The sequence below is a fragment of the Gudongella ferriphila genome (assembly GCF_046224405.1).
In the GTDB taxonomy this organism is placed as follows: Bacteria; Bacillota; Clostridia; order Tissierellales; family Tissierellaceae; genus Gudongella.
Map to the genome: position 1 here is coordinate 230,686 of NZ_JBJXRK010000001.1, position 230,686 is coordinate 461,371.

The window sequence follows — 230,686 nt, forward strand, 5'->3', positions numbered from 1 at the left end:
TCCCAGATTATATTTACAACCCTTGAAAAATCAACTTCAGCTTCAAGAGCCTTCTTCAGTCCCTTTTCAATATCTCCAACCCTTTCAGGCTCATGTGCATCACTGTCGATATACATCTTGACTTCAGTGTCCTTGATAAGCCTCAGACTTTCCACGGACAGCTCGTCATGCTTTGAGCTTATTTCCAAAGCCGTATTCGTCTTTACTGCCCTTTCTGCCACCTCGCGGATATGGACCTTGGCCTTTGATCCTGGGTGAGTTATTATGTCTATGGGATACCTGTCCATTGCCTTGAGGTAGGCTTGGGTCATTATATCCTTTGCATGGTCTTCCCTGCTACCAAGCAGCTTTCCTATCTGGGTTGTCCAGTAAAGCCCGACGGCATCGGTAAAGCCTACCGGTGTTGCTCCATAATGGTAGCCCATCAACAGTATATCCAGCTGGTCTATGATTTTTTCATCCACGTCCAGCTCTCCATCCAGTCCAACTATATTTGATTCAAGGCCCAGAAGGATCTTCAATCCCTTAGGCTCGTAAATTTCCCGAAGCCTCATAACCTCGTTCCTAATCTGTGGCAAATCCTCCACCCTCAGCCCATATAGATAGTGTCCCGGTCCGTGCTCGCTTAGGACTATGGTATCCAGCCCCAGCCTATAGGCTGCTTCCACATTCTCCTGAATGGTCCCCTTTGCGTGGGTACCCTTTTTCTTGTAGCCTCTGCTGTATATTGTGTGGGTGTGAAAATCTCCCGTTAGTCTATACATCAGTCATCACCTACTCGTTTTATCTCCATTTCAAGCTCAACCCCGAATTTATCCATTACGGTTTTCTGGATTACTCCCACCAGCTCCATTACTTCCTTGTAGGTGGTCTCCCCCCTGTTTACAACAAAGCCGCAATGCTTTTGGGACACCTGCGCATCCCCATGTCTAAGTCCCCTTAATCCAGCATCGTCAATCAGCTTGCCGGCAAAGTAGCCTTCAGGTCTTTTGAAGGTGCTGCCGCCGCTTGGAAGCTCCAGGGGCTGCTTTGAGGTTCTCTGGAATGTCAGCTCCTTTATTTTGTCATCGATCTTGTCAAAATCCCCAGCCTTAAGTTCAAATTCAACAGAAAGCACAATCAGGTCATGCTCCTTTACCCTGCTGTTTCTGTACGCAAAATCCATTTCCCCATTGGAAAGCTGAAGAACCTTATTGTCACTGGTCAGAACCCTTACACTGGAGACAATATCCTTCATTTCTCCACCGTAAGCTCCTGCGTTCATTGTAATCGCTCCCCCTATTGTCCCTGGAATTCCACTTGCAAACTCCATTCCTTCCAGGGAGCTTCGGAGTGCAACCTTGCTGACTGCAGTTAGCAGCGCTCCAGCCTGTGCCATAATTCTTGTTCCATCAACCTCTATATTGTCAAATCCTTCGTTTATTTTTATTACAACTCCTCGAATTCCAGTGTCCTTAACCAAGAGATTTGATCCATTTCCCATTACAAAATACTTGAGGTCATTTTCCCTGCATATTTTTACAGCCTGAATCAACTCTTCCTCAGTGGAAGGGATAACCATAACATCAGCGGGACCTCCAATCTTAAATGATGTATGAAACTTCAAAGGCTCATCAAACCTTACATCCTTGAATTTCCCTCCGGAAAAATGTTCACTGTAGCTATTCATCCTTAAATCACCCTGTTCCTTATATATTGTCCTTATATTATAACATGATTTGCACATAGATTCCCCATATTGGTCAAAAAACCTGAAAGCCGAAAAAAGGCTACCATCTCGCGATGGTAGCCTTGTATTTCTTGACTAGTCTCTAGCCATTCTTACATATGATTCGTATCTTGCTCTTGCAGCAACCTCTGCTGCCTTGTACAGAATCTCCGCCTCTTCTGGGAAGGAAAGCTTAAGTGACGTGTATCTGACCTCTGAGTCAAGGAACTCAGTAACTGGTCTTGTCGGCTCCTTTGAATCCAATGAGAATGGATTCTTGCCTTCATCAGTAAGTCTTGGGTCGAATCTGTATAGGTGCCAGTATCCTGTCTCCACGGCAAGTTTTTCCTGAGCGATTGATTTGCCCATTCCAACTTTTATTCCGTGGTTGATACATGGAGCGTATGCGATAACCAATGATGGTCCATCATAGCTTTCAGCTTCCTTGATGGCCTTCAATGTGTGGTTCATGTTAGCACCCATTGAAACCTGGGCAACGTATACATAGCCGTAAGTTGCAGCGATCATACCAAGGTCTTTCTTTCTTATCTTCTTACCTGATGCAGCAAACTTTGCAACTGCAGCGGTTGGAGTTGACTTGGATGACTGTCCACCAGTATTTGAGTAAACCTCTGTATCGAATACAAGTACGTTTACGTCCTCTCCTGAAGCAAGAACATGGTCAAGTCCGCCGAAGCCGATGTCATAAGCCCATCCGTCTCCACCGAAGATCCATACTGACTTCTTGATCAGGTGATCCTTCAATTGTCCAATAAGCTTGAACAGCTCGTTGGCTCTCTCGTTGTCAAACTTGGTGTCCAGCTTTGGAAGAAGCTTGCCGGCAACCGACTTGGTCGCTCTTGCATCGTTCATTCCTTCAAGCCACTCTTTGAAGTACTCGTTGATTTCTGTATCCAATCCAAGAGTCAGGAATTCCTCCATAGCTAGCTGGATCTTCTCTCTGATCTTCTTGGTTGCAACTGCCATTCCGTATCCAAATTCTGCATTGTCCTCAAACAGTGAGTTTGCCCAAGCAGGTCCTTTGCCTTCCTGGTTTGTGCAGTATGGCGTAGCCGGTGCACTTGCACCCCAGATTGATGAACAACCTGTTGCATTTGCTATTATCATTCTATCTCCGTAAAGCTGTGTTACCAGCTTTGCATATGGAGTTTCTCCACAACCTGCACAAGCTCCTGAGAACTGAAGCAATGGTTGCTGGAATTGTGTGTTCTTAAGTGTAGTAGGCTCGAACAAATGACCTTTATCCTTAACTGTCATTGCGAAATCCCAGTTTGTCTCCTGAACCTCAAACTCCTCTTCAAATGGAGTCATAACAAGCGCCTTCTCCTTGGCAGGACATACGTCTGCACAGTTTCCACAGCCTGTACAATCAAGTGTTGATACCTGGATTCTGTACTCAAGTCCGTCAAAGCCTTTACCGATTGGCTTGATTGTTTCGAATGTATCTGGTGCTTTTGCCTTTTCTTCCTCGTCAACAAGGATAGGTCTTATTACAGCATGTGGACATACATATGAACACTGGTTACATTGGATACAGTTTTCCTTGATCCAATGTGGTACGTCAACAGCAATTGCTCTCTTCTCATATTCTGAAGTTCCCATTGGGAATGTTCCGTCTTCTCTTCCTACGAATGTGCTTACAGGAAGGTCATCTCCCTCTTGTCTGTTCATAGGCTCAACAACATTCCTGATGAAGTCAGGAGCATCCTTGGAGATGGACTTCTCCTCTGTTGCATCCTTCCATGAAGCAGGAACCTCAACCATGTGAAGGGCGTTTATTCCCTTGTCTACAGCTTCGTAGTTCATGTTGACGATCTTCTCGCCTTTTTTACCATAGTCCTTGACTATAGATTTCTTAAGGTGATCAACCGCTTCCTCTATTGGAAGAACCTCTGACAGCTTGAAGAAGGCTGACTGCATTATCATGTTTATTCTACCGCCAAGTCCGATGTCTACGGCGATCTTTGTTGCATTTATGGTGTAGAATTTAATATCGTTCTCTGCAATGTACTTCTTCATTGATGCAGGAAGGTTTGCATCAAGCTCCTTGTCATCCCACAGGCAGTTAAGCAGGAATGTTCCGCCCTTCTTAAGTCCTCTAAGCAGATCATAGCTGTGTACGTATGATTGCTTTGAGCATGAGATGAAGTCTGCATCTGAAATGAGATATGTTGATTTTATTGGAGATTTTCCAAATCTAAGGTGTGATATTGTTACTCCACCTGATTTCTTGGAGTCATATGCAAAGTAGCCCTGTGCATACATGTCAGTGTCATCACCTATGATCTTGATAGCTGATTTGTTAGCTCCAACAGTTCCGTCTGATCCAAAGCCCCAGAATTTACACTGGATTGTTCCTTCAGGCTCAGTTTGGATTGCTTCTTCAACTGGAAGTGAAAGATTTGTTACATCGTCAACTATTCCAATTGTGAATCCATCCTTAGGCTGGTCTGCCTTTAGGTTGTTGAATACTGCCAGAATCTGTGATGGTGTTGTATCCTTTGATCCAAGACCATATCTTCCTCCAACAATAACAGGAGCGTTGTCCTTCTTGTAGAACAGGCTCTTTACATCAAGGTAAAGTGGCTCTCCAAGAGCTCCCTTTTCCTTTGTTCTGTCAAGTACTGCAATTTTCTTAACGGTTGATGGAAGTATGTCAAAGAAGTATTTAGCTGAGAAAGGTCTGTACAGGTGAACCTTTACAAGTCCTACCTTTTCACCTTTTTCCATTAGATAGTCAACTGTCTCTTCAGCAGTCTCTGTAACCGATCCCATTGCTATAAGAATGTTCTCAGCCTCAGGATCTCCATAGTAGTTGAAAGGCTTGTAGTCTCTGCCTGTTATTTTGTTGATCTCTTTCATGTAGTCATTTACCATGTCTGGAACAGCCAGGTAGTATGGGTTTGCCGCCTCTGCCGCCTGGAAGTAGATATCAGGATTCTGGGCAGTTCCTCTTGTTACTGGATGCTCTGGATTAAGTCCCCTGTTTCTGAACTCGTTTAAAGCATCGTAATCAAGAAGCTTTTCAAGGTCCTCATATTCCATAACTTCAATTTTTTGAACTTCGTGGCTTGTTCTGAATCCATCAAAGAAATGAAGGAAAGGAACTCTTCCCTTTATTGCTGCAAGGTGAGCAATTCCACCAAGGTCCATGACCTCCTGAACTGATCCTGATGCAAGTAGCGCAAAACCAGTCTGTCTTGCTGCCATTACGTCCTGATGATCTCCAAAGATGCTCAGTGCATGTGATGCAAGAGCTCTAGCTGATACGTGGAATACTGCAGGAAGAAGCTCTCCTGCCATTTTGTACATGTTTGGAACCATCAGTAGAAGTCCCTGAGAAGCTGTGTATGTAGTGGTTAGTGCTCCAGCCTGCAGTGAGCCGTGAACAGCTCCTGCCGCTCCTGCCTCTGATTGCATCTCAGTAACAAGTACCTCTTGTCCAAATACGTTTTTCTTACCGTTTGCTGACCATTCGTCAACTGACTCCGCCATGTTTGATGATGGTGTGATTGGATATATCGCAGCTACATCTGTAAACGCATATGATACATATGCTGCAGCGGTATTACCATCCATGGTCTTCATAGTTTTACCCATGTAATAGTACCTCCTTGGTTAGTTTAGTGTAATAAAACGAAAAAGGGCTTATGCCCAATATATGAAATTGTTAAAAAATTAGTTACCATAATTAGTATATTAAATACACTGCTTAAAGTCAACTCAATATTACTTCATAATTTTTGAATCGTTACAGTTCTGACCTGTTGTCAAATGCTTTTCTGCGTTCCTCTATTGAATGTCTAACCCTTTTGTCAAGCTCTTCAGCAGCATTGTATCCAAGCCGTTTCTGCCTGTTGTTCTTCGCTGCCACCTCTACGATCATGGCAATGTTTCGACCGGGCTTGACCGGTATTGTAACCTTGGGCAGACTAATCCCAAGAATTTCTACGCTTTCCTCCTCAAGGCCCATCCTGTCATATTCCTTTCCTTTTTCCCAGGCCTCCAGCTCAACAACCATGTCAATATAGTCAAACTGCTTTACAGCTCCCACCCCGTACAATCTCTCTATGTCCAGAATCCCAACCCCTCTTATTTCCAGGAAATATCTGATCAGCTCAGGACATGTGCCCCTTAGGGTATCCTCCACACGCTTTATTTCAACCATGTCATCCGCAACCAGCCTGCAGCCTCTGGTTATAAGGTCAAGGGCTGTCTCTGATTTTCCTACTCCTGACTTGCCTGTAATAAGGACCCCTATTCCAAACACATCCATCATTACACCATGAACCGTCTCAGTGGGTGCCAGGGAAAGTCCCAGGTTTATGACAAGATCGTTGATAAGCTTTGAAGTGGATTTGTTTCCTCTTAGTATTGTCTTCCCATGCTTTCTTGCAAGCTCCAGAAGCTCAGGAAACACCTGGTGGTTTCTGGCCACAACTATTACTGGGACTGGATAGCTTAGAAACTTGTCAAGGGTGGCGTACCTTTTTTCAGCCTCCATGTCCCTGAGGAAATGCCACTCTGCACTTCCAAGGATCTGAACCCTGTCCGGTACGAACTTTTCGTAGTATCCTGCCATCTGCAGTCCAGGTCTGCTGATTTCGGTTGTAAAAATCTTTACCTTATTAACATCATCTGAAAGGTATACCACCTCCAGGTTCATTTCCCCAATCAAGTCCTTCAGTAAAACATAATCCATTCTTACACCCCTCTACTCAGCATCATATGGTCTTCTTGGAATTATGGCAGCTGCAAGGAAATAGGCCACAATCCCACCGACAAAGGCTGTTGGCAGCAATAAAAATATCCATGCCAGCCTTATCAATGTTGAATCAACATCGAAGTACTCTGCAATTCCACCACAGACCCCTGCAATCTTCTTGTCCGTTTCTGACAAATAAAGCTTCTTTTGCATTATTTCTCCTCCTTTTTCCGGAAATGCTCATATACATTTTGGGCTGCCTTTCTGTTCATGCCATCCACCTCCACGAGCTCCTGGATACCAGCCTTCTTGATTTCACTGATGCTTCCAAAGTGCTTTAGGAGGGCAACCCTTCTCTTTTCACCCACAAGTGGTATCCCATCCAGCTCAGAGTGGAAAAGATCCTTGCTCCTCAGGCTTCTATGGTAGCTTATTGCAAACCTGTGAGCCTCCTCCTGTATTCCATAGATCAGCTTGAATGCAAGACTGTCCTTATCAGGGATGATTTCCCTGTTATCATATATTATCCCACGGGTTTTGTGAAATCTGTCCTTTACCAGACCACAAACCGGAATATCCACACCCAGGTCTTTCAGAACTGAGCTGGCCTTGTTCACATGGCCCTTTCCACCATCCACCATTATAATATCCGGAAAAAGAGAGAACCCAACCGGTGCTCCGCCCTTTCTTTCCACATTCTCGTTTTCCTTGAGTCCTCTGGTAAACCTTCGCTTGAGTATCTCCTCCATGCTTCCGTAATCATCCGGTGTGTTCCTTGTCCTGATTCTGAACCTTCTGTAATCTGATTTTTTTCTTTCGCCTTTTTCATAGACAATCATTGAACCAACTGAGCCAACACCGCTTATGTTGGAGATGTCATAGGCCTCAATCCTATCAGGTCTTTCCTCCAGGTCCAGTATGTGCTGAAGCTGCTCCAGGGCCTTAAGGTTTTCCCTGTGTTTTCTAAGAAATTTGTCGCCGTACTTGTCCAGCATCTCCAGGGCATTTTTTTTGACCATTCTCACCAGCTGCAGCTTGTCTCCCCTTTTGGGCGTCTGGAGACTTACACCTTTTCCCTTTATCTCACCCAGCCACTGCTGAATCGCTTCCATGTCAGGTATTTCTTCCTCAACAAGTATCTCCCTTGGTATAAAGGATGATCCAGGGTAAAATTGCTTTATGAAGGAGCTAAGGATCTCTCCCCTTTCCTCCACATAGGAATCCTCCATTATATAGTGCTCCCTTCCAACAATCTTACCTTCACGGATAAAGAACACCTGGACGACAACCTCTTCCACACCTCTTGCCATGGCTATTACATCCTGTTCCACATTGGATGCGGAATCCATCATCTGTTTTTCATGAAGGGTCTGAAGTGCTTGGAGCTGGTCCCTTAGGGTTGCCGCCTTCTCATAGTCCATGTTTTCGGCAGCCTCCATCATATCCCTTTCCATGTTCCTGATTATGCTTTCGTCCTTTCTGGATAGAAAGTCAATTATTTCCTGAATCATGCCCCTGTATAGATCTTCATCCACATTTCCCAGGCACGGACCGAGGCATCTTCCAATATAGTAATTGAGACAGGGCCTGAATCTAGCATCCTTTTTGTCCAGGTCAAGCCTGCAGTTCCTGATTTGAAAAATCCTGTGGAAAACCTCAATTGCCTCATTTACAGCTGAAGCACTTGGATAGGGTCCGAAATACCTTGAGCCATCCTTCTCAACCTGCCTTGTTTTGAGCACCCTTGGGTATCTTTCACCTACGGTAACCTTTATATATGGATACTGCTTGTCATCCCGCAAAAGTATGTTGTATTTGGGTCTGTTTTTCTTTATGAGGTTTGACTCCAATACAAGAGCCTCCACCTCATTTTCCACCATGATATACTCAAAGTCACTGATCTGCCTGACCATTGAGGATACCTTGAGAGAGTGGTTTGAGGAGGACTGAAAGTACTGTCTGACCCTTTTCTTGAGGGAAATTGCCTTTCCGACATATATTATCTCTCCGGCCTTGTCCTTCATAAGATATACTCCCGGGGAGTCCGGAAGATTTTTCAGCTGTTCATCAAAGTTTGTCACATAATCACCCTGTCTTCATCTAGCCTGCTACTTTTCATCTATTGGCCTGGTTTTTTCCTTAAGCCATTCTCCAACTTCATCATTCAATCTATCCTTTAGCTTCTCATATACATTCATATGGTACTGATCCAGCCACAACTTCTCTTCATCACTCAACATCTCCGGAATTAAGCAATCACGGTCGATATAGCAGTAGGACAACACCTGGAAGCCAAGGAACCTTCCGGATTCAGTTTCCATATCCTCCTTTACAACCGCCACATTTTCAGTCCTTATTCCATGCATGCCCTCCCTGTAGACTCCAGGTTCAACCGTCACCACCATACCTGGCTCCATGGCCACGTTATTTGGAGCAGTGGCAATCCTGTGTGGACCTTCGTGAACGTTCAGCAGATATCCAACGCCATGTCCTGTACCTGATTTGTAGTCAATTCCTTCCTTCCAAAGTGGCTGTCTTGCCAGGACATCCAGCACATGGCCTGATGTTCCATGGAGGAATCTTGATGCCAGAAGGTTTATGTGCCCCTTCAGTACAAGGGTGAAATCTCTCTTTTCCGGATCAGTAAGCTCACCAAGGGCAACGGTCCTGGTAATATCAGTTGTACCGTTGTAGTACTGCCCTCCTGAATCCACAAGGAAAAGTCCCTTTTTCTGAAGAACCGCACAGCTGTCCTCAGCTGGTGCATAGTGCATCATGGCAGCATTGGGTCCGTAGGCTGCTATGGTACCAAAGCTTGGCTGCAGGAAGCCCTGCTGTTCCATTCTGAACTTCATAAGCTTTTCAGAGGCCTCAACTTCAGTGATATCCCTATCTTCAATTTCCTTGTGAAGCCAGTGGAAGAAGCCTGTCAAGGCTGCGCAGTCCTTAAGGTATGCCTCCTCCTGGTTCTTTATTTCAACAGAATTTTTGATTCCCTTCATGGTTGTTGTAATATTTTCAGAGTCAATTATCCTGCAGCTCTTTGGAATGGCATGGAAAAGGCTTGTATTTATTCTGTCCTTTTGAAGGAGCACTGTTGAATCCTTTGAAAGTCTCTTAAGATGCTCTTCTATGCTTTCATATTTCGCAAGAACCACTCCTGAATCGTAAAGGGCCGACTTGACGGTCTCCGGTATTTTTCTATCGTCAACAAAGAGGATGGCAAATTCCTCAGTAACCATTGCATATGATATTACAACAGGGTTGTTTTCAACATCCCAGCCTCTTATGTTATAAAGCCAAGCTATGTCATCCAGACTTCCCAGCACAAAATGGGTGGCTTTTTTCTTTTCCATCTCCAGCCTGACTTCCTTAAGCTTTTCAGCGGTGGTCTTACCTGAATATTCCTCCTCCAATATGAATGCATCCCTTATTGGCAGCTCAGGTCTGTCCTCCCATATCCTTCCGATCAAATCATCCTCATGATGAATCTTAACCTTCTTTTCACTAAGCTTTTCCTCTATCTGCTCAACAGCTCCCTGGGAGAATATCTTTCCATTAAGGCCAATTATCCCGCCGTATCTTGCATTCTCCTCCAACCACTCATGGAGGGATGGATATCCTGGTGTATTCATTTTATAGAGCTTGAATTCATTGTCCCTTATTTGGTTCTCAGCCTGGATGAAGTACCTCCCATCTGTCCATAATATTGCTTCCTCTTTTGTTACCAAGGCTGTCCCGGCTGATCCAGTGAAGCCTGTTATAAACGCCCTGCTTTTGTAATGTTCCGCCAAGTACTCTGACTGGTGAGGATCCGCAGATGGTTCAATATATATGTCTATGCCTTCATCCTCCATAAGTTTTCTCAGTTCCTTCAACTTCCCGTTAATATTCAATCTTTATTCCCTCCCCTTTTATTTCCATTCGTATTAGGTACAATGCAACAAAAATACTCGTAATCCCGGCTGCCAGCTTGCCAATTATAAATGCATTAACTGACTGGGGTGCCACTGATGTGACGTAGCCCAGCTGACCTCCGAATACATAGGCTCCGCTTACAGCAAAGGCCGCATTGAGGATCTTTCCCTTCCAGTTCATTTCGTGGTAGACGCCTAGCATAGGCAGACAGCTTGCCAAGGATGAAAAAAGTCCAAGTATAGAAAAATCATCTATGTCGTACTTTTCTGTGACAAGCCTCAAGACTCTATGGAGTCTCCTGGACAAAAAGAACAGCATGGGATAGGCTCCGGACAGTACTATGCTGATTGACAGCACCAGCATCGCTCCCTCCTGGAGGGAAATCAGCCCCTCAATGAGGACTATACCCAGACTGTAATCCAGTATACCAAGAATAAGCCCGAATGTGCTTACTCCAAGGATTATTTTCCCAAGCCACCTGAAGAGAAACATGGTCCTTTCCTGGGACTTTATTAGCCCATAGGCAATCATCATTGAAAAAACTCCAACAGGAAGAAGATTCCATATTATTCTGACTATCCCTATGTCCATCATCAAGCCCGAAACCACCATACCCAAGGGCACTGTAACTATGCCCGCAAGTATGCCCTTTGCAAAATACTGAAAATCGTCCTCGGTTATGAGATTGATGGCCACCGGTACGGTGAAGGATATTGTGGCACCCAGTGTTGAGGCAAGAATGGCTCCGTTGAAGACCCCAATTGCAGGATCCCTTGCTATTTCAACACTGGTGGTGAATGCACCCAGATCCGTTGCCAGAATACTGCTGACGAACACAGAAGGATCAACATTCATCCAGCTTGCCAGGGGTCCTAAAAGAGGTAAAATTCCCCTTGCTATTACAGGCGAGAGGGAATATATCCCAATTATTGTCAATGCAAGGCTTCCCATGGCCTTGAAGCCCTCATCAAACTTGACTCCCAGCCCAAACCTGTTGTTGAGAAGCTTGTCAATTCCTCCAAGAAGTGAAAATCCAAGCATTACATAAAGCATAAAACCCCTCCCAAGATGTCGTCGTCAGTCTAATTATACTACAAGGTCATCACTAATCACAACGAGCAAAAAAGCGCCCCGTAAAGGACGCTCATTTCTTCTTGAAATTGTGTTTCCATCAGACCAGAATCTTTCTTAAAAAGTCCTGGGTTCTTGGATTCTGTGGATTTGCAAACAGTTCCCTTGGAGTTCCCTCCTCCATGATTCTTCCTTCATCCATAAATATGACCCTGGAGCCAACCTCCTTGGCAAAGCCCATCTCATGTGTCACAACCACCATGGTCATTCCATCCCTTGCAAGCTCCTTCATTACTTCCAATACCTCTCCAACCATTTCCGGGTCAAGGGCGCTTGTAGGTTCGTCAAACAGCATTACATCAGGCTCCATGGCCAGAGCTCTTATTATTGCAATCCTCTGCTTCTGTCCACCAGACAGTTGATTTGGATACGTGTTTGCCTTTTCCTCAAGGCCTATCCTCTTTAGCAGGTTCATGGCCTTCCTGTCAGCTTCCTCCTTGGTCAGCCCCTTTACCTGCATTGGTGCAAGTGTTATGTTTTCCAGAACTGTCTTGTGAGGAAAGAGGTTGAACTGCTGGAATACCATCCCCATTTTTTCCCTTTGCTTGTTGACGTCATTGTGCTTGTCAGTGATGGATACACCCTCCAAAATTATCTCTCCGCTGGTGGGCTCCTCCAGAAGGTTGAGGCATCTCAGGAAGGTGCTCTTGCCGGAACCGCTGGGTCCAATCACCACAACTACCTCACCTTCCTCAATAGTCTGGTTTATATCCTTTAGAACGTGCAGTTCACCAAATTTCTTGTTCAGATTAATTATATTGATCACCAGCACGTAACCTCCTTTCGAAAATACCCAACAGTTTGGACAATGTAAATGTGATAATGAAGTATATTATTGCAGCGTAGAACAGTGGGATAAAGGGTCTGTAGGTTATCCCCCTGAGTGTGTCTGCATTGTACATTATATCGTGTATCCCTATTACTGATATGATGGCCGATTCCTTGATCAGAACTATGAACTCGTTGCCAAGTGCAGGAAGGATGTTCTTGAAGGCCTGTGGAATTATGATGAACCGCATTGCCATGCCATGGGTCATTCCAAGGGATCTTGCCGCCTCCATCTGCCCTCTGTCTATTGATAGAATCCCTGCCCTTATTATCTCTGCAACATAGGCTGCGCTGTTCAAGACCACAGCAACTGTACCCAATGCGATTCTGCTCATTTCAAATGGCAGAAACAACGGGAATCCGTAATACACAATAAATAGCTGTACAAGAAGTGGCGTTCCACGTACAACCTCGATATATGCAGTTGACAATCCCTTTGCCAATTTGTTGTTTGAAAGCTTCATCAGGCTCAATACAACTCCCACCATGGTTCCAAAAACCACTCCAAAGAAGCTGACGCTAAGTGTAACTCCTGTACCCCTTAAAAAATACTTGTAATATTGTGCAATAAATTCCAGATCAAAGATTCCCAATCCTTTTCCTCCTTAATGGATACCCCATGATTTCCTTAATAGAAAAGGCAAAAGAAAGCGAACTCTCTTTTGCCGGGGAATATCTTATTCTTCTGCCAACGCTGTTGCATCGGCGATAAATTTCTCAATCATGCCTTCGTCCATTAGCTTTTGCAATATCTTGTCAATCTCCTGGACCAAATCCTCATTTCCTTTGTTGATGGCTACAGCAACTCCGTCCTCCTGACCCAGAATCTCATCTGCCAGGAAAAGGTCGTCGTTTTGATTCACATAAGCCTTTGCAACCGGTTCAACCAGTATCACACCGTCAACCTTTCCGTTCTTAAGCTCAAGAACCAGGTCCGTAATCTTGCTTAGACCTACATACTCTGCCGAGGCAAACTTATCAAGTGCAATGTCTTCCTGAATGGTTGATTTCTGAGCACCGATCTTCAATCCGTCAAAATCCGCCGGAGTTTTCAAGGTCTCTGCATCACTACCCTTAACGATCATTCTCTGCTGTGCCTGATAATATGGTATTGAGAAATCAACGGATTTCTTTCTCTCCTCTTTTGCAACCATGCCAGCGATTATAAAATCAATGTCATCAGTTACAAGTGCCGGTAAAAGTCCTTCGAACTTCATATCCACGATTTCCAGCTCCACTCCCAGCTCATCTGCAATTACCTTTGCAATTTCAATGTCAAAGCCCACTATCTGGTCCTTACCATCAATTTCCTTATGGAATTCATAAGGTGGATAATCCGCAGCCGTGCCTAGTACAATCTTGCCCGCTGACTTGATCTGCTCTACCTTAGAGGTCGCCTCTGAGGCTCCTGAAGTACATCCTGCCAATAAACCTACCATCATTACCATTGTCAACATAAGTGCTATTATTTTTTTCATTTTTATTCCTCCTATTATTATTTAAGTTTCTTGGATTATAATAGTGAGGAACTCCTTAGTCCTTTGGAAGTCTTGTCCATGTTTAGTGAACCAAACTTCCGTTGGCTCTTGATCTGATTTAATATCATCAAGATTAAGACCTCCTTTATTGAATTTGATTAAATGCATCCTTTGATGCTTTTTAATATAAAATTCATTATATTCGTTTAATTGAAATAATGCAAGATAAATTTCATTAAGTTTACATAATATTTAGATTTTGATTTGTTGGAACCAGCAATCCCTTCAGTTCCTCAAGGTTGGCATTACTGCTATTCAGCCATATATCCTCATCTTCCGGCTTCAGTATAACAGGCATTCTATCATGAATATGCTCCATCTGGTCATTGGCGGAAATTGTTATGATGGTATATGCCTGGAAGGACTTGCCTTCCTTGTCCTTGAAGAGGCTCACCAGGCCGGCCATTGAAAAAATCCTTTGACCCTCTACGGAAATCCTTCTTTTTATTTTCCCATCCTCAGACTTCTCCCACTCAAAAAAGCTTGTGGCTGGAACAATGCACCTACTTGTGAAGAATGCCTTGCTGAAGGTGGGCTTCTGATGGACCGTCTCTCCTCTGGCATTGATCAGGGGGCGCTTAGCATAATGAGGAGCAAAGCCCCATACTGCTGCCCTGATCTCCCGCTTCCCTTCATCAACAACTATCGCCTGGGTGTTGGTGGGAAAAACCTCCTTGGAGCTTCCGGTTTCACGTTCCGCAACAATTGCCTTGTATCTTTCGATCAATTCATCTATATCTGCGTCAAGGGCATATCTTCCACACATACTCTCTCTCCTCTCAGGACAATATCTTCTTGAGGAACTGGCCAGTATAGGATTTCTGACACTGACTGACCTCCTCTGGCGTACCGGTAGCAACTACGTAGCCTCCCTTGTCTCCACCTTCAGGTCCAAGATCTATGATGTGGTCTGCTGTCTTTATTACATCCAGATTGTGTTCAATGATTATAACGGTATTGTCACCCTCCACAAGCTGATTCAGTACCTTCACCAGCTTGTGTATGTCGGCGGAATGGAGTCCGGTTGTAGGCTCGTCAAGAATATAGACTGTCTTTCCTGTGGCCCTTTTGGACAGTTCGGTTGCCAGCTTGACCCTTTGGGCCTCACCACCTGACAGCTCTGTGGAGGGCTGCCCGATTTTTATATAACCAAGCCCCACATCATTCAAGGTTTCCAGCTTCCTCTTTATCTTTGGGAGGTTCTTGAAGAACTCAACTCCTTCCTCAACCGTCATATCAAGGACATCTGAAATTGTCTTTCCCTTGTACTTTACCTGAAGTGTCTCCCTGTTGTACCTTTTTCCCTTGCAGACCTCGCAGGGAACGTATACATCCGGTAGAAAATGCATCTCAACCTTCAGGATTCCGTCCCCCTTGCAGGCTTCACACCTTCCTCCCTTTACATTGAAGCTGAACCTACCCTTCTTGTAGCCCCTCATCTTGGCTTCGTTGGTCATTGCAAACACATCCCTGATATGGTCGAAAACACCCGTATAGGTTGCAGGGTTTGACCTGGGGGTTCTTCCGATTGGTTTCTGGTCAATTTCAATGACCTTGTCCAAATACTCAAGACCCAGCATCTCACCGTGCCTACCCGGTCTGATCTTGGCCCTGTTCAGCTTGGTGGCAAGATTCTTGTATATTATTTCATTAACCAGTGAACTCTTCCCCGAGCCTGACACCCCAGTTACACAGGTCATGACACCCAGTGGAATGCTCACGTCTATATTCTTAAGGTTGTTCACCTCTGCGCCCTTTACCTGGAGCCATTTTCCATTGGTGGGCTTTCTGGTCTCCGGAACCTCTATCTTAAGCTTTCCTGAGAGGTATTTTCCGGTTATTGACCTTGGATTGTCCATTATATCCCTTGCTGTTCCCTGGGCTATGATCTCCCCACCGTGAATTCCAGCTCCAGGGCCGATGTCCACTATATGGTCCGCCATATGCATGGTATCCTCGTCATGCTCCACCACAATAAGGGTGTTTCCAACATCAGTCAGGTCCCTCAGTGCTGCCAGGAGCTTGCTGTTGTCCCTTTGGTGAAGACCTATGCTGGGCTCGTCAAGGACGTATACAACCCCTACAAGGCTGGATCCAATCTGGGTGGCCAGCCTGATCCTCTGGGACTCTCCTCCCGAAAGGGTTCCAGCCATCCTGGACAGGGTAAGGTACTCAAGACCGACGTTTTTCAAAAATAGAAGCCTCTCCTTGACCTCCTTTAGGATCTGTTCGCCAATGGCCTGTTGCTTCTGGGTCAGTTCAATATGCTCAAAAAACTCCAATGATTTTACAACCGGCATGTCTGTGACCTCAGCTATGTTCAGTCCATTTATCCTGATTGATAGAACCTCATCCTTCAGCCTCTTGCCTCCACAAGCTGAGCATGGACTCTCGGCCATGTACTCATCCAGCTTGTTTCTCATATAGTCAGAATGAGTTTCATTGTACCTTCTCTCCAGATTATTCAGGACGCCTTCAAATTTACCCTCGTACTCTCTTTTTCCTGAGTCATCAAAATGGCTAAGGAAAGCAAACTTGATCTTCCTCTTGGTTCCGTACAGAAGCTCATCCATGAATTTTTTTGGAGCTTCAGTCAAGGGCCTGTCCAGATTGAAGTCATTGTCCTTTGCCAGTGTCTTGAAAATCTGATAGTAATAGGTGTCTTCACTTATGTTTCCATATGGTGCAAGGGCACCTTCATTCACACTTAGGTTCATGTTGGGAATCACAAGGTCCACGTCTATCTCCTTGTGAAAACCCAGACCGTTGCATACAGGACACATCCCGAAGGGGCTGTTGAAGGAGAACATCCTTGGTGATATCTCCTCTATTGAGATGTTGCAGTCGGGACATGAAAGCTTCTGACTGAAGGTCAGCCTATCTCCATCAATTACATCAATGTTCAGGAGTCCTTCCCCAAGCTTTAGGGCTGCCTCGATTGAATCGGAAAGTCTTCCTTCGATACCTTCCCTCACAATCAGTCTGTCCACCACAACCTCCAGGGTGTGGTGCTTGTTCTTATCAAGCTTTATATCATCATCAAGGTCAACCATTTCACCGTCGATCATCATTCTCACAAAACCATCTTTTTTAATCTGATTTATCAGCTTTGAGTGCTCTCCCTTCTTCCCTCTTATGACAGGTGCAAGAACCTGAATCCTGGTCCTTTCAGGCAGCTCCATAACATGGTCCACCATCTGGTCAACAGTTTGGCTCGTTATTTCCTTTCCACAGTGTGGACAATAGGGAGTTCCAATCCTTGCAAAAAGGAGTCTCAAATAGTCATAGATCTCAGTTACTGTTCCAACTGTGGACCTTGGATTCCTAGAGGTAGTCTTCTGGTCTATGGATATGGACGGAGAAAGTCCCTCGATGTACTCTACATCCGGTTTGTCCATCTGACCTAAAAACTGCCTAGCATAGCTGGACAGCGATTCCACATATCTCCTTTGACCTTCGGCATAGATTGTGTCAAATGCCAGGGAGGACTTACCCGAACCGCTCAATCCAGTGAAAACTATAAATTTATCTCTTGGAAGCTCAAGGCTTACATTCTTTAGGTTGTGAACCTTTGCTCCCTTTATTACTATCTTGTTTTTAGCCATTTCAATTCTTTCCTCCATACCTCTTCTTCATTTGAATTATTTTGTCTCTCAGCTCGGCAGCCCTTTCGAACTCCAGTGATTCAGCCGCTTGGAGCATTGCACTTTCCATGCCCAGAACTATTGCATCCAGCTCCTCCGCTGACAGGTCTTCGTCGTATTCTATCTGGTCCTCTGCCACAAGGGTGGCTTCAATTATCTTCCTGACATCCTTGATGATCGATTTAGGGGTAATCCCATGCTTCTCATTGTATTCCGCCTGAATCTCCCTACGTCTTTCAGTCTCATGGATTGCTCGTCTCATGGAGCCTGTTATCCTGTCTGCATACATTATTACCTTTCCTTCCAGGTGTCTTGCAGCTCTACCTATTGTCTGAATCATTGAGGTCTCACTTCTCAGGAAGCCCTCCTTGTCAGCATCAAGAATTGCAACCAGTGAAACCTCCGGCAGGTCAAGACCCTCCCGTAGAAGGTTTATCCCAACAAGTACATCGTATTTACCAAGTCTAAGGTCCCTAATTATCTCCATTCTTTCAATTGTGTCCACATCAGAGTGGAGGTAGGTAACCTTGATTCCAACCTCCTTGAAGTAATCCGTCAGATCCTCCGCCATTCTTTTGGTCAAGGTTGTGACAAGGGTTCTTTCCCCTCTGGCTGACACCTTCCTTATTTCAGACAGAAGATCGTCAATCTGATGTTCGGTGGGTCTGACTTCTATGACCGGATCCAGCAATCCTGTCGGACGGATAATCTGCTCGACAATCTGCTCGGTCCTTTCCAGCTCGTAAGGTCCCGGAGTTGCGGATGTGTATATTATCTGATTGACCATCTTCTCGAACTCGTCAAATCTCAAGGGTCTGTTGTCAAGGGCTGATGGGAGCCTGAAGCCGTAATCCACAAGGGTTGTCTTTCTTGACCTGTCTCCAGCATACATCCCCCTTATCTGAGGTACAGTGACGTGGGACTCGTCAACGATGATCAGAAAATCATCCGGAAAGTAATCGATCAGGGTGTATGGCTTGCTTCCAGCCGGTCTGTCGCTAAGGTGTCTTGAATAATTCTCTATTCCTGAACAAAATCCCATTTCCATAAGCATTTCCAGATCATATCTGGTTCTCTGTTCAAGTCTTTGAGCCTCCACAAGCTTGTCCTTGTCCCTCAGTTCCTTTAGTCTTTCCTCCAGCTCCTCTTCAATCCTGACAATCGCTTTCTCTACCTTTTCAGATGTTGTAGCGAAGTGCGATGCCGGAAAAATCGAAACATGATTCCTATAGCCAATCACCTCACCAGTCAGATGGTTCACTTCGGTGATCCTGTCTATCTCATCTCCAAAAAACTCCACCCTGAGGGTGTTTTCCGATGACGAAGCTGGAAATATCTCCAAAACATCTCCCCTCACCCTAAAGGTTCCCCTTTCAAAGTTGATGTCGTTTCTCATATATTGAATATCAATAAGCTTTCGCATTATCTGGTCCCTGTCCTTGATCATGCCCGGTCGCAGGGAAACCACAAGGTTTTCATAGTCAATGGGGTCTCCAAGACCATATATGCATGAAACCGAGGCAACAATTATTACATCCCTTCTCTCAAAAAGGGACATTGTGGCCGAGTGTCTAAGCTTATCTATTTCATCGTTTATTGATGAATCCTTTTCAATATATGTGTCCGTCTGTGGCACATATGCCTCCGGCTGGTAATAGTCATAGTAGCTTACAAAATATTCAACGGCATTGTCGGGAAAGAATTCCTTGAATTCACTTGCCAGCTGATAGGCAAGGGTCTTATTGTGGGCAATTACAAGAGTTGGCTTCTGAACCTTCTCAATAACATTTGCCATTGTAAAAGTCTTTCCTGATCCCGTAACCCCAAGCAGCACCTGGTGTTTGTTTCCTTTTTCCAGGCCTCTAACCAGTGATTTAATTGCCTCCGGCTGATCTCCCGTGGGCTTGTATGATGATTCTATTCTAAACTTGTTCATATATATCCACCTCGTTCCTGAACACTTGTTCCCTATATATGATATAATTTTTGTCTGAAAAAATCCACCTTAATTATTAACTTGTGGAAAACACCCCTATAATGTAAAATTATCCTTAGGAGGCGATGCCACGATGAAGCATACCAGCAGACTTTTGCTGATAATAATAGCAACAATGATTTTAACCGGCTGTTCCTTGCCAATGCTAAGGGAATCTTCAGTCAACCCTGGAAAGACTCCTGAAAATGAGCCTGAGTTCACTGTGGAACAGGTGGTGCTTTCACAGGGCTTCCAGAACACAAACCCCAGAGTTGAACTGGTGCGTAAAAACAGCCAGACAAAATTGATTGTTTCTCCAGGAATACTTCAGAGCACCGGTATTGAAGTTTCTAAAATTGAGAAGATAGATGATGTTTATAACATATACCTTGTCAACAGCTCCTACTCCTCTGCAGAATTAGTTATACCCCAAATAACCATTTTGCTTTCAAATGTCACCCAGGCCGAGGCTGGATCGTTGAAGTTCAAAATTGTCAATGAAAACTACACCCCGATATCCGTAAGCTACGGGATAGTTGATGTCCTGAAAAAGGTCCGTTCAGATTATAAGATATCTTCTGATGGATACCCCAGCATAAAGCTGGTTAAGGATGAGGAAATGACAATATGGGTGATTGATTATGAAAGCATCTACGACAAGACCAATCTGGAAATACCGCTTATCAATCTTAGATTGAAGGTAAATGCAAATACTGGAGAGGTTGTAGAGTCCACAAAGAGCCTGATTTCAGCCTATGTTGACCATGGGACTGTATTGGATTTTAAGCCCGGGGCAGGAATTCTCTACTCTCTTAAGGACCTTGAGAATGAAAGCAACATATTGAGACATCAAAATTTAGTAACCGGTGAAAAAACAGACCTCTACAGAACCTTTTCCCAAATATCCTCCGCCCGGCTCAACCAAAGCGGCTCTGCAGTTGCACTGCTTGAAAGAGAAGGAGATAACGCTTCTGCCTTCACAATAGCCTTGGAGAATAAAAAGGCCATTCGCATAGGTTCTGAGGCAGGAATCAGACCTGAGAGTATTTCCTGGATGAGCGATACTGAAATACAGATTCTGACAAGCTATTCTGACAATCAGACAAAAATACTGACCTACAATACAGCAGACAACATCCTAACGAACACTCACAGCTTTATGATGGACCTGGTCACCTTCAGCGTGATGGAAGATGTTATGCTGGCCTCCCAGTTTACTGATAAGGAAACCAACAATAGGATCCTCCTTTCAGATGGAAGAAAGGGTCTGCAGTTCGTAGATATTGGATTCCGGCCACAGATACTGACTGAAGAACTGGGTATGCACCTTGTAAACCAGGATAATACAACTGAGAACAGGCTTCACCTTTTCAATCTGAAGACCCTTGAAAATGAATACGAATTGGATTTTGATGTGGTCAAAGCCGACAGAATCTCCCAGGACGAGCTTCTGGTTGTGGAAAGACTACCTGGAAAAAGCAGCTTTGGTCTGCATATATTTAATTTTGTGACTAAGGAAATAACCTCACTGGGAAGCACCAATACCAGCAAAATATATTTGGACAGGGCTACGGATACCATCTATGCAAATGATTCCCTTGCCTATGAAGCAGAAGCGAAAGATATAATCTATGCTTTGAGTCTGAAGAACCTTAAAAAGAGATAGCCAACTTGGCTATCTCTTTTGATGAATATAGAATTCCTGCTCAGGTTGCTTTTTCTACCTAAAGCTTTTCCCTTAGTACCTCTATTGCCTTCTGCAGCTGATTGTCCTGGTCCAGGTAGTCCAGGCCTATCCCTTCCACATCCTCATTCAGTTCAACTATCACGTCCGGTTGGATCCCTGTACCGTGAATATTTATCCCGTCAGGGGTAAAGTATTCCGACACGGTAACCTTTATTCCTGAACCATCAGGAAGGTCCCTTATCCTCTGAACAAGTCCCTTTCCAAATGTGGTTGTACCCACCAAGGTTCCCCTGTCAAGGTCCCTGATTGCACCTGCCAGAATTTCCGATGCACTGGCACTACCCTCATTTACAAGAACAACCAATGGCAGATCCACCATCTTACTGTCTGATTCCTCATATTGTCTTCTTTCATACTTATCCTCAGTGTAGACCACAGTGCCCTCTCCAAGAAGTTCATCAGCAATATCCACACTTACATTGAGCAGCCCTCCTGGATTGCTTCTAAGGTCAAGGACTATTCCCTTTACATTCTCTGACTGTATCCCCATCAAGGCCTTCATAAAGTCCTCATATGTCAGGTTATCAAATGCCGTAAGGCGTATATATCCTATGTCATCCTGGATAACTCCACTTTTTACTGACTGGAGCCTGATTATTTCTCTGGTGATGTTCAGGTCGAAGGATTCCGTATTTCCTTCCTTGTCTCTCCTCATGATTGTTATCCGTACCTCGGTGTTTGGTTCTCCACGCATTAAACTGACTGCCTCGTCCATTGTGGATGAAAAATATTCCTTACCCTCAACCTTTATTATTTTGTCCCCCGTCCTGATTCCTGCCCTTTCCCCAGGAGTATCCTCTATTGGGGATACCACTGTGATCAGGTCGTCTTCTCCCGGAGTTACTATAATTCCTATCCCTCCATATATGCCATCTGTCTCCATGTTGAAGCGTTCGTATTCATCCTTGGTCATATAGACTGAATATGGGTCACCAAGAGCTTCCACCATGCCCTTTAGCTGTCCCTCATAAAGGTCCTCCTCGTCATATTCCCGAAGGTACATCTCCTCAATGACCTTCTTTACCTGTTGAATTTTTGCATTGCTTCTGTACACATCATTTAACTCTTCATATTCACTCCTTGCCAATATAACTCTGTTTCCAACCATTACAGACACAAAGTTACCCACTACTAGAGTACCTAAATTGGTAATCAGAAGTAATGCAACAAAGATTACCACCATTTTTCTTTTTGACATTTCCGCACCTCTATTTCTAAGAGTGTATTCCTACACAAATTTTATCTAATTCAAAAAGAGGAGATTTCTCTCCTCCCATTAATTTCCTCTCAACCAAGGAATTGGATCCACGTAAGAACCGTTTTTCCTGACCTCGAAATGCAAATGTGGTCCAGTAGAATTTCCTGTACTTCCAGCTTTGGATATTGTCGCTCCCCTTGCCACAGTCTGTCCTTCAGAAACAATCAAGGCTGAGTTATGAGCGTACAGCGTTACTATTCCTCCACCATGGTCCAGCATTACCACCTTTCCGTATCCTCCCAGCCAGTCGCTGTATATTACAGTTCCTGCAGCGGCTGCTGTTATTGGAGTTCCCGTAGGTGCGGGTATATCTATACCTGTGTGAAGCTTCTTGACCTTGAATATGGGGTGAATCCTATATCCATATGGAGAACTTATTCTGGTGTGGCCCGGTACAGGCCAATCCATTTTTCCTCCGGAATACGGTCCCGAATTTCTCTGGAGCTTTACGATCTTACTTTCAATTTCCTTGGCAAAATCGTTGAGCTTGTCATACTCTGCCTCAAATGACTTTATGTCCTGCTGGAGCTTGCCCATAAGCTGCTCTTTCGCCCTACTTGCCTGCTCAAGGTCCCTTTTTCTAGATTCCACCTTTGATCTTGTCACCTCAAGGGATGCCCTTTGACCTTCCAGCTGGACCTTCTTTTCCTCTATGATGTCCCGCTGCTCCTTCATGTACTTGATAAGCTCTTTATCGTATTCTGCAATTGACTGAATCATTTCCTGCCTGGATAAAAAGTCCTTTATGTTCCCTGCTGATAGCAGTACTTCAAGATATCCTGTGTTGCCGTTCTTATACATTACCCTAAGTCGCTGATTGAAGGTATCAATCTTTTCTTCTATGTTGTTTTTAGCTATTGCAAGCTCTTCCTCGGTAATATCAATATTGTTATTTATTGCTTCGATTTCCTTCTCGACGCTTTCCAGCTCCAATGCTGCATTGGCAACTCTTAAATCCAATTCCTTGATCTGGTTGTCAATGTCCTTTGTCTGGTTCTGCATATTCTGAATCTCTTTTTTAGTCTCTTCAATCTGATTTTGAATCTGTTCCTGCTGCTTTCTCAAATCATCAACAGACTGTCCGCTTGCCTGAATTACGGTCCCTAAAACCATAAGAAAAGCTGTAAACAGAATCAGTATTCTTCTTCCCTTCATATATTTACCCCCTATACGTTAAGGAATCTCTTTAATGACACGAGACTACCCAGTGCTCCTATTCCGGAGCCAATTGTACCGAACATTATTGCAAGATCAGCAAATATCAATTTTGGGTCAACCAGATAGAATGTGAAAAGGTCGTACAGTTTTTCATTCATTGATTTGTAGAAGTACTGATAGCCAAAATATACTATTACTATTGATATAAGGGCTCCAATCATTCCCAGGAATATCCCCTCCATGATGAAGGGTCCTCTTATATAGCCATTTGTAGCTCCCACATACTTCATGATGTTAATTTCTCTTCTTCTTGAGGATACTGTTATCTTTATGGTGTTTGAAATTATGAATACGGATATGAATACAAGTATTCCAATTATCAAAATACCCCCAAATTGGATGTATCCTGCAAATATCAACAATTTATCTATTACATCTTTATAATATTTCACTTCTTCCACGCCGTCAAGTGTTTTTACGTCATTTACCAGCACATCAGCGTATTCTATGTCATTTACCTTGATTATATATGAGTCCGGCAGAGGATTTGTCTCAAGACCCTCAAGCAGGTAGGCCTCATCCGCCCATTCCTCCTTCATTATCTCAAGAGCCTGCTCCTTTGACCTGAATATGATGGAAATAACTCCAGGGTGCTCCCTAACAGTTTCCTCTATCCTGTCCATGGATTGGTTTGGTAGCTCATCCACCAGGAAAACCTCTACTTCATCGAATTTCAGCTTTGTATCCAGAACTGCATTATTTATACTCAAAACAAGAATAAGAACAACACCCAAAATCATAAGAACAGCTGATATGCTTGTTATGGATGCAATCCCCATGCCGCGGTTACGCCACATGCTCTGAAATCCCTGCTTGATGACATTCTTAAATATTCGGAATTTCAATGCTATAACCACCCTTCTCTTCGTCCCTTACCAATCTCCCGTCTTCAAGGGCGATTACCCTTTTTTTCATTTTGTTTACAATGTCCCTGGCATGTGTAGCCATGACTATTGTGGTTCCCCTATTGTTAATGTCCACCAGAACCTTCATTATCTCCTCTGCCGTATCCGGATCAAGATTACCCGTTGGTTCATCTGCAATTAGTACAGGGGGGTTGTTGACTATAGACCTTGCAATTGATACCCTCTGCTGTTCCCCGCCTGAAAGCTGATCGGGAAAGCTGGATGCCTTCCTGCTAAGATCCACCATACTCAAAATAAGGGGAACCCTTCTTCTGATTTCCCTTGGCTTTGCTCCTATTATCTCCATTGCAAATGCAACATTTTCATAGACTGTCTTATTTGGAAGCAGTCTAAAATCCTGAAAGACCACCCCGACCTTTCTTCTTATATAGGGTATCCGCCTATTGGGAACCCTGGTTATATCTGCTCCATCAAGGTACATCCTTCCCCTTGTGATTCCCTCCTCCTTCAACAACATCTTTATAAGGGTTGACTTCCCGGCTCCACTTGAACCTACCAGAAAGACAAACTCCCCTTTTTGAATCTCAATATTTATATCGTACAAGGCAGTAACACCGTTTCGGTACTCCTTGGAAATATTTACAAGTTTAATCACTTTCTCACCTCAAAATCCTTCCCATGTAATTTTAGTTTTGACATATTTCTTTTTCATGGTATCATAGTTATTATATTACAAGATTGCATATAAATAAACTGTTTGAGGTGATTTAATTGGACAAAAAAACTATCAGAAAACAGATTTTACAGGAAAGATCCCAGTTAAGTGAATCAGCGCACAGATCCCATAGTAGAAAAATCATAGATTTACTTAAGGCCACAAAATATTACAAGGAAGCCGAGGTAGTCATGTGCTTTGTAAGCTTCAACGACGAGCTGGATACACACCAGTTCATTAAGGAAGCACTTTCAGAGGGAAAGAGGGTAATCGTACCTATTACCGTTCAGGACACAAAGGAGCTTATTCCTTCAGAGCTCAAGGATTTCAGCGAGCTTGAGCCTGGCTACTACAATATCCTTACCCCCAAGAAGGAGTTCATAAGACCTGTTGAGCAATCGGAAATAGATCTGGTTGTAGTTCCGGGAGTTGTATTTGACCCGTTTGGTTACAGGGTTGGCTATGGCGGCGGCTACTATGACAGATTCCTCCACTCAATCGCAAGAACGGTTCCAAAGATTGCGGTGGGATTTGGAATGCAGCTTGTGGACAGGGTCCCAAGAGAAAGCTTCGATATACCGGTGGACATGACCATTACTGAAAAGGGTGTAACTCCTTGCTCAGAAGGATTGTATGAGACAAGACCTTAAAAGAAGCAGCTAGAAAATTTTCTAGCTGCTTCTTTGTTTTTTGCTATTTCACAAGTGCCTTTGCCTTTTCAACTACATTTTCAACTGTGAAACCAAACTTTTCGAACAGCTGGTCTGCAGGGGCTGATCCACCAAATCTATCAAGAGAAATCACATCTCCGTCCAAACCGGTGTATTTGTGCCAGCCCAATGAGCTCCCTGCCTCCACTGCAAGTCTTGCACGCACGTAAGATGGCAGTACCTCTTTCCTGTAATCCTCCGTCTGCTGCTCAAACAATTCCCAGGAAGGCATGCTTACAACCCTTGTTCCTATTCCTTCTTCTTCCAGCTTGTCAGCCGCTTGGTAAACAAGGCTGGTTTCAGAACCGGATGCCATTAGGATCAGCTGTAGCTCCTTCTTCTCCTTCTTAAGGACGTACCCTCCCTTAATCGCTTCCTTTCCTGTTCCTTCAAGTAGCGGAAGTCCCTGTCTGGTTAGAATCAGTCCAACTGGTGTCCTTTCGCTTTTCATTGCAACATACCATCCGGCAGCTGTCTCTCTTGCATCTGCAGGTCTGAAATCAATAAAGTTTGGCTGGGCCCTGAAGACTGCCAACTGCTCAACTGGCTGATGGGTGGGACCATCCTCTCCAACGCCGATGCTGTCATGGGTGAGGACATAGGTCACTGGAAGCTCCATGAGGGATGCAAGTCTCATAGCTGGCTTCATATAATCAGTGAATATGAAGAAGGTTCCTCCATATGGCTTAACCCCCCCATGAAGGGCCATTCCATTGAGGGCTGCACCCATGCCGTGCTCCCTCACTCCAAAATGAATATTTGATCCTGCGTAGCTATCCTTTGAGAATACTTCCCGTGAGCTCATGTTTGTCTTGTTTGAAGGCGCCAGATCTGCTGATCCACCAAATAGATTGGGCATTTTTTCCGCAAGCCTGTTTATAATAGTACCAGATGCTGCTCTGGTTGCAACTGCCTTGTCAAAGGACCAGAACTCATCTGATTCAAGATACTCCTCAGGAACCTTCCCTGAAAGCCATCCCTGAAGTTCCTTGGCCTTTTCGGGGTATGATTTCCCATACTCCTCAAGTAGCTGATTCCACTGAGCTTCCTTTTCCTGACCTTCTGAGACAAGGTCCTCCATGTGTGATTTTACTTCCTCAGGTACAAAGAAGGGTTCATACTCCCACTTCAGGTTCTTCTTAAGCACCTCCATATTGTGTTCTCCAAGAGGTTCCCCATGGGCCTTTGCAGTGTCCTGCTTCTCAGTTCCATAGCCAATGTTTGTAATAACCTCAATCAGTGTAGGCTTATGGAGATTCTCCTTGGCTTCCCTGATTGCCTTTTCAATCGCATCAATGTCTGTCCCATCCTGAACAAGTATGGTATCCCACCCAAGGGCTTCATATCTTCCTCTTACGTTCTCAGTGAATGCAAGGTCGGTGCTTCCCTCTATTGAGATTGAGTTTGAATCGTAAAGGACTATTAGCTTTCCAAGTCCAAGTGTGCCCGCCAGAGATGAAGCTTCATTGCTTATCCCCTCCATCAGGTCTCCATCTCCTGCCAAAACATATGTGTAATGGTCAATTACCTTCATGTCATCAGTGTTGAAGTTAGCCGCAAGATGAGCCTCTGCCATGGCCATTCCAACTGCAGTTGCAATTCCCTGGCCAAGTGGTCCGGTTGTGGATTCAACACCTTGTGTATGGCCGTACTCAGGGTGTCCTGGTGTCTTGCTGTCCAGCTGTCTGAAATCTTTTATATCCTCCATTTGAAGCCCATACTGGAAAAGATGCAGAAGTGAATACAGCAGCATGGACCCATGGCCTGCCGAAAGGATAAACCTGTCCCTGTTTGTCCAGTCTGGGTTCTTTCCGTTGTGGTTCATCACCTTGCTCCATAGTGTATATGCCATGGGTGCAGCTCCCAAAGGAAGTCCGGGATGACCTGAATTTGCCTTTTCCACCCCCTCCGCTGAAAGCATCCTTATGGTATCAATACTTAACTGATCAATATTCATTGCTTGTCCTCCTTACTAATTTTATGAATCGATTTTCCGTTAAGGGCTACCTCCACCAGAAAAAGTGGAAGAACCACTTGTCTCTTTATTCTTGAAGGATTTGTCACAAGACGATAAAACCATTCAAGTCCCAACTTTATGAAGATATCCGGAGCTCTTCTAGCCTGCCCCGCAAGGATATCAATGACTCCTCCGTTTCCAATTGCCACCTTCACCCCAAGATTTTCACCATGGGTGTTAATCCAGATTTCCTGTCTGGGAAAACCAAATCCAACAAACAGAATATCAGTTCCAGAGTCCTTTATTTCCTTGATTATCTCCTGCTCCTGTGGTGTGAATCCATAACCTGTGTGGCTTCCCTTGAAGTATCCGTGATGACAGCCCGTTACCCTGATTCCAGGATAATCCTTTTGAAGCTGCCGTTTTGCCTCCTCAGCAATACCTTCCCTGCCTCCAAGAAGATACAGCCCATATTTATTCTGGTCAGCAATACGGAGCAACTCCATTGATGTGTCATAGCCTGTAACCCGTTCCTTCAGGGTTATCCCCCTCATTTTTGCACCGTAGATAAGACCTATTCCGTCAGGAATCACATGGGTTCCCTTGTTGAGCTCAGCTTTTAGACTTTCGGACTTTTTCGCAGCCATTACTATTTCAGTGTTTGGGGTGAACACCTTGCAGAACCTTCCCCTTGCAAGTGACTCCTCCAGATTGTCGACCAACTCTGAAAGGGTTGTATTCTGTATTTCTACCCCAAATATATCAACTTTATCAGCTCTATCCATCCAATCACCTGCCTGTTATTCTAAAAGCCAGCTCAATGTTTTCCTGGGCCAGCCCCTTGAGTCTTTCCTCTTTTTCACTGATGTTTTCCCTCATGTTGTCCAGATCATTCCAGGCTGCATCAAATACTTCCTTGAAGCTATCAGCATCCAGGTTGTCAACTGACAATGAATAGGGTATCTCCAGCTCCCTAAGCAGCCCTTCCACCTTGGGATCATATATGAGTCCCATCATGGGCACCTTTCTTGTGGCAGCATAAATAAGGGAATGTAGCCTCATTGCAACCATCATCTCCAATTTCCCGATGATGCCCATGATTTCCTCAGCTGTGTATTTGGCCTGGAGGATATGGCAGTCCTCCCTGTCAACCGCTCCCCTTATTCTTTGACATATTTCCAGATCTTCCGGGTAATGCATTGGGATAAGAAGAACCTCAACATTCTTTTCATCTATGATTTCCTGAAGTCCCTTGCTAATTTCCCGGGCTAGATTTCTGTCATCCTTCCAGTACCTGACTGAGACCCCCACAAGAGGCTTTTTGGGATATATCCCTTCATTTACAAATATCTGGTTAACCCTGTTGTTGTCTGCAGCCTCCAATGTGAACACCGGGTCGGCTGTGACCTTAACATTCCTGTTTGTTACACCCATCCTTTCAATGTACTCAAGAGACCCCCTGTCCCTTAAGGTAATCTGCTGGACCCTGTTCAGTGTGTTCTTTGTCAGGAAACGGTTAAATGGCTTATTCACAGGTCCTATCCCATTGGCATAGACCATTACCGGCTTTTTCAACAGAAATGCCAGCCTCATCAGTGCAAGATAGTACAAGAGTGACCTTGTTGATGTGACATCCTGAAGCAGACTTCCTCCACCGCTGATAAGGATATCAGAATCCCTGAGGGACTTGTAGACATCCCTTATCTTGAACCGGTCTGAGGAAACCACCGGACATATGCTTTCAGTTTTGTCAGGATCCTTCGAGAGGACATTTATCCTCACAAGTCTGTTGTATTCCTTCATATCCTTCACTATTGCCTTTAGTATGGCATCATCTCCGCTGTTGTCAAAGCCAAAATAACCGCTCATGACCACATTGGGGCCACCATGAAGTATTTTCTCATAAATTCTTATATGAGACTCAGCCATGGCGGCGTATGAGAACTTTCTTCTTACAGCCATAAAAAGCTTTCTGCCCATTTCCTCCCTTAGTTCTTCATCCCTGATGAGCTTCAGTAGGCGGTCCCTTAGTATAACCTCGTTTCCAACGGGAACCAGGTAGCCGTTCTCACCGTTTTCAACAAGCATATGGACTCCTCCCACCTGGGTGGTGACAACTGGCTTCATCATTTTTGCACCTTCAAGTATAACATAGGGGAAGCTTTCGCTGACGGAGGTAAGGGTATTTATGTCAATTGCATTGAAGAAGGAATATGGATCCTGCACATAGCCCAGGAATTTAACCTTATCCTGGATTCCATACCTTCTTGTAAGCTCCTGAAGATACTCCGTCTCCCCACCTTCACCGGCAATTAGGAAGGTGGCGTCCTCCTCCTGAAGAACAAGCTTGGCAGCCTCAATAAAGGTCACGTGATCCTTCACCTTGTCAAGCCTTGCAGCAATGCCAACAAAGGTTTGCCCTCTGTTCTCAATGCCGTATCTTGCCAGAAATTCTTCCCTGGGTACGTAGCTTTCCTGGGAATCACAGTCAATGCCGTTATAGGTAACAAAAATCCTGTCCCGCCTGAAGCCCCTGTCCACCAGCATCTTTCTGAACAGGTCTGACACCCCTATATAGTAGTCAAAGCGTCTCAAAGCTATTGTGTTCAGGGTCGTATATACAAGCCTTTTGTAAAAGTTGTCCTTGAAGTCAAGCTTGTAGTCGCTATGGATTGTTGTGATAAATGGTTTCTTTACCTTGCCTTTAAGAAACTGTGCAATGAAATTTGCCCTTGCCCCATGGCAATGGATCAGATCATAGCCCTTCTCCTGGATCTCATCCACCAATCTGCTGATGATGGTCAGGTCGGACCTGCTCTTTTGCTTGAATACCTTGATAGGTATTCCCGCCTTTACCACGTCATCGTAAAAGGTGTCTTCAATAAAGCAAATTATCTGTGCATCAATTTCCTTGTTCAATCCTTTTAGCAGGGCTATAATATGTGTCTTAGCACCACCTGTATCGCCACCGCTTATTAAGTGAAGTACCTTCAATGGTATTCTCCTTTCATCCTATTCAGCCTCTCCGCTAGGACTGTAGGTATTAATTAGTGCCACTGTTATCCAGAAGTACGCTATCATTGCAGGAACCTCAAAAATATTTTCAACAAAGTTCTGTGCAAGCACTCCCATTGCCCCTGCAAAAAGTCCAATCACCATAATCTTATACCTAAGAACAGTCTGACTTCTGATTATTCTTGCTGTGGATGCAATAAACGAAATAATCACGAACAGTAGTGCCCCTATTCCATAGATTCCCATCTCAGTCAAGGTCTTCAGGTAATAGTTGTCCAGGTAGAAGGGTGTAAGGTTATTGTTCATGGCGACGGCTCCACCGTATCTCCCAAGACCCATTCCAAAGGTTGTGTCCCTTCTCCATATCTCCAGTCCTATGTTCCACCTGTAGAGCCTTCCACCGGCTGCCGATTTCATAAGGTACACAGGAGACAGCATATAGAGGAGTCTGTCGGATAATGCTCCTCCAAACAACACGAATGCCCCTCCAAGACCTGCAAATGGAATTATCAGCTTGGGAACAAGTATTATTACGAATATTCCCGCTGCGAAGGCAAATGCAAGCCAAGCACCTCTGGACATTGTGAACAGAAGTCCCGCAATCATTACAAGGGAAACCCCTCCATAGTAGACCTTCCCCATGATAGTTTCTGCAGCAAGTGCCATAGCCACTCCAATTGGTATATAAAGAACAAAGATCACTCCAAGTATATTGGGGCTACCAATTATGGAAAATGCCCTGGTTGTAATGTTTTCAGCCGTATCAACCCAGTTTCCAGGCATGGGTACCTTAACAAGGTATTGATAAATCGCATGCAGCCCCAGAAACAGACCAAGAGCCATCATAACATTCATTACTCTTTCTGAATCCCTTATGGTCCTGATATACTGAGTTGCTATGAAGTACCACAGAATGTGCTGGAACACTGACCTGAAACCCTCAATGGCAATCCCGAGATCAGGAGCCTTGATGAGAACGTGGCTAACCCCGAGGATGATGTAGATTATGACAGGAAGGTCCATGGGACCAAAATTGTACCTTATCCTTCCACCGCTGGCAATTCTCTTGAGTATGAAAACTCCTGCCATAAACAGAAGAAGCAGCTCATCCCACACGGATCCAAGCATATTGATTACTGGAAGCCTTCTTACAACATAATCCACCGCCACATAGAGAACCGGCAGCAGCATCAGCAGGTCCGACCACTTGGGTGAGTTAAAGGCCGCAGAGAAGCCTTTGTAGATTAAACTGTTTCCCAGTATCCCTCCAGCTTCTGATGGTCTGGCCAGGGATTTATCTTCCTTCAGTGACCAACCAAGGAGTTTGCTCCCTTTTACCCCTGTATGAATCTTTTCTTCAATCATCCTTGCAAGGTTATCAAGCCTCGCAAGCAATCTGTAGAAGAGACTGCTGTATATCCAGGATTTGTGCTCCTTCCTGGCGGCATTCCCATCCTTGTTCAGCTCCATGCTGAATATGAAGCTGTTTTCCGCAAAATATTTAATTTTCATAAGCAAGCCTATAAAAAAGCTGTTTTTTAAGGTATCTTTGATTCCCATACTAATTCACAACCTCTATGGTCTCTATCTGCCCCTTAAGTCTATAGAAGTCACTTTCAATGAAAATTATCTTGCCCTGTCTTATTTCCTGGGCACCAAGCTTATAGCTCATACTCTCATAGGGAAGGGTTCCCTCTATCGTCACCCTTGCCTCCTCCATTGTTGGATCAACTGACCTTACCGGATTACCCTCCCAGTCCAGATTGGTTTCATAGACTGGCACTATCTCAACATGGACAACCTCTGCCTGAAGGTACTGCTTTGTTTCACCAATAGTGTCTCCAATGTTGATGGAATCAAGGTATCCCTTTTCATATGGTATGGATGCAACAAATCTGACCTGTACTGATTCAGCCGATGACCCTATGTCCTCGATGTCCTTGCCCATGATTTTTATTGCAGACAAAAACAAAAGCAGTACAATGGCTGCGACAAATATCAAATCCAAAATATTTATCCTGTTAAATACCTTACCCTCTTTATTTATTATCTTCATTGTCCCACCTCAATACTCTTTATGTCGCTCATTGCCTCAAACTCTGTGGTTTTGAGCACAAATGTAAGACCTACCTTGACTTCCTGGCCACCAAGGTCCATGTACGGTCCGCTGGTTACAACCTGGGCATCAATTACCGCCCGAAGGGTTACCAGATCCTGACTTTCAAAAACCTGAGCCTCCCCCTGGCTGTTAACTGCCTTTATTTCCATGGGTCTGGTATCTATCTCTCTTATTGTTGCATTCTGAATTCTATATTGGGAAAATATCTGGTCCCCCACCTTAAGGTCTGTAACCATATCAGGCTTCAGTTCATCAACCTCAACAGTCATTACAATATCCCTTGTGTTGGATGGTCCGGCTGAAATTCCTCCAGTTAACCTCTCCCTGTTAAGGAACAATACCGCTGCTGCAATCACCAGGACCACAACCACCGTATCGATCCAATTCCACTTTCTCTTCATAATTTGCCCCTTTCTACCTCTTCTCTTGGAGTTGCTCCAAAAATATTTCCGCAAGTTTTCCAGTCTGGGATTTCCTGCTGTATTTCCTGACATTATCCCAATCAGGGCTGTGTTCAATATTACCCTGCTTCCACTGGCTGTAATACTCCACTAATGTTTCTGCAACCCCTGATATATCCTCAGGATCCACAACAGTCCCTGTCTTGGTTTCCCTGATGACCTGGGCAGCAACTCCATCCTCTGGAACGATTGCCAGCACAGGACGGTCAGAGCGTATATACTCAAATATCTTACCTGTGTAGAAGTTTCTTGAGCCCTTGCCCTTGCCTATTACCAGAAGAATTATGTCTGAATTGAAAAGCATCTGTATGCTCTCCTTGTGTGGGAGATATCCATAGGATTTTATCTGCCCTTCCAGATCATATTTTGCTGCATAGGCGTCTATAACGGAATCGTATATATTCCCAACAATCCGTATTTCCAGATCCTTCCTTTCAATTTCTCCCTTTTGGATGGCAAGCTTCAGGCCATCCATGAATTCGTCAAGGTTTCGTCTGCCATAAAGTGACCCGGTATAGGTCACAACAAATTTATTTCCGCCGTCCCTTTCATTTTTAAGGCCTTGAAAGTCTTCCTCATCATACCCGTTTGGGATAAAGGTGGATCTTCCCAGAAGAGAGCTGTTGTCTGCGACAAAATTCTCGAGCATCAGGGGGGTGTTGGTAATGAAATAGTCACATCCCTCAGTTACCTGAAGCTCCATTCTCTTTTCTCCCTTGAACTTGATCCTTTTATAGATGCTGTCCCTGTGGTAGGGATTGTTGGTCCATTCATCCCTGAAGTCTGCGACCCATTTTATGTCTGTCAGATTCCTCCTTAAATACAAGCCCAATAGATGGGATGAATATGGAAAGGATGTGGAATAGACCAGCTTGATTCCCTCCTCTTTCACCATATCAAGCACCTTGTCCCTATTGAGCAGATACCAAAAATATTCAGAATCTGGGGACATTATTCTCGTGCCCAAAAATTTCATGGGCAGCCTTAAGATCCCTTTCCTGTTTACGGTGTCATAGGGCTTGAGTCTCTTTATTTCAACATTATCTGGAATGTCCTCCAAAAGGCTCCAATCACTTAGGTCAGCCACATGTTCCTTTGTAACCACTACCGGTTCAAAGTCGAAATCCCCAAGATACTTGACGAATTTTGTTGTTCTCTGAACCCCGGCTCCTCCCATTGGAGGGAACTCATTTGCTATTATCAATACCTTCTCCATCAGTTACCCCTGCCTAATACCGTTACCTGAAACCCTCCCTGGGCAAGTTCCTTTTGATTCAGGTAGTTCCTCGTATCATAAACCTTTTTACTCTTCATAAGCTTACCAAGCTCCGAAAAATCAAGTGTGCTGTATTCGAAATGATTTACACCCAACACTATCAGGTCTGCATCCTTTACAGTATCCTCAATTTTGTCATAAAGTCTTCCGCTGTAGGGGAATACCTCCCTGTCAACGTGTGGATCGTGAATAGCAACCTGCAGCTTGGTCCTTTGAAGCAATCCATCCACCAGCTTAAGGATTGGACTTTCCCTTGTATCGTCAACATCCGGCTTGTATGTCACCCCAAGTATTGCAACCTTTGCTTCCTCATCCTGAACAAGCTGGAGGATCCTGTGGAGTACCTTGTCAGGCATTCCATCATTTATGTCCCTGGCCTGTCTGATAAGCCTTCCTTCAGGATGGTTCTCTATGACAAACCATGGGTCAACTGCTATACAATGGCCTCCTACCCCTGGACCTGGCTGATGAAGGTTGACCCTTGGATGCTTGTTTGCAAACCTGATTACCTCCCAGGCGTCTATTCCCATGTTCTCAGCGAGGATTGCAAGCTCGTTTGCAAGTGCTATGTTCACATCCCTGAAGGTGTTCTCCATCAATTTGCACATTTCTGCAGTCTTGGAATCCGTGGTATAGATTTCACCCTTTACAAAGGTCCTGTAAATCTCCTTTACTGCCTCTGTGGATTCAGGATTTATTCCCCCTATAATCCTGTCATTCTGTACCAGCTCCTGGATGATCTTTCCGGGAAGTACCCTTTCAGGAGAGTGAGCCACAAATATTTCCTCTCCTATCTTTAGCCCTGACCTGGCAAGTATGGGAGCCACCATTTCCTCAGTTGCTCCCGGTGGCGATGTGGATTCAAGAACCACTATGTTCCCAGGCTTCAGGTGAGGTGCAATTTCCTCAGCTGCACTCTCCACATAGCTCATATCTGCCTTTTTATCCTCGGTAATTGGAGTTGGTACAGCGATTATGAAGACATCGGATTCCTCAAGGGAGGATATTCCCCTTAGCCTTCCCGCACTTACCATTTCATTAACAAGGTCTGACAAGCCTGGTTCCTCAATTATTATCTCTCCTTCGTTCAGGGCATTAATGACCCTCTTGTTAAGGTCATAGCCCAGTACGTCCATTCCAGCCCTTGCCATTACTGCAGCTGTGGGAAGTCCAATGTAACCAAGCCCTACGATTGTTACTCTCTTATCTTTCATAAATATACCTCCAAATTGGTCCTTCCATGGACCTATCTAATATTATATGCTCCACGGACCATGACAAATGTCTTGTCCTTGGTTACAAATATTCCCCTACCATCACTTCTGGGTACTATCAACATATGGTTTGTTGGAACATTGCCGCCATCTGCAATGTCAGTACCAGCAGTAACATCTGAAAGTCCCCCAAGTCTTGAAGCTATGGCAACAGCCTCTCCACTTCTCTTTATGATCTCGGTTCCAGCCTCCCCTTCAAGGACCTGTCCGCTTTGAAGCTCAACAACCACAAGAGCATCCCCCGCCACTGGCGCTTCAGTTCTGTCATCAAGCTTTTCATCTATGTAATCCCTTATTTCCTCAAGCTTTATATTCAGATAGCTTAAGGATACTATGGGATCTGATTCACTTCCCGGCTCGGAAAATACAACGGTTGATCCAAGCAATAGTCCTGCCACTCCCAGAGTCACAATTGTCTTTTTAAATTTCATATAAACACTCCTCGCATAATTTGGATTGGTTTTTCGTTTCATAGTTAGCCAAATTACATTATACTATAAATAGACGGTAAATGTCACCCACATCTGGCCATTGTGTGCTTATTATGTGGAATTATTGTATGGGAGGGATTTTATTGAAGGAGCTATCCAAGGTAACGCAGAACTACCCTGCATCTGGAATCAGAAAGATGTTTGAGCTTGCAGGGAAGTATGACAATGTAATAAGCCTTACAGTTGGTGAGCCTGCATTTGACACACCTGCAAACATCAAGAATGCTGCAAAAATGTCATTGGACAACAATAATACTCACTATGTATCAAATGCAGGTATCCCAGAACTGAGAAAGGCAATTGCAGAAAAATACAACAGGCTGATTGGAGAGCATTACACCCATGATAATGTTATGGTTGCAATTGGCGGGATGGAAGCAATATTCCTGGCTTTATTGGCAACTGTGAATCCCGGTGACGAGGTTCTGATTCCTGATCCAGGATATCCCAATTACGAGGGACAAACAGTGATTCTGGGGGCCAAGGCCGTAAAGGTTCCCATCTATGAGAAGCATAGCTTCAATATCCAGGCAAAGGACATCGAAAATGCAATCACCGAAAAGACTAAGGTATTGATACTTAATTCACCTAGCAATCCGCTGGGCTCTGTCCTGTCAAGAGACGATCTGGCAGAAATAGCGGAGGTCGTAAAAAAATATGATCTATTTGTAATTTCCGATGAAGTTTACGAAGAAATCATATTCGATGGCCATAGGCACCACAGCATCTCTCAGTTTCCCGAGATTAGAGAAAATGTCCTGGTGATCAACAGCTTGTCAAAAACATATGCAATGACAGGCTGGCGAATAGGCTATGTTGTAGGCTGCCAAAAAATCATTGGCTCAATGCCTAAAATCCAGGAGGGCATCGCCTCCTGCGTTTCTCATTTTATTCAGGATGCTGCAGTGGAGGCCATTGAAAACAGTGGAGAATCTGTGAAATACATGCAGGAGGAATACTCCAGAAAAAGAGACATTGTCATTGAGGAGATTAACGGCATAAAAGGTCTTGAATACAAGGGATCCCCAGGAAGCTTCTATGCATTTGTAAACATAAAAAGCTCAGGAATGACTTCACAGGAATTTGCGGAGAGGCTGGTTGTTCAGGAGCAGGTTCTTGTGGTTCCCGGATCGGCCTTTGGCTCCATGGGAGAAGGCTATGTAAGGATTGTATTTGCAGGGTCTGATAATGACCTGCGAGAAGCCTTTAAACGAATTAATAGATTTATGGAGTCTTTGAAAAAATAACTTTAGCTTAAATTGACGGGGGCAGAATTCTGCCCCCGTCATTAGGTTACACTATCTTTGTACTCGACCCGACCCGTCTCCACCCATAAGGGCTTTTACCTCAGATGGACTAACCAGATTGAAGTCTCCGGGTATTGTATGCTTCAATGCCGAAGCCGCCACTGCAAACTCAAGGGCCTCCTGAATTGGTTTTTCAGTAACCATTCCGTATATGAGTCCACTTGCAAAGGAGTCTCCTCCACCAACCCTGTCCACAATATGTACATGGTATTTCTTTGAAAGGTAGGATTTTTCTCCGTCAAATATGGTTGCAGACCACCCGTTGTCTGATGCTGAATGGCTTTCCCTTAGGGTTGATGCCACATATTTAAAGCCGAACCTCTCCATCAGCTGTTTGGCAACCCCTTCATATTCCAAATGGTCTATTATCCCTGAGTTCACATCTGTACCGCTTGCCTTGATTTCAAATACCTTTTCAGCATCCTCCTCATTTCCTATGCAGACATGGACATACTTCATAAGCCCTGACATTACCTCATTTGCCTTCTCTGAGGTCCACAGCTTCTTTCTGAAGTTAAGATCCACAGACACTGTCAATCCCATTTCGTTGGCCATCCTGCAAGCCTCCAGTGTCAATGCTGCCGCCTTGTCACCAAGGGCAGGTGTTATCCCAGTGAAATGAAACCAGTCTGCCCCATTGAAGATTTCCTCCCAATTGAAGTCTGACGGATCAGCCTGTGAAATTGACGAGTACCTTCTATCATAGATCACCTTTGACGGCCTCTGGGAAGCACCACTTTCCAGAAAATATATTCCCAGCCTGTCGCCTCCCATTGCTATATGGTCGGTGACGACTCCATACCTTCTAAGGGAATTAATTGCACTCTGCCCTATTTCGTTGTCCGGGACCTTTGTCACAAACCTGGCTTCCAGACCATAATTTGCAAGGGATACGCACACATTGGCCTCTCCACCCCCGTAGTTTACATCAAAGCTGTCTGATTGGACAAACCTGTTAAAGCCCGGCGTAGAAAGCCTTAACATTATCTCACCTAAGGTAACCACCCTTTTCATTGCAGATTCCCCCCTTTTTCAGCTCTGGCTGCCTTTATTTTTTTAACAAACTCAATTGCCGTCTTCGTAACCTTGTCATAATCTCCGGTCTTGGCACCTGATGTAAGCTCTCCACCCACTCCAACAGCTATACAACCATTACTGATCCACTGGTCCACATTCTCAAGGTTCACTCCCCCGGTTGGCATCAAAGAAGCTTGTGGCAAAGGTCCCTTGACTGCCTTTATATAATCCGGCCCAACAACACTTCCAGGGAATACCTTGATAACATCTGCCCCTGCTTCCATGGCTCTTATTATCTCAGTAATGGTCATGCACCCTGGCATGTAGGGAATCTGGTATCTGTTGCAGAGTCTTGCGGTATCCTTGTCAAACCCAGGGCTTACAATATACTCAGCACCTGCAAGTATTGCAATTCTTGCTGTTTCACTGTCAAGAACCGTTCCGGCTCCAATTATCAATTCTTCCTTGGGGATTGACCTTCTCAATTCCTCAATCACCTTGGCAGCTCCCGGTACCGTAAAAGTAATTTCGATAGCGGGTATTCCTCCGGCAATGCATGCTCTTGCTATTTTTTCTGCAGTTTCCCAATTGTCAGCCCTTACCACCGCAACAATTCCTGCCTCCCATATTCTGGTCAGGGTATTGATCCTTTGAATCATACTTATCACCTACCATAATTATTTTAGTTCTGTTCTGCAATACACCGTTTCATAGTGATTCTATCAAGCTATGATGCATTAATCAATTAAATCTTTGCGGCTGTGTTGCTGTTTTACCATTGGATTAAAAAAGCAGCTCCGGAATTACAAAACTCCGAAGCTGCTTTTTATCCATGCTGGAATCCATATAGGCAATATTGCCAAGGGGTGATTCCCGTCCATGAATATAATATGTAGGAGGATCCTTCTAGTTTCCAAGGCCAACACTGATTTTAAGTGCCTGGTCGACCTTTCTCATCATATCCTCATCAAACTTACCAATCTTCTCTCTAAGCCTTTTTTTGTCAATGGTCCTAATCTGCTCAAGCAGCACCACCGAATCCTTTGGAAGACCGAAATCCTGTGCTGTTATTTCAACGTGGGTCGGGAGTCTGGCCTTATTGATCTGAGAGGTGATGGCGGCAATGATGATTGTGGGACTGTACTTGTTCCCCACATCATTCTGTACTACCAGAATCGGCCGTACACCACCCTGCTCAGAACCAATAACCGGGCTCAGGTCGGCATAATATATGTCTCCTCTCTTCACTATCATAGCTTTTCATACTCCAGTGAAGATTCATATCCCATCAGGTCAGAAATGTCTTCCTCAAGACCCATTTCAGCGAGGGTTATGTTTAACTGGTTTACCTCGAGATACCCTCTCATAAACTCTCGGTATTTTTTGCAGTGGAACTCGCTGTGATTGCATAGGGCAACCACTTTGTCAAAAAGCTCCAAGTTATCTTCTATAACCATAGGGAGACAATCGTCTCTTTCGCTCATTCGGTTAACCCCCCCTTTCATGTGTACTTAGAGAAATATCAGTGTATTTTAATTATATCGCTATAATAAAAACCATGTCAATGATTCATTGTCTATCCCAGCAAATAATCAAGGGTCTTAATTACCTTTCCCTCTTTTTTATATACCCTTGGAAGCCTTCTGCTCATCATGCATATGATTTCGTAGTTTACTGTGCCCAACTTATGGGCCACCTGCTCCACGCTAGGATAGTCCTCCCTGCCTTCTCCAAAGAAGATTACCTCATCACCAATTTCCACATCTGGAATATGGGTGACATCCAGCATAAGCTGGTCCATGCATATCTTACCAGCAACAGGAGCTATCCCACCACCTACATAGGCTTCAGCCTTTCCTGTAAGCATTCTGGTATAGCCATCTGCATAGCCAATTGGAACTGTTGCAATTATGGATTCCCTTGGTGCCTTGTAGAGATGACCATAGCTGATGCCGGTTCCCTCAGGCACTGTCTTTATGTTTGAAACTACTGCCTTAAGGGTCATTGCAGGCTTCAGCTTTATTCTTGACTTGTCCACTTCCTCAGATGGATAGTAGCCATAAAGCATTATGCCAGGCCTTACCATATCAAGATTGTATTCAGGAAGGTCGATTATGGCAGCTGAATTTGAAACGTGCTTGATGGGGGGGCTGAAGCCATTCTTTTCAAGCTCCTCTAGGATCCAGGTATACTTCCTGTACTGTTCCCTGGTAACAGACTTGTCCAGTTCATCCGCCTTGGCGAAGTGGGTGAATATTCCCTCCACGTCTATGTTCTCAAGGTCCTTCAACTTAAGTATCTCCTCCACAGATTCCTCTGTTGGCTGAAATCCCAGTCTTCCCATTCCAGTGTCTATCTTTATGTGCAGCTTTGCAGTTTTCCCCATCTCTTTTGCTGCATGGGAAAGAGCCTTTGCATCCTCGTACCTATAGATTGCCTGTGTCAAATCATAGGCTGCAACCTCCTTCATCTGCTCACCGGGAGTGTAGTTAAGTATGAGAATGGGAAGGTCAAGCCCAGCTCTTCTTAGCTCTATTCCTTCATTCAAAAGGGACACTGCCACCCTATCAGCCCCTAGTTCCCTGTACATCCTCCCCAGTTCAACTGATCCATGCCCATAGCCGTTTGCCTTGATGACAGGCATCACAATAGTACCTTCCTTTACCATCTTCTGAATTTCCCTGAAGTTGTGAGAAAGGTTATCCAGGTTTATCTCCACATATGTGGGTCTTACATCATAGAATCTATCCATGGGTACCTCCTTGTATTATTTGTGACAATATTATATCAACTGATTCTATTCAACAATCAGATTAACCGCTCTTGGAAGATTCTCAACAATATCAGTTGCAATCATTCCGTATTCACCCTTTTCCTCTTTGGCCATATCTCCTGCAAGTCCGTGTACATATACTGCCATCACTGCTGCCTGGAAGGGATCCTCCACCTGGGCAAGGAATGCTCCCGCTACACCTGAAAGTATATCTCCGCTTCCTGCTGTTGCCATGCCAGGATTTCCTGATCTGTTAACATATATTCTTTCACCGTCAGTTACTATTGTGTTGTGTCCCTTTAGGACCGTCACCACTCCGTAGACCTTGGCAAACTCTCTTGCGGCACCCTCACGGTCATTTTGAACCTCAGCCGTTGACATTTTCAACAGCCTTCCCATTTCTCCAGGGTGTGGTGTTATTATGGTCTTTCCTTTTCTGTGTCTTATTATTGTAGGATTGTCAGATAGATTGTTAAGTCCGTCTGCATCCAGAACAATTGGCTTCTCAAAATTAAGCAGGCAGTCCTCAATATTTCCCTTCTGCTTGTGCCCAAGACCATAACCCGGTCCAAGTACAAGTGAGCTCAGTCCTTCCTGTGCCTTTCTGTAGGCATATATGTCACTGGCTTCCCTTACCATGACCTCAATAACCTTCAGGCCGAAGTCCCTTGCAAGCTCCGGCTCAAGTATTGCATGCACAAGGCCCGCCCCGCTTCTCAAGGCTCCATAGGTTGCCAGATATACAGCTCCCAGCATTCCCTGGCTTCCTCCGATTACTCCAATTCTTCCGAAGTCACCCTTATGGGTGTCCAAGGGTCTTTTGGGCAGCCTGAATTCCATATTGTCAGGCACCTGATATTTTTTGGTAGTTTCCCCTACTGCAATAGACATACTGTATTCCTCCTCGTTTGAAATTGATATATCAATATAACTGATTCCTTCCGTATCCATAAAGCTTCTCATTTTTTCACTGTATCCCAGATAGGGTCTTCCCCCAGCCTCGTGCAAAATCCAAATATCCTTCCAGCCAATCTTGCCGATACCCGTACCCAAAACCTTTGATACAGCCTCCTTTGCTGAATAAAGTCCTGCTACAGTTCCTGCCGAGTGATTTTTGGACTCCAGATACTCAATTTCGGAAGCGTTGAAAAGCCTTCGGTAGAAGCTGTCCCTTTTTGTTTCCATCAGCTTTTCAATTCTTCTGTTGGACACAATGTCCACGCCTGTTTTGATCCCCATAAAATCATCCTTAAAATAGATTTTTTCATCTTATATGATAACATACTCTGTTAATATTTCACAGTGGGCAGTTACAATGATTTAATTAGAGCATGGGGTTTGTTGGTTAGTTTTTAGTAGTTGGTGGAAAGGAAAAGATAATTCGCAGATCACAATTCTCAATTCACAATGAAAAGATTTAACCAGGACATGGAATTTCAAATAACAGGTAGTAGGTAATATCTAAGAAATATGAAGAGTGGAAATCAATAATAAATTCTGGATGTCTCCACTATACACTGGTGCTATACTTTGTAACGCAAGTAAAATTAAGGTTTCTGGACCATTATTTTATCACGAGCGATCTTCAAATTGTGAATTAAAAAAATCCTCCTACAAGCTTGCTAAATACCCTTAGGAGGATTTTTTAACTATTTTATTTTCCTGCTGCCAGGCTTCACAATGGGCAAACCTTCCTTGCAAAGTGGGCATTCATCCTTGTCGTAGGTATCAATGTGAAGCTTGCCTGCTGCATATACAGTATGGTCCAGCTCCCCTGAACTCCTGTCGATCAGGGCGGCTATGCCAACAACCTCTCCACCGTACTCCTCCACAACCTTGATTGCCTCATATGAGGACTTCCCTGTTGTAACAACGTCCTCGGCAATAAGTACCTTCTGGCCCTTGCCGATAAAGAAGCCCCTTTTAAGCTTCATCTGGCCCTCATCCCTTTCAGTGAAGAAGGCAGGCTTTCCAAGCTGCCTCCCAAGCTCATAGGCAACTATTATCCCGCCCATTGCAGGTCCCACAACCACATCAATATCAAGGTCCCTTACCTTCCCGACAATAAGCTTCACGGCCTTTTCCGCCTTGTCCGGATACTGCAGAAGCTTTGCGCACTGAATGTACCTATTGCTGTGTCTACCTGAGGACAATAGAAAATGTCCCTCAAGAAGCGCTTCAGATTCCTTTAACAAATCAATAATCATACTCTACCTCCCGATGATTCCTCTTATTTCTTCCAGATCCCCTATACCTTCCAGCTCCATATATTCATCTATACCCCTAATGATATCCAGGCAAATATCCGGCTTTCTGAAGTTTGCACTTCCAACCTGTACAAGGCTTGCTCCAGCCATTATGTATTCAATGGCATCCTCCCAGTTCATGATCCCACCTATTCCTATGATGGGAACCTCTACAGCCCGGGAAACCTCATACACCATCCTAAGGGCTATTGGCTTGATAGCAGGGCCTGACAGGCCAGCGGTCATGTTGTTAAATACCGGCCTTCTTTTTCTTATGTCAATTGCCAGGGCATTGAAGGTGTTCACAAGGGAAAGGGCGTCAGCTCCCGCATCCACACAGGCAAGAGCCATTTCCACTATGTTCTCTGCATTGGGTGACAGCTTCACAACCAAGGGTTTTTCGGTTACCTCTCTTACGGCCTCCACGACAATGGAAGCCGGTGTACACTGGATTCCAAAGGCCATCCCGCCCTCCTTCACATTGGGACAGGAAATGTTAAGCTCAATTATGGGTACGTCGGTCTTATCCAGAAGCCTGGCTCCCTCAACGTACTCCTCTACCGTTCCACCTCCAAGGTTGGCCATTACTACCGTATCCAGACCTTTCATGAAGGGCCACTCATCCTGAATAAAACCTTCCACTCCTGGATTCTGGAGACCTATGCTGTTCATTAGCCCCGCAGGGGTTTCATGGATTCTCCTACCCTTGTTGCCTTCTTTTTTGTTAAGGGTAAGTCCCTTTGATGATATTCCCCCAAGCTTTGATATGTCGAAGTAGTCCTGGAACTCCCTTCCAAATCCAAAGGTTCCGGATGCTGCTACAACAGGATTCTTAAACTCAACACCGCAGAAATTCACCCTAGTCATGGAAAATCACCTCCCTGGCATTGAATACTGGTCCTTCCTTGCACACCCTTTCCATTCCACGTATGGTCTGGATTGTACATCCCAGGCAAGCACCTATTCCACAGGCCATATGGCTTTCCATTGAAAGCATAAGCTCAGTCTTGTCCCTGCACTGGTCCTTAAGAGCCTCCATCATGGGCATGGGTCCGCATGAAATTACAGCATCGTAGTTTTCAGGGATTAGAAGCTCAGTTACAAAGCCCTTGTGCCCAAAGGTGCCATCCTCGGTGGAGACCTTGATTTCATTCACAAATGGTTTGAACTCCTCCATGAAATAGGGGCCATTTCTAAAGCCTGAATAAAGGTCCACCTGAGCATCCATCTCCTTGGCAAGGTAAAGCAGGGGGGCTATTCCTATTCCCCCTGAAACAAGGGCCATCCTATCACCGTTGATCTTGCCGAACCCATTTCCCAAGGGTCCCAGTAAGCTTAGGCTGTCTCCTGGGGAGAGCTTTGATATTATATGGGTCCCTTTTCCTCTCACCTCGTATAAAAGTGTCAGCCTTCCATCCTCAATATCCGCTATGCTTATGGGCCGTGGCAAGAATGGATCAAGGCCATTCCAGCCTCTAAGCATATAGAACTGACCTGGAGCTCCAGTGAAATTGCCCTCAAGAATCAACTTGAAAACTCCCTTTGCAACCTCTTCATTAATAATGATTTTTCCTTCTCTGTAGCTATCCTTCAAAGCCTATATCCTCCCTCATCCCAAGTACCGCTTCTCTGGTGTATCGGTCAAAGTTTTCATATCCATCCTCATGCTTCTTATATGCCGTGATGATTCCCCTGGAGGAATTCACAACCCCTCCATTGTTATCCTTAAGGTACATCCTCACATCCTCACCCCTTGCCCCTTGGGCTCCGTATCCGGGAATAAGGAAATAGAGTCTTCTGTATCGTTCCCTTATTTCCACCGCCTCATCCACATGGGTTCCACCCACCACAGCAGCAATGGAGGAGTATCCGCATTCGCCCATAAAATCCTCTGCCATCTGGGCAAGCTTGTCCCCAACATGGTAATATACCTTCTTGCCCTCAGATTCCAGATATTCAATGTCCCTGGCACCTGGATTCGAGGTCCTCAAGAGGACGAACAGGCCCTTCTTGCCAGATTCCACATATGGCAGGTATGGTGTTATGCTGTCAAAGCCCATATAGGGGTTTATGGTGATGAAATCTGTTTCAAAATCCCCCTCAAAGTGTCCCTTGCCGTACATTTTGGCCGTGGAGGAGATGTCCCCCCTTTTGATGTCCCCTATGGACAGGTGTCCTTCCGATCTGAGGTAGGCAAGGGTCCTGCTGTATGCAATCAACCCCTTTATTCCATAGGCCTCGTAGAAAGCGATCTGTGGCTTGTAGATAGCCGTTATGTCTCCTGTGGCATCTATAATCCTTTTGTTGAATTGAAATATTATCTGGTCAGTATCCTGATATTTCTCCTTCATTTCCTGTGGAATATAATCCAGGCTTGAATCCAGGCCCACGCATACCATCCCTTTATCCTGGACCCTTTTATGGAGTTTATCTATTATCATACACTCTCTCCTTCCCGTATTCCTTGGTCAAGTATTTTATGCTGCCACCCCTTATGGTCATAAGGATTTCACCCTTGACCTTCATTCCAGAAAAAGGAGTGTTCTTACCCTTGGAGACAAAATCGTCACCATTGATTTCCATTTCCTTCTCCAGGTCCACAAGAACCACATCACCATCATAGCCACTTTGAAGCCTACCCTTGTTCAAGCCCAGTATCCTCGCAGGATTCTCAGACATCAACTTCACAAGCTGTCCCATGTCAATATGTCCAGCCTTAACCAGGTAGGTGTGGCAAATCCCAAATGCAGTCTCTATCCCAGAAATACCGGGACTCCCCTCCTTCTTGTCCTCCTGTGTATGAGGTGCATGGTCTGTTCCGATGGCATCCACGGTTCCATCCCTTATGCCTTCAATCAGGGCCTCAACATCTTCCTTCTCCCTTATTGGCGGATTGACCCTGTAGTCATTGTCCCACAGGGAAATATGATGAGGTGTAACATCACAGGTTATGTTATCCGCACCACCTGCCTTGGCTCTTCTTATTTCATCCATAGCCTCCCTGGTGCTCACATGGGTAAGGTGCAGCCTTGCTCCCGTATGCTTTGCCAAATATATGTCCCTCACTGTTTCAAGGTTTTCGGAAAGGCGATAGTCGATTTCCGTAAGTTCCATCTCCTCAGCATGGGCCATTACAATTCTACCCTTATCCCTTGCCTTCTCCATGGCCCTGTACATGGTCAGGGGTGATGTGACTCCCTTTCCGTCGTCAGTTATCATAATTACATCATTATCAAGGTCATCAAGGTGAGCCAGGGTTTTCCCATCAAAGCTATCGGTGATTGATGCACATTGATGAACCTGGACCAGGTCAAGATCCCTTGCCTTGTCCCTGACGTACCTTATGGTCTCCATATTTGAGCAAACAGGGTTTGTATTTCCCATGAGATTGACAAAGGTGAAGCCTCCCTTAAGGGCTGCCATGCCTCCTGTCATAAGGTCCTCCTTGTGGGTAAAACCAGGATCCCTGAAATGTGCATGAATGTCAACGAAAGCAGGGAGCAGGACCAGCCCATCTGCATCCACCCAATGACAATCATATTCAAGGTCCTCCCCGATTTCCTCTATCTTGCCGTCCTTCATGTAAATGTCCCTATTAAAAGCATGGTGCCCATCAATAAGATGTGCACCCTTTATTAAAAGCTCCATTCTAACCCTCCCAGGAATATATATGGTCACAATACTCACATTTATATATACCCTTCTCCTGGTCCAGAAGTACAAATTTATGGGTTATGTCTCTTTCCACAGTGGTAATGCATCTTGGATTCTTGCATTTTATGATGTCCTGGACCCTTTCAGGCAATGAAAGGTTAATCTTCTCAGTGATCACCTCGTCTTCGATAACGTTCACCGTGATGTTTGCATCCAGGAATCCAAGCATTGCAAAGTCCACATCAATTACATCCTCAATCTTTATGATATCCTTCCTACCCATCTTGTTGCTTGTTGCATTCATGATGAGGGCAACTGTGAAATCAGCCTTTCCAAGCTTCAGATACTCGAATATCTTAAGTCCCATTCCAGGTCTTATATGGTCAATTACCAGTCCCTTTTTAATGCTTGTTATATTCAACATCTACTTCACCCCCAAAAGTTTTAGAATAAGTCCCATTCTCACAAACATACCGTTCTTTACCTGTCTGAAGTACCAGGCCCTTGGGTCCTCATCCACCTCGATGGCTATTTCATTCACCCTTGGCAGGGGATGGAGTATGGCCAGATCCTCCTTGGCATCCTTCAGCTTTTTCAGATCAACAATGTAGCTGTCCTTAAGCCTTACATAGTCAGCCTCGTTGAAGAACCTTTCCTTCTGGACCCTTGTCATGTACAGGATATCCATCTGGTCTATCACCTCTTCCAGTCTTTCAACCTCCTGGAACTGTATGTTCCTCTGCTCAAGGATTTCAGTTCTGATATAGTCTGGAACCTGGAGCTCCTTTGGTGATACAAGTATGAACTTCACATTCTCATACCGTGACATTGCCTTTATAAGGGAATGGACCGTCCTTCCAAACTTCAGGTCACCACAGCAGCCTATTGTAAGATTATCCAGTCTTCCCTTGGACTCAAGTATGGTGAAGAGGTCTGTAAGTGTCTGTGTGGGGTGTTGGTGCCCTCCGTCCCCTCCATTGATCAGCGGAACAGGGCAGTACTTTATTCCGTGCTTGGGAGCTCCCTCATTTGGATGTCTCATTGCAATTATGTCCGCATAGGCTGCAACCGTCCTAAGGGTATCTGCGAGACTTTCCCCCTTGGCTACAGAACTAGAGCCCGGCTCTGAAAACCCGATTACTCCTCCACCTAATCTCAACATCGCGGCTTCAAAGCTAAATCTGGTTCTAGTGCTGGGCTCATAGAACAATGTACTGAGAATCTTTCCATGGCAAATGGAATTGAAATCCTCAGGCTTGTTGATAATCTCTTGTGTCAATTCAAAAATACTTTCCAGTTCCTGGATTGAAAAATCCTGGGGATCTACCAAGTGTCTTCCTTTTAGCATAAATATTCCTCCTTTTAGTTTAAATAAACCTCAAGGAACAGCGCATTAAAAATGCCCTCCACAAAGGAAGGCACAAGTATCCTACTTATACGCTCTCCTTTCCGATCTCACGGGATCGATTTAAAGGTATTTATTTACCTAAAGGTATCACAGGGAGATATTAAAGTCAATAATTTTTGGTGGTTATTGGGATGTTTTTTCAAGGTATTCCGGAAAGCTGTCAAAGACAATATCTGCAACCTCCTCAATCTCTTGCCAGTCAATTTTGGCTGATTGGTCCCTGATTGCAGCTACCTTGATTCCAAGCTTCTTGGCTGCCTCCATGGAATGCAGGGCATCCTCGAAAACCCATATGTCTTCTGTACTCTCACCCACCCTGTCCAGGATCAACTGATAAAATTCCGGCTTGTATTTTTCTATTCCGGTGCTTTTGCAGGTCTGAAGAAATTCAAAGTATTCATCAATCTCCAGCCTTACCATGGCTGCCTTTGCCAGATGGTCTGCCGTTGCCGTTGCAGCGCACATTTTTATTCCCTTGTCCTTCATGGCTTGAAGGACCTCCCTGGCGCCTTCCTTCAGCTGTATTTTATCAAAATAGTATTTTTCAAGCACCTTCTCCATCTGGTCATTTATCTCTTCCCCCCTTTCGGGAAGGTCATACATTTCCTTAAGCACATCCGATGCTTCCCTGAGACTGTACTCCCTGAGCTTATCCCTTATATCCTCCGGAGCTTCTATTCCTCTTGATATCAAATAATCGTAGGCCAAGGTCTCCCATACCCACATTGAATCCAGCAAGGTCCCATCCAGGTCAAATATTGCAAATTTCATTCTACTCCTCCTTCCAATCCAGGTCTTTCCCTACCTGTATACCCAAAAGCACCTTGTTTCCTCAAAAAATATCTGTTCAGGAAATCAATATTGTTTGGTCTACATGGGACAATGGTATAATATGTTAAGAGAGTCTAAATATATCAGGAGGTGTACGGATGAAGTATTATCTGGAAAAAGGTGGAGAAGTTAAGGTAGTATTGGCCTTCAAGGATACAGCCAGAGTTGAGAGCTTCAATGACCTATTCGGTTTTCTGAAGGAGAAGGAGATTTTCAAGGGAGATTCCGGTGAGGTTTACTCACATATTTCCCATGAAGGGGCTTCAGTTGTTTTCCTTGGGCTGGGCGAGGAGGAAAAGCTACAGTATGAAACCCTAAGGAGGGGCTTCTTCTCACTTGGGATTGAACTGCAGAAGAAAAAAGTTAATAGTATTGGCCTAACAGTGCCCAGGTTCGGGGACAGATGCTATGGAAAAACCAACAAGGCCATTTGGGAGGGTCTGCTACAATCCCAATATGATTTCGATAAGTTCAAAAGCGAGAAAAAACTCAAGGTTCTTCTCCAGGATGTCTACCTTGACATTGTCGAAGGTGAAGCTGAGAAGGTCGAAAGCGTAATTGAGGAAACCCAGCTGCTTATGGATGGAGTCTTCCTTGCCAGAGACCTTGTAAATGAACCGGCCATGAACATGTACCCTGAGGTTCTGGCCAAGGAAGCGGTGGACAGGCTTGCCCCAGTTGGAATTGATGTTAAGGTTCTTGGAAGGAAGGAAATCCAGGATCTGAAGATGGAGGCATTCCTTTCGGTTGCAAGAGGATCCTCCAAGGAACCAAAATTCATTGTCATGACCTACAAAGGCAACCCAGACAGCCAGGAAAAGCTGGCCCTTGTTGGGAAGGGTCTTACCTATGACTCAGGTGGATACTCCCTTAAGTCTGCTGCAGGGATGGCGACCATGCACTCGGATATGGCAGGGAGTGCTTCAGTTATAGGGGCCATGTACTCCATCGCAGCCAACAAGCTCAGGAAAAATGTTGTTGCAATAGTTGCAGCTTGTGAGAACATGGTTTCAGGAGATGCATACAAGACAGGTGATATTATTGGTTCCATGTCAGGAAAGACAATCGAGGTTGAAAATACCGACGCGGAGGGAAGACTTACTCTTGCGGATGCCCTTTGGTATGCAGCAACCGTTGAAAAGGCCGATAAGATAGTTGACCTTGCAACCCTTACAGGAGCATGTGTCGTAGCCCTTGGAAGCATCAACACAGGAGCAATTGCCAATGATGAAGAGCTTATGGATGCAGTTAATTCGGCTGCAAAGCTTGCAGGTGAGCCTGTATGGCAGCTTCCAAACAACGAGGAGTACAAGGAGCTTTTCAAGAGTCACTTCGCTGACCTTAAGAATACAGGAGGCCGTGGTGCCGGTGCAATCACTGCAGGAATGTTCCTACAGGAATTTGTCAACGACACTCCCTGGGTTCACATGGATATAGCAGGAACAGCATTCCTTGACAAGGAAGCCGGATATCTTCCCAAGGGAGCTACGGGTGTTCCGGTAAAGACACTTTTCTACCTTGCAAAGGATATGGATCAGAGATAGACATTAAGAAAAAGATACCGGATTCTCAGCTGAGAATCCGGTATCTTTCTATTTAACTATTTTTTAAAGACTCCTCCGAGAAGCCCTATTATTGCAAATATGGTGTAATAGCCGGCACTGGAGACAGAATTTCCCGTAAGCTCCCGTATGCCATTCATTATGAGAACATCTCCTCCAAATAAAGATACTATCCAGCCGACGACCAATCCTACTACAAGTCCTCCTAACATACTCACTCCCCCTAAACAGTTTATCCTCTCCTATGATAACAGATTTTTAAGGATAAATCCATTAAATGGTCCATTCACCATGAATAATTCCAACCAGATACCAGGCTCCGTTATGATCTTCAAATACCAGCTTCAAACTTCTCCAGTCCATTCCCTGATACTGGGGGTCAAATCCTGTGAAATGGAATTCCACAAACTGTCCGTTTGGATACTCCGTATCAACGTTGTTAATGATATTTCCCATTCCAATCTTGTAGTTGTTTCCTATCATCTCAGGGTTTGCAAAATCAACATCATATATGAATCTGTCAAAGTAATCGTCAAAGGTCATGTTGATTGGGTCCCCTGTTCCGTCAAATTCTCCCCAGTTGTAAACAACAGGACTGTTCACCAGATTCTGAAATTGCGCGGCCTGTATAACAATATCATTCTGAAGGTCCACATAGTCATATGGACTGAACCTTACCCCCTTTGCGGGATGAACATAAACATCCAGGTCCGACATTGCCATGTCCTCTATAAGGTCAATTGCCTCCATTGCAGTTGTCAGCAATGATGCCCCTGGTGTCGGCCCAGTTGACATTGGTACCGGGTCCTCGGGAGGTGCTGCCTTCAGCTCTTCAACTTCCTCCTTCAATTGTGCTATTTCTGAATTCAAGCTCTCAATCTCAGTATCCTTGTCCTCTATCTGCTGCTGCAATGCCTCCAGCCCTGGACTATCCTGTGACGGATTTTCTACAGGTGTACCTCCTGCACAGCCTGCCAAGGATATTGCCATTACCAATATTAAAACGGTCCATAGCTTGCCTTTACCGGTCATAATCTCACATCCTTTTTATATTTATCTTATTCCTACCCTTTTTCTAGGGTTTTAATATTTCAATGCAGTTACAATGTGAGATTTTGAACGTTATATTGTTATCTAGGATGCAGCTTTTGTTGCTTTTCTTGCTACGCCTGCTGCCAGGCTGTCAATCTGTATCTCCCTTTTTGAATTCTTCCAGTCAATGATTCCCGTAAAAATAATATTGGCACCCTTTTCAGTGCAGATGTTTCTCATCTGTTTGATTGCGCTGTTTCCTCCCATCCAGTTAAAGGGAAAGGCATGGGTTACAAATATCATGGTATCCTTACCCCCAAGCTTATCAATACCACCTAAAAAAGCCTTCATGGCTGGAGAAGCCTGGAATCCCCTGACTGGTCCCCCCAGTATCAACAAATCCAATTCCTCAATGTTGGTACTCAATGGCTCTATGGATATTTTCTGGGGATCCGACTGGTTCTGATCCTCGCCGCCAATTATTGCCAGTCTTTCAAGGGAGAGCTCATGCCCCTCATTTTCCAGTCTGTTCTTTATCCTTTCTGCAACAAGAGAAGTGTTTCCGGTCATAGAGTGTATAATTATACCAATTTTCATCCTTAACCCCCCTTTATTTATCCACCAAGGCATCCTCAATAGCCTTCAAAATGACCCTGCTACTGTAGGTTGCACCTGATATTGAGTCCACATCAATCCTTTGCTGAGAAATTACATCCTCAACAATGACCTCTGCCGGTTCGCCCTTTCCATGCCCGTGGTCAAGTATTACAATATCTGTGATTTTACCATCCTTAACCTCAACCTGAACCTTTGCATTTACAGGTGGTGAAGAATATTCTCCTATGTACTCACCATCCTGGACATCTTGAAGATCAACCTCTACTATTTCCTCATATATTAGTTTATTGAGATTTGTCTGCAGATACATCATCATTCCAACTGCTGCAAGTACAAAAACAGCCAGTATCCCCAATAGAATCTTCCATCGTCTCTTCACGTTCTCACTCCCATTTATCAATTTCACGTTAAAGTATTATCAAGTTAATTATACCACTAATCAAGCCAGATGCAATTCTCAATTCATATATTAAGAAAGAGATCTCTCGACAAGCTCGAGATGATATTCATGTCCAGCTTAAAGCTCTAGGATCCTTCATTTCACTCAGGCTGACAAATAAATTCACTCGAATGGTACTTTGACAAGCAGTTCATATGAAAGAACGACTGAAAAATCCAGCGAGGATTTTGGAATGCTTTGATTCCTCCAAGCGAAGCGGCATAGGGGTCAATGGAAAAAACGAGCTGATGGTTTTTCTCGGACTTGAATCAAGAACTGTGGTCAAAGACCTGAGAGTGAAAGTAAGCCAGAATAAGTTGTCCATGTCCCGGTTTAACCCTTAAATCTTTTCATTGTGAATTGCTTGTGCCCGGCGATGAAATTCCTAAAAATCTATGATTTTTCTGGAATTCATCGAGAGGGTATGATCTGTGAACTGTGAATTATCTACACACATCAACCCATTCGCCCTGAACAACCTCCTTCAGATGATCCAGGTCAATCTTCATGCAGGCATTTGGACTCCCTGCGGCAGGATATACATAATCGTAGACCTTAAGTGATACATCAAGGTAAATATCCATGGGCTTGCTCAGACCAAAGGGACAAACCCCTCCTACGGGATGTCCTGTGGCCTCAAAAATATCCTCTCCGCTTATGAATCGAGCTTTCTGTTTAAAGGTGTCCTTGAACTTTCTGTTGTCAAGTCTCACATCCCCCTTGGCCAGTATCAGAATATCCCTCTCCTTTAGCCTTATTGCCATGGACTTGGCAATCCTTCCAGGCTCAACCCCCAGAGCTTCGGCTGCAAGTTCAACCGTTGCCGTACTGTCTTCCATTTCATATACTTCAATACCAAGATTTTCGTCTTCAATATGCTTTTTCACACTTTCCAAAGTCAATCAAATCACCCCTGTCCTATTTCTTCAAAATCAATCCCCTATTGTATGCATCCTCCAGCATATGCTCCACAAATTCCCAAAGCTTGTCCGAAGAGCTTTTAACGGGACTTATTCGCTTATATATGTCCGATTGGGCAACCCCATGCTTCTTCCAGGTTCCTCCACCATTGTAATAATTGTTGAGCATTGGCTGAAGCCTGTCCATGGATGCGGCAAAAAGTGCCTCCGGTGATTCCATCTCCTCGAATTCATCCCACAGCGCCCTAAATTCAGTGGCTTTTTTTGATTCAAGCATTCCAAATATCTTCTCTGCAGCCTTTACTTCCCTTTCCCGCTTATCCTTGTTTCCTTCTTGATCATAGCAGAAGGTATCTCCTGCATAAAGTTCAACAAGGTCGTGGATCAGCAGCATCTTTATTACCTTGTTGACATCGATATCATCATTGGAGTAGTCAGAAAGAACCATGGTCATGACCGCTATATGCCAGGAATGCTGAGCATCATCCTCTCTTCTATCCTCAGTTATCAGGCTGGTTTGTCTCAGGATTGTCTTCATCCTGTCCAGCTCCACAATAAATTCCATGTCCTTCAGTATTCTTTTATCCATTGTCATTGCTCCTCTCAATATACTATTAAGGTTATTTTAACATATATTTTGAATTTTGTTTTCTTTTAGGCTTTGGTTGTTCTAATGCTAATGCAATTTATTCAGGTTCAAATTATTTCTTCCATTTGGGAAAGTCAGATACCCTCTCTCTGATTCAAAATCAGGGACCTATCCATGTGTTCGGCCGGCTATCGTTACTTTCCTTCATGGTAATCTGGATACTTTCAGCAGCTGGCTTAAACCCTGCTTTCAACACATCTCATGCAAACGTATTCTTTATATTTATAATATTATTTCCAAAAAAGGTGTTGACATTTACTCCATAACCCACTAAGATGTATTTAATACATAAAAGCGTTGAAGGAGAGAAACGCATCCGAGTATATTTATAGAGAGTCAGGAAGGGTGGAAACTGACAATAGCTGGATGTGACATATACACTCCCGAGCAGGTTCGCCAAAAGGTATGGCAAGTAGGTGAATTCGGAGGCCCGCCGTTAAAAGGGATAGGACTGTCAGGTCTGATTGAGCGATGACTTTTTGTCATAATCTGGGTGGTACCGCGTGAGAATAATCTCTCGTCCCTGTGAATCGTAACGATTCCAGTGACGGGAGATTTTTTTATTACGAATGGAAAAGTTCCAACAATATTCCAAATCAAGAACTTTCCGTTCATGAGTATCAAGAAAAGCTTCATTGATAATTTGATCGATGCTTTTCTTATTTTAAAAAAACAAGGAGGTAGCAAAATGAAAAAGAGCAATTTATTCAAGATCATTTCAGTTATTCTAAGTATGGTTATCCTGTCAGGGTGTGCGGCATCTGGAGGAACCGGCGGGGAAGCACCTGCTGAAGAGGGAGAAAGGTTCGTCATAGGAATCAACCAGCTGGCTGAGCATCCGGCACTGGATGCAGCTAGAGACGGATTCGTGGAGGCCTTGGAGGAAGCCGGAGTGGACGTTGAAGTGAAATACCAGAACGCCCAAGGGGACATCCCTACATCCTTGGCAATCGCACAGGGCTTTGTTAAGGATCAGGTTGACCTTATATATGCGATTGCAACACCTGCAGCACAAAGCTCAAAACAGGCTACAAGTGATATACCGGTACTTTTCAGTGCAGTCACAGATCCAGTGGCTTCAGGGCTGGTGGATTCAATGGAAAGTCCTGGGGGAAATGTTACAGGAGCAAGTGATGCAACGCCTATGAAGGAGCAGCTGGCAATGTTCAAGCAGCTTGACCCCAGCTTCACCAAAATAGGCATAATCTTCAATACATCAGAAAGCAATTCAGAGATACAGGTGGAAAGAGCCAAGGAATTCGCACAGGAGCTTGGCCTTGAAATAGTTGGGGTTGGGATTTCAAACATCAATGAGATACCACAGGCTGTGGATTCCATAATCAATGACATAGATGGATTGTATGCAATAACAGACAATATGGTGGCATCAGCAATCGCCATTGTGGCAGACAAGGTCAATGCTGCGGGTATCCCGTCCATAGCAGCGGAAGGCTCAATGGTTGAAGGTGGACTCCTTATATCCAATGGAATAAGCTACTTTGAGCTTGGCAAGCAGGCTGGTGAAATGGCAAGAAAGATTTTGGTGGATGGGATGACTCCAGCAGAAATCCCTGCTGAGAAAGCAGGTACAACCACCACGGTATTTAATCAGCAGACACTTGAACAGCTAGGCTTCGACCCTGATCACGAGGTATTCAAGGGAGCAGAGGCCGTAGGCCAATAGAACAGACATAGGAGGTCAAAATGAACACACTTATTCTTACTTCCATTGAGCAGGGACTGATATTTGCAGTCCTTGCCATGGGGGTCACCATAACATACAAGATACTGGATATAGCGGATCTTTCCGTAGAGGGTACATTTCCATTGGGAGCCTTTGTATTTGCAAAGTTTGCAATGGCTGGGTTCTCCCCGGTCATATCATCCCTCTTTGCCTTTGGATATGGAGCAGTGGCAGGACTTATCACGGCACTATTGTTTGTAAAGCTTAGAATACGTCCTCTTCTTGCAGGAATTCTGACGATGACCATGCTGTATTCCTTCAACCTTAGGCTCAATGGCAAGGCCAATATCCCACTTTTTAACTATGACTCAATGTTTTCGGATATTTCCGCCCTCCTTCTTATGGTGGCAGTTGTAGTGGGAATAAAGCTTCTGATGGACCTGTTCCTGAAAACTGAAATCGGCTACCTTCTCATTGCAACTGGGGACAATGAAGCTCTAGTCCGGTCACTTGGTGAAAACAGCAACAAGTACAAAATAATTGGCTTGATGCTGGCCAACGGATTGGTCGCACTAAGCGGATCCCTCATGGCTCAGTACCAGGGCTTTGTGGATATAACCATGGGTGCTTCAATCATAGTTGTTGCTCTGGCATCAATTATCATAGGAGAGACGGTCAGTAAAAGCTCCTCCTTCCTATCCATAACAACCAGAGCCATAATAGGTGCGGTTTCCTATAAGCTAATAGGTGGAATCGCAATAGACCTCGGACTAAGTCCATCTGACCTGAGAGCAATAAGTGCCATAATTGTAATAGTATTTATAAGCTACAACAATTTTTCAAGCCCGTTTATAAAATCACTAAAAAAGCAAGGAGGTAGGGCCCGTGTTAGAAGTAAGAGACCTTTGGAAGAGCTTTAATTCAGATACTGATTTTCAGATTGATGTCTTCAGAGGCTTTAGCCTGGATATCGAAAAAAACAAATGTACCGCAATAATCGGGCCAAACGGATGTGGAAAAAGCACTCTCCTAAACCTGGTAAGTGGAAGTCTGCCTGTTGACAAGGGACAGATCCTTCTCAACGGAGAGGACATAACTACCCTCCCTGAGGAAAAAAGGGCCCTAAAGCTTGGTCGTGTACACCAGAGTCCCTCCATGGGAGTATCCCCGAGCCTTACCATTCTTGAAAACCTATCCCTGGCCAGCAAAAAAGGTGAAAGCTTTTCCCTAAGGGGACTGGTCAAGAAAAAAAATCTGGAGACCTTCATCTCCATGCTTAAGGATCTTGACCTGGGTCTTGAGGACAAGCTTCATACCCAGGTTAAATACCTCTCCGGTGGGCAGCGCCAAAGCCTTTCCCTTATTATGGCGGCAATGAAGCATCCTGACCTGCTTCTTCTGGATGAGCATACGGCAGCCCTTGATCCCAAGACATCACACGTGGTCATGGAAAAGACCCGAGAGCTCCTGGAAAAGCATAATATAACCACAATGATGGTCTCACACCATATGGGAGACGCCTTGAAATACTCACAAAGAATCATTATGCTGGACAAGGGAAAGATAGTACTGGATAAGCCAAGTGCAGATGTTTCAGAAAAAGAGCTTCTGGATATTTACAAGGCAAAGCTTGCTGAAAGGATTATTGCCTAGGAGTTATGGGTATTATCCCATTGACTTAATAGAAGGAGATGATCAATTTGGCAAAGACAAGACTGGATGCTAATATCACTGGAAATATGGGCTGGGAAATGGATATCAATGGCCACCATTTCATCACGGACTCAGCCATTGAAACCGGTGGAAATGACAAGGGTCCCAGACCGAAGGCTCTTCTTTTGGCAGGGCTCATAGGATGTACTGGAATTGATGTAAAGATGATTCTTGATAAGATGAAGGTGGAGCTTGAGGATATGAGAATATCTGCAGAAGCCGAAGCAGCGGAGGATCACCCTAAGGTTTATACCGATATACACCTTACCTTTACCTTCAAAGGAAAGGACCTTCCCATGGACAAGCTGGAAAAGGCCGTAAGGCTTTCACAGGAAAAATACTGTGGAGTTACTGCAATGCTCCAGAAGGCGGCTCCTGTAACCTATGATATAGTTGTTGAAGAATAAGCTACATGAAAATACTCTTCTGATCAAATCAGAAGAGTATTTTTGTACTCTTTTTGTCTTCTCCTGGCTTCACCAAGACCATGGTCCTTGGTCCACTTGAGGAAGGCCCAGGTGCTTATGCTCACATGGGTGTATATTGGTCTATTCTCTTCAAAAGCTTCACCTTGAAGGACAACAAGCCCTTCCTTCCTGTCCTTAAGCCAGAATGAAAGCGCATCCTGGTCCTCCTGGGCCATCTTCTCCCCTATTACTACGGCAGGCTCGACTCCGTGCTTTCTTAGCATCCTTAGAACCTCGCCCCTGTAGATCCAGTCATCCTCATCCTTTGGAAAATCCATTTCCATCAGTAGAACCTTAAGCCCCATACCTGCGAACTCCTCCAGAAGAGACTCATTTTCAAGTATAGTCTCCCAGCTGCCCACGGATATGTATGATCTTTGAAGCTCTTTCTCCTTCAACAGCTCCAAAAATTTCTTCAATCTCTTTGGATCATCCCAAATATCCCTATCTTTAAGATACACAGATGCACCCACAAGGGATTCCACATCCTTTACAACATCCTCCAATGGTCTCAATGGGTTGTCTTTCTTCCCAACAAGACCCATTTCATCAAATTCCAGTCTCTGCTGACTGGTTACCTCCACAGTCCCTCCATACTGAAGGAAATAGTATCTATCCTGATATTTCCTGAAGATTCCCCTATCCGCTTCCCTTAAGGGCTCCTGAATGGTCTCGTTCTGAATTGTATTAACATTTCTGTTTATCTCCTGGAGGCTTCTTTCAGTTATTATTCCAAGAACCGTTTCATTAAATGCCTCCACCGGATTCTTTCTGAAAAGGAAATCCACATATGGAGAGCCCTCCCCTTCTGAAAGCTCACCAGCCAGTGCCACATATGCTCCGGGGACTATATCCTTGACCATTGACGCCTGTTCATGTACAAGGTCTTCCTGCCCCTGCTCACCCCAAAGTACCACAAGGGATGGCTCCATTTCAAGAAGCTGCCTCTTGAAGGATCCTCTTTCCAGCTCCATATCCAGAAATACAATCTCCACCTTGTCCTGCATGGAATCCTGCAGTTGATTTGCAAGGTATGCAAGCTCCAGCGGCTCCTGCAGTCTCAAAGGCAAAAGCATTTTTCTCCTTCTGCTTATTCCCGGTCTTATAAACAGCACCTTCATCCCATTCAACTCCCTTTTATATATCTTTTCTCCATTATACAGGATTTTAGCAATTTTTTCATATTTTCATGTAAAATTATCCTTCTTGACTTCGAACATTTGTTCTGGTATTATTGAATCACAGAAATACATAAGAGGTGTTTTCCATGTCAGATAGAATCATTTTCCATATAGACGTAAATTCAGCATATCTCTCCTGGGAGGCTGCCTATAGGCTCCAGCACGGGTCTCAGACTGACCTTAGGAACATTCCCTCAATTGTGGGGGGAGACCAGGAAAAAAGGCACGGAATAGTCCTTGCCAAATCCATACCTGCAAAAAAATTCGGCATAATAACAGGGGAGACAATCCATTCCGCAAGGGAAAAATGCCCTGGTCTTGTTATGGTGCCTCCAAACTATTACAGGTATATAATGGCCAGTGATGCCATGGTGAATCTCCTTAAGGATTACTCTCCCCTGATTCAGCGTTATTCAATAGATGAGGTTTTTCTGGACTATTCGAATATGGACATCCCCTTTATGGATGCAGCAGGGGAAATGTCCAAAAAGATAGAGAATGAGCTGGGCTTTACGGTGAACATAGGGATTGGTCCCAACAAGCTTCTCGCAAAAATGGCTTCGGACTTTTCCAAGCCAAATAAAATCCATACACTTTTCCACCACCAGCTGGAAGAAAAAATGTGGAATCTTCCCGTTCAGGACCTGTTTATGGTGGGATCCAGAACTGCAAGGAAGTTAAACGGAAGGGGCATATTCACAATAGGTCATCTTGCTTCCCTGGACAGGGAATATATACATTCCTGGCTTAAAAAGCCAGGTCTTCTCATCTGGGAGTATGCCAACGGAATTGAAAATTCAGAGGTAAGAAGCGGAGGTACACCCATAAAGTCCGTGGGGAATTCAACCACCCTCCCCTTTGACGTGGAGACCCGGGAGGAAGCTCACAAGGTTCTCCTGGCAATATCTGAAATGATAGGCATGAGGGCAAGGGATCTTGAAATGTGCGGATGGGTTATTTCCGTATCCATCAAGAATCACCTCTTCTACTCCTGTTCACATCAGAAGAAGCTCACAGCTCCAACGGATGCAACTTCAACAATCTACAAATATGCTGCTCTTTTGTTTGATGAGCTTTGGGATGGGGAGCCTTTGCGACACCTTTCCATAAGTCTTTCGCAGCTCCAGTCCAGTGAATTCTTCCAGATTTCCATGCTGGAGCCCTTTGACAAGAAAAACAGAAGCCTGGACAGGACCATTGACTCTTTAAGGTCGAAATTTGGTCAGAATTCAATATATAGATCCTGCTTTCTCCATTCTGGAATTGACCCTGTAATCGGCGGCGTTGTCATGGAGGAGAGCTACCCCATGATGTCCAGCTATCTTTAGGAGGCATTTGCCATGAAAGTTCTGATGAAACCAATAGAAATGATTGCCTGGTTCAACGGCGAGAAGTTCCCTGTGCCCTTACGGTTCAGGCTACAGGCCGAGGACGGGTCAAATCTTGTGATAAAGATAGACCGCATCCTCTTCCAGGAGGAGGAGAAGCTTGCGGGGAACAGGATGGTTGTTTACAGGTGCGAGGGTGTTGTTCAGGAGCTCAACAAGGTTTTTGAGCTTAAGTATGAGATCCTTACCTGCAAATGGTTCTTATTTAAAATTTAATAATCAATTTTCATTGTATATATGCTTTGTAATAAATTATGCTTCTGTTTGTTACCCTTAATTCACAGATCACAATTCACAGATCACAATTTTTAAAGAGATTCAAGAAAGAAATGAAAAATAGTTGGTTAAGATAGATAATTTTTACCTATCATCTAGAGACAAAAAGAAAGGACATGTGTAACCCATGTCTTGAATCAAAAGTGTTACACATGTCCTGGTTAAATCTAAATCCTTTTCATTGTGAATTGAGAATCGTGAATTGAGGATTTTTTGCCTACTCCAATCTTTCCAAAATCTCCTCATAAAGGTCCTCTGTCCTCTGACTGTCCCTGAAATTAATCACAAAGAGCCTCTCCCCTGTCCTGATGTAGATAAAGGGCGGGGTGTTTTTCTGCACAAACATGGTTGAGATTTCTCCTCCCTCTATCCTGAAAGTTCCCCTTAAGGTGTTGCCCATACTGAGTCCATTTACCTGGTCTTCTATTCCAGGTAGCTCTTCCTGAATACCTACATCCTCAACATCCTCAAGATGTATGTCCCTTTTGTACAGTCCGCTTACCTGAATTCTGTCACCCTCTACCTGGACATCCGGATCCAGAACCACCACAAGGAGGACCCCAGCAACCAACACGGTCACCCCAAAGATAACCGACATCAGGGTTATTGCCCAGGACCTTCCCTTATTGCCATTTCTCCTATGCCCGATTTTATATGCCAAAACTCCCAGAAGGACAGCTGCTAAAAGTACAGGAATAAAAATCATGATTCCTCACCTCCAAAGGTTATAAACTCCTCAGTTCTATAAAAATCTATTCTCTCCTCAATGGGCGGATGTGAGCTGTACCAGAATTTGTACAACTCCGATGGTCTCGGCAGTCCAAGACTTTTTTCATACAGTTTTGTCATGGCGGTCACTGCGGATTCCCGGTCCTGTGCAAGTGATATCTGGTAAAGGTCCGCCTCCCTTTCAAAATACCTTGAAATGCCATTTGTCACAGGATTTCCAAGGAAAAGGAAGAGGTTCAAAAGAAGCAGCAATAGTGGTAAGGATGCATAGTTATAAATGTTCCTGAAGCCAAAGACACCTCCTGATGCTCCTAGAATCCAGTTTGCCGAAATGTTCATCAAATACAGAACGAGAAATATCCCCGCTGAGCCTGCAAGGATTCCCTTCCAGATATGCCCCCTGATATAGTGCCCCATCTCATGGGCCGCTATGCTAAGGACTTCCTCCTCCTGCAGGTTGTTCAGGGTGGTATCCCAAAATACAATCCTCTTACCAGAAAGGATTCCAGTCATATATGCATTCATGGTATTTGTATCCCTGCTTTTATCCACAACATAGATTTCCGCATCACCGATTCCCCCTCTTTGGAGCAGAAACTCCATGTCCTCCCTCAATTGTCCCTGGGGCAGTTGGGAATAGTTATTGAATACTGGATCGATGACAATTGGTGATATGAAAACCATAAAGATTGCTACGGGCACCGCCAGAACTCCCATGGGCAGCCACCATCCATCAGGCCTCCATTGAATTATCATATAGGGTATCCATATGAAAAGTGCAAGAATCCCTTTGTTTATGAGAAAACCCTTAAGGCTCAGTTCCAACCATCTGAGAAGAGTCTGATCCGTCAGACCATACCTGTGTCTTAGAATAAATGAGCTGTAGAAGCTTAAAGGCAAGTTTATCAGGTAAACAACTCCAAATATTGCAAGTCCCACAACCAGGCCGGAGATTGCCATCCCAAACCTTTCACCTGCAAAAACGCTAACCCTCTGGGCAAAGCCAGTGAATAGAAGCAAGAGAGGCAAAATGAATACAAGGGGCAATCTAATTGCCCAAAGCTTCAAGGCATCACTTCTCAGATTGAAGGCATCCTGTGAAAGCTCGGGATATTCCTTCCTTAGCTGCTCCATATTTCTATGCTCTTCCCTTATTACTGCAAACACAAACAATCCCAGCAATATGAAAAACACTATCATTGTGGCTATTAGTCTTCTGCTCATAAAAACACCCCCGACTATGGTTCTTTTCTCCTTTATTGTACCATAATAAGGGGTGTTCAACTATTCTTTTAGACTATATCTATTTTCCTCTCCAGCATATAGGCGGTTGCGATGAAGGCTCCTGCTATGAGAACAATCTGGAACAGGAGCCCCGGTATTGAAACCACTCCCTGTATTGACAGTGTACCTCCAAACTGTGAATCTATTCCCATGATGTAGGCTTCCTTCTGGCCAATCATTTCCATCCTGGAAAGGTCGAGATACATTGGCAGCTGCTTTGCAATGAACTCCTGAATATAGGTTACAATGCTTGTAAGGACAATAAACAGAATAAACCATAGGCTTCCTATCTTTCTGCTTTTTATGCTGACCCTGCTTACGGTTATGGCAAAGTATACCAGAAGGAGGGTAACAGCACTCTCCATCAAGGATGTAATAACTGAGCCCGCAAACAAGAATCCAAAATTGTCAATCTGTGCTGCTATCTTCCACAGCTCCCCGAATAGGTTGTACCCAATCAACATCTGGGCCAAAATCAGGTTGTATATGATTATTGATATGCCCATTACCGTTCCCCAGAATAGTGCTACAATGAGCTTGGACCCAAGAAGCTGGCCGCCACTTAATGGCAGGGAAAAGGTCAGGTATCCTCTGTCTTCGTAAAGCTCCCTTCTGTATGATGATATCAGATATACCATTCCTCCAATAATGGAGCCTATCAGTACAAATACCAATGCCACAACAAGAAATGCTATAAGTTCAGATTCCCTGGGCATTCCCCCAAGATATCTCAATGTGTTTCCCGCCTCTCTCCTGATAAAAAGCTGAATCCCTGTTGAGGCTCCCAAGGCCAGTATTATTGCTCCCATGAGGAACTTCATGGTCCCCCTCAATTCGTATTTTGCATATTTAAACATTCCTATTCCCCCTAGCCAAATATTTCCTTGTACAGGCCGTCAATCTGCATGTTCCTGTCTTCCCTTAAACGCTCCGCTTCCCCGGAAAGGATTATTTCTCCATCCCCCAGAAAAACCACCTGATCGAATATGTTCTCCATATCCCTTACAAGATGTGTTGTTATTATCATTGCGCTATCCTCTTTGTAATTGTCTATTATTGCATCCAGTATCTGGTCCCTAGCAACAGGGTCCACCCCTGCAATCGGCTCGTCCAGAATATATACCTTTGCTCTTCTGGAGAGTACAAGTGCCAGGTTAAGCTTTTCCTTCATTCCCTTGGACATGTTGCTGACCTTCATGGTCCTGTCAAGCTTCATGAACTGGAGGAGTCCTTCAGCTTTTTTCTCATCAAAGTCCTGGTAGAATTCCTGGAACATCTGAATAGCATCCTTAACACTCATCCAGCTATACAGTGGGTTTCTATCAGGCAAATAAGATATGACTGACTTTGTATGCACCCCAGGGCTTTGCCCATCGATTCTTATTTCTCCGGTATTTGGGTGAAGAAGTCCCATGAGAAGCTTTATCAAGGTTGTCTTTCCGCTTCCATTTGGCCCAAGAATACCAACCACCTTGCCTTTCTCTATTGATAGGTCAATATTCCTAAGAGCCTCTTTTCTGTCATATCTCTTGTTTAGTCCCTTTATCTCAACTATGTTCTCCATCATTTCCCCTCCAATATTGTTTCTTTTATTATTGCCGGTATCTCATCTCTGTTGTAGCCAAGCCTTTCCATGTCCTCCATAAAAGAGATGATCTTCTCTCTAGCCATGTTACCCTTAAGCTCCTCCAGTATGGATTCCTCCTCCGTGACAAAAGTACCCATGCCCCTTTGGGTAAATACAACATTCTCCCGCTCAAGCTCGCCATAGCTTCTTTGAATTGTATTGGGATTGACCTTAAGCTCCGTGGCCATATCCCGAACCGATGGAAGCTTTTCACCTCTCTTTAGAATTCCCGTTGCTATCCTAGTCTTTATTATCTCCACAATCTGAATATAAATTGGAAGTCCACTATCAAAATTCACATCTTCACCTCCAGACAAAAATTAACAACCCTGGTGTATTAGTTACATAGTACACTAGGGTTATAATACTGTCAATGGATTTTTGAAATTTTTTTTATCCTTACCACTTGATCTCCACGCCACCCATAATTGCCGCTCCCTTTATTACCAACACAGGAGCTGATGGATCATCAACAACGCCGGTTCTGTTTGAATATCCTCCCATGATTGGGGTCCCTCGCATTTCTACCCTCCAATGTCTTGGAACAATTATATCAATTCCACCAGCAATTGCCGTTGCCTCTATTTGGCAATGGTCCCCGGCCATATTTGCTCCGGTCAGGTCTAGCTTGATTCCTCCCATGATGGCTGTCAATCTTGCGCCCTTGAAGTTCTGGGAGCTGTTAATGGTGTCAACTCCAGACATCAATACCGTACGGTCCATGAAATCCTCACTGCTCAACGTCCAGTCGCCCTTTTCCCTGGTTCCTTCCTCATCTGGGTTTGTATCTCGGTGATATTCATAGTACTCCTTTTTTCCTCCCTTTGTAATCAAAAGGTTCAATCCCACAAATATCAGGATAACCGGGAAAATATACCTGAAAATATCCCCATCCAGCATATCCAGTCTGTTCAGCTGAAATATGACTCCCAATGAAAGTATAATAAGGTTGCCAAAGGTGGATGAATGTCTGTCCAGAAGTCCCAAAAGTCCTACCAGAATAAGTATGCTGGGCCAATATGTGCTTACAAGTTTTCCAAATGAGACCATTCCAAACTGATCCATCAAAAATCCAGCGCCTACAAGAATCAACAATATACCTACCAGATACCTACCTCTCATATCAATCCTCTCCTCACTTGCTCATGCTTCTACTTTTATCCGCACAGCTTCTCATTGCTTCCATCACTGCAGACCTGAAGCCTTCCTTCTCCAAGGTTGTTACAGCCTCGATTGTTGTCCCTCCAGGTGAGCAAACCTTATCCTTCAGTTCTCCCGGATGCACTCCCGTTTCAAGAACCATCCTTGCTGCTCCCATAACCGCCTGAGCCGCAAAGGTATACGCCTGCTTTCTCTGGATTCCTTGAAGCACCGCAGCATCTGCCATCGCCTCTATGAGCATATATACATAAGCTGGGGAAGACCCCGCTACGGCTGTGACTCCATCCATCTGAGCCTCCTCAACTATCTCCGCCCTACCAAAGGTTCTGAAGATGCTGAGTATCTCCTCCATTTCCTCTTTCCCAAAATCCTGGTCAACTGCAATTGCAGTCATTCCCTCTCCAACCATGGCAGGCGTGTTTGGCATTGCCTTCACATATCTTGTTCCCTCTGGAAGGTTTCGCTTAAGAAACTCCAGGGTTATTCCCGCCCCTACGGTTATTACGACAATCCCCTTCTTCAGATTGTCCTTGATATCTTCCATTACCTCCAGATGCTTGTGGGGTTTGACTGAAAGAATCAAATAATCTGACCTTTTTGCCAGCTCATTATTATCACTGTAGACCTTTATTCCGTACCTCTCACTTACTTTCTTTATTGTGTCTTCAGTTTTTGCAGAAGCAATTACATTTTCGTTTCCAACGATGCCTGATTTAAGCAATCCATTTATCATCGCCTGTCCCATATTACCCGATCCAATAAATCCTATGGTTTTATCCATTAAAGCATCCCTCCTGATAACAATATAACACATTAATACGCAAAAAAAAAGAAACCTTTCAGTTTCTTTTTAAGTCCTTCTAACAAAGGAAGTCTTGCATTTTGGACACTTTATATTGACTCTTCCCTTCTTCCTTGGAACCCTCAACTCCTGCCCGCAATTTGGGCATTTGAAATATTTATAATCCTTTGAATTCTTTGTCCTGTTTTTAAGCTTGAATAGCTTGTTCTTAATGGGCTGGTAGGATTTCAGGAACTTCTGATTCTCCATGTATCTCCTGTTGATATCTCTTGAGAAAATCCTGAAATAGCTCAGTCCAATGACAATCAAGCCAGCGGTGTTCAGTATGGAATATCCGGTAAGTATACTCGCCAGGATAAGTATCACACCTATTGTAACCATAAGGTTGGAAAGCTGGTCAACCCCGTACCTTCCCCTCATAAACTTCTGCAGCCAATTTCTCATAATCTCTCCCCTTCAAATTCATCTCAGGATAGATTATACCATACTGGATAACAAATACCTAGGATCCAATTATCCCTGAAGCCATCTTATTGCGTAATACGCATAGTAGGCCGCTCCTCGATAAAACATCGTCTCGTCAAAGTCAGTCTTTGGATGGTGATGCGAATAGGTATATCCATCTTTCGCACTGCCCATTGACATAATGGTCATAAAGGATGGCACTTTTTCACTGACAAAAGAAAAATCCTCAGATCCGCTTAGCATCCCATCATCCATGTATCCATCAAGAGGAAGGACATTTTCCCCGCCAAACAGTTCTTTTGCATAGTCAATTCCATTTTGTCTCATATCAGGGTCGTTGATAACCGACGGGCATTGGATTGTGTACTGAACATCCGCCTCCCCTCTGAAGGTTGAGGCAACACCCTTGCTTATCTGGACCAACCTGTCCTTTAAAAATTCCCTTGTTTCAGGATTCATAGTCCTAATGACTCCAATTATCTTGGCCTTGTCGGGAACAACATTGCCCGCATCCCCTCCAGACATGTGTCCAATAACGCAAAGAGCCTTTTCTCCAGGTTTGATTTCACGACTGATCATTTCCTGCAGGGCTATATGGGTGTGGGCTGCAATGTTCAAGGGATCCACCGCAGTGTGTGGCATGGCTCCATGGCCGCCTTTCCCTTGAATGTTTATATGGAATTCATCGGGTGCCATAGAAGCTGCACCCTCTTTTGGAACCAGTACTTTCCCAGGCTCAACATCCAAACCTGAAAAAACATGAATCATCATGGCTCCTTGGACCTCCGGATTTTCAAGAACCCCTTCCTCTACCATTGCCTTTGCTCCTGAGAGGACCTCTTCACCAGGCTGAAACATTAACTTTACATTGCCTGGTATTTCGTTCTCCATTGATTTTAGTATTTCTGCCGCTCCAAGCAAAAGACTGGTATGAACGTCATGTCCACATGCATGCATAGCCTTTCCCCGGGCTGAAAATGGAAGTCCCGTTTCTTCCTCAATGGGAAGTGCATCCATGTCAGCTCTAAGGAGTATTGTCTTTCCTTTTCCAGGATCTCCAATATTGGCAACAACTCCGCCACCTACATTCTGGGACTCTATTCCCAATTCCGCCAGCTTTTCCTGAACAAACTTGACCGTCATTGGCAGCTCCATAAAAAGCTCAGGATTGCTATGAAGATGCCTCCTGTTCTGGACAAGTTTTTCCTGAAGTCTTTCTGCCATTTCCATTACTTTCATTGAATCTGTCATAATTACATCTCCCTTGTCTATAATCTGATTGTACCGATTCCCTTACCACCCTTCTTCGATTCATACAAAGCCAGGTCAGCTCTTTTCAAGCCATCCTCAAAGCTCTTGTCACCTTCCCTGAAAAATGTTGCACCGATGGATGTTGTTACACTTACTTTTGCATGTTCAAGTTCAATTTCAACGCTTTTTACTGCTTCAAGAACCTTTGATATTACCGTCTGGATTGAATCGGGGTTCATTCCATCCAACAGAATGACAAACTCCTCACCGCCCCATCTGTAAATGGTATCGGTCTCCCGTATTGAGTCCCTGATGCTATTGACCACTTCAACAAGAACCCTGTCTCCTGCATCATGTCCATAGGTATCGTTGATATGCTTGAAGTCATCAAGATCCATCAACAAAATTGCACATTCTCCTCCACCGCTGCTGAACCTGTTGAATCTCTCCTTTAGCCTCTGCATACCTGCACGTCTGCTTTTTGCAGATGTCAATTCGTCCGTAGCCAGCTCTTCCTTCAGCTCCATGTTTGACATCCTGAAATATCTTTCCTCAAGTATAAGGAACCAGACCATTCCAATTGCTAAGATCACCAGTCCAGACCCAAGCAGAACCACCATTGACTTCCTTACCTCTCTCTCGCTGGCCTCTCTTGCACTTTCATAGTATGCATCTATTGTATCGTAGTAAATTCCCATTGCAATAATCCAGTCATAGTCTTGGTAAAGTCTGGCATAGGATAATTTCTCACCTATCTCATCAGATTCAAGCTTCTTGAAGTTATATGTGAAGAAAACCTCTCCGTCCTCCCTGATACCCTCGAGCTCTTCCAGGTAGGGAAGATTCCCTGCTATGTCCTCCGTGCTTGTTGAAAGGAGAGTTCCCTCCGTTTCCTTGAGATTTGGATGGATCAGCCTTTTGGCGTACTTATCTCCTCCATTGTAATCCAAAATCTCATTTACCCACAGGTAGGCCTCCTGGAAATAAATCTCCCTGTAGACCTTCTCCCTAAGTTCCAGCTCAATCTGACCTTTTACGGTATCCCTTAGGACAAACAAGGATATTATATACCGTCCGTATTGAAGCTCCCTGCTGAACTCGATGATTTCCTCTTCCTTGATCTGTATCGAGAAAGGCAGGCCTTCGGGGCTTGAGAAAACAATATTCCCGGAAGCATCCTCTATGACTATATCCAGCAGATGGCTATTATCAGGCTGTGAGAAGTATCTGACCATATCATCTAGTTCAAGGTCTGGATATGCTTGGAAATAACCGACAATACGGTCCAGCTTGGTCTCAAGAATCCCTTCCTGTCTGCTTCTTATTTTATCTACGGCCTGGATAGTATTTGCAACTGTATCCTTAAGGAAGTCTTTCTTGATGTTGATAATCTCATTTCTGGTATACTCAGCGTAGGTTTCACCCAAGCTGTTTATTCTTTCTGTGAATATTCCCGCCACAATAATTGCAAAAACCAGAAAAAGGCCAGCACCAAAACCCAGGTACCGTTTACGTACCTGGTCCAGGTCTTTGTATCTATGTAAAATCCTATTAAACATGGCATACCTCCTATTAATTGAGTTATGTCAGTAATTATATCAAATTCTGCGACACTTTGCACCCTAAAAGTGAATAAGAGAAAAAAACAAACCCCGGTCAACCGGGGTCATCTTCCTATCCATACAAATTATAGAGCTTCTCGAAGGCTCCGAAGGATCTCTTTATCATTTGAGGATCCACACAATATGAAATTCTCACATATCCCGGGCATCCAAAATCATCAGCCGGCACAATTAAAAGGTTAAGCTTTTTAGCCTCTTCTGCGAAGTTCCTTGAATTCTCCTCCAGAGCCTCCACAAATAGATAAAATGCTCCATCGGGCTTGACGCAATTATATCCAATTTCGGTCAAGCCTTCATAGAGGAGCTTTCTGTTGGCATCATAAAGGTCAATATCCGATGTCTTTCCCATACATTTCAGAATGACCTTCTGGAACATGCTTGGAGCACATACATATCCAAGAGAACGGCCTGCCCCATTCACTGCAGCGTAAACCTCCTTTGCATTTACAAGGCTGTCCGGAACCATTATATACCCTATTCTCTCACCTGGAAGAGACAAGGACTTGCTGTAGGAGTAACAAACAATCGTATTGTCATAGTAATTTGGGACAAATGGCACCTCTACTCCATCGTACACGATTTCTCTGTAGGGTTCATCCGATATCAGATATACAGTGCTGCCATACTCCTCAGACTTGCTTTTTAAAAGCTCTGAAATGGACCTGATTGTCTCTCTTGAATAAACCACCCCTGAGGGATTATTTGGTGTGTTTATTATTACCGCCTTGGTTTTTGGTGTGATTGCTTCCTCAAGCTTTTCCAAATCAATCTGGAAGGTCTTTGTATCTGCAGGCACCTCTACAATCCTTGCACCAGCATTTCTTATGAATACCTTGTACTCCGGAAAATAGGGTGCTATTATGATAACTTCATCCTCTGAATCTGAAACCAGAGCCTTTAAAGTAATTGTAAGGGAGGCTGCAGCACCACATGTCATATAAAAGTTATCAGCCCCAAGGCTGGTGTTATATGTACTGTTCATCTGCTCAGCAAGTCCTTTCCTTACATGGACATCCCCCTGTGCCGAGGTATATCCATGAATTTCAGATGATTTGGAAGTTTGAAGCAACTCAATTATTGCTTCCTTTACACATTCAGGTGCCGGTACTGTCGGGTTTCCGATGCTGAAATCAAATACATTTTCACTTCCAACTATTTCAGCCTGCTTTTTTCCGTATTCAAACAGCTCCCTTATGGCCGACCTTTTTGAACCCAGCTCATACATCTCCTTTGATATCATTAGCTTTTCCTCCTCCGCTCTTTATACCTTCATTATACCAGGTAAACGTTTGCACCGCCAATGGAAAATGAAAATATTCCTTCCTAGGCAAAAGGGCTCCGGATAACCGGAGCCCAAAATCTTACTTGTCCATATGAATGCTCATTTTTTCCTTCAGTACCGCCTGTGCTGCCGCAAGTCTTGCTATGGGAACCCTGAATGGTGAACAGGAAACATAATCCAATCCTATTCTATGGCAGAATTCTACTGAACTTGGTTCTCCTCCATGCTCTCCACATATCCCCAGCTTAATGTTTTCTCTGGTCTTTCTTCCAAGCTCCACGGCTATTTCCATCATCTTGCCGATACCCTTCTGGTCAATCACCTCAAATGGACTCTTGTCGAATATTCCCTTCTCAACATATTCATTGAGGAATTTTCCAGAATCATCCCTTGAGAATCCAAATCCCATCTGGGTAAGGTCATTTGTACCGAAGCTGAAGAATTCAGCTTCCTCGGCAATCTCATCAGCAGTTATGGCCGCTCTCGGAATCTCAATCATTGTTCCTATCAGGTACTTGATTGAGTCATTTCTCTCAGTGAAAACAGCCTCTATCTCCTCCAGCACCTGCTTTTTAACATAGGCAAGCTCCTTGGCATCCCCAATAAGCGGAATCATAATTTCAGGTACGATCTCCATTCCATCCTTTACCTTGTAGTCCAAGGCCGCCTCTATAATCGCTCTGGTTTGCATCTTGGCAATTTCCGGATAGGTTACTGCAAGCCTGCACCCTCTATGACCCATCATTGGATTTACCTCTGCAAGATCGTTGATGGTATCCTTAAGGTCTTCGAAGGATATGTTCATTGATTCCGCAAGGCTTTCAATGTCCTCCTTCTTGCTTGGCAGGAACTCATGTAGTGGTGGATCCAATAGTCTTATGGTTACAGGTCTCCATTCCATTACCTGATATATCTCATAGAAATCCTTTCTTTGCAGTGGAAGAAGCACATCCAATGCCTTTTGTCTCTGGCTCTCATTGTTGGAAACTATCATTCTTCTAACAGCAGGAATTCTATCCTCATCAAAGAACATATGCTCCGTTCTGCAAAGTCCAATCCCTTCAGCTCCGAATTTCACGGCCGCTGCAGCATCCCTTGGGGTGTCTGCATTTGTTCTTACCTTCATTCTTCTCACTTCATCAACCCATGACATGAACTCACCGAATTGACCAGAAAGCTCAGGCTGGACCTTTGCTATTTCTCCTGTGTAAACCGTACCTGTGGTACCGTCCAGTGACAGGTAGTCTCCTTCATGAAGTGTCAGTTCTCCTGCCTTGATGACCTTTGACTCCTCATCCACTCTTATTTCACTGCAGCCTGCAACGCAGCACTTGCCCATGCCCCTTGCCACAACAGCCGCATGGGATGTCATTCCACCTCTTGCAGTGAGAATTCCCTCAGCACCTACCATTCCTTCAATATCCTCAGGTGATGTCTCCTGTCTTACAAGAAGGGTCTTCTCCCCCCTGGCCTTTGCTTCCACCACATCCTTGGCATGGAAGTACACCTTGCCTGATGCTGCACCTGGGGATGCAGGAAGTCCCTTGGCAATAACAGTGGCCTCACCAAGAGCCTTTTGGTCAAAGGTTGGATGTAGCAGCTGATTAAGCTGGTTTGGCTCGATTCTAAGTATAGCCTCTTCCTTTGTTATGATTCCATCCTTAACAAGATCCACCGCAACATTGATTGCCGCATGTGCAGTTCTCTTTCCAGTTCTGGTCTGAAGCATGAAAAGCTTACCTTTTTCTATTGTAAACTCAATATCCTGCATGTCCTTGTAGTGGCTTTCCAGTATTTCTGTAACCTTGGCAAATTCCTCAAATACCTCAGGCATAATATCCTCAAGCTCAGATATGGCCTTAGGTGTTCTTATACCTGCTACAACATCCTCACCCTGAGCATTCATCAAAAATTCTCCGTATATCTTGTTTTCTCCATTGGCTGGGTTTCTTGTAAATGCAACTCCCGTTCCTGAAGTGTCTCCCATATTTCCATATACCATTGATTGTACGTTTACAGCAGTTCCAAGATTCGATGGAATGTCGTGAAGCCTCCTATATATTACAGCTCTTGGGTTATTCCAGGATGAAAATACCGCTTCTATTGCCAATTGAAGCTGATCTATTGGATCTTGTGGGAATGGTTGTCCCTTCTCCTCCTTGTAGATTTTCTTGAAACTCTCCACAAGTCCCTTAAGGTCCTCCGCATCCAGTTCAGTGTCCAGCTCAACCCCCTTTTTGTGCTTCAGAGCTTCCATTTCAGAGTCAAACCTTCTCTTGGGTATCCCCATTGCTATGTCAGAGAACATCTGGATGAATCTTCTGTAGCTGTCATATGCGAATCTCTCGTTCCCCGTTGAATTTATCAAGCCTACAACAGACTTGTCATTAAGTCCAAGGTTTAGGATTGTATCCATCATCCCCGGCATTGAAAATACCGCCCCTGACCTTACCGATACCAGCAGTGGGTTGCTTTCGTCAGAGAATCTCTTGCCCAGAGTCTTTTCAACTTCCTCCAGATGGCTGTGAATTTCCTCAATAAGTTCAGGCCACAGCTTTTCTCCCTCTTCATAAAACCTGGTACAGGCGTCCGTAGATATGGTGAAGCCTGGAGGTACCGGCAATCCTATATTTGTCATCTCCGCAAGGTTTGATCCCTTGCCACCCAACAAATTCTTCATTTCCTTTGAACCTTCACTGAAACTATAAACATACTTGTTTCCCATGTCATTCCCCCCTTGTTTTTCTAAGACAGTCTCAATACAGCATTGATCCCTAAATTTAAAATTACCAATATGGATGATTATAGCACAGGATTATATAGTATGTCACATTATTTTTTAGTATATACTAAATATCCTGCATTTTAGGATATTTACCCACAAAGCCCATAATTATAGCTTCCAGTACCGAATTTGTGCGTTAGTTCACGGTGGTTTGTTTGTTATTTCTCAGACACACTTATTGACATATGTTTAGGACTTTTGTCCCAAACTTTATCCAGTGTCCATTTTTAGCCATTTCGCGATTTGTATTTGCATTGATACCTCTTGATATGTGTTTAACATAGTGGTAAAATAAACCCGTTGAGTAATTTGTTACATAATACATATTTCAAGGAGGTTACATAATGGCAGAGAACAAACAGATTTCCCGTAAGGACTTTATGAAGGGCGTTGGTGTTACTGTAGCTGGGGTTGCAGTAACTGGAGGACTTGGTGGACTGCTAACAGGCTGTGCGGCACCAGAGGCAGCAGCAGACACCACTACTGCTCCAGAGTGGCCACTACCCTATCAGAAGCTTGATGCTGATGCAGTAAGAGAGAGAGCCTACAATGCATATTTCGAAAAGGGTGGCTGAGGTATTGCAGTTTCCGAAGGGTTCTTCGGTGAATTGGCAGAAAAGGTTGGATATCCATTCGACCACATCCCACCTCAGGCTTTCATAACTGCAGCAGGCGGATACGGACAGGCTAGTCTTTGCGGTACAGTAGGTGTTGCAGCGGCATGTATTGGATCAGTATGCGATGCAGACACTTCAAAGAAATTGCTTGCAGAGATTTCAAAGTGGTACAAGAATGCTGAATTTCCAATGTACCAGCCAGAGCATGACCTTCAGACTACAGTTGCAGGATCAGTAATGTGCGACGTATCAGTAGGAGAGTTCATGGAGGCTACGGGATTTGAATACGGCTCAACTGAAAGAAAGGCAAGATGTGCAGGTACTGCAGCTGATGTTACAGGCAAGATTGTAGAAATGCTTAATGCGGAGCTTGCATAATGGGTAGACTGGGCGCGCCTGAGCTTATACTCATTCTCGCAATAGCATTGGTTATATTTGGGCCTGCAAAGCTGCCTGAAATAGGGAAATCCCTGGGAAGGGCACTTGGAGAGTTCAAGTCACAGGCCAACAAGGTTACAGAGGAGTTTTCAACAGAGGATAAAAAGGAAGCATAAGCTTTAATAATGGGAGGATGGATATGGGACCATCCTCCCATTATTATTTTTTTTTTTATAAATTTCGTTATTTTTTTTACATTATAGGTTGCCATCTTTAATATCATATGTTAAAATCTTATCAGTGTTAGATACATACATTTCAATTTATCTAAGGGAGGATACATAATGTCAGAAAACAAACAAATTTCACGTAAGGACTTTATGAAGGGCGTAGGTGTTACTGTAGCAGGAGTTGCAGTGACAGGAGGTCTTGGAGGATTACTAACTGGATGTGCAGCACCAGAGGCAGCAGCAGATACAACTACTGCTCCAGAATGGCCATTTCCATACAAGAAGCTTGACCCAGCTAAAGTAGAGGCAAGAGCTTTCAAGGGCTATAAAGAAATGGGTGGCTGAGGCGTTGGCGTTGCTGAAGGGTTCTTCGGCGAAATGGCAGACGTAGTTGGATATCCATATGACCACATTCCACCAATGGCATTCGTTTCTGCAGCAAGCGGATACGGACAGGCAAGCCTTTGTGGATGTATAGGAGTTGCAGCGGCATGTATAGGTACAGTATGTGATGCAGACACTTCAAAGAAATTGCTTGCAGATCTTTCAAAATGGTACAAGGAAGCTGAATTCCCAATGTACCAGCCAGAGGGGCTTAATCTTCCAACAACTGTTGCAGAATCAACACTTTGTGAGGACTCAGTAGGTAACTTCATGGAGGCATCAGGAGTTGCTTATGGAGATCCTGAAAGAAAGAGCAGATGTGCTGGTACTACAGCTGACGTAGCCAAGAAAATGGTAGAGCTTCTTAACGAGACGTTGGCATAATGGGTAGACTAGGTGCACCTGAGCTGATTCTTATTCTTGCAATCGCTCTTGTTATATTTGGACCCTCTAAGCTGCCGGAAATTGGGAAATCCCTTGGAAAGGCCCTTGGAGAGTTCAAGTCACAGGCTAACAAGGTGACTGAGGAATTTTCAGCAAATGAAGAGGCAAAGGGTTAAGAAAAAAATCAGGAGCTGCATATCAATTTTAAAGATAGCAGCTCCTTTTTTCATGCCATGATATTCATAAATCCCTTGCTGATGCTTACAATTATTGCTGCGGCAATAAGGTTTCCCACAAGAATTGCTGGAAATGCCCACTTGAATCTCATGTCCAGAAGGGCTGCAGCAAGGCTTCCGCTCCAGACACCAGTTCCAGGCAAGGGAATCGCAACTATTACAACCAGTGCCCATGCACCGTATTTCTGGATTCTGTGACCATTGTTGTTTATGGACCTGTCAGTAAGATGGTTCACCAGCTTTCTGAAGGTCTTTGTCTTCTTCAGATGGTTGAAGATTGGCCTTATTGTAAACAGAATAAATGGCACCGGTATCATGCTTCCAATAAAGCTTATTATTGTGGCATGCAGCGGACTAAGTCCCAGGGATATCCCCACCGGTATTGCCCCTCTAAGCTCTATTATGGGCATTGCAGCCGTCAGCATAACCGTCAGCTCAATGGATAGGAATTCTATAAGATTTTTAACTATTGCTTCCATTCTCTCACCCTGTCATCATATTTTATCTTGTTCAGTATAACCAACAAATAATTCACTGTCAAACCTTTAGAAATTCTAAAATAGAGGGTATAGGTACCTAAAAGGCATCAGGGGGAGGTTTGAAAATGGAAAAAGGATTCATTAACATTTACACTGGAAACGGCAAGGGTAAGACAACCGCAGCCTTTGGCCTGGCCGTAAGGGCTGCACTGGCTGATAAAAAGGTCTATATCGGTCAGTTTGTAAAGGACATGAAATACAGCGAAACAGGGATTTCAGATTACCTGAAGAACATAGTGATAGAACAGCTTGGCAATGGCTGCTACATCTATTCCAAGCCAAGCCAGGAGGACATCGAAAAAGCAAAGGAATCCCTCCACAAATGCTCAGGGATCCTAAAAAGCAACCAATATGATCTGGTAATCCTGGATGAGGTTATAATTGCAATATATCTGGGACTTCTGGATGAAGACCATGTAATTGAAGTGGTTTCAGGTAAGCATCCCAATGTAGAGGTTGTCCTGACGGGCCGGTATGCTTCCAATAAGCTGATCCAAATGGCCGACCTTGTCACGGATATGCAGGAAATCAAGCATTACTACACAAAGGGTGTACTTTCCAGAAAGGGTTTTGATTGCTGAAATGCTACTATTTCTTAAAGTTGGGCTTCCTTTTTTCCAGGAATGCCCTCACTCCCTCCTGCCCTTCTTCGGTGGTGCATAGGGTTGCAAAATGATAGTTTGTAAGTTCAAGTGCATCCTCAAACCTCATGTCCTCCATCTGATAGAATGAGCTTTTACCCAGCTGCATAGCCAGGGGACTTTTAGCTGCAAGCTTAGCCGCATATTTCCTGGTTTCCTCCTCCAGATCCTCGGCCTTGACAACCCTGTTCACAAGTCCTATCCCAAGTGCTTCCTCAGCTCCTATAAGGTCTCCTGTCATTATCAATTCAAGTGTTCTTTTTCTACCAAGACTTTTATACAGTGGAACTGCAGGACCCATGCAAAACAATCCGACATTTATCGCCGTAGCTCCAAACAGGGCATTGTCTGCAGCAATTGCCAGGTCACAGGCTGCCACAAGACCAATTCCATTTGCCACTGCTATCTTGTGAACAGATGCAACCACAGGCTTCTTCATCCTGGCGATGGTCATGTTCATCTGCTCCATAAGCCGTACCCATTGGAGATACTGGTCCATGTCCTTGCCATCCACGTAGTTTACATCTATTCCCGTACAGAAGTTTCTTCCATTTGCATTTATTACAACAACATTGACCTCATCATTTTCGTCCATTTCCCTTAAGGCACTGTTCAACTCCTCCGCCATGGGAATGTTGAAAGTATTGTTGGCTTCTGGTCTGTTAAGTGTAATGGTTCCGATCATTTCCTCAACTGCTGTAATTACAGTGGTATAATCCATCATTTACCTCCTTTGGGCCTCCTGCAGGCTTTCCCATTCTTCCATAACCTTGATTATTTCCTTCTCCATCTCTTCCTTTTTCCGATAAAGCTCCATTAGCTCCTCTGGATTATTGTTGTATTCCTCCATCAGCCTTGTCAATTCCTCCAGCTGCCCCTCCTTGTCCCTGATTTCCATTTCAAGCCTATCCAGCTTCTGTGTGTGGTCTGGTCTTCTGGCGGGCTTTTTCTTTCGCTCAGCCATTTTGTTTTCCGAAGGATCCTTTTGCTTTTCAAGGAGCTTTCTCTTTTCCCGCTTTTCCATATAGTCATTGTAGCCAAAGGGGTATATCTGGTACCCCTCCTCAAGCACAATGATCTTGGTTGAAACCCTTTCAACGAAATATCTGTCATGGGAAACAAACAGTATTGTCCCTTCAAAGTCCAGCAGGGTGTTTTCAAGTACCTCCCTTGTGTCAATATCCAGATGATTGGTGGGCTCGTCAAGAATCAGCAGATTGATTCTCGTATATAGAAGAGAGCATAGCTTCAGTCTTGACTTCTCACCTCCCGATAGAACCCTGATCTTCCTGAAGACATCGTCACCAAAGAACAGAAGCCTAGCAAGCTCGTTCCTGGCCTCCTGCTCGGTGATTCCATGGGTTCGTGTGAAGTGCTCAAGTATTGTCATGTCCTCATTGGGGAAGGTTATATTCTGGGGAAGATACCCGATTTTAACCTTTGAACCGTATCTTATGTTTCCATCATCCTGCAAATCCTTCCCAAGGATAATATTGAGCAGGGTGCTTTTTCCAGTCCCATTTGCACCCATTATGCAAAGTCTGTCCTGATAATATAAGGTAAATGTAATATCCCTGAATAGCCTTTTCCCAGGGAAGGCTTTTGAAAGATCCTCCACATCCAGGACTATTTTCCCAGTTCTTTGGACACCTGAACCATCCAGACGGATTTTTCTCTTTTCCTCCTGAGGCCTATCAACAACCTCAAGCTTGTCCAGCCTCTTTTCAAGCTCCTTTGCCCGCTTGTACATCTTTTCGCTGTCCCTCATTGCGCCCCATATTCGGTACCGTTCAATCTGCCTTTCCATCATGTCAATTTTCCGTTGATTGTTCATGTATTCCCTGTATTCAATCTGGAAGCGCCTTTCCTTTTCTTCCACGTAATATGAGTAGTTTCCATTATAAATGCTGGCTCTTGTGGGTTCCAGCTCGATCACCCTGTTCACAACCCTATCAAGAAAAACCCTGTCATGGGAAACCATCAATACAGTTCCCCTATATTGAATCAGGAACTCCTCCAGCCACTCTATTGAATCCATATCCAGGTGATTTGTCGGCTCATCCAGAAGCATCACATCCGGCTCCTGCAGGAGGAGCCTGGCCAAGAGGACCCTGGTCCCTTCTCCACCGCTAAGCTGTTCAAAGGGCTTGTTCATAAAATCCTGAGGTATTCTCAATCCCTGCCTGACCTTATCCATGTTTACCTCAACATCATACCCTCCATAGAGCTCATATTTTTCAATCAGGGATGAATACCTGGCCATTGATTTCTCCAGCTGGCTTCCCGATTGTTCCTTCATTGCAACCTCCACATCACGGAGCTGCTTCTTTATATCCCATATATCCTCAAAGGCCTGTTCCAGAACCTCCCTTACGGTGGTTCCCTCCTGACAGCTGAAAATCTGATGAAGATAGCCAAGGGTAACCCCCTTTCCCAATGTAAGGGTTCCCTCCTGATAATTCTCCTCGCCCATTAGAATTTTCATAAGAGTGGTTTTCCCACAGCCATTTTGTCCAATCAAGCCAACCCTTTCACCTGATTGCAGATCAAAGGATATGTTTTCAAAAACCATTTCGGCTCCATAGTATTTCTTAAGCTTTGATACACTGCACTGTATCATCCGCATCGCCTCCAATCTATCTTGTCTTTGCTGATTTTAATGTTTTGTATTATTATATACTAAAGGAGTTGATTGTTATGTCTGATAAAACAAACGCCGCTAGGCTATGTGACAATGCTGGCATTGAATATGCATTGATCCCCTATGAGACTGAGGACGATAATGTTGATGGAAAATCCGTTGCAAAAAAGCTTGGCCTGTCAGAGGATGAGATATTCAAAACCCTTGTAACAATTGGAAAAAGCGGAGAGATTTATGTATTCGTAATTCCGGTTTCAGGCGAGCTGGACCTTAAAAAGGCTGCCAAGGCCAGTGGTGAAAAATCCATGCACATGCTGCCCCTAAAGGAGCTCCTTCCTGTAACAGGCTATGTAAAGGGCGGTTGCTCTCCTCTGGGAATGAAAAAGAATTATCCTACGATTTTTGATGAAACAATCATCCTTTTGGACCGTATTACCTTCAATGCTGGAAAGGTAGGTCTTCAGCTGCAGCTAAAGGTTATGGACCTCCCTGAGATTCTTGACTACAATATTGCTGATCTGATCAAGACTAGCTGAAATATCCCACAATTATTGATGCCAGGAGGAATATCACCCCAAGTGCGGCGAAAATTACAACCAATCTAAATCTTGGGTCTGGTCCCTTATTGAAATTGTTCATATGATTACCCCCCAAATTTACTTTTGAGTTTATTATAACATGAACTTACAATTCACGATTCAAAATTCACGATTCAAAATTAAAAAATCCTACCTTATCAATTAAATTTATCAAAATCTTAGAGTTTGGATAATCCTATTGTTGGGTGAATGCAACTCGCAATGAAAAAACCAGAACATTAATACTTCTATGTTCTGGCTAATCTCAAATTAAATCTTGTAAACTGTGAAATGTGAATTGAGAATTGAGAATTATTATCTATCCTGGCAGATGGATAGCCCTTCCGAAAACCGATTCAGCGGCTTCGTGTATTGACTCTCCCACCGTCGGGTGAGCATATATTGTCGTTAAAAGCTCATCCACAGTTGCCTCCAGCCTTATCGCAACTGCTGCGGCAGCTATTAGCTCCGTGGCACTGCTCCCTGCTATATGAACCCCCAGGACCTCTCCAGTCCCCTCATCAGCCACAATCTTCACAAGCCCTCTAACATCTCCAGTGATGACCGCTTTGCCATTTCCATACATTGGGAATCTGCCTACTTTTATCCTGTAGCCTTTTCCCACGGCTTCCTTCTCGGTCATTCCCACAGCTGCAAGCTCAGGCTTTGTGTATACTGCATATGGTATGGTCCTGAAATCCATTGCCATTCTTTTTCCCATTATGAGCTCCGCCACCATCAACCCTGATGCAGAGGCCACATGAGCAAGCTGGACTCCTCCGGTGCAGTCGCCTATAGCATAGATGTTGTCCACATCTGTCTTAAACAACCTGTCAACCTGAATGGCCCCTCTTTCTACATTGACGCCAATATCCTCAAGCCCCAAATCATCACCGGCAGGCTTTCTTCCCGTTGCCATAAGCACCTTCTCCGCCTTAATCCCGATGGCTTCCCCATGGTTTTCAGCCGATACCATAAGTCCTGCATCAGCCTTTTCTATCTTGAGCACCTTGGTTGATTTATGGATTTTTACTCCGTTTTCAGCCAATGCACCCTCTAGACTTTCAACTATTTCACTGTCCATGTTTGACACCAGGTCAGGCAGCATCTCAACTATTGTTACCTCTGTGCCCAGGTTTGAGTATATGTTGGCAAACTCAACACCAATTACACCACCGCCTATAATACAGAGGCTTTTAGGTATCTCCTCAAGACTCATGGCTTCCCTGCTGGTAACAACTCCCTCCAGGTCATGACCTGGAACGGGAATAACTATTGGCTTTGATCCAGTGGCCACAATGGCCCTGTCAAAGGATACCCGTTTGCTTCCACCACCTGCAAGGTCAACCTGCAGGCTGCTTCTTGATGCAAATCTTGCACTTCCTTCAACAACCTCAATATTTCCAGACCTGAGAAGGTTTTTAACCCCTTCCACAAGCTGTGTTGCCACAAGGTCTTTTCTGATTTGAAGGTCTTTCCAATTTATCTTCAGGTTCTCCATTTCCAATCCCAGGGATCCTGCATCGGTTTTCAGAAGATGAAAGATATCTGTTGAATGGAGAAGAACCTTTGTTGAAATACAGCCTGTATTAAGGCATGTACCTCCAATATATTCCTTTTCAACAAGGACAACCTGGGCTCCAAGCTGAGCAGCCTTAACAGCAGCCACATAGCCTCCCGGGCCTCCTCCGATTATTGCAATCTTCATGATATCCCCCCTAAAGCAGTATTTTCAGTGGATGCTCCAGCATTTCCTTGAGCCTTGCCAGGAACATGGCTGCAACTGCACCGTCAACTGTTCTATGGTCAGCAGTAAGGGACAGCTTCATGATAGGCCTTGTACACACACAGCCTCCAGCAAACACCGGAGTATCTATGATGGCATTTACTCCAAGGATCGCTGATTCCGGCTGATTTATAATGGGAGTAAAGCTCTCTATCCCAAACATTCCGATGTTTGTGATGGTGAAGGTTCCACCCTCTATCTCATCGGTCATAAGCTGATTTGTTTTCGCCCTATAGGACAGGTCCTTGATCTCATCTGATATTACTCCAAGTTTCTTCACATGGGCGTTCTTTACCACTGGAACCAAAAGTCCATCCTCCAGTGCAACTGCCACTCCCATATTCACATAATTTCTCATTATGATTTCATCCCCATCCAGGGAGCAATTAAGGTAAGGATGCTCCAAAAGAAGCAAGGATGTAACCTTTACAATGAGATCCGTATAGGTTATGCTTCGTTCACTTTTCAGTTCCTCACGTAATGCCTTTAGGTTTGTCATATCCACGGATATTGTGAAATTAACCGTTGGTGCTGTTTGAGCGCTTTCACTCATCCTTTCACCAATAATCTTTCTCATGGTGGTCAGTGGGATTCTTCTATCTTCAGGCTGAGCCATGGATGCATACTGGGAATCCTTGTCTGCACGGACAACATCATCCTTCATAATACGCTTTTCACCGGATATGCCAGCAACATCAACACCTTTTTCCTTTGCAACCTTTTCAGCTGTCGGGCTCGCCTTGAACTTGCCCTTGTTCTCAATTGCGCTTTTTACATCATCCAGAACAATTCTACCACCAGGTCCTGTTCCCTCTACCATCTCAAGGTCCAAGCCCTCCTCCTCAGCAAGCTTTCTGGCCACAGGAGAAATCCTCACCTTGCCTGTCCTTTCAATCTTTTTCTCCACTTCCGGTTCCTTTTCAACCTCAGGAGCCTTGTCCTCCACCTTTGTACTTTCGGTACCAGCCGTTTCAGTCAGTAATGCAGATATGTCCTCATCCGCGCCACCAATGATCCCAACAGCTTCCATTATAGGAACCGTCTGTCCTTCCTTTACGATTATCTTCCTAAGTACTCCATCGTCCGTTGCCTCAGCATCATTTGTTATCTTGTCAGTTTCTATGCTGAACAATTTTTCCCCAGACTTGATTGGGTCTCCCTCTGCCTTGTACCACTTGGCAAGCTTACCCTCTTTCATTGTCAGACCCAGCTTGGGCATCACTATCTTCTTTGCCATTTTACCTCCTCCTCCGGTGTCACCGGTTAAAAAATCCATTCATCTGTGCAGATTCGATAGTTCTTTTTATGTTGACCCGGTAGGGCCCATCTCTTGTTATCTTAAACTGGAAGGTGTCACCCTTCTTAAAGGGAAGCTCCCTTTCACCATCAAGGGCCATGATGCCCTTGTAGTCCATGGTCATTGAAAACATTTCCTCCAAAGGATGTACTATCGGCTCATCCACCCTTATTTCCTTCATGGTTCCAGCTGCGATAGGTGCAACCAGCTCGTTATGACCGGTATTCACATTGATGGATGCACCAAAATCATCCTCTTCCCTCACTATTTTCTTGACTCCCACAATGGTTGAAAATCCAATGGAGGCAGGGTTTGCCCTTGACACAATAACCCTTTGAATGTCAGCTGGATTCCATATTGCCCGGGAACCAATATATTTCTGCTTTGAAATTACGCAATCCACCAGTGCAATATCCACCATCTTTCCATCCTTGTAAATCTCTATTCTCTTATCTCTTCTGCAGGTTTCCCCCATGTCGCATACCTTAGTTGAAATTGCAGCTGCAGCGATTCCAACAACGGTACCTTCAAGCATCTCTGGATAGACATTATTCGTCCCGGTTGAAATGCTTATTAAAGGAGTGCAGGTGATTGACTTGGCTACAGCCCTGCTGGTTCCATCTCCTCCCAAGGCTATGATACACCTTACCACCTTCTCCTCCATAAGCTTTGCAGCAAGTATTGTGTCTTCCACACTTCCTCTGACCCTCATGTCCAGTATCTCAACAGGAATATGCAGCTCCTTTGAACCCATAAGGTCCTCAGCGGCCTTGTATCCTATCAAAAATGTATCAGGCATTACTAACACACCTGTAACACCGGCTCCCTGGGCAGCCAGAATAATCCTCTTGACTATGTTCACCTTTTCATTGTTATCAACAACAGTTGCATGGGAGACAAGCCGTCTGATGTCCTTTCCCGATGCAGGATTAGCAATAATACCTATTGTACTCATCTTATCACCCCTTGGGGGGAGGCAACAATTGTTGCCCCCATCTAGAACATCTTCTTGACAGCTGTCACTATATCATCTGCACTTGGTACATAATACTGCTCAAGAACCGGTGAAAATGGAACCGGCGTATTCATTGCACATACCCTCAGTACAGGCGCATCCAGATAGTCAAAGCCTTCCTCAGCTATTATTGCAGCTATTTCTCCTGCAAAGCTTCCCCTCTTGTTCTCCTCTGTAGCTATTACAACCTTGTTTGTCTTCTCAAGTGATTTCAAAAGACCTTCCTTGTCAAAGGGGAACAGAGTCCTTGGATCGAAGACTTCAGCCTCTATGCCCTCTGCTGATAGTTTCTCAGCAGCTGCAAGAGCCTCGTGGACCATCTTTCCTGTTGCAACTATAGTCACATCACTACCTTCCCTCTTTACATCCCCTACTCCAAACTTAATTGGTGCCATGTTCTCATCAACCTCGCCGCTTGCACCGTAGAGCACCTTATGCTCAAGGAAGATTACAGGATTCTCATCGTCTATTGACTGGAGCAACAGGCCATAGGCATCTGCAGGGGTTGATGGATATACAACCTTTAAGCCTGGCACATGGGCAAACCATGCTTCCAGGGACTGGGAGTGCTGAGCCGCTGCGCTTATACCAGCACCCAGTGGCAGTCTCACTACCATTGGCAGATTAATCTTTCCACCGAACATATATCTCATCTTTGCTGCCTGATTTACCAGCTGGTCTGCACCAACTGTTGCAAAGTCAATGAACATAAGCTCTGCAATGGGTCTCAGGCCAGTTGCTGCTGCACCCACTGCAGTTCCTATTATCGCACCCTCAGATATGGGGGTATCCCTTACCCTTTCAGGTCCAAACTCGTCATACATCCCTGCGGATACTCCAAAGCAGCCTCCAAACGCTCCCACGTCCTCGCCGAATAGCAGAACATTCTTATCCTCTCTCATTCGCTTGTTCATAGCCTCTCTGATGGCTTCCATCATACTCATGGTTTTCATCTATCTTACCTCCTCTACGATATCAGTATAAATATCCTGAACAATGGACTCTAAAGAAGGCACAGGGCTATCCTCTGCAAATTTAATGGCTTCCTCTATTTCCTTGACTATTTCATCATCAATCTTCTTCAGCTCTTCCTCTGTGATTATTTCATTATCCATTAAGTAAGCAACTGCTCTAGGTATAGGATCCTTGGCCATCCATTCCTGAACCTCATCCGATGGTCTGTAGGTTGTTGGGTCTCCTTCGAAGTGACCTTTGTGCCTGTAGGTCTTGCATTCAATAAGGGTTGGACCCTGACCGCTTCTTGCCCTTGCAACTGCTTCAGTTGCAGCCTCATATACTGCGAATATATCATTCCCGTCAACTACGATACCTGGGATGTTGTATGCAACAGCTCTATCTGCAACATCCTGTATAGCCTGGTGTCTAGCCTGGGACATTGAAATTCCGTAAAGGTTGTTTTCACAAACAAATACAACCGGCAGCTTCCAGATGCTTGCAAGGTTTATTGACTCATGGAAGGTACCTTGATTTGTGGATCCATCTCCAAAGAAGCAAGCAACAACCTGTCCTGAATCCTTTTGTTTTGCGCTCAGTCCTGCTCCAACTGCAATATTATGACCTGCTCCAACGATTCCATTGGCTCCAAGAATACCCTTTGTTGCATCGGCAATATGCATTGATCCACCCTTGCCCTTGCAATATCCGGTTTCCTTCCCGAAAAGCTCTGCCATCATGTACTTTGTATCTCCGCCCTTTGCAATTATATGTCCGTGTCCCCTATGGGTGCTTGTTATATAGTCATCCTCATTCATACTTGAACATACGCCTGTTGCCACTGCCTCCTCACCGAGATAAAGGTGAACAAAGCCAGGAATGCTTCCTTCAGCAAACAATCTGCTTGCATTTGTTTCAAATTCCCTGATTCGCTTCATAACCTTGTACATTTCAACTATTTTTTCATTAGTCAGATCCAAGAAAATCCCTCCTTGTTAGAGTATCTCTACTTCCACGCACGCCAATGCTGCTTCAATGCTACTGTCCTTGTCCCCGAAGTCTGGAATGAAAAGGCCTGCTACCTTCATTCCACCTTCAACTGTTTGAACGGTCTTCTTTCCCACAGGCAGACATTTTTTAATCCTTTCAATGTCAACCTCCTCGGGTCTTGTAACTGCAATTGTAACCTTTACTCCGACTCCCTCATTGAGGTCGTTTATTCCCATGACCTCCTCAAGGCCACACAGGCAGCTTCTGGATACTGCATCCAAAACCGCTTTTTCTGCTGCCCTGGTAACGTCCTGCCCATGAAAATCAACACCCATTCCAAACTCGATGATATAACGATTCATCTTTATCACCTCCAATAATGGAACTTCTAAACACTCCCTCCCTTCTGTGGTGATTTTGCACATCACCATTATATATTGCAAATATTGTGCCAATTCACTTTATCGTTTTATTGTGATGCTCAGTATCCTTCAAGGTTTGGAAATTTCCATCCAAACAAAGAATTCCCACAATCGGGAATATTTTTTCCCGATTGTGGGAATTCTTTGTTAAGCCTTGTAAGCTTTTGGATTTATTCTATGTTCCTTTAGTTTTCTATACATGGCTGACTTACTGAGACCTATCATATCGCCTGCATGGATTACGTGTCCGTTTGCCTTTTTCAGAGCCTTTTCAATGATATCCCTTTCCTGGTCCTTTATGGAGAGACTTCCATAACTGTCCTCCACGACCCCATAAGCATTTAAATCCTCTGGAAGCAGCTCTTCACCAATGGCATTTCCGTCGCAGAGATGGTAGGCTCGGTGAATAGTATTTTCAAGCTCACGTACATTTCCCTTCCAATCAAGCCCTTGGATGCTCCTAAGGAATCCTGCTGACATCTTCTTGTCTGATCTGTGTGCCAGATTAAGCTGTTGGACAAAATACTCTGCAAGGATTTCCGCATCTGCTCCCCTTTCCCTCAAGGGTGGAATCTTGACGTTGAAGACATTTAACCTGTAGTAAAGGTCCTCCCTGAAGGTCTTCCTTCTTGTTTCCTCAAAGAGGTCTCTGTTGGTTGCAACAATCATTCTAACATCCAATTTTTTGGACGTCTTTCCTCCAACCCTAGTAACTGTAAAATCATCCAGGACCCTTAAAAGCTTTGCCTGAAGGTCCAAGGGAAGCTCTCCTATTTCATCCAGGAACAGGGTTCCTCCGTTGGCAAGCTCGAACTTGCCGATTTTGCCCTCCCTTACAGCCCCAGTAAAGGCACCCTTTTCGTAACCGAACAGCTCGCTTTCAACCAGGTCTTTGGGTAGGGATGCACAGTTGATGGCCACAAAGGGGCCCTCCCTCCTGCTGCTGTGGTTGTGTATTGCGTGGGCAAACAGCTCCTTGCCAGTGCCGCTTTCACCTTCCAGAAGTACGCAGCCTCTAGTTTTTGCAAATTTCTGCGCCTCCCTTATGGCTCTGATCATTTTGGGATTTTGTGTAAGAATATTGTCAAAGGTGTATATGGCCTTGTTTCCAGACACCACGTTAACCGTCTGGTGGACATCCTTCATTTCCCTGAAAAGAATTGCCATTCCCCTTTTTCCCCTCTCAATCTCTATGGGGGCTATCTTTACGTTACAGGGGATTTTCTTTTTCTGAACAGTGAAGTCCCAATCAACTCTTTTTGTAAAGGCATCACTTTCCCTGAATATATGTTCCCCGAGGATTTCTCTTATATCAATGTCGTTCAGTTCGCTGTCCCTTATTCCCAGTATCCTGTCTCCCGCCTTGTTTATCCTCTGTATGCTGAAGTTCTCGTCCACTATCATCATTCCATCGGACATTGATTCAATTGTGGTATCAAGTATTGCAAAGGATTTTTTAAGGGACAGCTGGTTTTGAATGGAGTAGGCTGCCGCCACCACGATCCCAAGGGTGTGCTTGTGGGCACTGAGGCAATAGCCTGACATGTCCAATACTCCTATGATCTCTCCATCATCTCCTATGACAGGAGCTGCCGAGCAGGTCCATGAGTGGTGCTCAATGCAGAAATGCTCTGCTCCTATTGTTTGTATTGGCTCTTTCACAACAAGACATGTCCCGATTGCATTTGTCCCAACCTCATTTTCAACCCAGCTGGAGCCAGGACAGAAGTTTAGGCTCCTTGCTTTATCCTCAACGCTTTTTTCCCCTATGACGTGAAGAATTATACCATTTCTGTCTGTGAGCACAAGAACAAACCCTGTCCCCAGAACAAGGCTGTTCAAGTTTTCCATTATAGGCTTGGCAACTTCAATAAGCTCCTTGTTGGCCTGCATGATTTGATTGAATTCATCCACATCAAGCCTTCTTCCAGTCCCGCCATAGGGATCCACTCCGGCTTCCCTGCATCGCCTCCAGGAACTTATTATCATTGGAGAAACATCCTCAGAGATTTCCCCATAATTTATGTAGTTCTCCCAGTGGGCTCTTACTTCCTCGAGAAAGTCCCTTGTCATTCCATCAACCTCCCTAAATGGGATACCACCAAACATATGGTTCTTCCCAGTCAACAACTCCAAGCAGCATATCGTTTCTGCGGTCCCTGGCATAGTGGTTCAATACCTTCAATGCAACAGGATGTGACACCCTTTCAAGGGCTTCGTCCATTTTTAGCCAATGCAGCACTCCTTCGTGATTTGGGACCACATAGGGTGCCGATACATCTCCAAAAAAAATGTGATTTACTACTATTTCATAATCGTCAGCTCTGTTGTAGATAATGTATTTCAGGTCCAGTTTCTTTATCTTTGAGTTATCAAGACCTGTTTCCTCAAATATCTCCCTGTATGCAGCTCTGTAGGGATCATTTATTTCCTCTGGCTCCATATGCCCACCAACTCCAAACCAAACGCCCGGAGCAATTTCCTTATCCTGACTTCGTTGCAGCAATAATACCTGGTCATTCCACATCAGGAATGCTGTAACTATATTTCTGAACTTAAGCATATCCACCCCTCCTCCCCTAACATATACCCCTTTTTCAATGCATCAATACATAATATCGATACAGGAAAAAAGCGATAAAACACAAAATCAGCCCTGGAAAAACAGGGCTGATTTTACTTTTAATATAAATCTTCTCTTCTGTGCTTAAGGAGTGGGAGTTCATTTCTTACCTTCTCTATCCTGTCGGTGTCAATTGCTACATGGAGTACTCCCTCATCGGTCTCAAGCTCTGAAATCAGGTCACCCCAAGGTCCAGCTGCCAGAGAATGGCCATAGGCTGTATAGGAGCTCTCCATATTTCTTGACTGGGAACACATTAGCATGTACACCTGATTGTCCAAAGCCCTGGCCCTTGCAGAAAGATGCCAATGGGCAGGACCGGTTATCATGTTGAATGCCGCCGGCACAAGAACTACCTGGGCTCCACCAAGGGCGAGCTTTCTTGTAAATTCCGGGAATCTTATGTCATAGCAGATAATAAGTCCCACCTTAATTCCATCCACATCAAATAATGTGGATTCCTGACCTGGAGAAAGCACATCCGATTCCTTGAAGGTTATTCCTCCCTTTACGTCAATATCGAAAAGGTGGGCCTTTCTGTGCTTTCCTATCAGCTCACCCTGTGGGGAAAATATATATGAGGTATTGTAGATCCTGTCTCCCTCCCTTTCCGGGATTGATCCTCCAGCAATGTAAACATCAAGTTCCATTGCCTTGCTCCTTAGAAATTCCGTTGTCTTGCCTGGATATTCCTCCGCGTATTCGGGGAAGAAAGAATTGTCGTATGGAACATTGAACATTTCAGGAAGCACCAGAAGTCTGGCACCTTCAGAAGCTGCCTGATGGAGCATTCTCTCCGCAGTCCTCAGGTTTTCCTCCTTGCCCTCAACAACCTTCATCTGGATAAGTGCAGCTTTAAGCTTCATCCTCTCTCTCCCCTCTATACTATTTCAGCAGTCTCAAGGATTTTGTCAAGCTTGTCCTTTTCATCATCCTTCAACTGTAAAAGTGGCTTTCGTACCTGTCCTCCAGCAAAACCCAGCTTGTCGCATACATATTTCAGGCCAGCAATGCCAAAGCCTCCTGTTACGGCTGAGTTGACAGGGAACACCCTCTCATACAGGTCTCTGGAATCCTCCATCCTGCCTTCATCATAGAACCTTTGAATATCTGTGCATTCCTGCGGGCAGCAGTTGGCAAGGGCCTGAACAGTCCCCTCCACACCAAGTGCAAGTGCCGGAAACCATGAGGATACTGTTCCAACCATGAGATTGAACTCCTTCATGTCAACCTCCCTCTTGTAGTCCACAAGCTGAGGAATGCTTCCTGAGCTGTCCTTCATCCCTATGATGTTGGGATGTCTTGAAAGTATTCCCACCGCCCTAGGTGAGATGTTTACATGGGTATATTTGGTTACGTTATATATTAGAATTGGAATATCAGTATTGTCAGCAACCTCTGAGTAATAGGCAATCAAAGCCTCGTCGTTCATCTTGCCACCGTAGTAGAAAGGCGTTACAATAAGTGCACAATCAGCTCCAAGTGCTGCTGCCTTGTTTGTAAGGATTATAGTCTCCCTGGTTGACTCCATGCCTGTACCAACCATGACAAGCCTACCCTCGGCCCTATGCTTGACGGTCAGCCTGATCAGCTGGAGCTTCTCCTCTTCGTTTAGAAAGACAGTTTCACTGTTGGAGCCCAGGACCAAATATCCAGCTAGGTCATACTGGTTCCATCTTTTCATGTTGTAGATGTGTTTCTCGTAATCCACCATATCGTTTTCATCAAAGGGGGTAATCATTGGAGGAATTACTCCCTTAATCTTTATAAAGCTCATTCAAACCTCTCCTTTACCTTGTAATGTGTAGATTATATCACTTTATAGCAATAATTTACAGTAGCTTCACGACGGATATTTTTTCTCCCAATACTGGGTATAAATTAAATGATCAGGAAAGGGGAGGGATATCATGAACAGATACATGGAGGAAGCAATTCGAGAAGCCGAGATCGGAATTGAGAAAAGACACGGTGGACCCTTTGGAGCGGTTCTAGTGAGGAATGGGGAGATTATCGGCAAAGGCCACAATATGGTCATTGGTACAAATGACCCAACGGCGCATGGTGAAATTGTCGCCATAAGAGAAGCCAGCAAGGCAATTGAAAACTTTGACCTGTCTGATTGCCAGCTGTACACCACAAGTGAGCCCTGTCCAATGTGCTACTCGGCAATCCACTGGTCAAGGATACCTGTTGTATATTACGGTGCAACAAAAGAGGATGCCGCTAAAATAGGCTTTGACGACCAGCTCCTATATGACATCCTCCCTAAGCAGGAGCACCTTGCAATAGTCAAGCTGGTTCAGATGGACAGAGAGGAATGTCTGGAAGTCTTTGAAAAGTATGAAGAGGATGATGAGAGGCAGCTTTATTAGGCTGTTAAGGGTACCTAAGAGGGTACCCTTTTTCAATGTAAGCTCTTAGCACCTACTTTTGTTGAAATTTAAGGTTTCAATCATGATTACCAGTGAACAGACTTAGTGAATTTTTGATGCTTTTATTTATTGGCTTGACATGATGAAAGATTTTTTATACAATAACACCATCCCCCGGTATAGGGGGTGTTTATCGATTATTAAACTGGAGGTATTATTCTATGATAAGTCTTTATATTGTAACTGCTGCGGCACTAATGGTGTCCTATTTGTTGAATGCAGAAAAGACCATGAAGGGTCTTAGGAAAGGCTGGATGAAGTTCTCAAAAACCCTTCCCACATATCTTAAGCTTCTGATGATCATTTCACTTGTTCTTCTCTTCACCGAAAATTTAATTGTTGATTATCTAAGTCAAGACAATATCCTGCTAGGGCTTTTTTCAAGCCTCGTTCTTGGATCTGTGACCATGATGCCCGGCTTTATAGCCTATCCCCTGGCCAGAATCTTGGTTGAAAGAGGAGTTCCCTATATGGTTGTGGCGGGCTTTGTGACATCCCTGATGCTAGTTGGCATAGTTACCTATCCCCTAGAGAGCAAATACTTCGGAGCCAAGGCAACTGTAATAAGGAATGTCATGAGCTTTATTGTAGCTGGATTGATTGCGATATTGATGGGAGTATTTTACGGGGAGGTGTTTATATAATGAAAAAGCTGGATAAGAATTACCTTTATTTTGGTGCATTCCTAATATTCTCACTGATTTCATGGATTGCAAGCTTTGATCAGGGAATAAGGATCTGGAACAATTTTTTGGTGTTTGCAAGAGACATGGTCCTCATTCTACCACCTGCATTTGTCTTGATTGGACTTTTCGACGTTTGGGCAAAGCGGGAATCCGTTGAAAAGCATTTTGGGGACAACAACAACCCTTTGAGGTTTCTATGGTCTGTTTTGCTTGCATCAACAACAGTGGGAGGAACTTTCGTAGCTTTCCCCCTGGCAAATTCAATGTACCACAAGGGTGCAAAATACAGCTCCATAATAACATATATAACAGCAGCCTCGCTGTTTATGATACCCATGAGCATAATGGAGGCCAGCATGCTTGGAATCAAATTCACTGCCATAAGACTGATAGGTTCACTGCCTTTCATAATAATTGGGGCAATACTGCTTGAGAAGTATTTTGAAAAAACAAGCTACAGGCTCCCTGTAATAACTGACGAGAAATAGAATGATTTTAGTAAAACATAGTAAAACCCAGGTTTACGCCTGGGTTTTGCTATGTTTTACAGCTTTATTAAGCTTTTCCAGAAGCTCTTCCATATCCAAGCCATACATTTCTGAAAACTCCCCCACCGTTTCAAACAGGTGATTGCACATTACACATTTTCCAATTATTTCGTCGTAGGGCTTGAATATCTCCTCTGTCTGTGGATAATCGGAAACAAGGTCCAGAATCTTGTTCTCTTTACTTATCATAATTCTCACTCTCCGTTCCATCCCAAGGTTCATCCCTTTCCTGTTTTCACTAGCTGGCAATCATTGGAGAAGGAAAGGGAATTACTACAATTGCTCAACTCAATTGTATCTGATATTTGCAGTTTTCGGAAGTAAAACCAAGAGAGTTACCACTAAATCAATAAAAAGTACAAATTTGTTGTTTGCAGATACATCCTAAACAGATTCCTGGTTAATGCAAAGACATACCCCTCTCGAGGTATGTCTTTTATCACTTAAATTTCGTCAACACTTAGTTCCAGCGTCTCTTCTTTTGGCGGCATTATCAAGGAGAAAATTATAAATACTACCAATGCACAAACCAAGCCTGGAATGACAGCTTGCTGTTCCCATCCAAAGAATTTCAGTCCTGGAATATAATTCTTTTCAAAGACCAAGGAAACAACACTACCAACAATCAAAGCTGCTATAGTTCCTGCTGCGGAGGCCTTTTTCCAATAATGACCTAAAACATATGGGAAGAATGCTCCTGCAGCTCTCAATGTGAATGAGAACATCAGAAGGTTTATGATGTTGGTTGCATTCATGGCAACAAACAAGCTGAATATACCAACGATAACCATGGATATCCTGGTTACTACCATAACTTCATTATCACTTGCCTTAGGTTTAAAATACTGCTTGTAGATATCGTTGCTGAAGATAGATCCCGCCCCTAGCATGTCTGAGTCTGCACTTGACATGGTTGCCGAGATTATACCACTGAATAGCAATCCAACTATAATAGCAGGCATCGTCAATGTAGCTAGGACCGGCAAGGAGTAACGGGCTCCCTGTTCCAGAATCCTCTCTGAGGTCACTATGTTCATGTTTACAAGAGACAACATGATGATTCCAAGAATTGTAGGAATAAATGCATATATTCCATTTACCAATGCCGCTAGAACAGATCCCTGCATGGCAGCCTTTGGATCTCTTGCGGAGTAGTATCTTGCAACAGCCTCCTGGCCTACTGTAAAGGTTGCAACATACATGATTATCAAGGCTATGATGGCTTTAGGTCCACCGATACCAGAGAATAGGTCCCACGTCTCTGGAGGAACATTGGCTACTACATTATCCCAGCCACCTGCAAATCTTATGGAGAAGGGGATGGCTATAAACATACCTAGAACGATAAGACCAACCTGTACAAAGTCAGTGATGGCAACACTCCACATCCCGCCCATAACTGCATATATTGTAACAATGACAGCAACTGTGATAAGTGAAGCCTGCCAGTTTATGCCCAGCATTACAGCTAGTACAGTGGCGGAAGCCATAAATTGTCCTGCAGTCAATCCTATCAGGGGAAGGATCATTGTAATTGAAGTGAATAATCCTGCAGTTTTACCATATCTTCTTCTGAAGTATTCAGGAACTGTTTTTACTTCGCTGGCTCTGAACTTTGGAGCTATGAAAGTAAGAATGACAAATGCCAAACCCATCGCCAATATGTACCAAGCGGCACTTAGCCCCCATTGGGATGAACCTAGATTACTTGCCTTCTCAACAACACCTAAAGAGCTTCCTCCACCTATCTCTGTTGCGGCCAGTGTCCCCGCCATAAGGATAGGGCCCATACTGCGGCCGGCTACCATAAAATCCGCTGAATTAGATATTCTTCTTGAAGACCAATAACCAATCCCCAACATACCAAACATGTACATAATAACGATAATAGTTACAGTTGTTTGCATATAAACACCTCTCTTTATTTATTTGGTAGGACTATAAAACCCAAACTTCCGAGCGATCAATTTGTTAAACGTTCCGGTTTCAAAGCTATTATTCAGTTTCCAAACTGCAATTTATTGAACCCTTATCCTAGAATCCTTTCATGTCCTCTATTTTCAAGACTCATTAGCATTGCCTGAGGATTCTTTACCTTGCTCAAGAATATCATGGCAGCAATTACATAAGGCTTGTAGCTGGCTTCCTTATACAGAGGTATCCTGTATCTGTCGAATACAGAAGCAGCGACTTCCCCTTGTTCGCAGCTCACACCAGATATGTCCGCTGGCAAACAGTGCATGTAGAGGGCACTTCCATCCTTGGTTGTCTCCATCAGTTCCTCTGTGCACTCCCAATCCTTATGGTTGGCATTTTGAGCCAAAAGCTCTTTTTCAAGTGCCTTTATACCTTCAAAATCTCCCTTTCCGTATAGTTCAGTACGTTTTTCCATAGCTGTAAAAGGAGCCCAGCTCTTAGGATATACAATATCTGCATTTTCAAAGGCTTCTGCCATGCTATTGGTTCTGGTGAAGCTTCCACCTGACTCTTCAGCATTCTTTAGAGCTATTTCTTCAACTTCACTCATGACCTCGTAGCCTTCTGGATGAGCCAAAACCACTTCCATACCCATTCGCGTCATCAAGCCAATAATTCCCTGTGGAACTGATAGAGGCTTTCCATATGAGGGAGAGTATGCCCAAGTCATTGCAATCTTCTTGCCCTTTAGATTCTCTACCCCACCAAAATGGTTGATTATGTGAAGCATATCCGCCATACTCTGGGTTGGATGGTCTATATCGCATTGGAGGTTAACCAAGGTTGGTCTTTGTTCCAAAATACCATCCTTATTTCCCTGCTGAACTGCTTCTGAAACTTCGCGCATGTATGTATTACCTTTTCCAATATACATATCATCACGTATTCCTATAATATCAGCCATAAAGGATACCATATTTGCAGTTTCACGAACTGTTTCACCATGTGCGATCTGGGATTTTCCCTCGTCCAGATCCTGCACTTCAAGTCCCAGCATGTTGCAAGCAGAAGCGTAGCTGAAGCGAGTACGGGTGGAATTGTCTCTAAACAATGATATTCCCAAACCACTGTCAAAAATTCTCGTTGAGATGTTGTTCTCCCTAAGATGTCTTAGGGCATCTGCTACAGTAAAAACTGCGTCAAGCTCATCTCTGGTCTTCTCCCATGTCAATAAAAAATCTGAATTGTACATGTCTTTAAAATCAAGTTTGTTCAATTTATCGATATAATGATTCAAGGTCATTTATACTACCCCTTTTCCTGTTTTATTTTTAAAACCAATAAGACCTACTTGCAATACATGTTGGGTACTGCAGCATAGACTGCAGCACATTTAACCAGGTCTGCCTTCCAAGTTTTTTCGTTTGGTGCATGTGCCTGTGCTTCCGCTCCTGGTCCAAATCCAATACAAGGAATCCCGTAGCGTCCCATGATTGAAACTCCATTGGTTGAGAAAGTCCATTTGTCTACAAGTGGCTTGCCATACATTCCTTCATATGCTTCCACCACTGCATTTGTTGCGGCATGCTCCTGAGGAATCACCCATGTTGGGAAGTAGCAATCAGTGGGGTATACCAGCCCTGTGTAGCTTGGTCTATCGTATTTGTACATTGTCACTTCTGCATTGTACTTTTTCACTGAAGGTAGCTCTCTGATTTCTTCCAAGGCTTTTTGATAGGTTTCGCCGTCAGTTAGTCTACGATCCACTGATATTGCACACATGTCAGCGACAGCACATCTTGAAGGAGAATTAAAGAAGATTTCCGATACTGCCAAGGTACCCTTTCCTAAAAAGGGGTCATCATGCAGGTGATTATTCAACTCCCTGACTTCCTGCAATATGTCAGACATTTTATAGATTGCATTTTCACCGCGTTCCGGTGCAGACCCGTGACATGAAACACCTTTGACTTCAACACGAATCTCCATTCTACCTCTTTGTCCTCTGTATATGTTTCCATCAGTGGGCTCAGTTATAACCACAAATTCAGGTTTAACCTTGTCTTCATTGATGATATATTGCCAGCATAAACCATCACAATCCTCTTCCTGCACTGTTCCTGTTACCAAAACAGTGTATTTGTCATTTAGCAGGTCCAAATCCTTCATTATCCTTGCTCCATATACAGCTGATACAATTCCTCCCAGCTGGTCTGATGTTCCACGACCACCTATCTCAGTATCTGTCTCATAGCCTTCATATGGATCAAAAGACCAGTTTGATAACTCTCCCAGGCCCACAGTATCTATATGGGCATCATAAGCAATCAGCTTTTCTCCATTTCCCATATATCCCAAGACATTCCCCATGGGATCCACTTCCACCTTGTCAAAATCCAAACTCTCCATTTCCTCAACAATACGTTTAATTACTCCCTCTTCCTCACAGCTTTCTCCAGGAATAGCCACCAAATCCCTTAAAAATTTAGTCATCCTTCCCTCGTAAGCTTCTGCTGCCAATTTGATTCCCTCAAAGTTCATACCCTAGCTCCTTTCTATGTTTGTTGACGACAACCTATAAAAACAATGCTTCCGCTTCATCGATATCATATGTTTTCACTTCAACACCTGATCTAACTGCGTCCGTATCTTTAAGTCCATTCCCTGTGACCACAATACATACTGAATCGGTCCTTTTCAATTCACCTGAACGGATCATTTTCTTTACCCCTGCATAGGGTGCTGCTCCTGCTGGCTCTGAAAAAATTCCCGTGGACCTTGACATTTCCTTTATGCTATCGATAATTTCATCATCCCGAACCGAAATGAAATGTCCTCCAGTTGACTCTACGTACTTGCAAGCCTTAATAACATCTCGTGGGTTACCTACAGATATGCTATCCGCAACCGAGTTTGCCGGCTCGATTATGGGTGTGTATGGTTTTCCCTTGTCAAATACATGTTTGATTGTGGCTGCCTTTTCTGATTGTACACCTATGACAATTGGAACACTGTCAACAAGACCCAAATCATAAAATTCCTTAAAGCCCTTGCAAATGCCACTGATGACTGTACCGTCTCCAACACCTACAAAACAGTAATCTGGCACCTTATAGTCATTCTGAATCAGGATTTCATAGGCTCCGGTCTTTTTCCCTTCCAAAAGATATGGATTGATTGCAGAATTTCTGCAATACCAGCCCTTCTTTCTTCCAACTCTCAAGGAAAGGCTGAAAACCTCATCATATGTTGAGTTTATTGGAATAACTTCCGCACCTGCAACAAGTAGCTGTGTAAGTTTTCCTTTTGGAATCGTACTGGGAACAAAAATCACCGTTCTAAGGGCTGTACCCGCTGCAGTGAGAGCAAGGGAGGAGGCCGCGTTTCCGGTAGATGCGCAATAGATTGTGTCAGCTCCACATTCAATGGCTTTGTTTACTGCAATAATGCTTGCACGGTCCTTGTATGAACTGGAGAAGCTAATGCCGTCAAACTTTATCATCAATTCATCAAATCCAAGGAGTCCTTTGAACTTGTAGAGAGGTGTACCGCCGATGGATTGGTCTATAGGGGTATGTGATGTAGCTGGAATCAGATCCTTAAATTGAAATATACTCCCTTTGGGTTCAAATTCTTTTTCAATCTTAATATTTTCATAATCGTATATAACCTCAAGTGTTCCATACAAGTCTCCACATTTGTCACATGTATATCTTGTTTCAGTTGGCTCATATTCCTCACCACAGGTAATGCATCTTAATAAGTAGCTCATTTCAACTTCCTCCTAAGTTAAGGGCTATAATTCCAGGGCTTTTACTTTTTCATTGAAGGATATGATAAGGTCATCCAGCTCTTTTGCCTTTTCAGGGATTGATGTCCAATATTCTTCATCGTACCACTGTGCCATGATTTCATCATAGGTCTTGCCCTGTTGCTCCACCCATGTATAATATTTTAGATTATGGATTGCCTTTCTGTCATAATAGCCAAGTTCCTTGAAATAGCTGATGTCAATACCCATGAAATATCTGGCAAAAACTTCATGAGCATGGAATGCTGTAAACTCACCACGCTCAGCATTAAGCTCATCCAGCCTGCTCTTATACATCTCCATTGAATCGGTGAGTATTGTAACTATGACATCATCTTCTGTAAGCTCGAAATACTTTGCGTACTTTATGGCACCTATTATGTTGGCTGCACCGGAAATTCCCACCCAGGACAATTTATCCATGGTCTCATCATCAACCCCTTTTTCTTTTAGGAGTTCAATACCATTGGGCTCATTGAACATTCTGATCCAGTTCATTGAAGCCTCATCATCAATGGCAATGGCAACATCAGTGTTTTTTACATTGTGAATCCAAGGAATATGCTTATCCCCAATACCTTCAATCCTATGGTCTCCAAACCCGTTGTTAAAGATCGTAGGACACTGCTGTGCTTCAGATGCTGCAATCTTACTGGTAGGATAGACCTTTTTAAGGTAGTCGCCCGCAGCTATGGTCCCACCTGAACCTGTACAGCTTACAAGACCATGATAGTTACCCTTTATTTTATTCAAAACACTTTCAATTGCAGCGCCTGTTATCTCATGATGCCAAAGGTAATTTCCAAATTCCTCAAACTGGTTGAAAATCATTAGATCTTCCCCAGAATTTCTCAATTCCCAGCATTTATCGAATATTTCCTTGACATTGCTTTCGGTTCCCGCAGTTTTTATCGTCTCGCCTGCCACACTTTCAAGCCATTCAAAACGTTCCTTGCTCATACCTTCAGGCAAGATGGCTATGGACTCACAGGATAATAGTGCAGAATCATATGCACCACCACGACAGTAGTTTCCAGTTGAAGGCCATACTGCTTTGGTGGAGGTGGGATCGAATTGCCCAGTCACTAGACGGGGTACAAGACAGGCAAAAGCTGCACCTACCTTATGAGATCCTGTAGGAATCCACTTACCACTAATGGCAATTATTTTTGCCTTTACTCCAGAAATTTCTCTTGGGATTTCAAGGTAATTCACATCTGAAAACCCACCGCCCGATTTTTTAGGCTCATTATGCCAGCTTATCCTGAATAGATTCAATGGATCCAAATCCCATAAGTCAATGTCCTTGAGTTTTTCCTTGATTTCATCTGGAATCAGGTCTGGATTTTTCATTTGCTCAAATGTTGGGATTATGAAGTTTTGTTTTTTTGCCTGCACCAAAGCATTTAGCAGTTTTTCTTCATTTACTGTTAGATCAATTTGATTAAAAGCTTTTTTCATTACACCCTCCTTGTTAATGTTTGTCTTCGATGGAGATTAATACTTGTTGATATACCTATTAGATAAAGCAATAAGTGTGCCAAGTAATACCCCATCCTCCTATGTCTGGAAAACATTTTCATGGAATCTGACTTGAACACCAAAATATCAACAATACTTTTCCAAATAAAAAAATGCATCTATAAGTATTACTTATAAATGCATTCATGGTTCCCTTTGTTTTTCCATATATTGGTTCTCAATTTTAAAAATGATTTCTCATATTGAGAATTATTGGCCTAGATACTCTCTAAGTTTCCGGTAATAAGTAGCCAGGCTTATGCCTAAACTATCTGCTGCCTGCTTCTTCCCCTCTGTGCTGTCTCCAAATATTATCGATGCTTTTGTAACCTCTCTTTTCTCAAGATCCTTCAGTGTGATCACATCATTACTGTAATAATAATCTTGACCCTGGTTGTCTTTTTTGGTGACATCCTCAAAGAAATCCGATGGCAAGGTTTTGTTGTCAAGTATTCCATCAGCCTCCATCATATTTACCATAAACTCAATGGTATTCTCCAATTCACGGACGTTTCCCTTCCAGTAATGATTTTCAAGCAAACTCATTGTACTGCCTTGAATATGGCTATACTCCTTCTCCAATAGTAGCACGTACCTATCTATGAAGAACTTGACCAGTTCTTCAATGTCCTGTGGTCTTTCTCTTAGCGGCTGGATATTTATTGGAATGACATTTAATCTGTAGTATAAATCCTCCCTGAATTTTTTCTGCAGCATCATCTCTTTCAAATCCTTGTTTGTTGCTGCAATTACTCTTACATCAATGGGGATAACTTGGTTTGATCCAATTCTGGTTATTGACTTTTCCTGCAAGACCCGCAACAGTTTTCCCTGTAAATAAATTGGCATGTCTCCTATCTCATCAAGAAAGATTATTCCATGGTTTGCCAGCTCAAACTTACCTATTCTACCCCTTGGATCAGCACCACTAAATGCACCCTTAACATATCCAAATAACTCACTTTCAAGTAGTGACTCTGGTATGGCTGCACAGTTCACTGCAACAAATTTCTGATTTCTTCTTTCACTTTCACGCCATATGGCTGTCGCCACCATTTCCTTACCGGTACCACTTTCCCCTGTAATCAATACTGTAGACTTTGAACCAGCGACCTTTCTAATGTTGTATTTAAGTTCATTTGTAGCATCGCTACCCCCAATTATGTTTTTTGTTTCCAGCGTCTTTAGAGTTGATGTGACCTCATAAAGATCTGCCTGAACCTGCTTCATATTCTTAAAGATAAAAATATTATTATATAGGTCACTTTTGATCTCAAGGGGATAAATGGCCCCGATAGCGAAAATATCCTTATCTTCAACGGTCAGCTTGTATTCCAAGGTGTTGTTGATTGAGTCTCCCGTGCTTGTAATCTTAATTTCTTTCCCTTCCACATCAGATATTCCCAAATATTTTCTTGCACTCTGATTTCCAGACATTATTATACTGTCTTTGCTGATCAATAGGACACCCTGGTCCATGAAGTTTATAACACTGTCAAGAATGCTGATTGTATTGTAGCTGATTTCCTTTTCCTTAGCTTCCTTTGCTTTTGCAGCAATAAAGTAGGCAATCTGTTTAATAAACTCAAGATACAGACTTTCGTTCTTTAGAATAATCTCTTTCTGCTCCAAGGTACTCCCTACCAGTCCGATTATTCCAATTATCTCTTCATCTGATTTTATGGGCATTGATACTTCAATAGTTTCCTTGCAATTGCTCCTGTTGGGACAGCCCCTGCATAGGGAGTCCTCCCCTGGACAATATATTATCTGTGTTTTCCCAGTGTTGAGAATATGTTTGTATACATGCCCTTCATCCGACATGTCAATGTTTACACCGCTTGCATAGATTCCTGTTCCTGCAATACGAAAGAGAGTATTGTCAACCACTTCCACATCCACACCGGATACTTGGGAAATTACATTTGCATATTCCTGTACAATGTTTTGAATCTTGTGTAAATCAAATCCCATCCTACCACCCTTTTCAGAACTTTTCTAAGTCATATTACTAATTATAGCACAAATTAGCATTACAACTGTCGATCAATTCCTCTACTCCCTGAAATTTAATTTGGAATTGCCGTTTTGGAATAAAGTACTGTATGAATAATTCCACTGCCCTTGTTTTCCGACTTCTTCAATATGATCCTATCCACCTTAATGGACATTCCCTGGACCATTTCGGTATACCTGGAGGGATTGAAGTCATCAGCTACCTTTACATCCCTGCCAACTGTTATATGAGGTGTATATTCCCTTTTTTCAAGTTCGAATCCACGGTCTGAAAGAGCATTATGCAGACACCTTTGAAGGTCCTGAAGCTCCTCATTCCTCTCCAGACCTACCCAGTAAATCTTCCCAGACCGCTTCTGGAACCAGCCAAGTCCGGACATATGCAGCACAAATTTGTTGAAATCAACGGTATCCATCGCTTGAATTACATCTCCCAGCCTCTCATCCTCAACCTCTCCAAGGAAATTGAGGGTCAAATGCATGTGCTCCGGTTTTGTGAATCTTCCCTTGTTGGACTCTTTCTTCAAGCTTGTTTTAAGCCTGTTGACAGCATCAAGCTGGTCCTGTTCAAGATCTATGCAGATAAAAAGTCTCATTATAAACCTCCGAATTCAAGTATACGGATAGGCCCATGGGCCTATCCGATTTTTACTGCTACTTGATATTATACTGGTCTTTGACCATTTCCAAAAGACCTGCTTTTTCCAGCAGTTCAACAGGAGCCAAGAATGTAATTGTCGCAGTCCCAGGATACCTTCCAATTTCCAATCCACCATTTATGGTGGTTCTGTTCTTGACCTCCGGAACTGTAATTCCCAGTACCGATGCAGCCCTTTCAAGACCATTGTCTATTGCAATGTTCAGGTTTTCACCTGTTCCCACAAAGGATATGGGGGCTGTTTCCTCAAATTTTTCCATTCCCAGATGATTCCCAAGCTTCATTGCCTTGCTCTTTTCAGCCTCGGTAATGGGTTTTGCCAGATGAGGCAGATCCTCCTCCAAGGGCAATATTATGGGACCATCAAGCTTCAAGCCTTTCAAAAGCTTTACCTTCAGGGTAACCACCGCTGATACGTCAGTGGTGTGTCCGGCAATTTCCCCATCGCCCTGCATACCATGGACATCTCCCACATAAACTCCTCCACCTTCGACCTTGACGGGACAGATTACAACAGCTCCCTCACGAACCCTGTTTATATCCATATGGCCGTCAGTCTTGCTCCTTTGAAGGGTTTCATTGTCAATTGCATACTCATGGGGTGCTCCAATGAGGAAGGCTCCAAAGTCTCCTGCATTGTGTGAATCCGGCATTGGGACCGATGGCGTTGTTCCAAGCTGACCGATGAAGGGTCTCATTCTTGATATATTCCCGGTTATATCATGTGGTGCAAAGGTTACGATGGGATTCTGAATTGAAGCATCTGGAATCGCCATGACCTCCTTTGCCCTTTTTGCCATCTCTTCAGCCTTTTCCTTAGTCAAGGTGAGTCCCACGGATTTCTCCTCATTGAAGGCCATTGTATATCCATGGGTGAATTTGAAGGGTGCAATTTCAGCTCCGCAGTGGGCACATCTCACTGAAGCATCCCCTATTCCCTCCAGCACAGTATCCGGATGCTTTGCTCCACAATGGGGGCATTTACCTGCTACAAATGGATCTCCATCAAAGTTTTCCGGAACTGTGAACTCATTTCCCGAGGCTACTACAGAGGATGTAACTGCAACGGATTTTATATAGATCGCAATTGCATCTCCAACCTGAGCCCCCTCTACAAATACAGGCTTCGTAACCTCATGACCACCTCTAAGTGCCGGTGTTATCATCGGCCCCCAGCATCCCGGTGCGGTGTTTGCAATAATGGTCCCCCCGTCCCTTACAGGACCCAGCATGGGTTCATTTGGGTCAAGAACACCGTTTGTGAGCTCATTTACCATAACTGTTTGCTTCGCCATATTCATTACCTCCTTGCACTTTCAACTATCCACCATACACAGTCTATATACCCTTCAATCTTAAAAATTCCAAATGTTTATTCAAGTATTGCTCACAGTGGTATACTAATGTTAAGACTAAACCTGCGAGGTGTACTATGTTCGGCTACCTTCTATTCTTTTTTTACCTTTCTGCAATCATATATCTTGAAGTCTTGACAAGAAGAAAGCTAAAAGGGGATTCATTTCTTGATGGAATGAAGCTGCCCCTGATCTTCAGTCTTCCCTTTGCAGCTGCCTTATTCCTTGCTTCAACAACCTTTACCCATGGGTTCAATCACTGGATTTCACTGGTATTTGTATTGATCCTATCCATCCTTTATGCATCCCAGCTTGTCTACTTCAGCATATTCAGGACCTTCTACATCGTCTATTCTGCCGGGAATGCAGGTGACGTGATGGAATTTGCAGGAATTGCAATCAGCACAATCCGGGATAATATTGCCCAGGTTCTGGCAATGTTAATACCCTTACCCCTTTTTACACTATTATCCAGTCAGGGACTTTTCGCCTTCAGTTCAACCCTTTGGGAAAGGTCTTTGATCATAGGAAGTGGGGTTGCTTTTCATGTTATCGGTCTCCATCTGGTCAACAAGGGAAACAGAACAGTAAACTCACCCTATAATCTCTACTACAATATCCATCAGCCAGAATTTTCCGTGGAGAATCTGGGACTCCTGACCTATATGCGATTGGATCTCAAGAGGCAGGTGCTGGGCTGGACCCCAAGGCACCTCCCTGATGAGGAGGGGATAATGGAGTATGTTGAATCAAGCAAAACTGACAATCCCCCCGTGATAACAAGCCAGTTCCACAATATGCTCCCACTGGATTTTAAGGCCTTGGAGAAGGATGAGACCGATGAAAGGGTCAAGAGGCTTCACAGATATTTTTCCCTTATGGAACCTTCAAGAAAGAATGAATACACAGGTATGTTCAAGGATCACAACCTGATCCTTATTACAGCAGAGAGCTTTTCCCACCTTGCCATAAGGGAGGATGTGACACCTACACTTTATAAGATGGTCCACGAAGGATTTTACTTCAAGAACTTCTACACCCCTATCTGGGGTGTAAGCACAACAGATGGGGAATATGTAGCAACCACGGGACTTCTGCCAAAACCGGGAGATTGGAGCTATCCAAGATCCAAGAACAATCACCTGCCCTTTGCAATGGGCAACCAGCTGAAAGATAGAGGATATCTGACAAAGGCCTACCACAACCATTCCTTCGACTACTACGAGAGACACCTTACCCACAAGAACATGGGCTATGATTACAAGGGTCTTGGCAATGGTCTCCTTGTGGGGCCTACCTGGCCTGAGTCGGATCTTGAAATGATGGAAAATACCATTCCAGAATACATTGACTCCGAAAGGTTCCACGCCTACTATATGACTGTAAGCGGACATATGATTTACAGGTTCGACAAGAACTCAATGGCAGAAAGAAACAGGCATCTGGTTGAACACCTTCCCTATTCCCACAAGGTCAAGGCCTATCTTGCAGGTCAGATCGAGCTGGACAAGGCCTTGGAATACCTGCTGAAAAGACTAGATGCTGAGGGAAAAGCAGACAAGACACTTATTGCAATAAGCTCAGACCACTACCCCTATGGACTGACCCTGGATGAACAGGAGGAGCTTAAGGGAGGAATCATTGAAAGAAACTTTGAACTTTACAGAAATTCATTCATTCTTTATTCAAGGGGAATGGAGCCCAAAACCATAGAGGAGCCTGCCTGGAGCCTGGATATACTGCCAACCCTTTCAAACCTCATGGGGCTGGACTTCGATTCAAGGCTGATGATGGGAAGGGACATCTTCTCGGATAAGCCTCCACTTGTGATCTTTTCAAACAGAAGCTTTATTACAGACAAGGGAATTTTCAATTCAGTAACCGGTGAATTCATACCCCTGGGAGATTTAAAGAATGCCGGTGGCAGGGAGAGGAAAAGCTATGTGAAATCGGTTTCGGAGCTAATAGATGCAAAATTTCTCTATTCAGCCTGGATGCTGGAATCGGACTATTACAGAAAGGTGCTGGGTGGACTTTAAAGTCCACCAGCACCTTTATTTGTTTACTACATTTGTTGGATTGCCAGAAATATATTCCTTCAGATTTTCAACAGCTACATCCATCAGTCTTTTTCGGGATTCCTTTGGAGCCCATGCAATGTGAGGGGTTATTATGCAGTTGTCAGCCTTTAGAAGGGGATTTTCTGGATCTATGGGCTCAGATGATACTACATCCAAAGCAGCTCCTGCAATCCTTCCATTGTTCAATGCCTCTGCAAGATCTTCCTCAACAATCAAGGGTCCTCTTGAAGTGTTTATTATCATTGCGTTACTTTTCATCTTATGGATTGATTCCCTGTTGATCATTCCTTCTGTAGATTCAAACAGTGGAACATGAAGGCTGATCACATCGGACTTCTCAAGTATTTCCTCCAAGGAGGCAAACCTCAATCCTTCTGTCTCAAGCTCCGGCTTTGGAGTACTTGCCATGGCCAGTACATTCATTCCAAATGCCTGGGCGATTTTTCCCACGGCGCTTCCAATTCTTCCATATCCGATTATTCCCATTGTCTTGCCTGCAAGCTCCACAAGGGGATACTTCCAGAATGACCAGTCCGGGTTTTCGACCCATTCTCCCTTATGGACTGCCCTGCTGTGTTCTCCAACATGGTGGCACAGCTCCAGAAGAAGTGCAAAGGTCATCTGGGCGACTGCTGTTGTTCCGTAGGTTGGAACGTTGGTTACAAGGATGCCCCTCTCCTTGGCAGCTTCAATATCCACAATGTTGTAGCCTGTTGCAAGCACACCCACATACTTGAGCCTTGGTAGCCTTTCGATCATTTCCCGGGTAAGGAGGGTCTTGTTGAGAAGGATAGCTTCCGCATCCTTGGCCCTATCAACCACAAGGTCCTCTCCACCTGGCTTGTATGCAGTCCTGTCATATACCGTCAACTCCCCGAATTGGGATATTCCCTCCCAGGACAGGTCCCCGGGATTTAGTGTGTATCCGTCCAGTACAACTATTTTCAATTGCAACACCGCCTCTCTTTTAATTCTCAATTCACAGTTCACAGTTCACAATTTAATGCCAAGGGTGCTTTCAAGTAAGTTCCTTAGGCAAAGGATTAGCTAGCCTCTAGCCTTCAAACGCAAGACAGATGAAACGTCCCCACGTCTAAAGATTCTTCCATTACTCTAAGAATGACCCTAAATTTGTCACCCTGGGCTTGCGAAGGGTCCTGAACCCTATAGCTTGACCCGAGATGTCTCGACAGGCTCGACATGACATTCTAACTGTCATCCCGACCTAAGCGGAGGGATCTTTCTTTTCCTGACCAACCGACCAACTTTCTTCTTGCTTTTTAACTCTTAGCTCTTAGATATTACTTCTTACTTCTTACTTCTTACTTCTTACTTCTTACTTCTTACTTCTTACTTCTTACTTCTTACTTCTTACTTCTTAATTATCTTCTCTATTGCTTGTGCCCGGCGATAGAATTCCTAAAAATGGGGGTGCGGATGTTTTTTTGGACTCTTTTTAGACAATTCCAAGACTTCGCCGGTAATCATTTATGCTCTTACCCCCAAGTTTCATTTTGACTCTATCATTGTTGTACCATTTCAAATATTGATCAAGGATTCTTATAAAATCCTCAATGGTAACATTACTCCATTTTCGATTGTAGAACATCTCGTTTTTGATTCTGCCGAAAAAGCCTTCACAAGCAGCATTATCAGGTGTGTAGCCTTTCTTTGACATAGATCGCTTCAGTCCAGCTTTTTCTATTAAGTTGATCCAACCTGGCCAACGATAATGGATTCCCCTATCAGAGTGAATAACTGGAGTTTCTCCTTCAACCAAAGTGCTTATTGCCGATTCAAGCATGCTGGTAGTCATCTCAGCATCTGGCTGATTAGATATGCTCCATTGAACTACCTTCCCATCAAAGCAGTCTATGATTGGCGAAAGATATACTTTGCCCGCCGGTAGTCTAAATTCTGTAATATCCGTCAGCCATTTGCTGTTGGGCTTATCAGCAGTAAAATCGCGTTGGATTATATTATCAGGTGCCGGCGAGAGTTCTCCCTTGTAAGAGTTGTATTTTCTGCTTCTCTTTGTTTTTACAACCAAATCTTCTTCCCTCATTAGACGACGTACTACTTTTTCCGAAATATAAATTCCTTTGTCTCTTAAAATCTTATGAATACGTCTATAACCATAACATTTATAGTTATTATTGAACAAGAGAATGATTTCATCTCTTATTCTGTCGTATTTGGTGTCTATACCTTTGATAGACCGCTGATAGTAGTAACTACTCTTTACTAATCTCAAGGAATTGAGTAGCTCTTTTAAGGGGTACCTCTTTCTTAGGGCATCAATCAGGATTGTCTTTTCTTTATTTGTCAGACCAGCTAGACTGATGCCCGGATCTTTTTTTATTAGTTCAGCTGCTCCTTCCAGCAAATCTTTTTCCATTCGAAGCTTTGATACTTCTTTTCTTAGTGCTATGACTTCGTCTTCAAGCTTTTCCTTAACTACATCAAGGTCTATGTCCATTGGCATATCCAGCTCCTCTTGAAACAGCTCCTTTTTCCACTTATACAAAGTCCTACGATGAACATTGTGGGTTTCTGCAACGGTCGAAGTTGTTTCTTCTCGGTAGCAGAAGTCGGATACTGCCCTTATTTTATCCTCTTGCGAGTATTGTATCCTACTTTTGATTATTTTTCTCTCTTCTGGGGCAATTTCTCTTACCCATTTACGAAGAGTTTCTCGAGAAGGATATCCCAGGGTTTTGACAGTCCTCGTATAGTTTTTGCCGTTTTCTAGATAATGCTTAACTGCTGTACTAACCTCTTTATCAGTAAACTTAGGTTTCACTTTACATGGTTCATTTTCTGTACCATCAATTAGTTGTTGCTGGTATTCAGCATACCAATCTTTTAGGGTTCGATAGTTTGGATATCCTAACACTCTTATCACATCAGCAATACACTTATCGTATTTTAAGTATAGATGTATTGCTCTGTTTCTTTCTTCTCTGGAATACATAGACACCCTCCTAGACTATTTGTCCAAGATTTTGTCCGCATCCCCAATCTATGATTTTTCTGGAATTCATCGAGAGGGTATGCATTGTGAATTGTGAATTGTGAATTAATTTAACATTCCTCTCCCAGCTTCTTATTTCTCAAATACAGCCCAAAATCGGTTGAAATCATGACCAGGTTCAGCATATACAGAAAAATCACATGGTCATAGTGATAGAAAAGCTTGTTCAGTATTCCAAATACATAGCCACTCATAAGGACCAGAAGGAATATTGGACTCTTCCCCTTAACGGATCTGGATGTATATGACTTGTATATTGAAAATGGCCAAGCCGCTCCAAAGCAAAGCAACATAAGAATTTCGAAAACACTCATAAATACCTCCCCAGCTAAATGACATGCTCTTATTATCTAATATTATCAGATTCCTCCTTGCTTTTACAGTGCAATGTGGATTATTTTACTCTGGAGGTTGTGAAATACACCCTGTTCGGGTATCATTAAGGAAATACACCAAAGGACGGTGATTCAATGAAAATAAAATCAATCGGTTTCCCAAGGATGAATAAGGAGGAAAGCGAAAAGAGGGATTTTGTCCCTTTGCTTTTCAGATTGCTCCAATTGAACCAGGATATTGAGATACTTATGGAGGAAGACTACGGTATTGGAATGGGCTTTGGCATAAATGATTACCTACTTGTGAATGACAGGATAAGGATCCTTCCAAGGAGGGAGGTTTTCAATGCTGATATGATAGTTGTGCTGAGAACACCAGAAGAGGATGAGCTTAAGTGGATGAAGCCTGGCTCCGTCCTTTTTTCCATGCTCCATTACGATACCAGGGAAAGCAGGAACAATCTTCTTCAGGAGCTTTCCCTTATCCCATTCTCCATGGATGGAATTGAGGATGATTGGGACAGGAGGATGGTTGTAAATTATGGCGGGACATCCTACTCAGGTGTGGATGCTGCATTCACCCAACTGAAAAAGAAGACAAAGGACTTTGATATTCCTGCTATCAGACCCCTTTACGCTGGCATCCTGGGCTTTGGGTCAGTGGGACTTGAAGCTGCAAAGGCCCTTAAGCATTACAGCGACAGCTTCTTCCTGAACAATAAATCAAAAACTCCTGGTATGATAATAAACCTGTATCCAAGGAGCATAACTGAAAATCCTGGGCTCCTTAAGGAAGAGCTTAAGAAAATGGATATCCTTGTGGATGCAAGCAGAAGAAGAGATCCTTCCCAGTACATAGTGAAAAATTGCTGGCTGGAAAACATGCCTACTCACGGAGTAATCCTGGACCTCTCCGCAGACCCCTACAATACGGATATATCACCTATCCAGGTTAAGGGAATCGAGGGCATCCCCACAGGGACCCTGGACCAGCTGGTGTTTGAACCAAATGACCCTGCCTATGATGGTATACCCGAAGGTGTGGACACAACCCACAGAAGAACCGTTGTAAGCTGTAATGCATGGCCTGGAGTGGATCCAATCGGCTGCATGACCCTTTACAGCAAGCAGCTTATATACTTCTTGAGGGAGCTGATCTCCAAGGATCCCCAAAAGCTTTCAATCCACTCTGACGACCCCTATGAAAGGGCCCTTGTCAGGGCCTCACTTCCGTATTTTCTTGAAAACCACAAAAAAAGCTGACCCAGTGGGCCAGCTTTTTTGTATCGATTTTTAGCTTTGCTTTTTTACTTTAAAACAGTATATGAAGAATCGGTGCTGCAATAATGATTGAAATCACGACCCTCTCCACCCATATGATCAGGTAGTCCTTAATGGTAAGAGGAATTTCAGTAGCGATGATACAAGGTATTGATGCTGAGAAGAACAGAATCTCGGATACACTTACAATACCTACCAAGAATTTTGTTATAAATGGTGCCTCAGTAACAAGAAGAGCCGGCAGGAACATTTCAGCGATGGACAAGGCCATGGCCTTTGCAGCCAGAAGTGGCTCCGGTATCTGTGCAAGCAATGTAAATGGATAGAAGATATACCCGATTATGTCAAAAACAGGAGTGTGTGCTGCCAGCACAACCCCGAGAACTCCAACAGACATCAGCAGGGGACCAATTGAAAGGGCAAGCATGATACCCTTTTTAAGGGTATCCCATACGCTTTCCACAACAGTGGGTGCCTTTTCCATCGCATCCATTCCCTCTTCATATGCCCTTCTAAGTCTGTTTCCCGATGGAACCGGCTCCGGGCTTCCCTCCATATTGTTGAAGTATGTATCAGGCTTTCTGTTCAAGGGATAGATCCTTGATGTGATTGCAGTTACAATAAAGGTTATCACAAGAGTAAGCCAGAAGTACAGGAGCCAATACTCCATCAACCCAAGTGTCTTAGCAACAATTACCATAAATGTGGCTGAAACCGTCGAGAAGCCTGTTGCAATTATTGCGGCCTGCTTTCCCGTGTATTTTCCTTCCGTATAGACCTGATTTGTAATAAGCAGTCCCAGGGAATAGCTTCCCACAAAGGATGCAACGGCATCTATTGCAGATCTTCCTGGCGTTTTCCATATGGGGTTCATTACAGGCTGCATAAACACACCAATAAACTCCATCAATCCGTAGTTGACCAGGAAGGCTAGAAAAATCGCCCCAACCGGAACAATTGTGGTAACAGGTACCACTATCTTACCGTAAATAAATGGGATTATATCTGGTGCATGCAAAAATGCCGGGCCAAATCCGAAGATGGCCATGGCTATAAGTACTATTCCTGCCAACTTGAAAATTGAAAAGACCATATCAGATGTGCTCTTATTCCAGTCCTTTCTGATGAAGGGCAGAAGGCCGCCCACAGTTACTATTATCCCTGAATAAACCGGCCCCCATCCAGGGATGGTTTGAATATAACTGACTATGTGGTCCAAGGGGATGGTGCTTTTTTCATTGATTGTAATGGGAATGAAAAACATGAATATACCCACAAGTGCAAAGCCAATGAACTTTGCAATCTTTGTACCGTCATAATGCTTGTCCACTTTATCACTCTCCTGTTCATTTTTTAAGGGAGTCGATGCACGACTCCCCTATTCACTTACTTGTACTTCTTCTCTACCAGATTCTTAACCAGATTGTCATCTGCAACATATGGAAGTGTGATATGGTCTGTTTCCCTGTTATTTTTGTTGAACTCAATTATTGTGTCCAGAGAATTGTCGTTTCTGGCCCAGGCTCTTCTTGCAACTCCACTGATAACATCCCATGGCATTGCCAGACTAAGGATGGTGTCAACCCTTTCAGAGCCATCAAGAACCATTCCAAATCCACCGTTTATGGATTTACCGATTCCCACTCCACCACCGTTGTGAAGAGCGATAAGGCTCATTCCCCTTGCTGCATTTCCCGCGAAGCAATGGGTTGCCATATCGGCCATTATATTGCTTCCATCCTTGATGTTGGCAGTCTCCCTAAATGGCGAGTCGGTACCTGATACATCATGGTGGTCCCTACCAAGCATTATCGGACCGACCTCTCCATTCCTGACCATTTCATTGAACTTCAAGGCAATCTGGGTTCTTCCAACCTCGTCCTGATACAGGATTCTCGCCTGGGTTCCAACAACAAGCTTGTTCTTTTCCGCGTCCCTGATCCAGTTGTAGTTGTCTCTGTCCTGTCCTCTTCTGTCTGGATCAATACAGTCCATTGCAGCCTTGTCCGTTTTTATAAGGTCCTCGTGCTTGCCGCTTAGGCAGACCCATCTGAAAGGTCCATAGCCGTAGTCAAACAGCATGGGACCCATTATGTCCTCTACATAGGATGGGAAGATGAAACCGTCTGTATCATCTATACCGTTTGCAGATATTTCCTGTACACCTGCATCGTATATTGCCTTCATGAAGCTGTTTCCGTAGTCAAAGAAGTAGGTTCCCTTGTCAACTAGCTTCTGGATAAGGCTGAAGTGGTGCTTAAGGCTCTTGTCAACCTCCTTGATAAAGCTCTTCTTGTCCTCAAGAAGCATTTTTGTCCTTTCCTCGAAGGAAAGTCCCTGTGGGCAATATCCTCCATCGTAGGCTGCATGGCATGAGGTCTGGTCTGAAAGCAGCTCAATGTGTATGTCCTTTTCAAGTGCGTATTCAAGAAGGTCTATTATGTTTCCATGATATGCGATTGCAGTTGCCTTCCTCTCCTCCATTGCCTTGTGGGCAGATTGGAACAACTCTCCCAGGTCGTCGAAGTACTCGTCTATCCAGCCCTGCTCAAGTCTTGTATTGATCCTTGAGATGTCAACTTCTGCTATAATTCCAACTCCTCCGGCAATCTTTGCTGCCTTGCCCTGAGCACCGCTCATTCCACCCAGACCGGAGCTTACAAACATGTGACCTGCAAGGTCCTTGTCATCGGCAATTCCAAGCTTCAGTCTTCCGGCATTGAGGATTGTATTGTAGGTTCCATGTACGATTCCCTGGGGTCCGATGTACATCCATCCACCTGCTGTCATCTGACCGTAGTTGGCAACACCCATGGCTTGAGCCTTTATCCAGTGCTCCTGGTCGTCAAAGGCACCAATCATCAAGGCATTTGTTATTATAACCCTCGGACTGTTCTTGTGGGACTTGAAGAGTCCCAATGGATGTCCAGACTGAAGAACCAATGTCTGATCGTCAGTCAGCTCCTCAAGGTATTTCATTGTCAGCCTGTACTGCATCCAGTTCTGGAATACCTGTCCGGTCTCACCGTAGGTAACCAGCTCGTATGGATAAAGGGCAACGTCAAAGGAAAGGTTATTGTCGATCATTACCTGGAATGCCTTACCTTCAATGCACTTACCCTTGTACTCATCAATGGGTTTACCATAGATAATTTCATTTGGCCTGAAACGGTAGCCATAGATTCTACCCATTGTAAGCAGCTCATCCAGAAACTCCGGTGCCAGTTCTTCGTGCAGGTCTTCAGGAACATACCTAAGTGCATTTTTCAGCGCAACCTCTGTTTCCTTCTGGGTCAATGTGAACTCTCTTTTTGGAGCCCTTCTAATGAACTTGCTGAACTCCGGATACTCCGGAAGATAATTGTCCAGCTTGATTTCCATTGCCTCTCCGATGCTTTTGTTATTCCACATATTACATCCTCCTTTGTTTTTCAAATACTACTTTTCCACCCTTTATTACCTTGTCTGTATGATTTATTCCGAAATGGTAGATCATATAGTCCAGGTTTGGAGCGTCAAATATTGCAATATCAGCATTCTTACCTATTTCAAGAGATCCTGTGCGATCCGATATTCCCAGAGCCGCTGCTGCGTTCAGGGTTACCGCCGTAATCACCTCTTCAGGAAGCATCTTAAGATCCAATGAAGCCAGGGTCATCATCAGCTGTAGATTTTCACTAGGGCAGCTACCTGGGTTGTAGTCCGTTGAAACAGCCACAGGGACTCCTGCTTGGATCATATCCCTGGCCCTGGCACCATTCTTACCAAGATTGAAGCTGGTACCTGGTAGCAGGACGCCTATTACTCCAGCCTTAGCCATGTCCTCGATTCCCTGGTCACTTGCACCAATAAGGTGCTCGGCTGAGATGCAGCCTGTCTCGGCTGCCAGCTCCGCTCCTCCAAGGGATACGATTTCATCCGCATGGATCTTGGGAACAAGTCCCTTTCCCTTTGCTGCCAGGATGATCCTTCTTGACTGATCAACTGTAAAAACCCCTTCCTCACAGAATACATCACAGAACTTTGCCAGCTTGTTTTCAGCAATATGTGGTATCATTTCATTTACCAGCTTGTCAACAAACAGGTCGGAATTCTCCTTGTACTGGGCCGGTACCGCATGGGCTCCCATGAAGGTTGAAAGAATGTCCACTGGATGATCCTGATTTAGCTTGTTTGCAACCTGGATTTGCTTAAGCTCCGTTTCGAAGCTTCCGATTCCATAGCCTGATTTTGCCTCAACTGTAGTCACTCCAAAGCCCAGCATCGTATCCAGGCTCTTCCAGGCTTTGTTGTACAGTTCATCTGGTGTAGCCTTCTCAGTAGCCATTGCGGTGGAATGGATTCCCCCTCCAGCTGTAAGAATCTCGAGATATCCCTTGCCTTCAAGCTTCATGGCCAGCTCATTCTCTCTGCTTCCACCATGGACCAGATGGGTGTGACAGTCAATAAGCCCAGGGGTTACTGTTTTTCCAGTTCCATCTATAACCACAGTATTTTTGTCAATTTCAATTCCCTCGGGCAGGCTTCCCTCACCCACGAATATTATTTTTCCATCCTTCACAGCAACTATTCCGTTTTCAATTATTCCAGCCTTACCCTGAGCTTCACCTGTTCTGGGCTTTTCTCCCCCCCTTACAGTTACCAGGGTTTTTATGTTTTTTATGACCAATGATGCCTTCATATAATTCCTCCTCTCAATACTTCCAATTAAGTAACCAGTATAATACTATTGCAATATCCATGCCAAGTTTTATGGGTTCTGGAGGCTACTAAAACAGTCATTCTTCTGAGGATCACTTAATAAGACTGCAGCAAGTGTTTTATTTTAAAACACTTGCTGCAGTATAGGTCGTTTGTGTATGTTGTTTTATGAAACACTTTGCTTTATTTTAAAACATTACTGTTCTGACTGTCTTTCAATATCGTACTTTCTCATTCTGTATATGAGGCTCTGTCTGGTTATTCCAAGGGCTTTGGCTGTCCTTGTAACATTCCATAGATATTTTTCCAGAGCTTGCCTTAAAAGTCTTCTTTCCAATCCATCCAAACTATCCTGGAGATTTTCTGTGGAAACTTCCCTTTCCTGAATTCCTGAGTCACTCCATTTCATTGCCTCAAGAATATAATCCGGCGTGTTTTCAAGCCTAAGAACCCTTTCATCCTCCCCGCTCCTTACCATGGTGTTCTCGATGAAGTGCTCAAGCTCCCTGATGTTACCGGGCCAGGGGTAGCTTCGCATCATGTTTTTCAGGTCCTCTCCAATGGTTGAAATTACCTTTTCCATTACCAGGTTATACTTCTTGATATAGTGATGGCTGATATGGAAAATGTCCTCATCCCTGTCTCGAAGGGGAGGAATGTACAGATTGTATCCAGCTATTCTGTAGAAGAGGTCCAGTCTTAGCTTGCCTGCATCTATAAGCTTGTAGGGGTCCGTATTCATTGCACTTATCACCCTGCATTTGATTGGATAGCTATCCTTGCCTCCAACCCTTCTGGTGTTCCTCTCCTGCAGGACCCTAAGCAGCTTGGTCTGCATGTTGATGGGCATTGAGTCTATCTCATCCAGGAACAGGGTGCCATCTCCCGCCTCCTCGAAAAGTCCCGGGGAATCCACAGCTCCTGTGTAGGCTCCTTTTACCGCTCCAAAAAGTATGCTCTCCAGGAGGTTTTCCGGGATGGCAGAACAGTTTATACCAATAAACGGATGAGCCTTCCTTTTACTGAAATTATGGATGCTCTGTGCGAATACCTCCTTACCGGTTCCCGTATCCCCAACCAGAAGTATGCTGTTGTCAAGCCAGGCGATTGCCTGGGCTTCCCGAATAACCTTCTTAATGGCCTGGCTGGATCCGATGATATCCGAGAAGGTAAACCTAGTTCCGTTGAGGAAGGCTCCCTCCCTTTCCTCCAATCCGTAGGATTCCCTCTTTAGCTCCATTATTTGGGAAAGCAGATTTTGAAGCTTGGTTTCATCCTTGCTGATTGAAAACACTCCAATTGTCCTCTCTCCATCCTTTATGGGTATTGTGGAATAGGACTTATAGACCGGCTTTCCCTCATTGTAGGCATGGGCAGCGTACTTGTTGATTATGGGCTTGCCGGTCTTGAATACCTCCATATGCTCAGACTTGTCCTTGTCGCTGTAGCCGTAGGCATCCCAGATATACCGGCCCAGCATATCCTCTGCCCTTCTTTTCTCCAACTCCTCCATTGACTTGTTGTAGACCTTGACCCGTCCATCCTTATCGCTAAGGAGCACTCCGTCGTAGAGGTTCTCTATCACCTGAAGAAGGCTGTCTGCCCTTACATTTGGGTCCCTGTAATCTCCAATTTCCTTAAACTCAACAATAAAATGGACTCCAGCCTTTAGTATCCGTGCCTTATATTCCCTGTCTTCTAGGATGACCTCCAATTTCTTCCCGTCAGGAATCCTGGCAAGTCCGCCCCTATCCAATCCCAGCACTTCTTCCATACCCTTATTCCCAACAGAAACAAGCCCTTCCAGAGAAGAGCTGGTCCACAATATATTTCCTTCCTTGTCGGCAATGGCCGAAAGGGGTGCAAATTTCTCTAAAATAGTACCAACCGCATTTAAGTCCATCAAAACCCTCCGATAACCTTAAACAATCCTATTGCTCAACACTCCGATCTTGGGAATCTCACACTGGATTTCGTCGCCCCTTTTCATGAACTTCGGAGGACTGAAGCCCATCCCCACTCCTGCAGGGGTTCCCGTTGCAATTATATCCCCAGGCTCAAGGGTAATTCCACTTGAAAAGTCAGAGATCAGAGTGGCTATATCATTTATAAGCATCCTGGTGTTGGATCTTTGTCTCACCTCTCCATTTACCCTTGAAATAACATCCACCTCCATGGGAAATGGAAGCTTTGATTTATGGAGTATAGCAGGACCCATTACCGAATATCCATCGAGACTTTTCCCCTTATACCACTGAATATGCTCCCTTTGGAGTCTTCTTGACGATAGGTCATTGAAGATTGAATAGCCGAAAATATAGTCCTCAACCCTATCCTTTGGAATATCTCTTCCCCTCTTTCCAATTATTACTGCAAGCTCCACCTCGTAGTCAAATTCATCATCAAGGTCAAATTCTCCCGTAATCTCCTCGTCAGGACCTATTATCCTTGTTGTCCTTTTAGAAAAGTACACAGGCCTGGTAACCTTGTCAAGATTTCCATCCTTGATGGCAGACTGGGATTCCTTAAGGTGATCCGCATAATTGACACCTACACAGATTATGTCGTGAATCGGCTTGGTGATAGGTGACAAAATTCTGATTTCATCAAGGGAAAGGGTTTTTATGGACTCCTCCTCCAAGGTGTTCTCAACCTTTCTTAAATGCTCATCACCAGCATTCTCTATGAAGTCTACCATGGAAGCAAATCTTCCAACCCCAAAAATCCTATCAAGGCTGTATACGGATTTACCGTCCCTTGAAAGTACCCCTGGATATTCCCCGTTTCTATGCCTATATGTAACAAATTTCATCAAAACACCTCCAGAATTTTCTATATAATCATATTATACACCTAATTCAGGTTGTAAAAAGGGCGTAATCCCATACGCCCATCATTTTTCCATAAAAAACATTGAAAGACCTCCAAGACCCACATGGGTTCCAACTGCAACTCCCATCTGCATGATGTAGATATCACCTTCAAAGTCAGTGTCCTGTTTAATTTTATCCCTTAATGCATGCGCTATGTGAATATCAGAGGTGTAGCCGATTATGATGAAATTGGTCTGGTCCCTGTCCACCCGTTTCATAAATTCAGTTACATAGTAACGCAGAACCTTGTTCCAGCCCCTTTCCTTTGCCACAATTGCTCCCTTGCTTTTTTTCATTGTCATAATGGGCTTGACCCTTAAAAGCTTCCCTATAAATGCACTTGCATTTGTCAGTCTTCCGCTTTTTATAAGGTTGTTAAGGTCATCAACACAGAGGTAGTGTTTCACCCTCCTTTTGTTCTCCTCATTGAACCGGACAAGTTGGTCAAAATCGTAGCCCTCCTGGAGAAGCTGTGCTGATTTCATAATAAGCCACCCACTTCCATGACTCATGGAAAGGGAGTCAACCACATGTATCTGGACATCTGAATCAGGATGCCTGTCGAAAAAGTATTCCTTAGCAATTTCTGCAGATTGATAGGATCCACTTGTACCACTGGACATGCATATGATAAGGAACTTATCATAGCCCTCTGTCATCGCTTCATCAATAATTGAAAGGTATTCCTCCGGACTGGGCATGGAGGTGCTTGGGAGCTCCTGCAGGGTTGGCAGCAGCTCAAAAAATCTGTCCGGGGTTATGTCTATCTTGTCCTTGTAGGTCTTGTCTCCAATTTCAACGTTTAACGGTGCCACACCAATGTTGTACTTCTCCAGTATTTCCTGTGATAGGTCACAGGTTGAATCAGCCATGATTTTTATCAATTTTTTCACTCCTTATTGCTGGAAGTACATCAGATAATCACCGTAGCCATTGTCCTCCATCTCTTCCAGATAAATAAATTCCAACGCTCCACTATTTATGCAGTACCTGAGACCTCCCTCCTCACTCGGTCCGTCTGTAAAAACATGACCAAGGTGAGTATCTCCAGCTCTGCTCCTTACCTCAATCCTATCCATTCCCATTGTATCGTCTTTTTGAAGGGTCACCACATTCCAGTCAATTGGCCTAGTGAAGCTGGGCCATCCTGAGCCTGAATCAAACTTGTGGATTGACAGGAAGAGGGGTTCTCCAGTTACAATATCAACATACAGCCCCTGGTCATGATTGTTCCAGAAGGGATTCTGGAAAGCGGTTTCTGTTGCACCCTCCTGAGTAATCCTGTACTGAAGGTCTGTCAGCTTTTCCTCTATCTCTGCCTGAGAAGGCTTTGGATAGTCAGAAGCTCTGATAGATGGCTTTTCTCTAGGAATATTGCTAAGATCCACATGACAGTATCCATTTGGATTATTGTAGAGATAATCCTGGTGGTAATCCTCAGCTAGAACATAATTCTCCAGCTTCTCTATTTCAGTGGCAATTGGCTCTGAGTGCTCAGCCTGTACCATTTGGGTTACACGGTTGATCACCTGGAGGTCTTCCTCATCCACATAGTATATCCCGGTCCTATATTGGATTCCCACATCGTTTCCCTGCCTGTTGATACTTGTTGGCTCAATTATACCATAGAAATATTTCAAAATCTGTTCAAGCTCCAATATTTCAGGGTCATAGACCAAATAAATTGTCTCGGCATGGCCGGTCTCCTCTATGGAATAGTAATCAGTGGTGTCTGACTCTCCGTTTGCATAGCCAACATTTGAGTAAACTACACCATGTATCCTTTCAAAATAGGCCTCCACTCCCCAAAAGCATCCTCCTGCAAGGTAGATTTCCCTGTAGCGACTGTTGGAATAATCCGGTACAAGTGTAAATTCTCCCTGGTCTTCTTCCGCCGGCAGGGCCACTGGTGCACAGGATGAAAGAACCATGACAAAAACCAGCAGCATAATAAGCATAAATCTATTTTTTTTCATAAAAATTCCTCCACTGTTTAGGTTAAGGTATTTATACCCAGCCCTAAACAAGGAGGACTTTTTTCTATTCTTCTTCAAGCATAAGCTTAAAGCCCTGCTTTCTTATGACATTGGCCAAAAGGTGTCTCTTGTCGATTGCACTGGCCATCTTTGCGGCAACCTGGTCCGTGAAGCTGTCAACCCTTCTGTTGGCATTTCTCAGGTCGTAGTAGGTCTGCATCTCTTCGTCGTACTCCTTCAGCTCCTCCACATAGCTGTCGTGGGTCTGATAGGTGTTTTCGAACACCCTCATGCTCATGTCCATCCTGGGTTTAAGCTGAGGCTCCTGATTCGGATAGCCAAAGCTTACCCCCACAACGGGAAATGTCAGCTGGGGAAGGTCCAGAATCTCAATTATCCTTTCAGCATCATTCAAGATGCTCCCCAGGTAGTTTGCACCAAGTCCAAGAGACTCTATTGCCACGACCATATTCTGTGCGGCAAGGGCCGAATCGGTGAAGCCCTGGAAGAATTTGTCCATATCCTTTGAATATATGGTGTCAACTCCCTTTTCCTCCGTAATCTTGGCGTTTCGGTACTGGTCAACAACGAATATCAGAAGCTCTGGTGCCCTTGCTATATACTCCTGTCTTCCCACTTCAGATATGGCCTTCTTCTTCTCAGGATCTGTCACCCTGATTATGGAATAGGTCTGCATTCCATTGGATGTGGCTGTTCTCTGTGCAACATGTATCAGTGTATCAAAGATCTCCTTGGGTACCGGCTCTTCCGTGAATTCCCTGATTGTCCTATGGGCCAGCTGTATTCTTATGGTGTCATTTATAACCGTCATCCTATTACCCCCTTTTTTCTCTAATCCACTTATACCCTTACAGGTAGCTGCTTTACTCAAAAATAGTGGCAAACTCCCCTTTTATACAAGTAAAAAGGAGCCCTTAGGCTCCAAATCATATCTTTATAGTTATTGCATTCTCCATATTGATTTCAAAACGCAATTCATTTCCAGTCTCTGGAATGGTTTCTCCAAGGGTAGCAGAAGGAACATCCATGACCAGATTCTTTCCCTTCCATTCCATGCTTATCCTTGTCATGCTTCCAAGATATTCAACCCACTGGACTATTCCACTGTATGTCCCTTCAATTGAAGGGATAAGACCGTCTGGTCTAACCATATAGGTCTTGCCATTAGCTTCAATGTAATTGCATTCACCCATGAATTCTGCAACAAATCTATTAACCGGTCTTTCATAAACTTCCCTAGGTGATCCTATCTGTTGGATAACTCCTGAATCCATTATGGCTATCCTGTCTGCTATGGACATGGCTTCCTCCTGATCATGAGTCACATAAATTCCTGTAATGTCAGCTTCCTTCTGGACTCTCCTTATTTCCTGTCTCATTGATATTCTAAGCTTTTCGTCCAGATTGCTCAATGGTTCATCAAAGAGTAGCACATCGGGATTCACAACCAATGCTCTGGCAAGGGCAACCCTCTGCTGCTGTCCTCCGCTCAGCTGGCTGATTCTTCTACCTTCATGCTCCTCAAGTCTTACAGTTGCAAGAATTTCCTTAACTCTCTCGTCTCTGTGGTTTTTGGATAATCCCCTGACCCTTAGACCATAGGCAATATTTTCACCAACAGTGAGGTGGGGAAACAGGGCATAGCTTTGAAATACCATTACGGCATTTCTCTTTCTGGGGTCCATATGTGTTACATCCTTATCTCCAAAAAAAATCGTCCCTTCTTGAACCTGCATCAAACCCGCAACAAGCCTTAACAGTGTGGTTTTCCCGCATCCTGAAGGACCCAATAGAGCCACCAGTTCACCATGCTTTGCTGTTAGTTCAATATTGCTCAGCACTCTATTTTCACCATAATGGTGACTTATATCACTTATTCTGATATCTATGGTTATCACCTGCCTTAACTAGGACTGAAGACTAAAATCCAGATAGATAAGTGTAGCATCATCATGAGTCTTTAGTCGACCTATGCTTCTTTTTTCCCTGTCCGACTCCTCCATGCCTCTTAACTCCCTGATGACATCCCTCACTCCACTTTGTCTTATCCTTTCCAAAAGGTTACTTCTGGTGTACTTATAGTTCAAAGGCACAATACCATCTGTGGATAAAAGGCACTTTTCGATTTCATCTGCCTGGAATGTTCTGTATATACCCATATCAATGGCATCAACACTATGACCTAGAATATAGTATCCACCAGGAACATTCATTTTTTTCCTGTTTCGGATCAAAATCTCCAGCTCCTGCTCAGTGAAGCCCTTGAAGATTACCTGTTTTTCCCTTTGATGATTCCTTCTCATCAGGTCAATTACCTCAGCATCAAGACCCTTAAGTGCCTGATCCGTGACTATTGAGCATTCACCCTTTCTGCTTTTGACTGATATTTCAACATCACCTAAAACAAATGACTCAAGAATATCTCCATTCTTCCTTAGAATTGCTATCCCTGCCGATAACTGCTCATGTGCTTCCAGTGAATCCAGGTCAACATACCTGCCATACTCCTTATTGAACTTCCTAACGCCTTCCTTGAGTATTTCCTTGATGGAATAGCTGGTATCATCAAGATGCCCATCCAAATAGTCCCTCCACCATTGGACCATCCAGCTTACATCGTTTCCATCAGGTACAAAGCTCCTATCCGTTAGGGCAGATGCGCCATCGATCACAAAGGCTCCTCTTTTGGTCAGACCATATATATCCTCATTGCTCTTCTTAACTGTGTCTGTGTGAAATTCAATCCTCATGTTCCACCTCATCTATTCAATATTTCCCTGTAGCCTTCTCAACATGGAAGACCCCATTGCGGTCAAAAGTAGTACCAGGGCTCCATATGCCATTGCCAATCCTATCTCGAACTCAAACATGCTGTTTACCATTGCTATTGATATGGGTCTGTTGGAAGCAGTATACAAAAATGCGGAAATTGTATATTCCCCTAGGCTCCTTATGAAAACAAGAAGAAATCCAGCCCAGACTCCTGGTGAAACAAGTGGGAGCACAACCCTTGTAAAAGTAGTCATCCCTCCGGCGCCTAGATTTGTTGAAGCCTCTGAATACTGGTCCTTCAACCTTTCATATGAAATCGTAACCGACCTTACTGCCATTGGCAACATGCTTACAAAATAAGCCAAGGGTAGCATGATCCACTTGCCCAGAAGCAGTGAGCTGAATCCATTTATCATGTTAATGGCTATTGCACTGGCTGGCAGGGCAAAGGGCAGCATCAACAGAAATTCAAGCAAGGGTTTTAGTCGGGTCTTGGTCTTTGTTACGGTATAGGCTGCAGGTATGGCCATTGCCACCGCTGCAAGCGCCGCAATCAAGGCCATTTTAAGACTGTTCATAAATGGTGCTAGGCTTCTGCTTCTTGTGAAAATCCTTATATAATTGTCAAGTCCGAACTCCTTTGGAAAAATCTCTATCATCCAGGTTCCCGGCTTAACAAAGGATAAAAAAACAATAGTTATTATGGGGAGAAAAATCATAAGTACTATTCCTATTGCAATCAAGGACATAAATCCTCTAGCCATTTTGTTTCTGATCCTCATAGGCTGGATCAGGTGTTCCCTTGTCCCAGTCTGAAAGGATACCTTTCTCTCATAATATCTCCCGATTCCCATATAGCTCATTGCAAACACCGATAGCACAACAACCTGGGCAGCAGCCAGATCCATGTAAAGATTAGCCTTTGCCAAAAGGATCTGGGTCGTCAGCACCTTGAATCCTCCACCAATTATATTCGGAGCAGAGAATGATCCTATTCCGGTCATAAATGTCAAAATCCCCGAACTGATAAGTGCAGGTGCTATATATGGTACTATTACAGTCCCAAAAACCCTCAGTGGAGAAGCTCCAAGATTTATGGCAGCTTCAACCACTGACCTGTCCAGTTCTTTGACTGCAACTGATACATTCATATAGAAGTATATATATTGGGTATATGCATGAACCATCAAGATTCCAGGAAGTCCCATAAATGTATAGAGTGGACCATCCAGGCCCAACATATTCTCAATTGTCTTTGTTATCATCCCACTTTCACCGTATAGCTGCACAAATGCAAACACAATGATCAATCCAGGCACCACCAAGGGTAGCAGCAGGACTCTGTCAAGGAGTTTTCTGAAGGGGAAGTCAAAGTAATGCACAAAAAAAGCAAGAAAGGTACCTATGAATCCACAGATTAGGACCGTCAGGACACCCATGATCAGAGTATTCTTGATGGCAACCAATGAACCTCCTGTGCTGAATATATATTCATAGTTTGCCAAGGAAAACCCCTGGTCAGTCTGAAGACTGACCAAGAGGGTCCTGATTGATGGATAAAGCACAAATACTCCCAAAACAGCCAGCAATGCCAGCTTAATCAGGTTTTTCATCTATTTCACATCTTTCCCTGTATCCTTTATTTCAGTATCCCACTTCTGCATCCACTGGGATTGCTTTTCTGAAAGGTCAACCCAATCAACATCCATTGCCTCAAATGTTATTTCATCCATCCACTCCGGAGAAGTTGAAAGAGCTCCCGGATGGGTTGGCATCCTGTTGAACTCATTTGCAAGCATACTCTGAACTTCAGCGCTTCCAGCAAATTCAACGAATGCTTTAGCAGCCTCTGGATGAGGTGAATTTTTGATTGCAGCTATTCCATCTGTGATTACAGGATAACCACTCTCCAACTGAATTATCTCAATAGGAAGATTATTGTTCAGCTTGTTGTCAATTATGTCATTAAGGGTTGAAAAGCTTATGCTTGCCTCCTGTCTACCAATTGACTGCATCATCAAAGATCCGCTATCAAAATACTGCTTGGTATTCTTGTCAAGAGCCTTCATGAACTCCCAACCTTCTTCTATTGTGGAATTTCTTTCATACTGTTGAACAAGTGCAGAATACATGACCCTTGCAGACGATGAAAGCGCATTTCTGAATATAAGCTTTCCTTCGTATTTTGAATCTGCCAGGTCATACCAATCAGATGGAAGATCTTCTTCCACTACCATTTCAGTATTGTAGAACAAGGCTACGGGAGTTTGGATTGTTCCAAACCAGTAATTTTCAGAATCCTTGAACATTGGGTCCAAATCATTTGCCCACTCTGGCTCCAGGGGAACGAAGAGGTCCTTCTCCTTAAGGTCCATAAACAGGTTTGAGGCTCCGCCAAACATAACATCAGCCTGTGGATTGTCCTTCTCGGCTTCAACCCTTTCAGCCAGCTCACCCTTAAGGTTTATGTATTCAACCTGAACCCCTGTCTCTTCTTCGAATGCCTCAGCGACCATTTCAATCATATCTTCTCCATGAGTGGAGTATATTACAACCTTATCCTCCAACTGGGCCACTTCAGCAGCCGGTTCTTCAGCTGGTTCCTCTACCGCTGGAGTTTCAGCAGGCTGCTCAGGTTCCTCTGGAGTTGTTGCACATCCAGCAAAGGAAAAAACCATAACCCCTACAATAAGTAATGCAATTAAAGCTTTTTTATTCATATCGCTCATCTCCTTTATTAATGTCCTAATCAATACTATCATTTGGTGATATGTCAATAAAGCGATATTAATTTTTTCTATGGACCAATTTTTCCCATAAGGTTTTCTTATGAAGGAAAAAACCTGCCCTAGGGCAGGTAATATGGTCTTATTTTTCCTTGTAGTCGATTCTTACCATTATGTCATTCCTTTTTACAAAGGGCAGCTGAAAGGGTGGATCGTAGAAGGCGTTGTAGTAGTTGGAAAGCTCCCTGTACCCCTTCTCCCTTACAAATTCCCTAAGTCTCTCTTCATTCTCCTGCAACCTCTTTGAAGAAGGATTCCCTCTGAACCTGATGGCGGCAAAGTATCCCTCTTCCATTTCCTTTACACTGAGGAAATTACTTTTTGGCAAGGGGATATCCTCCCTTTTGAATTTCGAAGGAACAACAAAGGACATGGTGGTTCTGTCCTGCTTTTTCTCATCGATTACAGGGACTGTCATGCTGATCTTCTCCTCCCTTACATTTCCCTTGGAAATATATGAGAAGAGACTTGAAAAACCCTGAATGGAATCCTTGTCTCCTGGGTTCTCATAGGTCACTATGCTGTAGGAGGAGTACTTCCTTATCTCAATGTCTCCGAAAGACTCCACCACCTTATACTCAGGACTTTCGTAAAATCCCATCCTCACCACCTCCTTAAGTGGTTTCTTTAGTCCATTTGATCCTTATGAGCATGTAAATGCCGATACCTGTCAGTGCTCCTGCTGTATCAATAATAACATCCCTAAACTCCCCGCTTCTACCGGGAACAAAGGTCTGGTGAAACTCGTCTGATGCCGCATATAGAAAGCTTATTGCGAGCGCCAGCATAAAAGCCTTTCTGCCCCTGGTTCCATTCAGGTACAGAGCATTTACCTGAAGAAGTCCCAGGACCATATAAGCTATGAAATGGGCGTTCTTTCTTACAATATGATTTAACCACTGAGCCTGTGGTGTCAATCCAGGAAACGTACCTGAAATCATATCAACAATAAGTTTTGTAATGCCGGTACTCAATTGGTTTGAATCAGCGGCCTGCTGACTGCTGAGAAAAAATATCAGAAACATCCAAATCAATACCAGCAGCCAAGGTGTCCTTCTTTTGAACATCCATCTTCTCCTTTAACCTGTTATTGTTCATGATTTTTAAGCTTCTCCAGGAAGCTGATCAGCATATCCCAGTAGTCCTCTGTTTCAGCAATTGACAGGTACTCGCTTGGAGAATGGGCCTCGTAATATGGTGAGCCCAAGGATATTACTGTTGAGCCAGGAATATTCATATTGAAAATCCCAGCCTCCAAGGTACCTTGGCTTGCATGGAATTCAGTGTCAGGATACACGTCGTTCAATATCTTCATCAGATTTTCACTGACGTTGTATTCCCAATGTGGCAGGTCCCTCCCGATCATATGTTCAATTCCCAGGAGCTCACAAAGTCTGACCGCCTTCCTTAGAAGAAAGTACTTCTTTCCAGGAAGAAAGCTTCTGATGAGCATGGTAACAAATATTTCCTCTTCCTTGGTCTCAATCACACCGATATTGGTGGTTGATTCCATTGCACCGGGAAACTCCCTGTTCAGGGAGAAGAGTCCATCAGGAAGAATTGTCAAAAGGTCAAGCAGCTTATCCTGGGTCTCACCATCTATTACCTGGTCATAAACCTCCACCTCAAATATGAGCTCCATCTTCACTGCAGGGTCCCTACGTTCAAGCTCCTTCCTGATTACAGCAAATTCAGCCTCAAGTATCCTTGTTACATCCTCCCTTGCATTGGAGGGATAGGAAATCACGCAGGTTGAATTTCTGGCAAAGGCTGAGGACATCCCTTGACCACCTGTTATGTCAGCCAACCTGAAATCAATTCTGTTTTGCAGGGCTAGGAGTAGCCTTGTAAGAATCAGGATGGCATTTCCCCTCTCATCCATGGAATTCATTCCCGAATGTCCACCCTTGAGACCAGCTATCTTGATTCTGCAAAGCTCGGATTTCTTCTTTACAGGTTCCCTTTTAATGGGCAGGGTCATTTCCACCTCCAGCTCACCAGACCCGCAAACTCCAATTGCCTCGGCATCAAGATTCAGGATAAGCTTACTCCTTATTTTTGAGTAATCCAGGTTGAAGGCTCCACCCATGTCCGTTTCCTCGTCAGTTGTGAATACTGCCTCAATTTCAGGATGCTTCAGACTATCATCCTCCAGAATCGACATGATAAACGCCACTCCAATTCCATCGTCTGCTCCCAGGGTTGTTCCATCAGCCATAATGGTGTCCCCTTCACGGATCAGTCTTATTGGATCTTTTTTAAAATCGTGATTGGTATAAAGCTCCTTTTCACAAATCATATCCAAATGTGCCTGAAGCATAACAGGAGGTTCATCTTCATAGCCTTCTGACGCTGGCTTCCTTGCAACCACGTTCAGATGTTCATCCTGGTACACCTCTATACCAAGCCCCTTAATGAAGGAGAAAACATAATTGCTTATACCCTTCTGATTATCTGGCACCCCTGAACCCCTTGGAATTACCGAAATATCAGCAAAATGCTTCCAAAAGGACCTGTCCTCCAACCCCTCGATTGCATCGTAATTAATCATCAGTTCATCTCCCTTCATTTTAGGTTAACACTTTATTCCTTAAGCTTTTTCCTCTTCCTTCTGGTGATAAATGAATCTATGTCATCTGCTATTGACTTTCTTATTACCTTTCTGGCTTCATCGAAAAGCAGGTCTACAGTGTCCTTAAGGTGCCCCTTGGCAGTTGTGTCCATGGTCTTCAAGGCCTTGATCATTGCATCTGCCGCTCCGAACTTCTCATTATTGAGCTCTGCCAGTGATGTGGCTCCTGTCTCTGAAAGGACCTGAAACATGGCATCCACAAACTCCCTTCTCTCATCATGTGAAAGCTGAGTGATCCATGACCTTATTGCTGTGTTTATATTCAGGCTTTCCTTGCTGAGACTGTCAACAAGTACAAACTCATTGCCGATTACCTCCCAGATAAAGGGGTTGTGCTGTGTTATTGCAAGTCCCGTGCTCTTGACAACCTCGTATTCCGTTCCATGCTCAAGGAGCATTCCCACAATGGATGATTCTGGAAGGAAGGTGGATATCCTATGGACTATGCTCAGGTAGCCCTCTCTTTGGACAACCTCAGGCTGAAATCCAGGACCGTCATTGTTGTATATTTCATTGATCCTTGCCTTGTTAAGCTCATTCATGCTGGATGCTGCATATATTGCAAGATTCCCTCCCTTGGAATGACCTCCAAGGACAAAGTCTCCCCTAATGGACATCATGGCCTTTTCAGTATATGCAACTGCCTCCTTTTGTGACTGGACCTCCTCCATGAAGCTCATTTGCAGGTCCTCTTTCCAACCAGCAAGGGTATCGTCAGTTCCCCTAAAGGATATGAAATTCAACTTCTCAGTAAGCTTTATTATCACTGCAGCAAACTGCTTGGTGGACTCAGGGTCAATCTGATTTACAAACCAGGTCAGTCGGAGGGGTCCAAAACGCTCTGTTTCTGCAGCCTTATGTAGAAGTCCCGGAATTTGATTCAGAAAGGGAATATCCTCTATATGTGATATATCCTTCTCCTTCTTGAATATGTCCGCAGCCTCTCTAAGGGTGATTGAGTCCTTCGAACCCACCCCTGGAACAATTCCCTCAAAATCATTGTAGCTTATCAGAGACAGTATAAGACCATCCACCTCATTTATGGGATCCCTTTCAAAATCAAGGTCACCCCTCCAATCGAGATAATCCATTATGTTATTCATTTTCCATGCACCTTCCATCCTTGACAGCAGTGTTTCCGAGGCTGTCAATTATTTTATACATCCCTTCAGTATGCGTCCCGCTCCAATAAAGCTTGCCGCAGGAATCACATTGCTTAAATACGTCATTTATTTTCGCTACACCCTTTGGGAGCATCCCCAAAATTTCCTCTTTTTCTACAGGTTCAAGGGTCCCATTGCAGACCATACACCTTGAAAATGGCTCTATTTTATCAATAAGTTCAAACCTTTCCACAAGCTCCCTAAGCTGTTCCAATGGATTTCTTGACCTGACCAGATATGGATAGGGAATATTTTTTCGCATCAGAAGCTCCCTATCAAAGGATAGCAGAACCCTATCTTCAGCTTCAGACACACTGGCCAACCAGGAGTCTTCCCCATACACCTCATATTTTGCATCAAATCCAAGCATCCTAAGATAGCTTGCAAGCTTTCCCAGATGCACATCCAAAATAAATTTCGGCATTTCTGGATATTCCAGCAAAGTTCTAGATGTTGATCCAATATCAATTGACCTGAAAACAGGATAAACTGATATTCGCTCCCCTCCGTATATCTTTCTGGTGAAATCCTCAACCTCACCATCAACAAGGATAAGCCCAACCTCTCCATGAGGTATTCCAAGGGATTCCACCAGGTCCTTGACAGAATGGGTTGAATTTATTTGCAGGGAGACATCCTTTTCAACGTGCTTTTTCCATATTATTTTGTTAAGGTCTCCATATATCCTTAAATTTACTTCATACATGGTACTTCCTCCGAAAGTCTCTCCCTTTCATTATACCCCTGATTTATGATTATAGTGACTTCATAAGAACTTTGAAGCTGAAAAACTCCTTAATTAGCAATCAATTGATGCTTCCATCCATATGCTCCAGAAGCCTCAAATTGTTGTCTTTCCTAAAAAAGTGATCAAAGCACATTTTGGCAACCCTCGGGGTAAATATTCCTGCCTTCACCTGCGGCCATTTGCTGGCCTGATTGTAGAAAACCTTTTGGTTTGTCCAGGGCTTAAGGTCAAATCTGCACACAAAACTCTCATACCCCAGTGCTGCCAATGCAGCGATTCTGTGCTGGCCTTCACTGGCGATAAACCTGTAATCATTACTTCTTATCAAAAGGTATCCGGTTATATATCCATCAACAAAAAAGTCAGGATTGTAGCCTTCTTCCCTCAATACTTCGTATGCCCCTGTCAGCCTTTTAAACTCCGCCTGCCCAAACTCCTGAGTATTTGGGCCAATGTTGTGATTGCCACCTTTTCTTGTTTCAAATCTTTTTTCCCGAATAGGTGGATTTGCCGGTTTCCTCCAAGGATCGTAAAGCCAGCCATGATCCATTGGGAAGCACTCCACTCCCTCCTCCCAAAGATAGTTGTCCCTTCTGTTTTTTGGCTGAAAGCCTTCATAGTATTTTTTTAAAAACGAATCCCCATATTCCAAATCCCTGTCCTTTTCATATTGCTTAAGGGTTTCAACAAAGTAATGCCCATTTTCAGTGTATTGAAATCCATTGTTGTCCCTGCATTTGTCCGCTTGAACCCTGAATATCACAGAGCCACTGTTTAATACCTCCAAGCCTTCGGGGATCTTTGTGACCTCAGGTTCATAATTTCCCCTGGATGATAGAAAATAGAACTTGAATTCTCTGTCAGACATTACAAATGTCCTGCTGATTAATATCTTTCCATCCAGTTCATCAATATTGAACTCCAGCTTTTCCGGAACAAGCAGAAAAATATCAACATCATCATTCAGGTATTTATCCAGAAATTTCTTTTCCTCCCTATAATCCTCCACTATCCAGATTATCCTGTCCAAAGTACCTATTTCCTCGTTGCCAATAACCAACGGATAAAGCTCCCTTTTCAGATACTCCCTCCTATACACCGGAAAGTTTGAGAAAATACTCCTTTCCCACTCATCCTCATCCATTGCCAAACCAATGGAATCGTAGCCTCGCTGTGTCATGAAATTCAGCAGATAGCCTCCTGTGTTTTCAAGATATGCTGTCCTTCCCTTGTACAGATCAACATTGTCCTCAATGATATCCATAAAATCCCCGTATATGTATGGGAATGAGCAGCTGAACATTCTTTCCTCATTTTTACACTTAATCCTTATTCGGTAACCCTTTCCATCTTTTCTTGTGCTGGAATAGCTCTTGATATTTCTCAAGGCCTTTTTTGCAAGGTCATAGCTCTCTTGGTCCCTTTTTTTCATATACTCCATAAAAACGGAAATATTCCTATCCTCTTCCAGTAGCTTCTCACCATTCAATACCATATGGTCACCCCCCACAGCTTAAATATACCCCTCCTTTACGGAAGTGAAAAACTCCCGGAAAATTTATCGGGAGCTTCTTTTTTTAGAGGTGTCAGTATTTTATTATGTTCTGGAACTCAACTGGCTCCACAAATGGATTTGAGTAGCTGTGTTCCCTGTCGGCCTTAAATGAAAATGCCGCTGGCGCCTTTATCTGGTAGCTTTCGTCATCCACCTGTAGAATGAGTCTTCCCTTGGTCACCACAATATACTCCCTGCTTGAGCTGCTGTGGGGAGATGATTTATGGAATGCGCTTGGAAGAAGCTTAATGTAGAAGTACTCAAAACCTGATACGGGATTGAATGGAAAAACGTTGTACAGCATCATTTTACCCTCGGATTCAAGGACCGGCTCCTGCTCCTCAAAATTCACCACACCCAGATGCTCTTCATCCCTTGGCTCAAGCAGCTCAGAAAAGGATATCCTCAAACCGGTGGATATCTTCCAAAGGGTTGAAATCGTTGGATTTGACTCTCCTCTTTCAATCTGCCCCAGCATTGCCTTACTTACTCCTGTAATCTCAGAGGTTCCCTCAAGAGTCAAGCCTCTCTCTGTTCTTACTCTTCTTAGAACCGTACCAATATTTGTAGATAGGTCTGTCATTTTTATCACCTTTTCTTTATATATATTATTCTATCACTTTATAAAGCTTTTCTCCAATAGATCAAGGTTTTCTGTCAGCATATATGCTCTTCGTTGAACAGAATGCAAAGTAAGGGTATAATCATATTGTTAAAATAAAATGATCACAAGGAGACCAATATGAATTCAGATAACAATAATGTAAGTCTTAACAGCAGGCTGATAATATTTTTCGTGATAGCTGCAATCATAACTACAGGAATGATCACTTCCTTCGATGTAGTGGAGATAAATGGGGATTCAATGTTGCCTACACTAACAAATGGTGATTCAGTCCTGGTGTGGAGCCTCCCCTATACCCCGGGATTTCCGGATGAAAAACTGGACTATGGTGACATAATAGTGGTTGCAGGTCCGGAATCCATGGACAATGTCCTTATGATAAAGCGAGTAGTCGGCCTTGAAAATGACCTTATAGAGATCATAGAAGGCCAGGTGTACAGAAATGGAGACCTTCTCCGGGAGGAATATGCCAAGGGTATGACCCTGCCACTGAACCTTCAAAAGGACCAGGAAAAAATGCCTGAATGGGACTCGGAATACAGCTACACAGTGCCTGAAAACCATGTATATCTCCTGGGGGACAACAGGCTAGTCTCCTCTGACAGCCGGGAATATGGCGCCCTTCCCTTTACCAGCGTCCTTGGCAGGATGATCTTCCCTAGAAAAGTATTGCAAACACCCTAAGGATTGCATCAAATACCCTGGATAGGAATCCTTTGTCGATGTCCTCTATGAAAATCTCAGTGCTTTTTTGGATTGTATCCAGTGAATCCTCCCTTATTCTCATGATGGACTTGTTTCCATACAGGATTACGCCGCACTCAAAGTGAAGATAAAGGCTTCTGTAGTCCATGTTTACAGTACCTACCACTCCAATCCTGTCATCACAAGTATAGCTCTTTGCATGCATGAAGCCAGGTGTGTATTCATAGATCCGCACTCCCGCCCGTAAAAGGGGTAGATAATTGGATCTGGTGATTCTGAATATCAGCTTTTTATCGGGAATTCCTGGAGTCACTATCCTCACATCGACCCCTCGCTTGGCAGCCATGCGCAATGCTGTCTGCAACTCATTGTCAATTATCAGGTAGGGTGTGAAGATATAGACATAGTCTCGAGCCTGTGACAATATTTCTATGTATATGTTCTCACCCAAGGGCTCATTATCAAGGGGCGAATCGGAGAATGGCTGCACAAATCCCTCTGAACTGTAGCCAGCTGTTTCCCCGTCCTTGCATCTGTACTCCCTTGGGTCCCCCCTGTCATCCCGAAAAGCATTCCACATTTCCAGAAACATCACCGTGAAACTCCATACGCCAGCTCCCTTGAGCATTATCCCGGTATCCTTCCAATGACCAAACCTTTCCTTGACATTGATATACTCATCCGCCAGATTAATTCCACCAGTGAATGCAGTATTCCCATCTATAACTAGAATCTTTCTGTGGTCCCTATGGTTCATCACAACGGACAGAATCGGCCTGAACCTATTGAAGGCCATACAGCGGATTCCATAGCCCTCCATCTGCTTAGCAAAGTCCCCTGGAAGAAGAAACATCGAACCCACATCATCATATATCATCCTCACATCCAGACCATCTTGAACCTTTCTGATTAGAATCTCCAGCATCCTGTCCCACATCACTCCCTGTTCAATTATAAAGTACTCAAAGAATATGTAATGTTGAGCCTTTTCCATTTCAGTGAGCATGTCATCAAACATTTCTTCCCCAAGAGGATAGTACTTTGTCATCGTGTCCCCATAGACCGGATAGTCACTTTGAGAATACACATACCTGGATGTACCAATGGCCCTTTGGTCAATGGATTCCAGGCCTTCTGCAGTCTCCCTGTCCTGGATAAGAAGAGGCAGCACCCTTTCGTGCTCCATGGAGAGCCTTGATCGCATGAATCTCGAGGGTCTCTTGTTTCCGAAAACCAAATAGAATAGACCTCCAAAAACCGGTAAGGCCATAATCAGGATTATCCACCCGATTTTGTATGAGGCATTCTCCTCCTTCATGTTCAGAAACAGGACAACAAGAATGCTGAACACTGACAGGGCTGAGCTTATCCACTCTGAATAATCAAGAATTCTCAGAAGAAACAATATCCCCCAAACAAGCTGTGCCACAATTATTATGCCTATCAAAGCTATTCTGTAATTAATCTTCTTTAGCAGCATCCTCTAATCCTCCAACTGTTTATTCAGTGCTTCACCTATTCCCTCAACGATGATTCTTGACTTCCACCATGAATCCATGGAATTTTCAATTGTAATATGTGCCAGCTGGAGCATCCTGTCCATTTCATCCCCATGAGTGCTGCTTCTTGTTTGGATGTCGGGCTCCTTCCTTTCCTCCATTCTGGAAACACACTCCTCAAGGGGTGCACGAACCCCTATTATTACCACATTGTCTGGAAATACCTCCCTAAGAAGCTTGGCGCCATTCCCATCGACGACTATTAAAACAAGCTCTCCCAGTTCGACCGCGGTCCTAAGTGGACCTATGCCTGTTCCATACAGATATCCGTTGTAGCTGGTGTACTCCAGAAGCTCTCCCTCACGGTAGAGGCGCAAAAACTCCCCCTCAGGGAGGAAGAAGTAGTCGATCCCATCCCTTTCCCCCTCCCTTGGTGGTCTGGTTGTAAAGGTGGTGACCTTTCTGAGATTCATGAACCTTGCCAATGTTGTTTTTCCGGAGCCGCTTGGCCCCATAAAGCCTACTATATTTATCATAATTCATCTCCTATTTGTATTCATGAATCCCATAGGTTCCTGTCAAGGAATCCCTGAAATAATCGTACCTTGGTGGATCGAATGTGAATCTTGTAAGTATGGCAGCCAGAATCACTATAAAGGTAAGCCCCAATAGGTTCAATCCTTTGGAATCAATTGTATTTTCCATTATCCAATGTCTTAAAAAGTTTCCAGCCATGGCTCCCCCAAGAAAGGTCAAAACATGGACCGGTAGATGGGAAGGTCCAAGCAGCAGCTCATAGAGCTCTATGCCTCCAAAGGTGATAATTAGAAACACACCTACCCCTGCAGCTATTGCAAAAATGTAATTGTTTCCCCTAAATTGCAAAATTGCATATTGTAATGCTCCAATTACAAGCATTGGATAGAATGCCATTTTCCAATGTTCCCACTTGCTTTCATTAACGGGGCTGATAATCCCCAGTGCTGTAATCCCTGTAGCCTTATATATCTCATGAAAAGAAAGCCCAATTATAACAAGCAATATCAGGCTAACATTTTTCCACATCTCAATACCCTTAAAGGCCTTCATGAAACTCATCTCCGCTGGGAAAGCTTTTCTAATTACCTCATAATTCCTATACCCAGAATAAGGACTGATGTCCCATTCTTGGTAGATTTCTAAAGCTGTACCCCTACGGGAATCCTTCTAAATGATCCCAGCATAGCACTTCCAAGTAAAAACCAAAGCAAAACTCCCACCAATGCTAGAATAATCTGAGCCTTGAAAAAGTTTGCCTTGCTCTTCTTGGTGCCGGTTCCAAATGCCCACACGAAGGGCATCACCAAATTCACCAGAGGAATGGCCATAACAAGAGCTGTAATTATCCACTCTGATACACTGACATGGCCTTCATTATTGTTTCCATATCTATAATCCGTCATCGCTCCTACCTCCAAAAAATCTACTTTCATTAGATTATACCAAAAATACTACTTTCTCAGTAGTTATTTACAGGCAATTCAGTTGGGTATACATTTAGTAAGCAGGGTAGTGTGTGAAAGTAGGTGCAGACATGAAGCAACTATTTACGTTTATGCTAATAGCAGCGATTATTTTAGTACCCATAGCAGGAGCTATCTCCTCCCTTGGAGAAGCTTCAGGAAGACCCCTTGTATTGACCCTAAACATTGACGATATGATAACAGCAGGAACCGCTGCCAGAATTGAAAGGGCAGTAATCGAGGCAGAGAACAGGTCAGCCTCGGCTCTTGTGCTTATTCTGGACACCCCTGGAGGGCTTGTGGACGCAACCCTTGACATCATTAGTCATCTTTCCGCATCCAAGGTTCCAGTTATAACCTTTGTAGCTCCACAGGGAGCAATTGCAGCCTCAGCTGGAGCCTTTATACTACTTGGTGGTCACATCACCGCCATGTCCCCAGGAACAACAACTGGAGCAGCAATGCCCGTAACCATTTCACCAGATCAGGAGGGTGCCCAAGCAGCCGATGACAAGACCATACTATTTCTCGCAGGTCACATAAGAAGCATAGCCGAAACAAATGGAAGACCTGGTGAAATTGCTGAGAGATTTGTTACTGAAAACCTTACCCTAAGCAGTATGGAGGCCTTGGAGCTTGGCATTGCAGACTTTATTGAGCCCAGCCTCGACTCACTTCTGCAGACAGTTCATGGAATGGAGGTCCAGGTACAGGGGCAGACCATAACCATGAATACCTTGAATGCGGAAGTTGAACTTGTGGAATCAAATCTCAAGGAAAACATCACCCATCTTATCAGCAACCCCCAGATCACTTTTATCCTCCTGATGATAGGGGTGTATGGAATCATTATTGGAGTTGGCAACCCGGGGACCTTTGTACCGGAGGTGCTTGGGGCAATTTCCCTTGTCCTCGCTCTTTTCGGTCTGGGAATGTTCCAAATAAACCTGTTTGCCATTATCATGATAGTGCTTGGACTTGGACTGCTTGTAGCTGAAGCTCTGACCCCCACCTATGGAGTTCTTGGAACAGGAGGTGTTGTCAGTCTGGTTCTTGGAATTATCTATCTTCCAGTTGAACCCCTTGTAACCGACCGCTGGCTTGTTCAATTCAGGCTTATGGCTGTTGGTATAGGAGTGGTTGGCTCAATACTCCTGGTAGTCATTCTCGCAGGGGTTATCAGGCTTAGACGCCTTCCCATTGTAATGGGCACCAAGGAGTTTTCCGGGGAAACAGGGACCGTTGTTGAGAACCTGGATCCCCAGGGTCTTATACGGATCAGGGGGGAACTGTGGAAGGCAAAGTCCCACGACGGGTCACTTATTCCGGAAGGAATGGAGGTTGTCGTAGTTGATAGGATACAGATGGTTTGTATAGTGAAGCCTCTGACAGAATATAATTCCTAGTTTTATGAAAGGAGGAATCGGTGTGGTAATTAATATTTTAGAAGGCATACTCCCCTACCTTGGAGCAATAATCCTGGCAGGCGGACTTCTCAAAATGGCTATCAAGGTTATTCCTGAATATGAAAGAGGCGTTCTCTTCAGATTGGGAAGACTGGTTTCAGTCAAGGGACCAGGCTTGATCATCATAATACCCTTCATAGACAAAATCGTTAGGGTATCCCTTAGAATTATTGTGGATAATGTCCCTCCCCAGGAGGTAGTCACCAGGGACAATGTCACCTGTAAGGTAAATGCTGTTCTCTACTATAGGGTTACTGAACCTGACAAGGCCGTCATCAATGTGGAACAATACCACGAGGCTACAAGCCAGTTCGCACAGACCACCATGAGAAGTGTAGTGGGTCAGGCAGACTTGGATGAACTGCTTTCAGAAAGGGATAAGCTTAACAAGAAGATTCAGGAAATCGTGGATACCGCAACAGACCCATGGGGAATCAAGGTCACTGCAGTTGAGATAAGGGATGTAACGATACCAGTTGAAATGCAACGTGCAATAGCCAGGCAGGCTGAGGCTGAGCGTGACAGAAGGGCTGTTGTCATTCAGGCAGACGGCGAAAAGCAGGCAGCCAAGAAAATTGCCGAAGCTACAGAAATATTAACCCAGGTTGACGGTGCAATGACCCTAAGAATGCTTAGGACAATCAGTGAATCAGCAAACCAGCAAAGCAATACCATTCTTTTCCCATTACCAATGGAGTTGAAACATCTTCTTAAGGATGTTTTTCCCCATAATGAAAAGAAAGTTGATTAGTCCCAATGTCATGAAAACTCCAAAAGCGGCAGAGGAATCCTAGGTAGACCCTCTGCCGCTTTTCTTGTAGGGATATCCTCAGGTAGGATTTTTATTGAAAATTATCCTGGAAACTGTTTTCTTTCATCCAATTGGTGGTATAATATATATGTAGTTAAACGTTTAACCAAGAAACGGGATGATTTGATGAAAAAGCGACACACAACAATCAAGGATATTGCCAAGGCAGCGGGAGTTTCAACTGCCACTGTTTCAATGATATTGAACAAGAAGGACAAGAACATATCACAACCAACCAGGGAAAGGGTTCTTAAGATTGCCAAGGACATCAACTATATCCCAAACTCCATGGCTAGAAGTCTCGTAACAAGTCAGACAAAGACCCTGGGACTTGTACTTCCTGACATAGTCAACCCCTTCTTCCCCGAGATTGCCCGAGGCGCTGAGGACAGGGCCAGGGAGGCAGGCTACAGCATAATAATATGCAACACGGATGATAACGTTGACCAGGAAAACAAGTACATTCAGATGCTCTCAGAAAAAATGGTGGATGGCATAATACTGACCCACTCAGCCAACAGAAACGACGAAATGACAGGGCTTGAGAACAGCCGGATACCAATAATACTCATCGACCGGGACTATGATTCTCCAAATGTTCTAGGTAAGGTCCTGGTTGACAATTCAAGGGCATCCAGGGATGGGGTCAATTACCTGTTAAAGAAGGGCTACAGAAGAATTGCATATATTGCAGGTCCTCTCAATACTGGAACGGCAAGGGACAGACTTGAGGGCTACAAAATTGCACTTTCTGAAAATGATATACATTATGATGAGAATCTGGTGAGGGTTGGAGAGTACAGATTAAAATGGGGCTATGAAGCGGCAGAGGATCTTTTGGACAGCAAGCTGGATTTTCAGGCAATCTTCTGCGGAAATGATGCAATAGCTATCGGTGCCATGAAAAAGCTAAGGGAAAGAGGAATATCCGTCCCTGAGGACATAGCAATTATGGGATTTGACGATATATATATAGCCTCCATGGTGGATCCGGAGCTTACCACAATCAAGCAGCCGAATTATTCCATGGGCTATGAGGCCGTTAATATGATGATTGATTCAATACAAGGCAACAAGATTGCCAACAAAAACCTTATCCTGGGCACAGAGCTTGTGGTAAGGAAATCCAGTTGAAAGGAGCAGAAATAATGGTTATAGTAGTTGGTAGCCTCAATATGGATCTCGTGGTGAGAGCTCCTAAAATACCAAGACCTGGAGAGACGGTACTGGGCTCGGACTTTAAGCAGGTTCCTGGAGGAAAGGGAGCTAATCAGGCTGATGCAGCCTCAAAGCTTGGTGCTGAGACAGCAATGCTTGGAGCTGTTGGAAAGGATTCCATGGGTGATCAGCTTATCCAGGCACTGAAAAAAGATGGTGTAAATGTTGAGATGGTTCTGAAGAAGGAGAACCTCCCCACTGGCGTAGCTGCAATCGTTGTGGAGGATTCCGGAAACAATGCCATAACTGTTGCTCCAGGTGCTAACTCTGCCCTTACACCTGATGATCTTTCGGGTATGGAGAAGGTGTTTGAAAAAGCCAAGGTAATGCTGGTTCAGCTGGAAACTCCCATAGATACTGTAAAGGCTTCACTTAGGATGGCAAGAAAAAACAATGTCACAACCATTCTTAACCCAGCCCCAGCAACAGAGCTGGATGATGAGATATTCTCCCTGGTTGATATCCTCACCCCCAATGAAACCGAGCTTGAGCTCTTGAGCGGCATGGAGACCGACAGCATTGAAAAGATTGAAGCTGCGGGAAAACATCTGCTGAAAAAGGGTGTCTCCAAGTTGATAATTACCCTTGGCAGTCAGGGAAGCATCCATATAGAAAAGGATTTTGTGAAATTGCATCCTGCATATAGTGTGAAGGCAGTGGATACAACAGCTGCAGGCGACAGCTTCAATGCAGCTCTAGCAGTATCACTTGCAAAAGGAGAACCCATGGAGAATGCCATCACCTTTGCAACAAAGGTTGGTGCCATGACGGTAACCAAGCACGGTGCCCAGACATCCCTCCCACTTATGGGAGAGGTCTTGGAATTCGATGCTTGGTACGAAAAAATGAAGGTTGAGGAGAGATAATTATGAAAAAAGGCTTTCTGCTTAATTCAGAGGTATCATCGACAATATCACATATGGGCCACATGGATGAGCTTACAATAGGCGATGCGGGTCTTCCAATCCCTTCTGATACCTATAGGATAGACTTATCCGTATTTGAAGGTGTTCCTTCATTTCTGGATGTCTTAAGGGGTGTTCTGTCAGAGCAAAAGGTGGAAGGGATTGTCCTGGCTGAGGAGATAAGGGAAGCCAGCCCGGAAATGCATGCCTGGATCCTTAAGCTTGTTGAGGAATTTGAGGACGAGTTTTCCATCACTTACATCACCCATGAAGAGTTCAAAAAAAGAACAAGTAAGTCAAAGGCAGTTATTAGAACCGGGGAGTTCACCCCCTACACAAATGTGATACTGATATCTGGAGTGGTATTTTAATAACCTAAGAGGAGGAAATCTCCATGGAAGAAAAAATTGTATCGATGGAAAACATAATTAAGGAGTTCTCCGGTGTAAGGGTTCTTGACAACGTTGATTTCAATATCTACAAGGGTAAGGTCATGGCCCTTGTGGGTGAAAACGGTGCCGGAAAGTCCACCCTGATGAAAATACTTACGGGAGTTTACGTAAGGACCTCCGGAAAGGTTGTTCTGGATGGAAGTCCCGTGGAATTCAATACCACAAAGGATTCTCAGGATAAGGGTATCGCATTTATACATCAGGAGCTCAACCTTGTCCGTGACCTTTCCATAGGAGAGAACATATTCCTTGGCAGGGAGCCTGTTGGTATAGGTGGAAAAATCAATTGGAAGAAGCTGTTTGATGACTCAAGGATGTGGTTGACCAAGCTTGGCCTGGATGAGGATCCCAGGGAGCTTGTGAAAAATATCAGTGTCGGAAAGCAGCAGATGATTGAAATAGCAAAGGCTCTCTCCCTGGATGCACAGGTCATAATCATGGATGAACCAACAGGTGCACTCACCATGTCAGAAACAGAAAGACTTTTCCAGGTTGTTAAGGAGTTAAGGGATACCGGACACAGCATTGTATACATTTCACACAGACTTAAGGAGATTTTTGAAATCTGTGACCATGTGACGGTCTTAAGAGACGGAACACTGGTTGGAGAGGAGCCCATTGAAAATATTGACGAAGAGAAGATCATCGAGATGATGGTGGGAAGAAAGCTCAGCGAGCAATACCCAAGGGTTGAGACTGAAATCGGAGAAGTGGTCCTTGAGGTGAAGAACCTTTCAAACAGATTTGTACATGATGTTTCCTTTCAGCTTCGAAAAGGAGAGATCCTGGGAGTGGCTGGTCTGGTAGGAGCCGGCAGAACTGAGCTTGCAAGGACCATTTACGGTGTTTACCAGCCTGAATCTGGAGAGATCCTTGTCAATGGTTCTGCAGTATCAATAAAAAGTCCAAAGGACGCCCTGAAAAATGGAATAGCATACCTTTCAGAGGACAGAAAAGAAAACGGCATTGTTCTTGGAATGGATCTTGTTGAAAATGTAACCCTTGCCTCCCTGAACAATTATGTGGGCAGGATAGGCAACATCGACAAGTCAAAGGAACGTGATTCCACTGACCGCTACATCAAGAGCATGTCAATCAAGGCTGCGGGAAGAAATCAGCTACTTCAATTCCTAAGCGGTGGAAATCAGCAAAAGGTTGCACTTGCAAAAAACCTGGATACGAACCCTGGCATACTTCTGTTGGATGAACCAACCAGAGGTGTTGATGTGGGTGCAAAGAAAGAAATCTACGAACTGATAAACAAGTACAAGCAAGAAGGCATGAGCATACTGATGGTTTCATCGGAGATTCCAGAGATACTTGGAATCAGCGATAGAGTAATGATTATGCACGAAGGAAGGATTAGCGGTATCATTGATATCGCGGATGCTGACCAGGAAAAAATTATGACCTATGCCGTAGGAAAGGAAGTGAGCTAAATGGGTAAGTTTTCATTGAAAGGAAGGAACTGGAAGCAATTTTTATCAGACAACAAGCCAGTTGTGGTCCTTCTGATACTGGTTGTAACAATGTCTTTTCTCAGCGACAGGTTTCTGACCTGGTCAAACATCATAACAGTCTTGAGACAGACCTCAATTAATGCAGTTATAGCAACAGGCATGACCTTTGCCATCCTTATTGGAGGAATTGACCTTTCCGTTGGTAGTGTGCTTGCAATAACCGGTGCAATTGCCGCAAGCCTTGTTGCAAGTGGCATGAATATTATCCTGGTGGTAATCCTGACCCTGCTTATTGGTCTGGGAATTGGACTGTTGAACGGACTTCTTATAAGTAAGGGTAGATTACAGCCGTTTATAGCCACTCTGGGCACAATGACACTCTTAAGAGGCCTTACCCTTGTTTACACCCAGGGTAGACCAATCAGCATCTTTGGTTCAGACACCTCGGCGATGTTTTCAAAAATTGGTACAGGATATTTCCTGGGTATTCCAATACCTGTGTATATAATGTTAGTTGTATTCTTCATTTCCTGGTATACCCTGAATCATCTGAAAATCGGTAGATATACCTATGCCCTTGGTTCAAACGAAGAGGCTACAATGTATTCAGGAATAAAGACAGACAATATTAAACTGTTTGTCTATGCAGTGGCAGGGGTTCTTGCAGCTCTTGCGGGTATTATCGTAACTGCAAGACTTGGTTCAGCTCAACCAACTGCCGGATCCGGCTACGAGCTTGACGCCATTGCAGCGGTTGTAATCGGTGGAACAAGCATGGCCGGAGGAATAGGAACGATTTTTGGTACTGCCATCGGAGCAATGATAATTGGCATACTAAACAATGCCCTTAACATGCTTCAGGTTTCATCATACTATCAGGATGTTGCCAAGGGCGTAGTAATACTTATCGCTGTACTTCTGGACAGGAAACAGCGTAAGTCCCGTTAACCAGGTTTCGACCCGAGTGGGTTGAGATATATGAGAAAGCGATAAAAAATAAAGGGGGAGAAAAAATTGATGAACAAGAAAAGGTATTTTGCACTTGCGTTGGCCCTTGTATTGGCAGTAGGGCTTGCAGGATGTGGCACAGGAGGAACTGACAACGGAGGCGGCGAAGGTGAGTATACTATAGGATTGGTGGTTTCAACCTTGAACAACCCATTCTTTGTGGATCTTAGAGACGGTGCCCAGGCAAAAGCTGATGAGCTTGGTGCCAGCCTTATAGTTCTTGACTCACAGGACGATGCAGCTACAGAGCTTTCAAATGTTGAAGACCTTGTAAATCAAGGTGTTGACCTAATCATGATTAACCCAACTGACTCAGATGCAGTAGGAAGTGCAGTTGCAGCAGCAAACGGAGCAGGCATTCCAGTGATAACCCTTGACAGATCAGCCAATTCTGGGGATGTAGTGGCTCATATCGCCTCAGACAACGTAGCTGGCGGAGAAATGGCCGGAGAATTTATCGTTGAGCAGCTTGGTGGAGCAGGTAAAGTTGTTGAGCTTGAGGGAATACCTGGAGCATCAGCCGCCAGAGAAAGAGGCGAAGGCTTCAATGCAGCCATAGAAGGAACTGACCTTGAGGTAGTTGCAAGACAGACCGCTAACTTTGACAGAGCCGAGGGTCTTTCTGTAATGGAGAACATTCTTCAGGCACAGCCAGAAATCGATGCGATATTTGCACATAACGACGAAATGGCATTAGGTGCACTTGAAGCTGTCAAGGCGTCAGGAAGAGACATTATGATAGTTGGATTTGACGCAACAGATGATGCTGTTGCCGCTGTTGAGGCAGGAGACCTTGCAGCAACCGTACAGCAGCTTCCAAAAGACATCGGTTCAATCGGTGTTGATACAGCAATGAAGGTGCTTGGCGGAGAAACAGTGGATGAATATATCCCTGTAGCCCTAGAGCTTGTAACTCAATAGCAGCACACAACAACTAAAGCACGGCCTAGGCCGTGCTTTACTTACTTCATGGACTCCTTAATAACCCTAAGTGAATTTTTATAGGCCAGCTTCTCGATCTGTCCAATGCTCCACCCATCCTTTTGGAGTGCTTGGAATATCATGGGCATCTTCTCTATACTGTCCACTTCCAGGTCTCCACCTATTCCATCAAAATCCGAGCCAAGGGCAACAACATCCTCCCCACCTACATTCCTCATATGGTTCAAATGCCTTACCATAAGTTCCACCGTGCTCCTATCGGTATTGGTGTCCGGCTGAAGAAAATGAGGAGCAAAGTTTATTCCGGCGACCCCTCCCTTTTCTCCCAGGATTCGAATCATCTGGTCCGTGAGATTTCTTTTGTGTGGCGAGATTTCTCTGGCATTTGAATGTGAAGCCACAAAGGGCTTCTTGCTTATTTTAGCCACATCAAAAAATCCACCGTCTGAAAGATGGGACACATCCACAATCATCCCCAATTCATTCATATATTCCACAGCTTCCCTTCCAAACTCCTTAAGACCCTTTGTCATTATGTTCTTGTCGTCAGAATTCGGATATCCAAAGCAGTTCTCAAAGTTCCATGTTAGGCTTATAAGCCTAATGCCCATGTCATGATAATGCCTAAGCTTGTCAAGACTGCCCTCCAAACTTCTTCCATCCTCTATGGTCAATATTGCAGACATCCTTCCATCCTTTTCATTCTGTATAATGTCATCATAGCTGCCTGCAAGCCCTATCATATGGATGTTTCCAGCAATCTCCTTCTTCAAGGTTTCAACAAGTGTATTTATGTAAATGTCGTCCTCTATAACCTCTCCAGCATTCTCCATAAACATTTCCTCGGTTGGCAGAAAAACTGCAAAAAACTGAGCCAGTGACCCACCCTCATTCATGCGTCCAAAGTCCACGCTTGTCTGATTGTTTTGGAGCAGACTTAAATTCCCTTCCCTTCCAACTGTATGCATAAGTGTATCGCAGTGCAGGTCAATAAATTTCATCTGGTGATCCTCCTCTATTTTTCTTCAATCAATAAAATGTTCCGAAGGTTTAATACCCTTCGGAACATACTTTACCACATTGAAATCACATAATCAATTATGCTTTTGAAGGGATTGCCTTTGAGACTGTCTTTCCAAGCCAGTTCTTGCCTTCAACAATTCTAGTTACCATCATTGATGCAACGGCGTCACCGGATGCATTAATCATGGTTGCAGGTGGATCCACCAAAAATCCTATGGTAGCAACAATTGGGAATGCCTCTGGTGGGAATCCGTAAATGGTGACAATTAGCATCTCACCGATTAGTCCTCCACCTGGAACCCCTGACATTACAACTCCACCAAGAACCGCTATAAGAACCGCTGTTACATAGGTTCCAATCCCTGAAAAGTCCTGACCGAATATCCCAAATAGGAATGCTATCTTAAGTATTGACGAAAGGGCTGTTCCATCCATGTGCATGGTTGCACCTATTGGAAGGGCAATCTCCCTTATATCCTTGGGCACCTTCATCCTCTCCGTTGCTGTAAGATTCACCGGCAGAGTTGCTATAGAGCTGCAGGTTGCCAAGGATGTAACTGCTGGATTAAGTACATTTTTAAAGAATATTCTGGTTCCCTCCATACCTCCAGCCCAGTAGGAATATGCAAAGAACGCTATAAAGAAATACGCTATGCAAAGCGGATAGTAGATCGCCATTGACCTTAGATAAGCACCAAGGAGCTGAGGTCCATATTCAGCAATAAGTGCTGCAAAGTAAGCTCCTAGACCTATAGGCGCATACAGCATGATTATACCTATCATTTTCATCATGACCTTGTTGAGCATATCCAAGGCCTGTGCAATCTTGTTATCCTCTCCTCCCACCATGCTTACACTGAAGCCAAACAGTATTGAAAACACTATCAGCGGCAGCATATTTGATCTTGATAGAAGAAGTGGAAAATCGCTTACTGTAAATGCATTTACCAAGGCATCACCTATGCTGATCTCATCCAGGGTTGCAGCCTCCATGACGATGCTGACTCCCTCTGCAGGAGGAAACGCCTTTACCACAACAATGATCAAAACAGCTGCAATTGCTCCCGTTATTATGAATACTGAGAACATGCTCCCAAGGATTTTCCCAAGTCTTTTCATGTTCATCATGCTTCCCACTGCACTGCTGATACTTAGAAAGACCAATGGTACAACTGCCGTAAACATCATGTTAATGAACAGGTCACCCAGTGGTGCCAACACCCTTGCCCTCTCACCGAAAACCAGTCCTATAATTGATCCAAGGATAATTCCTGTAAGCAGTATCATTGGAAATCTGTAGCTTTTCCAAATTGAATTTGTGTTTGTATTTGAACTTGTCATTTAATAACCTCCGTCATATTATAGTTCGTATTAGTACTTCAGATCTTCATCCAGCACCTTTCCCTCTGAAACAAAGGTTGCAGAGCCGCTAAGGAAGATATCCTCCACCCCATCGGGATTAAGGACTACCTGGATAAGCAGCTCTCCTCCTGGCATGTTTATATTTACCTGGTTTCCGGAAATCATTCCTTTTTTCACCAGTACATATCCAACAGATCCAGCTCCTGTTCCACATGCAAGTGTGAAGTTCTCAACCCCTCTCTCAAAGGTTTTTGCAGCCACACTTCCATCCTGTCTTAGCCAATAGAAATTTACATTTGCGCCCTTTGGAAGACTTTCACTCCATCTCAGACCTTTTCCGATCCTGTAAAGCTCTTCCTCCGGCAAGCTGTCAAAGTCCGGCATGTCAAGTACCAAATGTGGCAGTCCCGGACTCCCAAGCTCAACATAGGAGCATTTGTACCTGTCATTGCCCAGCTCAAGCCAAAGCTCTTCCTTGTACTCACTTGGACTGTTCAATCTTACCCTGTAGGTTTGACCATCAAGTCTCCAGCCTCTTACCACACCCGATATGGTCTCAACCTTCTGCTTTTCCCCGGATATTCCATTCTCATAGGCATATCTGCAGATACATCTTGCACCGTTGCCGCACATCTCGCCTTCTGTTCCATCAGCATTGTAGAAGTGTATCCTGAAGTCTCCACAGCCCTCGGAGTGATCAATGAACATTATCCCGTCTGCTCCAATAGAGGTTCTCCTTGCACAAAGGTTTCTGGCTATTTCTGAGAAGCTCTCCTCAGGGAGCTCCTCAATAATGTTATTTATGATTATGAAATCATTTCCTGCTCCATGCATTTTTGTGTATTCCATAGTATTTCTCCCCTTATATCATCCATGATGGCACAATCTCATTTCTTAGCATATCCTGGTAGGTTTGTCTCTTGACAACAAGATAGTCCTTACCCTCCTTGACAAATACCACTGCGGGAATTGGGTTTTTGTTGTAATTGCTTGCCATTGAATGTCCATAGGCCCCCGTTGAAAATACGCAGATCACATCCCCCGACTCAGGACTTGGCACATTGATGTCCTTGATCAGTATATCCCCGGATTCGCAACATTTCCCACATATGGTCACCTTATCATCTTTGCCCAGATCCATCTTGTTGGCTATTACACCAGTATACCTTGCCTGATAAAGGGCAGGACGGATATTGTCAGTCATCCCACCATCAACTGAGACATACTTTCTCACTCCCTCAATGTCCTTGATATTGCCAACAGTATACAATGTTATGCCTGCTTCTCCAACTATGCTTCTTCCAGGCTCAATAACAACGGTTGGTCTATCAAGTCCTAATTCCTTGTAGTGACCCTTGATTCTATCCATCAAGGGATCTGTAAAATATGAAAGTGGTCTTCTTGGTTCATCCGTATATCTGATCCCAAAGCCTCCCCCAAGATTAATCTCCCTTATCTCAAAACTGAACCTGTTCCTGATTTCGTCCACATGGTGCAGAAGAACATCTAGTGCACCAAGGTGTGACCCGTTGTCAAAAAGCTGTGAACCTACATGAAAGTGAAGTCCAATGAAATTCACCCAAGGTGATCTGATCGCGTCCTCAACGGCAGGATAGAATACTTCCTCATCCAAGGGAATCCCAAACTTTGAATCCTTTTTCCCCGTGGTTATATACTCATGGGTTTCGCTTTTTACGCCAGGTGTTACCCTGTACATTATATTTGTCTTCTTACCGGTCACCTCACATATCCCTTCTATAATCTGAAGCTCCTCGATGCCATCCACGATAATTCTACCCACTCCGTATTCAATTGCAAGAAGGAGCTCCTCGTAGAGCTTGTTGTTGCCATTGAATTCTATCCTTTCTGCGGGAAAGCCCACCGATATGGCTGTATAAAGCTCTCCTCCAGATACCACATCCACACTTAGACCCTCTTTATCTATAAGTTTGAGCATTGCCGATGTGCTGAATGCCTTGGCCGCATAGGCAACCCTGGTATTGTCGTATTTATCTAAAAAATCATCTCTCAGCTCCGCTATGCGATTTTGTATGTCTGTCAGTGAATAAACATATAACGGAGTCCCGTATTTTTTGGCCAGACTGACAGTGTCACATCCATCAAAATGGAGCCTCCCGCCTTTTTCTTCATATATCAATTCAATATTCTCCCTTCAACTTGTTTTCAAAAAATAAAAAACCTGACAGGTTGGTCAGGTGATTTTCTACATGGCAATGCCATAGGATACCCTCTCCCCTCTTGCTCTTATGTGAGATAGCACAACATCAAGGTACCGAGCTTAATACCAGGATGACAGTCCTGCACCTGTTAAGTACAGACCCAGCAACAGACTTTGGTGTCTGAAGCTTCGGCGATTGCTCCTTTTCCAACACATCACAGGATTCCGTCCTCTGTATTGGTACTTATAGAAACCGCGCCTCTACCTCACCCGCAGGGATGAGGATTTTTATTTAGCTATTGTTGAAGATATTAACACAGAATAAACACATGTGTCAATACCAATTTTATCAATTTTTCAAAATTGCATGAAAATAATGCATCCTAACAAATGTTTTCATTTACACATATCCTGGATAAGCCTCCATTGGTAATCCCATGAATCCCTTACAATATCACGGATATCCAGCTCAGCCCACCATCCAAGTTCCTCCATGGCCTTTGACGGATCCGCAAAGGAAACACCAATATCCCCTTCTCGCCTTTCTACAATCTCATATGCTATCCTTCTGCCATTAACCTTTTCAAAGGATTGGAGTATCTGGAGCACCGAGGTTCCCTTGCCCGATCCCAGGTTATAGATGTGCACTCCCCTTTTCTGCTTTTCAAGGGCATGGATGTGTCCTCTTGCCACATCCATAACATGTATGTAATCCCTAATCCCGGTTCCATCTGGAGTGTCATAGTCTCCGCCGTATATGAACAGCTTCTCAATTTCACCAGTTGCAATTCTTATTATATGAGACATCAGGTTCCCGTCATCTGTTCTCATTTCCTCCCCAAGGATGCCTTCCGGATGTGCTCCGGCAACATTGAAGTACCTAAGAATAGTTATGTCCGGCTTGCCATGAAGCGAGTAGGCATTTCTGAGAATTTGCTCACATTTTATCTTTGATCCTCCGTAGGGGTTCAATATTTCACCTATTTCTGCATCCTCGGAAACAGGAGATCTTGAGTTCCCATAAATAGCTGCAGACGAGCTGAAAACAAACCTTTCAACACCATGCTGAATGCATTTTCCCAGCAGTCTCTCAGTACCTTCCACATTGTTCAGATGGTACCTTTCAGGTTTCTCCATTGACTCCTTAACTGATTTAAGGGCAGCAAAATGAATCACCCCCTGAACATCATGGGAGGTGAAAATCTGATCCAGAAGTCTTCGGTCAAGAATGTCCCCCTCTACAAACTGAGCCTTGTTTTCACATGAACTGTTTATTCCATCCAGGGTCTCCAGCCTGGAATTTGATAGATTATCCAATATGAGGACCTTGTATCCCCTTTTAAGAAGCATGTGCGTCGTATGGCTTCCGATAAATCCCAGACCGCCTGTTACAAGAACCTTCAATGTTTGACCCCCCAATTAGCCTTATTATATCATTTGATGTTGTTAAGCTGCATATATATCCTTAGATGGTTCATTATATCTGTTCTTGAGACAATTCCTACCAGCCTGTCCTCCTCCATCACCAATACCCTTCCGATGTGGTTGCTGAATATCTTGCTCATTACATTGGATACTGTTTCATCGGTGGATACCACCAGGCCTTCACCCAGCTCTGTTGCAATGGAACCAACAGTTGTCACTCCCCACTCCTCCTTGGGAATCCTCTTTACATTGTCTATTGTTATAAGACCGATCACAGTTTCTTCATCCTCGATGGGGAATACATTGTACTTGTACCTGAAGAAATATTCCTCCACAGCATCCCTAACTGATACCGCCCTGTTAATTGAAACAACATCCCTTGTCATGAACTCACCAACCATTGTCCTGCTGAAGATATCAGATACAATTGTATTCTGATAGCTTGATTGTGAGGCCTGTACAACAAAATATCCAATAAAGAGAATCCACAGGCCATTTATGAGATTTCCATAAAACATGTTTGTGAGACCTATGAACATGAGGAAATAGCCAAACCACTGGCCGATTGTTGAGGCAATTCTTGTGGCCTTGTGTAGATTCCCCGTAAAATGCCAGATGGCAGCTCGTAGGACCCTTCCTCCATCCAAGGGAAAGGCCGGAAACATGTTAAATACTGCAAGCACAAGGTTTATTGAGGACAGGTAAAGAAAAACCACTGCAAAATACTCTGGCAGCAAAAGAGTTTCAGAAGCAATACCCAACCCTCTGAAAAGAACCACCAGAAGCAGGCTCATCATTGGACCAGCAATAGCCACAAGAAATTCCTTTCTCGGGCTGTCCGGTTCCTTTTCAAGGTCAGCGATCCCACCAAAAATAAAGAGGGTTATCCTTTTGACCCCAACACCAAGCCTGTTAGCCACTAGGGAGTGGGACAGCTCATGGGCGATTATTGACAGGAGCATGAGTATTGCCACGGATGCTCCAAGAATCCAGTAGATTTCCTGACCCCAATCAGGATACCTGGCTGGGAAGAAGCCTGTGGCCAAGGTCATTGAAATAAGAAGAAAGGCCGCAAGCCAGCTAATGTTGATTTCAATCCTTATTCCTTTGATGGTACCAATCAGGAAAGATCCCTTCATAATAATCAGCTCCTAAGTTTCACTAAAACTTCTCCATCTGTTATGATTATACCCTGAATCCCTGAAAAGAAAAACAACCTCAGTAACAGCAATAATTGTTACTGGGGTTGTCTCGTTGTTATCTAGAATAGTACTCTCATAAATAGTGAAGCTATTATTATGGCAAAAAATGTTCTCTCCAAGAATACAACGACCAGTTCCCACAGCTTCATCGGCAACTTCGACGCCATCATCACAACAATTGTCTCAGCAAAGAATATGATCTGCACAATGGATACTGCTGTAACCATATATCTGGCACCGATATCAAGCACTGCAACCTTATCCGCTATAAGCAATACAGGAAGAAACATCTCTGCGATGCCCACAGGGAAACTGGGTGCTATCTCTACAGCATTTGGGACTTTAAGAAGATTCAGCAAGGGAACAAATAAACTTCCCAGCCAATCAAAGATCGGGGTGTTCTCCGCCATTATCAAAGCAGTTGTTCCTATTGCTGCCAGTAATGTAATAACCTTAGGCAAAACCTCAAGTCCATCCTTTAATCCATTTTTCAACTCACCTAACAATGGAGGAGCCGTAAATCCCTTTTTTACAGCTCTATCCAATGCAGTTTTAAGCAGCTTGTCGTTTGATGACTTAAGATTGTCTATATCCTTTTGTGTTTGCACCCTACCATCAAGATATATGCTTTTCTTATTTGAAAAGGGTGGTATTCTGGCTATTATTGCACTTACTATCAATGTTATGAGCAAGGACGAAAAGTAGACCGGTATAAAATGATCCTGTAGCCCTGCTGTCTTTATAACCATATAGGCAAAGCCAATAGACACAGCACTGAATCCTGTAGCCACCAAGACGGCTTCCTTTTCTGTATAGACTCCCCTCTTGTAAAGTTTGCTTGTTATTAGCACTCCAACAGATGAACTGGAAACAAAGGAAGCAATAGCGTTTACCGCCGCCCTGCCTGGAACCTTCCATACAGGTCGCATCAATGGTTCCATCAAGGATCCTATGAAATCGATCACTCCATAATTCAATAGGAATGGCATGCTAAGTGATCCAACAACAATTATCCAAAATACTGCGACCACTATTGCAGGTATGATTGTACCACCAGTTGCTGAACCTACAATTATTTCCGGGCCAACATAAGATGTTGTTGCGCTCAAGCTGTATAGGAGCGTAAATACAGCACCTGCACTGTACATCAATGGATGAAGATTTGAATCACCTTCATAATACCTATGTAGTGGACTGTCTTTTTTTGCAATGAATTTTCCATAAAAGCTTGTTATAGCTGTAGCGATTATTGTAAGAGTAATACCCCACAATCCAAAGTTTCCAGTTATGTTCATTATCCCATTATAAATCACACCAAAAGTGATGTCTGTCTCACCATTTATTGTTATGGGTACAAAAAATATGAATATGGCAATTGCTGTAAATAAAATACTTTGGAGTAGTCCAGCATTATAATCTTTCCTGCTTAAAGTGAAAGAATCAAGTACTGAAAGATCATTAAGGTCCAAATTCTGATCAGCAATTTCCTTTTTGGACAATACAGGTTTGGAATCATTTTGCAGTTTTGAATTTAGATTAAGTTCCATATTATCATCCTTTCATCTGTGCTTCTCTTTTTTGTATTGCCAGTACAGATAAAAACTCAAATACAACATTGGCTGCCAGTAGTGATGTTATTTCAGCATGATCATATGGCGGAGCTACCTCTACCATGTCCATACCTACGAAATTAAGTTCCTTCAGTTCTCTTACAAACTGAATTCCCTCAAGAGATGAAAACCCTGCAACTTCAGGTGTTCCAGTACCAGGTGCATAGGCAGGATCGAAGAAATCGATATCATATGTAAGAAACACCTTGTTGTCACCTATGATTTCTTTTGCCATCCTTATTGTCTCCTTGATTCCCATTTCCCTGACCTTGTGTGAAGGTATGGTTGTCAAACCAAGGCTTTTAGCCAATTTAAACTCTCCAGCATCATAGATTGACCCTCTCATCCCTATCTGTACAGATTTGTTTGGGTCTATGAGATTTTCCTCAATGGCTCTTCTAAATGGGGTTCCATGGTTATACTTCTCACCGAATACTTCATCATTAATGTCTGCATGAGAATCAAAATGAAGCAGACTTACAGGACCATGTTTCTTTGCTATGGCTCTCAGTTCAGCAAGTGTAATTGAATGATCTCCACCTAGGGCTATGGGGATTGCTCCCGCTTCAACAATCTCAGTAGCGAATTCTTCGATTTTATCATATGTTGGGTGAATATATCCAGGAACAACATTCACATCACCCAGATCTCCGCCCTTTAGGTAATCAAGAATATTAACTTCATGAATCGGATTGTTGGTTTTCATCATAACTGAAATATTTCTGATTGCCTGGGGACCAAACCTTGCTCCAACCCTATAGGAACAAGCTGTGTCAAATGGTACTCCATAGATTGCAAAATCCAATCCTTCAGCATTCTCAAATCTCTGCATTCTCATGAAATTACCTGTGTTGCAGAATCTGGGTGATGCAAAAGCTGTCGCTGGTTGCTTAATATCTTTTGTGTTCATACTAATCCCTCCTCGTTATTTGACAATAATACATTGCATGTTTCATGCCAAAACAAAAACCCCTTAAAACAGGGGTTTTCAAATATGCCCTCCATCGGCTGTAGGAATTATTTCCTATTTGAGTGAGGGGTTCTTATTGATTTATGATACATTAGGCATTAAGTAGTAGGCATTTTTTCCTACGTAATCGGATTTTTTTCCTATTTATCTTTAGGAAGATTGATACCATACCTTTGTATTTTTTTTCTTAGGGTACTCTCATCAATTTTTGCAGACCTAGCCATGTCTCTTATTGTGGAATGATTCGAAGCGTAGTTTTTAATTAATTTCTTCTCATATTCTTCCATAATCTCCTTGTGTGACAAGCCTACATCACTATGTTCTACATCTGAATTTAGGCTAAATCTAACGTCATCTTGGTCAATTATCTCAGTATCACTTGTTACGATCAACCTTTCTATTGTGTTTTCAAGCTCCCTCACATTTCCAGGCCAGGAATAATCCAAGAGATATTTCAAGGCAGATGGTGATATTTCCTTGTTCAGATTGTAGTAGGAATTTAACCTTGAAAGAAAGAGTTTGATCAGTGGTACAATATCTGCATTTCTTTCCCTCAATGGTGGAATCAATATTGGAACTACCTGAAGTCTGTAATAGAGATCCTCCCTAAACTTACCTTCATCGATAAGTTCTCTTAGATTCTGATTGGTAGCTGATATTATCCTAACATCAACATCTATATTCTCATGGGCACCAATAGGTTGGATTTGCCTAAACTGAATAAGTGATAATAGCTTTACCTGTGAAGATAGGGGAAGCTCACCAATTTCATCCAAAAAAAGGGTACCTGTGTCAGCATACTGAATCAACCCTTTTTTGCCCCCCTTGAGAGCACCCGTAAATGATCCTTCTTCATAACCAAAAAGCTCAGATTCAATCAAGGTCTCTGGGATAGATGAACAATCAACCTTCACAAATGGTTTATCATACCTACCGGAATTTTCATGTATGTATTTCGCTAGCATACTTTTCCCAACACCAGATTCACCTTCGATCAAAATCGTTGAATCAACATTTGCTACCTTATCAGCCAGCTTCAAGATGTTATTCATTTCCTTGCTTCTGTTCAATATTTGATTGGATGAAAGGTATTCAGCTGAATACTTGGTAAGGTCACGGGTGATCCTTGCATTTTCCTTTCGCAGCTCTGCAAGCTGTCTACTCATGCTTTCAAGAATCTCAATATCTCTGCAGTACACTATTACTTTTTTTAATTCCCCTGATTCAAAAACTGGTTTACCTGTAGCATATATTAATCGGTTGTTAACTTTCTGTGTTATCTTTACAGGCTTCCCTTGTTCAATTACATCTAGGGCCACAGATTCTGAAAAGATTCCCTTTTCAACAAGATCGTGCATGTTCTTACCAAGAATATCTTCCTTCTTAATCCCATCTATTTTTTCAGCAGCGTTGTTGTAAAACAGGGTCAATCCCTTATTGTCAACAATATGCACACCGACTTCCACATCATCCAACACTGTTTTGAATAGGTTTGGACCAATATTCTCAATTGTGGTTGCTTCATTAACCATACGTTCACCTTCCTAATTCGTAACAGAATCTGCTATCACCTTATTATAGATTACAAGTCAGCATCTTTGCAAACCTAAAAAGACCATCTGTTTGATTCTTGACAAGCAGATTCAATTACTCATGATAGTCCGGTATACCTATATCCTCAACAATAACCTCTCCTGTATACACCTTTGCGTCTGCCAAACCCTTTTTCATCCTATGGAATGTCACAGTCCATCTTGCCTTGACAGCTATTCCCATAGGCTCACCTGTATCACCATTTAGACCCGATGGTATGTCCACTGCCAAAACCGGTTTATAACTATTGTTGATTATCTCAATCGCCTTTCTGTAAAGCCCCGTTACATCACGTGAGATGCCTATGCCGAATATGGCATCAATAATCAAATCTGAGCCCTGGATGCTTTTTCTAAGATCCTCAAGCATATTTCCCTCGGCAATTTCCTTGATTTCAACTCCAAGGTTCTTAAGGATACTTAAGTTTATTCCGAAATCCTTTGTTCTCCTCTCCAGGTTCCCAAGGATAAACACTGCAACATCCCTTCCAGACAAATAAAGGTGTCTAGCCACAGCCAACCCATCTCCACCGTTGTTTCCGACGCCGCACACCAACACTATCTTCTCAGAAATGGGACTAATATTCTTGACCACCTTAAGGGCTGCATTCTCCATAAGCACAATACTAGGTATGCCGATTTCCTCTATTGCATATCTATCCATTTCCTTCATTTCACTGCAGCTGATCATGATCCTAACCCTCCTCTATTATCATATGTACTATCTTTTTCTTACCCTATCCATTGTATATGTACTCCAGGAAGATTGCCCATTATACTGCAAAAAAATGCTGGAATATGGATTTGATGGGTAAATATGTGTTTATCTTTTGATAATGTCACCTTATAATTATCTTTTGATTATGTCACAATAATCTTATGAAAAAAGAGGTGCAATACTTATTGAATGATAAACAGATCAACAGATACAGAGTTTTATCAAACGTAATCGAAGGAAATCTTAAAGCTTGTGATGCTGCTAAAAATCTCAATTTGAGTGAACGTCAAGTATACCGCTTAATTAAAGGAGTGAACAAAGAAGGCGTGACTTCCCTCATTCACAAGAATTCCAACAAGAAACCTTCCCACACTTTTGATGATGAGTTTAAGCAACACATTCTAAGTTTAAGGAGTTTCGAACGCTATAAAGACTCTAATTTTACACATTTTAGAGAACTCTTAGAGGAGCGTGAAAGCATCTCCATTAGCTACAATGCCCTGTATACTCTTCTGACTTCAAATGGGTTCAAAAGTCCCAAGAAGAGACGTAAATCAAAAAACCACAACAGACGTAAAAGAAAGTCCAAAGCAGGTATGCTGATTCAGATTGATGCAACACCATTTGAGTGGTTTGGAGACTCTGTTAAGTATGCGTTGCATGGTGCCATTGATGATGCTACTGGTCAAGTAGTCGGCCTATACATGACCAAGAATGAGTGCCTCCATGGCTATCTTGAAGTCATAAGACAAATGGTCCTAAGACATGGTGTCCCAACATGTGTCTACAGTGATATGCACACGATATTCAGATCTCCTATTGCAAGCAAAGTCTCGGTAGAAGAGCAGCTAAAGGGCAAATCCATCAACAAGACACAATTTGGAAGGGCAATGGAAGAACTAGGTGTTTCACTGATTTATGCCAGATCACCACAAGCCAAAGGAAAAGTCGAAAGATTGTGGAATACATTGCAGAGCAGGTTGCCCACAGACCTTAAGATTGCCGGTGTAACCTCAATTGAACAAGCTAATGAGTTTTTAGCTGACTATATCAATTCATTCAACTCCAAATTCGCCGTCGAGCCTGAAGAACCTATATCAGCATATGCTCAGCTACCTGACCACTTGAATCTGGACCATATTTTAAGTGTTAAATTCAGTAGAGTTACTGACAATAGCAGCGTTTTCTCCATCCACAGCAAACATTTTATGGTTGTCGCTTCACAAGAATTGCCTGAGGTACCCAAGAAGTCAAAGGTAAACGTCATCATAAGCACTTCAGCAGGCATCAAGGTAGAGTATCAAGGGAATGTCTATGATACCATCAACTACATTAAACCTAAGAAATCTAGCAACCCAAAAGGTAAATCAAAGTCAAAATACATACCACCTGATGATCACTATTTCAAATATGGAAGTGACAAGTTCAAAAAGGTCTACTTTGATGAAAGTTATGAAGAAGTGCTGGCGATTCTACAAGAGATATTCCTGCGAAAATACGCTTAATATCTCACTTCCAAATCATTTGAGGCTAATCTTTTAACAGTTGAGAAGATTTAAAATGTCAAGGACAAGCTTGCTTGTTCATATATCCTTGACATTTTAAATTGAGCAACTAGAGTTCCCAAGCCTCAAATGGATTGAACACTTAATTATCTACTGACATTTTCAAGAGATAATTAGACTGGTTTTTACTGACATTTTCAAAAGTTATTGACAGATTTGATGGGTAAATAATGTTCATCAAACTATAATTAGGAGGATATGCCATGACTTCATTAAGACCCATAGAGGATGTTTTTACAGTTGAGAAGGAGCATTGGGTAGGTAGATTCGGTAAGAACAGTTTCCGATAATCAATTTGACAAATTTTTTTGCACAATATTTATGCAAAAACGTACTGCTACTGCTCAAAAGAGCTAATTCAGTACGTTTTTTCAATACTCTTCCCTTAAAATCCAAAAAACTCTATAATTTTTGCTCCAAGAAAAATCCCGACAATCCCCATTATTCCGGGAAGGGTTGGTGGTGCAGGCAATGGCAGCTTCAAGGCAGTAAATACTCCTCCTGCAACAATTCCAGTTATAAGGGCTAAAACCGATAGGTTCATATATTTCACCTTCCTTCCATTACACCAATAATCATATTTGTATTAATCTCTAAGAGTTTCCAATCTATTTTATACATATTTGGGAATCCTTTCAAGTAAGATTTTTCCTGAAATCATCCTTGTTTGTTCTGAAATGAATCCCCTTGAATGTTACTCCAATTTCCTAATGCTGATGACAAATCGACAAAACAATCTAAATATGTTTAGATATTTTCTTGTCAAAGCTATTTAATTCATGATAATTTTGAGTTGATATTTTCCATCAACATGAAGATTATTGTTGTCTGTTTCCCTTGTTTTAAACATTTTAACCAGCTAAGTTTTAGGGTATATGACCATTTTTATGATAAGAATCTAACATTTAACTGATTATTCTAAATCTTTCGAATTTTCCTATTGCGACCTGTTTTCCCCTCTGTTATAATCAAGTCAAGTATTTAAATATATCAATTAAAAGGGGGATTTTCAATGACGGTAAGCGGTTTCTTTATGCCGACTACAAATCTAATCGGTGCAGGAGCAATAAACACAACAGGTTCACAGCTTAAAAACCTCGGAGCCAAGAAGGTACTCATAGTGACGGATGCTTTCCTGAGCAAGATCGGGGTTGCAAAGAGAATCAAGGGCTTGATTGAAGATGAAGGCATGGAAGCAGTAATATTTGACGGTGCCGAGCCAAACCCGACAGACAAGAACGTCGATGCAGGTTTCAAGGTTTGGAAGAAAGAGAAATGCGACTCACTGGTAACCCTTGGTGGTGGATCCTCACATGACTGCGGTAAGGGAATTGGACTTCTGGCATCAAACGGTGGGAAGATTCATGATTTTGAGGGAATCGACCAGTCCAAGAACCCATTTGTTCCTTATGTTGCAATTAATACAACTGCAGGTACAGCTTCTGAAATGACAAGATTCTGCATAATCACAGATACGAAAAGAAAGGTTAAGATGGCGATAGTTGACTGGAGAGTAACTGCAAAGGTTTCCATAAACGATCCTGAAGTAATGGCAGGCATGCCACCTGGACTGACAGCTGCCACTGGAATGGATGCACTTACCCATGCAGTAGAAGCTTATGTATCCACAGCAGCCACACCTATTACCGATGCGGCAGCTCTTATGGCAATGGAGCTTATAGCGGAGTACTTACCAAAGGCAGTAGCCAATGGAGATAATATGGTAGCAAGAGATAGAATGGCCTATGCGCAATTCCTGGCTGGAATGGCCTTCAATAACGCAAGTCTTGGTTATGTCCACGCAATGGCACATCAGCTTGGCGGATTCTATAATCTTCCCCATGGTGTATGTAATGCCATACTTCTACCTCACGTAGAGCAGTTCAACCTTATTGGCTGTGCTGATAAGCTAAGTGATGTAGCCGTTGCCCTTGGGGAAAACATTGATGGTCTTTCAACTCCTCAGGCAGCTCAGAGAGCAATTGACGCCATCAAGGAGCTTGCAGCTTCAATTGGAATACCTGCTGGCCTGAAGGATCTTGATGTCAATGAAAAGGACTTCGAGGTAATGGCCAAAAATGCTATGGCAGACGCTTGCCAGGCAACCAATCCAAGGACGGCAACACTTGATGAAGTGATTCAGATATTCAAGAATGCAATGTAGCATATAGGCATAAAAAACGTACTGAGCATGCTCAGTACGTTTTTTATGCCATTCAAATATATATTATATTAAGGGGAGAACAGCCTATTCTTCTACGTGCTTTCCTGTACCTGCCGGTGAACGTCCACCTTTCAGGCCAAACACTATTACCAGTATTGTTACCACATAAGGAGTCATCATTACCAGCTGTGAAGGGAATACACTTTGGAATATAGTCTGGAGTGCATCAAAGAATCCAAAGAAGGCACTCCCTGCCAATGCCCCGAAGGGGTTGTATCTTCCAAATGCGTTTATTACAACAGCTATATAGCCACGGCCTGCAGTCATGTCCTTTACGAACATTCCCATCTGTCCAAGTGAAAGATATGCTCCACCAAGACCTGCAAGGGCACCACTCATGGCAACTCCGAAGTACTTGTATGCCTTTACGTTAAGACCCACTGCGCTGGCGGCATGAGGGTTCTCTCCAACCATTCTCATCCTTAGCCCCAGTGTGGTCTTGAACATGAATATCCAGCTTATTATGACCAAAGCCATTGCTATGAAGAATATCACGTTCTGCGAGCCCAGTATGGGTCCAAGGAACGGAATGCTCATTAGCCAATCCGGGTTGAAGTTTGAAAAACTCTCTACTATTTCTGACTTACCGCTCAAGCCATAAACTATGGTCAGCAACAAAGGTGTCATTGCAGCTGCCAAAAGGTTGACAGCCATACCGCTGATTGAACCATTTACCTTGTAATTTATGTGCATAACAGCATGAAGCATTGAAAATACTATTCCAAATACCACACCAAAAATCAAGCCTATCCAAGGGCTACCAGTCATCCATGCACCCATTACTGAAAAGAATGACCCTGCAAGCATCATACCCTCAAGACCAAGGTCTATTACACCGGATCTCATGGAAAATGCTCCGCCGGTCGCCGCAAGCAGCAAGGGTACGGTTCTTCTCAAGGTTGAGGCCAGGATTGAAATTACTAAGCCTGTATCAAAATCTATCATTGTACCTCACCTCCGGCCACTTCATTTTTGTTTTTCTTTCCAGTTATTTTTTTGAATATGTTTAGTATCTGTCGGATCATTGTGGGTGCAGCCACAAATATTATTACCAATACCTGAATTACGTCAACAAACTCAATCGGTATTGCAGTTGTCCTACTTAAAGTTATGGTTCCTGCTCTCAGTATCCCTATCAAAAATGCAGCCGGTATTACACCAAACGGACTGTAGGCAGCCAAAGCCGCTATTGATATTCCAGCAAATCCATATCCGGATGAGAATCCTTCAATGAATCTATAGTTTACACCAAGGACCATTGCAGCACCTCCCATGCCTGCAATGGCACCGCTTAGTGCAAATGTGAGTATTGAGATCTTGGAAACATTGATTCCCGCAACCTCAGCAGCTCTCCTATTATTTCCTGTTACCTTGACCTCATAGCCGAAAACTGTTCTATCAAGCAAATACTGAATAACAATTGCCACAACAATGACAATCAAAATTGCTATGGTCAGCTGGGTTTGTGGCACAAGTCGCATCAGCTTTGCACTATCAGCTATTCTCTCCGTCTGTCCAACTCCGCTTCCCTCTGGCTTAAGTGGTCCGTTTGCCAGGTAGCTGGTGAAAAGTATTATTACGTTATTTAGCATCAGAGTCAGTATTATTTCACTGGCCCCAGTGTAGATCTTTGCAATTGCAACAAGTCCTGCGATGATTCCCCCTGCTACGAATGCCATGAGCAGTGCAAGTGGAATATGCACAACACCTGGTAGGTTGGTCACATAGGCTCCCACAAGAGCAGCAGCCATTGCACCCGCATACAGCTGTCCTTCAGCTCCAGTATTGATCATCTTTACCTTGTATGCCAATGCAAATGCTATCCCTGTGAACATCAACGGTGTTGCCTGACTTAGTGTCAAGGCGAATCCCTTTATGGTACTGAAGGATAACCCAAATATTGCCTTGTAGGTTTCAAAGGGTGAGTATCCTGTCACCCAGATGAAAACTGCTCCTAAGATAAGTGAAAACACCAATGCAAAGAAGGAATTTACAATTGAGTTTCTCATATTTGAATACTTGCTACTCTTCAAATTATCCAGTCTCATCCCTATTCCTCCTCTATCATTGAATGACCACCTGTCATCAATAATCCCATCTCAATGTCGGTAAGCTCTCCAGGCATTGTCTCTGAAACGATTTCTCCTTCAAACATTATCAATAGCCTGTCACTTAGTGTCTTGACCTCGTCAAGGTCCGCTGAAATGAGAAGTATGGCAGCTCCCTTGTCTCTCAAGTCAATCATCTGCTGATGGATGTATTCCATTGCTCCTATATCAACACCTCTTGTGGGATGTGCAATTATGATCGCTTTTGGATTATGGCTGAAGGCTCTGGCAATAACAACCTTCTGCTGATTTCCTCCGGACAGTTCATCTATTCTGGCATCAACATTTGGTGCCTTTACCAGAAATTGATCCTTTAATCTATTGCCCTTGTCATTAATCTCTTTTCTTTTGAGGATTCCTCTCTTATCACAGCAATCCGATTCCCTGTGGTATCCAAGTATCATATTTTCCTTGATGGACATTTCCTTTACAAGTCCCATGGAGAGTCGGTCTTCTGGTATATGTGCAATTCCAGCCCTTAAAAATCCATCGCTTGTTCCGATAATCTTCTCACCATCCAGCAAGAGCTCCATGGAGTCAACCTTCCTCAAGCCTGTCAATGCCTCAATAAGCTGGGTCTGACCATTCCCTTCAACTCCAGCAATACCAAGTATTTCACCTGCCTTGACATCAAAGGATACATTGTTGACCTTTTTCTTACCGTCCTCATCAACGGTCAAGCCCTCCACATGGAGAGAAACTTCTCCTATGCTCTTAGCAGGTCTTCTCTTCTGCAGATTAACTTGACGTCCAACCATCATTTCTGATAGCTGGTTTGTGGAGACCTTTGAGGGATCCAAATCATCTCTGATCAATTTACCATCTCTAAGAATCATCACTCGATCAGCCAATGCTATTGTTTCCTTTAGCTTGTGAGTTATGATTACTATGCTCTTACCCTCAGCCCTTAGCCTTCTCAGTATGACGAACAAATCGTCCACCTCCTGTGGCGTAAGGACCGCCGTCGGCTCGTCCAGTATGATTACATCCGCCTTTCTGTAGAGAACCTTGAGAATCTCCACCCTCTGCTGTTCACCAACAGACAGGTTTTCAACCTTGGTGTCGGGGTCTATGTTGAACTTGAACTGAGCTATAAGGTCCCTGACCTCATTTCTGGCCCTTCTCATATCAACAAAACCGTTTTTCCCAGGCTCGCTACCAGCGATTATATTTTCCGTTACAGTAAATGCAGGCACCAGCATAAAATGCTGGTGCACCATACAAATTCCTTTTTCAATAGCATCTACCGGACGTCTAAAGTTCATCTTCTCGCCACGATAGTAAACATCTCCAGAGGTGGGATCAGTCAATCCGTATAAAATTTTCATCAATGTGGATTTTCCAGCACCGTTTTCTCCCAGTATTGAAAGAATCTCTCCTTCATTCAGTAAAAAATCAACTTCATCTAGAGCAATGGTACCAGGATAGATCTTAGTGACCTTTTCCATTCTCACTATCTCCACCAAATTCACCTCCGAGTCCTATTTAAACTCTATCTCTTATTTCTCGTATACGTTATTTGCTGTCCATTCATCCAATTGGTCAAGATCCGTAGGAAGTACAATCACTCCATCTATGATCTGCTGTCTTATGTCCTCAATTGTTGCAGTTACATCCTCTGGGATTTCAACATCCAATCCCTCTACATTGTAGTCTACAACCCCTTCAGCCATTCCGATCTCGGTGAAGCCTGGCTCCCAAGTTCCTTCGCTAAGTGTCTTTATCTCCTCTATTACAAATACCCAAACCTTCTTGACTGATGTGCTAAGGCTAACCTCAGGATCAACCATTGCAAGTGAGGTTCCGATTACGTATCTGTTCTTTTCCTTGGCTGCCGCGAAAACACCCTGTGACGAGCTTCCAGCGTTTGCACTTACAACATCCGCACCTCTTTCATACATGACAAGTGCCAATTCCTTGGCTGTTACCGGGTCGTTGTAGCCACCTATGAAGTTTGTGAGAATCTCAACATCTGGGTTTACGTATTTTGCACCTGCCAGGAATCCTGTTGCCTGCGCTCTTGAAACAGGTGTGTCCATTGCAATTGTAAAGCCAAGTACGTTCTCTGGATTGCTAAGTGGGAATCTCTCGTCCTGTGTTGCAATTCCTGCCAATACTCCTGAAAGGAAGTGCTGTCCAGGATTTGATGATGCAATGCTATGAATGTTGTCATATCCCTCTATCTTTTGGTCAAGCATTGTGAATCTCTGCTCAGGATAATCATCCGCAACCATTTTCAATGCCTCAACCTGCTCTGTACTCACTGCTATTATTGTAGCGTATTCTCCTGCATCTGCAAACATTCTAAGCTGTGTTTCAAACTCTGATATGTCCTTTGGCTCTGCATAGTCAAACTCTGCGTCATACTGCTCTGCTGCCATTTGCACTCCCTGGAATACCTCGTCGTTGAAGCCGTTATCTCCAAGTCCGCCTACTCCAAGTATTGCTGCAAACTTCAATTTTCCGCTTTCCTCTCCTGTGTTTCCTTCCTCAGGAACCTCTGGAGCCTGTCCGCCACATCCTGTCAACAGTGATATCAACAGTACACTTACAATTAAACCAAATAGAATTTTCTTTTTCATGAGTTCTCCTCCAAGCATTTTAGTTTTGATATTCCTTTTAAGACATCGTATTCGCCATGAACATAAATCGTTTTCCTGTGAGTTTCATTCCCCCTTTAAACAATTTCATGCTATTTGACATTGCTGAGCATCTTTTCGATGCTTCAGTGCCATAGAATTCTCTAATTGTACACCATAGCCTTGATAATCATCCCTCATATGGATTTAATCTTCTGTTTCCCAGGTGGATGGTGTAGTTATTACCCTTTTGATTTTAAGCTATACTTCCGGTTCAAAATTTGTTAAATTCAAAATATTCTGGTTGGTCATTGGTTGTCCAACAACCACCATGGATATATGATATCATGCAGATAAATGCCTTGTCAATTAATCTAATACAATATTCTAAAAGTTTCTTTAATTTAATATCTTGAGCCATTTTTATTCGTTCAATCAGTGATTTTTTCCTTTGTTTTGTCCATGTTTCTTGTCAATTATCCGGCTTTCATCCATTACCAACTCTTGACAATAGGTTTGTTTATATACTAAACTTAAGTCAATAAATTCAACTGTAAGGAGTGTTTGTATTCATGAAATTGACCAATAGAAGCCTGTCTTCACAGGTTAAAGAGGCTATTGTAGCTATGATTAATGAGTCAAGCTTCATGAGCAAATTACCTTCAGAGAACAAGCTTGCAGCCCAGCTGGGCGTCAGTCGAAACACTGTTCGGGAAGCACTGAAGATCCTGGAAAACCAGGGGCTGGTAATTTTGCGTCATGGAATCGGAACATTTGTAACCAGTTATAATAGCAATGATAACATCAGATACAATATCGCGCAGCTGGACAGTACAACCAAAATATTGGCCGAGCATGGCTACGTTCCCGGCACAAAGAGCGCAAGCCACGATATCAGAAAGGCAAATGACAGGATATCAAAGGACCTTGGCAGCGATTCACCCATGGATGTGCTTTATATCGAACGTGTAAGGACCGCTGATGATGTTCCCATTGTTTTTGTGGAGGACTATATCCCCTACCAGGAGGGCATGGTGGAAAAGTTCGAAGAAAACTGTAACGCATCCCTGTTTAGATTCCTAGACAAGTATACCCCGGTTTCATTTTCAAGCTGCTCGATCCATGCAGTGTTAAGCGATGAAAGACTAATGGATAAGCTTTGCCTCCATGAGCCCAAGGCCCTTCTGCTGCTGCAGCAGATGCACTATTCCGCCCAGGGAGTGCCTGCATTTTATTCTGACAGCTATTTCTTGACTGACAGGCTGGAGTTCAATATTATCCGCAGATTCATAGATTGATTCCGTCTCTTGGAGAGGAATATATTTTTTTACTTCAGAGATGTAGGACGACCAACTTTGTTTATGGAAACGAGGTAAATTATGCTGCTACGAAACGGATATGTATTACAGACTGATGAAACAAAGGTTTTCTTTGAAAGGCTTGATATAAGGACCGAAGACGGAGAGATACTGGACCTGGGCACTGATCTTAGCCAAATCCAAGACGAGGAGATAGTTGACCTTAATGGGGATATTGTTCTGCCTGGAATGGTTAACAGCCATTACCACTCCTACACAAACATCCTTAGGGGGACCTCCTTTGGAGAGCCACTTGAGCTTTGGTCAAACGATACTGTAGCCCTTGGTGGAATACTTAACAAAAGGGACATGGAGCTATCTGCATCCCTTGGAATCATAGAGATGCTAAGGTCTGGAGTAACTGCCTGCGTGGACCATATTCCACATCTTGACAAGGCAGCTTCAATTGCAAGGGTCTACAGCTCAACAGGATTTAAGGCCGGACTGGCCCCCATGCTGCACAACATCAAGGACAGCGACCTCCTTTACAGCATGGATCGTGAAATCCAGAAGACGAAGAGTCCAAGTCCATTCCCATCCACAGATGAATACCTCCATTTCTACAGAGACTTCATTGCAAGCTTCAACAGGCCTGATGAAAATACCAGAGTCATGGTGGGAATCAACTCACCTCAAAGGGCTGACGACGAGCTTTTGGAGGCATCCTCACAATTGGCAAGGGATTTTGACTTGCCTGTACACAGCCATCTCCTGGAAAGCAGATGGCAGAGGCTTACCGCTGACCACACTCATTCACCGGTTGAGAAGATGGACCAGTACGGACTTCTTACAAAGAGGGCCTCCCTTGCCCATTGTGTATGGCTAAAGGATTTTGAGCTTGAGCTTTTGGCACAAAGAGGTGCAACGGCAATAACAAACCCAACCAGCAATCATTTTCTTGGAAGTGGAGTTTTTCCGGCGAAAGTGTTTATTGAAAGAGGAATACCCCTTGCACTTGGGTCAGACGGGGTCAACTGTGGAACAAACCACAATATGCTGGAGATCTTAAGATTCTTTCTACTTCTTGAAAGAAACTCAAACCCTGATTATGGCACCTGGATAGGCTTGAAAAAGGGATATGATATGGTTACCCGTAACGGAAGCTCCTTATTGGACTTCTCCAAGCCAGCAGGTCAAATAAGTAAAAACCATGCAGCTGATCTGGTGGTTGTTGACAGGACACAGCTTCTTGATATCCTTGATTCATCCCTGGCAGCCCAGCTTATCTTTAACACTTCGCATCTGGATGTGAAGCATGTTCTCATAAATGGTCAATTCGTGATGAAAGACCGTGAGATTCTGGGTCTGTCGGAAACAGAAATCCGAGGAGAGATTGTTGAAAGGAAGAGGGCGCTTGAAGAGCCAATGAAAAAAACACTTGAGAGGGCATCAAGAGACAAGGAGCCCTTCCAAAGGATGTATGGCAGGCTCCAGGATAAGTTCAATGAATACAAAGATTAACAAAATGCTGTTACCGGATTGGTAACAGCATTTTGTTATTTGGAAAAATGAATTTCAAATTTTTCATTGAAGAGCCTTCTTAGATGGTCCTTATCCTCCTCTGATGCAAAGGAAGCCTCAAGTCCATTTAATATAACCCTTCTTAAGTCCTCCAGGCTGAAGCCAATTTCTGTTACAAGCTTCTCATATTCTTGGATCAGGTCCGTATTTGATACAGTCATATTGTCCGTGTTTGCAGTGACAACAATTCCATCCTCCAGGTATCTCTTTATTGGATGAGCACTGTAGGATTCTATGGCCTTGGTCTGGATGTTGCTTGTTAAACACAGCTCCAGGGGAATCCCCTTCTCCTTGACAAAGTCATAGACCTCCTGATTCCTGTAGGCATGGACCCCATGCCCTATCCTTTCGGCATGAAGCTCCTTCACTGCCGTTATTATATTCTCTGGAATACCTGTTTCACCTGCATGGACTGTCCTATGGAAGCCATACTCCCTTGCCAGCTCAAAGGCTTCCCTGTGCAGCTGAGGAGGAAAATCATGCTCATTTCCAGCCAGGTCAATTGCGACCACACCCTTATTCAGGAATTTTTTTCCCTGCTTTACCGCCTCAAGGCTCTTTTGGGGTGAATGATGCCTCATGAGAATCAGAATCAGATTTGATATGACACCAAAATCCCTCCTGCCCTCCTCCATTCCAGCGAGAACCGCTTCAACAGCCCCGTCGAAGGTAAGTCCTCCGTCCAGATGGAAAAATGGTGCAAACCTGATTTCCAAATAGTATATATTCTGTTTACTGACATCCTCTATGAGCTCGTAGGCTATCCTTTGCAGATATTCCTTTTTTTGCATGACACTCAAGGTCAGCTCAAACCGTTGGAGATACTCCTTCAGTGATTTGCACTCACTTGGGGCCTGGACATAACCCTTGAACTCCTCAAGGTCATCCGTATGGTGGGGAATCCCTTCAAGTCTTGCAATCTCAAGAATTGTCTCCGGCCTTATGCTTCCGCTAAGATGACAGTGCAGGTCCAGCTTTGGCAAATCCCTTATAATATCAATATTGTTCATTGAAGAATCAACCTTTCATGGAAAATATTCCTGGCAAATTAATTCTACCAGGAATATTTGTCTTATCAATTATTTTCTTGCGTCAACAGCCTTTCTGTGAAGTTCCTGGCATACGCAGTCATGGTTCTCCTCCACCTTCATGGCAGTTGTGAACAGAAGCTTCTTGAGCTTCTCATTGTTGTCCTTAACAACGCTTCTATGAAGCGCAAGGTCAGGCTCAACATCAGTCAGACCTGCAGCCATGTCTGTCACAAGATTAACTGTTGAATAACAGATGCCAACCTCCCTGGCCAGGGTGGCCTCAGTTGAGTTTGTCATTCCCACAACATCCATTCCCCAGCTTCTGAAAACCTGGACCTCCAGGGCAGTTTCATACCTTGGTCCACCTGTACAGATGTAGTTACCCTTTTCATGAAGGTCAATTCCCAGCTCCTTGGCTGATTCAATGAACAGACCCCTTAACTCCGGGCAATATGGGTTTGTCATATTCACAGAGTGCTCTCCAAAGGTTGATTCCCTGTTCCATGCAAAGTCCATAAACTGGTCAATCAGTACCAAATCTCCAACCTTCATTTCAGGATTAAGTGAACCCACTGCATTCATTGAAATGGCTCTTTTGACTCCAAGCTGCTCCAAAGCCTTCATGTTTGCATGGTAATTTACCTGGTATGCAAGCACACCGTGTTGAATTCCATGTCTTGGCAAAAATATTATTTCCCTGTCATCCATCTGTGAAACATATACATTTGTCTGGCCGTATTCCGTATCAATTATTCTCTCTTCCGGATCCCTAAGAAAGCTTGTATCGTAAAGACCCGTGCCACCTATTATTGCTATTTTCATACAGTCACCTCCAAATTTACCAATCAATTACTTAAGCTTGCTGAAAAGCGCTATCTTTGCAGTATCCTCGGCCATCTCAGCCATAAAGAAGGCTTTTCTGAAGTCAGGACCTACAGAAGTCAGGCCATGCTCCTTCATTAGAATTACCACTCTCTCAGGGTCGGAATACTCCTTTAAGACATTTTCTGCCAGCTCTTCTGAGCCTGAACCCGAAATTCCAACTGTGGGAACCTTTTTAAGGTAGCCCTTGGCATGATTTGTAACAAGTGGAAGCTCCTCATGATTTGCCGCTATTGCTGTTGCATACGGTGGATGGATATGGATTACTGCATTTACATCCGGTCTAACCTTGTAGATACCGGCATGGAATCTCCACTCTTTGGATTTCTGGACGGATCCCTCAAGATGATTTCCATCCAGGTCAATCTTCACAACATCGTCAACCGTCATATCGCTAAAGGCACTCCCTGTTCCCTTGATAAGGATTGCCTCCTCACCTGGAACCCTGCAGCTGATATTGCCACCAGTTGCACAGATCATTCCTCTGTCATAGCACATTCTGCTGTATCTAACCAATTCTTCCTTTATTTTTTGAATATCCATTGTCATTCCTCCTATTTATCTTTACCAAGTGATGGATGCCAGTAGGTCTTGTTGTTTGCCTTCTTAAGCTGCTCCCATTCATCGAGGATTATTGCAGCCTCCGTGGCTGCAGCTATGCTCTTCTCAACCCCGCCGTAGACAAATTCATCAGTGACCCTGTTGCCTATAACGGCGAATATTGCTCCCGCCTTGATCTTGAACAGGCTTGAAAGTGTAAGGACTGTCGCTGCCTCCATTTCGTAGTTTACAACATTGGCTGCCCTAAGGTCCTGGTATCTGTCCTCAAACCAGCTTTGTCTGTAGCCACCAAAGCCAGGCCTGTTCTGTCCGCAGAAGAAGGATGCAGCCGTTGCCGTTATCCCCACGTGGTAGGTTAGTCCAAGCCTTTCGCAGGCCTCGACCAATGCTGCGACCACCTCATAGTCCGCTATTGCAGGATAGTTTAGGTTCACATAGTTCTCACTCGTGCCATCGTATCTTACAGCCCCGGATGAAATGATAAGGTCACCAGGTCTGATATGTGGCTGTATAGCCGATGTGGTACCAACCCTAATGAATTTCTTTGCACCAACCTCCGCAAGCTCCTCAAGGGCACTTGCTGTTGAACCTCCACCGGCTCCAGTTGAGCATGCTGAAATATCCATTCCCCTAATCTTTCCAGTATGGGTAACATGCTCCCTATATGCTGCGATTTCACGGGATTCATCCCAAAGCTCTGACATTTTTGGCACTCTGTCTGGGTCTCCGGGAAGAAGCACGGTTTCTGCCACATCCCCTGGACGACATCTTATGTGATACTGAAGTCTACCTTCCAGTTCAGGTCTTTCTGCCTGCGAGTTCCAATTATTGTTCTCTGACATTTAAACTCCTCCTCTATTTCAAGATGGCTTCGTGATATCTAAGCCTCTTGGGCCAGCTTGGTCAGCTTCTCCACAAATGGCCCTTCCAATGCTCCCACTTCAGTGATTATTGCAGTGATATTCTCATTAGGTGTGATGTCAAATCCGGGATAAAGCGCCTCCACACCCTCGGCTGCTATTCTTTCCCCGTTTATCATTGTAACCTCACTGCTGTCTCTCATCTCTATCTCAATGTCCTTTCCACTCTTGGCGTTCAGGTCAATGTTGTATTTGGATGTTGATATGTGGAAAGGTATCCCATGAGCCTTTGCAACAAGTGAAATCATGTAGGTTCCAATCTTGTTTGCAGTGTCTCCATTGATTGCTAGCCTGTCAGAGCCTGTGATCACCCTGTCAAACATACCCTTCTGTGCGATTGCACCAACCATGTTGTCCGTGATCAGGACAACTGGAATTCCAAGCTTTTTCAGCTCCCAAGCGGTTATTCTGGCTCCCTGGAAGTATGGTCTGGTCTCGCAGGAGATGACCTTTATGTTCTTTCCCTGGGCTATTGCAGTCCTGAATACCGATAGGGTTCTTCCCCCGAATCCAAACCCAGCGACTCCTCCGGCATGACAGATTGTAAGGATTGTCTCTCCGTCCTTGATTAGATCGGCTCCAGCCTTACCTATTCTTCTTTCCACATCAAGCTGCTTCTCCATAATGTCGATAGAACGCTTCTGCATCTCCTGGACCAGCTCATCTTTACTGAAGCCACCCATATCCTTGCAAAGCATGTCAACAGTCTTGTGCATATTGACTGCTGTTGGTCTTGTCGCCTTAAGGTATTCTCCGGCCTTCCTGATCTCTTCAGCATCACCCTTACTGCTGAAGGTAGCCATGATGATTCCATATATCCCTGCAAGGGCGATTGCTCCAGAACCCCTGATAACCATATCCTTGATTGCCTTTGCTACGCCCTCCATGTCCTCAAGCTCAATGTATTCTTCCTTAGGTAACTTAAGCTGGTCAAGCATAACAATCTTTCCAGCCTCATACCATGCAGGCAGAAGCAGGTCATCATTCTTAAGCTTTTCAACGTAATCCCTCAATAATTGATCCATAATCAACACTCCTTGCAATATTATTTATTATTAGCATCCGCATTATCTTTGTCTAGAATTTTAAAAATTCAACTATCTTTGCTCCAAGAAAAATTCCAATTATTCCCACCACTCCTGGCAATGTCGGCGGTGCCGGTAAAGGCAGCTTTAGGAGCGTAAATGCCCCGCCTGCCACAAGTCCTGTGATCAATGCCAAAATTGTCAAATTCATCTATTTCACCTACCTTAAGGATTAATATTTCCTACCCGGTTTTGTAACCGGTTACATGATTTCGAAAAAATTATTTGCTCCCACAGCTCTTTCTCACAACAAGCTGGGGCTTTGTTATGATCTGCTGGGTTTTCTTGCCATCATTCTTAAGAATCTCCATAAGAATCTCAAATCCCTCTCTGCCAAACTCTTCCTGTCTGTTGTCTATGGTTGTAAGTTGTATTGCATAGTATGATGCAAACTTGATGTTGTCAAATCCGACAACAGCCATGTCTTCGGGAATCCTTACTCCATTCCTCTCCAGGACTTCCATATATGAAAGAGCAAGATTGTCATTGAATGCAAATATTGCAGTCGGTCTTTTACCCTTCTCTTCAAGAAGCATTCTGGCTACATTTTTTTCAACGTCATTCTCAAAGTACATGCGCTGATCAACCTCTATCCCATTTGATGTCAATGCCTTTCTGTAGCCATCATATCTCAGCTGGTTAAGATAGTTGTCATGCTTCTCTGTACAATATGCAATTTTTTCATGCCCCAGGTCTATGAGATGCTGAACTGCCATCCTGGCCCCTTCCATATTGTCCACTGAAACGTAATTGACGGGATACCTGTATTGTACCGGTCCCATAAGAACAAAGGGAATCTGGTTGTCATGGAGATAATCCAGGGTCTTCTCATCAATATCAGCAGTTGACATTATTATTCCGTCAACATCCCTGCTTTGAAGGACCATTATGTCCTTAAGGGTCTTTTCCCTGCTGTATCCTGAATTAAGTATGATTATCTGATAGCCATTTTCGCTGGCTGCCCTTTCCGCTCCCTGGATAAGCCCCCCAAAAAATGGGTTCGAGACGTTTGGAACAATTATCCCAACTGTATTTGTGCTCCTGGTGGAAAGCCCTCTGGCATTTGTGTTTGGAATGAATCCAAGCTCCTCGATAACCTTTAGGACCTTTTTCTTTGTCTCGGCTGTCACCTGGTCACTGTTATTTATAACCCTTGATACCGTTGCCACTGACACTCCGCACCTTGTGGCAACATCTCTTATTGTAACCTTCATAATATGCCTCCGTTTCAAATGTAACCGTTTACATTTTCCTCTTGTGTCCATTCTACATAATTTCTTCGTGTATTGCAAGAAAAAAATAAGCCCTTCGGATTAATACTTCCAAAGGGTTTATTCCTTTCACTCTATTTATTATAATCTTAAACCACCATTTACCGATAGAACATGTCCCGTTACAAAGGAAGCTTCATCACTAGCCAGAAAAAGAACACCGTTGGCTATTTCCTGTGGTTGAGCAAGTCTATTAAGCATGGTCTTTTCCTTGATTGGACCTAGCACAGTTTCCGGAACTGTCTTCATCATGTCTGTCATTGTATATCCCGGTGCTACAACATTACATCTTACAGCTGCACCTTTTCTTGAAAACTCTTTAGCCCAAGTCTTTGCCATGCCAATAACACCAGATTTTGTCGCTGCATAATTTATTTGACCGATATTTCCGTATTCACCTACCACAGATGCAATATTTACAATTGAGCCAGTTCCTTGTTTCATCATCAAAGGCCCAATCGCCTGTCCCATGTTGAATGTTCCTTTAAGATTTATTTCGATAACATTATCCCACATTTCCTCTGTCATCTTATGGGTTAGGGCATCCCTGGTAATTCCTGCATTATTCACAAGTATATCAATTTTCCCATACTCATCCATAACATACTCCACTAGTTCCACTATCCTGTTTCTATCTGTAACACTCCCAATGAATCCCTCAACATTATCATATTCATAAGGTAACTCCTTAAGATCATAGCTAAGTACCCTAGCACCTTCCCTTGAAAAAGTTTCACAGATGCATTTACCGATTCCACTATTCCCTCCTGTAACAATTGCAATTTTTCCTTCTAACCTTTTCATCCTATCCCTCTTTCCATTACTGATCTAATACTACCTCTCCCCAGAGTACAGTTGTGGCGGCCCAAGTGTAACCAGTTCCAGCTCCCAAAAGCACAGTTACATCCCCTTCTTTCAATCTACCATTTTCTATCCCTTCAACAATAGAAATAAATGCATCCGCTGATTGGCAGTGACCGTAATCCTGCAGTATAAAAGAATTTTCTTCAGTTAGACCGTATTCATTTAGAATTTCATCCAACATAGATTTTTTCATGAATATTGGAGCAATATAATTGGCCTCTTCTTTTGTGTAGCCACTTTTTTTCAATGAATTATCTATGACAGTATAGAAATTTTTCAATGATACTGGATCAAGCCTATCCTTCATGCTTTTCTGGTCCTTAACATCCAGCATTATTTCATTACAACTACATCCATCATTATGAAACGCCTTGCTTCCTATATTGTAACAAGCTACATCTTCAGCAAATCTCCCATCAGTGACCATATGGGTCTCCAAAATAATATTTCTGTTTAATCCCTTTCGAAGCAGCACTGCTGCGGCCCCATCACCAAAGTTGAACATGAACCTTGATCTTTCATTTTTAAAGTTCACAAGGTCAGTTTCTTTAGAGGATGTGACCAATAAAACAGTATTAATATTCTCATCATCCCTCATCATGCTTTTAACAACCTTTAGTGAATAAACTCCAGCTGAGCATAATGAATGTATTTCAAATGCATTCGCATTAACTGCACCTATGGATTCCTGAACCTTAGCAGCAAGGTTAAAAAGATAGTAATCCTTGTATTCGCTTCCACAATACACAACCAAATCAATATCTTGGGGATTTGTATCTCCAAGGGCCTTTATGGATGCTTTTATTGCCATGTCAGAAACACTTTCATCCTCTAGAGCTTTATGCCTTCCTCTAATCCCAAATTTATTTAGTATAACATCCTCAGGTATCCCGCTTTCCTTACCAATATATCTATAATCCTGAATTGTCTCAGGGACATAAATTCCAATACTTTCAATCCCTATATTGACATTCTTCATAATCTCACCCTCAATCAATTATTATCGCTGCTTCCATACAATCTCTCTACCTCATTTCTCATTACCTTTCCCACATTATTCTTAGGAATATCATTAATTATTTTGTAGTATTTGGGGATTTTATATTTAGCTAGGTTTTTCTCAAGATGATTACGCAAATCTGAGATCTCAACGTTTGCATCTTTCTTTAATGAGATTATAGCCTTGCCTACCTCTCCCCATTTCTCATCCTTCACACCTATTACAACAACCTCATTTATACCAGGATACTCATAAATTTCCGTCTCTACCTCTGGTGGAAAAACATTTTCCCCACCGCTTATATACATATTTTTCTTTCTACCGACTATATAATAATATCCATCCTTATCTCTTACCGCCATATCTCCAGTGTACACCCAACCATCCACCAAGGTCTTTTCTGTCTCCTCTGGATTTCCCCAATAACCTGAAAATATCTGAGGGCCACTCCAAATTAGTTCGCCTGGAGTTCCATCCGGGACCGCATTCCCACTGTCGTCAACTATCTTGGCTAATGTGAAATACATAGGCTTACCGACTGATTCAAACTTATCTCTCATGTCACTAAAGCTCATAAATTCTGCAGGAGCAGTTAAGTTGTTGGGACCTGCCTCTGTCATTCCGTATCCCAATACAAACGGGACTTTCTTTTCCCAGAACTTCTCCATAATATTAATTGGAGTTGGTGCAGCCCCTGCCATAACCCATTTGACAGAAGAAAAATCAGTATCTGCAAAGGAATCAGTGTTAATCATCATCCTAAATATTGTGGCAGCACCAAATATAAAGGTTGGTTTTTCATTATCTATAATCCTAAGAGCCAGTTCTGGATCAAACTGCCTATTTAAGATAATCCTGCCACCTGCATGAAGGATTGGCAAAGTTAATAGATTCCAGCCTCCTGTGTGAAAAAGTGGCAATAATATGTGTGCACTATCCGAGTGAGATACTCCCCATGTTATAACTTCATTCATTGAGTTGAAAAGCAACGCTCTATGGGACAGCATTCCACCTTTTGGAAGTCCTGTAGTGCCTCCAGTGTGTATAATCATATGAATATCTTCAAAATCCAGCTCATCACAAAAGATCTCAGACTGGTTACCAGAAATCATGATTTCATCATACTGATCAACTCCATCAGCATTGTCAAGACAGACTAAATATTCAATATCAGTTTGGTCTGCTACAGACTTAATGCTTTCTGAATATATTCCTTCATAAAACAATATTCTTGGGCTTTCCAACCTTATCAGTTCAATTAACTCTTTGTCAGACAATCTTGAGTTATATGGTACAAATATTGTCCCTGTCTTCGCAGTGGCGTAGTATAAATCAATAAGCTCCACCCTATTTCTTGAAATTGCAGCAACTCTATCACCCTTATTTATCCCAAGGTCATGGGACAGATGATTACCTAGCTTATTAGCACGTTCTTCCAATTCATGATACGTAAAACGTCTATTACTATCAATGTCATACACTGCTTCCTTATCAGGTGTAATTCTCGATCTAAAATATGAGTAATTTCCAACCCATCCTTTGTTAATCAAATCTTTCACTCCCTACTTGTTTAATTTCTTCAGTATGTATTCAAAGTTGTCTGCCAAATTATCCAAAATCCCCTTACCTTCCTCGTCTTCATCTGCATCCATAGCACCACCTTTTCCTGCAACACCAACATTCCAATAGGTAGATCCTGGAATTATACAATCATTAGCAGTAGCCCACAATAATATTTGAGCGAAGGTGAAATTTTGACCTGCTCGTCTTGCAACTGTTACAGGCGCAACCAGTTTCCCGGAAAATGCGTTGCCTTTCCACTGATAGGATTCTGCTTTGCTTTTCATGTCATTTGCATACCATCTCCCCGAAAAGCCAGCCCTGTCAAGAACAGCCTTTAGCATTGGTGTCATGGATGAATGATAAGATGGCGAGCCTAAAAGGAATCCATCAGAATCAACCATCTTTTCAAATATCTCCATAAAGTCATCCTCGATCACACATTTCTTTGCTTCAACACATTTATAGCAACCTGTGCACTGTCCAATGCTATAATCGATGAGGTCTATATATTCAGTTTCTACACCTTTATCACTTAGTCTTTCCAGGGCGTAATTAACAAGGTATCCAGTATTCCCGCCTTTTCTTGGACTTCCATTTAATCCAATTATTTTCATTTTGATCCTCCATATTTTAAGTTTTTATATTTCATATAGGTGAAGATGCAGATTATCTTCACCTATATACATAATATGATTTTATCAATATTTTGAGACCTTTTCTACAGGTCCATTACAAGATCTAGCTTCTCATCCATATGATCTTCCTTTGTAAAAAGCGATATGGTAACTGTAGCCAAGATTGATATAGCAATTACATTAACGTACCAGGGCAATGCTCCAGGCCAGGTCATGCCCATCAATGATGCTACATTCAAAATCAATGAAAGCAATAATCCTACTGTCACACCCTTAGAGTTTGCACCCTTCCACAAAAGGCCAATTATAAATACAGGGAATGTACCGGACATTAAAGTTCCCCATCCGAAAGTTCCTAGAATTGCAACCATTTCAGCACTTGTCAATGAGAAAAGTATGGAAAGTATCCCTATTCCGAAAATAGTGATTTGAGCAACCTTCATCTGCTTTTCCTCACTCTTGAACTCTTTCCCAAATGCACTTGGTAGATCCCTGGCAATAATATTGCCTGATAGAGTAAGAAACATGCTTGCAGATGACATCGCTGCTGCCAAAACTGCAGCATATACAAATAACTGAGCATAGAGCCCAAGGTAGTCAGCATAGGCAAAAATTGCATTGTCCGCAACTGCCAAAGGATCAATCTTTCCTGTTCCAACAAGATAAAGGGCACCATATGCCACCACTAGGGCAAAGAATCCAACTACCATATGTGCTAATCCCGCATATAGACCTAGCTTAGGCATATCTTTTGGATCCTTCAATGCATACATTCTCGTAAGAACCTGAGGCTGTCCAACAGTACCAAGTATGGGTATTATTACCCATGCCATCGCTACGGATTTCGGTAAAATTCCCCATGCATTCATAAAATCAGGTCCAAAGGATTTCGAAACATCTCCTGCAGTAATAGTTCCCGCATTTGAAACAACCTCAAGTACATTCCCAAATCCACCTGTTATAACAAAGAATGACACTATGATTATCAAGCCTGCAACCACCATTACAAGCCCTTGAAATGCCTGTGTCAACAATCCTCCCACTTCTCCACTTATTGCTGTATAAACCGTTAAAACACCAAATATTATAAAGCCTGTAACAATAGGGCTCCAGCCCAGTAGGTTGTTGAATAACTCGGATCCCGCTTTTATCTGTGCTGCCAGGTAAGCAATACATCCTAGAAATATAATAACAGACATAAGACCTTTGATTAATCTGTTATTATTGAATCTCAAATCCGAAATATCTCCTAAACTAGCCACTTCTCCTATCTCAGCCATTGCTCTAATCTTTTTACCGAGTATTATGTATGCCATGGCAAAAGCTGCAGAAGATAGCATCCAAAAATTCATTGCATTTCCAGTTGAATATAATAGCCCTGGGACCCCTACCAATGCAAAGGCACTTGCTACAGCTGCAGTGGATGATAAACCAACAGCTGCCGGACCAAACAATCCTGTCCCACCAAAATATTCTTTTGCTGTATTAACCTTTCTTTTGGCCCAAAGTCCTATTAGAAGAGAAACCAAAAGCATTGCGAATGAAAAACCTATTATCATTACCTTAACAGCAGTGGTCATACTACCTACCTCCCTTTTGTCCTTGATCGATCAGTTCTACTTTTCTCTTGAATTCATCCCATTCAGATGATGAAAGCCATTCATCCTTATATAGTATAAATCCCCATGTCAATGTTAACATTCCACCAATCCAATATAGTAAGACAGTCCAGCTAAACGAAGGATGGAAGCCAAGTATAGTGAAGTTTGGCATTACTCCTGTGAAAATGTTTGCATGCATGTTAGAAAGATAAAAACTAATAACCCACACAACTGCCCACGGTATCAAGGGAAAAATCAAGAACTTCTTTGACACCTTGTGATTCACCGAAACTCCCAATACCATGTGCAGAAACATCAACAAGACTCCCAAATACAATCCTGGCATATACATTTCATACCATCCCAATACAGATATGGCTCCCCATAATAGGGCAATTGTTACGATGATTCCTGTTCTCTTACCTTGAATATCCATAGACACCCTCCTTAATTTGTTCCAAACATGATACATGAATCATGTTTCATGTTTGGATTAAAAATTTTTCTTTACTTTAATCTAACACCGCGATATTGTTTTGTCAAGAGTTTTATGAATATTGATTCATGTTTCATGTTTTTGCTCCATTTTCTTGCTAAATCATCGCCCATTTGATATCATAAAAAATTATAGATAAGAAAGGAGTTTGCCATGTATCTGGCTAATGAACCAAAAACGAAAAGGGGTCTTGAAACCTTAAAAAACATTTGTGATTCAGCTGAGAAACTGTTCAGTGAAAAGGGATATTATAACACCAGTATCAACGATATAACATCAGAAGCAAACGTTGCACCTGGAACATTCTACATATATTTCAACGACAAAAAAAGTGTGTTTCAATACCTCATTCATGATTTAAGCAAAGAGTTGAGAAAACAAATAAAAATGGAATCCACGGATTGTAAGACAAGATATGACGCTGAGTTTCAAGGAATGAAATCTTTTTTTAAGTTTGTGCAAAGCCATACTGGATTATACAAAATTATTTGGGAGTCCCAATTTGTTGATTTTGAAATATTTAAGGCTTACTATGAAACATTTGCAGAACGATATATTGCCAATATCAAATTAGCACAAACCGAAGGAGAAATGAAGGAAATGGATCCTGAAGCATTGGCATACTGCCTAATGGGAATATCAAACTTCATCGGATTAAAGTGGGTCATATTTGAAGATCGAGAAGTTCCTGATGAAACCATTGAGCAAATTATGGCCTTTATTAGGAGTGGAATATTTAACGTTGATGTGAAGTAGTACCACAAATTATTGTAATTATATTGTTTCGAAAACCTTTGGCTGACCTGTCAGGGGTTTTAGTTGTTTTTCCATGTTTACTTCATATTTCATCGAGAAATCTCATACAAAGTTTTATCTCATTATTTCCATTTCCTTGCAATCACCCTCCCCTTCCATTAAAATGTACTCATACCCTAAAAAGGAGGCCCTCTATGCTTGATTCTTTATATACCTACCTAATGGACAATCTTTTGGTTCCAGCAATAGTTATAGTTGCACTAATATTTATCAGACCTTTATTAAACAAAATTCTTGGAAAAAAGGAAATCAATACGCAGCTTGGAAACTGGGTTGTACTTTATGCATTTCTGATATTTTTCCTAAGCTACTACCAAAATTCTGACTGGTTGTTCTATCCATTCATAACTTTGGGTTCCATTGGAATAAACCTTAACCTTTTGATTGTGTCCTTCCTTATTATCACAATGGCATTTCACATATCAAGGGTCTTTACAAAGCAATTCCTTCCAAATGTCTACAGCAGGTACCAACTTGACAAGGGAGTCCAGTTTACCTTCAACAGGCTGTTCCACTATGTGATAATGATAGTGGCAATACTTATGACAGCTTCCGCTGTAGGTATCCAGCTAAGTGCCTTTACAGTATTTGCTGGTGTTCTTGGTGTGGGTGTCGGTTTTGGCCTTCAGAATATCACCTCAAACTTCATTTCAGGAATAATACTACTATTTGAAAGACCCATTAAAATCGGAGACAGGGTCATTGTTGAGGACATAATTGGAGATGTTGAACAAATCAATATGCGGGCAACAATTATCCGTTCAGTGAACAATGAGCATATAATTGTCCCAAACTCATACTTTCTTGAGGAGCACGTAATAAACCGATCCTTCGGCTCGCCCTTTATGCGGCTTGTTGCTCCAGTTGGGGTTTCATACGATTCTGATCCGGATCAGGTCAGAGAACTGCTACTAAAGGTTGCATATGATGAGGCAAAGGAAAATAAATCTGTTCTCCTTGAGCCCAAGCCCTATGTACACTTTGTTGGCTTTGGGGATTCATCACTTGATTTTGAAATCTTCGTATGGGTTTCTGACCCAAGGGATCTGATCAAGGTGAAGACCAACATCAACTTCAGGATATTCCGAATCTTCAAGGAAAACAATATTGAAATACCATTTCCGCAGCAGGACCTGCATCTTCGGTCAGTTGACCGGGAACTGCTTGAGAAACAGTTCTACAAGAACGAAAGTTAATAATTTCTACATGCAAAAAAAGGCCTATCACCATTTTATGTGATAAGCCTTTTTGTATTTTCCGCCATATCTATAACAAAAAACAAAAAGAACCGTCCCTAGTGTTTGAAAAACAAAAAGAACCGTCCCTAGTGTTTGCTAGTGTTTGTTACTTCGCCTTAAGCTCCAAAAGAAGCTGGCCTGCTGCTACTGTTTCAAGTTCCTTAGCGTGGATCCTTTCCACAAGGCCATCCATGGAGGCTGTGATCTCCGTCTCCATCTTCATGGCCTCAACAACCAGAAGAGGTTGTCCTGCCTTGACCACATCTCCAGTCCCTACAAGAATCTTTGAGATGTTACCAGGGATTGATGCACCAACCTGATATGGGTCATCCTCATCCTTCATAAGGACAGAATCAACCGACTCCCTTCTGATGGCCTCCTTGTCCTTGATCCTTATTTCCCTTCTGTTTCCGTCAACCTCAAAGACCACGGTTCTCATTCCGTCTTCTCCAACCCTTCCAATCTCGTTAAGGGTTATGACCAGCCTCTTGCCTGATGCGATCTTGACCTCGCAGGTCTCCCCCTCCTTGAGTCCATGGAAGAAAACATCCGAGCCCATCTCTGTAAAGTCTCCCTCCTTCTCCAGGTACTTGAGATAATCCTCATACACCTTTGGATAGAGTGCGTAGCTGACCCTTTCTGACCGGTCAAATTCCCTTCCGTAGCTGTTCTTGAGAAGGCTGCCTATGGCTTCGAAGTCCTCGGGTTCAAGAAGGGTACCAGGTCTTACGGTAATTGGCTCCTCCCCCTTTAGGACAAGCCTCTGCAGGTCCTCAGGGAAGCCTCCCTCAGGCTGACCCATCATACCCTTGAAGTATGCAAATATGCTGTCAGGATAGGTCAGATCCCCTCCCTTGTCCATGATGTTTTCAGGGGTCAGTCCGTTCTGGACCATGAATATTGCCATATCGCCTACAGCCTTTGATGAAGGGGTAACCTTGACTATGTCCCCCAGCATGATGTTTACTGATCTGAACATCTCCTTGACCTCGTCAAACCTGTGACCCAGACCGAAGCTTTCAACCTGTGGCTTAAGGTTGGAGTATTGTCCTCCTGGAATCTCGTACTTGTATATTTCAACGGCGCTGGACTTTAGGTCCGACTCGAATTTTTCATATACCGGTCTTACATTTGCCCAGTAGTCGTTTAGCTTTTGCAGGTCTTCAGAGGATATTCCCGTATCCCTTTCCGTGTTTCTCACAGCCTCCACAACACTGCTCATGGCAGGCTGGCTTGTCAAGCCGCTCATGCTGTTTATTGCTGTATCAACTATATCTGCTCCTGCCTGTGCGGCCAGAAGCATGCTTGCAACTCCGTTTCCTGTTGTATCATGGGTGTGCATATGGATTGGTATCCCAATTTCATCCTTTAGGGCAGAAACAAGCTTGTGTGCAGCATAGGGCTTAAGAAGTCCGGACATGTCCTTGATTGAAAGTATGTGTATTCCCCTCTTCTCAAGCTCCCTTGCCTTGTCCACATAATACTTCAGGCTGTACTTGTCCCTGGTCTCATCCAGAATATCACCTGTGTAGCAGATTGCACCCTCTGCGACCTTGCCGGTCTTCAGGACCTCATCTATTGCCACGTCCATGCCCTCCAGCCAGTTGAGGGAGTCAAAAATCCTGAATACGTCAATTCCCCTGTCGGCTGATTCCCTGATCAGCTCCCGGATAACATTGTCAGGATAGTTCTTGTAGCCCACCCCGTTTGAACCCCTAATCAGCATCTGCAAAAGAACGTTTGGAACCCTTTCCCTGATAAGGTCAAGCCTCTCCCAGGGTGATTCCTTCAGGAACCTGTAGGCGACATCAAAGGTCGCTCCTCCCCACATCTCAAGGGAGAAGAAGTCCCTTCCGATATATGAGGTCGCCCTTGCCACCTTCTTCATGTCTTTGGTTCTCATCCTTGTTGCCATCAGGGACTGATGGGCATCACGCATGGTGGTGTCTGTGATAAGAAGCTTCTTCTGGTCCCTTATCCACTGTACAAGACCCTCGGGTCCCTCCCTGTCCAGAATCTGCTTTGTACCTGTCAGGCCATCGATTGAAGGTGTCTCCGGCACCTTGGGAACGTCGTAATCTCTCTTGAAGCCCCCTGTCTCATTTACAACCTTGTCGGCAATATAGTTGAGAACCTGAAGCTCATGGCTTGTCCTTGCAGACAGGTCGAAAAGGTCAGGGTTGTCCTGGATGAAATTTGTGTCGCATTCACCCCTTCTGAAGGTTGGGTGGTTAAGGACGTTTATGAGAAAGTCCGCGTTGGTCTTCACACCCTCTATCCTTGTCTCCTTTATTGCCCTGATATTCTTGTTGATGGCATCCTGGAAATGTCGTGACCATGATGTTGACTTAACCAGAAGGGAATCGTAGTAGGGGCTGACAACAGCACCTGTAAAGCCGTTTCCGCCGTCAAGTCGTATGCCCGCTCCGGAGCTTGTCCTGTAAACATCTATCCTGCCAGTATCCGGCATAAAGTCGTTCCCCGGATTCTCTGTGGTTATCCTGCACTGGATCGCATAGCCCCTTGGGACAATGTCCTCCTGACTCCTGATTCCAATCTCCCCGGAGGATAGCTCATGACCCTGGGCTACAAGAATCTGAGCCTGGACAATATCAACTCCCGTGGTCATTTCGGTCACTGTGTGCTCAACCTGTATCCTTGGGTTCATCTCAATGAAGTAGTGGTTGTTGTCCTTGTCAACCAGGAACTCCACAGTTCCTGCACTTTGGTAGCTCACTGAGCCGGCAATCTTCAAGGCATCCTGACAGATCTCATCCCTCTTCTCCTCAGTCAGAGCAAGGGCAGGTGAAAACTCGATAAGCTTTTGATGTCTCCTTTGTATGGAGCAGTCCCTTTCATAAAGGTGCACAAGGTTTCCTTGTCCATCACCAAGGACCTGGACCTCAATATGCTTTGGCTTTTCAAGGTACTTCTCAATGAAGATGTCCTCGCTGCCAAAGGCCTTGAGGGATTCGTTCCTTGCATTGGAGTAGGCCTTCAATAGCTCCTCCTCACTCCTTACTATCCTCATGCCCCTGCCACCGCCTCCTGCGGCAGCCTTGAGCATTACTGGATAGCCAGCATACCGGGCAAACTCAATCGCCTCATCATTTGATGTTATAGCCCTGGTGATTCCTGGAATTGTAGGCACACCCACAGACTCAGCCACCTTCTTGGAGGCGATCTTGTCCCCTAGAGCCCTCATCATATCTGCAGTGGGTCCGATAAAGACTATACCTGCCTGCTGACACTTCTCAGCAAACTCTGGGTTCTCCGACAGGAAGCCATAGCCTGGATGGATTGCATCCACGCCCTTCTTCACAGCAAGGGAAATTATCTCCTCAATGTCAAGGTATGCGGTTACAGGACCCTTGTTCCTGCCAATCTGATAGGCCTCATCAGACTTTGTCCTGAAGAGGGAATTCTTGTCCTCCTCCGTATAGATTGCAACAGACCTTATGCCCAGCTCCTTGCATGCCCTGAAGATCCTTATTGCTATTTCACCCCTGTTGGCTACAAGTATACGCTTGAAATTTTTCATCATCAACACAACCTTTCCATATATTGCAAGTTAATACTTTTAATCGCTAAAATATATTATTTCTACTTTAACAGAAAAGCAGGTCCCTTTCAATAGAAATATCTTCCAAACCTTGCAAATACTATTTCCCATCCATTTCCCAATTGGAAAATCCACCCCAAAACCAGGAGGTGGATTGATTGAAATTCCATATGTCTATACCTTGCCAGGCCTTATTATTGTGGATGAAAGCCTCTTGTTGTTTATAATCAGATAATCCAGCAGCTCGTCAAGCTCAGAGTTGGAAAGCTTATGTATTTCCTGGATCAGCCCTCTCACATTATCCGACTTTATTCCTATATCGTCCATTTTCTTCTCGCTTTTTTCCATTACAACAAAATGTTCCTGGAGAACCTTCTCCTGGAGTATGTGTATCTGGTTGAGATATGCCTGATGCCTCCTTTTACGAACTGAATCAGGGCTTGTATTGTAGAGAAAGGCTATTTCGGCATCAATCAGATCCTCCTCCAGGCAAAAATGAATCATCTGTTCATCCGAGATTTCATCGAAATTCAATTTTACTCCAGAGTCCCTCATGCTCAGTAGGTCAACATAGGATTCAACCTTGTCCTTCATTCCAACTCCTCCTTTCAGAAAAGCTTATCATTGGGTATGTTTCTAGATATATACCCAGAAACAAGTAGAAAAGGCAGCCTATATTGTATTTTAAGCTATCCAAGTGTCAATCTTGTCTCCCTTCTTCCCCTAAAGGATGAAACTGTCTCAAAACCAAGGGATTTAAGGTGCTCCATGGCTTCAGGAATTCCTGAACAATAATCCTGGTTGAAATGGGCATCAGATCCAATGGTTATTGTCCTTCCCCCCAAGTCTCTGTATCTCTCAAGCACCTCCCTCTTTGGGAATGCCGTGCCAAGAGGACCTCTATGACCGGATGTGTTAAGCTCAATTCCCTTACCCTTATCTATTATCCTCTGGAGTATTGAATCTATGATATGGCTGAAATCATGGTACCGGTAATCCCTTTTGTCGAAGGGTCCATATCTTATTATATAGTCAAGATGTCCCACCACATCAAAGCCATCAAAGTTCTCCACCATCTCATGGAGGATTTCAAAGTATCTTTGATATGCCTGATTTTGGTCCTTCCCGGTGAAAAAATCTCCCAGATAAAAGTCCTTTCCATCCCCATAGTGAATGGACCCTATGACAAAGTCAAAGGGGTAGCTGGCCAGGAATTCTTCTATTTCCGTTTTGTTTTCCTTCTCATAACCGATTTCAACCCCAACCTGGACGGGAAACCCACACTCCTCCTGGAAAAGCTTCATCCTTCCGAAGTATTTCCCGTAATCAATATGCTCCATAAACATTTCATCTGTAGTCCCAAAATCCACATGGTCCGTGAACATCACAAAATCCAGTCCCAATTTCTTGGCCCCGACTATATAATCCCTTATGTCAGCCTCGCTGTCCGGCGAATAGCTGGTGTGTACATGGTGGTCTGTATATCTCATGATGCACCCCCTATTTCATTCGACCCTTCAGTTCCATATAGATGTCCTCAAGGGTTACTCCCTGGTCCACAAGAAGGACCATCAGATGGTAAATCAGGTCACTGGATTCATAGATTAGCTCCTCTTTATTGTTCTTTGCACCGATTATCACTTCAGAGGACTCCTCTCCAATCTTCTTGAGGATCTTATCCAAACCCTTCTCAAAAAGGTAGCCCGTGTAGGAGCCCTCTTTTGGATTGGCTTTTCTCTCCGCAATTATTCCATAGAGCTTGGAAATTGTATCCGCACCGGTTTCGGCCCCCATCACCTGGTTGAAGAAGCAGGAGTAGCTTCCAGTATGGCAGGCAACCCCGGACTGGTTAACCTTAAGGAGAATTGTATCCCCATCACAGTCATAGTAGAAGCCCCTGACTTCCTGAATGTTTCCCGAGGTCTCCCCCTTCTTCCAGAGGCACTGCCGGGATCTTGAATAATAATGGGCAATGCCTGTTTCAAGGGTCAGATCAAGAGCCTCCTTGTTCATGTATGCAAGCATAAGCACCTCTCCAGTTGCAATATCCTGTGCAATGGCAGGTACCAATCCATCTTTGTCGTATTTGATATCCATCATAGCCTTACCTCGATTCCCTTTGACCTCATATATTCCTTAAGCTCCCTGATTTCGATCTCCTTGTAGTGGAAGACGCTGGCTGCAAGTACTCCATCCACATCAGCCTCCAGCACCGCCCTTGAGAAATCCTCCATCCTTCCGGCTCCCCCTGATGCAATAACTGGAACTCCAACATTTGATGTGATTGTCTTAAGAAGGTCAAGGTCATAGCCCTCCTTCATCCCGTCCGCATCGATGCTGTTTATCACAAGCTCTCCCGCTCCAAGCCTTACACCCTCCCTTGCCCACTCCAGGGCGTCAAGTCCGGTGTCTATTCTGCCGCCATTTATAAAGACTCCCCATTTGCCGTCATCAACCTTTTTCACATCCATGGACAGTACAACGCACTGGGCTCCGAATTTCAGGGAAGCCTCGGTGATAAGACTGGGGTTCCTTACAGCGGCTGAATTGACAGATACCTTGTCGGCACCCCTTCTAAGGATGTCGGTGAAATCCTCAACACTGTTGACCCCACCCCCAACACAGAAAGGGATGTTGATCCTGGCTGCAACCTTCTCTATGAATTCAAGGGAGATCCTTCTGGCATCATTGGTTGCGGTTATGTCGTAAAAGACAAGCTCATCCGCTCCCGCCCTGGAATAGTATTCACCCAGGACCTCCGGATCCTCAACATCGACTATGTCCGTAAATTTCTTTCCCTTGACAACTCTTCCATCCCTTACATCGAGACAGGGTATCACTCTTCTTGTCAGCATTTAAGAACCTCCTCCAAATCCAGATTTCCGTTGTAAAGGGCCTTTCCAATTATTGCCCCATTCAGACCCATACTCTTGAGCCTTTTAACATCCTCCATGGTTGTAATCCCCCCGGATGCTATTATCTGAAGGGACACTGCCTGCTGAAGGTCTCCATACATTTTGAAGTTGGGCCCTCCAAGCATTCCGTCCCTCTCTATGTCAGTATATACAATCCTCTTCAGTCCATATGACTCCAGCTCCCCGATATAGTCCAGGGCCCTTGTGTCTGATACATTCTCCCAGCCATCAGTGGCGATAAGTCCACCTATGGCATCGATCGAAACTACTATCCTGTCACCATACTCATCCAGCATCTCCCTTATCCAGGTCTTGTTCCTAAGGGCTGCAGTCCCTATGATGACCTGTGAAACCCCAAGGTCCAGAAAGGTCCTTACACCTACAGTATCCCTGATCCCGCCACCAAGCTGGACTGGGATCGAGACATTCTTAAGGATCCTCTCAACCACAGGCTGGTTTATCCTCTTTCCGTTCCTTGCTCCGTCCAGGTCCACAAGATGCAGCACCTGAGCTCCTTTTGCCTCCCATTCCAAGGCAACCTTCACCGGATCCTCACCGTACTTTGTAACCCTGTCATAGGAGCCCTGGGTAAGTCTTACACATGCCATGTCCTTCATATCTATTGCAGGATATATTATCATAGTATGATCTCCCCCAAAGCCTTGAACAGTCTGGCCCCAACATCTGAACTCTTTTCCGGGTGGAACTGAAAGCCGATTACATTTCCCCTTCTCACTATTGCCGGAATCTTTTCCCCGTATTCTGCGTAGGCAAGGATCTCCTCACCATTTGACCTGGCATAGTATGAGTGGACAAAGTAGACAAAATCTCCCGTGGAGGTATATTTTGTCAAGGGATCCTCCTTCTCCACCGTAAGGTTGTTCCAGCCCATGTGTGGGACCTTTGGCATCTGCTCCAGCTTGACGATTTCTCCGGGAATAAGTCCCAGGCCCTTGTATTCTCCATTTTCAAAGCTCCTGTCATACATGAGCTGCATCCCAAGACAGATGCCTATTACATATGTGCCCTCCTGACTCTTTTTGATCAGCAAATCCGCCAGACCGCTATCCCAGAGGGCGTTGGAGGCATCCCTGAAGGCCCCCACTCCAGGAAGAAATATGGCGGATGCGGAAGCTATCTCCTGTGGATCGCTGCTTATCCTGGTCATGATACCCTGCTTTTCCAAGGCTGTCTGAAGGCTTCTGAGATTTCCCAATCCATAATCCAGAATCACAATCATTACAAAACCCCCTTTGTACTCTTAACTTCACTTCCCACTATTAGGACAGCATCCTTCAAGGCTCTGCCCAGACCCTTGAATACTGCCTCTATCCTGTGGTGGTCATTCTCGCCTCTCATTAAGTCAATGTGAAGGGTTATGCCGGCTGAAAATGCAAATGCCCTCAAGAATTCCCTGAAGTCCTCCGTGCTCATATCCCCCAGCCTGTCACTGTTGAATTTCAGGTTATCAACAAGAAAGGGACGGTTTGAGATGTCAATGGCCACCAGGGCAAGGCTTTCATCCATGGGGGTGATTGTGGATGAGAACCTCTGTATCCCCTTTTTCTCACCCAGTGCCTCCTTTAGTGCTGCCCCCAGGGAAAGCCCCACATCCTCAACGGTGTGGTGACCATCAACATGGAGGTCCCCTTGACACTGAAGCTCCAGGTCAAAGCCAGCGTAGAATGCCATTGCCTTTAGCATGTGGTCAAAAAATCCAATCCCAGTATCAATATTTATTTCCCCAGACCCTTCAAGCCTCAGGCTCAGTTGGATCCTGGTCTCTAGTGTACTTCTCCTTACATTAGCTTCTCTCATTTTACACCTCCTGGATGGCTTTGAGTACTGCGTCGTTTTCCTCCGGTGTTCCTATGGTGATCCTGTAGTAGCCCTGAAGGTCTCCTCCAAAGCCCCGTATCATAATCCCCTTTTTGGAAAGGGATTCATCAAGCCCATCCTTTGCCGGGAATAATAGGAAGTTGGTATGTGACTCAAGAGGCTTGAAGCCCTTTTTCTCAAGCTCCACCTTCATCCTTTCACGTTCGGACTTAATCATCTGGAGATTACCCTGTGTTACCTTATCCTCAAGCAATGCCCTTGCCCCAATCTCCTGTGAAAGGACGTTCACATTGTAGGGTGACCTGACCCGGTTGATGTAGTCTATGATCTCCCTGTTCCCTATCATGTAGCCTAGCCTTATTCCCGCCAGGGCCATGGCCTTTGAGAAGGTCCTTAGGACCACCAGGTTAAGCTTATCCCTGGTGTCATCCACCAGGGGACAGTCTGAGAATTCAATGTATGCCTCATCAAGGACCACCATGGCATCCACGGAATCGACTATCCTCCGGATGTCCTCCCTGGCGAAGAGGGTTCCCGTGGGATTGTTGGGGTTACTAATTATTACAAGCTTTGCCTTCTCTTTTCTTGCAAACTCAATGAATCCATCCACATTAAGCCTTTCCATTCCCTCCAGGGGATATTCCTCATAGCGACCCTTGTGGATAATGGTAAAGATCCTGTACATGCTGAAGGTTGGAGAGATGCTGACCACTGTCTCCCCTGCATCAAGGTATGCCTTCATCACAAGCTCGATGAGCTCGCTTGATCCATTTCCAATCAACAGCTCGTCAGGCTCCTTGTTGAGCCTTTCCGAGAGCAGGTCCCGCAGCCTGTCACTCCTGTCCACCGGATAGCGGTTCAAGCCCTCCATCCATTCCACTCCCTCGTTGGCATCAAGCTTTATCCTGTATTCCATTTCCTTCACGTCATATGCCTTGAGATTTTTGATCTCTTCCCTAAGATACTTGTACATGTCAGTCCTCCATTCTCACCCTTATTGAATTTGCATGGCCGGTCAGGGCCTCGTCCCTTGCCAGGGTCATGATGTCACCTGAGGCTTTTTCCAGAGCCTCTTTTGAGTAATATATAAGAGAGGTCTTCTTGCAGAAGTCCTCCACCCCAAGGGCTGATGAGAATCTCGCCGTCCTTGAGGTTGGCAGGGTGTGATTTGGTCCTGCATAGTAGTCACCCACCGGTTCAGGTGTGTATTCCCCAAGGAATATGGCTCCAGCATTCCTGATTCTCTTGTAGTCCTCAAGGGGATTCTCCGTCAGGAGCTCCAGATGCTCGGGAGCCAGCCTGTTTACAATATGGAAGCCCTCCTCCATGCTATCCACGACTATCAATGCACCGTAGTCGGCAAGGGCCTTTTCCGCTATCTCCCATCTCGCAAGCTCCATAAGCTGTCTTGAAAGCTCCTGTTCAATCCTCCCTGCAAGGGAGTCTGAGTCAGTCACCACAATGCTTGCAGCCCTTTGGTCATGCTCTGCCTGGGCTATGAGGTCGGCAGCTATATATCTGGGGTTTGCCCCTTCACCGGCAAGGACCACCACCTCACTTGGGCCTGCTATCATATCTATTCCAACCATTCCGGACACCTTTCGCTTTGCCATTGCAACATAGATGTTTCCAGGGCCCACAATCTTGTCAACCTTCCTTATGGTTTCAGTCCCATAGCAAAGTGCACCTACCGCCTGGGCTCCTCCCATCTTGAATATATCCGTAACACCCAAAAGGTCTGCGGCCACCAGGACCGAGTCCCTGATCCTACCGTCCTTGCCAGCCGGTGTGGCGATCACAATCTCCCTGACCCCTGCCAGGTTTGCCGGAATAACATTCATCATTACAGTTGACGGGTAGGATGCAGTTCCACCAGGGACATATATTCCAACCCTTTCGATCGGGTTGACCAATTGTCCAAGAAGGATATCATCCTCCTGGACAATGAAGCCCTGGTCAACCTGATTTTTGTGGAACCTGGTTATGTTTTCTATGGCATTTTCCATTGCCTTCCTCAAGCCGGGATCAATATTCTCCCTTGCCTCCTCAATTTCCTCCCTGGTGACCCTGAGATTCTCCAATTCGTGTCCATCATACATTTTCGTGTATTCCAAGAGGGCACTATCACCCCTAAGCCTTACATCATCAAGTATCTGGTCAACCCTCTGAAGAACCTCAGGAGAATCCATCTGGGTCCGATTCAGTATCTTCTCAAGCTCTTCCATACCATCTATCCCATTAATCCTCTGAATCATCTACTCACCTCCCAATATCCTCTCTATTTCCTGTATTATCCCGTACTTGAACCTGTAGCTTACCTTGTTTACAATCAGCCTTGCGCTTATGTGATCCAGGTCCTCCAGGATCTCCAGCCCGTTATCCCTTAAGGTATTGCCCGTCTCCACTATATCCACTATTACATCGCTGAGGCCTATCAGGGGTGCCAGCTCCACAGACCCGTTAAGCTTGATGATCTCAATTCTCTGGTCCCGGTTCTCGAAAACCGATTGAACATACTGGGGATACTTGGATGCAATCCTCAGTACATCATTCTTCTTGTCGGAAAGCCTGTCCTTGAAGCCGGCAATTGCAAATCTGCATTTTCCGTAATCAAGGTCCATTATCTCGTAAACGTCCTTGTTCTCCTCAAGGATGACATCCTTGCCTACAATTCCAAGATCCGCCACTCCCTTCTCAACATAGGTGACCACATCGGAGGGCTTGACGAAGATAAAGGTTGTCTTGCCGCTGATGTCCTTAAATACTAGCTTCCTGGAATTTTTCTCCCTTACGATCTCCATGTCCGTGCCCTTGAACAGCTCAAGACCCTTTTCACCAAGCCTTCCCTTGGCTATGGCTATGGTAATATTGTCCATTATCTCCCCTCCTCAATCCTGATGCTGGTAACAAGGTCCAAATCAATCATAAAGCCGATTGCAGGTACCCTAAGCCCAAACTCCTCCGTCAAGCGGTCATACCGGCCACCGCTTAGGATCTTGTTGGGTACCCCAAGACAGTAGCCCTTGAATATGATCCCATCGTAGTAATCCAAATCAGGTAGCATGGAAAGGTCAAACTTTATCTCACCTGTGGTATACCTTCTGTTGAAGGATTCCATAAGCTTCTCCAGCTCGTCAATTGCCTCACTCATTTCCCTGTTCATGGGGTATGCCTTTGCCATCCGGATTACCTCCTCCATATCCCCCTGCAGATGGAGGATATGCTCCAAAGCTGTCCCCTCAAGTCCCAGACTTTTAAGCTTAATTCTAAGCCCATACCTATTCTTCTTGGAAATCAGGTCCCTGACTTCAGACTCCTCATCCAAATCCAGCTCCAGCTCCTTGAATATCCCATCCAGGTATTTGCTTGAGCCCAGCTCCAGGATCACAGGCTTGCCAAGGGTCCCCATAAGGCTGGTGGCCATTTCAACTATCTCCTGGTCGGCAGCCAGGACATCCTCCCCCAGGGATTCAATCCCCATCTGATAGTTCTCAAGGATCTTCCCCCCGGGCTTGTTCAGATAGATCTTTGAGTTGTAGTAGACCTTAAGGGGAGGCTCACCGTCCCATTTTGAGAATATCTCTCCAAGAACGTTTGTGGTTATGTCAGGCCTGAGTATATATATCCTGGAATTTCCACTGAGCACCTTTACAGTCTTTGAGGAATCCTGCCTGAAGTTTGAACGGACATACAGGTCGTACTTCTGAAATATTCTAGGCTCTATAAGTGAAAAGCCCCTTTTCTCAAAGTAGCCCTCAAACTCCCGCTCAACCCTCTTTTTGAATTTTGTAACCTCCAGCTCCTCCGTTATGCTTGTAAATCTCATATTATCCTCCCCCTATCAAAAAAATAAAAAACCATATAGGCAGGCTATATGGTTAAAGTACAATATTCCATCATAGATCCTTGCCCGTGTTTTTTGAACAGCTTAACAAGAGCATGCATCTATGAACTGTTAAAAGCTCATAATTACAAACTCCAAGGTCTATGATGATGAAGTTTTTCAATTTGTGTTTTTTTGATATACATGTCCCCAACTCCAATACTTTTGTCGATGTGTTAAATTATAACATTACCACGCTAAATTGACAAGAGCATTTTTTCAGATCTTTTTAAAGCATCCTTCTTAAAGCTCAAGCTAGAGGTCAGCCATGATAAGTCCCTTAATTATTTCTATGCCCTTTTCCACCTGGGCCCTTTCGACATACTCATCCTCCGAGTGGGCTTGCTTGATGCTTCCCGCCCCAAAAACAATTGTGTTTATGCCTTCCTCCTGAAAGAGGCTCCCCTCCGTCCAGAAGTCAACCTCATGGAACTCACCCTTAAACAGTGGCTTCTCGTTGATCAGGGGAGGCCCATTGAACCTGTTGGTGATTTTCGTCTCACTGCTGCTTTTTTTTATGGCTTCAACCACACTATCCAGCCTTTCGAAGGTCCTTAAGGATGCCCTGTAGGTACACCTTTGGGAGACAACATTCCCTCCAGTGCCCCCCTCTATTATCCCCACGTTGAAGCCCAGTCCGTCCAGCCTGATTATATTGTGGGCAGCCTTGATGATGGCACCCTTTGATCCTGTGGATGAATGGGCTGATTCTGCAAAATCCTCCAGTGTAAAGGAGTAATAGCCCCTGTGCTTGTTTACAAGCCTCAATTCTGTCGGCTCGCATACAACCGCCCGGTGTATGCCCTCTTTCAAGTCAGACTCCAGGAAATATTTCACCCCTGTCTTGATCCCAGACTCCTCATCAACTGAAAACAGGACCATGAGATTTTTGGGTTGGGTCTCCTCAAGGGCCTTCAGCACCATGTAGATGTTTCCCTTGGTGTCACAGGCTCCAAGTCCGTAGACCCTCCCCTCCTTCTCATACATGTCAAGAGGGTCATGAGACCAGGCATTTGATGGTTTGACCGTGTCCATATGACAGTTTATCACCAGGTCTGGCTCACCAAAAACACCAATCACATTGGCCTTGTTCTCGCTGATCTCCTGGATATGAACCTGGCAGCCTTCAATAGCATTCAGCGCCTTCACCAGATAGTCAATCATTTCTCTGTAATTGCCATCATATGTGTTTATTCCAATTAGGTCAGACAACAATTTCATAGGGACACCCTACTTTCCTCATATTAAACTTCCTGGTCTGCAGTGATTTCAGAAATCAGGAAATATGACACGCTGTTTTCCAGATACTTGCCCTTGATTATATATTTCTTTCCGTTCTTGATCTCATCATTTATCATTCTGTATATCTTTGAATTGTTCTGCTGAACCCAGAAGGTATCCCCCAGGCTTTCCAATTCGTCCTTGGCCATTGGGTACTCATCAAGCTCAAACTTCTCCGTGGTGTTTCCCAACAGGGTTTCAAAGGGGTTGTTTGGAATCTTGGTCTTTACAAGCATACTGTTTTTTCTTGTGTGCACAAATCCGTATGAAAGGATATTGAGGGGATGAATGTTCTTCAGGTATATATTTGAGCTTGGATTGTCGGTCTGGATTATGAAGGTCAGGTAATCCTTGTCCTGGACAAGATGCAGGGCAAGTGCAAAGGTAAGTGATCCAAGTCCTTCACCTTCATGGGCAGGATCAACCAGAAGCGTCCACTCATGGGCTATCTTGGGGTCTGAAACATTCCCAACCACGCAAAGCTTGGCAACGGGTATTCCGTCAATAAGGAATCCTGCAGTCAGGCCTGCTCCAATTGTTCCAAAGTTTGCAAAGGTCCAGTCCGGTGCAGCCATTCCCGCCCCGTATGCCTTCTCATTGAGCTGTACCATCTCATAGGTGAAGTCGAAGCCTTCAGTTGTTGCAGGGTCAATGAAGTTGGTCTTGAAGGGGAAACCCTCCATAAGTGTCTTGTACTTGTCCCAGTGCAGTCTGTTTACAACTATAAATACCTCTAGATTCAAGTCCTCATATTTTTTCAATAGTTCATTCATTATTTATTCCTCCTATTCTATATTTGCAAGTCTCTGCTGCATTGAATACAGCTTGATGAATCCATTTGCTTCAGTCCCGCTCCATTTGGATTCCTGTGCATACATGGCGATATTTGCATTGACCATAGAATTGGGCGAGCTCAGCTCCACAACCTGAACGCTGTTTGGCTGAACCTTAAGCTTGACGGTTCCACTGACCCTTTCCTGAACGGAATCCGCATATGCCTCTATGTTCTTGACCAGAGGCTCGTAGTAGAGTCCGCCATACACTAGGTCTGACCACTCTTTTGAAGCCTCCTTGCCAAACAGTATCTGTCTCTTGGTGAGAACAATCTGCTCCAGCTTCTTATGGGCCTCGATCAGGGCCAAGAGTGCGGGGGATTCAAACATGATTCTTCCCTTAATACCGATTATGCAGTCTCCAACATAGATGTTGCTGCCGTAGCCGTATGCTCCCAGAATGGCATTAAGCTTTGATATTAGCTCAACGCCCTGAACGTCCTTACCATTGAGCTTGGTTGGAAGTCCCTTTTCAAACTCCAGCTCCAGGTACTCTTCCGTCTTGGAAGGGTCCCTCTTTGTCAGGGTGTATGCAAAGCTGTCCGGCTCCTTGTTCTGGTCGATCTCGGTTCCTGAAACGGTTATTCCGAATATGTTCTCATTTATGGAGTACTTCTTCAGCTCCTTGTCAACCTGGAAGCCTTTTTCTTCAAGATACTCAATCTCTTTGGCCCTTGTGATGTTAAGCTCCTTTATTGGTGCGATTATATTCCCTTCCGGATTAAGTGTGATCAGGGAAGCCTCAAATCTTACCTGGTCATTTCCCACCGCTGTTGATCCGTGGGCAACGGTGTCTGTCCCTTCAGCCTCTGCAATTTTTAGAATTTCCTCTGCAATGATGTATCTGTCTGCACACATCAATGGATACTCGTCTTCATACAGTCCATTGAGCTTTATTAGATACTGGATGATGTTCTCGTATATGACCTCTGTGGCATCCACAGTGTAATGCTTTATGCTTCCCAGCTTCTTTGACTTCTCTTCAATTTCCTTTAGCTTGTCCTCACTGAAACCTCCGGTGTTTACCACCGCTGTTATTACATCATAGCCCTGGTCTTTCAGATACAGGACACAGAAGGATGTGTCCAGTCCTCCTGAAAAGGCCAATACAACTTTTTTCATATTCCTACACTCCAATCTCTTTATTTAAGAATTCCCTACCTCGTTCAATGGACCTAAGCACTGCCTCCCTGGCAGGTCCACCGATCAGGTTTCTCTTGTTCACACATGTCTCAACGGATATTTCACTGTATATGTCTTCCTCTATCAGATGGCTGAAGCCCTTGAATTCTTCAAGTGAAACCTCCGACAGCTTCCTGTTCCCCTTCAAAGCGAACTGAACGATCTGCCCTGATATTTCATGGGTCTCCCTGAATGGAACCCCCTTCCTTACCAGATAATCCGCAAGGTCTGTGGCATTTGTGTAGCCATCCTCTGAGGCCTCATACATCCTGTCCCTGTTGAACCTTATGGTCTTTATCATGCCGGTAAACATGTCTACACATGCCTTCACAGTGTCAATTGCATCAAACACGGCTTCCTTGTCCTCCTGCATGTCCTTGTTATATGCCAGTGGCAGTGATTTCATCACGGTCAGGAGTGTCATGTTTGAACCATATACCCTGCCGGTCTTTCCTCTTATGAGCTCCGCCACATCAGGGTTTTTCTTCTGTGGCATTATGCTGCTGCCTGTGCTGAACCCGTCATCCACCTCAACATATGCAAACTCTCCGGTTGCCCAAAGTATGATCTCCTCGCAGAACCTGCTAAGGTGCATCATTACAATTGACAGATCCGAGGTCAGCTCTATTGCAAAGTCCCTGTCGCTGACTCCATCCAGGCTGTTGTAGGTGATGTCGTTGAAACCAAGTAGCTGGCAGGTGTACTCCCTGTCCAGGTCAAAGGTTGTTCCGGCCAATGCTCCTGAGCCCAGGGGCATTATCATGATCCTCTTCTTTGCATCAAGGAGCCTTTCAATGTCACGCCTGAACATTTCAAAGTATGCCATCAGATGATGTCCTAGGGTCAGGGGCTGTGCCTTCTGCATGTGGGTATATCCAGAAAGTATGGTGTCCAGATTGTCCTCAGCGATTGAAAGCAGTGACTCCTCCAGGCCTTTTAAAAGTTCCACCAGAAGGTCAACCTCCTTGCCCAGATACATCCTGAAGTCTGTTGCAACCTGGTCGTTCCTGCTTCTTCCCGTGTGGATCTTCTTGCCAAGTTCACCGATTCTGTCAGTCAGTGTGGCTTCGATAAATGTATGGATATCCTCGTGCTCAAACCCTATCTGGAGCTTTCCACCATCAATGTCCTGGAGTATTTCATTTAGGGTCGCTTCAACCCTTACAGTCTCCTCATCAGTCAGGACCCCACACCTGTTCAAGGTCTTGGCGTGGGCAATGCTTCCAAGTATATCCTCTCTATATAACCGCCTATCAACGTGAATTGAGGATTGGAAATCAAATGCCGCCTTTTCAGTTTGATTCTCAAAACGTCCTCCCCATAGCTTCACTTACATCACTCCTTTTTTCAAAAAATTTGTATAAAAAAATCCCGTTCTCTAAAACTAAGAGACGGGATTGCCGTGGTACCACTCAAATTGACATAAACTATGTCCACTCAAAGCCTTATCGCTGGCTAACGTTCCTCCTACTGCTATTTCAAAGGAAATCTCATTGGTCCTCTTCCCACCAGGCTTGAACATCGGGCTTCCACCGTCCCCAACTCGCTATATCAAGTAACTTAGTAGTACTCTCCAACTCATCGACTTAAAGTATTAATAATTGTTGCTAATTATATCAAACTGGCCTTCAATGTCAAGCAAAAATTTGTCAGACCAGATTAATTTATGAGTGCTTATCAGTTCCTTTAACAAGGAAACCACAAGCTAGGCCTAACCTGCTTGTGGTTGCTTTTCTGTTGCCTTAGATGTGAAAACCATAGCTCCTAAAATCTCCAAAGACTACTTGACTTTAAACTCTGTATTATCACCTATACTGCCATTCCTGATTGATGCATCAACATAATATGTTCCTTTTGCTGATGTCTTAAGCAATCTGTATTTGAACACCACGCTTCCTGTTGAATCAGTAACACCAGTGTAGGAAGTTGCACTTCCCGATGGTGGAGTAACCACTACATTTACTGTTTCCCCAGGCAATGGGTTGGTTGGATCCTTAACTTCAGCTGTGATATAGACCCAGGTATTCCCGGAGTACTCCGGCTTATCAGTATCTACGGCTAGGCTTGGCTCAGCACCTGGCTCACCCGGAATTGGTGTGAAGTAGGCATCCGCTGTAATGTCCTTATCCATGGTTACAGTTGTAACAGATTCTTTTACAATTGTTCCATCAATTTCCCACCTGTCAAATTTATTGCCTTCTTCAGGTGTCGCAGTAAGAGTAACTTCCTCACCTGAATTGTATTCATATGAACCTGCTGTTGGGACAGTTGTCCCTCCCCCACTGGAAGTGATGGTCAGGGTATAGGTATCAGGAGTAACAGATCCATTATCACCTACCGCAAGATCTGCCCGCACAAGTCCAAATCCTTGATGTTCTGGTGGCAAGCCCAAACCATAAGCTGTTTCAGTGAGAATCCTTCTGACATCTGCATTTGTAAAAGAGGGATCACTTGCCCAAACCAAGGCAGCCGCTCCTGCCACATGTGGGGAAGCCATGGAGGTTCCGCTCCAGCCTTCCTCATATTTGCCGTCAGGAACTGTGCTTTTAATGTTCACTCCTGGTGCAATCAATTCAACATCAGGTCCGGTGCTTGAAAAATATGCACGTTCGTCACTGCCGTCTGAAGCTGCTACTGCAATTACTGAAGCATACTTTGCAGGATAGCCTACAGTATCCTCAGTCCCCTCTACAGTCCCGGAGTTTCCGGCGGATGACACTATCAGTATTCCTTTGTTGTAGGCACTGTTGCAGGCATTTTCAAAGGTGGCTGAATAGGTGCTGCTGCCAAGACTCATATTTATGATTGAAATATCGCTCCGATTATAAACCCATTCAATGCCTGCCACTATTGCTGAAATCGATCCACTGCCGTTATCCCCCAAAACCTTTACTGCATAAAGATTTGCTGATGGTGCGACTCCAACCACTCCAATTCCGTTGTCCAGTGCCGCTATGGTACCTGCGACATGGGTACCGTGTCCATTGACGTCATTGTATTGATCGTCACTCCTTAAGGTCAATCCCCTTAGGTAAAATCTCTTTCCACCTACTACCTCCAAATCTTCATGGTCAACATCAATTCCTGTGTCAAGAACCGCTACTCCGACGTCTGCGCCTCTGCTGGTAGTCCAAGTACCAAATGAATAGGTTTCATCTCCAAATACCCTGTCAATACCCCAGGGAACATCTTGTACCAGGGCATGAACCTCAGAATCCGGCTCAACATAGCTGACCCTAGGATTCTTGGCAAGTGCTGCCGCCTGCTGAGGTGTCATTCGAGCGGCAATCACATCTACTATGCTGAACTCGGCATAGATCTCCCCACCCAAGGCTCTAACAATTCCCTTGTTCTGCTCCCGTGCCGACATGTCATTGAAACCCACAAGCACATCAACCTTTTCAACCGGCTCTGCGCTTTGTACCTGTCCCGTTCCCATGGATAACAGCATAAGGAGCACAACTAATATAACAGTTACCTTCCCATAATTTCCATTAAGTAAACTTCTCATCATTTTCACCCCTTCCATAACCCATTAAAAAAACATCCCATTAATTCTCTTTTAATATATATACCCTGTATTTAATGCAAATAGAAACACCCCTAACTTTAATTTAACAAAGTAAAGGAGTGCCTTATGTGTGCTTGTCTCTAACTATTTGACTTCCTGATGGCCTTGTAGCCTGAAACAACGTCATTAAGCTCCTCGGTTATTCCATTCTGTCTTTGGGTGCTGTATGAAAAATGCAGCTGTTCAAGCTTTTCATCAATATTCTTCTCCGCTGAGGTCATTGACTCTATCCTGCTTATATTCTCTGAAACCAGGGAGTAGCAAAAGCTTCTGAATAATGTAACAAAAAAATACTGTCTTATTATATCTGAAATCAAGAGGTCCCTATCCATTGTAAAGGTTGGGATGCTCCTGGATTCCCACTTCATTTCCTCACTTAGAAATTTTCTGAAGTCAACCGGAAAGAGGACCGTACTCCTTTCACTATAGCTGGAGTGGGCCTCAGGCTTGCAATAGTGCAGCACAATGCTGCCGATATCTTCCTTGTTTCTCAAATCCTCTATTTCCAGCAGCAGCTTCTGAACAACCGATGTTATTCCGTCATTGGTCTGGGGTACAGGCAAGAGGCTGTAGATATCATATTCAGGCTCCAGTCTTTTGAAAATCTGCTGGCCTACTGCAATGATGATGTTCCTCCTGTCTGGTTGGACCCTTGATTTGGTGTAGTTTGTGATATTTTCATTAAAGCGTCCCGCAAGTCCATGGTCAGACCCAAAGACTATGTGAAGAGCTGACCCCTCCTGGGTCCTGATGCTTTCTGGTGGCCCTTCATCCTCTTGGGATAAAACCACATGGATAGCCATATCCAGAACCTCTCGGTAGTTTCCGGAGGCTTCTGCAGCATTCTGGAACTGATGAATGTTCATGGACGCATGGGCCTTCATGGTCTTGACTATGGACTTCAGACTTTCCGCTGAATCAATGCTCCTCCGAAGATTCTGCAGAGTTTGCATCACTGATCAACTCCTCTTCAATTCGCTGGGAAACCCTCTCCTTGAATTCTGACTTTATCTCCTCGCCAATCCTATCTGTTGACTCAATATGGCTCCTGAAATCATCAAATTCTCCAACGACATCCCTGACAAGCGTTTCCGCATCCTTGATTCTCTCAAGAGGTACCTGATCAAACAGCCCCTCTGTCAAGGCCAGGAATATTCCAATCTGCTCTACCACATCCACAGGAGAGAATTGAGGTTGATTGAACACCGCCCTTATCCTTTCACCTCTTGCAAGTATCTTCTTTGTCTCATCATCCAGCTTTGTGCCGAAGCTTGCAAAAATCTCAAGCTCCTCAAATTGCGAGAATGAAAGCTTAAGGTCATTGGTTATGCTTCTGTATACCGGAAGCTGGGTTTTCCCACCTACTCTGGACAGTGAATCTCCAATGTTCAGTGCAGGTATGTTACCCTTGTTGAATATTTTAGATGATACAAAAATCTGCCCATCCGTGATTGAGATAAGATTGGTTGGGATATATGCAGAAATATTCTCCGCCTGGGTCTCAATGATGGGCAAGGCTGTGAGACTGCCATCCCCAAGGTCCTTGGTCAGATGGGTTGAGCGCTCAAGAAGCCTGGAGTGAATATAGAATATATCCCCCGGGTAGGCTTCTCTTCCCGGTGGTCGCTCCAAAAGGAGTGACAGCTCCCTGTAGGCCCTGGCATGCTTTGTCAGATCGTCATATACAACCAAAACATCCTCGCCTTTTTCCATAAAGTACTCCCCCATGGCAGTTGCAGCATAGGGTGCAATATATGCTAGACCTGGCGGATCATCAGCCTGTGCCACTATTACAATGGTGTGGCTCATGGCCTGGTTATCCCTGAGGGACTCCACCAGCTTTGAAATGGTCGATGCCTGTTGTCCGATTGCACAGTATATGCAAATAACATCCTTATCCCTTTGGTTGATTATGGTATCAATGGCTATTGCAGTCTTGCCGGTCTGTCTGTCCCCAACAATCAACTCCCTTTGCCCTTTCCCGATGGGCACGATTGAATCCACCACCTTCAGTCCCGTCTGCAGGGGGCTGTTGACCGGGTCCCTGTCCAATATGGATGGTGCCTCCCTTTCTATGGGCAGCCTTTCAGATGAAGATATGGCTCCAAGATCATCCAGGGCATCTCCCAAGGGATTTATGGCCCTTCCAATAAACTCATGGCCCACTGGAATCTCTGCCACATTGTAGGTCCTCTTCACGGTATCCCCTGATCTTATGTGATTGTAGTTTCCCAAAAGTATGACCCCTACATTGTCAGTATCCAGGTTAAAGGCCATTCCCTTTGTTCCCTTGGGAAATTGTATCAGCTCCTGGTACTTGACCTTTCTCAGTCCCTTTACAATTGCAATTCCCCGGTCCAAGGAGACTACTTCACCCATCTCCTCCACCTCATACTTGTCAAGGTTATCTTCCAAAGCAATATCAACAAATTCACCGAATCTGGTTAATTGTTCTTTTATCATTGCGAATTGCCCCTTTGCTAATTCTTTGCCTCAATGGTCTTCAGGATGTTTATTTCAGTCTGTTCAAGATATTTTTTGAGACTGCTGTTCAACACATAGGACTCAAGCCTTAATTCATAGCCCATAACCAAATCCTCATCCACTGAGTATCGAAGCTCCTTGAAATTCTTGAACTTTTCCTTTAAGGCTGCTTCCAAGGTGGCCTTCTTTTCCTTAGAGATCTCATCAGCACTTACAAATTCGAACTTTTCCTCCTGGAAGGAAATCTCAAAATCAGAGGCGGCCTCCTCCAGCTTGTCAATCTTGTTGAGAAAGGACTCAAAATACTCTTCCTCCAGGTCCTGGTCGGTTATATAGGACAGTATCTGCCTTGCAATCTTTACGGAATTCTGTCCAAGGCTGGTCTGAATCTCCCTTGACAGCCTGTTTTTGTCATCCTCGATCTCCCTTAAAAATTCCTCTCTTCTTCTGTCGGCTTCCTTCTTGTACTTTTCAAGAAGGTCTTCCTTCATGTCCTCAGCCTTTTTCCTGGCCTCCCTTATTGTAGCCTCCTCTTCAGACTCCAGCCTGGCCAGCTTTGCCTGGTATTCATCCATAAGGCTGTTGGCATTTGCCATTTTTTCTTCCGCTTCCCCCAGCAGCTGGTCTATCTTCTGTTGCCTGCTTTCCATTACCTGGTTGACGGGCTTGTAGAAAATCTTCCTCAGAATCAGCAGAAGAATAAAGAAGTTGAATACTTGGGCTAAAATTTCAAACCATTCTATTTGCATGATATCACCCCATAATCGCGTTCCAGAACGGATTGGCGAAAAGAAGAATCATGGATATTACAAAGCAGTAAATAGCCGTTGACTCTATCATTGCCAGTCCTACAAAAAGCGTTCTGGAGATTGTATTGGCCTCATCAGGCTGCTGGGCAATCGACCTCAATGCCTGTGCAACCGCATTTCCTTCCCCGATGGCCGGTGCAATTGACCCGATTGCTATTGTTAGTCCTGCCATCACAATGGATGTCATTCCTATAACCGTAATTGAATCCATAACTCATCCCCCTTAATTTTCACTTGTAGCTGAAGCTATATAGACTGTTGCCAGTATGGCAAAAATATAGGCTTGAATAGCTCCAGTTAATATCCCGAACAACTGTATTACCACTGGAAAGAAAAAGGGTACCACACCTAAGAGAATAATCACGATGACGCTAGTGCTCATAACATTGCCGTACAATCTGACTGCCAGAGAAACGATTCTTGAAAACTCGCTTATGATGTTGAATGGCAGCATTACAATGGATGGCTTTGCATATTCCTTAAGGTAGTTCTTTATTCCCAGGCTCTGTATCCCAAAAAAGGGAACTGCAAAGAACACATAAAGAGACAGGGCTATTGTAGTGTTTAAAGAGCCCGTTGGAGCATGGAAGCCCGGTATAATGGACAGGATCGTGGTCGTCATGATAAATATGAAAAGCGTGCTTATAAATGGCAGATACTTCCCCGGGTCCTGCTGGCTAACGCTCTTTATCTGGTTCTTCATGGTTATAAGGGTGGCTTCAAGGATGGACTGACTCTTGGACATGTTGTTTTCATCGGTAAGATTCCTGGTCAGCAGCAAGCCTGCCACTGTCAAAATCAGCATTGTCACCCATGTAAACACCAGGGTGGCAGTAATCCTGACAAAGCCCCACTCAAAATATACTATGCTACTAGGATCAATGGACATATTTCTCTCCTTTTCCTTTTCATATAGCCTAACTTTCCTTCCTTTTCACCCTCCAGGTCAAATAGGTCCTGGCCAATATTATCCCCAATAGTGCAAGGGGAATATTGTAGAAGCTGTCTCCTCGGATGAGGTACAAACCCACCAATAGGATTGCCATCCTGACAATCAGGCTTGCCAGCATAAATACCGCTGGATGCTTCATATCCGCCATTCGTTTGACGCTGAAGTACAGCCCTCCAAAGAAGACAAATCCAAGCAAAATTCCTGTTATAAATGCTATAACCATAGTTTCACTTCCTTTTATTGCTTTTTTCGTTGATCCAGCGCCATGCATTATAGCACCCAATAATCAGCCCTGCGAACATAAGGGTAAGGGTCCAGGAGAAATTCACCTGGAATCTTTTGTCAAGATACAAGCCCAAGGCAACCCCAAGGAGGGTTGGTACGGTTACTGACCAGCCGATTATTCCGAAAACGCCCATGCCAAACATGATCTCCTTCCCTTCCTTTTGGGACCTTAGCCTGTGCTTTACATCATCCGATATCTTGTTTGCAAGCTCCTCTTCAGGGCTAGGTTTCTTCTTATCCAAAGCTATCACTCCATTTCAGAGATTCTCTTCAGCGTTGCGATTTCCATTCTGGACAATATCTCATTGGTGACTTTTTCTCTTTCGCTCTGTACGCTGAACTTCTCCTGGACTGCCTGGTTAAGCTTCTCCAGGGATTCTCCCCTTATGACCTGCTGGCATACCACATAAACCTTTTGCCCCTTCTTCACAAGAATTCCATAATTTATTGCGTAGTACTCCTCAGATTCACCAACAAGAAGGGTGAGTATTCCCGCCTTCAGGGAAGACACAAAATCGATGTGTCTGGGCAGTATCTGAAAATTCCCCTCGGTCCCCGGTGCCGTCAGGCTATCTATTTCCTTCTGAACAATGGTCTTGTTAGGTATTATTATTTCTACGTTCATTGGCCTCATCCACATTTCCTATCATATACAGGTCACTCTCCCTATAATCCTCAAATTCATCATTTAGTATCCTCTCAAATCCATCCAGAGAATCCTCAAGCTCCACAAACCTTCCTTCCATTCCTGTAAACTGTTCAGTGGTGAAGAAAGGCTGTGTCAGAAATCTCTGCAGCTTCCTGGCCCTTAGAACAGTATCCCTGTTCTCCTTTGAGAGCTCCTCTATTCCAAGCATTGCAATTACATCCTTGAGCTCGTCATAGATTGCCAGGTTCCTTTTTATTTCCTGGGCTATATTGTAGTGCCTCTCCCCTACAATCCTCTTGTTCAGCATCTTCGATGTGGTATTGAGAGGGTCAATGGCAGGATACAGGCCCTCGCTGGCCTTTTTCCTTGAAAGGATTATGGAGGCTGAAAGGTGGGAAAATATGTGGGTGGCGGATGGGTCTGTAAAGTCGTCTGCAGGTACGTACACAGCCTGGATGGAGGTTATTGAATTCGTCTTTGTGCTTGAAATTCTTTCCTGAAGCTCTGAAAGCTCACTGGAAAGCGTCGGCTGATACCCGACCCTTGAGGGCATCTTGCCCATGAGGCCGGAAACCTCGGACCCCGCCTGGATAAACCTGAAAATATTGTCAATCAGCAGCAGAACATCCCTCTTTTCAACATCCCTCAGGTACTCTGACATTGTCAGCGCAGCATGACCCACCCGAAACCTGGCTCCAGGTGGTTCGTTCATCTGGGCAAATATGAGGATTGCATTCTCAATTACCCCCGTTTCCCTCATTTCCCTGTATAACTCCTCAGCCTCTCTGGATCTTTCCCCGATTCCACAGAATACGCTGTAGCCCTTGCTCTTCTTGGCAGTGTTGTTGATAAGCTCAGTTATAAGTACCGACTTTCCCACTCCTGCACCACCAAAAAGCCCTGCCTTCTCACCTTTTGGCAATGGTGCCAGAACATCTATTGCCTTTATCCCTGTTAGGAATATCTCATCTGAGGAGCTTCTCTGTGAAAATGACACAGGATCCTGGTGAATGGACCTAAGAGTGTCATCCTCTCTTTTTTCCGGATCCACAAGATTGTTCCCAAACACATCATACAAATTCCCAAGTGTCTGTTTTCCCACAGGGATCATCAGGTGGTCTCCCGTGTCCCATATGGGGTCATTCCTGGCAAGCCCCGCCGTGAATGTCAGGGCAATAAGCTTGACAGTTGTCGAGTCAACATGGGAGCTGACCTCAAAAATCATCTCCTTGTCCTCCCCTGCCACGACCTTGTTGTTTATCTCTGGAAGCCTGTTCTCAAAAACAGCCTCCACGACGCTACCCCTTACTGTCTTCACATATCCCTCATTCATGGTCGGCATCCTCATCACCTCATTTCAATGGTATAGTCATTACCTACCCTATGACCGGAGCCTCTAATCCTCCTCAAATGGAAACCTGAAGTCCAGGCCCAAACCATCCCTAACCTCAATGAGATCCTTCTGTACACCTTCATTCACAGGAACCCCCTTCAGGTCCCTCTCCTGCTTGACCAGATACTCCTTCTCACCTGCTGTGAATATCCTCTCCTCTCCAGGAGCAACCTTCGAGCTTCTCAATTCCCTAAGTATGTTTCCTGCTGTGCGTCTGAAGCTGTCCGCACCCATAAAGGCCTCAGTGTCTATGGCTATGAAGAAATGTCCAAGGGGATAGGGTATCTTCTCTCCCCCTTCACCTATTCCTGAAAGCATCCTCAGATAGCTCCCGGCCTGAAGTGCAGCTGACAGGATTTCAACAACAGTTGCATAGCCGTAGCCCTTGTGTCCTCCCATCTCCTCTCCTATGCCTCCAAGAGGTGCAAAGGCTGCCTCACCTGTAAGCAGGTCCTTTAGAATCCTTTCACTGTCTGTCATTGCCGAGCCGTCGCTTCCAACTACCATACCTGCAGGAGTGTCCTTGCCCATTCTAGCATAGTATTCTATCCTTCCCCTTTGGGTTATGCTGGTTGCACAATCCAAGACAAATGGGAAGTTCTCATCAGTTGGCAATCCAAAGGTCAGGGGATTTGTGCCAAGCATATTCTCAACACCAAAGGTCGGTGCAATGGATGGCCTTGCATTTGTTCCAGTGATACCGATCATATCCTCCTCTGTTGCCATGGTCACATAGTAGCCGGCAATCCCGTAATGGGTGGAGTTCCTTACGGCCACCATCCCCATTCCATATTTTTTGGCCTTTTCAATTGCCAGCTTCATGGACCTGTAGGAGACAACCATGCCCATGCCGTTGTGTCCGTCCACCACGGCAGTTGTAGGGGTCTCCCTTACTATCTCCATTTCAGTCACCGGGTTCAGGATCCCCTGGTTTATCCTGTCCATGTATATGGGCTTAAAGCGATTGACACCATGGCTTTCAATCCCCCGTCTGTCGCTCTCCATGAGGATTTCTGCACAGATCCTTGCATCCTCCCTGGGAACCCCGACCTTTTCAAAGGCTTGGACCATAAAATCCCCTATAAGCTTCCACGGTAAATACACCTTGTTATCCATTTGGACCCTCCTCAATCATTTAATCTTTGAATCCCTAGCTTCGAATAAAACAAAAATAATCCTACAACCACATTTCACTTTAACGTTTTAATTTGTCCATTCTATTGGATTTATACCCTTCACATGGCTACAGCCACAGAACATTTGGATTTTCCAATTTAAAATGCTCAAAACTTAACGTTTGACACCTCTTTTGATTTCTGGTATATTGTTCTCAAGTTAATAATACAATTGTACTAGGGGAGCTGGAATGGCCAGCTGAAAGTGAAGCCCATAAGTTTCTTACCCTTATACCTGATCTGGATAATACCAGCGTAGGGAAGTATCATGCTGCATATAGAGCATATTTCCGTCGCAAGGAGATATGCTTTTATTTATACCTTGCAGACATCCAGCCTTCTAGTACAAAAAATACAAGGAGGTTTTTTTATGCAAACAAAGAAACTCGTTCTAAGTGGATTGCTGGTTTCAATCGGTGTGCTTGCAAGCCACATCATTGTAATCCCAGTGGGCGTTGCAAAGGCATATCCCCTGCAGCATACAATTAACGTCATAAGCGCCATATTACTGGGTCCAGGCTATGCTGTATCCAACGCCCTGCTGATTTCACTGTTGAGAAATGTCTTGGGTGTCGGATCAGTTCTTGCATTTCCAGGAAGCATGTTCGGTGCAATGTTGGCGGGCCTTGCCTATAAATACTTCAAAAAATCCTATGCAGCTGGCATAGGTGAAGTAATAGGCACAGGGATGGTTGGAAGTCTTGTTGCTTTTCCCCTCTCACGGTTCCTGTTGGGGTCCGAAGCAGGTGCGTTCTTCTTTATTCCACCATTTATGATTTCAAGCCTAGGTGGTGCAATCATTGGAATCTTAACTGTCAAGTCACTGAATGGTCTAGGGAAGGGGGTTCTACTGTAATGAAAAAGGTATTAACAATAGCGGGCAGCGATTCATCAGGTGGAGCAGGTATACAGGGAGACCTGAAGGCATTTTCAGCAAATGGAACTTTTGGCATGAGTGTCATTACAGCAGTGACTGCCCAGAACACACAGGGGGTGTCTCTAGTTCATGATATTCCAAGGAAGGTGATTGAGACACAGATAAGTGCCCTGTTCGATGATATGGAAATAGACGGAATCAAAATAGGCATGGTCTCAATTCCTGACACCATAGAAATGATAGCTAAAACCTTAATAAAATATTCTTTGCCTAAGATTGTGCTGGACCCTGTCATGGTATCAAAGAGCGGTTCTCATCTCCTTCAGCCTGATGCAGTAAATGCACTTAAGGATCAGCTTGTTCCCATGGCATACCTTATCACCCCAAATATTCCCGAAGCGGAAGTATTGACCGGAGTGAAGATAAAAAGCGAGAAGGACATGATCAAGGCAGCCAAAGAGCTGATGTCTCTTGGATGCCAGAACGTGCTGATAAAGGGTGGACACCTTGAAGGTCCTGCGGTCGATATCCTCTTTGACGGCATGGAAATAAGGAGATTCCACGCTGAAAGGCTAGCTTCCAACAGCAATCATGGCACTGGCTGCGCGCTGTCCTCGGCAATATGCTCCAATCTCGCCAAGGGGCTCAGTTTGGATGATGCTGTCCAAAATGGAAAGGCATATGTCTATGAGAGTATAAAATATGGCTTTGCGGTGGGAAAGGGTGTCGGTGTTCTACATCACTTCCATAATTTCCATGAAGGAGGGTCACGCAATGGATAGATTCAGTGGATTGAACCTTACTTTCCTGTGGTTTGGAGCTGCAATTTCAGTTGCAGAAGTAATGACCGGAGGATTGCTGGCTCCCCTGGGCTTCAAGCAGGGTATATTTGTAATCATAGTCGGCCATATAATAGGCGGCCTCATTATGGCAGCTGCTGGGAACATAGGCTACGAAAAGAAGCTTGCAAGCATGGAATCCACCGAGCTGACCTTTGGCAAGTACGGCAAGGCCCTGTTCTCTTTTCTTAATGCAACCCAGCTTGTGGGGTGGACGGTCATCATGCTCATATCCGGCGGTGCGGCAACATCGGTGCTGACCCAGAACATCCTCTCCTTTGGTTCCACTACCACATGGATAGTTGTTCTCGGAGTGCTTATAGCACTTTGGCTATATGTTGGCAAGGGCCTATGGAAGGTAGGCAATATTTTAGTTGGCATTTCAATGCTTGCCATTACAATTATCCTTATAGGAATAGGTCTGGGCACAGAAGGAGTCACTTCAATGACCAACCAGAACACCCTTTCATTGGGACTTGCTATTGAACTGACAATAGTTATGCCAATCTCATGGGTTCCTCTTGTGGCTGACTATACAAGGGACAGCAAAAGCAAGCTGGGAGGTAACCTGGGTACGTTTATCGGGTATTTTATTGGGAGCTCACTAATGTATTTTGTCGGCCTTATTGCAGCATTGGGCTTTGGCAGCACGGATATAGGCTCCATACTCCTCAATCAGGGCTACGGACCTATCGGTGTGTTGATCATTATGCTTTCCACCATCTCCACTACATATCTGGATGCCTTCAGCGCAGGCCTGTCAGTCAAGAATCTCCTTCCTGGGTTTTCCGAAAAGCACCTTGGAACCGGCGTTGTGCTTTTGTCCATATTGATAGCTTTGACCTTTCCAATGTCGGCCTATGAAGGATTCCTGTTGTGGATTGGCGCCTTGTTTGTACCCCTGTTCGCTATCCTCATAACTGACTACTACATCCTGGGTAATCAATCCACATCCGATGCCCTTGCATTGGTCCTCTGGATACTTGGAGTTGGCGTATACAGAATCTTTGTAGCCATCGACCTGTCCATTGGGACCACATTGCCAGCAATGGCCCTTGTATCACTGCTATACTACACTTCAACGAAAGGAATGATGATATGGAAGGAAAGAAAATCCCAGTCCTCCACCACATAACAAATGAAGTGGCTTCAAACCTTCAGGCACAGGTAACAGAGCTGATGGGGTTGATTCCCATAATGGGTAACAGCAGTCTTGATGCCCATGAGATAGCCTCCGTGTCATCCGGACTGGTTTTGAACCTGGGAATGCCAAATCCAGACAAGCTTCATGCAATCAGAAATACAATTCCAGTTTATAAAGCCGCCGGCAAGCCAATAGTACTTGATCCTGTGGGTATTTCCCTATCAAATTCCAGAAGGGGTCTTGCCCTTGAACTGATCAAGGGCAAAGGAATTTCTGTTATAAAAGGAAACCAAAGTGAAATAGGCTCTCTTCTCAATGAAAGAGACGCAGAGGCTTTTACCCTAAATTACAAGGCTGTGCTGGTAACGACGGGAAAGACCGTTCAGATCACCCACGGCAAAAGAAGTGAGTTCTTGGAAATGCCAGCAAGCAAAATTCACAAACTCCCTGGAACAGGCTGCATCCTCGGCACAATAATTGGCTGTCTTTTACTAAAGGGTCTTTCTCCATTTGATGCATCGGTCTTCTCAGCTAGCCTTATGGCAAAAACTGCAGAGAGGATCCCACCTGAACTTTCCTACGGGAGGATTCAGGAAATCTTACTAACAGAACTGGAGGTTTTGGCAAATGAGAATTTATCTAATCACAAGTGATATGAAGGATGAGAGGCAATGGTTTGAAAGAATAGACAGAATCCTCAAATCAGGAATTGACATGCTTCAATACAGGGACAAGGCGAACTCCACCTTGACCATACATGAAACGGCAAGGAAGCTGAAAATCCTATGCAAAAAATACAATACACCCCTTATCATAAACAACAGGGTGGATGTTTGCATGGCTTTGGATGCTGACGGTGTCCATCTTGGTGGTGATGATCTTCCTATTGAAACAGCAAGGAAAATCATGGGGCCTGAAAAGATCATAGGCGCTTCCGCAAGGACTGTTGAGGCCATCAAAAATGGCGAAATAAAAAGAGTCGATTATTTCGGGTCAGGAGCCATGTTTGATACCGATACCAAAGTAGATGCCAAAAAGATATCAAAGGACCAGCTAAAACTCCTTGTTGATAGTACCTCCCTCCCGGTCTATGCCATTGGTGGAATAAATGCTGAAAATGTACACCAGCTCGAAAACACAGGAATTGCAGGCGTTTGTCTATCAGCTGGACTGATGCTCAACTCAGACCCTGAAGGACTTATTGAGAAGATTAAAGGAATGTAAATAAAAAATCCACCCTCCAGAAGGAGCTTGACACTTACTCTTCCTTCCATAGGGTGGATTTGAATCTAGGCCTTCAACATCTTGGCGTTTATTGCGACTATAACGGTACTCATGCTCATTAGTATGGCTCCAACTGCGGGGCTTAGAACTATCCCCCAAGGTGCCAGAACTCCTGCTGCAAGAGGTATGGCTATTATGTTGTATCCGCTTGCCCACCACAGGTTCTGGACCATCTTTCTGTAGGTTTTCCTTGACAGGTCCATAAGGGCGACAACGTCATTCGGATTGCTCTTTACAAGGACAACATCTGCTGTCTCCATTGCCACATCAGTCCCTGCACCTATGGCAATACCCAGGTCTGCTGTAGCAAGGGCAGGGGCATCGTTGACCCCGTCTCCTGTCATTGCAACCTTCCAGCCCTTGTCCTCCTTGATCTTCTTGATCTGATTCGCCTTGTCATCCGGTAGAACCCCGGCATAGACTTCATCTATACCCAGCTGTCCGGCAACCCAGTCAGCAACCTTCCGGTTGTCACCTGTTAGCATTATGGAATGGACTCCCATCTCCTTCAGGGATGCAATGGCCTCCTTGGCAGTTTCCCTTACCATGTCAGCAAGGCCGATCATTCCAATGATTTTATCCTCAACAAGGACAAACACAACAGTCTTTCCATCTTCGCTCATCTTGTCGAAATTCTCCCTGTCATATGAAAGTTCCCTGCTCTCTATATAGCCTATGCTTACAACATTGATTTTCTCTCCACCTATCCTGCCTTCTATTCCCTTGCCGGTCAGAGATTGAAAGTCCTGGACCTTGCCAAGGTCAATTTCTCTTTCATTGGCTTCATTGACAATTCCGGTTGCAATTGGATGCTCCGAATTCTGTTCAAGGCCTGCCGCTGTTTTCAACACCTGAGCCTCTTCGTAGCCTTCGGCTGGTACAATATCCGTTACGCCGAACTCACCCTTTGTAAGGGTCCCGGTCTTGTCAAACACTACAGCATCAAGATTCCTGGCCCCCTCGAAGTTGGCACGGTTCCTTATTAGCAGCCCCTGCTTGGCTGAAAGGGTTGTTGAAACCGCAACCACAAGGGGTGATGCAAGCCCAAGTGCATGGGGGCATGTTATTACCATAACCGTAACCATCCGCTCAAGGGCCATGTCAAACTCATAACCAAGTGACAGCCAGACAAAGAGGGTAATAAAGCCGGCACCAAGGGCCAGGTAGAACAGCCATTTGGCAGCCCTGTTTGTAAGATCCTGGGTCTTGGACTTTGTTTCCTGGGCCTCCCGGACCATCCTGATTACCTGTGAAAGGTAGGAATCCTCCCCGGTCTTTTCAACCTGGACGGTCAGTGAGCCCTCCTTGTTTACGGATCCCCCTATCACCTCATCATCTTCTTTTTTCTCAACAGGAACAGACTCTCCGGTTAGCATTGACTCGTCAACTGCGGATTTCCCGTCCACAATCACTCCATCAACAGGTATCTTCTCGCCAGGCTTAACAAGGACACGGTCTCCGCTTTTCAGTTCAGATAATGGAACATCCTCAGCATTACCCTCATCATCCAGTCTGTGGGCCTCATTGGGCATAAGCTTAACCAGCTCCTCCAGAGCATTTGAAGCACCCATCACTGATTTCATCTCGATCCAGTGACCAAGAAGCATAATGTCAACAAGGGTTGCCAGCTCCCAGAAGAGCTGCTTGCCTTCCCAGCCAAACACCACAAGGCTGCTGTAGCCATAGGCAATGGTTATCGCCAGGGCAATCAGCATCATCATTCCGGGACTCCTGTCCTTCAGCTCATCCCTGGCCCCGGTTATAAAGGGCCATCCACCGTAGAAAAAAACCACAGTGGACAAACCAAAGAGGATGTACATATCCCCTGAGAACCTCCAGTCCACTCCAAGAAAGCCTTGAATCATGGGAGACAGGGCTAGAATGGGTATGGTCAGAACCAGGGAGATGAAAAAGCGTCTCCTAAAGTCAGCCACCATATCTCCGTGGTCATGTCCTCCATGGTCCCCGTGATCCTTGTGTTTGTCATGACTGCCATGATTGTCATGATTCTTCTGTTCTTTCATCCTTTTATCATCGTCCTTCATCAATATCACTCCTAACAAGACCTATCTCATTCAACAAGAAACTGACCCATCATGCCGACATCCTCGTGCTCCAGTATGTGGCAGTGGTACATAAACAGCCCTGGCTTTTTGAATCTTGCAATAACCCTCACAGTCTCATCGGCATCCACAACAAAGGAGTCCTTCCATCCCCTTTCAAAGATATATGGAGGATTCCCATCCCGGTCAAGGATCTGGAACTGGGTTCCGTGGGCGTGGAAGGGATGTACGCTTCCTGCCATCATGCCCATTCCGCTCTGGTTTGATACGACCCAAATCTCAGTGTCACCAAGGTTTACATATTCATCTATCCTGTCCATATCAAACTGCTTGCCATTTATGTTTACAGTGGGACCCATACCCAGAAATACAAATTCCCTGGTCCTTGTGGCATCCTCAGGCTTCAGCCATTCAATTTCAGTAAGTGATCCCGGTACTGCATAATCATTTACCCTGTTTCCATCCACAATGAATTCCATGAAGCTCCTGTCCCGATGAGAAAGGCTGATCCTTTCACCATCCTGATAGCTTGAGAAATCCATCAGGATCTCAGCCCTTTCAGATGGGCCAAGAATGAGTCTTTCAAGCTCAACAGGCTCCTCCAGAAATCCACCGTCCGTGGCAATCTGATGGAAGCTGCTGCCATCATCAAGTCTAAGGTCAAATATTGTAGCATTTGAGCCGTTAAGGATCCTGAATCTCATCAATCCTTTTTCCACATGCAGATAGGGTCCAATTTCACCATTTACAAGAATCTCATTCCCCATCAGCCCAAACATCACATCAGGACCGCCTAGAATATATTCTAAGCTTCCATCCTCACCAAACCTCTTGTCCTGGATTATCAGCGGTATGTCGTTTTTCCCGTACTCCTTTGGAATGTCCAATAAATCCGAAACCTCATCCTCTATTATAAAAAGACCCGCCAGACCCTTATATACCTGCCTTCCAGTATTGTAGTGGGGATGGGGATGGTACCAAAGTGTAGCTGCAGGCTGGTCTATCGTAAATTCAGGGCTCCAGGTCTCACCAGGATGAATTCCTGAATGAGGTCCTCCGTCGTCTTCTCCCTCAACCTCCAGGCCATGCCAGTGTATTGTGGTCAACTCGCCAGTCAAGCTGTTCTCAACATTTACAGCTACAGTCTCCCCCCTTCTGGTCCTTATGACAGGACCAAGAAAATCACCATTGTAGCCCATGGTTTCCGTCCAAACCCCGGGGAAAAACTCCCTGCTGCCATTCTGGGCTACCATGAAAAACTCAGCCCTATCAGGTGAAGGATCTGTATCCTCAAGAATCTGCGGAATGGGTAGTGTAGAATTGTTCACTGCATCAGGACTTTCACCCTCCTCTCCTGCAGGTTTCTCAATTGGTATCTCATCAACTGGTCCTGGTATTTGGGTTGGCCTGTTCATAAAAAACAGCATCCCCCAAACTACCACCACCAAGCCTGCCAAGACAACTATAATCTTTTTCAATAACCTCACCTCAAATCATAAATTTCATTAACCCCACCATCTTGTATCTATCTCCAGAATCTGGTCATGTCCTTCTTGTCTTCAATATTGTATTGGATCATCATGTCAATAAGATCAAGGTCCACCTTTTCCTTCCATTTGATCTTCATGGTCATCTTTGTCCTCTCATAGCCTGATTCTCTGATCTCCTTATCAAAAATGTCCAGGGTATGGGCTTCAGGTGAAAGAGAAATATGTCCCTTGGATATGCTAAAACCTATGATAAAGGTTCCATGGTCGCTGAACATGGGCTGATTCCACTTTATCTCCTCCTTCAGGTGAGGATACTTCTCCTTGATATGGTCAAGTATCATCTTGATCCTGTCTCTCTTGCCTGGCTCATCTATCTGATCTATGAATTCCTTGTGAGTGTCCATTAAAATCCCTCCTTAGATGCTTTTTACCCCTTGCAATATGGACTTACAACAATCCAGAGTTAAAGACATATGCTCGTATTGTTGTTTCAGACAAAGAAAAAAAGCGGGGTTACCCGCTTTGTGTGCTTACTTCTTATTCTTTTCCCTTACAAACTCAATTGCTTCCTTGCCTGTCATATGGTCAATGTCGATGGCAATAATGTGTGAAGTCTTGCAGCCCTTGATTTCCTTAATGTTGGCCTCCTCGGGAAGGTCACCGGAATACTTGTCCACCAAGGCCTTAAAGCCTTCAATCCACTCATCACCCTCAACAATCCTGGCCTTTCCAAATGCAATCACACTTCTGAAATATGTAGTGTACTCCTCGCTTACAATTGTGTCCTCATCCACCACAGCAAAGGAAACCTTGGGATCTTTTGTTATGGCATCCACCTTGTGCCCTGATTTTGCCGAATGGAAATATAACTTGTCATTGTAATATACATAGCTTACTGGGACTGCATAGGGATAATCCCCATCACCATGACATGCAAGTACTCCGTTTGTCCCCCTGTCAAATACCGCCGCCACATCCTCCTGGCTCAGCAACTGATTTTTCCTTCTCATTTCCCTGAACATAAAATACCTCCCCTGATTGGCTAAAGCTTACACATAAGCCTATAGTAATATTTTATTCCTCTTACTTCCTAAATTCCAAAATCATATCATACCAGGTGGCTCCGCCGTGTTGGGAATCAGATACTCCAAGATTTTCGAATCCGAATTTTTCATAGTATTTGATCAGCTTATCCTTGCAAGTAAGAATGACACCTTTTCTTCCTGACTTTTTAGATTCCTCAATCATATGCTCCATAAGCATTGCAGCAATCCCCTGTCTCTGATACTCAGGTATTACATCAAGTCCAAATATCGCCTGGTAATCTCCCTGTGGATTGTGCAGGTTGGAATCACTGAACATCTCACCCCTGATTGTTCTTTCATCGGTTACACAACCATTTACAAAGCCTATGATCCTATTGTCAGCTTCAGCAGCGAAAAAGCTGTCAGGGAAGGTCCTAATCCTGTTTTCAAGTGACTCCCTTGTTGCCGCCTCTGCCTGAGGAAAGCACTCAGCCTCAACCGAAACCACCTCTTCAAGATCCTCTTCTGTCACTTTTCTGATTCTTACATCCATTTCCTCCACTTCCTTTCAACTGGGCTGATACCCCTCTACACAAAACCCACCACAAGGGTGGTGAGTTATTGTTTATACTATCCTTTTCTGAATCCTTCTGATATCAACCTCGTGTTTGCCTAATATTTCCTTGAAAACCTGGTTTTCCTCTATAATGATGTCTAGCTTCTTACTGGTATCTTCCTTGAATTCAGTAAGTATTGCCGTCTGCTCTACCACTGCATCCAATTTTCTTTCAAAGCTTACCATTCTGTCTTCAAAGCTTACCATTCTGTCTTCAAAGCTTCCCATTCTGTTTTCAAAGCTTCCCATTCTGTCTTCAAGGCTTCCCATTCTGTTTTCAAGGCTTCCCATTCTATCTTCAAAGCTTCCCATTCTGTCTTCAAGCTTGCCTTGACCCGCTTTAAGATCCTTCAATTCCTCCAGCACTATCCTTTGAAATTCTTCATTGGTCATATGGCCACCTCCACGATTTCATCCGTATGGATATTATACCACAAATTCCATGCGGAATTATTACTTAAATCTTATCATATTTAAATAACGCGTACAAGTGTTCGATTTATTTTTCTTAATATTTTCCACTTATATTTTCAAATTTTCCCACATGACAAATCTTATTACCCAGAGTTTGACTATTCGAATCCGACTCCTGACTGTGTTCCGGGTTAATTGTTCTATCTATACTTATCCTCAATCACCTCATAGTTATGATGGTTTATCATGTCCCACTGGGTCTTTTTCCATTTCACAGCCTTAATCATATGGTTTATCCAATCAGGGTCATACTCCCTGTAGTTTTGTTGCTTTGCCCACTCTCTTGCCTTATTGTGATGCTTGCTGTCTGGATTCTTGTACTCCTTGAGAAACTCCACAAATCCAGCCACTCCTCCCACATCCTCAGGGGGAGCATCTCCCTCACCATCCAGAAGGGTCGGGTAACCAAAATAGTAGTCATTTACAACATCCTCAAGGGTGATCAGAATATTCCATCCATCTCCGAAGTCATAGGTGTACTCTAGGCTTCCATATTCCTCTAAAAACCTGTCGATTTTGATCCCTGAAGGTTTTCTCACCTGGATGCCCAGGGCCTTGATCCTGTTTCTCTCAAATTCAGAATACTGGGATTTGGACTTCTTCAATTTGTTCATATACTTCTTCTTGTTCCTCTCAAAATCCTTGTGCTGCTCATATGAATCTTCGTCATTGGTAACCCTGATCCTGTCCTTTTCCAGTACAAACTCATAGAGATGGTAGTCAGTACCAAGTATGCTTTTGAAATTGGTTGCAAACTGTATGGCCTCGTGCAGCCTTCTAAAGGTGCACCCATCAGGAATGACAAGCCTTCTCCACACCCTCGGTGACAGGTCGGTAAATTCGATTGTAATGATATATCCCTTCATATCTTCTCCCCCTGTAGGTTTAATATATTATCTCAAGAGAATCCAATTTTCATTTAAAACACATCCTCACAAAATAGCCTCCTGTTCAAGCTTCACATTGTTCTCCAACATATATTCAACGGTCTCTCTAAATTGTCCATCAAGTAATTTCTTAAGTCTTTTTCTATCGTTTTCAGAAAGTGGTTTTCCATTGTCCTCATATTTTTTCAAAGTGTCCTTATCCATTTTATATGGCATAAATTCGATTCCTGTAGTTCTGTTTAAATGCTCCAATATAAGAAACCCTCCAGCATCAATATCGCCAAAGTGAAAGAAACTTGTTTCTTTGTTCTGGTCATGAAGCATTCTGATAAAATTTCTTCTCACTCTGTTATGGAACCCACCCAAGTATATTACAAAATATCCCTTTTCATTGAATCTATGGAAGGAAGTAAGGTTCTCGACCGTCATAACTTTTCCCTCAAAAACCTGAACAGCTTCAATGTCATCTATCATACTTGACGAGATGGCGATATCCGAATCCAACTTGCTTAAGTCAATTTTCTGACCAGACAGACAAATTTCCCCGGCACCTTTGAAATTAACATATGTAGGTGTTCTGAACAGATTGAAATTACCTAATATTTCTTCCTTCTCGGGGTAATCTCCGTAATCGTAAAGAAGACTTTCTACCTTTCCCTGAATATGCCCAAATGCCTTTGAATCGTTATATAGCTGCACTGAAAACTCCCTTATGAATTGCTCCTCTTGCAGATTTCCTAGCTCTTTAACAGCAACAAGCACTCTTTCAAATTCATCGAAGTCACCTGAAAAGAACCTTACGCCCCTGTTCTCTCTTATCCTTTGAAGCTGGTCCTTCAGGTAACTATCTAAAACCTCACTATTTCTGCAATATTTTCTGATTAATCTTTCCAGTCTATCGTTTATTTGGTTCTTTGGGATCCTCTTGATGTACCTATAGACTTCATCAAGAGCTTCGGTATTTAGATAAACCTCGCTGATTACTCCTCCACCTGATTTTTTTGTCTTTACAAGTCCTTTCCTGGCCAGTACTTCCACCTCTTCATTTATATCTCTGAAAAGATCGTAGTTTGAATGGTCCTCATACTTTGGAAACAGGGTTGATATCCTAACCTTGAATTTTTGATTCACCTTATTTGTTCCCTCAAAGCTCTTGCTGCTTTCATACTTGTCCAAAAGCTCATTTAGGATTTTCTTTTCATATTTGCCCATCATAGGTCATACACCTCAACAATTGCATTGTTACCTTCCCTTATGGCCAAGAGAACGGTATCGACCTTTTCTCCGATGATTTCCATCTTCCCTGGTGGTGTAGCCAATATGATCTGGAAATTTTGGCTGTTGAAAAAGTCCATCATTGCAGCTATCCTATTGTCGTCCATCTTGTCAAAAGCCTCATCCAGCATGATTATCCTGATCGTGTTCCCTGCCCTATACAGCTGTACAAATGACGCCGCTATTGCAACATAGTAGGGCGTTTGGGTCTCACCACCGCTCTTTTCGCCATAGATATTTGAGAACCTCTGGCTGCTCCCATCCATTTTCTCAACGATTATGTCATAATCCAGATAGCTTCTGTAATCTGTATATTCCAAAATCACCTTGTCTCCCAAGTCGTCGTATGCAGTCAGTTTTTCAAAGAGGTCGTTTATTTCCTCCTGATACTGACTTTCAAAACTATAACGGAACATCTGGCTGCCTCCAGTGTTCTGGTCGGACATGATCATCTGGTAAAGCTTCTCCTTCTTCTTGTTGTTTGTAATCTCGAACCTGTAGCTGTCCTCCCCGTAGTAGATTCCCCTAAGGGCCTTGTTTAGCTGCTTGAACTCAAGTCTGGCACTTTCAATATTCTCCTTTAACCTGGCCAGGAAGGATTCCTTGAACTCCAGCTCGCAGTTATCCTTTGCCTTGGCCAGCTGGTCCTCGTACTTCACAATTTCAGATGAGACCTGCTTATGGTGTTCCCTTACATACTCCTCCATTGCCTCCCGTCCGGTTCCAAAATCACAATCATAAAGGCTACAATATCCCCTCTGTTGGTCCTTAAGAATGTCAGTGAGTTTGACCACCGTGTTCTCAAGACCTAACGTGTGAGGTGAAAAGTTTGTGATTATGGTCTCTGGCGACTTGGATCTTGACTGGTCCTCATACTTTCTAATTCCTTCTTCAAAGGCATCCGATTCAGTCTCTCTGAGATTATTGAGAACTCCCTCCCTTTCCTTATATTCTCTTTCTATTTCAGCAGTCTTGCTTCTGTTGGTCTCCATATCCTTCTCTAAAGCCGTACACTGGGCTACGTACTCCCTACTTTCCCTAAGAAGTCTTTCTACCTTTTCTCTACACTGGGAAATCTCACCCTTAATCTCCAGGTATGTTGGATTGCTTTTTGCCTTTTCCAGCTCATTTCTTTTTATGAACAAATTTTCTTCTATTCTCGAAATCTCATCAGGTATTGGCAGGTTATCCTTGACTGTTTCCATGTGGCAGGAATCAAGGGCATCGAGGATGGTTTCAAATCTTTCAACATCCTTTCTCAATATGCCCAGTTCCTTGACTGTCTCCTCAAGCTCAGCCTCCCTGATTTCAAGCTGCTTTTTGTAAGCGATTGCGCCTATGAATGGAGGGTTGTAGATCTTCTCGTCAATCTTCCTGGCAGCATAGTTCTGATACAGCATGCAACCTTCAGTTATTGCAACCTTATGTTTCTTCAAATCCTCAAGCCTGGGACACCTGGTAACCCTGTTAAGGAGGTAATATGCATATGACCTTGCATACCTGTTGTTACTTGCTACAAAGTAGGCCAAGGATGATCTCTCTGCCTCAAGCTCCAGGTTCAGTTTGTCGGTGTTTATCAGACCTACGGAATGGATCCTTTCCTTAACTCTGTTATATGTATCCAGGGCCACCTGGTAATACCTGGGATCTACCAGCAGGTAAAACCTCTGTGTGTTCAAGTAGCCCTCTATGGCATTTTGCCAGGAAGGATCGGTGATTTCAAGAAGTTCTGAGAAAATCCATACATTTGCTCTTATTCCACGCTTTTTGAACTCTGACAGTATTTCCTCCCTTAGATTAACGGTGTTCTGTGGATAGGTCAACTTCTTGTTCTGAAGGTCCCTTATCTCATCCTGAAGCTTTCTCCTTGTGTGCTCCAGCTGGCTTATCCTTTGCCTTGAACCGTAAAGCCTGTCGTTGTATTGACTCTTGTTGACCCGGACAATTCCCTCCATCTCATATGCCCTTTCAAGCTTTTCATCCAGGGGAAACTTGCTGTTCCCCATATCATCAATCTGCTTCCTGGTTATGGTTGAAATCCCTTCTCTGAAAAGTAGTTCAAATGCTTTCTGGCATTTCTGTAACATGGCAGAAAGCCTTCCCAGTTTTTCAGCCAGATGTTCCTTCTCCTTCTCCATGGACCCTATCTGGTTCTCAATACCCTGAATCAGTCTTGTGACCTCGTTGCTCTGGAGAGCAGCCTCAAGTCCAATGAGTCTGTTGTTCTCTCTTTCGTATGCCTCCTCGGTCTCTCTTCTTCTTGTAAAAACATTGGCTAGTTTCCCCTTTATCACATAGGTATCCCTCTCCAGTCTATCCATCTGATTCTTGAGTTTCTCAAGTTCTGCTTTCTTTAGAAGGATTTCATTGACCTTTCTGTCCTTCTCCTTTGACTGGATCTCAGCTTCCTTTTGGAGAATACCCTCTAGTGATTCTATCTTGCTCCTAGTCTTTGCCATAAGCTCCTCAAATTCCTTAAGATGGCGGATGTTCTCCCTGAGGGAATGTACTTCAATCCTTTTTTCCGAAAGGATGAACTTGTTGATGAAATCCTTCACATTGTCCATGGGCTTAAAGGCCAGTGACTTTGGTATCATGTCAAAGAATCTGTCTTCAAGGTTCCCAAGCCTTCTTCCAAATCTTTGTTTTGCTTCTCCCATCTGACCGATAAGCACGATTTTTCTGTCCTTACGCCTAAACTCATCCTTCATTGATGGTCTTCCGCCGGTTATGAAGCTTATCTCATCCAGCCTGCACTCCTCCACGAACCACTTTGTACTAAGCCTTGCGTCCTCATCAGGTGACTCCATCATTGCCCCCATTGTAAAGTATGACGATTTTGTCTCTTCAAAAAACTCCAGGGCGACGTAGGATATTACGGTCCCTTTCCTCAGGAATGCATTTTCCTCATCCCCTGTCTTGCATCTGACATAACCCCTCAAATCCCTTTTGCTCTTCTCATTGGCAGCTGTATTGAACTTCCTGGTATTGGTTGTCAGAACCAGTTGAATGGCATCAAGCACGGTTGATTTTCCGGATGTGTTCTCTCCAGAAATGAGGAAGGATCCATCAACTTCAATGGTTTCATTTATGAAATAATGCCAATTAATCAGCCTGATCCTGGTCAATCTCTTCATCCTCAACACCTCCACCTGCAAATTTTTCAAGTCTCTCTGATATCTCCTCTGCCAGCTTGTTTATATTCTCACCAGGTGCTGCAAAGAGTACCGATGGATAGATTACTATCCTTGCATCGGAAAGAGTCACATCAGTATCAATGTTGGATACGATATTGAATCTTTTAAAAAGCCTGATCACTTCCCTAAATGTGGTCTTGTCCATGGTGGGCTTGGATTCTATCCTAAGCATTCCATACTTATCATGGATATCCTCTGAAAACACCATTATATCCTCATTTGCACTTAATTCCCTTCTTTTTTCTATGTAAAGAAGCCTCAAAATCAGGAGGACTATGGTCTCAATCTTCTTCAAGCGAAACCTTCCCGTACCATTGTAGTTAACAAGTCCAGCAACATCGCTATTTTCATTGATTTTTAATTCATAACCCAGAAGATCAAAGTACTCCTGGAATTTTTCCCTATGCTGCAGAATGAAAATATAGTCATTTCTGGTATCTTCCTTCTTCTTCAGCACAAAGCAATGGTTGAGAAGCTTGTTCGCAGCGCTTCTGAATCTTTCCTTCTGGGTTGAGCTTTCACTGAATATTTCCATCCCCATCCCGCCTTTCTATCTCAAAATCCTCAAACCTAAAACCTTTTGATTCAATTATACTTCCATTTCTCTTTACCCTATAGCTGGACAGGTGATGCCTTCCATAGAGGCTTATGAATATGACCCTTATAAGGTCCCTCTTTGTTGCCAGTGGCAGGGTAGATGCAAGGATTGTCTCCCTGTCTCCCAGACTCTCCATCACAAAAGAGTTGACGTTTTTTCTTGAAAACCTGTTTCGGTGCTTTTCCCTGAGGGCCATCTTTCTTACCAGTCTTTCCTCATCACTTAATCCAATTGACTTGTCCAGCAGCTGGGGTAGCTGGTTCTTCCTTGTGATGGGCATGACATATAATGACTCCCCATCTAGAAAACCCTGTGGGAATATTTCAAATATCTTTAGAAAATCATCCTCTGTATCATCATTTAGGCCAGTCTCACCCTCCCTGTTAAGCTCATCCGCCATAAGGGCAAGAATCTGGAATATCTTACCGTCCGTATTCCCAGAATCATTCAAGAGAAACTTTGCCCTGGCAACAGAGCTTGAAAGGTATTTCGTATGCTTATCATCAATTTCCCTTGCAATATCATCGTAGCTGTTAAAGGAGGAGATCGTCCTTAGGATTCTGCTCCTAAGTTCCTCCCTGGCAAGTTGCCTGCTTTCCACCTGCTCAAGTTCCATAAATCCGTCCACTGTTCTCTCAAATACGTTTTTATCATCCATAATATATCTTAGTCTTTCCACAATCTCCAGCCTGTAGTGGGAAATATTCTCACTGGTCTTCATGCGGTGGTAGCTTTTCGATCCTATCTCTATGTTGTAGTCGAAGAAATCCCTTACAATCTCTGCTGCTGTCTTATCCCTGGTTATACTGTCTATCCTGTTCTTGATGGAGGTATTGAGCTTTTTAAGACCAACCATGACATACTCCGTATTTTCGATGACCTTCTTTATTACGTTCTCATAGGGTCTTCCATATCCCTCCAGGTTCATAAGGATACCATAGATTGAAGATATCTCACTTTGGTATTCCATCTCCTCATTTCTATCAACCTTGATAAGTGCTTCGATGATTGTTGCAGCATAGTCATGGAGATTGACCTTCACATTGTAGCTGGCATCGTGTTCAAACTCAATCCAACCACAGTTTTTCAGATGTCTAAGAACGGAAGTTGCCTTGGATCTCGAATCCGTAACAGATACTTCCTCCTCGTCAAAGACCATTTCATCAGGATGCCTTTCATCAAAGTATTGCTCAAGCTTTCCAATCAGGACCTCCCTTTCCACGCCAAAGGAGAACTCGGTTCTGTAGGTATCATATATTATCTCCATGCAATCCACATAGGTTTCTTTATATTTACTTGTTAGTGGCTTGAAAAAATCATCCGAAAGAATGTTGAACAACTTCATATGAAAACTCCTTTAGATCAACCATTTGCAAGACTAATGACCCTTGCCATCCATTTAATTCTACCACTAATTCATAAAGAATAGAAAGTAAAATACCAAACATTATTTTCTGTACGAAAAATGCAGCCCTCAGTGGGGCTGCATTTACATTATAAACTTATCCTCCTCCAACAGGTGGAAAAAACAAGACACTATCGCCATCATTTAGTTTGGTGTCAAAACCCTCCCTTGCAAATATATTGACACCATTAACCATTATGACCAATCCTTCTTTTAGTCTATGCTGTCCGCTCATTGTGATGTTTGTAAACTCCTTGCCGAACATGTCTCCAAGTTCCTTGATCATGCTTCCAACAGTGCTGTCCTTAGGCAGCTCTATCACCTGTGATTTTTTTCCTCCAAACAGCTTCTCCATTCCCATAAATGTGTTCAGGGTTATGCTAATCATATTATCCCAGCTTAATATTCAGTTCCTGAAGCTTCTCTTTGGTTGGTACTCCCTCTTTTGTCCAACCTCGAACCTCATAGTACTCATCCAGCATGGCATCCAGATCTTCCTGAGGAATATGCTGACCCTTTGAATCCCCAGCCTTTATGGGCTCCGTCATGATTCTTTTTGGGAAAGTATCATCTTTTCTTGTCATTCCGGCGGAAATGTTAAAGAGCCTTGCAAGGTTGTTCACTCGCTCCCCAACCCTTTCCACCTCTTCCGGAGTCAGGCTTAGACCTGAAGCGGCATTTACCATGTTTGCAGTATTCTCCAGAGCCGTCCCTGGAAGTGCCATGTCAAATAGGAATGCACACATAGTTGGGCAATCGCAGGTTGCTGTTCTAACATCCTGGTCCCACTTGGTCAGTTTTCCCTTGCCTTCAATTGCAAATCTGTCCACCGCATAGGGCACCGGGATGGAAAAGATCTCCTGGAATGCATATCCCCTGTTGTGGTCTGCACCGGTGTAGCTTGTGGCGTAGTTCAACCCATGGGCTTTGGCTCCCCTAGGGTCATATGCAGGGAACTCAAGTCCCTTGACATGCATGGCGTAATCTTCACTTGCCTTGCCTAACTTCTCAGATAACACCCTTGAACCATCAGCCAGCAGCTCTCCCAAGCCCTCTTTCTTATATGCAATTTCAGTTATCGCATCGTACATGGCTTCATGGTTGCCAAACTTAAGGTCAAATCCGCTTAAATCATCCTTGGATAGTAGTCCTTTCTCATAAAGCTCCATGGCAAATCCAATTGTCACACCGGTTGACATTGTGTCCAGCCCCAACCTATCACACAGGTTGTCAGCTGCGATTATGCTGTCAAGGTCCCTTACGCCGGTCTGGCCCCCAAAGCTGTAGTATGTCTCATACTCAGGGTCTGATAGAGCCCCGATGTACTTGCTGCTGCCCCTTACAAGCTTCAGCTGGCTGCACCCTACAGGGCATCCATAGCAGGGTTCACTTGCAATGCTTGCCTCGATGCTTTTTTCCGCTCCAATATCAGGAGTATAATCCTTCTCCCCTGTGGTCATGAAGTTTTCCGACGGAAACATTCCCAGGGCATTTATTGCATCAACCATCATGGGAGTACCGATTTTGGAGAAGCTTGGATAGAGAACAGGACTCTCCTTCATGTGTTTTAGCATGGCGCTTCTGGCTTCTTTGAAGGCGTTCTCATCTGCAATCTGGACAGTTCCAGTGCCCCTGACAGCAATTGCCTTAAGGTTCTTTGAACCCATTACAGCTCCTACTCCCTTTCTGCCAAAAGCTCTCCTTTCATTGATTATACAGGCCATCTTGGAAAGATTCTCCCCTGCAGGCCCAATACAGGCAATTCTAAGCTGCTGATCATTAAGGTCATGCTTAAGAAAAGACTGGGTGTCAAAGGTCTCCATTCCCCATATCTTATCCGCCTTTCTTATTTTTACCTGGTCGTCCTTGATGTGTATGTAAACAGGCTCCTCAGACTTCCCCTCAACAATAAGTGCGTCATATCCGGCAAATTTAAGCTCCACTGGAAAATGACCACCTGATGTTGCCATGCCAACAGCTCCAGTAAGGGGCGATTTGGTCACAACAGACATCCTGCTGGCGCAGGGGCTGCTAGTCCCGCTCAACGGACCTGGCGCAAATATCATCTTATTGTCTTCACCAAATGGGTCAGCATCACCAGGAACCTCATCGTAGAGATACTTAAGACCGAAGCCCGCGCCACCAATGTAGTCCCTTGCCATCTCCTCCTTGAGCTCCTCTTTGGTAATCTCACCAGTTGTCAGATTGACCCTTAACACTTTTCCTTGATATCCACCTTTTAACATAGTTATCCTCCTTCCATAAATTCTCTAATCCATAACCAATACAGGCTTGATCGTCAATCCCTTGTGGGAATCCTCAAAGGCCTGATTTATATCCTCAAACTTATACTTCTTAACAAGCTTGTCAATTGGGAATTTTCCTTCCTTATAGTACTTGATCAGCTCCGGTATAAAAATTTGAGGTATGGAATTTCCTTCAATAAAACCCTTCATGGTTTTTCCTTCAGCCATCAAGGCATTTTGGATGTTTAAGGTAACATCACCGGTAGCCCCCACAATCGCACAGGTTCCCAATACCTTAAGTGCATACATGGCTTGGTTTACAATTTTGGGAACTGCGGTTGTCTCTACGGTATAATCAGCACCACCATTTGTTATTTTCTTTATTTCCTCAACCACGTCATCTACTTCCTTGTAGTTAATCAAATCTGTAGCACCGAAGCCTTTTGCCATTTCCAGTTTTTCATTGCTACCGCTTACCACAAGTATCCTTTCACAACCAGCAATCTTTGTCCCCATGACAGCTGTCAATCCAACAGATCCCATGCCAAACACCACCAGGGATGAGCCAACTTGAGGCTTCAATCCATTGAGGACTGTCCCTGCCCCAGTTTGAAACCCACATCCCAAGGGTCCAACTACCCCAAGGTCAACGTCTTTATCGACTACAACAACATTTCTTTCATTTACTGTTGCATATGTAGCAAAAGATGATTGTCCGAAAAATGTTGATACCTCATTACCGTCTTGAGACAGCCTCTTGGTTCCATCATTCATTATTCCACCAAAGTTCAGATCATTAAACTCCTTGCACACATATGGCTTCCCCGTCAGACAGTTATGGCATCTACCGCAGGAACTGAAGGATAGAACCACATGGTCGCCTTTGTTCACTCCCTTTACACCTTTCCCCACCTCTTCCACTATTCCAGAGCCTTCATGTCCCAGGACAGCTGGTAGAGGAACTGGTATCAATTGGTCTCTTGAAACTGCATCAGTATGGCATACTCCGCAAGAAACGATTTTCACAAGGACCTCATCATATTTTGGACCATCCAATTGAACATCTTCGATCTTAAACTCTCTTCCCTTACTG

The 230,686-nt window shown here is 44.0% G+C and carries 219 protein-coding genes, 2 riboswitches and 2 other annotated features (2 of these 223 running past the window's edge); of the genes, 42 read left to right on the top strand and 177 right to left on the bottom strand.

Annotated elements, in window-relative coordinates:
* The 14 genes from ACKVDP_RS01175 to uvrB all read right to left on the bottom strand — a co-directional run.
* Positions 1-764: the 5' portion of a PHP domain-containing protein gene (locus ACKVDP_RS01175; RefSeq protein WP_409226955.1), read on the bottom strand. It extends 7 nt beyond the left edge of the window; 764 of the gene's 771 nt are visible here — the first part of the coding sequence; its start codon is at positions 762-764; its stop codon lies beyond the left edge, outside the window.
* Positions 764-1,669, bottom strand: coding sequence for a UDP-N-acetylmuramate dehydrogenase (gene murB / locus ACKVDP_RS01180; RefSeq protein ID WP_409226956.1), 906 nt, complete (start codon positions 1,667-1,669; stop codon positions 764-766). Before murB ends, ACKVDP_RS01175 begins: the two co-directional genes overlap by 1 nt.
* Before the next feature lie 135 nt (positions 1,670-1,804).
* Complete coding sequence (gene nifJ, locus ACKVDP_RS01185) at positions 1,805-5,329, bottom strand: pyruvate:ferredoxin (flavodoxin) oxidoreductase (RefSeq protein WP_409226957.1); 3,525 nt, start codon at positions 5,327-5,329, stop codon at positions 1,805-1,807.
* Positions 5,330-5,480: 151 nt separating this feature from the next.
* On the bottom strand, positions 5,481-6,431 hold the full coding sequence (gene hprK / locus ACKVDP_RS01190) for an HPr(Ser) kinase/phosphatase (protein ID WP_409226958.1): 951 nt from the start codon (positions 6,429-6,431) through the stop codon (positions 5,481-5,483).
* 12 nt (positions 6,432-6,443) lie between these two features.
* Positions 6,444-6,647, bottom strand: a complete 204-nt coding sequence (locus tag ACKVDP_RS01195; RefSeq protein WP_409226959.1) for a PspC domain-containing protein — start codon at positions 6,645-6,647, stop codon at positions 6,444-6,446.
* Positions 6,647-8,515: an excinuclease ABC subunit UvrC gene (uvrC, locus tag ACKVDP_RS01200; protein ID WP_409226960.1), complete on the bottom strand. Its 1,869-nt coding sequence runs from the start codon at positions 8,513-8,515 to the stop codon at positions 6,647-6,649. Before uvrC ends, ACKVDP_RS01195 begins: the two co-directional genes overlap by 1 nt.
* 27 nt (positions 8,516-8,542) lie before the next feature.
* Positions 8,543-10,330, bottom strand: a complete 1,788-nt coding sequence (locus ACKVDP_RS01205) for an aminopeptidase P family protein (protein ID WP_409226961.1) — start codon at positions 10,328-10,330, stop codon at positions 8,543-8,545.
* The gene (eutH, locus tag ACKVDP_RS01210; RefSeq protein WP_409226962.1) at positions 10,320-11,405 is read right to left on the bottom strand and encodes an ethanolamine utilization protein EutH; all 1,086 of its coding nucleotides are present in this window, start codon (positions 11,403-11,405) and stop codon (positions 10,320-10,322) included. The genes ACKVDP_RS01205 and eutH overlap by 11 nt, the downstream gene beginning before the upstream one ends.
* A 118-nt stretch (positions 11,406-11,523) precedes the next feature.
* Positions 11,524-12,249 (bottom strand): amino acid ABC transporter ATP-binding protein, encoded by a 726-nt coding sequence (locus ACKVDP_RS01215; protein WP_409226963.1) that lies wholly within the window; start codon positions 12,247-12,249, stop codon positions 11,524-11,526.
* Positions 12,233-12,904, bottom strand: a complete 672-nt coding sequence (locus ACKVDP_RS01220) for an amino acid ABC transporter permease (RefSeq protein ID WP_409226964.1) — start codon at positions 12,902-12,904, stop codon at positions 12,233-12,235. The genes ACKVDP_RS01215 and ACKVDP_RS01220 overlap by 17 nt, the downstream gene beginning before the upstream one ends.
* Positions 12,905-12,988: 84 nt before the next feature.
* Positions 12,989-13,789 carry a transporter substrate-binding domain-containing protein gene (locus tag ACKVDP_RS01225; RefSeq protein ID WP_409226965.1) on the bottom strand — a complete coding sequence of 267 codons (801 nt, stop codon included), beginning with the start codon at positions 13,787-13,789 and terminating at the stop codon, positions 12,989-12,991.
* Positions 13,790-14,030: 241 nt separating this feature from the next.
* Positions 14,031-14,615, bottom strand: coding sequence for an SOS response-associated peptidase (locus ACKVDP_RS01230; RefSeq protein WP_409226966.1), 585 nt, complete (start codon positions 14,613-14,615; stop codon positions 14,031-14,033).
* A 13-nt stretch (positions 14,616-14,628) separates the two neighbouring features.
* The gene (gene uvrA / locus ACKVDP_RS01235) at positions 14,629-17,454 is read right to left on the bottom strand and encodes an excinuclease ABC subunit UvrA (protein WP_409226967.1); all 2,826 of its coding nucleotides are present in this window, start codon (positions 17,452-17,454) and stop codon (positions 14,629-14,631) included.
* A gap of 1 nt (position 17,455) precedes the next feature.
* Positions 17,456-19,429, bottom strand: coding sequence for an excinuclease ABC subunit UvrB (gene uvrB / locus ACKVDP_RS01240; protein WP_409226968.1), 1,974 nt, complete (start codon positions 19,427-19,429; stop codon positions 17,456-17,458).
* A 133-nt stretch (positions 19,430-19,562) separates the two neighbouring features.
* Between uvrB and ACKVDP_RS01245 the strand changes: the two genes are divergently transcribed.
* A complete protein-coding gene (locus ACKVDP_RS01245) occupies positions 19,563-21,134 on the top strand; it encodes a hypothetical protein (protein ID WP_409226969.1) in 1,572 nt (523 codons plus the stop codon).
* Positions 21,135-21,192: 58 nt separating this feature from the next.
* On the opposite strand, the gene ACKVDP_RS01250 is transcribed toward ACKVDP_RS01245, so the two are convergent.
* The 4 genes from ACKVDP_RS01250 to ftsE all read right to left on the bottom strand — a co-directional run bounded on the left by ACKVDP_RS01250 (position 21,193) and on the right by ftsE (position 25,212).
* The gene (locus ACKVDP_RS01250; RefSeq protein ID WP_409226970.1) at positions 21,193-22,413 is read right to left on the bottom strand and encodes a S41 family peptidase; all 1,221 of its coding nucleotides are present in this window, start codon (positions 22,411-22,413) and stop codon (positions 21,193-21,195) included.
* Between the two features lie 78 nt (positions 22,414-22,491).
* Positions 22,492-23,628, bottom strand: coding sequence for a murein hydrolase activator EnvC family protein (locus ACKVDP_RS01255; protein ID WP_409226971.1), 1,137 nt, complete (start codon positions 23,626-23,628; stop codon positions 22,492-22,494).
* 11 nt (positions 23,629-23,639) lie between these two features.
* Positions 23,640-24,536, bottom strand: coding sequence for a permease-like cell division protein FtsX (gene ftsX / locus ACKVDP_RS01260; RefSeq protein ID WP_409226972.1), 897 nt, complete (start codon positions 24,534-24,536; stop codon positions 23,640-23,642).
* Positions 24,517-25,212, bottom strand: a complete 696-nt coding sequence (ftsE, locus tag ACKVDP_RS01265; RefSeq protein ID WP_409226973.1) for a cell division ATP-binding protein FtsE — start codon at positions 25,210-25,212, stop codon at positions 24,517-24,519. Before ftsE ends, ftsX begins: the two co-directional genes overlap by 20 nt.
* Positions 25,213-25,328: 116 nt before the next feature.
* Between ftsE and ACKVDP_RS01270 the strand changes: the two genes are divergently transcribed.
* Positions 25,329-25,922, top strand: a complete 594-nt coding sequence (locus tag ACKVDP_RS01270) for a 5-formyltetrahydrofolate cyclo-ligase (protein WP_409226974.1) — start codon at positions 25,329-25,331, stop codon at positions 25,920-25,922.
* Positions 25,923-25,965: 43 nt separating this feature from the next.
* Here ACKVDP_RS01270 and tkt read toward each other — a convergent pair whose 3' ends face one another.
* Genes tkt through ACKVDP_RS01315 form a run of 9 tightly spaced genes read right to left on the bottom strand, consistent with a single transcriptional unit; the run spans position 25,966 to position 36,515 of the window.
* Positions 25,966-27,939 carry a transketolase gene (gene tkt, locus ACKVDP_RS01275; RefSeq protein ID WP_409226975.1) on the bottom strand — a complete coding sequence of 658 codons (1,974 nt, stop codon included), beginning with the start codon at positions 27,937-27,939 and terminating at the stop codon, positions 25,966-25,968.
* Positions 27,936-28,724, bottom strand: coding sequence for a WecB/TagA/CpsF family glycosyltransferase (locus ACKVDP_RS01280; protein WP_409226976.1), 789 nt, complete (start codon positions 28,722-28,724; stop codon positions 27,936-27,938). The genes tkt and ACKVDP_RS01280 overlap by 4 nt, the downstream gene beginning before the upstream one ends.
* A gap of 4 nt (positions 28,725-28,728) precedes the next feature.
* Positions 28,729-30,933, bottom strand: a complete 2,205-nt coding sequence (csaB, locus tag ACKVDP_RS01285; RefSeq protein WP_409226977.1) for a polysaccharide pyruvyl transferase CsaB — start codon at positions 30,931-30,933, stop codon at positions 28,729-28,731.
* A gap of 18 nt (positions 30,934-30,951) precedes the next feature.
* A complete protein-coding gene (locus tag ACKVDP_RS01290; RefSeq protein WP_409226978.1) occupies positions 30,952-32,514 on the bottom strand; it encodes an O-antigen ligase family protein in 1,563 nt (520 codons plus the stop codon).
* Position 32,515: 1 nt separating this feature from the next.
* Complete coding sequence (locus ACKVDP_RS01295) at positions 32,516-33,010, bottom strand: DUF4330 domain-containing protein (RefSeq protein ID WP_409226979.1); 495 nt, start codon at positions 33,008-33,010, stop codon at positions 32,516-32,518.
* Positions 33,007-33,474, bottom strand: a complete 468-nt coding sequence (locus ACKVDP_RS01300; protein ID WP_409226980.1) for a DUF4330 family protein — start codon at positions 33,472-33,474, stop codon at positions 33,007-33,009. Before ACKVDP_RS01300 ends, ACKVDP_RS01295 begins: the two co-directional genes overlap by 4 nt.
* Positions 33,475-33,487: 13 nt before the next feature.
* On the bottom strand, positions 33,488-34,750 hold the full coding sequence (locus tag ACKVDP_RS01305) for a glycosyltransferase family 4 protein (RefSeq protein ID WP_409226981.1): 1,263 nt from the start codon (positions 34,748-34,750) through the stop codon (positions 33,488-33,490).
* Entirely contained in the window at positions 34,750-36,024 is a 1,275-nt protein-coding gene (locus tag ACKVDP_RS01310) for a nucleotide sugar dehydrogenase (RefSeq protein ID WP_409226982.1), read from the bottom strand. The genes ACKVDP_RS01305 and ACKVDP_RS01310 overlap by 1 nt, the downstream gene beginning before the upstream one ends.
* 32 nt (positions 36,025-36,056) lie before the next feature.
* Entirely contained in the window at positions 36,057-36,515 is a 459-nt protein-coding gene (locus ACKVDP_RS01315; protein ID WP_409226983.1) for a hypothetical protein, read from the bottom strand.
* A gap of 143 nt (positions 36,516-36,658) precedes the next feature.
* Here ACKVDP_RS01315 and ACKVDP_RS01320 point away from each other — a divergent pair, with 143 nt between their 5' ends.
* Positions 36,659-37,822 (top strand): pyridoxal phosphate-dependent aminotransferase, encoded by a 1,164-nt coding sequence (locus tag ACKVDP_RS01320; protein WP_409226984.1) that lies wholly within the window; start codon positions 36,659-36,661, stop codon positions 37,820-37,822.
* A gap of 51 nt (positions 37,823-37,873) precedes the next feature.
* Here ACKVDP_RS01320 and ACKVDP_RS01325 read toward each other — a convergent pair whose 3' ends face one another.
* From ACKVDP_RS01325 to ACKVDP_RS01390, 14 genes are all read right to left on the bottom strand, one after another.
* A complete protein-coding gene (locus tag ACKVDP_RS01325) occupies positions 37,874-38,896 on the bottom strand; it encodes a PfkB family carbohydrate kinase (RefSeq protein WP_409226985.1) in 1,023 nt (340 codons plus the stop codon).
* Complete coding sequence (locus ACKVDP_RS01330; RefSeq protein ID WP_409226986.1) at positions 38,893-39,558, bottom strand: bifunctional 2-keto-4-hydroxyglutarate aldolase/2-keto-3-deoxy-6-phosphogluconate aldolase; 666 nt, start codon at positions 39,556-39,558, stop codon at positions 38,893-38,895. The genes ACKVDP_RS01325 and ACKVDP_RS01330 overlap by 4 nt, the downstream gene beginning before the upstream one ends.
* A gap of 247 nt (positions 39,559-39,805) precedes the next feature.
* Positions 39,806-40,153 (bottom strand): type II toxin-antitoxin system PemK/MazF family toxin, encoded by a 348-nt coding sequence (locus ACKVDP_RS01335; protein WP_409226987.1) that lies wholly within the window; start codon positions 40,151-40,153, stop codon positions 39,806-39,808.
* The gene (locus ACKVDP_RS01340) at positions 40,150-40,383 is read right to left on the bottom strand and encodes a hypothetical protein (protein WP_409226989.1); all 234 of its coding nucleotides are present in this window, start codon (positions 40,381-40,383) and stop codon (positions 40,150-40,152) included. The genes ACKVDP_RS01335 and ACKVDP_RS01340 overlap by 4 nt, the downstream gene beginning before the upstream one ends.
* A 92-nt stretch (positions 40,384-40,475) precedes the next feature.
* Positions 40,476-41,651, bottom strand: coding sequence for an alanine racemase (gene alr, locus ACKVDP_RS01345; protein WP_409226990.1), 1,176 nt, complete (start codon positions 41,649-41,651; stop codon positions 40,476-40,478).
* A gap of 45 nt (positions 41,652-41,696) precedes the next feature.
* Positions 41,697-42,911, bottom strand: coding sequence for an NAD(P)H-hydrate dehydratase (locus ACKVDP_RS01350; RefSeq protein ID WP_409226991.1), 1,215 nt, complete (start codon positions 42,909-42,911; stop codon positions 41,697-41,699).
* 410 nt (positions 42,912-43,321) lie between these two features.
* On the bottom strand, positions 43,322-43,879 hold the full coding sequence (gene pyrE / locus ACKVDP_RS01355) for an orotate phosphoribosyltransferase (RefSeq protein ID WP_409226992.1): 558 nt from the start codon (positions 43,877-43,879) through the stop codon (positions 43,322-43,324).
* 3 nt (positions 43,880-43,882) lie between these two features.
* Positions 43,883-44,785: a dihydroorotate dehydrogenase gene (locus ACKVDP_RS01360; RefSeq protein ID WP_409226993.1), complete on the bottom strand. Its 903-nt coding sequence runs from the start codon at positions 44,783-44,785 to the stop codon at positions 43,883-43,885.
* A complete protein-coding gene (locus tag ACKVDP_RS01365) occupies positions 44,778-45,512 on the bottom strand; it encodes a dihydroorotate dehydrogenase electron transfer subunit (RefSeq protein ID WP_409226994.1) in 735 nt (244 codons plus the stop codon). The genes ACKVDP_RS01360 and ACKVDP_RS01365 overlap by 8 nt, the downstream gene beginning before the upstream one ends.
* Positions 45,502-46,359 (bottom strand): orotidine-5'-phosphate decarboxylase, encoded by an 858-nt coding sequence (gene pyrF, locus ACKVDP_RS01370; protein ID WP_409226995.1) that lies wholly within the window; start codon positions 46,357-46,359, stop codon positions 45,502-45,504. Before pyrF ends, ACKVDP_RS01365 begins: the two co-directional genes overlap by 11 nt.
* Positions 46,346-47,566, bottom strand: a complete 1,221-nt coding sequence (locus ACKVDP_RS01375; RefSeq protein ID WP_409226996.1) for a dihydroorotase — start codon at positions 47,564-47,566, stop codon at positions 46,346-46,348. Before ACKVDP_RS01375 ends, pyrF begins: the two co-directional genes overlap by 14 nt.
* 1 nt (position 47,567) lies before the next feature.
* Positions 47,568-47,996, bottom strand: coding sequence for an aspartate carbamoyltransferase regulatory subunit (locus ACKVDP_RS01380; protein WP_409226997.1), 429 nt, complete (start codon positions 47,994-47,996; stop codon positions 47,568-47,570).
* Positions 47,997-48,920: an aspartate carbamoyltransferase gene (gene pyrB / locus ACKVDP_RS01385; protein ID WP_409226998.1), complete on the bottom strand. Its 924-nt coding sequence runs from the start codon at positions 48,918-48,920 to the stop codon at positions 47,997-47,999. It lies immediately after the preceding gene.
* A gap of 183 nt (positions 48,921-49,103) precedes the next feature.
* Positions 49,104-49,751, bottom strand: a complete 648-nt coding sequence (locus ACKVDP_RS01390) for an HAD family hydrolase (RefSeq protein ID WP_409226999.1) — start codon at positions 49,749-49,751, stop codon at positions 49,104-49,106.
* Between the two features lie 158 nt (positions 49,752-49,909).
* Here ACKVDP_RS01390 and ACKVDP_RS01395 point away from each other — a divergent pair, with 158 nt between their 5' ends.
* The gene (locus ACKVDP_RS01395) at positions 49,910-51,355 is read left to right on the top strand and encodes a leucyl aminopeptidase (RefSeq protein ID WP_409227000.1); all 1,446 of its coding nucleotides are present in this window, start codon (positions 49,910-49,912) and stop codon (positions 51,353-51,355) included.
* 56 nt (positions 51,356-51,411) lie between these two features.
* Here the strand turns inward: ACKVDP_RS01395 and ACKVDP_RS01400 are convergent, their stop codons facing one another.
* The 6 genes from ACKVDP_RS01400 to ACKVDP_RS01425 all read right to left on the bottom strand — a co-directional run bounded on the left by ACKVDP_RS01400 (position 51,412) and on the right by ACKVDP_RS01425 (position 54,971).
* On the bottom strand, positions 51,412-51,585 hold the full coding sequence (locus tag ACKVDP_RS01400; RefSeq protein WP_409227001.1) for a hypothetical protein: 174 nt from the start codon (positions 51,583-51,585) through the stop codon (positions 51,412-51,414).
* Between the two features lie 61 nt (positions 51,586-51,646).
* On the bottom strand, positions 51,647-52,405 hold the full coding sequence (locus tag ACKVDP_RS01405) for a hypothetical protein (RefSeq protein ID WP_409227002.1): 759 nt from the start codon (positions 52,403-52,405) through the stop codon (positions 51,647-51,649).
* A 102-nt stretch (positions 52,406-52,507) separates the two neighbouring features.
* The gene (locus ACKVDP_RS01410; RefSeq protein WP_409227003.1) at positions 52,508-53,002 is read right to left on the bottom strand and encodes a flavodoxin family protein; all 495 of its coding nucleotides are present in this window, start codon (positions 53,000-53,002) and stop codon (positions 52,508-52,510) included.
* Positions 53,003-53,015: 13 nt separating this feature from the next.
* Positions 53,016-53,402 carry an FMN-binding protein gene (locus ACKVDP_RS01415; RefSeq protein ID WP_409227004.1) on the bottom strand — a complete coding sequence of 129 codons (387 nt, stop codon included), beginning with the start codon at positions 53,400-53,402 and terminating at the stop codon, positions 53,016-53,018.
* Positions 53,403-53,905: 503 nt separating this feature from the next.
* Entirely contained in the window at positions 53,906-54,364 is a 459-nt protein-coding gene (locus ACKVDP_RS01420) for a YbaK/EbsC family protein (RefSeq protein ID WP_409227005.1), read from the bottom strand.
* Positions 54,365-54,380: 16 nt separating this feature from the next.
* Positions 54,381-54,971 carry an HD domain-containing protein gene (locus ACKVDP_RS01425; protein ID WP_409227006.1) on the bottom strand — a complete coding sequence of 197 codons (591 nt, stop codon included), beginning with the start codon at positions 54,969-54,971 and terminating at the stop codon, positions 54,381-54,383.
* A gap of 348 nt (positions 54,972-55,319) precedes the next feature.
* Positions 55,320-55,559 (top strand) — a binding site (T-box leader).
* A 160-nt stretch (positions 55,560-55,719) separates the two neighbouring features.
* Between ACKVDP_RS01425 and ACKVDP_RS01430 the strand changes: the two genes are divergently transcribed.
* Genes ACKVDP_RS01430 through ACKVDP_RS01445 form a run of 4 tightly spaced genes read left to right on the top strand, consistent with a single transcriptional unit; the run spans position 55,720 to position 58,835 of the window.
* Positions 55,720-56,715 carry an ABC transporter substrate-binding protein gene (locus ACKVDP_RS01430; protein WP_409227007.1) on the top strand — a complete coding sequence of 332 codons (996 nt, stop codon included), beginning with the start codon at positions 55,720-55,722 and terminating at the stop codon, positions 56,713-56,715.
* Between the two features lie 20 nt (positions 56,716-56,735).
* The gene (locus tag ACKVDP_RS01435; RefSeq protein ID WP_409227008.1) at positions 56,736-57,635 is read left to right on the top strand and encodes an ABC transporter permease; all 900 of its coding nucleotides are present in this window, start codon (positions 56,736-56,738) and stop codon (positions 57,633-57,635) included.
* Entirely contained in the window at positions 57,601-58,368 is a 768-nt protein-coding gene (locus tag ACKVDP_RS01440) for an ABC transporter ATP-binding protein (RefSeq protein ID WP_409227009.1), read from the top strand. The genes ACKVDP_RS01435 and ACKVDP_RS01440 overlap by 35 nt, the downstream gene beginning before the upstream one ends.
* Positions 58,369-58,415: 47 nt before the next feature.
* Positions 58,416-58,835: an OsmC family protein gene (locus ACKVDP_RS01445; RefSeq protein WP_409227010.1), complete on the top strand. Its 420-nt coding sequence runs from the start codon at positions 58,416-58,418 to the stop codon at positions 58,833-58,835.
* Positions 58,836-58,858: 23 nt separating this feature from the next.
* On the opposite strand, the gene ACKVDP_RS01450 is transcribed toward ACKVDP_RS01445, so the two are convergent.
* Positions 58,859-60,016, bottom strand: coding sequence for a hypothetical protein (locus ACKVDP_RS01450; protein WP_409227011.1), 1,158 nt, complete (start codon positions 60,014-60,016; stop codon positions 58,859-58,861).
* A 146-nt stretch (positions 60,017-60,162) separates the two neighbouring features.
* Between ACKVDP_RS01450 and ACKVDP_RS01455 the strand changes: the two genes are divergently transcribed.
* Both ACKVDP_RS01455 and ACKVDP_RS01460 read left to right on the top strand, forming a co-directional pair.
* Complete coding sequence (locus tag ACKVDP_RS01455) at positions 60,163-61,404, top strand: DNA polymerase Y family protein (protein WP_409227012.1); 1,242 nt, start codon at positions 60,163-60,165, stop codon at positions 61,402-61,404.
* 12 nt (positions 61,405-61,416) lie between these two features.
* Positions 61,417-61,680 carry a hypothetical protein gene (locus tag ACKVDP_RS01460; RefSeq protein WP_409227013.1) on the top strand — a complete coding sequence of 88 codons (264 nt, stop codon included), beginning with the start codon at positions 61,417-61,419 and terminating at the stop codon, positions 61,678-61,680.
* 277 nt (positions 61,681-61,957) lie between these two features.
* On the opposite strand, the gene ACKVDP_RS01465 is transcribed toward ACKVDP_RS01460, so the two are convergent.
* The 12 genes from ACKVDP_RS01465 to ppdK form a co-directional block, all read right to left on the bottom strand.
* Positions 61,958-62,446 carry a hypothetical protein gene (locus ACKVDP_RS01465; RefSeq protein ID WP_409227014.1) on the bottom strand — a complete coding sequence of 163 codons (489 nt, stop codon included), beginning with the start codon at positions 62,444-62,446 and terminating at the stop codon, positions 61,958-61,960.
* Positions 62,443-63,693, bottom strand: a complete 1,251-nt coding sequence (locus ACKVDP_RS01470) for a M48 family metallopeptidase (protein ID WP_409227015.1) — start codon at positions 63,691-63,693, stop codon at positions 62,443-62,445. The genes ACKVDP_RS01465 and ACKVDP_RS01470 overlap by 4 nt, the downstream gene beginning before the upstream one ends.
* A gap of 68 nt (positions 63,694-63,761) precedes the next feature.
* Positions 63,762-64,610: a hypothetical protein gene (locus tag ACKVDP_RS01475; RefSeq protein ID WP_409227016.1), complete on the bottom strand. Its 849-nt coding sequence runs from the start codon at positions 64,608-64,610 to the stop codon at positions 63,762-63,764.
* Positions 64,611-64,621: 11 nt separating this feature from the next.
* Positions 64,622-65,317, bottom strand: coding sequence for an ABC transporter ATP-binding protein (locus tag ACKVDP_RS01480; RefSeq protein ID WP_409227017.1), 696 nt, complete (start codon positions 65,315-65,317; stop codon positions 64,622-64,624).
* Positions 65,317-65,679, bottom strand: a complete 363-nt coding sequence (locus tag ACKVDP_RS01485) for a GntR family transcriptional regulator (protein ID WP_409227018.1) — start codon at positions 65,677-65,679, stop codon at positions 65,317-65,319. The genes ACKVDP_RS01480 and ACKVDP_RS01485 overlap by 1 nt, the downstream gene beginning before the upstream one ends.
* A gap of 100 nt (positions 65,680-65,779) precedes the next feature.
* Entirely contained in the window at positions 65,780-66,502 is a 723-nt protein-coding gene (locus ACKVDP_RS01490) for a LiaF transmembrane domain-containing protein (RefSeq protein ID WP_409227019.1), read from the bottom strand.
* Between the two features lie 13 nt (positions 66,503-66,515).
* Positions 66,516-67,322 (bottom strand): pyrroline-5-carboxylate reductase, encoded by an 807-nt coding sequence (proC, locus tag ACKVDP_RS01495; protein WP_409227020.1) that lies wholly within the window; start codon positions 67,320-67,322, stop codon positions 66,516-66,518.
* 69 nt (positions 67,323-67,391) lie between these two features.
* Complete coding sequence (locus ACKVDP_RS01500; protein WP_409227021.1) at positions 67,392-67,787, bottom strand: zinc ribbon domain-containing protein; 396 nt, start codon at positions 67,785-67,787, stop codon at positions 67,392-67,394.
* Positions 67,788-67,856: 69 nt separating this feature from the next.
* Positions 67,857-69,059, bottom strand: a complete 1,203-nt coding sequence (locus ACKVDP_RS01505) for a M20 metallopeptidase family protein (protein WP_409227022.1) — start codon at positions 69,057-69,059, stop codon at positions 67,857-67,859.
* Between the two features lie 17 nt (positions 69,060-69,076).
* Positions 69,077-70,618, bottom strand: coding sequence for a sensor domain-containing diguanylate cyclase (locus ACKVDP_RS01510; protein ID WP_409227023.1), 1,542 nt, complete (start codon positions 70,616-70,618; stop codon positions 69,077-69,079).
* Positions 70,619-70,733: 115 nt separating this feature from the next.
* Positions 70,734-71,921 carry a pyridoxal phosphate-dependent aminotransferase gene (locus tag ACKVDP_RS01515; protein WP_409227024.1) on the bottom strand — a complete coding sequence of 396 codons (1,188 nt, stop codon included), beginning with the start codon at positions 71,919-71,921 and terminating at the stop codon, positions 70,734-70,736.
* Between the two features lie 121 nt (positions 71,922-72,042).
* The gene (gene ppdK / locus ACKVDP_RS01520; protein ID WP_409227025.1) at positions 72,043-74,688 is read right to left on the bottom strand and encodes a pyruvate, phosphate dikinase; all 2,646 of its coding nucleotides are present in this window, start codon (positions 74,686-74,688) and stop codon (positions 72,043-72,045) included.
* 404 nt (positions 74,689-75,092) lie between these two features.
* Here ppdK and ACKVDP_RS01525 point away from each other — a divergent pair, with 404 nt between their 5' ends.
* The 5 genes from ACKVDP_RS01525 (at position 75,093) to ACKVDP_RS01545 (ending at position 76,917) form a co-directional block, all read left to right on the top strand.
* Complete coding sequence (locus tag ACKVDP_RS01525) at positions 75,093-75,323, top strand: hypothetical protein (RefSeq protein ID WP_409227026.1); 231 nt, start codon at positions 75,093-75,095, stop codon at positions 75,321-75,323.
* Between the two features lie 3 nt (positions 75,324-75,326).
* Positions 75,327-75,743 carry a C-GCAxxG-C-C family (seleno)protein gene (locus ACKVDP_RS01530; protein ID WP_409227184.1) on the top strand — a complete coding sequence of 139 codons (417 nt, stop codon included), beginning with the start codon at positions 75,327-75,329 and terminating at the stop codon, positions 75,741-75,743.
* Positions 75,743-75,919 (top strand): twin-arginine translocase TatA/TatE family subunit, encoded by a 177-nt coding sequence (locus ACKVDP_RS01535; RefSeq protein ID WP_409227027.1) that lies wholly within the window; start codon positions 75,743-75,745, stop codon positions 75,917-75,919. Before ACKVDP_RS01530 ends, ACKVDP_RS01535 begins: the two co-directional genes overlap by 1 nt.
* Before the next feature lie 168 nt (positions 75,920-76,087).
* Entirely contained in the window at positions 76,088-76,741 is a 654-nt protein-coding gene (locus ACKVDP_RS01540; RefSeq protein ID WP_409227028.1) for a C-GCAxxG-C-C family (seleno)protein, read from the top strand.
* Positions 76,741-76,917 (top strand): twin-arginine translocase TatA/TatE family subunit, encoded by a 177-nt coding sequence (locus ACKVDP_RS01545; RefSeq protein ID WP_409227029.1) that lies wholly within the window; start codon positions 76,741-76,743, stop codon positions 76,915-76,917. The genes ACKVDP_RS01540 and ACKVDP_RS01545 overlap by 1 nt, the downstream gene beginning before the upstream one ends.
* Positions 76,918-76,967: 50 nt before the next feature.
* Here ACKVDP_RS01545 and ACKVDP_RS01550 read toward each other — a convergent pair whose 3' ends face one another.
* Positions 76,968-77,456: a COG2426 family protein gene (locus ACKVDP_RS01550; RefSeq protein WP_409227030.1), complete on the bottom strand. Its 489-nt coding sequence runs from the start codon at positions 77,454-77,456 to the stop codon at positions 76,968-76,970.
* A gap of 125 nt (positions 77,457-77,581) precedes the next feature.
* Here ACKVDP_RS01550 and ACKVDP_RS01555 point away from each other — a divergent pair, with 125 nt between their 5' ends.
* Positions 77,582-78,097, top strand: a complete 516-nt coding sequence (locus ACKVDP_RS01555) for a cob(I)yrinic acid a,c-diamide adenosyltransferase (RefSeq protein WP_409227031.1) — start codon at positions 77,582-77,584, stop codon at positions 78,095-78,097.
* Positions 78,098-78,104: 7 nt separating this feature from the next.
* On the opposite strand, the gene ACKVDP_RS01560 is transcribed toward ACKVDP_RS01555, so the two are convergent.
* Positions 78,105-78,878 (bottom strand): enoyl-CoA hydratase/isomerase family protein, encoded by a 774-nt coding sequence (locus ACKVDP_RS01560; protein WP_409227032.1) that lies wholly within the window; start codon positions 78,876-78,878, stop codon positions 78,105-78,107.
* Positions 78,879-78,881: 3 nt separating this feature from the next.
* Entirely contained in the window at positions 78,882-80,777 is a 1,896-nt protein-coding gene (gene abc-f / locus ACKVDP_RS01565) for a ribosomal protection-like ABC-F family protein (RefSeq protein WP_409227033.1), read from the bottom strand.
* A 77-nt stretch (positions 80,778-80,854) separates the two neighbouring features.
* On the opposite strand from abc-f, the gene ybaK reads away from it, so the two are divergent.
* Complete coding sequence (gene ybaK, locus ACKVDP_RS01570) at positions 80,855-81,334, top strand: Cys-tRNA(Pro) deacylase (RefSeq protein WP_409227034.1); 480 nt, start codon at positions 80,855-80,857, stop codon at positions 81,332-81,334.
* A 361-nt stretch (positions 81,335-81,695) separates the two neighbouring features.
* Here ybaK and lpdA read toward each other — a convergent pair whose 3' ends face one another.
* From lpdA to ACKVDP_RS01620, 10 genes are all read right to left on the bottom strand, one after another.
* Complete coding sequence (lpdA, locus tag ACKVDP_RS01575; protein WP_409227035.1) at positions 81,696-83,084, bottom strand: dihydrolipoyl dehydrogenase; 1,389 nt, start codon at positions 83,082-83,084, stop codon at positions 81,696-81,698.
* Between the two features lie 10 nt (positions 83,085-83,094).
* Positions 83,095-84,399: a dihydrolipoamide acetyltransferase family protein gene (locus ACKVDP_RS01580; RefSeq protein WP_409227036.1), complete on the bottom strand. Its 1,305-nt coding sequence runs from the start codon at positions 84,397-84,399 to the stop codon at positions 83,095-83,097.
* A 19-nt stretch (positions 84,400-84,418) separates the two neighbouring features.
* Positions 84,419-85,414: an ATP-NAD kinase family protein gene (locus ACKVDP_RS01585; RefSeq protein WP_409227037.1), complete on the bottom strand. Its 996-nt coding sequence runs from the start codon at positions 85,412-85,414 to the stop codon at positions 84,419-84,421.
* A gap of 41 nt (positions 85,415-85,455) precedes the next feature.
* Positions 85,456-86,427: an alpha-ketoacid dehydrogenase subunit beta gene (locus tag ACKVDP_RS01590; RefSeq protein WP_409227038.1), complete on the bottom strand. Its 972-nt coding sequence runs from the start codon at positions 86,425-86,427 to the stop codon at positions 85,456-85,458.
* Positions 86,428-87,408 carry a pyruvate dehydrogenase (acetyl-transferring) E1 component subunit alpha gene (pdhA, locus tag ACKVDP_RS01595; protein WP_409227039.1) on the bottom strand — a complete coding sequence of 327 codons (981 nt, stop codon included), beginning with the start codon at positions 87,406-87,408 and terminating at the stop codon, positions 86,428-86,430.
* A 15-nt stretch (positions 87,409-87,423) separates the two neighbouring features.
* Positions 87,424-87,780 (bottom strand): Lin0512 family protein, encoded by a 357-nt coding sequence (locus tag ACKVDP_RS01600; RefSeq protein WP_409227040.1) that lies wholly within the window; start codon positions 87,778-87,780, stop codon positions 87,424-87,426.
* 207 nt (positions 87,781-87,987) lie between these two features.
* On the bottom strand, positions 87,988-89,949 hold the full coding sequence (locus ACKVDP_RS01605) for a sigma-54-dependent Fis family transcriptional regulator (protein ID WP_409227041.1): 1,962 nt from the start codon (positions 89,947-89,949) through the stop codon (positions 87,988-87,990).
* Positions 89,927-90,403: an NUDIX domain-containing protein gene (locus tag ACKVDP_RS01610; protein WP_409227042.1), complete on the bottom strand. Its 477-nt coding sequence runs from the start codon at positions 90,401-90,403 to the stop codon at positions 89,927-89,929. Before ACKVDP_RS01610 ends, ACKVDP_RS01605 begins: the two co-directional genes overlap by 23 nt.
* Before the next feature lie 119 nt (positions 90,404-90,522).
* The gene (locus tag ACKVDP_RS01615; protein ID WP_409227043.1) at positions 90,523-91,329 is read right to left on the bottom strand and encodes a carbon-nitrogen hydrolase family protein; all 807 of its coding nucleotides are present in this window, start codon (positions 91,327-91,329) and stop codon (positions 90,523-90,525) included.
* 14 nt (positions 91,330-91,343) lie between these two features.
* Entirely contained in the window at positions 91,344-92,240 is an 897-nt protein-coding gene (locus tag ACKVDP_RS01620; protein WP_409227044.1) for a dihydrodipicolinate synthase family protein, read from the bottom strand.
* Between the two features lie 133 nt (positions 92,241-92,373).
* Between ACKVDP_RS01620 and ACKVDP_RS01625 the strand changes: the two genes are divergently transcribed.
* The 3 genes from ACKVDP_RS01625 to ACKVDP_RS01635 all read left to right on the top strand — a co-directional run bounded on the left by ACKVDP_RS01625 (position 92,374) and on the right by ACKVDP_RS01635 (position 94,072).
* Entirely contained in the window at positions 92,374-92,838 is a 465-nt protein-coding gene (locus tag ACKVDP_RS01625; protein WP_409227045.1) for a nucleoside deaminase, read from the top strand.
* 221 nt (positions 92,839-93,059) lie between these two features.
* The gene (locus tag ACKVDP_RS01630) at positions 93,060-93,542 is read left to right on the top strand and encodes a hypothetical protein (RefSeq protein ID WP_409227046.1); all 483 of its coding nucleotides are present in this window, start codon (positions 93,060-93,062) and stop codon (positions 93,540-93,542) included.
* The gene (locus tag ACKVDP_RS01635) at positions 93,542-94,072 is read left to right on the top strand and encodes a permease (RefSeq protein WP_409227047.1); all 531 of its coding nucleotides are present in this window, start codon (positions 93,542-93,544) and stop codon (positions 94,070-94,072) included. Before ACKVDP_RS01630 ends, ACKVDP_RS01635 begins: the two co-directional genes overlap by 1 nt.
* A gap of 33 nt (positions 94,073-94,105) precedes the next feature.
* Here ACKVDP_RS01635 and ACKVDP_RS01640 read toward each other — a convergent pair whose 3' ends face one another.
* The 9 genes from ACKVDP_RS01640 to ACKVDP_RS01680 form a co-directional block, all read right to left on the bottom strand.
* Positions 94,106-94,321, bottom strand: a complete 216-nt coding sequence (locus ACKVDP_RS01640; RefSeq protein ID WP_409227048.1) for a hypothetical protein — start codon at positions 94,319-94,321, stop codon at positions 94,106-94,108.
* 254 nt (positions 94,322-94,575) lie between these two features.
* Positions 94,576-96,039, bottom strand: a complete 1,464-nt coding sequence (locus tag ACKVDP_RS01645) for a sodium:solute symporter family protein (RefSeq protein WP_409227049.1) — start codon at positions 96,037-96,039, stop codon at positions 94,576-94,578.
* Positions 96,040-96,161: 122 nt separating this feature from the next.
* Positions 96,162-97,352: a knotted carbamoyltransferase YgeW gene (gene ygeW / locus ACKVDP_RS01650; protein ID WP_409227050.1), complete on the bottom strand. Its 1,191-nt coding sequence runs from the start codon at positions 97,350-97,352 to the stop codon at positions 96,162-96,164.
* A gap of 44 nt (positions 97,353-97,396) precedes the next feature.
* Positions 97,397-98,590, bottom strand: coding sequence for a YgeY family selenium metabolism-linked hydrolase (locus ACKVDP_RS01655; protein ID WP_409227051.1), 1,194 nt, complete (start codon positions 98,588-98,590; stop codon positions 97,397-97,399).
* Positions 98,591-98,624: 34 nt separating this feature from the next.
* Positions 98,625-99,821: a threonine synthase gene (gene thrC / locus ACKVDP_RS01660; protein WP_409227052.1), complete on the bottom strand. Its 1,197-nt coding sequence runs from the start codon at positions 99,819-99,821 to the stop codon at positions 98,625-98,627.
* A 24-nt stretch (positions 99,822-99,845) separates the two neighbouring features.
* Entirely contained in the window at positions 99,846-101,321 is a 1,476-nt protein-coding gene (locus tag ACKVDP_RS01665; RefSeq protein WP_409227053.1) for a pyridoxal-phosphate dependent enzyme, read from the bottom strand.
* A 270-nt stretch (positions 101,322-101,591) separates the two neighbouring features.
* Positions 101,592-103,355: a sigma-54 interaction domain-containing protein gene (locus tag ACKVDP_RS01670; RefSeq protein ID WP_409227054.1), complete on the bottom strand. Its 1,764-nt coding sequence runs from the start codon at positions 103,353-103,355 to the stop codon at positions 101,592-101,594.
* Between the two features lie 95 nt (positions 103,356-103,450).
* Positions 103,451-103,993 carry an RNA 2',3'-cyclic phosphodiesterase gene (gene thpR, locus ACKVDP_RS01675; protein WP_409227055.1) on the bottom strand — a complete coding sequence of 181 codons (543 nt, stop codon included), beginning with the start codon at positions 103,991-103,993 and terminating at the stop codon, positions 103,451-103,453.
* Positions 103,994-104,051: 58 nt separating this feature from the next.
* Complete coding sequence (locus tag ACKVDP_RS01680; RefSeq protein WP_409227056.1) at positions 104,052-105,350, bottom strand: acetamidase/formamidase family protein; 1,299 nt, start codon at positions 105,348-105,350, stop codon at positions 104,052-104,054.
* A 137-nt stretch (positions 105,351-105,487) separates the two neighbouring features.
* Here ACKVDP_RS01680 and ACKVDP_RS01685 point away from each other — a divergent pair, with 137 nt between their 5' ends.
* Positions 105,488-107,449 carry an LTA synthase family protein gene (locus ACKVDP_RS01685; protein ID WP_409227057.1) on the top strand — a complete coding sequence of 654 codons (1,962 nt, stop codon included), beginning with the start codon at positions 105,488-105,490 and terminating at the stop codon, positions 107,447-107,449.
* A gap of 15 nt (positions 107,450-107,464) precedes the next feature.
* Here ACKVDP_RS01685 and ACKVDP_RS01690 read toward each other — a convergent pair whose 3' ends face one another.
* From ACKVDP_RS01690 to ACKVDP_RS01700, 3 genes are all read right to left on the bottom strand, one after another.
* On the bottom strand, positions 107,465-108,439 hold the full coding sequence (locus ACKVDP_RS01690; RefSeq protein ID WP_409227058.1) for a D-2-hydroxyacid dehydrogenase: 975 nt from the start codon (positions 108,437-108,439) through the stop codon (positions 107,465-107,467).
* Positions 108,440-108,947: 508 nt separating this feature from the next.
* Entirely contained in the window at positions 108,948-110,465 is a 1,518-nt protein-coding gene (locus ACKVDP_RS01695; protein ID WP_409227059.1) for an IS3 family transposase, read from the bottom strand.
* Positions 110,466-110,575: 110 nt separating this feature from the next.
* Complete coding sequence (locus ACKVDP_RS01700; protein WP_409227060.1) at positions 110,576-110,839, bottom strand: hypothetical protein; 264 nt, start codon at positions 110,837-110,839, stop codon at positions 110,576-110,578.
* 156 nt (positions 110,840-110,995) lie between these two features.
* On the opposite strand from ACKVDP_RS01700, the gene ACKVDP_RS01705 reads away from it, so the two are divergent.
* A complete protein-coding gene (locus tag ACKVDP_RS01705; protein ID WP_409227061.1) occupies positions 110,996-112,123 on the top strand; it encodes a Rossmann-fold NAD(P)-binding domain-containing protein in 1,128 nt (375 codons plus the stop codon).
* A 49-nt stretch (positions 112,124-112,172) separates the two neighbouring features.
* Here the strand turns inward: ACKVDP_RS01705 and ACKVDP_RS01710 are convergent, their stop codons facing one another.
* From ACKVDP_RS01710 to ACKVDP_RS01800, 19 genes are all read right to left on the bottom strand, one after another.
* Positions 112,173-113,471 (bottom strand): YjiH family protein, encoded by a 1,299-nt coding sequence (locus ACKVDP_RS01710; RefSeq protein WP_409227062.1) that lies wholly within the window; start codon positions 113,469-113,471, stop codon positions 112,173-112,175.
* A gap of 56 nt (positions 113,472-113,527) precedes the next feature.
* Complete coding sequence (locus ACKVDP_RS01715; RefSeq protein WP_409227063.1) at positions 113,528-115,552, bottom strand: urocanate hydratase; 2,025 nt, start codon at positions 115,550-115,552, stop codon at positions 113,528-113,530.
* A gap of 1 nt (position 115,553) precedes the next feature.
* Positions 115,554-116,822, bottom strand: coding sequence for an imidazolonepropionase (gene hutI / locus ACKVDP_RS01720; protein WP_409227064.1), 1,269 nt, complete (start codon positions 116,820-116,822; stop codon positions 115,554-115,556).
* Positions 116,823-117,038: 216 nt separating this feature from the next.
* Positions 117,039-118,745: a sigma-54 interaction domain-containing protein gene (locus ACKVDP_RS01725; RefSeq protein ID WP_409227065.1), complete on the bottom strand. Its 1,707-nt coding sequence runs from the start codon at positions 118,743-118,745 to the stop codon at positions 117,039-117,041.
* Between the two features lie 18 nt (positions 118,746-118,763).
* Positions 118,764-119,654: a fumarylacetoacetate hydrolase family protein gene (locus tag ACKVDP_RS01730; RefSeq protein WP_409227066.1), complete on the bottom strand. Its 891-nt coding sequence runs from the start codon at positions 119,652-119,654 to the stop codon at positions 118,764-118,766.
* A gap of 81 nt (positions 119,655-119,735) precedes the next feature.
* Positions 119,736-120,599 carry a DegV family protein gene (locus tag ACKVDP_RS01735; RefSeq protein ID WP_409227067.1) on the bottom strand — a complete coding sequence of 288 codons (864 nt, stop codon included), beginning with the start codon at positions 120,597-120,599 and terminating at the stop codon, positions 119,736-119,738.
* A 12-nt stretch (positions 120,600-120,611) separates the two neighbouring features.
* On the bottom strand, positions 120,612-121,691 hold the full coding sequence (gene msrB, locus ACKVDP_RS01740) for a peptide-methionine (R)-S-oxide reductase MsrB (RefSeq protein ID WP_409227068.1): 1,080 nt from the start codon (positions 121,689-121,691) through the stop codon (positions 120,612-120,614).
* A gap of 64 nt (positions 121,692-121,755) precedes the next feature.
* Positions 121,756-122,523 (bottom strand): NADPH-dependent oxidoreductase, encoded by a 768-nt coding sequence (locus tag ACKVDP_RS01745; protein ID WP_409227069.1) that lies wholly within the window; start codon positions 122,521-122,523, stop codon positions 121,756-121,758.
* Positions 122,524-122,638: 115 nt separating this feature from the next.
* Positions 122,639-123,553 (bottom strand): ABC transporter ATP-binding protein, encoded by a 915-nt coding sequence (locus tag ACKVDP_RS01750; protein ID WP_409227070.1) that lies wholly within the window; start codon positions 123,551-123,553, stop codon positions 122,639-122,641.
* A 66-nt stretch (positions 123,554-123,619) separates the two neighbouring features.
* Positions 123,620-124,462, bottom strand: coding sequence for a hypothetical protein (locus ACKVDP_RS01755; protein WP_409227071.1), 843 nt, complete (start codon positions 124,460-124,462; stop codon positions 123,620-123,622).
* A 12-nt stretch (positions 124,463-124,474) separates the two neighbouring features.
* Positions 124,475-126,097 (bottom strand): ABC transporter permease, encoded by a 1,623-nt coding sequence (locus ACKVDP_RS01760; RefSeq protein WP_409227072.1) that lies wholly within the window; start codon positions 126,095-126,097, stop codon positions 124,475-124,477.
* Positions 126,098-127,204, bottom strand: a complete 1,107-nt coding sequence (locus tag ACKVDP_RS01765; RefSeq protein WP_409227073.1) for an extracellular solute-binding protein — start codon at positions 127,202-127,204, stop codon at positions 126,098-126,100.
* 148 nt (positions 127,205-127,352) lie between these two features.
* A complete protein-coding gene (locus ACKVDP_RS01770) occupies positions 127,353-127,871 on the bottom strand; it encodes an SOUL family heme-binding protein (protein WP_409227074.1) in 519 nt (172 codons plus the stop codon).
* A 13-nt stretch (positions 127,872-127,884) separates the two neighbouring features.
* The gene (locus ACKVDP_RS01775; protein WP_409227075.1) at positions 127,885-128,337 is read right to left on the bottom strand and encodes a VanZ family protein; all 453 of its coding nucleotides are present in this window, start codon (positions 128,335-128,337) and stop codon (positions 127,885-127,887) included.
* Positions 128,338-128,357: 20 nt separating this feature from the next.
* Positions 128,358-129,821 carry a beta-Ala-His dipeptidase gene (gene pepD / locus ACKVDP_RS01780; protein ID WP_409227076.1) on the bottom strand — a complete coding sequence of 488 codons (1,464 nt, stop codon included), beginning with the start codon at positions 129,819-129,821 and terminating at the stop codon, positions 128,358-128,360.
* A gap of 32 nt (positions 129,822-129,853) precedes the next feature.
* Positions 129,854-131,005 (bottom strand): Mbeg1-like protein, encoded by a 1,152-nt coding sequence (locus tag ACKVDP_RS01785; protein WP_409227077.1) that lies wholly within the window; start codon positions 131,003-131,005, stop codon positions 129,854-129,856.
* Positions 130,998-131,771, bottom strand: coding sequence for a Mut7-C RNAse domain-containing protein (locus ACKVDP_RS01790; protein WP_409227078.1), 774 nt, complete (start codon positions 131,769-131,771; stop codon positions 130,998-131,000). Before ACKVDP_RS01790 ends, ACKVDP_RS01785 begins: the two co-directional genes overlap by 8 nt.
* A gap of 100 nt (positions 131,772-131,871) precedes the next feature.
* Positions 131,872-133,308, bottom strand: coding sequence for a hypothetical protein (locus ACKVDP_RS01795; protein ID WP_409227079.1), 1,437 nt, complete (start codon positions 133,306-133,308; stop codon positions 131,872-131,874).
* Positions 133,309-133,399: 91 nt separating this feature from the next.
* A complete protein-coding gene (locus tag ACKVDP_RS01800; protein ID WP_409227080.1) occupies positions 133,400-133,951 on the bottom strand; it encodes a helix-turn-helix domain-containing protein in 552 nt (183 codons plus the stop codon).
* Between the two features lie 159 nt (positions 133,952-134,110).
* Here ACKVDP_RS01800 and lepB point away from each other — a divergent pair, with 159 nt between their 5' ends.
* Entirely contained in the window at positions 134,111-134,677 is a 567-nt protein-coding gene (gene lepB / locus ACKVDP_RS01805; RefSeq protein WP_409227081.1) for a signal peptidase I, read from the top strand.
* On the opposite strand, the gene cls is transcribed toward lepB, so the two are convergent.
* The 4 genes from cls to ACKVDP_RS01825 form a co-directional block, all read right to left on the bottom strand.
* A complete protein-coding gene (gene cls / locus ACKVDP_RS01810) occupies positions 134,652-136,178 on the bottom strand; it encodes a cardiolipin synthase (RefSeq protein WP_409227082.1) in 1,527 nt (508 codons plus the stop codon). The two genes, lepB and cls, sit on opposite strands and share 26 nt — an antisense overlap.
* Before the next feature lie 3 nt (positions 136,179-136,181).
* The gene (locus ACKVDP_RS01815) at positions 136,182-136,733 is read right to left on the bottom strand and encodes a guanylate kinase (RefSeq protein WP_409227083.1); all 552 of its coding nucleotides are present in this window, start codon (positions 136,731-136,733) and stop codon (positions 136,182-136,184) included.
* Positions 136,734-136,743: 10 nt separating this feature from the next.
* On the bottom strand, positions 136,744-137,286 hold the full coding sequence (locus ACKVDP_RS01820; protein WP_409227084.1) for a DUF6512 family protein: 543 nt from the start codon (positions 137,284-137,286) through the stop codon (positions 136,744-136,746).
* Positions 137,287-137,375: 89 nt separating this feature from the next.
* On the bottom strand, positions 137,376-137,639 hold the full coding sequence (locus ACKVDP_RS01825) for a hypothetical protein (RefSeq protein ID WP_409227085.1): 264 nt from the start codon (positions 137,637-137,639) through the stop codon (positions 137,376-137,378).
* 113 nt (positions 137,640-137,752) lie between these two features.
* Here ACKVDP_RS01825 and ACKVDP_RS01830 point away from each other — a divergent pair, with 113 nt between their 5' ends.
* From ACKVDP_RS01830 to rbsB, 8 genes are all read left to right on the top strand, one after another.
* Complete coding sequence (locus ACKVDP_RS01830; protein WP_409227086.1) at positions 137,753-139,105, top strand: NfeD family protein; 1,353 nt, start codon at positions 137,753-137,755, stop codon at positions 139,103-139,105.
* A gap of 22 nt (positions 139,106-139,127) precedes the next feature.
* Entirely contained in the window at positions 139,128-139,916 is a 789-nt protein-coding gene (locus ACKVDP_RS01835) for a slipin family protein (RefSeq protein ID WP_409227087.1), read from the top strand.
* 186 nt (positions 139,917-140,102) lie between these two features.
* On the top strand, positions 140,103-141,110 hold the full coding sequence (locus ACKVDP_RS01840) for a LacI family DNA-binding transcriptional regulator (RefSeq protein ID WP_409227088.1): 1,008 nt from the start codon (positions 140,103-140,105) through the stop codon (positions 141,108-141,110).
* Between the two features lie 14 nt (positions 141,111-141,124).
* Positions 141,125-142,060 (top strand): ribokinase, encoded by a 936-nt coding sequence (rbsK, locus tag ACKVDP_RS01845; RefSeq protein WP_409227089.1) that lies wholly within the window; start codon positions 141,125-141,127, stop codon positions 142,058-142,060.
* 2 nt (positions 142,061-142,062) lie between these two features.
* Positions 142,063-142,470 carry a D-ribose pyranase gene (rbsD, locus tag ACKVDP_RS01850; RefSeq protein ID WP_409227090.1) on the top strand — a complete coding sequence of 136 codons (408 nt, stop codon included), beginning with the start codon at positions 142,063-142,065 and terminating at the stop codon, positions 142,468-142,470.
* A 23-nt stretch (positions 142,471-142,493) separates the two neighbouring features.
* On the top strand, positions 142,494-143,990 hold the full coding sequence (locus tag ACKVDP_RS01855; RefSeq protein WP_409227091.1) for a sugar ABC transporter ATP-binding protein: 1,497 nt from the start codon (positions 142,494-142,496) through the stop codon (positions 143,988-143,990).
* Positions 143,991-144,959, top strand: coding sequence for a ribose ABC transporter permease (gene rbsC, locus ACKVDP_RS01860; RefSeq protein WP_409227092.1), 969 nt, complete (start codon positions 143,991-143,993; stop codon positions 144,957-144,959). It abuts the gene before it with no gap.
* Positions 144,960-145,028: 69 nt separating this feature from the next.
* Positions 145,029-145,940: a ribose ABC transporter substrate-binding protein RbsB gene (gene rbsB, locus ACKVDP_RS01865; protein WP_409227093.1), complete on the top strand. Its 912-nt coding sequence runs from the start codon at positions 145,029-145,031 to the stop codon at positions 145,938-145,940.
* A 41-nt stretch (positions 145,941-145,981) separates the two neighbouring features.
* Here the strand turns inward: rbsB and ACKVDP_RS01870 are convergent, their stop codons facing one another.
* The 10 genes from ACKVDP_RS01870 to ACKVDP_RS01915 form a co-directional block, all read right to left on the bottom strand.
* Entirely contained in the window at positions 145,982-146,962 is a 981-nt protein-coding gene (locus tag ACKVDP_RS01870; RefSeq protein WP_409227094.1) for a dipeptidase, read from the bottom strand.
* A 97-nt stretch (positions 146,963-147,059) separates the two neighbouring features.
* On the bottom strand, positions 147,060-148,325 hold the full coding sequence (locus ACKVDP_RS01875) for a dicarboxylate/amino acid:cation symporter (RefSeq protein WP_409227095.1): 1,266 nt from the start codon (positions 148,323-148,325) through the stop codon (positions 147,060-147,062).
* Between the two features lie 30 nt (positions 148,326-148,355).
* On the bottom strand, positions 148,356-149,195 hold the full coding sequence (dapF, locus tag ACKVDP_RS01880) for a diaminopimelate epimerase (protein WP_409227096.1): 840 nt from the start codon (positions 149,193-149,195) through the stop codon (positions 148,356-148,358).
* Positions 149,196-149,208: 13 nt separating this feature from the next.
* Positions 149,209-150,504: a diaminopimelate decarboxylase gene (gene lysA / locus ACKVDP_RS01885; RefSeq protein WP_409227097.1), complete on the bottom strand. Its 1,296-nt coding sequence runs from the start codon at positions 150,502-150,504 to the stop codon at positions 149,209-149,211.
* 109 nt (positions 150,505-150,613) lie between these two features.
* A riboswitch (Lysine riboswitch) is annotated at positions 150,614-150,797 on the bottom strand.
* A 124-nt stretch (positions 150,798-150,921) separates the two neighbouring features.
* Entirely contained in the window at positions 150,922-151,929 is a 1,008-nt protein-coding gene (galE, locus tag ACKVDP_RS01890) for a UDP-glucose 4-epimerase GalE (protein ID WP_409227098.1), read from the bottom strand.
* A gap of 29 nt (positions 151,930-151,958) precedes the next feature.
* Positions 151,959-153,089 (bottom strand): site-2 protease family protein, encoded by a 1,131-nt coding sequence (locus tag ACKVDP_RS01895; protein ID WP_409227099.1) that lies wholly within the window; start codon positions 153,087-153,089, stop codon positions 151,959-151,961.
* A gap of 122 nt (positions 153,090-153,211) precedes the next feature.
* The gene (locus ACKVDP_RS01900) at positions 153,212-154,699 is read right to left on the bottom strand and encodes a YjiH family protein (protein WP_409227100.1); all 1,488 of its coding nucleotides are present in this window, start codon (positions 154,697-154,699) and stop codon (positions 153,212-153,214) included.
* Between the two features lie 4 nt (positions 154,700-154,703).
* Positions 154,704-155,672, bottom strand: a complete 969-nt coding sequence (gene speB / locus ACKVDP_RS01905; protein ID WP_409227101.1) for an agmatinase — start codon at positions 155,670-155,672, stop codon at positions 154,704-154,706.
* A 200-nt stretch (positions 155,673-155,872) separates the two neighbouring features.
* Positions 155,873-157,264: a sigma-54 interaction domain-containing protein gene (locus ACKVDP_RS01910; protein WP_409227102.1), complete on the bottom strand. Its 1,392-nt coding sequence runs from the start codon at positions 157,262-157,264 to the stop codon at positions 155,873-155,875.
* A 115-nt stretch (positions 157,265-157,379) separates the two neighbouring features.
* Complete coding sequence (locus ACKVDP_RS01915; protein WP_409227103.1) at positions 157,380-158,015, bottom strand: NAD(P)H-hydrate epimerase; 636 nt, start codon at positions 158,013-158,015, stop codon at positions 157,380-157,382.
* Positions 158,016-158,227: 212 nt separating this feature from the next.
* Here ACKVDP_RS01915 and ACKVDP_RS01920 point away from each other — a divergent pair, with 212 nt between their 5' ends.
* The gene (locus ACKVDP_RS01920; RefSeq protein WP_409227104.1) at positions 158,228-159,547 is read left to right on the top strand and encodes an ISNCY family transposase; all 1,320 of its coding nucleotides are present in this window, start codon (positions 158,228-158,230) and stop codon (positions 159,545-159,547) included.
* 445 nt (positions 159,548-159,992) lie between these two features.
* Here ACKVDP_RS01920 and ACKVDP_RS01925 read toward each other — a convergent pair whose 3' ends face one another.
* Positions 159,993-160,151 (bottom strand): XapX domain-containing protein, encoded by a 159-nt coding sequence (locus ACKVDP_RS01925; RefSeq protein ID WP_409227105.1) that lies wholly within the window; start codon positions 160,149-160,151, stop codon positions 159,993-159,995.
* 468 nt (positions 160,152-160,619) lie between these two features.
* Between ACKVDP_RS01925 and ACKVDP_RS01930 the strand changes: the two genes are divergently transcribed.
* Complete coding sequence (locus tag ACKVDP_RS01930) at positions 160,620-161,771, top strand: iron-containing alcohol dehydrogenase (protein ID WP_409227106.1); 1,152 nt, start codon at positions 160,620-160,622, stop codon at positions 161,769-161,771.
* Between the two features lie 84 nt (positions 161,772-161,855).
* Here the strand turns inward: ACKVDP_RS01930 and ACKVDP_RS01935 are convergent, their stop codons facing one another.
* From ACKVDP_RS01935 to ACKVDP_RS01950, 4 genes are read right to left on the bottom strand one after another with little or no spacing between them, the layout of a single operon-like run.
* Complete coding sequence (locus ACKVDP_RS01935) at positions 161,856-162,776, bottom strand: ABC transporter permease (RefSeq protein WP_409227107.1); 921 nt, start codon at positions 162,774-162,776, stop codon at positions 161,856-161,858.
* The gene (locus tag ACKVDP_RS01940) at positions 162,773-163,879 is read right to left on the bottom strand and encodes an ABC transporter permease (RefSeq protein WP_409227108.1); all 1,107 of its coding nucleotides are present in this window, start codon (positions 163,877-163,879) and stop codon (positions 162,773-162,775) included. Before ACKVDP_RS01940 ends, ACKVDP_RS01935 begins: the two co-directional genes overlap by 4 nt.
* A 2-nt stretch (positions 163,880-163,881) precedes the next feature.
* Complete coding sequence (locus ACKVDP_RS01945) at positions 163,882-165,402, bottom strand: ABC transporter ATP-binding protein (RefSeq protein WP_409227109.1); 1,521 nt, start codon at positions 165,400-165,402, stop codon at positions 163,882-163,884.
* Between the two features lie 36 nt (positions 165,403-165,438).
* Entirely contained in the window at positions 165,439-166,521 is a 1,083-nt protein-coding gene (locus ACKVDP_RS01950; protein WP_409227110.1) for a BMP family ABC transporter substrate-binding protein, read from the bottom strand.
* A gap of 569 nt (positions 166,522-167,090) precedes the next feature.
* Here ACKVDP_RS01950 and ACKVDP_RS01955 point away from each other — a divergent pair.
* Positions 167,091-167,816 (top strand): GntR family transcriptional regulator, encoded by a 726-nt coding sequence (locus ACKVDP_RS01955; protein ID WP_409227111.1) that lies wholly within the window; start codon positions 167,091-167,093, stop codon positions 167,814-167,816.
* 81 nt (positions 167,817-167,897) lie between these two features.
* On the top strand, positions 167,898-169,337 hold the full coding sequence (locus ACKVDP_RS01960) for an amidohydrolase family protein (protein WP_409227112.1): 1,440 nt from the start codon (positions 167,898-167,900) through the stop codon (positions 169,335-169,337).
* A gap of 35 nt (positions 169,338-169,372) precedes the next feature.
* On the opposite strand, the gene add is transcribed toward ACKVDP_RS01960, so the two are convergent.
* The 13 genes from add to ACKVDP_RS02025 form a co-directional block, all read right to left on the bottom strand.
* On the bottom strand, positions 169,373-170,407 hold the full coding sequence (gene add / locus ACKVDP_RS01965; RefSeq protein ID WP_409227113.1) for an adenosine deaminase: 1,035 nt from the start codon (positions 170,405-170,407) through the stop codon (positions 169,373-169,375).
* 69 nt (positions 170,408-170,476) lie between these two features.
* The gene (locus ACKVDP_RS01970) at positions 170,477-171,250 is read right to left on the bottom strand and encodes an MTAP family purine nucleoside phosphorylase (RefSeq protein WP_409227114.1); all 774 of its coding nucleotides are present in this window, start codon (positions 171,248-171,250) and stop codon (positions 170,477-170,479) included.
* A gap of 27 nt (positions 171,251-171,277) precedes the next feature.
* On the bottom strand, positions 171,278-171,853 hold the full coding sequence (locus ACKVDP_RS01975; RefSeq protein ID WP_409227115.1) for a class II aldolase/adducin family protein: 576 nt from the start codon (positions 171,851-171,853) through the stop codon (positions 171,278-171,280).
* 11 nt (positions 171,854-171,864) lie between these two features.
* Positions 171,865-172,713: a nucleoside phosphorylase gene (locus tag ACKVDP_RS01980; RefSeq protein ID WP_409227116.1), complete on the bottom strand. Its 849-nt coding sequence runs from the start codon at positions 172,711-172,713 to the stop codon at positions 171,865-171,867.
* A 38-nt stretch (positions 172,714-172,751) separates the two neighbouring features.
* The gene (mtnA, locus tag ACKVDP_RS01985) at positions 172,752-173,816 is read right to left on the bottom strand and encodes an S-methyl-5-thioribose-1-phosphate isomerase (RefSeq protein ID WP_409227117.1); all 1,065 of its coding nucleotides are present in this window, start codon (positions 173,814-173,816) and stop codon (positions 172,752-172,754) included.
* A gap of 52 nt (positions 173,817-173,868) precedes the next feature.
* On the bottom strand, positions 173,869-174,027 hold the full coding sequence (locus ACKVDP_RS01990) for a XapX domain-containing protein (protein ID WP_409227118.1): 159 nt from the start codon (positions 174,025-174,027) through the stop codon (positions 173,869-173,871).
* Positions 174,028-174,097: 70 nt separating this feature from the next.
* The gene (locus tag ACKVDP_RS01995; protein ID WP_409227119.1) at positions 174,098-175,090 is read right to left on the bottom strand and encodes a LacI family DNA-binding transcriptional regulator; all 993 of its coding nucleotides are present in this window, start codon (positions 175,088-175,090) and stop codon (positions 174,098-174,100) included.
* A 138-nt stretch (positions 175,091-175,228) separates the two neighbouring features.
* A complete protein-coding gene (gene fabG / locus ACKVDP_RS02000) occupies positions 175,229-175,951 on the bottom strand; it encodes a 3-oxoacyl-ACP reductase FabG (RefSeq protein ID WP_409227120.1) in 723 nt (240 codons plus the stop codon).
* A 16-nt stretch (positions 175,952-175,967) separates the two neighbouring features.
* Positions 175,968-176,990 carry a 3-oxoacyl-ACP synthase gene (locus tag ACKVDP_RS02005; protein ID WP_409227121.1) on the bottom strand — a complete coding sequence of 341 codons (1,023 nt, stop codon included), beginning with the start codon at positions 176,988-176,990 and terminating at the stop codon, positions 175,968-175,970.
* 14 nt (positions 176,991-177,004) lie between these two features.
* Positions 177,005-178,561, bottom strand: a complete 1,557-nt coding sequence (locus tag ACKVDP_RS02010; RefSeq protein WP_409227122.1) for an AMP-binding protein — start codon at positions 178,559-178,561, stop codon at positions 177,005-177,007.
* 12 nt (positions 178,562-178,573) lie between these two features.
* Complete coding sequence (locus tag ACKVDP_RS02015; protein WP_409227123.1) at positions 178,574-179,188, bottom strand: flavodoxin family protein; 615 nt, start codon at positions 179,186-179,188, stop codon at positions 178,574-178,576.
* Positions 179,189-179,292: 104 nt separating this feature from the next.
* Positions 179,293-180,789: a sodium:solute symporter family protein gene (locus ACKVDP_RS02020; protein WP_409227124.1), complete on the bottom strand. Its 1,497-nt coding sequence runs from the start codon at positions 180,787-180,789 to the stop codon at positions 179,293-179,295.
* A 1-nt stretch (position 180,790) separates the two neighbouring features.
* The gene (locus ACKVDP_RS02025) at positions 180,791-181,246 is read right to left on the bottom strand and encodes a hypothetical protein (protein ID WP_409227125.1); all 456 of its coding nucleotides are present in this window, start codon (positions 181,244-181,246) and stop codon (positions 180,791-180,793) included.
* 213 nt (positions 181,247-181,459) lie between these two features.
* Between ACKVDP_RS02025 and ACKVDP_RS02030 the strand changes: the two genes are divergently transcribed.
* A complete protein-coding gene (locus ACKVDP_RS02030) occupies positions 181,460-182,062 on the top strand; it encodes a TetR/AcrR family transcriptional regulator (RefSeq protein ID WP_409227126.1) in 603 nt (200 codons plus the stop codon).
* Positions 182,063-182,256: 194 nt separating this feature from the next.
* Entirely contained in the window at positions 182,257-183,318 is a 1,062-nt protein-coding gene (locus ACKVDP_RS02035; protein ID WP_409227127.1) for a mechanosensitive ion channel family protein, read from the top strand.
* Positions 183,319-183,466: 148 nt separating this feature from the next.
* Here ACKVDP_RS02035 and ACKVDP_RS02040 read toward each other — a convergent pair whose 3' ends face one another.
* The 27 genes from ACKVDP_RS02040 to ACKVDP_RS02170 form a co-directional block, all read right to left on the bottom strand.
* Complete coding sequence (locus ACKVDP_RS02040; protein ID WP_409227128.1) at positions 183,467-186,901, bottom strand: pyruvate carboxylase; 3,435 nt, start codon at positions 186,899-186,901, stop codon at positions 183,467-183,469.
* A gap of 195 nt (positions 186,902-187,096) precedes the next feature.
* Positions 187,097-187,516 carry a hypothetical protein gene (locus ACKVDP_RS02045; protein WP_409227129.1) on the bottom strand — a complete coding sequence of 140 codons (420 nt, stop codon included), beginning with the start codon at positions 187,514-187,516 and terminating at the stop codon, positions 187,097-187,099.
* A gap of 95 nt (positions 187,517-187,611) precedes the next feature.
* Positions 187,612-188,412, bottom strand: a complete 801-nt coding sequence (locus ACKVDP_RS02050) for a histidinol-phosphatase HisJ family protein (protein ID WP_409227130.1) — start codon at positions 188,410-188,412, stop codon at positions 187,612-187,614.
* Between the two features lie 10 nt (positions 188,413-188,422).
* Complete coding sequence (gene hisIE / locus ACKVDP_RS02055) at positions 188,423-189,022, bottom strand: bifunctional phosphoribosyl-AMP cyclohydrolase/phosphoribosyl-ATP diphosphatase HisIE (RefSeq protein WP_409227131.1); 600 nt, start codon at positions 189,020-189,022, stop codon at positions 188,423-188,425.
* Positions 189,019-189,777 (bottom strand): imidazole glycerol phosphate synthase subunit HisF, encoded by a 759-nt coding sequence (gene hisF / locus ACKVDP_RS02060; RefSeq protein WP_409227132.1) that lies wholly within the window; start codon positions 189,775-189,777, stop codon positions 189,019-189,021. The genes hisIE and hisF overlap by 4 nt, the downstream gene beginning before the upstream one ends.
* Positions 189,771-190,478, bottom strand: a complete 708-nt coding sequence (hisA, locus tag ACKVDP_RS02065; RefSeq protein ID WP_409227133.1) for a 1-(5-phosphoribosyl)-5-[(5-phosphoribosylamino)methylideneamino]imidazole-4-carboxamide isomerase — start codon at positions 190,476-190,478, stop codon at positions 189,771-189,773. The genes hisF and hisA overlap by 7 nt, the downstream gene beginning before the upstream one ends.
* Positions 190,475-191,077 carry an imidazole glycerol phosphate synthase subunit HisH gene (gene hisH / locus ACKVDP_RS02070; protein ID WP_409227134.1) on the bottom strand — a complete coding sequence of 201 codons (603 nt, stop codon included), beginning with the start codon at positions 191,075-191,077 and terminating at the stop codon, positions 190,475-190,477. The genes hisA and hisH overlap by 4 nt, the downstream gene beginning before the upstream one ends.
* Entirely contained in the window at positions 191,077-191,655 is a 579-nt protein-coding gene (gene hisB, locus ACKVDP_RS02075) for an imidazoleglycerol-phosphate dehydratase HisB (protein ID WP_409227135.1), read from the bottom strand. The genes hisH and hisB overlap by 1 nt, the downstream gene beginning before the upstream one ends.
* A gap of 1 nt (position 191,656) precedes the next feature.
* The gene (gene hisC, locus ACKVDP_RS02080) at positions 191,657-192,649 is read right to left on the bottom strand and encodes a histidinol-phosphate transaminase (RefSeq protein WP_409227136.1); all 993 of its coding nucleotides are present in this window, start codon (positions 192,647-192,649) and stop codon (positions 191,657-191,659) included.
* A gap of 1 nt (position 192,650) precedes the next feature.
* Positions 192,651-193,931 carry a histidinol dehydrogenase gene (gene hisD, locus ACKVDP_RS02085; RefSeq protein ID WP_409227137.1) on the bottom strand — a complete coding sequence of 427 codons (1,281 nt, stop codon included), beginning with the start codon at positions 193,929-193,931 and terminating at the stop codon, positions 192,651-192,653.
* A complete protein-coding gene (gene hisG, locus ACKVDP_RS02090) occupies positions 193,932-194,552 on the bottom strand; it encodes an ATP phosphoribosyltransferase (protein WP_409227138.1) in 621 nt (206 codons plus the stop codon).
* A complete protein-coding gene (locus tag ACKVDP_RS02095) occupies positions 194,552-195,502 on the bottom strand; it encodes an ATP phosphoribosyltransferase regulatory subunit (protein WP_409227139.1) in 951 nt (316 codons plus the stop codon). Before ACKVDP_RS02095 ends, hisG begins: the two co-directional genes overlap by 1 nt.
* 312 nt (positions 195,503-195,814) lie before the next feature.
* Entirely contained in the window at positions 195,815-196,780 is a 966-nt protein-coding gene (locus ACKVDP_RS02100; protein WP_409227140.1) for a M20 family metallopeptidase, read from the bottom strand.
* A 23-nt stretch (positions 196,781-196,803) separates the two neighbouring features.
* Complete coding sequence (locus ACKVDP_RS02105) at positions 196,804-197,613, bottom strand: hypothetical protein (RefSeq protein ID WP_409227141.1); 810 nt, start codon at positions 197,611-197,613, stop codon at positions 196,804-196,806.
* Positions 197,614-197,625: 12 nt separating this feature from the next.
* Positions 197,626-198,795, bottom strand: a complete 1,170-nt coding sequence (locus ACKVDP_RS02110; RefSeq protein ID WP_409227142.1) for an argininosuccinate synthase — start codon at positions 198,793-198,795, stop codon at positions 197,626-197,628.
* A 4-nt stretch (positions 198,796-198,799) separates the two neighbouring features.
* The gene (gene argH, locus ACKVDP_RS02115; protein WP_409227143.1) at positions 198,800-200,185 is read right to left on the bottom strand and encodes an argininosuccinate lyase; all 1,386 of its coding nucleotides are present in this window, start codon (positions 200,183-200,185) and stop codon (positions 198,800-198,802) included.
* A 54-nt stretch (positions 200,186-200,239) separates the two neighbouring features.
* Positions 200,240-200,446 (bottom strand) — a binding site (T-box leader).
* Positions 200,447-200,635: 189 nt separating this feature from the next.
* A complete protein-coding gene (locus ACKVDP_RS02120) occupies positions 200,636-202,369 on the bottom strand; it encodes a S8 family serine peptidase (RefSeq protein WP_409227144.1) in 1,734 nt (577 codons plus the stop codon).
* 137 nt (positions 202,370-202,506) lie between these two features.
* Positions 202,507-203,379, bottom strand: a complete 873-nt coding sequence (locus ACKVDP_RS02125; RefSeq protein WP_409227185.1) for a F0F1 ATP synthase subunit gamma — start codon at positions 203,377-203,379, stop codon at positions 202,507-202,509.
* A complete protein-coding gene (locus tag ACKVDP_RS02130) occupies positions 203,345-204,889 on the bottom strand; it encodes a F0F1 ATP synthase subunit alpha (protein ID WP_409227145.1) in 1,545 nt (514 codons plus the stop codon). Before ACKVDP_RS02130 ends, ACKVDP_RS02125 begins: the two co-directional genes overlap by 35 nt.
* Before the next feature lie 17 nt (positions 204,890-204,906).
* Entirely contained in the window at positions 204,907-205,659 is a 753-nt protein-coding gene (locus ACKVDP_RS02135; protein ID WP_409227146.1) for a F0F1 ATP synthase subunit delta, read from the bottom strand.
* Between the two features lie 4 nt (positions 205,660-205,663).
* Entirely contained in the window at positions 205,664-205,930 is a 267-nt protein-coding gene (locus tag ACKVDP_RS02140; RefSeq protein ID WP_409227147.1) for a F0F1 ATP synthase subunit C, read from the bottom strand.
* 12 nt (positions 205,931-205,942) lie between these two features.
* A complete protein-coding gene (locus ACKVDP_RS02145; RefSeq protein ID WP_409227148.1) occupies positions 205,943-206,608 on the bottom strand; it encodes a F0F1 ATP synthase subunit A in 666 nt (221 codons plus the stop codon).
* Between the two features lie 28 nt (positions 206,609-206,636).
* Positions 206,637-206,894, bottom strand: a complete 258-nt coding sequence (locus ACKVDP_RS02150) for an N-ATPase subunit AtpR (RefSeq protein ID WP_409227149.1) — start codon at positions 206,892-206,894, stop codon at positions 206,637-206,639.
* A gap of 4 nt (positions 206,895-206,898) precedes the next feature.
* Positions 206,899-207,198: an AtpZ/AtpI family protein gene (locus ACKVDP_RS02155; RefSeq protein ID WP_409227150.1), complete on the bottom strand. Its 300-nt coding sequence runs from the start codon at positions 207,196-207,198 to the stop codon at positions 206,899-206,901.
* A gap of 5 nt (positions 207,199-207,203) precedes the next feature.
* Positions 207,204-207,581, bottom strand: coding sequence for a hypothetical protein (locus ACKVDP_RS02160; RefSeq protein WP_409227151.1), 378 nt, complete (start codon positions 207,579-207,581; stop codon positions 207,204-207,206).
* A complete protein-coding gene (gene atpD / locus ACKVDP_RS02165; protein WP_458306233.1) occupies positions 207,556-208,938 on the bottom strand; it encodes a F0F1 ATP synthase subunit beta in 1,383 nt (460 codons plus the stop codon). Before atpD ends, ACKVDP_RS02160 begins: the two co-directional genes overlap by 26 nt.
* Positions 208,939-209,001: 63 nt before the next feature.
* Entirely contained in the window at positions 209,002-210,114 is a 1,113-nt protein-coding gene (locus ACKVDP_RS02170) for an Ldh family oxidoreductase (RefSeq protein ID WP_409227153.1), read from the bottom strand.
* 228 nt (positions 210,115-210,342) lie between these two features.
* A riboswitch (TPP riboswitch) is annotated at positions 210,343-210,452 on the top strand.
* A 91-nt stretch (positions 210,453-210,543) separates the two neighbouring features.
* On the opposite strand from ACKVDP_RS02170, the gene thiW reads away from it, so the two are divergent.
* The 5 genes from thiW to thiE are packed head-to-tail and all read left to right on the top strand — an operon-like array spanning position 210,544 to position 214,257.
* On the top strand, positions 210,544-211,029 hold the full coding sequence (gene thiW, locus ACKVDP_RS02175; RefSeq protein WP_409227154.1) for an energy coupling factor transporter S component ThiW: 486 nt from the start codon (positions 210,544-210,546) through the stop codon (positions 211,027-211,029).
* Positions 211,029-211,832, top strand: coding sequence for a bifunctional hydroxymethylpyrimidine kinase/phosphomethylpyrimidine kinase (gene thiD, locus ACKVDP_RS02180; RefSeq protein WP_409227155.1), 804 nt, complete (start codon positions 211,029-211,031; stop codon positions 211,830-211,832). Before thiW ends, thiD begins: the two co-directional genes overlap by 1 nt.
* On the top strand, positions 211,825-213,024 hold the full coding sequence (cytX, locus tag ACKVDP_RS02185) for a putative hydroxymethylpyrimidine transporter CytX (RefSeq protein ID WP_409227156.1): 1,200 nt from the start codon (positions 211,825-211,827) through the stop codon (positions 213,022-213,024). The genes thiD and cytX overlap by 8 nt, the downstream gene beginning before the upstream one ends.
* Positions 212,988-213,686 (top strand): hydroxyethylthiazole kinase, encoded by a 699-nt coding sequence (locus tag ACKVDP_RS02190; RefSeq protein WP_409227157.1) that lies wholly within the window; start codon positions 212,988-212,990, stop codon positions 213,684-213,686. The genes cytX and ACKVDP_RS02190 overlap by 37 nt, the downstream gene beginning before the upstream one ends.
* Positions 213,661-214,257 (top strand): thiamine phosphate synthase, encoded by a 597-nt coding sequence (gene thiE / locus ACKVDP_RS02195; RefSeq protein WP_409227158.1) that lies wholly within the window; start codon positions 213,661-213,663, stop codon positions 214,255-214,257. Before ACKVDP_RS02190 ends, thiE begins: the two co-directional genes overlap by 26 nt.
* A 65-nt stretch (positions 214,258-214,322) precedes the next feature.
* Here thiE and ACKVDP_RS02200 read toward each other — a convergent pair whose 3' ends face one another.
* From ACKVDP_RS02200 to ACKVDP_RS02265, 14 genes are all read right to left on the bottom strand, one after another.
* Positions 214,323-216,362: a heavy metal translocating P-type ATPase gene (locus tag ACKVDP_RS02200; RefSeq protein WP_409227159.1), complete on the bottom strand. Its 2,040-nt coding sequence runs from the start codon at positions 216,360-216,362 to the stop codon at positions 214,323-214,325.
* Between the two features lie 26 nt (positions 216,363-216,388).
* Positions 216,389-217,858 (bottom strand): multicopper oxidase family protein, encoded by a 1,470-nt coding sequence (locus ACKVDP_RS02205; protein ID WP_409227160.1) that lies wholly within the window; start codon positions 217,856-217,858, stop codon positions 216,389-216,391.
* 47 nt (positions 217,859-217,905) lie between these two features.
* Positions 217,906-218,274, bottom strand: a complete 369-nt coding sequence (locus ACKVDP_RS02210; RefSeq protein ID WP_409227161.1) for an iron chaperone — start codon at positions 218,272-218,274, stop codon at positions 217,906-217,908.
* Between the two features lie 126 nt (positions 218,275-218,400).
* Entirely contained in the window at positions 218,401-218,892 is a 492-nt protein-coding gene (locus ACKVDP_RS02215; RefSeq protein ID WP_409227162.1) for a pyridoxamine 5'-phosphate oxidase family protein, read from the bottom strand.
* A gap of 61 nt (positions 218,893-218,953) precedes the next feature.
* The gene (locus ACKVDP_RS02220; protein WP_409227163.1) at positions 218,954-219,448 is read right to left on the bottom strand and encodes a GNAT family N-acetyltransferase; all 495 of its coding nucleotides are present in this window, start codon (positions 219,446-219,448) and stop codon (positions 218,954-218,956) included.
* A 72-nt stretch (positions 219,449-219,520) separates the two neighbouring features.
* Positions 219,521-219,904: a hypothetical protein gene (locus ACKVDP_RS02225; protein ID WP_409227164.1), complete on the bottom strand. Its 384-nt coding sequence runs from the start codon at positions 219,902-219,904 to the stop codon at positions 219,521-219,523.
* A 221-nt stretch (positions 219,905-220,125) separates the two neighbouring features.
* Positions 220,126-220,851, bottom strand: a complete 726-nt coding sequence (locus ACKVDP_RS02230) for a plasmid pRiA4b ORF-3 family protein (RefSeq protein ID WP_409227165.1) — start codon at positions 220,849-220,851, stop codon at positions 220,126-220,128.
* A gap of 66 nt (positions 220,852-220,917) precedes the next feature.
* Positions 220,918-222,087, bottom strand: a complete 1,170-nt coding sequence (locus ACKVDP_RS02235; protein WP_409227166.1) for a Wadjet anti-phage system protein JetD domain-containing protein — start codon at positions 222,085-222,087, stop codon at positions 220,918-220,920.
* The gene (locus ACKVDP_RS02240; RefSeq protein WP_409227167.1) at positions 222,084-225,284 is read right to left on the bottom strand and encodes an ATP-binding protein; all 3,201 of its coding nucleotides are present in this window, start codon (positions 225,282-225,284) and stop codon (positions 222,084-222,086) included. The genes ACKVDP_RS02235 and ACKVDP_RS02240 overlap by 4 nt, the downstream gene beginning before the upstream one ends.
* Positions 225,253-225,879 (bottom strand): DUF4194 domain-containing protein, encoded by a 627-nt coding sequence (locus tag ACKVDP_RS02245; RefSeq protein WP_409227168.1) that lies wholly within the window; start codon positions 225,877-225,879, stop codon positions 225,253-225,255. The genes ACKVDP_RS02240 and ACKVDP_RS02245 overlap by 32 nt, the downstream gene beginning before the upstream one ends.
* Positions 225,863-227,287, bottom strand: coding sequence for a Wadjet anti-phage system protein JetA family protein (locus ACKVDP_RS02250; RefSeq protein WP_409227169.1), 1,425 nt, complete (start codon positions 227,285-227,287; stop codon positions 225,863-225,865). Before ACKVDP_RS02250 ends, ACKVDP_RS02245 begins: the two co-directional genes overlap by 17 nt.
* A 157-nt stretch (positions 227,288-227,444) precedes the next feature.
* Complete coding sequence (locus ACKVDP_RS02255; RefSeq protein WP_409227170.1) at positions 227,445-227,735, bottom strand: MoaD/ThiS family protein; 291 nt, start codon at positions 227,733-227,735, stop codon at positions 227,445-227,447.
* A 1-nt stretch (position 227,736) separates the two neighbouring features.
* Positions 227,737-229,593 carry an aldehyde ferredoxin oxidoreductase family protein gene (locus ACKVDP_RS02260; RefSeq protein WP_409227171.1) on the bottom strand — a complete coding sequence of 619 codons (1,857 nt, stop codon included), beginning with the start codon at positions 229,591-229,593 and terminating at the stop codon, positions 227,737-227,739.
* Positions 229,594-229,617: 24 nt separating this feature from the next.
* Positions 229,618-230,686, bottom strand: the 3' portion of a protein-coding gene (locus ACKVDP_RS02265; RefSeq protein WP_409227172.1) for an NAD(P)-dependent alcohol dehydrogenase. It continues 26 nt past the right edge of the window; 1,069 of the gene's 1,095 nt are visible here — the last part of the coding sequence; its start codon lies beyond the right edge, outside the window; its stop codon occupies positions 229,618-229,620.

Excerpts from the sequence above, each read along its gene's own strand:
- hisIE (WP_409227131.1), bottom strand. The coding sequence starts at position 189,022 with ATGATGGATATCAAATACGACAAAGATGGATTGGTACCTGCCATTGCA.
- ACKVDP_RS02045 (WP_409227129.1), bottom strand. The coding sequence starts at position 187,516 with ATGAAGGACAAGGTTGAATCCTATGTTGACCTACTGAGCATGAGGGAC.
- ACKVDP_RS01615 (WP_409227043.1), bottom strand. The coding sequence starts at position 91,329 with ATGAAGCTTAAAGCTGCACTTATCCAGATGAAGGTTGTTGAGGGCAAG.
- ACKVDP_RS01695 (WP_409227059.1), bottom strand. The coding sequence starts at position 110,465 with ATGTATTCCAGAGAAGAAAGAAACAGAGCAATACATCTATACTTAAAA.
- cls (WP_409227082.1), bottom strand. The coding sequence starts at position 136,178 with ATGCTGCTAAAGAAGATTAATTACAGAATAGCTTTGATAGGCATAATA.
- ACKVDP_RS01975 (WP_409227115.1), bottom strand. The coding sequence starts at position 171,853 with ATGGATATTCAAAAAATAAAGGAAGAATTGGTTAGATACAGCAGAATG.
- ACKVDP_RS01840 (WP_409227088.1), top strand. The coding sequence starts at position 140,103 with ATGAAAAAGCGACACACAACAATCAAGGATATTGCCAAGGCAGCGGGA.
- ACKVDP_RS02125 (WP_409227185.1), bottom strand. The coding sequence starts at position 203,379 with ATGCAAACTCTGCAGAATCTTCGGAGGAGCATTGATTCAGCGGAAAGT.
- ACKVDP_RS01645 (WP_409227049.1), bottom strand. The coding sequence starts at position 96,039 with ATGCAAACAACTGTAACTATTATCGTTATTATGTACATGTTTGGTATG.
- dapF (WP_409227096.1), bottom strand. The coding sequence starts at position 149,195 with ATGGAATACACAAAAATGCATGGAGCAGGAAATGATTTCATAATCATA.
- ACKVDP_RS01635 (WP_409227047.1), top strand. The coding sequence starts at position 93,542 with ATGAAAAAGCTGGATAAGAATTACCTTTATTTTGGTGCATTCCTAATA.
- ACKVDP_RS02245 (WP_409227168.1), bottom strand. The coding sequence starts at position 225,879 with ATGGAAATATTCAGTGAAAGCTCAACCCAGAAGGAAAGATTCAGAAGC.
- ACKVDP_RS02005 (WP_409227121.1), bottom strand. The coding sequence starts at position 176,990 with ATGAAGAATGTCAATATAGGGATTGAAAGTATTGGAATTTATGTCCCT.
- ACKVDP_RS01330 (WP_409226986.1), bottom strand. The coding sequence starts at position 39,558 with ATGATTCAAAGGATCAATACCCTGACCAGAATATGGGAGGCAGGAATT.
- ACKVDP_RS02145 (WP_409227148.1), bottom strand. The coding sequence starts at position 206,608 with ATGTCCATTGATCCTAGTAGCATAGTATATTTTGAGTGGGGCTTTGTC.
- ACKVDP_RS01775 (WP_409227075.1), bottom strand. The coding sequence starts at position 128,337 with ATGTTCAAAAGAAGGACACCTTGGCTGCTGGTATTGATTTGGATGTTT.
- ACKVDP_RS02160 (WP_409227151.1), bottom strand. The coding sequence starts at position 207,581 with ATGAACGTAGAAATAATAATACCTAACAAGACCATTGTTCAGAAGGAA.
- ACKVDP_RS02035 (WP_409227127.1), top strand. The coding sequence starts at position 182,257 with ATGCTTGATTCTTTATATACCTACCTAATGGACAATCTTTTGGTTCCA.
- ACKVDP_RS01770 (WP_409227074.1), bottom strand. The coding sequence starts at position 127,871 with ATGGGATTTTACGAAAGTCCTGAGTATAAGGTGGTGGAGTCTTTCGGA.
- ACKVDP_RS02170 (WP_409227153.1), bottom strand. The coding sequence starts at position 210,114 with ATGGATAACAAGGTGTATTTACCGTGGAAGCTTATAGGGGATTTTATG.
- ACKVDP_RS02200 (WP_409227159.1), bottom strand. The coding sequence starts at position 216,362 with ATGAAGGACGATGATAAAAGGATGAAAGAACAGAAGAATCATGACAAT.
- ACKVDP_RS02235 (WP_409227166.1), bottom strand. The coding sequence starts at position 222,087 with ATGATGGGCAAATATGAAAAGAAAATCCTAAATGAGCTTTTGGACAAG.
- ACKVDP_RS01605 (WP_409227041.1), bottom strand. The coding sequence starts at position 89,949 with ATGTTTGGTGGTATCCCATTTAGGGAGGTTGATGGAATGACAAGGGAC.
- ACKVDP_RS01960 (WP_409227112.1), top strand. The coding sequence starts at position 167,898 with ATGCTGCTACGAAACGGATATGTATTACAGACTGATGAAACAAAGGTT.
- ACKVDP_RS01940 (WP_409227108.1), bottom strand. The coding sequence starts at position 163,879 with ATGAGACTGGATAATTTGAAGAGTAGCAAGTATTCAAATATGAGAAAC.
- thrC (WP_409227052.1), bottom strand. The coding sequence starts at position 99,821 with ATGAGCTACTTATTAAGATGCATTACCTGTGGTGAGGAATATGAGCCA.
- ACKVDP_RS01900 (WP_409227100.1), bottom strand. The coding sequence starts at position 154,699 with ATGGAACTTAATCTAAATTCAAAACTGCAAAATGATTCCAAACCTGTA.
- fabG (WP_409227120.1), bottom strand. The coding sequence starts at position 175,951 with ATGAAAAGGTTAGAAGGAAAAATTGCAATTGTTACAGGAGGGAATAGT.
- ACKVDP_RS02120 (WP_409227144.1), bottom strand. The coding sequence starts at position 202,369 with ATGATGAGAAGTTTACTTAATGGAAATTATGGGAAGGTAACTGTTATA.
- ACKVDP_RS01380 (WP_409226997.1), bottom strand. The coding sequence starts at position 47,996 with ATGTTGAATATAACAAGCATTAAAAAGGGACTGGTAATTGACCATATA.
- ACKVDP_RS01515 (WP_409227024.1), bottom strand. The coding sequence starts at position 71,921 with ATGATATCAAAGGAGATGTATGAGCTGGGTTCAAAAAGGTCGGCCATA.
- ACKVDP_RS01955 (WP_409227111.1), top strand. The coding sequence starts at position 167,091 with ATGAAATTGACCAATAGAAGCCTGTCTTCACAGGTTAAAGAGGCTATT.
- ACKVDP_RS01325 (WP_409226985.1), bottom strand. The coding sequence starts at position 38,896 with ATGAAAAGGGTGGTTACCTTAGGTGAGATAATGTTAAGGCTTTCTACG.
- ACKVDP_RS01670 (WP_409227054.1), bottom strand. The coding sequence starts at position 103,355 with ATGGGATTTGATTTACACAAGATTCAAAACATTGTACAGGAATATGCA.
- ACKVDP_RS01680 (WP_409227056.1), bottom strand. The coding sequence starts at position 105,350 with ATGGCGAAGCAAACAGTTATGGTAAATGAGCTCACAAACGGTGTTCTT.
- ACKVDP_RS01475 (WP_409227016.1), bottom strand. The coding sequence starts at position 64,610 with ATGTTTAAATATGCAAAATACGAATTGAGGGGGACCATGAAGTTCCTC.
- pepD (WP_409227076.1), bottom strand. The coding sequence starts at position 129,821 with ATGATTAATTACGATGCAATCGAGGGGTTGGAGGACAGGTCCTTTTGG.
- ACKVDP_RS01785 (WP_409227077.1), bottom strand. The coding sequence starts at position 131,005 with ATGAATAACATAATGGATTATCTCGATTGGAGGGGTGACCTTGATTTT.
- ACKVDP_RS02040 (WP_409227128.1), bottom strand. The coding sequence starts at position 186,901 with ATGAAAAATTTCAAGCGTATACTTGTAGCCAACAGGGGTGAAATAGCA.
- rbsK (WP_409227089.1), top strand. The coding sequence starts at position 141,125 with ATGGTTATAGTAGTTGGTAGCCTCAATATGGATCTCGTGGTGAGAGCT.
- hisF (WP_409227132.1), bottom strand. The coding sequence starts at position 189,777 with ATGCTGACAAGAAGAGTGATACCCTGTCTCGATGTAAGGGATGGAAGA.
- ppdK (WP_409227025.1), bottom strand. The coding sequence starts at position 74,688 with ATGGGAAACAAGTATGTTTATAGTTTCAGTGAAGGTTCAAAGGAAATG.
- ACKVDP_RS01395 (WP_409227000.1), top strand. The coding sequence starts at position 49,910 with ATGAAGTATTATCTGGAAAAAGGTGGAGAAGTTAAGGTAGTATTGGCC.
- ACKVDP_RS01525 (WP_409227026.1), top strand. The coding sequence starts at position 75,093 with ATGGCAGAGAACAAACAGATTTCCCGTAAGGACTTTATGAAGGGCGTT.
- ACKVDP_RS01730 (WP_409227066.1), bottom strand. The coding sequence starts at position 119,654 with ATGAAATTTGTTACATATAGGCATAGAAACGGGGAATATCCAGGGGTA.
- ACKVDP_RS02225 (WP_409227164.1), bottom strand. The coding sequence starts at position 219,904 with ATGACCAATGAAGAATTTCAAAGGATAGTGCTGGAGGAATTGAAGGAT.
- ACKVDP_RS01655 (WP_409227051.1), bottom strand. The coding sequence starts at position 98,590 with ATGAACTTTGAGGGAATCAAATTGGCAGCAGAAGCTTACGAGGGAAGG.
- ACKVDP_RS01925 (WP_409227105.1), bottom strand. The coding sequence starts at position 160,151 with ATGAACCTATCGGTTTTAGCCCTTATAACTGGAATTGTTGCAGGAGGA.
- ACKVDP_RS02250 (WP_409227169.1), bottom strand. The coding sequence starts at position 227,287 with ATGAAGTTGTTCAACATTCTTTCGGATGATTTTTTCAAGCCACTAACA.
- ACKVDP_RS02230 (WP_409227165.1), bottom strand. The coding sequence starts at position 220,851 with ATGAAGGGATATATCATTACAATCGAATTTACCGACCTGTCACCGAGG.
- ACKVDP_RS01910 (WP_409227102.1), bottom strand. The coding sequence starts at position 157,264 with ATGGTTAATGAAGCAACCACAATTGAGAATATTGGTCCAAACCTATTC.
- msrB (WP_409227068.1), bottom strand. The coding sequence starts at position 121,691 with ATGAAAAAAAATAGATTTATGCTTATTATGCTGCTGGTTTTTGTCATG.
- ACKVDP_RS01315 (WP_409226983.1), bottom strand. The coding sequence starts at position 36,515 with ATGAAATTTAAAAAGACAATTGTGACTCTGGGAGTGGCAGGACTATTG.
- ACKVDP_RS01970 (WP_409227114.1), bottom strand. The coding sequence starts at position 171,250 with ATGAAAATAGCAATAATAGGTGGCACGGGTCTTTACGATACAAGCTTT.
- eutH (WP_409226962.1), bottom strand. The coding sequence starts at position 11,405 with ATGCTTTATGTAATGCTTGGATTTTCACTTCTTGGAGGAATTGACAAG.
- ACKVDP_RS01620 (WP_409227044.1), bottom strand. The coding sequence starts at position 92,240 with ATGAGCTTTATAAAGATTAAGGGAGTAATTCCTCCAATGATTACCCCC.
- ACKVDP_RS01795 (WP_409227079.1), bottom strand. The coding sequence starts at position 133,308 with ATGGTATTGAATGGTGAGAAGCTACTGGAAGAGGATAGGAATATTTCC.
- uvrB (WP_409226968.1), bottom strand. The coding sequence starts at position 19,429 with ATGAACAAGTTTAGAATAGAATCATCATACAAGCCCACGGGAGATCAG.
- ACKVDP_RS02030 (WP_409227126.1), top strand. The coding sequence starts at position 181,460 with ATGTATCTGGCTAATGAACCAAAAACGAAAAGGGGTCTTGAAACCTTA.
- ACKVDP_RS01640 (WP_409227048.1), bottom strand. The coding sequence starts at position 94,321 with ATGATAAGTAAAGAGAACAAGATTCTGGACCTTGTTTCCGATTATCCA.
- ACKVDP_RS01490 (WP_409227019.1), bottom strand. The coding sequence starts at position 66,502 with ATGAGAGGTAGGTATCTGGTAGGTATATTGTTGATTCTTGTAGGCGCT.
- ACKVDP_RS01505 (WP_409227022.1), bottom strand. The coding sequence starts at position 69,059 with ATGACAGATTCAATGAAAGTAATGGAAATGGCAGAAAGACTTCAGGAA.
- ACKVDP_RS01460 (WP_409227013.1), top strand. The coding sequence starts at position 61,417 with ATGAAAGTTCTGATGAAACCAATAGAAATGATTGCCTGGTTCAACGGC.
- ACKVDP_RS01560 (WP_409227032.1), bottom strand. The coding sequence starts at position 78,878 with ATGGATTATACCACTGTAATTACAGCAGTTGAGGAAATGATCGGAACC.
- thiD (WP_409227155.1), top strand. The coding sequence starts at position 211,029 with ATGAAAAAGGTATTAACAATAGCGGGCAGCGATTCATCAGGTGGAGCA.
- ACKVDP_RS01760 (WP_409227072.1), bottom strand. The coding sequence starts at position 126,097 with ATGAAAAACCTGATTAAGCTGGCATTGCTGGCTGTTTTGGGAGTATTT.
- ACKVDP_RS02110 (WP_409227142.1), bottom strand. The coding sequence starts at position 198,795 with ATGAAAAAAGTTGTATTGGCCTTTTCAGGAGGACTGGACACATCCTTC.
- ACKVDP_RS01225 (WP_409226965.1), bottom strand. The coding sequence starts at position 13,789 with ATGAAAAAAATAATAGCACTTATGTTGACAATGGTAATGATGGTAGGT.
- hisH (WP_409227134.1), bottom strand. The coding sequence starts at position 191,077 with ATGATTGTGATTCTGGATTATGGATTGGGAAATCTCAGAAGCCTTCAG.
- atpD (WP_458306233.1), bottom strand. The coding sequence starts at position 208,938 with ATGAATGAGGGATATGTGAAGACAGTAAGGGGTAGCGTCGTGGAGGCT.
- ACKVDP_RS02050 (WP_409227130.1), bottom strand. The coding sequence starts at position 188,412 with ATGAGATATACAGACCACCATGTACACACCAGCTATTCGCCGGACAGC.
- ACKVDP_RS01195 (WP_409226959.1), bottom strand. The coding sequence starts at position 6,647 with ATGCAAAAGAAGCTTTATTTGTCAGAAACGGACAAGAAGATTGCAGGG.
- ACKVDP_RS01465 (WP_409227014.1), bottom strand. The coding sequence starts at position 62,446 with ATGATTTTTATTCCTGTACTTTTAGCAGCTGTCCTTCTGGGAGTTTTG.
- ACKVDP_RS01410 (WP_409227003.1), bottom strand. The coding sequence starts at position 53,002 with ATGAAAATTGGTATAATTATACACTCTATGACCGGAAACACTTCTCTT.
- ACKVDP_RS01290 (WP_409226978.1), bottom strand. The coding sequence starts at position 32,514 with ATGGGAATCAAAGATACCTTAAAAAACAGCTTTTTTATAGGCTTGCTT.
- ACKVDP_RS01550 (WP_409227030.1), bottom strand. The coding sequence starts at position 77,456 with ATGGAAGCAATAGTTAAAAATCTTATAGAATTCCTATCCATTGAGCTG.
- ACKVDP_RS01425 (WP_409227006.1), bottom strand. The coding sequence starts at position 54,971 with ATGGATAAAAGAATACTGAAGGACATGGAATTTATTGTGGAGCTGGAC.
- ACKVDP_RS02100 (WP_409227140.1), bottom strand. The coding sequence starts at position 196,780 with ATGAAATTGTTGTCTGACCTAATTGGAATAAACACATATGATGGCAAT.
- ACKVDP_RS02140 (WP_409227147.1), bottom strand. The coding sequence starts at position 205,930 with ATGGATTCAATTACGGTTATAGGAATGACATCCATTGTGATGGCAGGA.
- thpR (WP_409227055.1), bottom strand. The coding sequence starts at position 103,993 with ATGAGACTTTTTATCTGCATAGATCTTGAACAGGACCAGCTTGATGCT.
- ACKVDP_RS01500 (WP_409227021.1), bottom strand. The coding sequence starts at position 67,787 with ATGAGAAATTGGCTGCAGAAGTTTATGAGGGGAAGGTACGGGGTTGAC.
- ACKVDP_RS01815 (WP_409227083.1), bottom strand. The coding sequence starts at position 136,733 with ATGATAAATATAGTAGGCTTTATGGGGCCAAGCGGCTCCGGAAAAACA.
- ACKVDP_RS01855 (WP_409227091.1), top strand. The coding sequence starts at position 142,494 with ATGGAAGAAAAAATTGTATCGATGGAAAACATAATTAAGGAGTTCTCC.
- ybaK (WP_409227034.1), top strand. The coding sequence starts at position 80,855 with ATGTCTGATAAAACAAACGCCGCTAGGCTATGTGACAATGCTGGCATT.
- ACKVDP_RS01280 (WP_409226976.1), bottom strand. The coding sequence starts at position 28,724 with ATGGATAGAGCTGATAAAGTTGATATATTTGGGGTAGAAATACAGAAT.
- ACKVDP_RS01825 (WP_409227085.1), bottom strand. The coding sequence starts at position 137,639 with ATGACGGATTATAGATATGGAAACAATAATGAAGGCCATGTCAGTGTA.
- ACKVDP_RS02015 (WP_409227123.1), bottom strand. The coding sequence starts at position 179,188 with ATGAAAATAATTGGATTAAATGGAAGTCCAAGAAAAGGCGGGAATACT.
- ACKVDP_RS01390 (WP_409226999.1), bottom strand. The coding sequence starts at position 49,751 with ATGAAATTTGCAATATTTGACCTGGATGGGACCTTGCTGGATTCAATG.
- ACKVDP_RS01585 (WP_409227037.1), bottom strand. The coding sequence starts at position 85,414 with ATGAGTACAATAGGTATTATTGCTAATCCTGCATCGGGAAAGGACATC.
- ACKVDP_RS01980 (WP_409227116.1), bottom strand. The coding sequence starts at position 172,713 with ATGTCAGAGAACAATAATTGGAACTCGCAGGCAGAAAGACCTGAACTG.
- ACKVDP_RS01470 (WP_409227015.1), bottom strand. The coding sequence starts at position 63,693 with ATGAGCAGAAGACTAATAGCCACAATGATAGTGTTTTTCATATTGCTG.
- ACKVDP_RS01360 (WP_409226993.1), bottom strand. The coding sequence starts at position 44,785 with ATGACTAGGGTGAATTTCTGCGGTGTTGAGTTTAAGAATCCTGTTGTA.
- hisA (WP_409227133.1), bottom strand. The coding sequence starts at position 190,478 with ATGATAATATATCCTGCAATAGATATGAAGGACATGGCATGTGTAAGA.
- ACKVDP_RS01725 (WP_409227065.1), bottom strand. The coding sequence starts at position 118,745 with ATGGACTTAAATGCGGTTGGTACTATTTTAGAGAAATTTGCACCCCTT.
- ACKVDP_RS01405 (WP_409227002.1), bottom strand. The coding sequence starts at position 52,405 with ATGACCGGTAAAGGCAAGCTATGGACCGTTTTAATATTGGTAATGGCA.
- murB (WP_409226956.1), bottom strand. The coding sequence starts at position 1,669 with ATGAATAGCTACAGTGAACATTTTTCCGGAGGGAAATTCAAGGATGTA.
- lpdA (WP_409227035.1), bottom strand. The coding sequence starts at position 83,084 with ATGAAGATTGCAATAATCGGAGGAGGCCCGGGAGGCTATGTGGCTGCT.
- rbsD (WP_409227090.1), top strand. The coding sequence starts at position 142,063 with ATGAAAAAAGGCTTTCTGCTTAATTCAGAGGTATCATCGACAATATCA.
- ACKVDP_RS02135 (WP_409227146.1), bottom strand. The coding sequence starts at position 205,659 with ATGCAAATAGAATGGTTTGAAATTTTAGCCCAAGTATTCAACTTCTTT.
- ACKVDP_RS01875 (WP_409227095.1), bottom strand. The coding sequence starts at position 148,325 with ATGACAAGTTCAAATACAAACACAAATTCAATTTGGAAAAGCTACAGA.
- ACKVDP_RS01590 (WP_409227038.1), bottom strand. The coding sequence starts at position 86,427 with ATGAAAACCATGAGTATGATGGAAGCCATCAGAGAGGCTATGAACAAG.
- ACKVDP_RS01685 (WP_409227057.1), top strand. The coding sequence starts at position 105,488 with ATGTTCGGCTACCTTCTATTCTTTTTTTACCTTTCTGCAATCATATAT.
- ACKVDP_RS01745 (WP_409227069.1), bottom strand. The coding sequence starts at position 122,523 with ATGACGGTTATAAATGACACCATAAGAATACAGCTGGCCCATAGGACA.
- ACKVDP_RS01935 (WP_409227107.1), bottom strand. The coding sequence starts at position 162,776 with ATGATAGATTTTGATACAGGCTTAGTAATTTCAATCCTGGCCTCAACC.
- ACKVDP_RS02215 (WP_409227162.1), bottom strand. The coding sequence starts at position 218,892 with ATGTTCAGGGAAATGAGAAGGAAAAATCAGTTGCTGAGCCAGGAGGAT.
- thiW (WP_409227154.1), top strand. The coding sequence starts at position 210,544 with ATGCAAACAAAGAAACTCGTTCTAAGTGGATTGCTGGTTTCAATCGGT.
- ACKVDP_RS01820 (WP_409227084.1), bottom strand. The coding sequence starts at position 137,286 with ATGAAGGCCTTTAAGGGTATTGAGATGTGGAAAAATGTTAGCCTGATA.
- ACKVDP_RS02220 (WP_409227163.1), bottom strand. The coding sequence starts at position 219,448 with ATGGATGTAAGAATCAGAAAAGTGACAGAAGAGGATCTTGAAGAGGTG.
- lepB (WP_409227081.1), top strand. The coding sequence starts at position 134,111 with ATGAATTCAGATAACAATAATGTAAGTCTTAACAGCAGGCTGATAATA.
- ACKVDP_RS01610 (WP_409227042.1), bottom strand. The coding sequence starts at position 90,403 with ATGCTTAAGTTCAGAAATATAGTTACAGCATTCCTGATGTGGAATGAC.
- ACKVDP_RS01990 (WP_409227118.1), bottom strand. The coding sequence starts at position 174,027 with ATGAATTTGACAATTTTGGCATTGATCACAGGACTTGTGGCAGGCGGG.
- ACKVDP_RS01600 (WP_409227040.1), bottom strand. The coding sequence starts at position 87,780 with ATGAATCGTTATATCATCGAGTTTGGAATGGGTGTTGATTTTCATGGG.
- ACKVDP_RS01535 (WP_409227027.1), top strand. The coding sequence starts at position 75,743 with ATGGGTAGACTGGGCGCGCCTGAGCTTATACTCATTCTCGCAATAGCA.
- ACKVDP_RS02190 (WP_409227157.1), top strand. The coding sequence starts at position 212,988 with ATGGAAGGAAAGAAAATCCCAGTCCTCCACCACATAACAAATGAAGTG.
- ACKVDP_RS01250 (WP_409226970.1), bottom strand. The coding sequence starts at position 22,413 with ATGTCAAAAAGAAAAATGGTGGTAATCTTTGTTGCATTACTTCTGATT.
- alr (WP_409226990.1), bottom strand. The coding sequence starts at position 41,651 with ATGGATAGATTCTATGATGTAAGACCCACATATGTGGAGATAAACCTG.
- ACKVDP_RS01230 (WP_409226966.1), bottom strand. The coding sequence starts at position 14,615 with ATGTGTGGAAGATATGCCCTTGACGCAGATATAGATGAATTGATCGAA.
- ACKVDP_RS01375 (WP_409226996.1), bottom strand. The coding sequence starts at position 47,566 with ATGGAGCTTTTAATAAAGGGTGCACATCTTATTGATGGGCACCATGCT.
- rbsC (WP_409227092.1), top strand. The coding sequence starts at position 143,991 with ATGGGTAAGTTTTCATTGAAAGGAAGGAACTGGAAGCAATTTTTATCA.
- ACKVDP_RS01555 (WP_409227031.1), top strand. The coding sequence starts at position 77,582 with ATGGAAAAAGGATTCATTAACATTTACACTGGAAACGGCAAGGGTAAG.
- ACKVDP_RS01245 (WP_409226969.1), top strand. The coding sequence starts at position 19,563 with ATGAAGCATACCAGCAGACTTTTGCTGATAATAATAGCAACAATGATT.
- hisC (WP_409227136.1), bottom strand. The coding sequence starts at position 192,649 with ATGTACAAGTATCTTAGGGAAGAGATCAAAAATCTCAAGGCATATGAC.
- ACKVDP_RS02105 (WP_409227141.1), bottom strand. The coding sequence starts at position 197,613 with ATGAATGAACTATTGAAAAAATATGAGGACTTGAATCTAGAGGTATTT.
- ACKVDP_RS01400 (WP_409227001.1), bottom strand. The coding sequence starts at position 51,585 with ATGTTAGGAGGACTTGTAGTAGGATTGGTCGTCGGCTGGATAGTATCT.
- ACKVDP_RS01305 (WP_409226981.1), bottom strand. The coding sequence starts at position 34,750 with ATGGAGAAGGTATTGATAATAGCAAATGAGTTCCCTCCAATGGGAGGA.
- ACKVDP_RS01580 (WP_409227036.1), bottom strand. The coding sequence starts at position 84,399 with ATGGCAAAGAAGATAGTGATGCCCAAGCTGGGTCTGACAATGAAAGAG.
- ACKVDP_RS02150 (WP_409227149.1), bottom strand. The coding sequence starts at position 206,894 with ATGGTTATAGCATTTATAACAGGAATTTTGCTTGGATTTGTCTTCTTT.
- ACKVDP_RS01715 (WP_409227063.1), bottom strand. The coding sequence starts at position 115,552 with ATGTGGAATAACAAAAGCATCGGAGAGGCAATGGAAATCAAGCTGGAC.
- ACKVDP_RS02020 (WP_409227124.1), bottom strand. The coding sequence starts at position 180,789 with ATGACCACTGCTGTTAAGGTAATGATAATAGGTTTTTCATTCGCAATG.
- thiE (WP_409227158.1), top strand. The coding sequence starts at position 213,661 with ATGAGAATTTATCTAATCACAAGTGATATGAAGGATGAGAGGCAATGG.
- ACKVDP_RS01350 (WP_409226991.1), bottom strand. The coding sequence starts at position 42,911 with ATGGGGATCAAAACAGGCGTGGACATTGTGTCCAACAGAAGAATTGAA.
- speB (WP_409227101.1), bottom strand. The coding sequence starts at position 155,672 with ATGAACACAAAAGATATTAAGCAACCAGCGACAGCTTTTGCATCACCC.
- ygeW (WP_409227050.1), bottom strand. The coding sequence starts at position 97,352 with ATGACCTTGAATCATTATATCGATAAATTGAACAAACTTGATTTTAAA.
- ACKVDP_RS01255 (WP_409226971.1), bottom strand. The coding sequence starts at position 23,628 with ATGAAGGGAAGAAGAATACTGATTCTGTTTACAGCTTTTCTTATGGTT.
- hisD (WP_409227137.1), bottom strand. The coding sequence starts at position 193,931 with ATGATTCAGAGGATTAATGGGATAGATGGTATGGAAGAGCTTGAGAAG.
- ACKVDP_RS02130 (WP_409227145.1), bottom strand. The coding sequence starts at position 204,889 with ATGATAAAAGAACAATTAACCAGATTCGGTGAATTTGTTGATATTGCT.
- rbsB (WP_409227093.1), top strand. The coding sequence starts at position 145,029 with ATGAACAAGAAAAGGTATTTTGCACTTGCGTTGGCCCTTGTATTGGCA.
- ACKVDP_RS02210 (WP_409227161.1), bottom strand. The coding sequence starts at position 218,274 with ATGGACACTCACAAGGAATTCATAGATCAGATAGATGAGCCAGGCAAG.
- ACKVDP_RS01455 (WP_409227012.1), top strand. The coding sequence starts at position 60,163 with ATGTCAGATAGAATCATTTTCCATATAGACGTAAATTCAGCATATCTC.
- pyrF (WP_409226995.1), bottom strand. The coding sequence starts at position 46,359 with ATGATAATAGATAAACTCCATAAAAGGGTCCAGGATAAAGGGATGGTA.
- pyrE (WP_409226992.1), bottom strand. The coding sequence starts at position 43,879 with ATGATTATTGATTTGTTAAAGGAATCTGAAGCGCTTCTTGAGGGACAT.
- tkt (WP_409226975.1), bottom strand. The coding sequence starts at position 27,939 with ATGAATATTGATCAGTTAAGTATTGATACCATAAGGATGCTTTCAGCG.
- ACKVDP_RS01705 (WP_409227061.1), top strand. The coding sequence starts at position 110,996 with ATGAAAATAAAATCAATCGGTTTCCCAAGGATGAATAAGGAGGAAAGC.
- ACKVDP_RS02025 (WP_409227125.1), bottom strand. The coding sequence starts at position 181,246 with ATGGATATTCAAGGTAAGAGAACAGGAATCATCGTAACAATTGCCCTA.
- ACKVDP_RS02240 (WP_409227167.1), bottom strand. The coding sequence starts at position 225,284 with ATGAAGAGATTGACCAGGATCAGGCTGATTAATTGGCATTATTTCATA.
- ACKVDP_RS02255 (WP_409227170.1), bottom strand. The coding sequence starts at position 227,735 with ATGATTAGCATAACCCTGAACACATTTATGGGAATGGAGAAGCTGTTT.
- ACKVDP_RS01310 (WP_409226982.1), bottom strand. The coding sequence starts at position 36,024 with ATGAAAGATAAGAGAGTAACAATCGTAGGGCTTGGTTACATTGGACTT.
- ACKVDP_RS01295 (WP_409226979.1), bottom strand. The coding sequence starts at position 33,010 with ATGAAGATAATAAATAAAGAGGGTAAGGTATTTAACAGGATAAATATT.
- ACKVDP_RS01630 (WP_409227046.1), top strand. The coding sequence starts at position 93,060 with ATGATAAGTCTTTATATTGTAACTGCTGCGGCACTAATGGTGTCCTAT.
- ACKVDP_RS01510 (WP_409227023.1), bottom strand. The coding sequence starts at position 70,618 with ATGTTTAATAGGATTTTACATAGATACAAAGACCTGGACCAGGTACGT.
- uvrA (WP_409226967.1), bottom strand. The coding sequence starts at position 17,454 with ATGGCTAAAAACAAGATAGTAATAAAGGGAGCAAAGGTTCACAACCTA.
- ACKVDP_RS01995 (WP_409227119.1), bottom strand. The coding sequence starts at position 175,090 with ATGAAGGTTACAATAAGAGATGTTGCCACAAGGTGCGGAGTGTCAGTG.
- ACKVDP_RS01665 (WP_409227053.1), bottom strand. The coding sequence starts at position 101,321 with ATGAAAAAAGCTTTTAATCAAATTGATCTAACAGTAAATGAAGAAAAA.
- add (WP_409227113.1), bottom strand. The coding sequence starts at position 170,407 with ATGAACAATATTGATATTATAAGGGATTTGCCAAAGCTGGACCTGCAC.
- pyrB (WP_409226998.1), bottom strand. The coding sequence starts at position 48,920 with ATGCTAAAAGGAAGACACTTGGTAGATCCCCAGGATTTTTCAATCCAG.
- ACKVDP_RS01335 (WP_409226987.1), bottom strand. The coding sequence starts at position 40,153 with ATGATAGTGAAGAGAGGAGACATATATTATGCCGACCTGAGCCCGGTT.
- cytX (WP_409227156.1), top strand. The coding sequence starts at position 211,825 with ATGGATAGATTCAGTGGATTGAACCTTACTTTCCTGTGGTTTGGAGCT.
- proC (WP_409227020.1), bottom strand. The coding sequence starts at position 67,322 with ATGGATAAAACCATAGGATTTATTGGATCGGGTAATATGGGACAGGCG.
- ACKVDP_RS02095 (WP_409227139.1), bottom strand. The coding sequence starts at position 195,502 with ATGAGATTTACAAGCATAACGGAGGAGCTGGAGGTTACAAAATTCAAA.
- ACKVDP_RS01800 (WP_409227080.1), bottom strand. The coding sequence starts at position 133,951 with ATGACAGACCTATCTACAAATATTGGTACGGTTCTAAGAAGAGTAAGA.
- abc-f (WP_409227033.1), bottom strand. The coding sequence starts at position 80,777 with ATGATACAGTGCAGTGTATCAAAGCTTAAGAAATACTATGGAGCCGAA.
- ACKVDP_RS01870 (WP_409227094.1), bottom strand. The coding sequence starts at position 146,962 with ATGAAATTTATTGACCTGCACTGCGATACACTTATGCATACAGTTGGA.
- hisB (WP_409227135.1), bottom strand. The coding sequence starts at position 191,655 with ATGAGAGAAGCTAATGTAAGGAGAAGTACACTAGAGACCAGGATCCAA.
- ACKVDP_RS01950 (WP_409227110.1), bottom strand. The coding sequence starts at position 166,521 with ATGAAAAAGAAAATTCTATTTGGTTTAATTGTAAGTGTACTGTTGATA.
- ACKVDP_RS01435 (WP_409227008.1), top strand. The coding sequence starts at position 56,736 with ATGAACACACTTATTCTTACTTCCATTGAGCAGGGACTGATATTTGCA.
- mtnA (WP_409227117.1), bottom strand. The coding sequence starts at position 173,816 with ATGGATCAATTATTGAGGGATTACGTTGAAAAGCTTAAGAATGATGAC.
- ACKVDP_RS01915 (WP_409227103.1), bottom strand. The coding sequence starts at position 158,015 with ATGATCAGCTGCAGTGAAATGAAGGAAATGGATAGATATGCAATAGAG.
- ACKVDP_RS01300 (WP_409226980.1), bottom strand. The coding sequence starts at position 33,474 with ATGAAGAGAAAGTGGAATTGGATCGATACGGTGGTTGTGGTCCTGGTG.
- ACKVDP_RS01480 (WP_409227017.1), bottom strand. The coding sequence starts at position 65,317 with ATGGAGAACATAGTTGAGATAAAGGGACTAAACAAGAGATATGACAGA.
- nifJ (WP_409226957.1), bottom strand. The coding sequence starts at position 5,329 with ATGGGTAAAACTATGAAGACCATGGATGGTAATACCGCTGCAGCATAT.
- ACKVDP_RS01700 (WP_409227060.1), bottom strand. The coding sequence starts at position 110,839 with ATGAGTGTTTTCGAAATTCTTATGTTGCTTTGCTTTGGAGCGGCTTGG.
- ACKVDP_RS01895 (WP_409227099.1), bottom strand. The coding sequence starts at position 153,089 with ATGAAGGGATCTTTCCTGATTGGTACCATCAAAGGAATAAGGATTGAA.
- ACKVDP_RS01790 (WP_409227078.1), bottom strand. The coding sequence starts at position 131,771 with ATGTATGAAGTAAATTTAAGGATATATGGAGACCTTAACAAAATAATA.
- ACKVDP_RS01765 (WP_409227073.1), bottom strand. The coding sequence starts at position 127,204 with ATGAATAAAAAAGCTTTAATTGCATTACTTATTGTAGGGGTTATGGTT.
- ACKVDP_RS01450 (WP_409227011.1), bottom strand. The coding sequence starts at position 60,016 with ATGAAGGTGCTGTTTATAAGACCGGGAATAAGCAGAAGGAGAAAAATG.
- hisG (WP_409227138.1), bottom strand. The coding sequence starts at position 194,552 with ATGGACAATATTACCATAGCCATAGCCAAGGGAAGGCTTGGTGAAAAG.
- ACKVDP_RS01340 (WP_409226989.1), bottom strand. The coding sequence starts at position 40,383 with ATGAGCGAAAGAGACGATTGTCTCCCTATGGTTATAGAAGATAACTTG.
- hprK (WP_409226958.1), bottom strand. The coding sequence starts at position 6,431 with ATGGATTATGTTTTACTGAAGGACTTGATTGGGGAAATGAACCTGGAG.
- ACKVDP_RS01625 (WP_409227045.1), top strand. The coding sequence starts at position 92,374 with ATGAACAGATACATGGAGGAAGCAATTCGAGAAGCCGAGATCGGAATT.
- ACKVDP_RS01755 (WP_409227071.1), bottom strand. The coding sequence starts at position 124,462 with ATGAGGATTGAATTTCACACAGACACAGTTAAGAAGAGCAATGAGGAT.
- ACKVDP_RS01430 (WP_409227007.1), top strand. The coding sequence starts at position 55,720 with ATGAAAAAGAGCAATTTATTCAAGATCATTTCAGTTATTCTAAGTATG.
- ACKVDP_RS01930 (WP_409227106.1), top strand. The coding sequence starts at position 160,620 with ATGACGGTAAGCGGTTTCTTTATGCCGACTACAAATCTAATCGGTGCA.
- ACKVDP_RS02260 (WP_409227171.1), bottom strand. The coding sequence starts at position 229,593 with ATGTTAAAAGGTGGATATCAAGGAAAAGTGTTAAGGGTCAATCTGACA.
- hutI (WP_409227064.1), bottom strand. The coding sequence starts at position 116,822 with ATGAAGGCATCATTGGTCATAAAAAACATAAAAACCCTGGTAACTGTA.
- ACKVDP_RS01545 (WP_409227029.1), top strand. The coding sequence starts at position 76,741 with ATGGGTAGACTAGGTGCACCTGAGCTGATTCTTATTCTTGCAATCGCT.